Source organism: Streptomyces odontotermitis (assembly GCF_050510915.1).
Taxonomy (GTDB): domain Bacteria; phylum Actinomycetota; class Actinomycetes; order Streptomycetales; family Streptomycetaceae; genus Streptomyces.
On the sequence record NZ_JBNJLS010000001.1, the window covers coordinates 336147 to 562196 of the forward strand.

The 226050-nt window shown below is 72.0% G+C and carries 202 protein-coding genes and 2 riboswitches (2 of these 204 running past the window's edge); of the genes, 83 read left to right on the forward strand and 119 right to left on the reverse strand.

All coding sequences use genetic code 11. The annotated features are described in order from the left end of the window. The 4 genes in view from ACQB60_RS01570 to ACQB60_RS01585 are tightly spaced (each overlapping or abutting the next) and all read left to right on the forward strand, a layout consistent with a single transcriptional unit that may run on beyond the window. Positions 1–1402: the 3' portion of an ADP-ribosylglycohydrolase family protein gene (locus ACQB60_RS01570; RefSeq protein ID WP_496923967.1), read on the forward strand. It extends 71 nt beyond the left edge of the window; 1402 of the gene's 1473 nt are visible here — the last part of the coding sequence; the start codon falls outside the window, past its left edge; it ends in the stop codon at positions 1400–1402. Continuing rightward, positions 1399–2376: a ribokinase gene (gene rbsK, locus ACQB60_RS01575; protein ID WP_496923968.1), complete on the forward strand. Its 978-nt coding sequence runs from the start codon at positions 1399–1401 to the stop codon at positions 2374–2376. Before ACQB60_RS01570 ends, rbsK begins: the two co-directional genes overlap by 4 nt. Next, positions 2373–3584: a CaiB/BaiF CoA transferase family protein gene (locus ACQB60_RS01580; RefSeq protein ID WP_496923969.1), complete on the forward strand. Its 1212-nt coding sequence runs from the start codon at positions 2373–2375 to the stop codon at positions 3582–3584. The genes rbsK and ACQB60_RS01580 overlap by 4 nt, the downstream gene beginning before the upstream one ends. Continuing rightward, a complete protein-coding gene (locus ACQB60_RS01585; protein WP_496923970.1) occupies positions 3581–4426 on the forward strand; it encodes an HpcH/HpaI aldolase/citrate lyase family protein in 846 nt (281 codons plus the stop codon). Before ACQB60_RS01580 ends, ACQB60_RS01585 begins: the two co-directional genes overlap by 4 nt. 30 nt (positions 4427–4456) lie before the next feature. On the opposite strand, the gene lgt is transcribed toward ACQB60_RS01585, so the two are convergent. The 11 genes from lgt to hisI form a co-directional block, all read right to left on the reverse strand. Beyond that, on the reverse strand, positions 4457–5428 hold the full coding sequence (gene lgt / locus ACQB60_RS01590) for a prolipoprotein diacylglyceryl transferase (RefSeq protein ID WP_496923971.1): 972 nt from the start codon (positions 5426–5428) through the stop codon (positions 4457–4459). Positions 5429–5518: 90 nt separating this feature from the next. After that, positions 5519–6310 carry a DsbA family protein gene (locus tag ACQB60_RS01595; protein ID WP_496923972.1) on the reverse strand — a complete coding sequence of 264 codons (792 nt, stop codon included), beginning with the start codon at positions 6308–6310 and terminating at the stop codon, positions 5519–5521. Between the two features lie 89 nt (positions 6311–6399). Beyond that, a complete protein-coding gene (gene trpA / locus ACQB60_RS01600; protein ID WP_496923973.1) occupies positions 6400–7212 on the reverse strand; it encodes a tryptophan synthase subunit alpha in 813 nt (270 codons plus the stop codon). Continuing rightward, positions 7209–8459, reverse strand: a complete 1251-nt coding sequence (gene trpB, locus ACQB60_RS01605) for a tryptophan synthase subunit beta (protein WP_496923974.1) — start codon at positions 8457–8459, stop codon at positions 7209–7211. Before trpB ends, trpA begins: the two co-directional genes overlap by 4 nt. A gap of 108 nt (positions 8460–8567) precedes the next feature. Continuing rightward, complete coding sequence (gene trpM / locus ACQB60_RS01610) at positions 8568–8810, reverse strand: tryptophan biosynthesis modulator TrpM (protein WP_496923975.1); 243 nt, start codon at positions 8808–8810, stop codon at positions 8568–8570. A 7-nt stretch (positions 8811–8817) separates the two neighbouring features. Next, a complete protein-coding gene (gene trpC / locus ACQB60_RS01615; protein ID WP_384842220.1) occupies positions 8818–9627 on the reverse strand; it encodes an indole-3-glycerol phosphate synthase TrpC in 810 nt (269 codons plus the stop codon). Between the two features lie 182 nt (positions 9628–9809). Next, on the reverse strand, positions 9810–10244 hold the full coding sequence (locus ACQB60_RS01620) for a DUF2752 domain-containing protein (RefSeq protein ID WP_496924747.1): 435 nt from the start codon (positions 10242–10244) through the stop codon (positions 9810–9812). Positions 10245–10439: 195 nt separating this feature from the next. Continuing rightward, positions 10440–10658 carry an HGxxPAAW family protein gene (locus tag ACQB60_RS01625; protein WP_496923976.1) on the reverse strand — a complete coding sequence of 73 codons (219 nt, stop codon included), beginning with the start codon at positions 10656–10658 and terminating at the stop codon, positions 10440–10442. 129 nt (positions 10659–10787) lie between these two features. Beyond that, positions 10788–11435 carry a TIGR02234 family membrane protein gene (locus ACQB60_RS01630; RefSeq protein WP_496923977.1) on the reverse strand — a complete coding sequence of 216 codons (648 nt, stop codon included), beginning with the start codon at positions 11433–11435 and terminating at the stop codon, positions 10788–10790. 56 nt (positions 11436–11491) lie between these two features. Next, positions 11492–12994 carry an anthranilate synthase component I gene (locus tag ACQB60_RS01635; RefSeq protein ID WP_496923978.1) on the reverse strand — a complete coding sequence of 501 codons (1503 nt, stop codon included), beginning with the start codon at positions 12992–12994 and terminating at the stop codon, positions 11492–11494. Between the two features lie 74 nt (positions 12995–13068). Continuing rightward, complete coding sequence (hisI, locus tag ACQB60_RS01640) at positions 13069–13446, reverse strand: phosphoribosyl-AMP cyclohydrolase (RefSeq protein WP_496923979.1); 378 nt, start codon at positions 13444–13446, stop codon at positions 13069–13071. An 82-nt stretch (positions 13447–13528) separates the two neighbouring features. Here hisI and ACQB60_RS01645 point away from each other — a divergent pair, with 82 nt between their 5' ends. Then, positions 13529–14164 carry a TIGR03085 family metal-binding protein gene (locus tag ACQB60_RS01645; protein ID WP_496923980.1) on the forward strand — a complete coding sequence of 212 codons (636 nt, stop codon included), beginning with the start codon at positions 13529–13531 and terminating at the stop codon, positions 14162–14164. A 39-nt stretch (positions 14165–14203) separates the two neighbouring features. Then, complete coding sequence (locus ACQB60_RS01650) at positions 14204–14599, forward strand: VOC family protein (RefSeq protein WP_496923981.1); 396 nt, start codon at positions 14204–14206, stop codon at positions 14597–14599. A gap of 18 nt (positions 14600–14617) precedes the next feature. On the opposite strand, the gene ACQB60_RS01655 is transcribed toward ACQB60_RS01650, so the two are convergent. The 10 genes from ACQB60_RS01655 to hisD all read right to left on the reverse strand — a co-directional run bounded on the left by ACQB60_RS01655 (position 14618) and on the right by hisD (position 22328). Then, positions 14618–15868 carry an MFS transporter gene (locus ACQB60_RS01655; protein WP_496923982.1) on the reverse strand — a complete coding sequence of 417 codons (1251 nt, stop codon included), beginning with the start codon at positions 15866–15868 and terminating at the stop codon, positions 14618–14620. A gap of 14 nt (positions 15869–15882) precedes the next feature. Then, positions 15883–16485 (reverse strand): ArsR/SmtB family transcription factor, encoded by a 603-nt coding sequence (locus ACQB60_RS01660; RefSeq protein ID WP_496923983.1) that lies wholly within the window; start codon positions 16483–16485, stop codon positions 15883–15885. A gap of 122 nt (positions 16486–16607) precedes the next feature. Continuing rightward, positions 16608–17363, reverse strand: a complete 756-nt coding sequence (hisF, locus tag ACQB60_RS01665) for an imidazole glycerol phosphate synthase subunit HisF (protein WP_384842194.1) — start codon at positions 17361–17363, stop codon at positions 16608–16610. After that, positions 17360–17758, reverse strand: coding sequence for a RidA family protein (locus ACQB60_RS01670; RefSeq protein WP_496923984.1), 399 nt, complete (start codon positions 17756–17758; stop codon positions 17360–17362). The genes hisF and ACQB60_RS01670 overlap by 4 nt, the downstream gene beginning before the upstream one ends. Then, positions 17755–18495, reverse strand: a complete 741-nt coding sequence (gene priA / locus ACQB60_RS01675; protein WP_496923985.1) for a bifunctional 1-(5-phosphoribosyl)-5-((5-phosphoribosylamino)methylideneamino)imidazole-4-carboxamide isomerase/phosphoribosylanthranilate isomerase PriA — start codon at positions 18493–18495, stop codon at positions 17755–17757. Before priA ends, ACQB60_RS01670 begins: the two co-directional genes overlap by 4 nt. Then, positions 18492–19130: an imidazole glycerol phosphate synthase subunit HisH gene (gene hisH, locus ACQB60_RS01680; RefSeq protein ID WP_496923986.1), complete on the reverse strand. Its 639-nt coding sequence runs from the start codon at positions 19128–19130 to the stop codon at positions 18492–18494. Before hisH ends, priA begins: the two co-directional genes overlap by 4 nt. 11 nt (positions 19131–19141) lie before the next feature. Next, positions 19142–19306: a CG2302 family histidine operon protein gene (locus tag ACQB60_RS01685; protein ID WP_062781233.1), complete on the reverse strand. Its 165-nt coding sequence runs from the start codon at positions 19304–19306 to the stop codon at positions 19142–19144. A gap of 3 nt (positions 19307–19309) precedes the next feature. Continuing rightward, on the reverse strand, positions 19310–19903 hold the full coding sequence (gene hisB, locus ACQB60_RS01690; RefSeq protein WP_496923987.1) for an imidazoleglycerol-phosphate dehydratase HisB: 594 nt from the start codon (positions 19901–19903) through the stop codon (positions 19310–19312). Further along, complete coding sequence (locus ACQB60_RS01695; protein ID WP_496923988.1) at positions 19900–21000, reverse strand: histidinol-phosphate transaminase; 1101 nt, start codon at positions 20998–21000, stop codon at positions 19900–19902. Before ACQB60_RS01695 ends, hisB begins: the two co-directional genes overlap by 4 nt. Next, entirely contained in the window at positions 20997–22328 is a 1332-nt protein-coding gene (gene hisD, locus ACQB60_RS01700) for a histidinol dehydrogenase (RefSeq protein WP_496923989.1), read from the reverse strand. Before hisD ends, ACQB60_RS01695 begins: the two co-directional genes overlap by 4 nt. A gap of 285 nt (positions 22329–22613) precedes the next feature. Between hisD and ACQB60_RS01705 the strand changes: the two genes are divergently transcribed. The 4 genes from ACQB60_RS01705 to ybaK all read left to right on the forward strand — a co-directional run bounded on the left by ACQB60_RS01705 (position 22614) and on the right by ybaK (position 26552). Beyond that, positions 22614–24125: an oxidoreductase gene (locus tag ACQB60_RS01705; protein ID WP_496924748.1), complete on the forward strand. Its 1512-nt coding sequence runs from the start codon at positions 22614–22616 to the stop codon at positions 24123–24125. A 129-nt stretch (positions 24126–24254) separates the two neighbouring features. After that, positions 24255–25262 (forward strand): hypothetical protein, encoded by a 1008-nt coding sequence (locus ACQB60_RS01710; protein ID WP_496924749.1) that lies wholly within the window; start codon positions 24255–24257, stop codon positions 25260–25262. Positions 25263–25293: 31 nt separating this feature from the next. After that, positions 25294–26034, forward strand: coding sequence for an LON peptidase substrate-binding domain-containing protein (locus ACQB60_RS01715; protein ID WP_496923990.1), 741 nt, complete (start codon positions 25294–25296; stop codon positions 26032–26034). 17 nt (positions 26035–26051) lie between these two features. Then, positions 26052–26552, forward strand: coding sequence for a Cys-tRNA(Pro) deacylase (ybaK, locus tag ACQB60_RS01720; RefSeq protein WP_496923991.1), 501 nt, complete (start codon positions 26052–26054; stop codon positions 26550–26552). Positions 26553–26693: 141 nt separating this feature from the next. Here the strand turns inward: ybaK and ACQB60_RS01725 are convergent, their stop codons facing one another. The 4 genes from ACQB60_RS01725 to ACQB60_RS01740 form a co-directional block, all read right to left on the reverse strand. Continuing rightward, on the reverse strand, positions 26694–27350 hold the full coding sequence (locus tag ACQB60_RS01725; RefSeq protein WP_496923992.1) for a DUF2567 domain-containing protein: 657 nt from the start codon (positions 27348–27350) through the stop codon (positions 26694–26696). Between the two features lie 34 nt (positions 27351–27384). Further along, positions 27385–28206: an ABC transporter permease gene (locus ACQB60_RS01730; RefSeq protein WP_496923993.1), complete on the reverse strand. Its 822-nt coding sequence runs from the start codon at positions 28204–28206 to the stop codon at positions 27385–27387. Between the two features lie 94 nt (positions 28207–28300). Further along, complete coding sequence (locus ACQB60_RS01735; protein WP_496923994.1) at positions 28301–29335, reverse strand: ABC transporter ATP-binding protein; 1035 nt, start codon at positions 29333–29335, stop codon at positions 28301–28303. A gap of 167 nt (positions 29336–29502) precedes the next feature. Next, positions 29503–30732, reverse strand: a complete 1230-nt coding sequence (locus tag ACQB60_RS01740) for an NYN domain-containing protein (protein ID WP_496923995.1) — start codon at positions 30730–30732, stop codon at positions 29503–29505. 364 nt (positions 30733–31096) lie between these two features. Here ACQB60_RS01740 and ACQB60_RS01745 point away from each other — a divergent pair, with 364 nt between their 5' ends. Then, positions 31097–31276 carry a hypothetical protein gene (locus ACQB60_RS01745; RefSeq protein WP_384842153.1) on the forward strand — a complete coding sequence of 60 codons (180 nt, stop codon included), beginning with the start codon at positions 31097–31099 and terminating at the stop codon, positions 31274–31276. 106 nt (positions 31277–31382) lie between these two features. On the opposite strand, the gene ACQB60_RS01750 is transcribed toward ACQB60_RS01745, so the two are convergent. After that, positions 31383–31631 carry a hypothetical protein gene (locus tag ACQB60_RS01750; RefSeq protein ID WP_496923996.1) on the reverse strand — a complete coding sequence of 83 codons (249 nt, stop codon included), beginning with the start codon at positions 31629–31631 and terminating at the stop codon, positions 31383–31385. A gap of 146 nt (positions 31632–31777) precedes the next feature. Then, positions 31778–35323, reverse strand: coding sequence for a DNA polymerase III subunit alpha (dnaE, locus tag ACQB60_RS01755; RefSeq protein ID WP_496923997.1), 3546 nt, complete (start codon positions 35321–35323; stop codon positions 31778–31780). Between the two features lie 171 nt (positions 35324–35494). On the opposite strand from dnaE, the gene ACQB60_RS01760 reads away from it, so the two are divergent. From ACQB60_RS01760 to ACQB60_RS01775, 4 genes are all read left to right on the forward strand, one after another. Beyond that, positions 35495–36820: a DUF2252 domain-containing protein gene (locus ACQB60_RS01760; protein ID WP_496923998.1), complete on the forward strand. Its 1326-nt coding sequence runs from the start codon at positions 35495–35497 to the stop codon at positions 36818–36820. Between the two features lie 67 nt (positions 36821–36887). After that, entirely contained in the window at positions 36888–37577 is a 690-nt protein-coding gene (locus tag ACQB60_RS01765; protein ID WP_384842142.1) for a hypothetical protein, read from the forward strand. A gap of 46 nt (positions 37578–37623) precedes the next feature. Further along, positions 37624–38442 (forward strand): thioredoxin domain-containing protein, encoded by an 819-nt coding sequence (locus tag ACQB60_RS01770; RefSeq protein ID WP_496923999.1) that lies wholly within the window; start codon positions 37624–37626, stop codon positions 38440–38442. Between the two features lie 105 nt (positions 38443–38547). Then, positions 38548–40206, forward strand: coding sequence for an alkaline phosphatase D family protein (locus ACQB60_RS01775; protein ID WP_496924000.1), 1659 nt, complete (start codon positions 38548–38550; stop codon positions 40204–40206). Between the two features lie 12 nt (positions 40207–40218). Here the strand turns inward: ACQB60_RS01775 and ACQB60_RS01780 are convergent, their stop codons facing one another. Further along, positions 40219–40788, reverse strand: a complete 570-nt coding sequence (locus ACQB60_RS01780; RefSeq protein WP_496924001.1) for a dienelactone hydrolase family protein — start codon at positions 40786–40788, stop codon at positions 40219–40221. Positions 40789–40833: 45 nt separating this feature from the next. Between ACQB60_RS01780 and ACQB60_RS01785 the strand changes: the two genes are divergently transcribed. Further along, positions 40834–41934 (forward strand): mechanosensitive ion channel family protein, encoded by a 1101-nt coding sequence (locus ACQB60_RS01785; RefSeq protein WP_496924002.1) that lies wholly within the window; start codon positions 40834–40836, stop codon positions 41932–41934. Between the two features lie 38 nt (positions 41935–41972). Here ACQB60_RS01785 and ACQB60_RS01790 read toward each other — a convergent pair whose 3' ends face one another. The 5 genes from ACQB60_RS01790 to ACQB60_RS01810 form a co-directional block, all read right to left on the reverse strand. Beyond that, positions 41973–43559 carry a Na+/H+ antiporter gene (locus tag ACQB60_RS01790; RefSeq protein WP_496924003.1) on the reverse strand — a complete coding sequence of 529 codons (1587 nt, stop codon included), beginning with the start codon at positions 43557–43559 and terminating at the stop codon, positions 41973–41975. A 99-nt stretch (positions 43560–43658) separates the two neighbouring features. Then, positions 43659–44138 (reverse strand): GNAT family N-acetyltransferase, encoded by a 480-nt coding sequence (locus tag ACQB60_RS01795; protein ID WP_496924004.1) that lies wholly within the window; start codon positions 44136–44138, stop codon positions 43659–43661. After that, positions 44135–45076, reverse strand: a complete 942-nt coding sequence (locus tag ACQB60_RS01800) for an RluA family pseudouridine synthase (RefSeq protein WP_496924005.1) — start codon at positions 45074–45076, stop codon at positions 44135–44137. The genes ACQB60_RS01795 and ACQB60_RS01800 overlap by 4 nt, the downstream gene beginning before the upstream one ends. 42 nt (positions 45077–45118) lie before the next feature. Next, positions 45119–45754, reverse strand: coding sequence for a signal peptidase II (gene lspA, locus ACQB60_RS01805; RefSeq protein WP_496924006.1), 636 nt, complete (start codon positions 45752–45754; stop codon positions 45119–45121). A gap of 78 nt (positions 45755–45832) precedes the next feature. Further along, complete coding sequence (locus tag ACQB60_RS01810) at positions 45833–46867, reverse strand: TraR/DksA family transcriptional regulator (protein WP_496924007.1); 1035 nt, start codon at positions 46865–46867, stop codon at positions 45833–45835. 592 nt (positions 46868–47459) lie between these two features. Between ACQB60_RS01810 and ileS the strand changes: the two genes are divergently transcribed. Beyond that, the gene (ileS, locus tag ACQB60_RS01815; RefSeq protein ID WP_496924008.1) at positions 47460–50591 is read left to right on the forward strand and encodes an isoleucine--tRNA ligase; all 3132 of its coding nucleotides are present in this window, start codon (positions 47460–47462) and stop codon (positions 50589–50591) included. 214 nt (positions 50592–50805) lie between these two features. On the opposite strand, the gene ACQB60_RS01820 is transcribed toward ileS, so the two are convergent. The 16 genes from ACQB60_RS01820 to rsmH all read right to left on the reverse strand — a co-directional run bounded on the left by ACQB60_RS01820 (position 50806) and on the right by rsmH (position 68444). Next, positions 50806–51870, reverse strand: coding sequence for a DivIVA domain-containing protein (locus ACQB60_RS01820; RefSeq protein WP_496924009.1), 1065 nt, complete (start codon positions 51868–51870; stop codon positions 50806–50808). 46 nt (positions 51871–51916) lie between these two features. Then, positions 51917–52207 carry a YggT family protein gene (locus ACQB60_RS01825; protein ID WP_030783884.1) on the reverse strand — a complete coding sequence of 97 codons (291 nt, stop codon included), beginning with the start codon at positions 52205–52207 and terminating at the stop codon, positions 51917–51919. A 67-nt stretch (positions 52208–52274) separates the two neighbouring features. After that, positions 52275–52919 carry a cell division protein SepF gene (locus ACQB60_RS01830; RefSeq protein WP_384842103.1) on the reverse strand — a complete coding sequence of 215 codons (645 nt, stop codon included), beginning with the start codon at positions 52917–52919 and terminating at the stop codon, positions 52275–52277. 123 nt (positions 52920–53042) lie between these two features. After that, complete coding sequence (locus ACQB60_RS01835; RefSeq protein ID WP_496924010.1) at positions 53043–53762, reverse strand: YggS family pyridoxal phosphate-dependent enzyme; 720 nt, start codon at positions 53760–53762, stop codon at positions 53043–53045. Then, on the reverse strand, positions 53759–54538 hold the full coding sequence (gene pgeF, locus ACQB60_RS01840; protein WP_496924011.1) for a peptidoglycan editing factor PgeF: 780 nt from the start codon (positions 54536–54538) through the stop codon (positions 53759–53761). Before pgeF ends, ACQB60_RS01835 begins: the two co-directional genes overlap by 4 nt. After that, positions 54535–55758 (reverse strand): cell division protein FtsZ, encoded by a 1224-nt coding sequence (gene ftsZ / locus ACQB60_RS01845; protein ID WP_496924012.1) that lies wholly within the window; start codon positions 55756–55758, stop codon positions 54535–54537. The genes pgeF and ftsZ overlap by 4 nt, the downstream gene beginning before the upstream one ends. A 275-nt stretch (positions 55759–56033) precedes the next feature. Continuing rightward, the gene (locus tag ACQB60_RS01850; protein WP_496924013.1) at positions 56034–56819 is read right to left on the reverse strand and encodes a cell division protein FtsQ/DivIB; all 786 of its coding nucleotides are present in this window, start codon (positions 56817–56819) and stop codon (positions 56034–56036) included. A 15-nt stretch (positions 56820–56834) separates the two neighbouring features. Then, the gene (gene murG / locus ACQB60_RS01855; RefSeq protein WP_384842088.1) at positions 56835–57929 is read right to left on the reverse strand and encodes an undecaprenyldiphospho-muramoylpentapeptide beta-N-acetylglucosaminyltransferase; all 1095 of its coding nucleotides are present in this window, start codon (positions 57927–57929) and stop codon (positions 56835–56837) included. A 6-nt stretch (positions 57930–57935) separates the two neighbouring features. Next, a complete protein-coding gene (gene ftsW / locus ACQB60_RS01860; protein WP_496924014.1) occupies positions 57936–59255 on the reverse strand; it encodes a putative lipid II flippase FtsW in 1320 nt (439 codons plus the stop codon). 105 nt (positions 59256–59360) lie between these two features. After that, positions 59361–60800: a UDP-N-acetylmuramoyl-L-alanine--D-glutamate ligase gene (gene murD, locus ACQB60_RS01865; RefSeq protein ID WP_496924015.1), complete on the reverse strand. Its 1440-nt coding sequence runs from the start codon at positions 60798–60800 to the stop codon at positions 59361–59363. Continuing rightward, the gene (gene mraY, locus ACQB60_RS01870; RefSeq protein ID WP_384842079.1) at positions 60782–61852 is read right to left on the reverse strand and encodes a phospho-N-acetylmuramoyl-pentapeptide-transferase; all 1071 of its coding nucleotides are present in this window, start codon (positions 61850–61852) and stop codon (positions 60782–60784) included. Before mraY ends, murD begins: the two co-directional genes overlap by 19 nt. Beyond that, positions 61849–63255, reverse strand: a complete 1407-nt coding sequence (locus ACQB60_RS01875) for a UDP-N-acetylmuramoyl-tripeptide--D-alanyl-D-alanine ligase (protein ID WP_496924016.1) — start codon at positions 63253–63255, stop codon at positions 61849–61851. Before ACQB60_RS01875 ends, mraY begins: the two co-directional genes overlap by 4 nt. A 4-nt stretch (positions 63256–63259) precedes the next feature. Continuing rightward, on the reverse strand, positions 63260–64933 hold the full coding sequence (locus tag ACQB60_RS01880; protein ID WP_496924017.1) for a UDP-N-acetylmuramoyl-L-alanyl-D-glutamate--2,6-diaminopimelate ligase: 1674 nt from the start codon (positions 64931–64933) through the stop codon (positions 63260–63262). Between the two features lie 12 nt (positions 64934–64945). Continuing rightward, the gene (locus tag ACQB60_RS01885) at positions 64946–66928 is read right to left on the reverse strand and encodes a peptidoglycan D,D-transpeptidase FtsI family protein (RefSeq protein WP_496924018.1); all 1983 of its coding nucleotides are present in this window, start codon (positions 66926–66928) and stop codon (positions 64946–64948) included. A 5-nt stretch (positions 66929–66933) separates the two neighbouring features. After that, positions 66934–67488 (reverse strand): cell division protein FtsL, encoded by a 555-nt coding sequence (gene ftsL / locus ACQB60_RS01890; RefSeq protein WP_496924019.1) that lies wholly within the window; start codon positions 67486–67488, stop codon positions 66934–66936. After that, positions 67485–68444: a 16S rRNA (cytosine(1402)-N(4))-methyltransferase RsmH gene (rsmH, locus tag ACQB60_RS01895; protein WP_496924020.1), complete on the reverse strand. Its 960-nt coding sequence runs from the start codon at positions 68442–68444 to the stop codon at positions 67485–67487. Before rsmH ends, ftsL begins: the two co-directional genes overlap by 4 nt. 352 nt (positions 68445–68796) lie before the next feature. On the opposite strand from rsmH, the gene ACQB60_RS01900 reads away from it, so the two are divergent. The 4 genes from ACQB60_RS01900 to ACQB60_RS01915 all read left to right on the forward strand — a co-directional run bounded on the left by ACQB60_RS01900 (position 68797) and on the right by ACQB60_RS01915 (position 74471). Then, positions 68797–69420 (forward strand): beta-class carbonic anhydrase, encoded by a 624-nt coding sequence (locus tag ACQB60_RS01900; protein ID WP_496924021.1) that lies wholly within the window; start codon positions 68797–68799, stop codon positions 69418–69420. A 218-nt stretch (positions 69421–69638) separates the two neighbouring features. Next, a complete protein-coding gene (locus ACQB60_RS01905) occupies positions 69639–70658 on the forward strand; it encodes an AAA family ATPase (protein ID WP_384842058.1) in 1020 nt (339 codons plus the stop codon). Beyond that, positions 70658–72022 (forward strand): DUF58 domain-containing protein, encoded by a 1365-nt coding sequence (locus ACQB60_RS01910; protein ID WP_496924022.1) that lies wholly within the window; start codon positions 70658–70660, stop codon positions 72020–72022. The genes ACQB60_RS01905 and ACQB60_RS01910 overlap by 1 nt, the downstream gene beginning before the upstream one ends. A gap of 28 nt (positions 72023–72050) precedes the next feature. Further along, positions 72051–74471 carry a transglutaminase TgpA family protein gene (locus tag ACQB60_RS01915; RefSeq protein ID WP_496924023.1) on the forward strand — a complete coding sequence of 807 codons (2421 nt, stop codon included), beginning with the start codon at positions 72051–72053 and terminating at the stop codon, positions 74469–74471. 195 nt (positions 74472–74666) lie between these two features. On the opposite strand, the gene ACQB60_RS01920 is transcribed toward ACQB60_RS01915, so the two are convergent. From ACQB60_RS01920 to ACQB60_RS01930, 3 genes are all read right to left on the reverse strand, one after another. Continuing rightward, the gene (locus ACQB60_RS01920) at positions 74667–75077 is read right to left on the reverse strand and encodes an SCO2097 family morphological protein (protein WP_384842049.1); all 411 of its coding nucleotides are present in this window, start codon (positions 75075–75077) and stop codon (positions 74667–74669) included. 264 nt (positions 75078–75341) lie between these two features. Further along, a complete protein-coding gene (locus ACQB60_RS01925) occupies positions 75342–76136 on the reverse strand; it encodes a methyltransferase (protein WP_496924024.1) in 795 nt (264 codons plus the stop codon). A 98-nt stretch (positions 76137–76234) separates the two neighbouring features. Beyond that, the gene (locus tag ACQB60_RS01930) at positions 76235–76780 is read right to left on the reverse strand and encodes an SAV_6107 family HEPN domain-containing protein (protein WP_496924025.1); all 546 of its coding nucleotides are present in this window, start codon (positions 76778–76780) and stop codon (positions 76235–76237) included. A 163-nt stretch (positions 76781–76943) separates the two neighbouring features. Between ACQB60_RS01930 and ACQB60_RS01935 the strand changes: the two genes are divergently transcribed. From ACQB60_RS01935 to ACQB60_RS01955, 5 genes are all read left to right on the forward strand, one after another. Then, positions 76944–77750, forward strand: coding sequence for an ATP-binding cassette domain-containing protein (locus tag ACQB60_RS01935; protein WP_496924026.1), 807 nt, complete (start codon positions 76944–76946; stop codon positions 77748–77750). Further along, positions 77722–79806: a YhgE/Pip family protein gene (locus tag ACQB60_RS01940; protein WP_496924027.1), complete on the forward strand. Its 2085-nt coding sequence runs from the start codon at positions 77722–77724 to the stop codon at positions 79804–79806. Before ACQB60_RS01935 ends, ACQB60_RS01940 begins: the two co-directional genes overlap by 29 nt. A 35-nt stretch (positions 79807–79841) precedes the next feature. Continuing rightward, on the forward strand, positions 79842–80468 hold the full coding sequence (locus ACQB60_RS01945) for a TetR/AcrR family transcriptional regulator (protein ID WP_384842035.1): 627 nt from the start codon (positions 79842–79844) through the stop codon (positions 80466–80468). 384 nt (positions 80469–80852) lie between these two features. Further along, positions 80853–81467: a DUF4126 domain-containing protein gene (locus ACQB60_RS01950; protein WP_496924028.1), complete on the forward strand. Its 615-nt coding sequence runs from the start codon at positions 80853–80855 to the stop codon at positions 81465–81467. Positions 81468–81527: 60 nt separating this feature from the next. Beyond that, positions 81528–83027 carry a phytoene desaturase family protein gene (locus tag ACQB60_RS01955; RefSeq protein ID WP_496924029.1) on the forward strand — a complete coding sequence of 500 codons (1500 nt, stop codon included), beginning with the start codon at positions 81528–81530 and terminating at the stop codon, positions 83025–83027. Between the two features lie 100 nt (positions 83028–83127). On the opposite strand, the gene ACQB60_RS01960 is transcribed toward ACQB60_RS01955, so the two are convergent. The 5 genes from ACQB60_RS01960 to ACQB60_RS01980 all read right to left on the reverse strand — a co-directional run bounded on the left by ACQB60_RS01960 (position 83128) and on the right by ACQB60_RS01980 (position 87583). After that, a complete protein-coding gene (locus tag ACQB60_RS01960; RefSeq protein WP_496924030.1) occupies positions 83128–83991 on the reverse strand; it encodes a hypothetical protein in 864 nt (287 codons plus the stop codon). A 49-nt stretch (positions 83992–84040) separates the two neighbouring features. After that, entirely contained in the window at positions 84041–84961 is a 921-nt protein-coding gene (gene metF / locus ACQB60_RS01965; RefSeq protein ID WP_496924031.1) for a methylenetetrahydrofolate reductase [NAD(P)H], read from the reverse strand. A 141-nt stretch (positions 84962–85102) separates the two neighbouring features. Beyond that, a complete protein-coding gene (thiE, locus tag ACQB60_RS01970; protein WP_496924032.1) occupies positions 85103–85762 on the reverse strand; it encodes a thiamine phosphate synthase in 660 nt (219 codons plus the stop codon). Positions 85763–85854: 92 nt separating this feature from the next. Then, a complete protein-coding gene (locus tag ACQB60_RS01975) occupies positions 85855–86220 on the reverse strand; it encodes an Rv2175c family DNA-binding protein (protein WP_289951915.1) in 366 nt (121 codons plus the stop codon). Positions 86221–86347: 127 nt separating this feature from the next. Then, entirely contained in the window at positions 86348–87583 is a 1236-nt protein-coding gene (locus ACQB60_RS01980) for an NAD(P)/FAD-dependent oxidoreductase (RefSeq protein ID WP_496924033.1), read from the reverse strand. A 98-nt stretch (positions 87584–87681) separates the two neighbouring features. Further along, positions 87682–87795: riboswitch (TPP riboswitch) on the forward strand. A 9-nt stretch (positions 87796–87804) separates the two neighbouring features. Here ACQB60_RS01980 and thiO point away from each other — a divergent pair. The 6 genes from thiO to ACQB60_RS02010 all read left to right on the forward strand — a co-directional run bounded on the left by thiO (position 87805) and on the right by ACQB60_RS02010 (position 93891). Beyond that, a complete protein-coding gene (gene thiO, locus ACQB60_RS01985) occupies positions 87805–89025 on the forward strand; it encodes a glycine oxidase ThiO (protein ID WP_496924034.1) in 1221 nt (406 codons plus the stop codon). 17 nt (positions 89026–89042) lie between these two features. Beyond that, positions 89043–89243, forward strand: coding sequence for a sulfur carrier protein ThiS (thiS, locus tag ACQB60_RS01990; RefSeq protein WP_496924750.1), 201 nt, complete (start codon positions 89043–89045; stop codon positions 89241–89243). A 6-nt stretch (positions 89244–89249) separates the two neighbouring features. Further along, complete coding sequence (locus tag ACQB60_RS01995; protein WP_496924035.1) at positions 89250–90044, forward strand: thiazole synthase; 795 nt, start codon at positions 89250–89252, stop codon at positions 90042–90044. Positions 90045–90184: 140 nt separating this feature from the next. Then, positions 90185–92137 carry a Stk1 family PASTA domain-containing Ser/Thr kinase gene (gene pknB, locus ACQB60_RS02000; RefSeq protein ID WP_496924036.1) on the forward strand — a complete coding sequence of 651 codons (1953 nt, stop codon included), beginning with the start codon at positions 90185–90187 and terminating at the stop codon, positions 92135–92137. A gap of 201 nt (positions 92138–92338) precedes the next feature. Then, a complete protein-coding gene (locus ACQB60_RS02005) occupies positions 92339–93199 on the forward strand; it encodes a deoxyribonuclease IV (protein ID WP_496924751.1) in 861 nt (286 codons plus the stop codon). 110 nt (positions 93200–93309) lie between these two features. Beyond that, on the forward strand, positions 93310–93891 hold the full coding sequence (locus ACQB60_RS02010) for a DUF4396 domain-containing protein (protein WP_496924037.1): 582 nt from the start codon (positions 93310–93312) through the stop codon (positions 93889–93891). Positions 93892–93921: 30 nt separating this feature from the next. Here the strand turns inward: ACQB60_RS02010 and ACQB60_RS02015 are convergent, their stop codons facing one another. Next, positions 93922–94554, reverse strand: a complete 633-nt coding sequence (locus ACQB60_RS02015) for a sulfite oxidase-like oxidoreductase (RefSeq protein ID WP_496924038.1) — start codon at positions 94552–94554, stop codon at positions 93922–93924. A gap of 173 nt (positions 94555–94727) precedes the next feature. On the opposite strand from ACQB60_RS02015, the gene bfr reads away from it, so the two are divergent. Then, on the forward strand, positions 94728–95207 hold the full coding sequence (bfr, locus tag ACQB60_RS02020; RefSeq protein WP_496924039.1) for a bacterioferritin: 480 nt from the start codon (positions 94728–94730) through the stop codon (positions 95205–95207). Between the two features lie 19 nt (positions 95208–95226). On the opposite strand, the gene ACQB60_RS02025 is transcribed toward bfr, so the two are convergent. The 3 genes from ACQB60_RS02025 to ACQB60_RS02035 all read right to left on the reverse strand — a co-directional run bounded on the left by ACQB60_RS02025 (position 95227) and on the right by ACQB60_RS02035 (position 98018). Beyond that, positions 95227–95493 (reverse strand): (2Fe-2S)-binding protein, encoded by a 267-nt coding sequence (locus ACQB60_RS02025; RefSeq protein WP_384841962.1) that lies wholly within the window; start codon positions 95491–95493, stop codon positions 95227–95229. A gap of 148 nt (positions 95494–95641) precedes the next feature. Beyond that, on the reverse strand, positions 95642–96994 hold the full coding sequence (locus ACQB60_RS02030) for a class II 3-deoxy-7-phosphoheptulonate synthase (RefSeq protein ID WP_496924040.1): 1353 nt from the start codon (positions 96992–96994) through the stop codon (positions 95642–95644). A 61-nt stretch (positions 96995–97055) separates the two neighbouring features. Then, complete coding sequence (locus tag ACQB60_RS02035) at positions 97056–98018, reverse strand: SRPBCC family protein (RefSeq protein ID WP_496924041.1); 963 nt, start codon at positions 98016–98018, stop codon at positions 97056–97058. Between the two features lie 51 nt (positions 98019–98069). Here ACQB60_RS02035 and ACQB60_RS02040 point away from each other — a divergent pair, with 51 nt between their 5' ends. The 3 genes from ACQB60_RS02040 to ACQB60_RS02050 all read left to right on the forward strand — a co-directional run bounded on the left by ACQB60_RS02040 (position 98070) and on the right by ACQB60_RS02050 (position 100792). Then, positions 98070–98696 (forward strand): TetR/AcrR family transcriptional regulator, encoded by a 627-nt coding sequence (locus ACQB60_RS02040; protein WP_496924042.1) that lies wholly within the window; start codon positions 98070–98072, stop codon positions 98694–98696. A gap of 10 nt (positions 98697–98706) precedes the next feature. After that, complete coding sequence (locus ACQB60_RS02045) at positions 98707–98778, forward strand: trp operon leader peptide (RefSeq protein WP_496924752.1); 72 nt, start codon at positions 98707–98709, stop codon at positions 98776–98778. Positions 98779–98884: 106 nt separating this feature from the next. Continuing rightward, positions 98885–100792 carry an anthranilate synthase family protein gene (locus ACQB60_RS02050; RefSeq protein ID WP_496924043.1) on the forward strand — a complete coding sequence of 636 codons (1908 nt, stop codon included), beginning with the start codon at positions 98885–98887 and terminating at the stop codon, positions 100790–100792. On the opposite strand, the gene ACQB60_RS02055 is transcribed toward ACQB60_RS02050, so the two are convergent. The 5 genes from ACQB60_RS02055 to ACQB60_RS02075 all read right to left on the reverse strand — a co-directional run bounded on the left by ACQB60_RS02055 (position 100732) and on the right by ACQB60_RS02075 (position 105798). Then, positions 100732–101739 (reverse strand): 2-hydroxyacid dehydrogenase, encoded by a 1008-nt coding sequence (locus tag ACQB60_RS02055; protein WP_496924044.1) that lies wholly within the window; start codon positions 101737–101739, stop codon positions 100732–100734. The two genes, ACQB60_RS02050 and ACQB60_RS02055, sit on opposite strands and share 61 nt — an antisense overlap. 110 nt (positions 101740–101849) lie before the next feature. Further along, positions 101850–102878 carry a 6-phosphofructokinase gene (locus ACQB60_RS02060; RefSeq protein ID WP_496924045.1) on the reverse strand — a complete coding sequence of 343 codons (1029 nt, stop codon included), beginning with the start codon at positions 102876–102878 and terminating at the stop codon, positions 101850–101852. A gap of 134 nt (positions 102879–103012) precedes the next feature. Further along, a complete protein-coding gene (locus ACQB60_RS02065; protein ID WP_496924046.1) occupies positions 103013–103714 on the reverse strand; it encodes a response regulator in 702 nt (233 codons plus the stop codon). After that, the gene (macS, locus tag ACQB60_RS02070; protein ID WP_496924047.1) at positions 103711–104937 is read right to left on the reverse strand and encodes a MacS family sensor histidine kinase; all 1227 of its coding nucleotides are present in this window, start codon (positions 104935–104937) and stop codon (positions 103711–103713) included. Before macS ends, ACQB60_RS02065 begins: the two co-directional genes overlap by 4 nt. Before the next feature lie 63 nt (positions 104938–105000). After that, positions 105001–105798, reverse strand: a complete 798-nt coding sequence (locus ACQB60_RS02075) for a lysophospholipid acyltransferase family protein (RefSeq protein WP_496924753.1) — start codon at positions 105796–105798, stop codon at positions 105001–105003. Positions 105799–105962: 164 nt separating this feature from the next. Here ACQB60_RS02075 and ACQB60_RS02080 point away from each other — a divergent pair, with 164 nt between their 5' ends. Continuing rightward, a complete protein-coding gene (locus ACQB60_RS02080) occupies positions 105963–106754 on the forward strand; it encodes an alpha/beta hydrolase (RefSeq protein WP_496924048.1) in 792 nt (263 codons plus the stop codon). Further along, the gene (locus ACQB60_RS02085; RefSeq protein ID WP_496924049.1) at positions 106747–107400 is read left to right on the forward strand and encodes a hypothetical protein; all 654 of its coding nucleotides are present in this window, start codon (positions 106747–106749) and stop codon (positions 107398–107400) included. The genes ACQB60_RS02080 and ACQB60_RS02085 overlap by 8 nt, the downstream gene beginning before the upstream one ends. A gap of 46 nt (positions 107401–107446) precedes the next feature. Here ACQB60_RS02085 and ACQB60_RS02090 read toward each other — a convergent pair whose 3' ends face one another. The 6 genes from ACQB60_RS02090 to ACQB60_RS02115 all read right to left on the reverse strand — a co-directional run bounded on the left by ACQB60_RS02090 (position 107447) and on the right by ACQB60_RS02115 (position 112524). Then, entirely contained in the window at positions 107447–108238 is a 792-nt protein-coding gene (locus ACQB60_RS02090; protein ID WP_496924050.1) for an endonuclease/exonuclease/phosphatase family protein, read from the reverse strand. 76 nt (positions 108239–108314) lie between these two features. Next, positions 108315–109268: an ROK family glucokinase gene (locus tag ACQB60_RS02095; protein WP_384841924.1), complete on the reverse strand. Its 954-nt coding sequence runs from the start codon at positions 109266–109268 to the stop codon at positions 108315–108317. A gap of 53 nt (positions 109269–109321) precedes the next feature. Then, complete coding sequence (locus tag ACQB60_RS02100; RefSeq protein WP_496924051.1) at positions 109322–109852, reverse strand: DUF5304 domain-containing protein; 531 nt, start codon at positions 109850–109852, stop codon at positions 109322–109324. Between the two features lie 147 nt (positions 109853–109999). Beyond that, positions 110000–111181 (reverse strand): ArsA family ATPase, encoded by a 1182-nt coding sequence (locus ACQB60_RS02105; RefSeq protein WP_496924052.1) that lies wholly within the window; start codon positions 111179–111181, stop codon positions 110000–110002. Between the two features lie 49 nt (positions 111182–111230). Further along, positions 111231–111671, reverse strand: coding sequence for an SRPBCC family protein (locus tag ACQB60_RS02110; protein ID WP_496924053.1), 441 nt, complete (start codon positions 111669–111671; stop codon positions 111231–111233). Positions 111672–111753: 82 nt separating this feature from the next. Further along, positions 111754–112524 (reverse strand): metallophosphoesterase family protein, encoded by a 771-nt coding sequence (locus tag ACQB60_RS02115; RefSeq protein WP_496924054.1) that lies wholly within the window; start codon positions 112522–112524, stop codon positions 111754–111756. A 318-nt stretch (positions 112525–112842) separates the two neighbouring features. Here ACQB60_RS02115 and ACQB60_RS02120 point away from each other — a divergent pair, with 318 nt between their 5' ends. After that, positions 112843–114639 (forward strand): AMP-dependent synthetase/ligase, encoded by a 1797-nt coding sequence (locus ACQB60_RS02120; RefSeq protein ID WP_496924055.1) that lies wholly within the window; start codon positions 112843–112845, stop codon positions 114637–114639. A gap of 64 nt (positions 114640–114703) precedes the next feature. Here the strand turns inward: ACQB60_RS02120 and ACQB60_RS02125 are convergent, their stop codons facing one another. After that, a complete protein-coding gene (locus ACQB60_RS02125) occupies positions 114704–115846 on the reverse strand; it encodes a glycosyltransferase family 4 protein (RefSeq protein WP_496924056.1) in 1143 nt (380 codons plus the stop codon). Positions 115847–115974: 128 nt separating this feature from the next. Between ACQB60_RS02125 and ACQB60_RS02130 the strand changes: the two genes are divergently transcribed. Further along, complete coding sequence (locus ACQB60_RS02130; RefSeq protein ID WP_496924057.1) at positions 115975–117279, forward strand: glycosyltransferase 87 family protein; 1305 nt, start codon at positions 115975–115977, stop codon at positions 117277–117279. Here the strand turns inward: ACQB60_RS02130 and ACQB60_RS02135 are convergent. The 5 genes from ACQB60_RS02135 to ACQB60_RS02155 form a co-directional block, all read right to left on the reverse strand. After that, positions 117236–118426, reverse strand: coding sequence for a hypothetical protein (locus ACQB60_RS02135; RefSeq protein ID WP_496924058.1), 1191 nt, complete (start codon positions 118424–118426; stop codon positions 117236–117238). The genes ACQB60_RS02130 and ACQB60_RS02135 overlap by 44 nt on opposite strands. A 47-nt stretch (positions 118427–118473) precedes the next feature. Beyond that, on the reverse strand, positions 118474–119514 hold the full coding sequence (locus ACQB60_RS02140) for a C40 family peptidase (protein ID WP_496924059.1): 1041 nt from the start codon (positions 119512–119514) through the stop codon (positions 118474–118476). Between the two features lie 249 nt (positions 119515–119763). Then, entirely contained in the window at positions 119764–120789 is a 1026-nt protein-coding gene (locus ACQB60_RS02145) for a C40 family peptidase (RefSeq protein ID WP_384841889.1), read from the reverse strand. 270 nt (positions 120790–121059) lie between these two features. Then, entirely contained in the window at positions 121060–122409 is a 1350-nt protein-coding gene (locus ACQB60_RS02150; RefSeq protein ID WP_496924060.1) for an NYN domain-containing protein, read from the reverse strand. Between the two features lie 35 nt (positions 122410–122444). Continuing rightward, a complete protein-coding gene (locus tag ACQB60_RS02155) occupies positions 122445–122684 on the reverse strand; it encodes a hypothetical protein (RefSeq protein ID WP_384841882.1) in 240 nt (79 codons plus the stop codon). 174 nt (positions 122685–122858) lie between these two features. Here ACQB60_RS02155 and ACQB60_RS02160 point away from each other — a divergent pair, with 174 nt between their 5' ends. Next, positions 122859–123596 carry a rhomboid family intramembrane serine protease gene (locus ACQB60_RS02160; RefSeq protein ID WP_496924061.1) on the forward strand — a complete coding sequence of 246 codons (738 nt, stop codon included), beginning with the start codon at positions 122859–122861 and terminating at the stop codon, positions 123594–123596. A gap of 42 nt (positions 123597–123638) precedes the next feature. Next, positions 123639–123920: an Lrp/AsnC family transcriptional regulator gene (locus ACQB60_RS02165; RefSeq protein WP_384841876.1), complete on the forward strand. Its 282-nt coding sequence runs from the start codon at positions 123639–123641 to the stop codon at positions 123918–123920. A 40-nt stretch (positions 123921–123960) separates the two neighbouring features. Here ACQB60_RS02165 and ACQB60_RS02170 read toward each other — a convergent pair whose 3' ends face one another. The 6 genes from ACQB60_RS02170 to ctaE form a co-directional block, all read right to left on the reverse strand. Beyond that, on the reverse strand, positions 123961–125361 hold the full coding sequence (locus ACQB60_RS02170) for an aminotransferase class V-fold PLP-dependent enzyme (RefSeq protein ID WP_496924062.1): 1401 nt from the start codon (positions 125359–125361) through the stop codon (positions 123961–123963). Positions 125362–125538: 177 nt separating this feature from the next. Beyond that, positions 125539–125656: riboswitch (SAM riboswitch) on the reverse strand. Positions 125657–125760: 104 nt separating this feature from the next. Continuing rightward, positions 125761–126825: an anthranilate phosphoribosyltransferase gene (gene trpD / locus ACQB60_RS02175; RefSeq protein WP_496924063.1), complete on the reverse strand. Its 1065-nt coding sequence runs from the start codon at positions 126823–126825 to the stop codon at positions 125761–125763. Between the two features lie 153 nt (positions 126826–126978). Continuing rightward, positions 126979–128622 carry a cytochrome bc1 complex cytochrome b subunit gene (qcrB, locus tag ACQB60_RS02180; protein WP_496924064.1) on the reverse strand — a complete coding sequence of 548 codons (1644 nt, stop codon included), beginning with the start codon at positions 128620–128622 and terminating at the stop codon, positions 126979–126981. After that, positions 128619–129674 (reverse strand): cytochrome bc1 complex Rieske iron-sulfur subunit, encoded by a 1056-nt coding sequence (gene qcrA / locus ACQB60_RS02185; protein WP_496924065.1) that lies wholly within the window; start codon positions 129672–129674, stop codon positions 128619–128621. Before qcrA ends, qcrB begins: the two co-directional genes overlap by 4 nt. Next, positions 129671–130480, reverse strand: a complete 810-nt coding sequence (gene qcrC / locus ACQB60_RS02190; RefSeq protein ID WP_496924066.1) for a cytochrome bc1 complex diheme cytochrome c subunit — start codon at positions 130478–130480, stop codon at positions 129671–129673. The genes qcrA and qcrC overlap by 4 nt, the downstream gene beginning before the upstream one ends. A 76-nt stretch (positions 130481–130556) precedes the next feature. Then, positions 130557–131177, reverse strand: coding sequence for an aa3-type cytochrome oxidase subunit III (gene ctaE / locus ACQB60_RS02195; RefSeq protein WP_030360900.1), 621 nt, complete (start codon positions 131175–131177; stop codon positions 130557–130559). A gap of 194 nt (positions 131178–131371) precedes the next feature. On the opposite strand from ctaE, the gene ACQB60_RS02200 reads away from it, so the two are divergent. Next, positions 131372–131773, forward strand: a complete 402-nt coding sequence (locus ACQB60_RS02200) for a hypothetical protein (RefSeq protein ID WP_496924067.1) — start codon at positions 131372–131374, stop codon at positions 131771–131773. 104 nt (positions 131774–131877) lie between these two features. Here the strand turns inward: ACQB60_RS02200 and ACQB60_RS02205 are convergent, their stop codons facing one another. The 4 genes from ACQB60_RS02205 to ctaC form a co-directional block, all read right to left on the reverse strand. After that, positions 131878–133125 carry a L,D-transpeptidase gene (locus tag ACQB60_RS02205; RefSeq protein ID WP_496924068.1) on the reverse strand — a complete coding sequence of 416 codons (1248 nt, stop codon included), beginning with the start codon at positions 133123–133125 and terminating at the stop codon, positions 131878–131880. Positions 133126–133268: 143 nt separating this feature from the next. Continuing rightward, a complete protein-coding gene (locus ACQB60_RS02210) occupies positions 133269–133667 on the reverse strand; it encodes a cytochrome c oxidase subunit 4 (protein WP_384841851.1) in 399 nt (132 codons plus the stop codon). Continuing rightward, complete coding sequence (gene ctaD / locus ACQB60_RS02215) at positions 133664–135400, reverse strand: aa3-type cytochrome oxidase subunit I (RefSeq protein ID WP_384841848.1); 1737 nt, start codon at positions 135398–135400, stop codon at positions 133664–133666. The genes ACQB60_RS02210 and ctaD overlap by 4 nt, the downstream gene beginning before the upstream one ends. Then, a complete protein-coding gene (gene ctaC / locus ACQB60_RS02220) occupies positions 135397–136359 on the reverse strand; it encodes an aa3-type cytochrome oxidase subunit II (protein WP_384841845.1) in 963 nt (320 codons plus the stop codon). The genes ctaD and ctaC overlap by 4 nt, the downstream gene beginning before the upstream one ends. A 334-nt stretch (positions 136360–136693) precedes the next feature. On the opposite strand from ctaC, the gene ACQB60_RS02225 reads away from it, so the two are divergent. Continuing rightward, complete coding sequence (locus ACQB60_RS02225) at positions 136694–138076, forward strand: cysteine desulfurase/sulfurtransferase TusA family protein (RefSeq protein ID WP_496924069.1); 1383 nt, start codon at positions 136694–136696, stop codon at positions 138074–138076. Between the two features lie 4 nt (positions 138077–138080). On the opposite strand, the gene ACQB60_RS02230 is transcribed toward ACQB60_RS02225, so the two are convergent. Further along, positions 138081–139055: a carbohydrate kinase family protein gene (locus tag ACQB60_RS02230; protein ID WP_496924070.1), complete on the reverse strand. Its 975-nt coding sequence runs from the start codon at positions 139053–139055 to the stop codon at positions 138081–138083. A gap of 131 nt (positions 139056–139186) precedes the next feature. Between ACQB60_RS02230 and ACQB60_RS02235 the strand changes: the two genes are divergently transcribed. Together ACQB60_RS02235 and ACQB60_RS02240 are read left to right on the forward strand one after the other, a co-directional pair. Continuing rightward, a complete protein-coding gene (locus ACQB60_RS02235; RefSeq protein ID WP_496924071.1) occupies positions 139187–139408 on the forward strand; it encodes a hypothetical protein in 222 nt (73 codons plus the stop codon). A 162-nt stretch (positions 139409–139570) separates the two neighbouring features. Next, positions 139571–141073: a hypothetical protein gene (locus ACQB60_RS02240; RefSeq protein WP_496924072.1), complete on the forward strand. Its 1503-nt coding sequence runs from the start codon at positions 139571–139573 to the stop codon at positions 141071–141073. A gap of 110 nt (positions 141074–141183) precedes the next feature. Here ACQB60_RS02240 and erpA read toward each other — a convergent pair whose 3' ends face one another. After that, positions 141184–141540 (reverse strand): iron-sulfur cluster insertion protein ErpA, encoded by a 357-nt coding sequence (gene erpA, locus ACQB60_RS02245; protein ID WP_384841830.1) that lies wholly within the window; start codon positions 141538–141540, stop codon positions 141184–141186. A gap of 249 nt (positions 141541–141789) precedes the next feature. Between erpA and nadA the strand changes: the two genes are divergently transcribed. After that, complete coding sequence (gene nadA, locus ACQB60_RS02250; protein WP_384841827.1) at positions 141790–142977, forward strand: quinolinate synthase NadA; 1188 nt, start codon at positions 141790–141792, stop codon at positions 142975–142977. 103 nt (positions 142978–143080) lie between these two features. Here nadA and ACQB60_RS02255 read toward each other — a convergent pair whose 3' ends face one another. Continuing rightward, a complete protein-coding gene (locus tag ACQB60_RS02255; protein ID WP_496924073.1) occupies positions 143081–143566 on the reverse strand; it encodes a MarR family winged helix-turn-helix transcriptional regulator in 486 nt (161 codons plus the stop codon). 2 nt (positions 143567–143568) lie between these two features. On the opposite strand from ACQB60_RS02255, the gene ACQB60_RS02260 reads away from it, so the two are divergent. Next, positions 143569–144825 (forward strand): multidrug effflux MFS transporter, encoded by a 1257-nt coding sequence (locus ACQB60_RS02260; RefSeq protein WP_496924074.1) that lies wholly within the window; start codon positions 143569–143571, stop codon positions 144823–144825. Here the strand turns inward: ACQB60_RS02260 and ACQB60_RS02265 are convergent. The 5 genes from ACQB60_RS02265 to ACQB60_RS02285 all read right to left on the reverse strand — a co-directional run bounded on the left by ACQB60_RS02265 (position 144780) and on the right by ACQB60_RS02285 (position 151420). Beyond that, complete coding sequence (locus ACQB60_RS02265; RefSeq protein ID WP_496924075.1) at positions 144780–147935, reverse strand: efflux RND transporter permease subunit; 3156 nt, start codon at positions 147933–147935, stop codon at positions 144780–144782. The two genes, ACQB60_RS02260 and ACQB60_RS02265, sit on opposite strands and share 46 nt — an antisense overlap. Positions 147936–148111: 176 nt before the next feature. Beyond that, positions 148112–148792: a response regulator gene (locus tag ACQB60_RS02270; protein ID WP_496924076.1), complete on the reverse strand. Its 681-nt coding sequence runs from the start codon at positions 148790–148792 to the stop codon at positions 148112–148114. Further along, positions 148789–150114, reverse strand: coding sequence for a sensor histidine kinase (locus tag ACQB60_RS02275; RefSeq protein WP_496924077.1), 1326 nt, complete (start codon positions 150112–150114; stop codon positions 148789–148791). Before ACQB60_RS02275 ends, ACQB60_RS02270 begins: the two co-directional genes overlap by 4 nt. 216 nt (positions 150115–150330) lie before the next feature. Continuing rightward, a complete protein-coding gene (gene pspAA / locus ACQB60_RS02280) occupies positions 150331–150609 on the reverse strand; it encodes a PspA-associated protein PspAA (protein WP_384841808.1) in 279 nt (92 codons plus the stop codon). 19 nt (positions 150610–150628) lie between these two features. After that, positions 150629–151420 (reverse strand): PspA/IM30 family protein, encoded by a 792-nt coding sequence (locus tag ACQB60_RS02285; protein WP_496924078.1) that lies wholly within the window; start codon positions 151418–151420, stop codon positions 150629–150631. A gap of 267 nt (positions 151421–151687) precedes the next feature. Here ACQB60_RS02285 and ACQB60_RS02290 point away from each other — a divergent pair, with 267 nt between their 5' ends. Further along, positions 151688–152314: a DUF3043 domain-containing protein gene (locus tag ACQB60_RS02290; protein WP_496924079.1), complete on the forward strand. Its 627-nt coding sequence runs from the start codon at positions 151688–151690 to the stop codon at positions 152312–152314. 137 nt (positions 152315–152451) lie between these two features. Beyond that, the gene (locus ACQB60_RS02295) at positions 152452–153159 is read left to right on the forward strand and encodes a class I SAM-dependent methyltransferase (RefSeq protein ID WP_496924754.1); all 708 of its coding nucleotides are present in this window, start codon (positions 152452–152454) and stop codon (positions 153157–153159) included. Between the two features lie 72 nt (positions 153160–153231). On the opposite strand, the gene ACQB60_RS02300 is transcribed toward ACQB60_RS02295, so the two are convergent. Beyond that, the gene (locus ACQB60_RS02300; RefSeq protein WP_496924080.1) at positions 153232–153963 is read right to left on the reverse strand and encodes a hypothetical protein; all 732 of its coding nucleotides are present in this window, start codon (positions 153961–153963) and stop codon (positions 153232–153234) included. Positions 153964–154137: 174 nt separating this feature from the next. Here ACQB60_RS02300 and ACQB60_RS02305 point away from each other — a divergent pair, with 174 nt between their 5' ends. Then, a complete protein-coding gene (locus ACQB60_RS02305) occupies positions 154138–155199 on the forward strand; it encodes a S1C family serine protease (RefSeq protein ID WP_496924081.1) in 1062 nt (353 codons plus the stop codon). A 75-nt stretch (positions 155200–155274) separates the two neighbouring features. Here ACQB60_RS02305 and ACQB60_RS02310 read toward each other — a convergent pair whose 3' ends face one another. Next, positions 155275–155481: a hypothetical protein gene (locus ACQB60_RS02310; RefSeq protein WP_496924082.1), complete on the reverse strand. Its 207-nt coding sequence runs from the start codon at positions 155479–155481 to the stop codon at positions 155275–155277. A 120-nt stretch (positions 155482–155601) separates the two neighbouring features. Here ACQB60_RS02310 and ACQB60_RS02315 point away from each other — a divergent pair, with 120 nt between their 5' ends. After that, positions 155602–156819 (forward strand): bifunctional adenosylcobinamide kinase/adenosylcobinamide-phosphate guanylyltransferase, encoded by a 1218-nt coding sequence (locus ACQB60_RS02315; protein ID WP_496924083.1) that lies wholly within the window; start codon positions 155602–155604, stop codon positions 156817–156819. Positions 156820–156892: 73 nt separating this feature from the next. After that, complete coding sequence (locus tag ACQB60_RS02320; protein ID WP_496924084.1) at positions 156893–157753, forward strand: class I SAM-dependent methyltransferase; 861 nt, start codon at positions 156893–156895, stop codon at positions 157751–157753. Positions 157754–157823: 70 nt separating this feature from the next. Here ACQB60_RS02320 and ACQB60_RS02325 read toward each other — a convergent pair whose 3' ends face one another. The 7 genes from ACQB60_RS02325 to ACQB60_RS02355 all read right to left on the reverse strand — a co-directional run bounded on the left by ACQB60_RS02325 (position 157824) and on the right by ACQB60_RS02355 (position 173482). Beyond that, positions 157824–158591, reverse strand: coding sequence for an SDR family NAD(P)-dependent oxidoreductase (locus ACQB60_RS02325; RefSeq protein ID WP_496924085.1), 768 nt, complete (start codon positions 158589–158591; stop codon positions 157824–157826). Further along, positions 158588–159652: a class I SAM-dependent methyltransferase gene (locus tag ACQB60_RS02330; protein WP_496924086.1), complete on the reverse strand. Its 1065-nt coding sequence runs from the start codon at positions 159650–159652 to the stop codon at positions 158588–158590. The genes ACQB60_RS02325 and ACQB60_RS02330 overlap by 4 nt, the downstream gene beginning before the upstream one ends. Before the next feature lie 119 nt (positions 159653–159771). Further along, positions 159772–160920 (reverse strand): glycosyltransferase, encoded by a 1149-nt coding sequence (locus ACQB60_RS02335; RefSeq protein WP_496924087.1) that lies wholly within the window; start codon positions 160918–160920, stop codon positions 159772–159774. Continuing rightward, positions 160917–161717 (reverse strand): alpha/beta fold hydrolase, encoded by an 801-nt coding sequence (locus ACQB60_RS02340; protein WP_496924088.1) that lies wholly within the window; start codon positions 161715–161717, stop codon positions 160917–160919. The genes ACQB60_RS02335 and ACQB60_RS02340 overlap by 4 nt, the downstream gene beginning before the upstream one ends. After that, entirely contained in the window at positions 161714–162022 is a 309-nt protein-coding gene (locus ACQB60_RS02345; protein WP_496924089.1) for a phosphopantetheine-binding protein, read from the reverse strand. The genes ACQB60_RS02340 and ACQB60_RS02345 overlap by 4 nt, the downstream gene beginning before the upstream one ends. Further along, a complete protein-coding gene (locus ACQB60_RS02350) occupies positions 162019–166578 on the reverse strand; it encodes a beta-ketoacyl synthase N-terminal-like domain-containing protein (protein ID WP_496924090.1) in 4560 nt (1519 codons plus the stop codon). Before ACQB60_RS02350 ends, ACQB60_RS02345 begins: the two co-directional genes overlap by 4 nt. Before the next feature lies 1 nt (position 166579). After that, positions 166580–173482, reverse strand: a complete 6903-nt coding sequence (locus ACQB60_RS02355) for an SDR family NAD(P)-dependent oxidoreductase (RefSeq protein ID WP_496924091.1) — start codon at positions 173480–173482, stop codon at positions 166580–166582. Between the two features lie 187 nt (positions 173483–173669). Here ACQB60_RS02355 and cobT point away from each other — a divergent pair, with 187 nt between their 5' ends. Together cobT and ACQB60_RS02365 are read left to right on the forward strand one after the other, a co-directional pair. Then, the gene (gene cobT / locus ACQB60_RS02360) at positions 173670–174776 is read left to right on the forward strand and encodes a nicotinate-nucleotide--dimethylbenzimidazole phosphoribosyltransferase (RefSeq protein ID WP_496924092.1); all 1107 of its coding nucleotides are present in this window, start codon (positions 173670–173672) and stop codon (positions 174774–174776) included. A gap of 62 nt (positions 174777–174838) precedes the next feature. Further along, entirely contained in the window at positions 174839–176611 is a 1773-nt protein-coding gene (locus ACQB60_RS02365; protein ID WP_496924093.1) for a phosphatidylglycerol lysyltransferase domain-containing protein, read from the forward strand. Positions 176612–177245: 634 nt separating this feature from the next. On the opposite strand, the gene ACQB60_RS02370 is transcribed toward ACQB60_RS02365, so the two are convergent. Beyond that, positions 177246–178085, reverse strand: a complete 840-nt coding sequence (locus tag ACQB60_RS02370) for a hypothetical protein (protein WP_496924094.1) — start codon at positions 178083–178085, stop codon at positions 177246–177248. 84 nt (positions 178086–178169) lie between these two features. Here ACQB60_RS02370 and ACQB60_RS02375 point away from each other — a divergent pair, with 84 nt between their 5' ends. The 8 genes from ACQB60_RS02375 to ACQB60_RS02410 all read left to right on the forward strand — a co-directional run bounded on the left by ACQB60_RS02375 (position 178170) and on the right by ACQB60_RS02410 (position 189859). After that, a complete protein-coding gene (locus ACQB60_RS02375; RefSeq protein WP_496924095.1) occupies positions 178170–178964 on the forward strand; it encodes an adenosylcobinamide-GDP ribazoletransferase in 795 nt (264 codons plus the stop codon). Between the two features lie 86 nt (positions 178965–179050). Continuing rightward, entirely contained in the window at positions 179051–179635 is a 585-nt protein-coding gene (locus ACQB60_RS02380; protein ID WP_496924096.1) for an RDD family protein, read from the forward strand. Positions 179636–179795: 160 nt separating this feature from the next. Next, on the forward strand, positions 179796–181337 hold the full coding sequence (locus ACQB60_RS02385) for a leucyl aminopeptidase (protein WP_496924097.1): 1542 nt from the start codon (positions 179796–179798) through the stop codon (positions 181335–181337). Positions 181338–181666: 329 nt separating this feature from the next. Next, entirely contained in the window at positions 181667–183055 is a 1389-nt protein-coding gene (gene lpdA / locus ACQB60_RS02390) for a dihydrolipoyl dehydrogenase (RefSeq protein ID WP_384841739.1), read from the forward strand. 61 nt (positions 183056–183116) lie between these two features. Beyond that, positions 183117–184898: a 2-oxoglutarate dehydrogenase, E2 component, dihydrolipoamide succinyltransferase gene (gene sucB / locus ACQB60_RS02395; protein WP_496924098.1), complete on the forward strand. Its 1782-nt coding sequence runs from the start codon at positions 183117–183119 to the stop codon at positions 184896–184898. 139 nt (positions 184899–185037) lie between these two features. After that, complete coding sequence (locus ACQB60_RS02400; RefSeq protein WP_384851013.1) at positions 185038–185661, forward strand: GntR family transcriptional regulator; 624 nt, start codon at positions 185038–185040, stop codon at positions 185659–185661. A gap of 304 nt (positions 185662–185965) precedes the next feature. Further along, a complete protein-coding gene (gene aceE / locus ACQB60_RS02405) occupies positions 185966–188668 on the forward strand; it encodes a pyruvate dehydrogenase (acetyl-transferring), homodimeric type (protein WP_496924099.1) in 2703 nt (900 codons plus the stop codon). Positions 188669–188818: 150 nt separating this feature from the next. Further along, positions 188819–189859, forward strand: coding sequence for a helix-turn-helix transcriptional regulator (locus tag ACQB60_RS02410; RefSeq protein ID WP_496924100.1), 1041 nt, complete (start codon positions 188819–188821; stop codon positions 189857–189859). Here ACQB60_RS02410 and ACQB60_RS02415 read toward each other — a convergent pair. Next, the gene (locus ACQB60_RS02415) at positions 189843–190868 is read right to left on the reverse strand and encodes an SDR family oxidoreductase (RefSeq protein WP_496924101.1); all 1026 of its coding nucleotides are present in this window, start codon (positions 190866–190868) and stop codon (positions 189843–189845) included. The two genes, ACQB60_RS02410 and ACQB60_RS02415, sit on opposite strands and share 17 nt — an antisense overlap. Positions 190869–191010: 142 nt before the next feature. Between ACQB60_RS02415 and ACQB60_RS02420 the strand changes: the two genes are divergently transcribed. Beyond that, positions 191011–191535, forward strand: coding sequence for a DUF4240 domain-containing protein (locus ACQB60_RS02420; protein ID WP_496924755.1), 525 nt, complete (start codon positions 191011–191013; stop codon positions 191533–191535). Positions 191536–191582: 47 nt separating this feature from the next. Here the strand turns inward: ACQB60_RS02420 and ACQB60_RS02425 are convergent, their stop codons facing one another. Continuing rightward, complete coding sequence (locus ACQB60_RS02425; protein ID WP_496924102.1) at positions 191583–192377, reverse strand: SDR family NAD(P)-dependent oxidoreductase; 795 nt, start codon at positions 192375–192377, stop codon at positions 191583–191585. Between the two features lie 161 nt (positions 192378–192538). On the opposite strand from ACQB60_RS02425, the gene ACQB60_RS02430 reads away from it, so the two are divergent. After that, positions 192539–193216, forward strand: a complete 678-nt coding sequence (locus ACQB60_RS02430) for a TetR/AcrR family transcriptional regulator (RefSeq protein WP_496924103.1) — start codon at positions 192539–192541, stop codon at positions 193214–193216. A gap of 174 nt (positions 193217–193390) precedes the next feature. Here the strand turns inward: ACQB60_RS02430 and ACQB60_RS02435 are convergent, their stop codons facing one another. Both ACQB60_RS02435 and ACQB60_RS02440 read right to left on the reverse strand, forming a co-directional pair. Continuing rightward, the gene (locus tag ACQB60_RS02435; RefSeq protein ID WP_496924104.1) at positions 193391–194785 is read right to left on the reverse strand and encodes a PP2C family protein-serine/threonine phosphatase; all 1395 of its coding nucleotides are present in this window, start codon (positions 194783–194785) and stop codon (positions 193391–193393) included. A gap of 128 nt (positions 194786–194913) precedes the next feature. After that, complete coding sequence (locus tag ACQB60_RS02440; RefSeq protein ID WP_496924105.1) at positions 194914–195402, reverse strand: GNAT family N-acetyltransferase; 489 nt, start codon at positions 195400–195402, stop codon at positions 194914–194916. Between the two features lie 62 nt (positions 195403–195464). On the opposite strand from ACQB60_RS02440, the gene ACQB60_RS02445 reads away from it, so the two are divergent. The 3 genes from ACQB60_RS02445 (at position 195465) to ACQB60_RS02455 (ending at position 200434) form a co-directional block, all read left to right on the forward strand. Continuing rightward, complete coding sequence (locus ACQB60_RS02445) at positions 195465–196409, forward strand: TIGR01777 family oxidoreductase (protein ID WP_496924106.1); 945 nt, start codon at positions 195465–195467, stop codon at positions 196407–196409. A gap of 266 nt (positions 196410–196675) precedes the next feature. Then, a complete protein-coding gene (locus ACQB60_RS02450; RefSeq protein WP_496924107.1) occupies positions 196676–197992 on the forward strand; it encodes an NAD(P)/FAD-dependent oxidoreductase in 1317 nt (438 codons plus the stop codon). 201 nt (positions 197993–198193) lie between these two features. Then, positions 198194–200434 (forward strand): family 20 glycosylhydrolase, encoded by a 2241-nt coding sequence (locus tag ACQB60_RS02455; RefSeq protein ID WP_496924108.1) that lies wholly within the window; start codon positions 198194–198196, stop codon positions 200432–200434. On the opposite strand, the gene ACQB60_RS02460 is transcribed toward ACQB60_RS02455, so the two are convergent. Beyond that, positions 200404–201864, reverse strand: coding sequence for an NsdA family TPR-like regulatory protein (locus ACQB60_RS02460; protein WP_496924109.1), 1461 nt, complete (start codon positions 201862–201864; stop codon positions 200404–200406). The two genes, ACQB60_RS02455 and ACQB60_RS02460, sit on opposite strands and share 31 nt — an antisense overlap. Positions 201865–202086: 222 nt before the next feature. Between ACQB60_RS02460 and lipB the strand changes: the two genes are divergently transcribed. The 4 genes from lipB (at position 202087) to ACQB60_RS02480 (ending at position 205208) form a co-directional block, all read left to right on the forward strand. After that, complete coding sequence (gene lipB / locus ACQB60_RS02465) at positions 202087–202887, forward strand: lipoyl(octanoyl) transferase LipB (RefSeq protein ID WP_496924110.1); 801 nt, start codon at positions 202087–202089, stop codon at positions 202885–202887. Positions 202888–203024: 137 nt separating this feature from the next. Beyond that, on the forward strand, positions 203025–203990 hold the full coding sequence (locus ACQB60_RS02470) for a lipoyl synthase (RefSeq protein ID WP_496924111.1): 966 nt from the start codon (positions 203025–203027) through the stop codon (positions 203988–203990). A gap of 279 nt (positions 203991–204269) precedes the next feature. Continuing rightward, complete coding sequence (locus ACQB60_RS02475) at positions 204270–204470, forward strand: SCO2195 family GlnR-regulated protein (protein ID WP_496924112.1); 201 nt, start codon at positions 204270–204272, stop codon at positions 204468–204470. A gap of 30 nt (positions 204471–204500) precedes the next feature. After that, on the forward strand, positions 204501–205208 hold the full coding sequence (locus tag ACQB60_RS02480) for a DUF4191 domain-containing protein (RefSeq protein ID WP_384850986.1): 708 nt from the start codon (positions 204501–204503) through the stop codon (positions 205206–205208). Between the two features lie 77 nt (positions 205209–205285). Here the strand turns inward: ACQB60_RS02480 and ACQB60_RS02485 are convergent, their stop codons facing one another. Further along, a complete protein-coding gene (locus ACQB60_RS02485) occupies positions 205286–205753 on the reverse strand; it encodes an RDD family protein (RefSeq protein WP_384851113.1) in 468 nt (155 codons plus the stop codon). 205 nt (positions 205754–205958) lie between these two features. On the opposite strand from ACQB60_RS02485, the gene glnA reads away from it, so the two are divergent. Then, the gene (gene glnA, locus ACQB60_RS02490; protein ID WP_496924113.1) at positions 205959–207368 is read left to right on the forward strand and encodes a type I glutamate--ammonia ligase; all 1410 of its coding nucleotides are present in this window, start codon (positions 205959–205961) and stop codon (positions 207366–207368) included. Positions 207369–207394: 26 nt separating this feature from the next. On the opposite strand, the gene ACQB60_RS02495 is transcribed toward glnA, so the two are convergent. Further along, positions 207395–208498 carry a CPBP family intramembrane glutamic endopeptidase gene (locus ACQB60_RS02495; RefSeq protein ID WP_496924114.1) on the reverse strand — a complete coding sequence of 368 codons (1104 nt, stop codon included), beginning with the start codon at positions 208496–208498 and terminating at the stop codon, positions 207395–207397. An 80-nt stretch (positions 208499–208578) separates the two neighbouring features. On the opposite strand from ACQB60_RS02495, the gene ACQB60_RS02500 reads away from it, so the two are divergent. Continuing rightward, positions 208579–210762 (forward strand): sensor histidine kinase, encoded by a 2184-nt coding sequence (locus tag ACQB60_RS02500; RefSeq protein ID WP_496924115.1) that lies wholly within the window; start codon positions 208579–208581, stop codon positions 210760–210762. After that, complete coding sequence (locus tag ACQB60_RS02505) at positions 210747–211466, forward strand: response regulator (RefSeq protein WP_496924756.1); 720 nt, start codon at positions 210747–210749, stop codon at positions 211464–211466. Before ACQB60_RS02500 ends, ACQB60_RS02505 begins: the two co-directional genes overlap by 16 nt. On the opposite strand, the gene ACQB60_RS02510 is transcribed toward ACQB60_RS02505, so the two are convergent. Both ACQB60_RS02510 and ACQB60_RS02515 read right to left on the reverse strand, forming a co-directional pair. Further along, a complete protein-coding gene (locus ACQB60_RS02510) occupies positions 211436–211867 on the reverse strand; it encodes a VOC family protein (protein WP_496924116.1) in 432 nt (143 codons plus the stop codon). The genes ACQB60_RS02505 and ACQB60_RS02510 overlap by 31 nt on opposite strands. Positions 211868–211932: 65 nt before the next feature. Beyond that, positions 211933–212829 (reverse strand): AraC family transcriptional regulator, encoded by an 897-nt coding sequence (locus ACQB60_RS02515; RefSeq protein WP_496924117.1) that lies wholly within the window; start codon positions 212827–212829, stop codon positions 211933–211935. Positions 212830–213085: 256 nt separating this feature from the next. On the opposite strand from ACQB60_RS02515, the gene ACQB60_RS02520 reads away from it, so the two are divergent. Next, positions 213086–214207, forward strand: a complete 1122-nt coding sequence (locus ACQB60_RS02520; RefSeq protein ID WP_496924118.1) for an HAD family hydrolase — start codon at positions 213086–213088, stop codon at positions 214205–214207. Here ACQB60_RS02520 and ACQB60_RS02525 read toward each other — a convergent pair. The 3 genes from ACQB60_RS02525 to ACQB60_RS02535 all read right to left on the reverse strand — a co-directional run bounded on the left by ACQB60_RS02525 (position 214185) and on the right by ACQB60_RS02535 (position 217267). After that, on the reverse strand, positions 214185–215195 hold the full coding sequence (locus ACQB60_RS02525) for an asparaginase domain-containing protein (RefSeq protein WP_496924119.1): 1011 nt from the start codon (positions 215193–215195) through the stop codon (positions 214185–214187). The genes ACQB60_RS02520 and ACQB60_RS02525 overlap by 23 nt on opposite strands. Before the next feature lie 53 nt (positions 215196–215248). Further along, a complete protein-coding gene (locus ACQB60_RS02530) occupies positions 215249–216589 on the reverse strand; it encodes a DUF2252 domain-containing protein (protein ID WP_496924120.1) in 1341 nt (446 codons plus the stop codon). Between the two features lie 393 nt (positions 216590–216982). Next, complete coding sequence (locus ACQB60_RS02535; RefSeq protein WP_384851090.1) at positions 216983–217267, reverse strand: hypothetical protein; 285 nt, start codon at positions 217265–217267, stop codon at positions 216983–216985. Between the two features lie 155 nt (positions 217268–217422). Here ACQB60_RS02535 and ACQB60_RS02540 point away from each other — a divergent pair, with 155 nt between their 5' ends. The 6 genes from ACQB60_RS02540 to ACQB60_RS02565 all read left to right on the forward strand — a co-directional run bounded on the left by ACQB60_RS02540 (position 217423) and on the right by ACQB60_RS02565 (position 222655). Beyond that, positions 217423–217791: an arsenate reductase family protein gene (locus ACQB60_RS02540; RefSeq protein ID WP_496924121.1), complete on the forward strand. Its 369-nt coding sequence runs from the start codon at positions 217423–217425 to the stop codon at positions 217789–217791. A gap of 167 nt (positions 217792–217958) precedes the next feature. Further along, positions 217959–218429: a hypothetical protein gene (locus tag ACQB60_RS02545; RefSeq protein ID WP_496924122.1), complete on the forward strand. Its 471-nt coding sequence runs from the start codon at positions 217959–217961 to the stop codon at positions 218427–218429. A gap of 185 nt (positions 218430–218614) precedes the next feature. Further along, positions 218615–219646 (forward strand): glutamine synthetase, encoded by a 1032-nt coding sequence (gene glnII / locus ACQB60_RS02550; RefSeq protein ID WP_496924123.1) that lies wholly within the window; start codon positions 218615–218617, stop codon positions 219644–219646. A 37-nt stretch (positions 219647–219683) separates the two neighbouring features. Continuing rightward, the gene (locus ACQB60_RS02555) at positions 219684–220607 is read left to right on the forward strand and encodes a DUF6891 domain-containing protein (RefSeq protein ID WP_496924124.1); all 924 of its coding nucleotides are present in this window, start codon (positions 219684–219686) and stop codon (positions 220605–220607) included. 306 nt (positions 220608–220913) lie between these two features. After that, entirely contained in the window at positions 220914–221510 is a 597-nt protein-coding gene (locus ACQB60_RS02560; RefSeq protein WP_496924125.1) for a winged helix-turn-helix domain-containing protein, read from the forward strand. Positions 221511–221629: 119 nt separating this feature from the next. Continuing rightward, complete coding sequence (locus ACQB60_RS02565; protein WP_496924126.1) at positions 221630–222655, forward strand: NAD-dependent epimerase/dehydratase family protein; 1026 nt, start codon at positions 221630–221632, stop codon at positions 222653–222655. Here the strand turns inward: ACQB60_RS02565 and ACQB60_RS02570 are convergent. Then, positions 222652–224919, reverse strand: a complete 2268-nt coding sequence (locus ACQB60_RS02570; protein WP_496924127.1) for an MMPL family transporter — start codon at positions 224917–224919, stop codon at positions 222652–222654. The two genes, ACQB60_RS02565 and ACQB60_RS02570, sit on opposite strands and share 4 nt — an antisense overlap. A gap of 226 nt (positions 224920–225145) precedes the next feature. On the opposite strand from ACQB60_RS02570, the gene ACQB60_RS02575 reads away from it, so the two are divergent. Next, positions 225146–226050, forward strand: partial view of a sensor histidine kinase gene (locus tag ACQB60_RS02575; RefSeq protein ID WP_496924128.1) — the 5' portion only. Its footprint extends 376 nt past the window's final position; the window shows 905 of its 1281 coding nt (coding positions 1–905); it begins with the start codon at positions 225146–225148; the stop codon falls past the right edge of the window.

The window sequence follows — 226050 nt, forward strand, 5'->3', positions numbered from 1 at the left end:
GGAGGGCAGGGACACCACGGCGGTACGGGCCCGCTGGCTACGGGCAGGCGGCCACCTGGCCCCGCCGCGGGCGGGCGCATCCACCACACCACCAGCGCCTCACCTACGAGCTCTGGCGGAGCAACTCCTGGACGAACTCGCAGACCAGTCTCACCCGTTGGGGGCAGACGTCCCGCACGGCGAATGGGGTCTCCCCTGCTCGAGCGGGGTCGAGAGCTTGGGGAAGGGTGGGCACAACCCCCGTGTGACGGCACCTCTGGCCGAGAGCCCACCCAGGCCGGGGTCCAGGGGCGAAGCCCCGGTTTCGGGAAGGGGCGGGCCAGGGGCATCCAAACCCACCCACCACACCCGCCTCCACGCGGCCTGGCTGGGCAGAGCCACCGGCTGCCTGCTAGGCAAACCAGTGGAGAAGCTCCCTCTCCACGGCATCCGCCAACTCGCCCAAGCAACCGGAAACTGGCCCCTGACCAACTACTTCACCGCACACGGCGTACCCGAAGAGCTCCTGGCAGCCCACCCCTGGAACAAGCGCTCAGCCCCCACCTCCCTCGCCGAGAACATCAACGGCATGCCGGAGGACGACGACCTCAACTACCCCCTCCTTGGCCTCCTCCTGCTCCAGCGCCACAGCCACGAGTTCACCACCACGGACGTGGCGAGACTCTGGCTGGAGGAGCTCCCGGCCGCCCGCACCTTCACCGCGGAACGCATCGCCTACCGCAACCTCCTCCACGGCATCGAACCCCCGCACACCGCCCGCCACCACAACCCCTTCCGCGAGTGGATCGGCGCCCTCATCCGGGCCGACGTGCACGGCTGGACGAACCCGGGCGACCCCACGGCGGCGGCCGACGCGGCCCGGCGCGACGCGGCGCTCTCGCACACGGACAACGGCGTGTACGGCGCGATGTTCGCGGCGGCCACGATCGCGACGGCGGCGTCCGGCACCGCGGACGTCCACCAGTGCCTCCGCTCGGGCCTGACCGTCGTACCGGACGGCTCCCGCCTCGCCCGCGCCGTCCGCCACGGCATGCAACTCGCCCACTCCGCACGGGACTTCGACGACGTCGTGGACGACCTCCACGCGGCCTACGGCACCTACCACTGGGTGCACGTCGTCCCCAACGCCGCCCTGCTCGCCGCCGCCCTCACCCACGCCGACGGCGACTTCACCGGCTCCGTCACCCGCGCGGTCTCCGGCGGCTGGGACACCGACTCGAACGGCGCGACGGCCGGCTCGGTCGCGGGCCTGCTCGCGGGCCACCCGGACGCGCTCCCCGACCGCTGGACGGCGCCTCTCCACAACCGGCTCGCCACGTCCGTCGGCGGCTTCGACGGCATCGGCTTCGACACCCTCGCGGACCTCACCGCCACCCTCACCCGGGAGAACAGCACCCCATGACAGCCTCATCCCCCGTCCCCCACATCGCCGTGCTCGGCAGCACGAACATGGACCTCGTCGCCTACGTCGCCCGGGCGCCCGAGCGCGGCGAGACCGTGACGGGCCGCGAGTTCCGCACGCTCCCCGGCGGCAAGGGCGCCAACCAGGCCGTCGCCGCGGCCCGCGCGGGCGCCACCGTCTCGATGATCGGCGCGGTCGGCGACGACCCCCACGGGGTCCGGCTCCGGGCCGCGCTCGACCAGTCGGGCGTCGAGACGGACTCGCTGCGCACCACCACCGACGCCCCCACCGGCACCGCCCACATCGTGGTCGACGACGAGGGCGGCAACGCGATCGTCGTCATCCCCGGTGCCAACGGCACCGTCACCGCGCTCGCCCCCGGCGACGAGGGCCTGATCGCCGCGGCGGGCACGCTGCTGCTCCAGCTGGAGATCCCCGTCGAGGGGGTCCTCGCCGCCGCCGAGGCCGCCCGCAGGCACGGCGTGCGCACCGTCCTCACCCCCTCCCCCGCACAGCCCCTGCCGCCCGAACTCCTCGCCGCCGTCGACCTGTTGGTGCCCAACGAGCACGAGGCCGCCGCGCTCACCGGCATCACCGAGCCGCGTGCCGCCGCCCAGGCACTGCTCTCCCAGGTCCCCGAGGTCGTGGTCACCCTGGGCGCGCGCGGCAGCCTGTACGCGGCGCGCGGCGCGGAGCCGGTCGTCGTCGCGGCGCCGCAGGTGACCGCCGTCGACTCGACCGGGGCGGGCGACACCTTCGTGGGCACGCTCGCCGTGGCGCTCGGCGAGGGCCGCCCGGTCCCTGAGGCGCTCGCCTGGGCCTCGACGGCAGCCTCGCTCTCGGTGCGGCGGCCGGGGGCGGCATCGTCCATCCCGTACCGCGCGGAGATCGACGCGGAACACGGCGGGACGACCACCGCATCCGACACGACCACCGCCACCACCACCGACTCCCGTCCCGGCGCGACGTCATGACCACTCCCCTCGCCACCCCGCACGCCGCCCCCCTCACCGGCCTGCGCGTCCTCGACCTGGCCACCCTCTTCGCGGGCCCCCTCGCCGCCACGATGCTCGGCGACTTCGGCGCGGAGGTCATCAAGGTCGAGCACCCGCGGCGGCCCGACCCCTCGCGCGGGCACGGCCCGTCGAAGGACGGCGTCGGGCTCTGGTGGAAGCTGCTCGGCCGCAACAAGCGCACGATGACCCTCGACCTGTCCACGCGCGGCGGCCGCGCGACCCTGCTGCGCCTGGCCGCCACCGCCGACGTCGTCATCGAGAACTTCCGCCCCGGCACCCTGGAGAAGTGGGACCTCGGCTGGCCCGAACTCAGCGCGGTCAACCCCGAGTTGGTGCTCACCCGCGTCACCGGTTTCGGCCAGTTCGGCCCGTACGCGCACCGCCCCGGCTTCGGCACCCTCGCCGAGGCGATGAGCGGCTTCGCCGCGATCACCGGGGAGCCGGAGGCGCCGCCGACGCTTCCCCCCTTCGGCCTCGCCGACTCGATCGCGGGCCTGGCGACGGCGTTCGCGGTCCTGACGGCGCTCGCCGCGCGCGACCGCACGGGCCGGGGCCAGGTCGTCGACATGGCGATCATCGAGCCGATCCTCACGGTCCTCGGCCCGCAGCCCCTCTGGTACGACCAGCTGGGCCTGGTCCAGACCCGCACCGGCAACCGCTCCGCCAACAACGCGCCCCGCAACACCTACCGCACGGCGGACGGCAGCTGGGTCGCCGTCTCCACCTCCGCCCAGTCCGTCGCCGAACGCGTCCTGCGCCTCGTCGGCCGCCCGGACCTGACCGCCGAGCCCTGGTTCACGACGGGCGCGGGACGGGCGGCGCACGCCGACGTCCTGGACGAGGCGGTCGGAGGCTGGATCGCCCGACACACCCGCGCCGAGGTCATGGAGTCCTTCGAGAAGGCGCAGGCCGCGGTCGCCCCCATCCAGGACGTACGGGACGTCATGGCCGACCCCCAGTACGCCGCCCTCGACACGATCACGACCGTCGACGACCCGGAACTCGGCCCGCTGCGCATGCAGAACGTCCTCTTCCGCCTCACCGACACCCCGGGCGCGATCCGCTGGACGGGCCGCCCGCACGGCGCCGACACCGACGAGGTCCTCACCGAACTCGGCCTGACCCGACGGGAGATCACCGCGCTGCGAACGGAGGGCACCCTGTGAGGAGACTGCCGCTGACCTGGCTGTACGTGCCCGGGGACCGCCCCGACGTGGTCGCGAAGGCCCTCACCGCGGGCGCCGACGTGGTGATCGTCGACCTGGAGGACGCGGTCGCCCCCGAGCGCAAGGAGTACGCCCGCTCCGCGACGGCCGAGCTCCTCGCCGCCCCGGACCCCGCCCCCGTTCCCGTACACGTCCGCGTGAACGCCCTCGACGGCCCCCTCGCCGAGGGCGACCTGCGCGCCCTCGCCCACCTGCCGGGCCTGTCGGGGCTCCGGCTGCCCAAGGTGACGTCCCCCGCCGACGTGGTCCGCGTCGCGGAGCGCGCCGCCCCCGCCGAGGGCGGCTGCCCGGCCCTCTACGCCCTGCTCGAATCGGCTCTCGGCATCGAGCACGCCTACGCCGTCGCCACCGCGCACCCCGCCCTGCGCGGCCTCTCGCTCGGCGAGGCCGACCTCCGCGCCGACCTCGGCGTCCGCGACGACGCGGGCCTGCACTGGGCCCGCTCCCGCGTGGTGGTGGCCGCTCGGGCGGCGGGCCTGGCACCGCCCGCCCAGTCGGTCTACCCGGACGTCCGCGACCTGCGGGGCCTCGCCACATCCTGCGCCCGCGGCCGCGCCCTCGGCTTCCTGGGCCGCGCGGCGATCCACCCCCGCCAGCTCCCCGTGATCGAGCGCTCCTACCTGCCGACCCCGGAGGAGATCGAGACGGCGGAGGAGATCCTCAAGGCGGCGGAGACGGACGAGGGCGCCCTCGCCCTCCCGGACGGCCGGTTCGTGGACCGGGCGGTGGTGGAGGGGGCCCGGCGGACCCTGTCCCTCACAGCGGAAACCCGCGCCCCGTAAGCGGGACGCGGGTTTCCGGTGTCAGGGGAGTCAGCTCTTCTTGGCGGACTCCGACTCGGATTTGCTCTCGACGGAGTCGGCGTCCTTGGTTTCGGAGTCCTCGGAGTCGGCGTCCTCGGAGTCGGAGTCCTTGGGCTCAGCGCCTGCCTCGACGGAGTCGGACTCAGTGCCGCTCCCCTCACCGGGAGGCGCGGGTTCGACGATCTCCTCCCGGCCCGGACGGACCCGCGACGAGACCACCAGGTAGACCACGGCCAGCAGGAACACAAGGATCGCGGTCCACACATTGAGCCGCAGCCCCAGCACGTGGTGCGCCTCGTCGACCCGCATGTACTCGATCCAGCCGCGCCCCACACAGTACGACGCCACGTACAGCGCGAACGCCCGCCCGTGGCCCAGCTTGAAGCGGCGGTCGGCCCAGATGACGAGGAAGCCGACGCCGATGCACCACAGGGACTCGTACAGGAAGGTCGGGTGGTAGGTGCCGGGCACCCGGCCGTCCGACGAAGACGTGATCTTCAGGGCCCACGGCACGTCGGTGGCCTTGCCGTACAGCTCCTGGTTGAACCAGTTGCCCCAGCGGCCGATGGCCTGGGCGAAGGCGATGCCGGGGGCGAGGGCGTCGGCCCAGGCGGGCAGCGGGATGCCGCGGCGGCGGCAGCCGATCCACGCGCCGACCGCGCCGAGCGCGATCGCGCCCCAGATGCCGAGGCCGCCCTCCCAGATCTTGAAGGCGTCCACCCAGTCACGGCCCTCGCTGAAGTACAGCTGGTAGTCCGTGATCACGTGGTAGAGGCGACCGCCGACGAGGCCGAACGGCACGGCCCAGACCGCGATGTCGGCGACCGTGCCGGGACGGCCACCGCGGGCGATCCACCGCTTGTTGCCGAGCCAGACGGCCACGAAGACGCCGATGATGATGCAGAACGCGTAGCCGCGCAGCGGAATGGGTCCGAGGTCGACCACTCCGTGCGACGGGCTGGGGATATAGGCAAGGTCCATGGCAGGGTCGACGCTACCGTGCCGGGCGGTGGCGACGGCAACCAGCCCGCTTACGGGTCCATAACGGGCGCCGCCCCGCACCCGGCTCCGCTACGCCGCCTTGTCGGCCTTCTCGACCATCTCCTTGAGCTCCTTCGGGGTCAGCGGCTTCTTCCCGTCCTTGATGATGTTCTGCCCGTTGAGCAGGACCGTGGGCGTGCCCTGGAACTTGCCGTTCTCGAACGCCTTGTTGGACTTGGCGACCCAGCTGTCGTGCGTGCCGTCGTCGACGCACTTCTTGAAGGTGTCGGTGACGAGCCCGTCGACCTTGCCCGCGAGCTCGATGAGCTTGCTGTTGCTGCCGTAGGCGTCGTCGGTCTCTTCTGGCTGGTTCTCGTAGAGCACGTCGTGGTACGGCGGGAACTTCCCGGCGTCCTGGGCGCAGCCCGCCGCGTTGGCCGCGCGGAGCGAGCCGTCGCCGCCGAGGTTCCTGTCGATCAGCGTCGCCAGGTGGTACTCGACCTTCAACTGGCCCTTGTCGGCGAGCTCATGGATGGTCGAGCGGTAGGTGTCCTCGAACTGCTTGCAGGCGGGGCAGCGGAAGTCCTCCCAGATGTCCAGGGTGGACTTGGCGCTCTCCTTGCCCAGCGGGATCGAGAGATTGTCCTTGCCGTTCGCCCCCTTGGGGGCGACCAGTGGGCCCGAGGTGTTGTTGTCCTTCTTGCCGCCCGAATTCGAGTTGGCGGCGAGGACGCCCGCGACCGCGGCGAGGCCGAGGACGCCGACGACGGCGGAACTGACGATCAGTGCGCGGCGCCGCTTCTCCCGCGACTTCTGCCGCTCTCGCTCGACTGCAAGGCGCTCTCGGGCCGTGCGCTTTCCCTCACGGTTCTTCTCACTCACACCCGCGCCAACGAACCGGGGAGGCACCAGCGTGCCTCCCCGGTCGCAGCTCCACCCGTATGGGCTACCGGCCCCGGGCGCCCGTACGGCTACGCGTTTCGAACACCCCGGGCGAGGTCGGCCGCGAGCTCGCGCACCGCGGTCAGGCCCGCCGTCTCGTCCTCGGCGTCGAGCATGCACGTGACGAAGGCCGAGCCGACGATCACGCCGTCGGCGAAGGCGGCGACCTCGGCGGCCTGCGCGGCGTTGGAGACGCCGAGGCCCACGCAGACCGGCAGGTCCGTGGTGGCGCGGGTGCGCCGCACCAGGTCCTCGGCGGCCGAGCCGACGGAGGCCCGGGTGCCGGTGACGCCCATCAGCGAGGCCGCGTACACGAAGCCGGAACCGACCGCCGTGATCTTCGCGAGCCGCTCGTCCAGGCTGCTGGGGGCGACGACGAAGACCGTGGCGAGGCCGTGCTTCTCGGCGTGCTCGCGCCACAGCGCCGACTCCTGGACCGGCAGGTCGGGCAGGATGCACCCGGCGCCGCCCGCCTCGGCGAGCTCGGCGGTGAAGCGCTCCACGCCGTAGCGGTCGATGGGGTTCCAGTACGTCATGATCAGGACCGGCTTGCCGGTGGCCTCGTGGGCCTCCCGCACCGTCCGCATGACGTCCTTGATCTTGACGCCGCCCTTGAGCGCGATGTCGTCGGCGGTCTGGATGACGGGGCCGTCCAGGACCGGGTCGCTGTGCGGCAGGCCGACCTCCACGACGTCCGCGCCGCCGTCGAACGCCGCCTTGATCGCCTCGATGCCGCCGTCCACGGTCGGGAACCCGGCCGGGAGGTAGGCGATGAGGGCGGAGCGCCCCTCGGCCTTCGCCGCCGCGAGGGTCTGGCTCAACAGCTGGATGTTGCCGCTCACTTGGCGTCCCCCTCGGAAGCGTCGGTGTCGTAGAGGCCGAAGTAGCGGGCGGCCGTGTCCATGTCCTTGTCGCCGCGCCCGGAGAGGTTGACGACGATCAGCCCGTCCTTGCCGAGCTCCTTGCCGAGGTCCAGGGCCCCGGCGAGCGCGTGGGCGCTCTCGATCGCCGGGATGATGCCCTCCGTACGGGACAGCAGGCGCAGCGCCTGCATCGCCGCGTCGTCCGTCACGGCGCGGTACTCGCCGCGGCCGCTGTCCTTGAGGAAGGCGTGCTCGGGGCCGATGCCCGGGTAGTCGAGTCCGGCGGAGATCGAGTACGGCTCGGTGATCTGGCCCTCCTCGTCCTGCAGGACGTAGGAGCGCGAACCGTGCAGGATGCCGGGCTCACCGGCGGTCAGCGTGGCCGCGTGCTCGCCCGTCTCGACGCCGTGGCCCGCGGGCTCACAGCCGACGAGGCGGACACCGGCGTCCGGGATGAAGGCGTGGAAGAGGCCGATCGCGTTCGAGCCGCCGCCGACGCAGGCCACGGCGGCGTCCGGCAGCCGTCCGGCGCGCTCCAGGATCTGGCGCCGGGCCTCGACGCCGATGACGCGGTGGAAGTCGCGGACCATCGCCGGGAAGGGGTGCGGCCCGGCGACGGTGCCGAAGAGGTAGTGGGTGCGGTCGACGTTGGCGACCCAGTCGCGGAACGCCTCGTTGATGGCGTCCTTGAGGGTGCGCGAGCCGGACTTCACGGCGACGACCTCGGCGCCGAGCATCCGCATCCGGGCCACGTTCAGGGCCTGGCGCTGGGTGTCGACCTCGCCCATGTAGATGGTGCAGTCGAGGCCGAAGAGCGCGCAGGCGGTGGCGGTGGCGACGCCGTGCTGGCCCGCGCCGGTCTCGGCGATGACACGGGTCTTGCCCATGCGCTTGGTGAGCAGGGCCTGCCCGAGCACGTTGTTGATCTTGTGCGAGCCGGTGTGGTTCAGGTCCTCGCGCTTGAGGAACACCCGGGCGCCGCCCGCGTGTTCGGCGAAGCGCGGCACCTCGGTGAGGGAGCTGGGGCGCCCGGTGTAATGGACGAGCAGCTCGTCGAGCTCACGGGCGAACTCGGGGTCCGCCTTGGCCTTGTCGTACTCGACGGCGACCTCGTCCACGGCGGCGACCAGCGCCTCCGGGATGAACTTGCCGCCGAAGGCGCCGAAGTACCCTTCGGCGCTGGGGACTTGACCCTCCGGGTCAGGAATGAAGAACTCGCTGGGCATGCGGAAACCTCGCTAGGAGTGGAGTTGATGGCTCTCTGGCTCTCGCGGGTGTGTCCGAGCGCCGCTGCCGGTCGGACGTGCTGTCCTGCGCTCCTTGCGGGGCGTTCCTCAGCTCGGACGGCGCTCGGGGCGCCGTCGCCATCGCATCCCGGGGATCTGGCCCGGCTCCGCCCCGATGTGGTACCGCACCCGCCTGCCCCGCACACGCCGCGCGGGCGCCCGGCAGCCGCGCAACCAGAAGGGCGGCGCGCAGCGCCTCGGTTGAGGGTGGCGGCGGGAGACGGGCGGGAGGCAGCCGGGAGCGAGGCGCGCGTACGGATCGCGCGCGGTGACGTGGCGGACGACGGACACCGGCGGGTCAGCTCCTGCCGTGCCGCAGGGCCGGGTGCTCGCCCGCGGCGACCAGGTCCGAGACGGCCGTCTTCGGGTCGCGGCCGGTCACCAGGGACTCGCCGACCAGGACCGCGTCGGCGCCGGCGTTGGCGTACGCGATGAGGTCGTGCGGGCCGCGCACGCCGGACTCGGCGATCTTCACGACGCTGTCCGGGAGTTCGGGGGCGACGCGCTCGAAGGTGGAGCGGTCGACCTTCAGCGTCTTGAGGTCGCGGGCGTTGACGCCGATGACCCGGGCCCCGGCGTCGATCGCGCGCTCCGCCTCGTCCTCGTCGTGCACCTCGACGATCGGCGTGAGGCCGATCGACTCGGCGCGCTCGATGAGGGAGACCAGGGCGGGCTGCTCCAGGGCCGCCACGATCAGCAGGGCGAGGTCGGCGCCGTAGGCCCGGGCCTCCCAGAGCTGGTACGCGGTGACGATGAAGTCCTTGCGCAGGATCGGCACGTCGACGCGGGCGCGGACGGCCTCGAGGTCCGCGAGCGAGCCGCCGAAGCGGTGCTTCTCGGTGAGGACGGAGATGACGGCAGCGCCGCCCGCCTCGTAGTCCGCGGCCAGCCCCGCGGGGTCGGCGATCGCGGCGAGCGCCCCCTTGGACGGGCTGGAGCGCTTGACCTCGCAGATGACCTTGACGCCGTCGCCCCGCAGCGCGGCGGCGCCGTCCTTCGCCTCGGGAGCCTTGGCCACACGCTCCTTGAGCTCTTCGAGGCTGACGAGCGCCTGCCGCTCCGCGAGGTCGGCACGGACTCCGTCGATGATCTCGTCGAGCACGCTCACGCGAGCGGCCCCCTTCCTGACGGCTGAAAACTGACGTTCAAGCTGGGTACAAGCTGTTCTCGGATCGCCCACATCGGGCACTCCGATGGTCACTGCGATGATATCCACAGGCGGGCGAAGGCCCCGCATCCGGTTGACGCCGGTCCCACGTCCTGGACTCATCTCAGCGCACGGCCGCGGATTCACGGGTGCAGCCAGGCCCCGACCGGCAGATTCCTGACAACCGTGAAGCCCACGATCAGGACCCCTACCACCCAGACGTGTGCCGAACCGAACTCGATCCGCAGCTTCCTGCCACGCGCGGCGGAGACCGCCCACAGCAGCCATACCACGGCGAACACGAGATAGCCGACCACCGCGAGCGCATTGGCGCCGAGGGCCGCGGGGAAATCGCCGCGGATGAAGGCGTGCGCGCTGCGCAGGCCGCCACAGCCGGGGCAGTAGAGGCCGGTGAACTGCAGGAGCGGGCAGACGGGGTAGTGCCCCGGCTCGTTCGGGTCGACCGTGCCCACGTAGGCGAAGGCGGCGGCGACGGAGCCGAGCAGCGCGACGGGCACGAGCAGCCGGCGCGCGGCCGAGCCGGGTGGCGCCGGCGGCGCGAGCGGCGCAGGCGGCATCCCCGGCGGCGGCGGTGGCTGCCGTGACGACGGCGGTGGTGACAACTCGCCGGACAGCTCCGTGGATTCGGCGTTCACCCGAGCATTCTCCCCCGCCGTCCGCGTGGGCGCCCGGCGGGGAAACGCGCGGGAGGCGGCCCGGACCGTGTCCTGGCCGCCTCCGCGTCCGTACGAGGGCCGGTGTGCGCCCGCCGCTCAGCCCTCGGTCTGCGTGACCGGGTGCGCGTGCGGCTTCTGGCCCAGACCGGCGACCTTCATGGCGCCGCCGACGACGGCACCGGCGGCGATGAGGGCCATGCCCGCCCAGAAGCCGACCGGCTTGGCCATCACCATGAAGGCACCCGCGACGCAGAAACCGATGAAGGCGATGATGCTTCCGGTCCACGCGGCTGGGGTGTGTCCGTGGCCTGCCATGACTTGCTCCTCGTGTGCTCTGTGCGTGGGTGGTGGGTGGGTCCGCCCACCGCGAGTCGGACGCTCGCTCACATTGTCCCGCACGCGCGCGTCAGGCGTGAGCGCGGGGTGCGGGACACGCGCGTCGGGTCAGCCCTCGCGCGTGGGGTCCTCGCCGCGGTCCAGGGCCTTCCACAGCTCCTCGGGGCGCTCCGGGTCCACGGGGCGGCTCGCCCTGCGGGGGGCGGGGGCGCCGCCGCGCTCGTAGCGGCCGGACATGGCGGGCCAGCTGCCGCCGCGGGTGAGGGCGAGGATCCCGGCGATCAGGAGCAGCAGTCCGGCTGCGGCCGCGGCGTACGGCCAGCCGGTGTGGGTGAGGTCACCGATCCGGGCGGCGGCGTCGCCGGACGCCTCGGCGGCCTTCTCGTCCAGCGCCTCGGTGTCCTCCACGCCGAGCAGGGCGGCGACGATGATCCCGGCGCCGCTCGCCGCGAGCAGCAGCGAGACCAGGAAGCGGCCGGTGCGGCGCACGGCGAAGACGGCCACGAGGGCGGCGAGGCCCACTATGGCGAGGGCCGCGGGGACGCCGGTGACGTCGCTTCCCTTGGCGGTCAGCGGGAAGGCGCCGCCCGCCACGGACGCGGTGCCGTGCGCCCACGCCTGGCGGGAGGCGAGCAGCGCCAGGGCCGCGCCGACGGCGCCGAGAAGGAGGGCCGCGGCGAGGCTGCGCCGGCCGCCGCCCTTCGCCCGGGCGGCGGAGGCGGTCTCGGTACGGGGCTGCGGAACTGCTGAAGTCACCCGTCCACTATCCCTTATGCCCGCCCGTCGCCCACCACCACCCGTATAGGGAAGCGCTACGCGCCCTCTTCCTCGCCTGCGTGCAGCCGGTTGGCCGTGTGGATGGCGCGCAGCACGGCGGCGGCCTTGTTGCGGCACTCGTTGTCCTCGGCCACCGGGTCGGAGTCGGCGACGACACCGGCCCCGGCCTGCACGTATGCGGTGCCGTCGCGCAGGACCGCGGTGCGGATGGCGATGGCGGTGTCGGAGTCGCCGGCGAAGTCGAGGTAGCCGACGGCGCCGCCGTACAGGCCGCGCCGGGACGGCTCCAGCTCGTCGATGATCTGCATCGCGCGGGGCTTGGGGGCGCCGGAGAGGGTGCCCGCGGGGAAGCAGGCGGTCAGCACGTCGAAGGCGGTACGGCCCTCGGCCACCCGTCCGGTGACGGTGGACACGATGTGCATGACGTGCGAGTACTTCTCGATGGACATGAAGTCGACGACCTCGACGGAGCCGGGCTCGCAGACCCGCCCCAGGTCGTTGCGGCCGAGGTCGACCAGCATGAGGTGCTCGGCGCGCTCCTTGGGGTCGGCGAGCAGCTCCTCGGCGAGCGCCTGGTCCTCCTGCGGGGTCGCGCCGCGGTGCCGGGTCCCGGCGATGGGGTGCACCATCGCGCCGCCGTCCTCGACCTTGACGAGGGCCTCGGGCGAGGAGCCGACGACGTCGAAGCCGTCGAGGCGCAGCAGGTACATGTACGGCGAGGGGTTGGTGGCCCGCAGCACCCGGTAGACGTCCAGGGCACTGGCCGTGCAGCGGGTCTCGAAGCGCTGCGAGGGCACGACCTGGAACGCCTCGCCCGCGCGGATGCGCTCCTTGATGTCCTCGACGGCGACCTGGTACTCCGGGCCGCCCCACTTGGTGCTGAACTCGGGCAGCTCGGAGGGCGGCAGCGCGGCCGGGGCGGCGGGGACGGCGCGGGAGAGGTCGGCCTCCATCGCGTCGAGGCGGGCGACGGCGTCGGCGTACGCCTCGTCGACGCCGGTCTCCAGGTCGTTGTGGTTGATCGCGTTGGCGATCAGCATGACCGAGCCGTCCCAGTGGTCGAGCACGGCGAGGTCCGAGGTGAGCAGCATGGTCAGCTCGGGCAGCCGGAGCTCGTCGTTCTCGCCGGGGCCGATGTCCTCGAGGCGGCGCACGATGTCGTAGCCGAGGTAGCCGACCATGCCGCCGGTGAAGGGCGGCAGGTCGTGGGCGAGGTCGTGCGGGGTGTGCAGGGTCTCCACGGTGGCGCGCAGCGTGGCGAGCGGGTCGCCGGTGGTGGGCACGCCGACGGGCGGGGTGCCGAGCCAGTGCGTCTCGCCGTCGCGGGAGGTGAGGGTCGCGGCGCTGCGCACGCCGACGAAGGAGTACCGGGACCAGGAGCGCCCGTTCTCGGCCGACTCCAGGAGGAAGGTGCCGGGACGCTCGGCGGCCAGCTTCCGGTACAGGCCGACCGGGGTGTCCCCGTCCGCGAGGAGCTTGCGGCTGACGGGAATCACGCGTCGGTCGGACGCCAGCTTGCGGAAGGTCTCGAGATCCATGGTGAGAGCTTACGGGCGCAGGGCCGCCGGACAGCCGGGCGTCTCAGGGACTGGGTCACCTCTCGGGGACCGGGTCAACTCCCCTGCGGCGCCGTGACGGTGAGCCGGTCGGTGTCGAAGCAGGTGCGGGTGCCGGTGTGGCAGGCGGCGCCGACCTGGTCGACCTGGACGAGGACGGTGTCGGCGTCGCAGTCGAGGGCGACCGACTTCACGTACTGGAAGTGTCCGGAGGTGTCGCCCTTGACCCAGTACTCCTGGCGGCTGCGGGACCAGTAGGTGCAGCGTCCGGTGGTGAGGGTGCGGTGCAGCGCCTCGTCGTCCATCCAGCCCAGCATCAGCACCTCACCGGTGTCGTACTGCTGGGCGATGGCGGGGACGAGCCCGTCGGCGCTGCGCTTGAGGCGGGCGGCGATGGCGGGATCGAGGCTGGTGGGCGGGGGCGTGCTGCTCATGGGGCCATTGTGCCGCCCCTCACCGGGCCACCGGGAGGGACGTCCACTGGGCGGACCTCGTACTCGGTCGTAGGCTTGCCGCATGTCGACCCATGCCAAGCGTGAACGACTTCTCCTCGCCGACCTCCTGGAGGCGCAGGGTCCGGACTCCCCCACCCTGTGCGGGGGCTGGACCACCCGCGATCTGGCGGCCCATGTGGTGGTGCGCGAGCGGCGTGCGGACGCCGCGGGCGGCATCCTCATCAAGCAGCTGGCACAGCGCCTGGAGAGGGTGCAGGCGGAGTTCGCCCAGAAGCCGTACGAGGAGCTGATCCAGCTCATCAGGACCGGTCCGCCCCGCTTCTCGCCCTTCTCCCTGAAGCAGATCGACGAGGCGGCCAACGCCGTCGAGTTCTATGTGCACACGGAGGACGTGCGCCGCGCGCAGCCCGACTGGACGCCGCGCGAGCTCGACCCGGTCTTCCAGGACGCGCTGTGGGCGCGCCTGGAGCGGATGGCGCGGGTGATGGGCCGCAAGTCGCCGACGGGCCTGGTACTGCGCCGCCCGGACGGCCGGACGGTGGTGGCCCACAAGGGCGCGCCGGTGGTGACGGTGACCGGGGAGCCGAACGAGCTGCTCATGTTCACGTACGGACGGCAGGAGACCGCCGACGTCGAGCTGGACGGCGACAAGGAAGCGATCGCCCGGGTGCGGGACACCAAGCAGCTCGGCATCTGAGTCCACCGGATCCGGGGGGCGCACGCAGGGAGCACTCTCATGATCAAGCTCGCCATGGCCGGGGTGTACGTCGACGACGTGGCGAAGGCCCACGCCTTCTACACGGACGTGCTGGGCTTCGAGACGCGCACGCACGTCGACATGGGCGGCGGCGCGCCGTTCGTGACGGTGGGCGCGGCCGGGGCGCAGGCGGACATGGAGCTGCTCCTGGAGCCGGGCGACAGCCCGATCGCGGACCCGTACCGCAAGGCGCTGCGCGAGGCGGGCATCCCGAGCGTGGTCTTCTCGGTGGACGACGTGGCGGCCGAGCACGCCCGCCTGACCGGGCTCGGGGTGGCCTTCACGCAGCAGCCGCAGCGCCAGGGCCAGGTGCTCATGGCGGTGCTCGACGACACGGTGGGGAATCTGGTGCAGCTGATGCAGCAGGTCGGCTGACGGGTCCGGGACGGCGGCTCAGCGGGGCAGTTCGGCGCGGCGCAGGGCGCGGGAGCAGAGCGCGTACGCCCCGCCCGCCGCGCTGAGCGCCGCGCTCGCGACGAAGACGGGGCCGATGCCCCAGGCGCCGATGGCGGCACCGGTCACGGGGTAGGTGAGCGGGGCGAGGCCCACGGTGAAGAGCATGCCGATCGAGGTGACGCGGCCCAGGTAGGCGGGGTCGGCGTGGGTCTGCGCCAGCGCGGCGCAGAGCGCGCCGCCGAGGCCCGTGCACAGGCCGACGCCGAGCGCGGCGAGGGCGGCGAGGGTGACCGACGGCGCGAAGCCGATCGCGGCCAGCGCGGCGGCGCCCAGCAGCAGGCCGTACGCCTGCACCGCACCCGCCCGGGGTATCCGCCCCCGCACCGCGAGCAGCAGCGACGCGAGACCGGCCCCGGTGCCGAACCCCGCGACGACCCAGCCGAGCCCGGCAGCCCCCCAGCCCCGCTCGTCCGCGAGCAGCACCAGGCCGATGTTGGCGGGCCCGGTGAAGCCGAGCTCCCCCACCGCGATCACGACGAGCAGCGGGGCGAGGACACGGTGGCCGCGCAAGTACCGCAGTCCGTCGCGCAGTTGGCGCCAGGCCGTGCCGTCACTCGCGGCCGCGGCGTCGTCGGCGGGCAGGGCACGCAGGCGTACGGAGAGCAGCAGCGGAAGGGAGACGGCGAACAGGGCCCCGGCGAGCGCGAACGCCGCCGCCGAGCCGCCGACCGCCACCGCGAGGCCACCGAGCGGGGCTCCGGCCACCAGCCCGATGCGCTGTGCGAGGCCCCGCATCCCCTGCACCCGGCTCAGCTCGCCCCGTGACGTGATCTGCGGCGGCAGCGCGCCCACACTGGGCACGAACAGCGCGTCCACCGCCCCGAAGACCAGGGCGACGGCCGCGAGCAGCCAGATCCCCGGGGACGACACCAGGAGCAGGCCGGCGACCGCGAGGATCACCAGGCAGCGCACCGCATCGCTGACGATGACGACCCGGCGCGGACCGAACCGGTCGGCGACCACTCCCCCGCCCAGCATCAGCGCGGCGCGCGGCACGGATCCCAGGGCGAGCACGAGCCCGGCCTGCCCCGGGCTGCCGCTGCGGGCGGCGGCCCAGGACAACGCGACGTAGTAGGCGGCGTCGCCGACCATCGAGGCGGTGTACGCACCGAGCCAGCGCAGGACGTTTCCGTCGCGGTGGGCGGGCTTTTCGGGGGCGACGGGCGTACGTATCTCTGTGGCGGTCATGGGCGGCTGGCTCCTCAGGTCCGGAACGGGAAGCTGTAGAGGTGCAGTGCGACGTGCTCGCGCCCTTCCGTGTCGCCCGCCTCGTCGGCGGCCTTGCCCCGCTCCTGGAACCTGTCGACCAGGGCCCGCAACTCGCCGCCGAGCTCGGCCAGTTCGGCGGCGGTGAGCCGGGCCAGGTAGTCGGAGCTGTCGGCGGCGGACTGCCACTCGGGGCTCCAGGCCGCCTGCTCGTCCACATAGCGGAGGTAGCGCTCGCTGCGGTACTGGAAGAGGGTGCGCAGGGCGGCGTTGTGGGCGGCCAGCTCCTCGGGCGCGTCCTGGAAGTCCTTCCGGTGGAAGCTCAGGCTCTCCTGGGCGGGCTTCCACCACCGTTCCCGGCCGTCCCCGCTGCCCGCCTCGGCCTCTTCGATGAGGCCGTACTCGGCGAGCTTGCGCAGGTGGTAGCTGACCAGCGAGACCGCCTCGTCGACCTCCTCCGCGAGCTGGGACGCCGTCGCGGTGCGCCGCACGTACAGCGCGCCGTAGAGCTTCATCCGCAGCGGGTGCCCCAGCGCCTTCAGCGTGCCGAGGTCCGTGATCCTGCGCGTCCCCGGCTTGTCCTTCTCCTTGCCGCTCATGCCTCCACCGTAGATACGAAAGAAAAGTTGCGCAACAAGTCTTGCGCAACTTTCCCTTCGTATCTGGGCAAGACGAAGCCCCGGCCACCACAGGCGACCGGGGCCCCACAAAAGCGACGGGCTCAGCGCACGGGATGTCCCGCCTCGCGCAGCGTCTGCTTGACCTCGCCGATCCGCAGATCCCCGAAGTGGAAGACCGACGCCGCGAGCACCGCGTCCGCGCCCGCCGCGACCGCCGGCGGGAAGTGGTCGAGGCGGCCCGCGCCGCCGGACGCGATGACCGGCACCGTGACGTGCTTGCGTACGGCCTCGATCATCTCGATGTCGTAGCCGTCCTTCGTGCCGTCCGCGTCCATCGAGTTGAGCAGGATCTCGCCCGCGCCCAGCTCGGCGGCCCGGTGGGCCCATTCGACGGCGTCGATCCCGGCGGACCTGCGGCCGCCGTGGGTGGTCACCTCGAAGGAGCCCGACTCGGTGCGGCGGGCGTCGACCGACAGGACCAGGACCTGGCGGCCGAAGCGCTCGGCGATCTCGCGGATCAGCTCGGGGCGGGCGATCGCGGCCGTGTTGACCCCGACCTTGTCCGCGCCCGCGCGCAGCAGCTTGTCGACGTCGTCGGCGGTGCGCACGCCGCCGCCGACCGTGAGCGGGATGAAGACCTGCTCGGCGGTGCGGCGCACCACGTCGTACGTGGTCTCGCGGTTGCCGGAGGACGCGGTGATGTCGAGGAAGGTCAGCTCGTCGGCGCCCTCCGCGTCGTACACCTTGGCCATCTCGACGGGGTCGCCCGCGTCACGCAGGTTCTGGAAGTTGACGCCCTTGACGACCCGGCCGTTGTCGACGTCCAGGCAGGGGATGACTCGTACGGCGAGGGTCATGACTGCGGGGTTCCTCTGAATGCTTCGAGTTCCACTTCGACCAGGATGCGCGGGTCGACGAAGCCGGAGACGACGGCCATGGTCGTCACGGGCCGGACGCCGCCGAAGACCTCTTTGTGGGCCCGGCCGACCTCGTCGACGTCCCGCGCGTGGGTCAGCAGCAGCCGGGTGCGGATCACGGACTCGGCGCCGAGCCCGAACTGGCCGATCGCGTCGAGGGCGTTGGCGAAGGCGACGCGCGCCTGCTCATAGGGATCGCCCTCGCCGTACAGGACGTCGCCCTTGAAGGACGTCGTCCCGCCGACCACCACCCGGTCGCCCGCCGCGACGGCGCGCGCGAAGCCGTACGCGTCCTCCCAGGGACTGCCGCTCTGCACCCGCAGCACATCACTCATGACGACACCGCCTCCAGGGCCTCTTCCAGCGTGAACGCCTTCGCGTACAGCGCCTTGCCGACGATGGAGCCCTCGACGCCCAGCGGCACGAGCTCCGCGATGGCGCGCAGGTCGTCGAGCGAGGACACGCCGCCGGAGGCGACCACCGGGCGGTCCGTCGCCGCGCAGACGTTCTTCAGGAGCTCCAGGTTGGGGCCCTGCAGCGTGCCGTCCTTGGCGATGTCGGTGACCACGTAGCGGGCGCAGCCCTCGGCGTTCAGGCGCTCCAGGGTCTCGTAGAGGTCGCCGCCGTCGCGGGTCCAGCCGCGGCCGCGCAGCGTGGTGCCCCGTACGTCCAGGCCGACCGCGATCTTGTCGCCGTGCTCGGCGATGACCTTGGCGACCCACTCGGGGGTCTCCAGGGCGGCGGTGCCGAGGTTGACGCGGGTGCAGCCGGTGGCCAGGGCGGCGGCGAGCGTGGCGTCGTCGCGGATGCCGCCGGACAGCTCCACCTTGATGTCCATGGCCTCGGTGACCTCGCGGACCAGGGCGCGGTTGTCGCCGGTGCCGAAGGCCGCGTCCAGGTCGACCAGGTGCAGCCACTCGGCGCCCGAGCGCTGCCAGGAGAGGGCGGCCTGGAGCGGCGAGCCGTAGGAGGTCTCGCTGCCGGACTCGCCGTGCACGAGGCGGACGGCCTGGCCGTCGCGGACGTCGACGGCGGGGAGCAGTTCGAGCTTGTTCGTGGGGGAAGCAGTCACAGTACGGAGATCCAGTTCTTGAGCAGCTGAGCTCCGGCGTCGCCGGACTTCTCGGGGTGGAACTGGGTGGCCCACAGCGCGCCGTTCTCCACGGCGGCCACGAAGGGCTCGCCGTGCGTCGACCAGGTCACCTTCGGGGCGCGGAAGTTGGGGTTGCCGACCTCGAAGTCCCAGTGGTGCACCGCGTAGGAGTGCACGAAGTAGTAGCGGGCGTCGGCGTCGAGGCCCGCGAAGAGCTGGGAGTCCTCGGGCGCCTCGACGGTGTTCCAGCCCATGTGCGGCACGATGTCGGCCTTCAGGGGCTCGACGGTGCCCGGCCACTCGTCCAGGCCCTCGGCCTCGACGCCGTGCTCGATGCCGCGCGCGAAGAGGATCTGCATGCCGACGCAGATGCCCATGACGGGGCGCCCGCCGGCGAGACGGCGGCCCACGACCCAGTCGCCGCGCGCCTCCTTCAGACCCTTCATGCACGCCTCGAAGGCGCCGACGCCGGGGACGAGCAGCCCGTCGGCGTTCATGGCCCTGTCGTAGTCGCGGGTGATCTCGACGTCGGCGCCCGCGCGGGCGAGGGCGCGCTCGGCGGAACGGACGTTCCCGAAGCCGTAGTCGAAGACGACAACTTTCTTGTCAGTCATGGCAGTTCAGGTCAATTCCAGTAGTCGAGCCGCAGGATCCCCGCGGCCAGGCACATGACGGCGCCGATGGAGAGCAACGTGATCAGGCTCTTCGGCATCCCCTGCTTGACGAAGGAGATGACGCCGCCGATCAGGAAGAGGCCGACGACGATGAGGATGGTGTTGAGGCCGGTCATCGCTTACAGCGCACCCTTCGTGGACGGAAGGATGCCCGCCGCGCGCGGGTCGCGCTCACAGGCGTAGCGCAGCGCGCGGGCCAGGGCCTTGAACTGGCACTCCACGATGTGGTGGGCGTTGCGCCCGTACGGCACGTGCACGTGCAGCGCGATCTGCGCCTGCGCGACGAAGGACTCCAGGATGTGCCGGGTCATCGTCGTGTCGTACTCGCCGATCATCGGCGCCATGTTCTCGGGCTCGGTGTGCACCAGGTACGGGCGGCCGCTGAGGTCCACCGTCACCTGGGCGAGCGACTCGTCCAGCGGCACCGTGCAGTTGCCGAAGCGGTAGATGCCGACCTTGTCGCCGAGGGCCTGCTTGAAGGCGGCGCCGAGGGCGAGAGCGGTGTCCTCGATGGTGTGGTGCGAGTCGATGTGCAGGTCGCCCTCGGTCTTGACCGTGAGGTCGAAGAGGCCGTGGCGGCCGAGCTGGTCGAGCATGTGGTCGTAGAAGCCGACCCCGGTCGACACGTCGACCTGTCCGGTGCCGTCGAGGTCGATCTCGACGACGACGGAGGTCTCCTTGGTGGTGCGCTCCACGCGTCCTACGCGGCTCATGCTCCGAACTCCTTCTTCACTTCACGGGCCGCGTCCAGGAACGCGTCGTTCTCTTCCGGGGTCCCCACGGTCACCCGCAGCCGTCCCGGTACTCCGTTGTCACGGATCAGGACGCCGCGGTCGAGGATGAACTGCCAGACGGCATGCGGGTCTTCGAAGACACCGAACTGGATGAAGTTGGCGTCGGCGACGGTCACCTCGAAACCGAGGCCCGTCAACTCCTCGACCACGCGGTCCCGTTCGGCCTTCAGCTGCTCGACGTACTGGAGCAGCGTGTCGGTGTACTCCAGGGCGGCGAGCGCCGTCGCCTGGTTCACGGCCGACAAGTGGTAGGGCAGGCGCACCAGCTGGACCGCGTCGACCACGGCCGGGTCGGCGGCGAGGTAGCCGAGCCGGAGCCCGGCGGCGCCGAACGCCTTGGACATGGTGCGCGAGATCACCAGGTTCGGGCGGCCCTCGATCAGCGGCAGGAGCGATGCGCCGTGGCTGAACTCGGTGTACGCCTCGTCGACGACGACGATCGCGTCCTGCCCGGCCGCCTCGTACAGCGCGAGGACGTCCTCGCGGGCGACCGCGTTGCCCGTGGGGTTGTTGGGGCTGGTGATGAAGACGACGTGCGGCTTGTGGGTGCGGATCGCCTCGACGGCGCCCGGCACGTCCAGGGAGAAGTCGTCGCGGCGCGGGGCGCTCGCCCACCCCGTATTGGTGCCGCGGGCGAGCAGCGGGTGCATCGAGTACGAGGGCTCGAAGCCGAGCGCCGTGCGGCCGGGGCCGCCGAACGCCTGGAGGAGCTGCTGGAGCACCTCGTTCGACCCGTTGGCCGCCCACACCTGCTCGAAGCCGACCCCGAAGCCGGTCGTGCGGGTCAGATAGCGGGCCAGCTCGGTGCGGAGCTCGACCGCGTCCCGGTCGGGGTAGCGGTTGAGGTGGCGGGCGGCGTCGGCGACGCGCTCGGCGATCCGCCGCACGAGGGGCTCGGGCAGGGGGTACGGGTTCTCGTTCGTGTTCAGGCGGACGGCGACGTCCAACTGCGGGGCGCCGTAAGGGGACTTGCCGCGCAGCTCGTCGCGCACGGGAAGGTCGTCGATCCGGGTCACTGGCCGGGCACCTTCCATCCGAAGCGCGCCTTGACGGCGGCGCCGTGCGCGGGCAGGTCCTCGGCCTCGGCGAGCGTCACCACGTGGTGGGCGACGTCGGCGAGGGCGTCCTTCGTGTAGTCCACGACGTGGATGCCGCGCAGGAAGGACTGCACGGACAGGCCCGAGGAGTGGCAGGCGCAGCCGCCGGTGGGCAGCACGTGGTTGGAGCCCGCGCAGTAGTCGCCCAGGGAGACCGGGGCCCAGGGGCCGACGAAGATCGCGCCCGCGTTCTGCACCCGGTCGGCGAGGGCGGCGGCGTCGGCGGTCTGGATCTCCAGGTGCTCCGCGCCGTACGCGTCGACGACCTTGAGGCCCTCCTCCAGGCCGTCGACCAGGACGATCGCCGACTGCTGCCCCTTGAGGGCGGGCACGATCCGGTCCTCGATGTGCTTGGTGGCCGCGACCTGCGGCTCCAGCTCCTGCTCGACGGCCTCGGCGAGCGCCGGCGAGTCGGTGACCAGGACGGCGGCGGCGAGCGGGTCGTGCTCGGCCTGGCTGATCAGGTCGGAGGCGACGTGCGCCGGGTCGGCCGTGTCGTCCGCGAGGATCGCGATCTCGGTCGGGCCGGCCTCGGCGTCGATGCCGATCCTGCCGGTGAAGTAGCGCTTGGCGGCGGCGACCCAGATGTTGCCGGGCCCGGTGACCATGTTGGCCGGGGGGCAGGACTCGGTACCGTACGCGAACATCGCGACGGCGGTGGCACCGCCGGCCGCGTACACCTCGTCGACGCCGAGCAGCGCGCAGGCGGCGAGGATCGTCGGGTGCGGCAGACCGCCGAAGTCGGCCTGCGCCGGGGAGGCGAGGGCGATCGACTCGACGCCCGCCTCCTGCGCGGGCACGACGTTCATGACCACCGACGACGGGTACACCGACCGGCCGCCCGGCGCGTACAGCCCGACGCGCTCGACCGGCACCCACTTCTCGGTGACCGTGCCGCCGGGCACGACCTGCGTGGTGTGCGGGGCGCGGCGCTGGGCGCGGTGGACGGTGCGGGCGCGGCGGATGGACTCCTCCAGGGCCGCGCGCACGGCGGGGTCGAGGGCCGCGAGGGCGTCCTTGAGGGCCTGCTCGGGAACCCGTACGGACTCCAGCCGCACGCCGTCGAACTTCTCCGCGTACTCGATCAGCGCCGCGTCGCCCCGATGATGCACGTCCTCGCAGATGGGCCGGACCTTTTCCAGGGCGGCCGCGACGTCGAAGTCGGCACGGGGCAGCAGAGCGCGAAGGGCGGCACCCGACGGAAAGTCCGTGAGGGAGTCGCTGCGCAGATCGATTCGAGAGATCACATGCCCAATTCTCTCAGACCCCGGTTTCCGGCCGGACGTCCGTATCACTGGCTGATACGAGCGCCCCACCCTGGCTGATACGAAGCCGACCCGTCCCGTAAGACCGCGTTCACCACTAGCGTTCAGGCCGTCACTGAACGGGCATGAACAGTTGTACGAGGCACGGGTGCGCCCGCGGCAGAGGTACATGCAGGAACGGGGAGGACAACAGCAGTGGTCGACGGCACCACCACGGATCCGTCCATCGGGGACCCGCCCGACGAGCTGACCGCGGCGGAGGTGGGCATGTGGCAGGCGTTCCGCAACGGCAGCGTGTACGACCTGCGCTCCGGTGACCCGGCGGAGGACGATCCGCACGGCGGCCACCCCTGGGGTCCCGAGCGCAGCGTGCGGGCGCGCATCGTCGCCTGGCTGCTGCTGGACGGGCCGCCAGCCCTGCCCGGCCGGGTCTCGTCCCTGAAGCTCGCCGGGCTCCAGATCACGGACACCCTCGACCTCGCGGGCGGCAGCGTCGTGCCCTACGCGGAGCTGAAGCACTGCCGCTTCGAGAAGGAGATCCTGCTCCCCGAGGCCCACTTCACGACGCTGCGCCTGGTCGACTGCTCGATCCCGCGCCTGGAGGCGGCCCGCATCCACACAGAGGGCGACCTGCACCTGCCGCGCTGCCGGATCCACAACGGCGTCCGGCTCACCGACGCCCAGATCGGCACGGACCTGCTGCTCAACCAGGCCGTGATCTACCGGGACCGGCGCGGCTCCTCGATCATGGGCGACGGGCTCAGCGTGGGCCAGGACCTGCAGGCCGAGATGATGGAGTCGCACGGCGTCGTCAGCCTGCGCGGCGCGAAGATCGGCGTCTCGCTCAGCCTGCGCGGCAGCCGCCTGGCCAATCCGTACGGCCCGCGCGCGCTCAACGCCCCGCAGCTGACCGTCGAGCGCAGCCTGTATCTGACCCCGGCCGGGGTCAGCCCGCTGCAGTCCAGCGGCGCCACCCCGGCGCGCGGCACCCGCGTGCAGCGCTTCGAGTGCCAGGGCGGCATCCGCCTGGACGACGGCCGCTTCGGCGACGCCGTCGACTTCGCCCAGGCCCGCTTCGAGCTGCAGAACGACCAGGAGGTGTCGCTGCGCCGCGTCCAGACCCCCGAGCTGCGCTTCCTCGGCGAAGCCCCCCGGCGCGGCAAGGTCGTCCTGTCCGGCGCGAAGGTGGTCAACCTGATGGACAAGGCCGTCAGCTGGCCCGGCCCCGGCCGGCTCCAGATGGGCGGCTTCACCTACGAGAACCTCGTCCCGCAGGGCGGCTTCCCGCTGTCGCGGCGGATCGAGTGGGTCTCGGCCGCGACCGCCGAGTACAACCCGGAGCCGTACGAGCGGCTGGCCACCGTCCTGCGCAACGGCGGCGAGGACGCGGACGCCCGCGAGGTGCTCCTCGCCAAGCAGCGGCGCCGCCGCGAGACCCTGCCGCTGGCCGCGAAGGTGTGGGGCTTCGCGCAGGACTGGACGGTCGCCTACGGGTACCGGCCGGGCCGGGCGGCGCTGTGGATGGCGGTCCTGTGGGCGATCAGCGCGGTGGCGTTCTCCCGGGCCGACCACCCGGCGATCAAGCCGGGCGAGCACCCGCACTGGAACCCGGCGCTGTTCACGCTCGACCTGCTGCTCCCCGTGATCGACCTGGGCCAGGGCAACTACTGGATGCTGCGCGGCGGCTGGCAGTGGTTCGCGACGGCCCTGATCCTGCTCGGCTGGATCCTGGCGACGACGGTGGCGGCGGGCGCGACGCGGCTGCTGCGCAGAAGCTGAACCGTTATCGGCCGCCAGGCAACCCCCTGAAATTCTCAGCCGTCCTCCCACCGCAAGCATCAAGTCCGCCCGGCGGAGGGGGAGGTGGGGGTCGTGCCACTGCTGCGCGCGCTCATCCGCACCGCCCGCATGATCCGGCACACCCCGGCCCTCGCCGCGGGCCTGCCCGCCGACGACGAGGTGCTGCTCGACGCCCCGGACGAGCAGCTCGCGCCCGCCCTCGTCGCCGCCGGTCACGGCGATCACGGCCCCGCCGCCAAGCTCCTCGCCGCGACCCGCGAGAGCGCCGAGTGGGAGAACCGCGACCGCTACACGGCCCGGCTCGCCACCTTCGCCCGCTCCCGGCCCGAGTGGTTCGACGCCTGGCAGGAGGCGGCGCCGCACGACCCGGACGCCCTCCTGGTCCGGGCCGAGCTCGCGGTCCTCACCGGCTGGGAGTCGCCCGCCCGCGCCGAGATCCTGCGCGGGTCGGGCCCGCTGGTCGCCGCGGCCGCCGAGGCCGACCCGCGCGACCCGGTGCCCTGGCGCATCGCCCTCGACCACGCGCGCGGCGCCCATGTCCCGCGCTCCGACTTCGACCGGCTGTGGGCCGAGGCGGTCCGCCGCTCCCCGCACCACTACGGCTGCCACGCCTCGGCCCTGCAGTACCTCTCGGCCGCCTGGTACGGCTCGCACCGCGCGTGCTTCGCCTTCGCCGAGGAGGCAGCGGGGCAGACGCTCTCCGGGTCCCTGGTGCGGGCGCTGCCGGTCCGGGCCGCCTTCGCGTATCTCACGAGCCCCTCGAATCCCATGGGTGTGGCGCGAAGCGTCTCGATGAGGGGCGGTGGTCGGGAGACGGGCGGGCGCGTGCCGCGCGAGCGCCTGGACGCCGCCGCCGATCTCGCGATCGCGCTCTCCCGGGAGTACGAGGCGGGCGACCCCTACCCCGCCGAGGTCCGCAACCTCCTCACCTACGTCCTGGTCAGGCTGGAGCGCTGGCCGGAGGCCCTGGAGCAGCTGCGCCTGATCGGGCGGTACGCGACGTCGTTCCCGTGGGACCGGATCTCCTCGGATCCGCTCGGCCAGTTCCTGGAACTCCGCGACGGCGTACGCATCGAGGTGGCCTCCACGACGCCGCTGCGGGCTCCGCGCGGCTAGCGGACCCGGGCGACCATTAGGCTTGCCGTTCGTGACCACCGTCCGGCTCCCGCTCTTCCCGCTCAACTCGGTGCTGTTCCCGGGGCTCGTGCTGCCCCTGAACGTCTTCGAGGAGCGTTATCGCGCCATGATGCGCGAGCTGCTGAAGTCCCCCGAGGAGGACCAGCGCCAGTTCGCCGTCGTCGCGATCCGCGACGGCCTCGAGGTGGCGCCGAGCGCCCCGGGCCTGCCCGACCAGACCTCGGTGCCCGAGCTGGGCCCCGCCGCGGGCTTCGGCGACGACCCCGCGCACGCCTTCCACGCGGTGGGCTGCATCGCGGACGCGGCCACCATCCGGGAGCGCCCCGACGGCGGCTTCGAGGTCCTGGCCACCGGCACGACGCGGGTGCGGCTGCACTCCGTCGACGCCTCGGGGGCGTTCCTCACGGCCGAGGTCGAGGAGCTGGAGGAGGAGCCGGGCGAGGGCGCGGGGACGCTCGCGGAGGGCGTCCTGCGGGCGTTCAAGAGCTACCAGAAGCGGCTCGCCGGGGCCCGGGAGCGGTCCCTGTCGACGGGCGCGGAGCTGCCGGACGACCCGTCGGTCGTCTCGTACCTGGTCGCCGCGGCGGCCGTCCTGGACACCCCCACGAAGCAGCGCCTCCTGGAGGCCGAGACCACGGCGGCCCGGCTGCACGACGAGCTGAAACTCCTGCGCGCGGAGACCGCCGTGATCCGTAAGCTGCCGTCGCTGCCCGCGACGGACCTCACCCGCGGGCCGACGAGTCTCAACTGACGTAAGGCGCGAGGACCTTGGCGAAGAAGCAGAAGAAGCAGCAGTCCGGGGGGACCCCGGCGACCGTGGCCCTGACCGCCGCGGGCGTCGCGTACACGGTCCACGCCTACGAGCACGACCCCGCCCACCCCTCGTACGGCGAGGAGGCCGCCGAGGCCATGGGCGTCTCCCCCGACCGGGTCTTCAAGACGCTGGTCGCGGAGGTCGACGGCGAGCTGACCGTCGCCGTCGTGCCCGTCGCGGGCTCCCTCGACCTGAAGGCGCTGGCCGCCGCGGTCTCCGGCAAGCGGGCCGTGATGGCCGACCCGGCCGCCGCCGAGCGCACCACGGGCTATGTGCGCGGCGGGATCTCACCGCTGGGCCAGCGCAAGAAGCTCCGCACCGTCCTGGACGACTCGGCCTCGGCGCACGCCACGATCTGCGTCTCGGCGGGCCGCCGCGGCCTCGAGGTGGAGCTGGCGCCCGCGGATCTGGCGGCACAGACGGGCGCGGTCCTGGCACCGGTCGGAAGGGCCTGATCTCGCCCCTGCTCCGCGCGCACCCCCTCGACGAAGTGCATGCCCTCGGCTAAGTACCGAGGACATGTCGAAGAAGACGCGCAAGCGGAAGTGGCGGGTCAAGAAGGGCCGGGCCAACCACGGGAGGCGCCCGGCGTAGCGCTACTGGACGGGGCCCGCGTCCTCGTACGGCGTCGGATAGAGCGCGGGCTCCGGGTCGCGCGGCCCGAACAGCGCGGTCAGGCCCAGATGCAGGGCCATCGCGGCGACGGGCCACGCCAGCAGCGCGCCCTTGGCCTTGAGCTCCAGGGGTGCGTCGAACACGACGCCCTTGCCGACCTGCTTGGCGTGCGCGACGACGTCCGTCTCGGGGCCGAACCAGCCGCCGACCTTCCAGGCGAGCAGCGAGCCGAGCAGCCCGCCGAGCGCGAGCCCGACCACCAGCGGGATGCCGCCGCGCCTGCGGACCAGGAAGACGACGACGGCGCTGAGCAGGCCGAAGCCGAGCCCGAGCAGGGTGAACGTTCCGTCTACACCGATCGCCTGCTCGCCCTCGGTGTCCTTGAGGTAGACCGCGGTGTTGTCCGCGATGAGCGGGATGCGCGGTGCGAGCCAGAGCCAGAGCAGTCCGAGCAGCACTCCGCTGACCGCGACCGCGACCATGATCACTAGGGCCTGCAGCACTTCGACGTGCACGCCGGGCCCGTTCTCCTCGTACGCCTGCGGGGACATGGCTCCTGAGGGCTGAGCGTCGGACGGCCAGGACTCGTGCGGGGGTTCGTTGTGCGGCGGTTGGGAGGGTGTCAGCGGTGCGGTCACCCACACATGGTGCCAGCCCCTGCTGTGGACCGCGTCACCGGACGGCCGCTCGGCGGTACGCCCAGGTCGCCACGGCCAGCGAGGCGACGCCGACGCCCGCGCAGACGGCCAGGTCGAGGGCGACGACGGCCCAGTCCGGGTGCGGCCCGAAGGTGCGCGCGAAGGCTTCGACCCCGTACGTGGACGGCAGCAGGTCCCGCGCGAACTGCAGCACCTGCGGCATCCGGTCGGCCGGGAGCACCCCGAGCAGCAGCGCCGCCGACATCCCCAACTGGCCGAGCAGCGTGGCCAGTTCGGGCCGCGGCGCGAGCAGCCCGAGCGCCGCCCCGAGCCCGGCGAGCGCGGCGCCCGCGAGCGGGATGACCGCGGCGAGCACCCACAGGTGCGTCAGCGGGAGCCCGAAGAGCCCGCACCCCACGACGGCCGTGACGAGGGTCCCCGGCACCGTGAAGGAGGCGTACGCGGCCGCGGCGCCGAGCACCACGGCGGCGGGCGGCACGGGCAGCGTGGCGTAGTGGTCGAGCCCGCCGTCGGCCCGCAGCTGCCCGAAGTACTGGGCGAGCAGATTGAGCGCGACGAACGCGACGACGAGCACGGACGACCCGGCGACCACGGCCCGCGCCTCCCCGCCCCCGTCCACGACGCCCCGCATCAGGATCATGATCCCGACGGACTGGAAGGTCGCGACGAACAGCAGCGGGATCCGGGCGACCCGCGCCCGGGACAGCTGTGCGCGGTAGACCGCCGAGAGGGCGGGCAGCAGCCGCGCCCGCGCCCCGAGAGGCGCCGCCTCACTCACGGCACGGGCCCCGTCGTCCTCGGCCCGCACGACGGCTTCCAAGGGCACCGCGCTCACCGGCCACCACTCCTGGTCTCGTACGTACAAGGGCTCACGTCTTGGGTCACGCCTGCGGTCATGTCTCCGGTCATGTCTCCGGCCACGTCTCCGGTCACGCCTTCACCAGCCCCTGCCCGCTCCCGCCGAGCGCCAGGTAGACGTCCTCCAGGCTCGGCGTCGCCAGCGTGAAGTCGTCGAGCGCCGCGAAGGCGGCCCCGCCCGTGACCGCGGCGACGGCGGCCCGCGCCTCGTCCGGGGCGAGCCGCAGCGACCAGCGGCGCCCCGACTCCACGGCGGACGACCGGAGCGCGGCCACCTCGGGCACGTCGACGGGCGCCTTCTCCCGCCACACCAGCTCCACGCGCACCTCGCCCGCGACCCGCTCCTTCAGGCCCACGGGGGTGTCGCAGGCGATGACCTTGCCGCGGTCCAGGACGGCGACGCGGTCGAGGACGGTCTCGGCCTCGATGACGTTGTGGGTGACGAGCACGACGGTCGAGCCGGACTCGGCCCGGCGCCGGTCGACCGCGGCCCAGACCGCGCGCCGGGCGACGGGGTCCATGCCGGTCGTCGGCTCGTCGAGCACGAGCAGCGGCCGCTCCCCCACCAGCGCGGTGGCGAAGCAGGCGAGCCTGCGCTGCCCGCCGGAGAGCTTCTTCAGGGGCCGGGAGGCGAGCGGCGTCAGGGCCAGCTCGTCCAGCACGGCGTCCCGCTCCGCACGGGCGCTCCTCGCGTCGAGGCCGCGCAGCCGCCCGGTGGTCTCGACGGCGAGCGAGACGGTCAGCTCGTCCAGGGCGGTGGACTCCTGCCCCAGGTACGCGAGGATGCGCGCGGCCCGCTCGGGGTGGCGGACGATGTCGTGCCCGAGGATCTCGACGCTGCCGCTGTCCGGGCGCATCAGCCCGGTGAGCTGCCGCACGAGGGTCGACTTCCCGGCGCCGTTGGGCCCGAGCAGCCCGAAGATCTCGCCGCGCCTGACCTCCAGGCAGATCCCGTCGGTGGCGCGCACCTGCGGCGTCGCGGGTCTGCCGCGGCCGCCCCGGGCGGCCGGATAGGTCTTGACGAGGTCGCGCACCGCGCAGACGGCACCCCGGTCGTGTCCTTGCCGGTGCCCCTGCCGGACTGCCTGTGCCGAGCGCGTACTCACGAAGGACGAGAGTACGGGGTCCGATGTCCGGTATGGCGCACGGGGGGATATCAAGCCTGTCCGGCGATCGAGGACGAGCCGCCGAGCGGCGACGGGGGGCCAGGGGCGCAGCCCCGGACGGCGCCCCTCCCCCAAGCCGGGCAGGAGCACGGAGTGCGCCCCACGACTCAGTCCCCCGCGGGAGCGTGCTCCGCCGCGGTACGGACGTCGATCTCCCGCCAGAAGCCCGCCCGGATCGCGTACCGGTCGTGCTCGTCGATCTGGTCGTCCTTGTGGGCGAGCAGTCCGAAGCGCGCGGCGTACCGCAGCAGCTCGCCGTCGATGCGGTGCGGGATGCGCGGGTACATCGTCGACAGCTTCTGGAGGTTGTGCTGCTCGGGCAGGCGCGCCATCCAGCGGCGGGCGAAGACCTGGCCCACCTCGTAGGGGTCGCCGCCCACCGTGGTGATGTCCTCCTCGCGGTCGGCCCACCGCTGCTCGGCGGTGGTGAGCTGGGCGAGGGTCGGCAGCGCGGCGGCCTCGGGCCCCTCGGCGGCGCCGGGGGGACGCTCGACCCAGCCCTTGTCGGAGGACCAGCGCAGCGTCGCGTTGGTGTGCTCCTTGCCGACGGGTGTGCCGGGGCCGCGCAGGGCGGCGAGGTCCTTGGGGGTGGGGACGCCCTTCGCGGCGGGGATGCGCTCTCCGGTGCCGTTGGCCCCGCCGGGTGCGGGCTCGGTGTGCGGGGCCGCCTGGGCCTCGTCGGCGGACGGGGCGGCGGCAGCGGCGAGCGCGGACTCGGGCAGCGGCGCCGAGAGGATCGCGGCGATCTCGGGGCGCGGCACGGGCGGCGCGGCGCAGACCCCGCCGAGCTCCTTGGCGCGGACGGCCTTGGTGATCCAGGTGCGGTCCAGGACGCGGCGCTCGTCGGCCTCCGCGACCAGGTCCTCGGACTGGTTGTAGTCGCCGTCCGCGGCCTGCACGGCCCACAGGTGGACGGCGACGCCGTGCTCCTTGGCGGCCATCATGCCGGGCAGCAGATCGCCGTCCCCGGTGACGAGCACGACGTCGGAGCAGGCGCGGTTGCGGGCGAGCTCGGTGAGCTCGGCGTGCATCGCGGCGTCCACCCCCTTCTGTGCCCAGCGGCCGTCGCTGCGGGTCAGGGCGCCGAGCCGGACGGTGACCCGGGGCATGACCCGCAGCCTGCGGTGCTCCGGCTGCGGTACGCGGTCGGGGGCGCCGTCGAACCAGTAGATGCGCAGCAGGGGGCGCTCGGTGTCCGATTCGGCGCGGTCGCGCAGGCCCTGGATGAGGGCCGTGTGATCAACGGTGATCCGGGACCGGGACGGCTCTCCCGCGAGCAGACTCGCGGCGGCCCCCAGCAGATAGCCGGCGTCCACCAGGACGATGCAGCGGTCCACGCGATCCACCCTCTTTCCCTGGATATTCCCTGGAAGTAACGGAAGGAAGTAACTGAAAGTACCGAGGTCTTGAGATCTTGGAACATCTGAACCCCCGGGCGACCGCCAGGAATCCGTGAAGGAACGCCGGGATCACTTGCGGGACGCTTCGGGTTTCCTTCGAGTCTGCCCGACCTGGCGGGGCTTAACGGCCCGAACTCGATCTTCGGCGTGGCGTATCGGCAACTTCGGCTGAACGCCCCCCTTGTCAACGCCGCGCGCTGCCCATATCACGCACGGTAATTCTCCAAAATGCGCAGCTTGTCGCCCTATGTGAATCTGGTCGCATCCTGGCCCCCAGATCCCCCTCAGGAGGAAGATCACCATGGCCAAGAACAAGAACCGCAAGCAGGGCGGACAGCAGAATCGCGCGTCCTCGGCGGAGCAGGCGGCGGAGCAGGCCAAGTCCTCCGCGACGGAAGCCCAGTCGGCGATGGAGTCGCAGGCCCAGGGTTCCCCGGCGGACGTCGCCCGTAAGCACCAGCGCCGCTTTGGCCACAACTGACGCCACCGGCAGGGGTATTGATCCGCACGTGATCCACCCCAGGCACGACGAAGGGGCACCCCCGGACTCCGGGGGTGCCCCTTCGCGCGTACGGCCCGCGCGCGCCCTACTCGCCGAATCCGTGCCGCTCGTGGGCGACCATGAACGACCGCGGATCCTGCATCTCGGAGACGCGCGGCCGCACCACCTTGCGGCCGCCCTGGATCACCTCGTAGGCGAGCCGCACGTGCGACACCCGCTCGTTCAACTCCATGCCCGGGAAGTAGGACTTGAGGGAACTCTGCGCCGTCCACGGGGACTGGTGCGCCTCCCTGAGCAGAAATACGGCCTTGTCGACGGCGGCGGCGTTCGTCATGAAACTCATCCCTCACACGAAAAACTAGATGCACCATGCATCTTCTAGATGCATGGTGCACCTTACTCCGCGAGATGTCCGCTTTAAGTAAGTAAAGCCCTTCTTTGCCGTGCTTTACGGGCCCTTGAGCCGCCCCCTGGGCTGGGTCACCCGGCCAGACACGACGGGCCGAGCAGCACCTTCAGGTCGCCGAAGAGCGCCGGATCCGGCTTCACCCGGTGCCGGTCGAGCCGCAGCACCGTGGTCTTCTGCGCGCCCTGGAGCTTGATCCGGACCTCGCTGTTGCCCCGGTGGTGGCTGAGGACCTCGCCGAGGCGGGTGATCATCGGCGGGCTGACCTTGACCGTCGGAATGGTGATCACCACGGGCGCGTTGGTGCCCGCGTTCGACAGGTCGGGGACCTGCATCTCCATCGCGACGAGCCGGGGCACGTCCTCGCGCTTGTCGAGGCGGCCCTTCACGAACACCACGGCGTCCTCGACGAGTTGGGTCGAGACGAGCTGGTACGTCGCCGGGAAGAACATGCACTCGATGGAGCCCGCGAGGTCCTCGACGGTCGCGATCGCCCAGGCGTTGCCCTGCTTGGTCATCTTGCGCTGGAGGCCGGAGATGATGCCGCCGATGGTCACGACCGCGCCGTCGGAGAAGTCGCCGCCGGTGAGCTGCCCGATGCCCGCGTCGGCCTTGTCCGACAGGACGTGCTCCAGACCGAAGAGCGGGTGGTCGGAGACGTACAGGCCGAGCATCTCCCGCTCCTGGGCGAGCAGATAGGTCTTGTCCCACTCCTCGTCGGTGAACTCGACGTCGAGCCCGAAGCCCGGCTCGTCGCCGCCCGACTCGTCGCCCATCCCGCCGAAGAGGTCGAACTGGCCCTCCGCCTCCTTGCGCTTGACCGCGACCACGTTGTCGATCATCGGCTCGTACTGCGCGGTCAGGCCCTTGCGGGTGTGCCCCATGGTGTCGAACGCGCCCGCCTTGATGAGCGATTCGGTGGTGCGCTTGTTGCAGGCGGCCGCCTCGACCTTGTCGAGGTAGTCCGGGAAGGAGGCGAACTTCCCCTTCGCCTTGCGGGACCGGATGATCGACTCGACCACGTTCGTACCGACGTTGCGCACGGCCTCCAGGCCGAAGAGGATCACGTCGTCGCCCTGGGCGGCGAAGTTGTGCACCGACTCGTTCACGTTCGGCGGGAGGACCTTGATGCCCATGCGGCGGCACTCGTTCAGATAGACCGCCGACTTGTCCTTGTCGTCCTTGACCGAGGTGAGCAGCGCGGCCATGTACTCGGCCGGGTAGTTCGCCTTCAGGTAGGCGGTCCAGTAGGTGACCAGGCCGTACGCGGAGGAGTGCGCCTTGTTGAAGGCGTATCCGGCGAAGGGGACCAGGACGTCCCAGAGGGCCTGGATGGCCTCGTCGCTGAAGCCGTTCTTCCGGGCGCCGCCCTGGAAGATGGTGAAGTTCTTCGCCAGTTCCTCGGGCTTCTTCTTGCCCATCACGCGGCGCAGGATGTCGGCTTCGCCGAGCGAGTAGCCGGCGACGATCTGCGCGGCCTTCTGCACCTGCTCCTGGTACACGATGAGGCCGTAGGTGAGGCCCAGCGTCTCCTTGAGGGGCTCTTCGAGCTCCTTGTGGATCGGTGTGATCTCCTGGCGGCCGTTCTTGCGCTCCGCGTAGTTCGTGTGCGAGTTCATGCCCATCGGGCCCGGCCGGTAGAGGGCCGAAACGGCGGAAATGTCCTCGAAGTTGTCGGGCTGCATCTGGCGCAGCAGCGAGCGCATCGGGCCGCCGTCGAACTGGAAGACGCCGAGCGTGTCACCGCGGCAGAGCAGTTCGTACGTCTTCGGGTCGTCCAGCGGGACCTCGAGCATCTCCAGCTTGATGTTCTTGTTGGCCTCCACCATCTTCACGGCGTCGTCCATGATCGTGAGGTTCCTGAGGCCCAGGAAGTCCATCTTGATCAGACCGAGCGACTCGCACTGCGGGTAGTCCCACTGCGTGATCGTCACGCCGTCCGTGTGCCGCACCCAGATCGGGGCGTGCTCGATGATCGGCTCGCTGGACATGATCACGCCGGCGGCGTGCACGCCCATCTGCCGGACCAGGCCCTCGACGCCCTTGGCGGTGTCGATGACCTTCTTCACGTCCGGCTCGTTCTCGTACATCCCCCGGATCTCGCCCGCCTCCGAATAGCGCGGGTGCTGGGGATTGGTGATGCCGTCGAGGTCGATGCCCTTGCCGAGGACGTCGGCGGGCATGGCCTTGGTGAGGCGGTCGCCCATCGCGTACGGGTAGCCGAGGACGCGCGCGGAGTCCTTGATGGCGTTCTTCGCCTTGATCTTTCCGTACGTGCCGATCATGGCGACCTTGTCGGCGCCGTACTTCTCCGTCACGTACCTGATCACTTCGACGCGCCTGCGCTCGTCGAAGTCGATGTCGACGTCGGGCATGGAGACGCGCTCGGGGTTGAGGAACCGCTCGAAGATCAGTCCGTGCTCGATCGGGTCGAGGTCGGTGATGCCCATGGCGTACGCGACGATCGAACCGGCCGCGGAACCTCGGCCGGGGCCCACCGCGATGCCGTTGTTCTTGGCCCACATGATGAAGTCGGCGACGACGAGGAAGTACCCCGGGAACCCCATCTGGATGATGATGTCCATCTCGTAGTCCGCCTGCTTCTGGCGGTCCTCCGGGATCCCGTTCGGGAAGCGGCGGTTCATGCCGCGGCGCACTTCCTCCTTGAACCACGTGACGTTGGTGTAGCCCTCCTCCGGGATGTCGAACTTCGGCATCAGATCGCGCTTCTCGAACATGCCGGTGGTGTCGATCTGTTCGGCCACCAGGAGGGTGTTGCGGCAGCCCTCCTGCCAGGCGTCCGAGGAGTCGATGGCGTACATCTCGTCCGTGGACTTCAGGTAGTAGCCGGTGCCGTCGAAGCGGAAGCGGTCCGGGTCGGAGAGGTTCTTGCCGGTCTGGATGCAGAGCAGGGCGTCGTGGGCCGTCGACTCGTGGGCATACGTGTAGTGCGAGTCGTTCGTCACCAGGGGCGGGATGCCGAGCTTCTTGCCGATCTCCAACAGGCCGTCGCGGACCCGGCGTTCGATCTCGATGCCGTGGTCCATCAGCTCCAGGAAGTACCGGTCCTTGCCGAAGATGTCCTGGTACTCCGAGGCGGCCTTCAGGGCCTCGTCGAACTGGCCGAGGCGCAGCCGGGTCTGGAGCTCGCCCGAGGGGCAGCCGGTGGAGGCGATGAGCCCCTCGCTCCACTGGGAGATGGTCTCCTTGTCCATGCGCGGCCACTTCTGCAGCCAGCCCTCGGCGTACGCGTCCGAGGACAGCTTGAACAGGTTGTGCAGCCCGGTCTTGTTCGCCGCCCAGATCGTCTTGTGCGTGTAACCACCCGAACCGGACACGTCGTCCCGCTTCTGGTGGGGCTGGCCCCACTGGATCTTCCGCTTGTTGCGCCGCGACTCCGGGGCCACGTACGCCTCGATGCCGATGATCGGCGTGACGCCCGCCTTCTGCGCCGAGTGGAAGAAGTCGTACGCCCCGTGGAGGTTGCCGTGGTCGGACATGGCGATGTGGGTCATGCCCATCTCGTTGCATGCCTTGAACATGTCCTTGAGCCGCGCGGCACCGTCCAGCAGCGAGTACTGGGTGTGGACGTGCAGGTGCGTGAACGGCGGCTTTGACACGGCTGTGGCCTCCAACAGAAACGGTCGATGACAGGCTGCGGACAGTCTGGGGGGACAGCGTGGAAGTCTACGACTCGCGACTGACAGCCGCTGGGCACTCGCGGGTACGGTCGTGCGTTGGAAGGGGCGGAACACCTGTCCCAAATGTCATGCACCAGGAGGCACCCAGCGATGTCGGTCCCGCAGCCCACCGCTGAGCAGCGCGGCGAGCAGATCCTCTCCGTCTTCGACACCGCGTTCGGCGAGCTGCTTGCCGCCGACCCGGCGGCGTTCCGGGTGAAGTTCCGGAAGATGGCCGCCTCGGCCTTCGCGTTCTACCGCGGCACGGCCTGCCTCTTCTACGCCGACCTGGAGCGCGAGCAGCACGGCGGCCCGTACCTGGACGACCGCACGGGCCGGGTGTGGATCCACGGCGACCTGCACGCGGAGAACTTCGGCACGTACATGGACGCCCAGGGCCGCCTGATCTTCAATGTGAACGACTTCGACGAGGCGTACGTCGGCCCGTTCACCTGGGACCTGAAGCGCTTCGCCGCCTCCGTGGCCCTGATCGGCTACTCCAAGGCGCTGAGCGACGACCAGATCGCCGGCCTCGTCCGGGTCTACGCGGCGGCGTACCGCGAGCGCGTCCACGACCTCGCCACGGGCGCGAAGAGCGACGAGGTCCCGCCCTTCACCCTGGACACCGCCCAGGGCCCCCTCCTGGACGCGCTGCGCGACGCCCGCTCCCTGACCCGCTTCGCCCTCCTGGACTCGATGACGGAGATCCGCGACTTCGAGCGCCGCTTCGCCTCCGGCGGCGGCTCCATCGAGCTGGACGCGGCCACCCGCTACAAGGTCCTCGCGGCGTTCGACGGCTACCTGGAGACGCTGCCCGAGTCGAGCCTCACCCGCCCCGACTCGTACCGCGTGAAGGACGTCGTGGGCCGCCGCGGCATCGGCATCGGCTCGGCGGGCCTGCCCTCGTACAACATCCTCCTGGAGGGCAACAGCGACGCCCTGGAGAACGATGTCGTGATCTACATGAAGCAGGCCCAGACCCCGGCCGTCTCCCGGCACATCACGGACCCGGCGGTGCGCGGCTACTTCCAGCACGAGGGCCACCGCACGGTCATCTCCCAGCGCGCGCTCCAGGCGCACGCCGACCCATGGCTCGGCTGGACGGAGCTGGACGGCGCCGGCCAGCTGGTCGCCGAGGTGTCCCCGTACGCGGTGGACCTGGACTGGTCGGACATCGACGACCTGGAGGAGATCTCCGCGGTGGTCGCCGACCTGGGCCGGGCGACGGCCACGATGCACGCGGCGGCGGACGACCAGTCCGGCGAGTCCCTGGTGCCGTTCTCCACGGAGCGCGCCATCGACGCCGCGATCGCCGCCGACGAGGACGGCTTCGCGGACCTCCTCGTGGACTTCGCGCACAGCTACGGCGCTCGCGCGCGCGAGGACCACCAGATCTTCGTCGACCTGTTCCGTAACGGTCGGATTCCGGGTCTGTAGTCCGTTGCGTAACTCATAGGGACCCTTTAGGGGACCCCTACCTGCGTGCATGGGACACTCCCCTGCGATGGACATATCCGGGACTCAGCTCAGGGCCGTGCGCGCGGCGCTGTTCACGACGCTGGTCGTGACGCTCTCCGCCGCGTCGCACGTCCTGCTGTCCAGGGCCCCGCTGCCGCTCACCACGGTCGCCCCGATCGCCGTCGCCGTGTTCGCCCTCGCGTATCTGCTGGCGGGCCGGGAGCGCGGCTTCGGCCGGATCGCCGCCCTGGTGATCCCCCTGGAGCTGGCCGCCGACACGGTCTTCACGACCGGGCAGCACGTCTGTTACGGCGAGGCGGGCGGCCCGGTCGCGGGCCCGCTGCGCTCCTTCGGCGTGGACGTGCTGTGCGGCAACGCCGCCTTCGGCACTCCCCTGGCGCGCATGGCGGGCGGCGGCGACGGACACCGCTCCGCCGCCCTGCTCGCCGACACCGACGCGGGGGCCGCCTGGCTGCTGCTCGGCGCGCACATCGCGGTGGGGCTGCTCGCCGCGGCCTGGCTGCGGCGGGGCGAGCAGGCCCTGGCCCAGCTGGTGCGGGCGGTGGCCGCGGCCACCTTCCGGCCGCTGCTGCTCGCGGTCGCCGCGGTGGCGCTGCGCCCTGAGCGGCCGCTCAGGCTGCCGCGACCCGCGACCCGCGCGCGGGTCGTGCGTACGCGGTGGCTGGTGCATTTCGTGGGGCGGCGTGGGCCGCCGTGCTCGGCCGTATTCGCCTGAGCACGCACCACCCCCCACGTATGTCACCCACACGGAGAAAACGATCATGAGTAAGCGCAACAGCCAGGCGGCGAAGTCGGCGGCCCGCGAGCGGATCAAGGCCCAGCAGGAGGCCGAGCGCAGGCGCGAGAAGCGCAAGCGGACCGCCATCGTCGGCGCCTCCATCGTCGCGGTCCTCGCGATAGCGGGCGGCGTCGGCTACGGCGTCATGCAGTCCAACAAGCCCAGCGGCTGGGACGCCGCCAAGGACGACAAGCTGGTCCGCCCCGCCCACACCTCCGGCGACAAGGGCACCACCGTCATCCTCGGCAAGGCGAGCGCCAAGCAGACCCTCAAGGTCTACGAGGACCCGCGCTGCCCCGTCTGCGCCGGCTTCGAGCAGACCGTCGGCCCGACCGTCGAGAAGGACCTCGACAAGGGCAAGTACAAGATCCAGTTCATCGGCGCCACCTTCCTGGACCGCAACATCCCGGGCGAGGGCTCCCGCAACGCCCTCAGCGCCCTCGGCGCCGCCCTGAACGTGAGCCAGGACGCCTTCCTCGACTACAAGAAGGCCCTCTACTCGGCGAAGTACCACCCCAACGAGCAGGACGACAAGTTCAAGGACGACTCGTACCTGCAGGAGATCGCGAACCAGGTGCCCGCCCTCAAGAAGAGCGCGACCTTCAAGAAGGACCTCAAGGACGGCACGTACGACCGCTGGGCCCTGGAGATGTCGAAGTCGTTCGACAGCAACAAGGACAAGATCGACTCCACCCCGGGCTTCGTCCTGAACGGCAAGGAGCTCAAGGGCGCGGACGGGAAGAACCCGCCGCTGTCGGTGGCCGACTTCAACAAGGCGGTCGACGCGGCCATCAAGGGCTGAATCACCCCATAACGCTCCATATGTGAGCGTCACTCAGGGAAAGAGCGGGCGAACCTTTCGGGGTCGCCCGCTCTTGGTCATTACTGGTCAGTATGGTGATCGCCCGTGACCAGTAGAAGCAGCAGCACCCAGAGCAACTCATCGACGCCGCGCCGCCGTACGGTCGTGAAGGCCGCGGCCGCCACCGCCGCGCTCGGCGCCCCGCTCGCCGCGAGCCCCCTGGCCCACGCCGCCGAGGGCCCCGCCTTCCACCACGGAGTGGCCTCCGGCGACCCCCTGCCCGACGGCGTGCTCCTGTGGACGCGGGTCACGCCCAGCCCCGAGGCGGTGCCCGGCTCGGGCAAGGGCCGGGACACCAAGGTGAGTTGGGAGATCGCGGAGGACAAGGGCTTCCGCCGCGTCGTCGGCCGGGGCAGCACCACCGCGCGGGCCGCGAGCGACCACACCGTCAAGGCCGACGTAAGGGGCCTGCGCCCGGCGACCGACTATTACTACCGCTTCTCCTCGGGCGATACGCGCTCTCCGGTGGGCCGCACCCGCACCGCCCCCGCCCACGAAGCGACCGCCCCCGGCCTCCGCTTCGGCGTGGTCTCCTGCTCCAACTGGGAGGCCGGCTACTTCTCCGCGTACCGCCACCTCGCGGCCCGCACCGACCTCGACGCGGTCCTGCACATCGGCGACTACCTCTACGAGTACAAGGCGGGCGAGTACCCGGAGGCCAAGTACGGCGTCCGGCAGCACCAGCCCACGCACGAGATCATCACCCTCGCCGACTACCGCACCCGGCACGGCGCCCACAAGACCGACGCCGACGCCCAACTGGTCCACGCCGCACACCCGTTGATCGCCATCTGGGACGACCACGAGTTCGCCGACAACGCCTGGCCGGGCGGCGCCGAGAACCACACGCCGGAGAGCGAGGGCCCCTGGGCGCAGCGCATGGCCGCCGCCAAGCAGGCGTACTTCGAGTGGATGCCGGTGCGCCCCTCGATCGCGGGCACCGTCTACCGCCGCCTCCGCTTCGGCAGGCTCGCCGATCTGCACCTGCTCGACCTGCGCTCGTTCCGCTCCGAGCAGGCGAGCACCGGCAGCGGCAAGGTCGACGACCCGGAACGCACGATCACCGGCCGCGCCCAGCTGGACTGGCTGAAGGCGGGCCTGGCCTCCTCGGACGCGACGTGGAAGCTGATCGGCACCTCGGTGATGATCTCGCCGGTCGCCTTCGGCTCCGTGCCGGCCCATCTCCTCGGCCCCCTCGCGGAGTTGCTCGGCCTGCCCAAGGAGGGCCTGGCCATCAACACCGACCAGTGGGACGGCTACACCGACGACCGCAAGGAGCTCCTCGGCCACCTGCACGACAAGGGCGTCAAGAACGCGGTCTTCCTGACCGGCGACATCCACATGGCCTGGGCCAACGACGTGCCCACGAAGGCGGCGACGTACCCCCTGTCACCGTCCGCGGCGACGGAGTTCGTGGTCACGTCCATGACGTCCGACAACGTCGACGACATGCTGCACGTCGCCCCGCACACCGTCTCACTGGTCGCCGTGGCCGCCGTCAAGGCCGCCAACCGCCATGTGAAGTGGCTGGACATGGACTCGCACGGCTACGGCGTCCTGGACGTCACCGCCGAGCGCTCGCAGATGGACTACTACGTCCTGTCCGACAAGAGCGACCCGAACGCGACGTCCGAGTGGGCCCGTTCGTACCGCACGCTCAGCGGCACGCAGAAGGTCGAGCGGGCGGACGCCCCGGTGCGCTGATCCGCGTACGCGCTAGAGGGACTCAAGGAAGCCGAGCGCCACCCGCCAGGTGGCCTCGGCGGCCTCCTCGTCGTAGTCGGGCAGGTCCGGGTCGGTGTAGAGGTGGCCCGCGCCCGCGTAGCGGTAGACCTCGACGTCGGCCCCGGTGCGGCCCATCTGCAGGTACCAGGCGCTCAGCCAGTCGTCCGGCTCGAACGGGTCGGGCTCGGCGACGTGCAGCTGCACCGGCAGCTCGTCCACCGTCACGCCCTCGGAGATGTCCGACGTGCCGTGCAGGAGCAGCAGCCCGCGCGCCTTGGCGTCGCCGAGCGCGAGGGTCTGCGCGATCGCGGCGCCGAGCGAGAAGCCCGCGTAGACGAGCCCGCGCTCGGAGTGGGGGGCGGCGGCCAGGATCGCCCGCTTCAGGAGCTCGTCCTTGCCGATCTCGTCCCGGAGGTCCCTGCCTTCCTCGACGGTCTCGACGGTCCGCCCGTCGAAGAGGTCCGGGGTCCACACCTCGTGGCCCGCGGCGCGCAGCCGGTCCGCCGCCGCGCGCACCGCGGGCCGAAGGCCGTACGTCGAATGGAAAAGCATGATGTTCATGGGGCCATCGTGCCACTTGGATCCCCGCCCCCTACCCTCGGACGCATGGAGAACGTCCTGCGCCCGTTGATCGTGATCGGCGGCTCGGTCGTGCTCACGCTGTTCGTCGGCTGGTTGGCCGACGTCATACTGCGCCGGGCCGACGCGCGGCACCGGGACACCCCCCTGTGGGGCCTGCTGCGCCGCTGCCGACTACCCCTCCAACTCGTCCTGTGCACCGCCCTGCTGCGTGGCTCCTACGACCAGGCGAAGATCGCCGAGGACCACGAGGCGGGGATCGGCCAGACTCTCACGCTCACCCTCATCGGCTCCCTCGCCTGGCTGTTCGTGCGCATCGCCGCGGCCATCGTCGAGACGTCGTACACGCGCTACGCCGCCGCACACCGCGACCCGGCCCGGGTCCGCCGGGTGCGGACGCAGGTGACGCTCATCCAGCGCGTGGTCTCCGCCATCATCGGTGTGGTGGCCGCGGCCGCGATGCTGCTCACCTTCCCGGCCATGCGGACGGCCGGAGCCTCCCTGCTCGCCTCCGCCGGCATCCTCGGCATCGTCGCCGGTGTCGCCGCCCAGTCCACCCTGAGCAACCTCTTCGCCGGCCTTCAGATCGCCTTCGGCGACATGGTGCGGATCGGCGACACCGTGGTGGTGGACGGCGAGTGGGGCACCGTCGACGAGATCACGCTGACCTTCCTGACCGTGCGCACGTGGGACGAGCGCCGCATCACCATGCCGGTCTCGTACTTCACGTCGAAGCCCTTCGAGAACTGGTCGCGCGGCGGCTCCCAGATGACCGGCACCGTCTTCTTCCAGCTCGACCACTCGGCGCCCGTACCGGAGATGCGCGAGAAGCTCCACGACATCCTGCGCGAGTGCGCCGCGTGGGACGGCCGGGACTGGGGCCTGGCCGTCACGGACACGACGCCCAACACCATCCAGGTCCGCGCCCTGGTCACCGCCAAGGACGCGGACGACATCTGGACGGTCCGGGTCACCGTCCGCGAGCAGCTGGTGCGCTGGGTGGCCGAGCACCACCCCTACGCGCTCCCGAAGGTCATCACCGGCTGGGCCGAGCCCTCCCCCGACGGCGACGGCAGGCCGCGCCGCACGCCCCCGTCACCGGAGGCCCCGCGCACCGGCCGCGGCTGACCCGGCCGTACCCGCGTCCCCTGCGCCCGTACGGGAGGTCAGCGCAGACTCCGTACGTCGAGCTGGTGCAGCACCCGGTCCACGACCTCCGGGTTGGAGCCGGGCTCGCTGCGCGCGGCGAGCACCTCGTGGCGGGCGGCCGACATCATCTCCCGCTGGATGCGCTGCATCGACTTCAGGCGGGTGACCCGCTTCGTGTACCGCTCGCGCCGCTCCTCGTCCACTATGTCGGGGCTGATGCGGGCGCCGATGTCGAAGGCGCCGCGCTGCAGCCGCTCGGAGAGCTCCTCGGGGAGCTCCTCGACCTCTTCGATCTCCTTGAGGCGGCGCTTGGCGGCCTTGGCGGCGCGGACCGCGAGTTCGCGCTCCAGGGCCCGCTCGGCGTCGCTGTCGGCGCGCACGCCGAGCTTCCTGACCAGCCAGGGCAGGGTGAGGCCCTGGGCCACGAGGGTCGCCATGATCACGCAGAAGGCGATGAAGATGATCTCGTTGCGGCCGGGGAACGGATCGCCGTCGTCCGTGTGCAGCGGAACGGCGAGGGCCAGCGCGACGGAGGCCACCCCGCGCATGCCCGACCACCACATGACGACGGTCTCGCGCCAGGTCGTCGGGATGTCCTCGTCGTAGTCGCGCAGCTTGTGCAGCCGCTTGGCGAGCCAGGTCGCGGGCAGCAGCCACAGCAGCCGGACGCCGACCACGACCGCGACGATCGCGGCGCCCCAGCCGAACATCTGCGCCTCGCGGCCGTCCGCCGTCCCGAAGACGTTGTGCAGTTCGAGCCCGATGAGCCCGAACGCGACTCCGGTCACGAGGGTGTCCACGATCTGCCAGAACGTCTGTCCCGTGATCCGCCCGAGCACGTCGTCGGCGTCGACGGCCTTCTCCGCGAGGTACAGCGCGGTCATCAGCACGGCGAGCACCCCGGAGCCGTACAGCTCCTCGGCGAGCACATAGCTGGCGAACGGCACGAGCAGCGTCAGACCGGTCTGCAGCGTGGCGTCGCCGAGCAGCCCCATCAGCTTGGTGGTGAGCCAGCCGAGGGCGAGCCCGACGGCGACGGCGACCACCGCGGAGAGCACCAACTGCCCCACCGCCTCCGGCCAGGAGAACGTCCCGCTCATCGCCGCCGCGATGGCCACGTGGTAGAGCACGATCGCCGTGACGTCGTTGAAGAGCCCCTCGCCCTCGAGGATCGACACGAGCCGGCGCGGCAGCCCGAGCTGGCCCGCGACGGCGGTCGCCGCCACCGGGTCGGGCGGCGCGACGAGCGCCCCGAGCGCCACGGCGGCCGCGATCGGCAGGCCGGGCACGATCGCGCCCGCCACGGCGGCGACAGCGGCCGTGGTCACGAACACGAGCGCGACGGCGAGCAGCAGGATCGGCCGGAAGTTGGCCGTGAACTGCCGCCACGAGGTCCGCTGCACGGACGCGTAGAGCAGCGGCGGAAGCACCAGCGGAAGGATGTAGTCCGGCGGCACCTCCACATTGGGCACGAAGGGCAGCAGGGCCATCCCGACCCCGGCGAGGGTCATCAGGACGGGCGCGGGCAGCCCGAACCGGTCCCCCAGCGGCACGGTCACCACCGCCCCCAGCAACAGGACGAGCAGCAGCGCCAGTTGATCCACGGGGTGCCCTCCGGCGGTATCGGTCTCGAACGATCAAGACCTCAACCCTGCCATGCGATCCCGACAAACCGGGAGCAACCCCCTCATGAAGGGGGCTCTCTAACGAAGCGTCTTCCGCATCGAACGGTGCGGCATCCCCGCATCGGGAAACTCCGGCCCGTACGCCACGTACCCGAGCCGCTCGTAGAACCCCATCGCCTGCGTCTGCGCGTGCAGGTCCACCGCGGTCAGGCCCCGCTCGCGCGCCGCCTCCTCGAGGGCCGTCACGAGGGCGGCCCCGATCCCGAGGCCGCGGGCCGCGCGCGTGACGGCGAGACGGCCCAGGGAACCCACGCTCACGTCCCCGCCGTTCTTCACGGCGGCCGCGGCGCCGGACAACAGCCGCCCCGTGCCCACCGGAACGCCGTCCTGGCGCACCGCGAGCACATGCGTCGCCCCCGCGTCGTACTCGTCGTACTCCAGGTCCTCAGGAACGCCCTGCTCGGAGACGAAGACCTCCTTGCGCACCCCGAAGCACGCCTCGAGGTCGTCGGCCCCGGCCGCCACCCGGCAGCTGACGCCGTCCCCGCGGGCGCTCACGCGCTCTCCGCCCGCACCCGGTCGAGCGCCTTCTGGAGGTCGTCCGGATAGCCGCTCTCGAACTCCACCCACTGGCCGTCGCCGGGGTGCTCGAAGCCGAGCCGGACGGCGTGCAGCCACTGGCGGGTGAGGCCGAGCCGCTTGGCGAGCGTCGGGTCCGCGCCGTACGTCAGGTCGCCCACGCAGGGGTGCCGATGGGCCGACATGTGGACCCGGATCTGGTGCGTGCGCCCGGTCTCCAGCTTGATGTCGAGCAGGCTGGCCGCCCGGAACGCCTCGATGAGGTCGTAGTGCGTGACCGACGGCTTGCCCTCGGCGGTCACCGCCCACTTGTAGTCGTGGTTGGGGTGCCGCCCGATGGGGGCGTCGATGGTGCCGCTCATGGGGTCGGGGTGGCCCTGCACCAGCGCGTTGTAGCGCTTGTCGACCGTGCGCTCCTTGAACTGGCGCTTGAGCGACGTGTACGCCCGCTCGGACTTGGCCACCACCATCAGGCCCGACGTCCCCACGTCCAGGCGGTGCACGATGCCCTGTCGCTCGGCGGCCCCCGAGGTCGAGATGCGGTACCCGGCCGCCGCGAGGCCGCCGATCACGGTCGTCCCGGTCCAGCCGGGGCTCGGGTGCGCGGCCACGCCGACCGGCTTGACGATCACGACGATGTCGTCGTCGTCATGCACGATCTCCATGCCCTCGACGGGCTCCGCGACGATCTCGACCGGCGGCGCCGCCTGCGGCATCTCCACCTCGAGCCAGGCACCGCCGTGCACCCGCTCGGACTTGCCCACGGCAGCGCCGTCGACCAGCACCTTGCCCGCCGCCGCGAGCTCCGCGGCCTTCGTACGGGAGAACCCGAACATGCGGGAGATGGCGGCGTCGACGCGCTCGCCCTCCAGGCCGTCCGGTACGGGCAGGGTGCGGATCTCGGGAATCGTGCTCACCCCATGAGTATGCAGGAGCCCACCGACACCCCACACCGGAGCTCAGTCCTTGTGGACGGTCCCGTCCGGGTCCAGACCGCGGAACGACAGCAGCACGATCAGGATGCCGCCGCACACGATCGCCGAGTCCGCCAGGTTGAAGACCGCGAACCCCTTCGGGGCGATGAAGTCGACGACCGCGCCCTCGAAGACCCCGGGCGACCGGAAGAGCCGGTCGGTGAGGTTGCCGAGGGCGCCGCCGAGCAGCAGCCCGAGGGCGATCGCCCAGGGCAGGCTGTAGAGCTTGCGGGCGAGCCGCGCGATCACGATGATCACGGCCGCCGCGATGCAGGTGAAGATCACGGTGAAGGCTTCGCCGACCCCGAAGGCCGCGCCCGCGTTCCGGATCGCCGACAGGCGCAGCCAGTCACCGATGAGCTCGATGTCCTCGTGGTGCTCCAGCTTGGCGACCACGACCATCTTGCTGACCAGGTCGAGGAGGTAGGCGAACACGGCCACCCCGAACAGCACGGCGATCTTCCGCTTGCCCTTGGGCCGCTGCTCGGGCTCTCCGGCCGCGGCCTGCTGCTCGCCCTGGCCGGCAGCGGCCTCCTCGGTCCCGGAGTCGGACTGCTCCGGCTCGGCCCCAGCCGCCTCAGGGATATCCGGCGTACCGATGATGCGCTCCGCCTCTGCCACGTGAGTCCCTCAACCTAGGTGCCTGACTGAGGACGAGAGTACGGCACACACGTACGGCCCCAGCAGTCCAGGAGGCCCTCAGTACCGGCGTTCCTGCTTCTGCTTGCACTCCACGCACAGCGTCGCGCGCGGGAACGCCTGCATCCGGGCCTTGCCGATCGGGTTGCCGCAGTTCTCGCAGAGGCCGTACGTGCCCGCGTCGAGCCGCTCCAGGGCGCGCTCGGTCTGCTCCAGCATCTCCCGGGCGTTCGCGGCGAGCGCCATCTCGTGCTCGCGCGTGATGTTCTTCGTGCCGGTGTCCGCCTGATCGTCGCCCGCGCCGTCACCGGAGTCACGCATCAGCCCCGCGAGCGCGCTCTCGGACGACTCGATCTCGGTCCGCAGCCGCATGGACTCGGCCATCAGCTCCGTCCGCGCCTCGGCGACCTCCGCCGGGGTCCACGGGTCCTCGCCGGGCCGGACCGCGAGCTCACCGGGCGCCGCCGCCACAGCACGTGCCTTCGGCACCGCGGTCGGCTTCTTCGCTTCCGTCGCCGTGCCCGGAGTCTTCTTCGCAACCACCGTCGTGGCTCCCGTCGTCTCCGCGGCCTCAGCCGCACCCTCGGCCGCCGCTGCGGCCGTCTTCTTCGCCGTGCTCTTCTTGGCGGCGGTCTTCTTGGCCGCCGTCTTCTTCGCCGCCGCCTTCTTCGCCGGAGCGGCCTTCGCGGTGCCCGCCTCCCCCTCAGCGGCCGCCTTCTTGGCGGCCGTCTTCTTGGCAGCGGCCTTCTTGGCCGGTGCGGCGACATCCTTCGTGGCGGCAGTCTTCGTGGCTGCCGCCTTCTTTGCCACCGCCTTCTTGGCCACGGTCTTTTTCGCCGCTGTCTCCTTGGACGCCGCTCCCCCGCCGGACGCCTCCTTGTGGACGGACGCCTCCTTCGCGGCGGATGCCGTCTTCTTGGCGGCGGCCTTCTTCGCCGTCGTCTTGCGCGGCTGGTCCTTGGCGTCGTGTGCGGTGCCCTTCGCCACGCTCTTCTTGCCGCTGACGTCCTTGGGCGCTGCCGTCCCGCCCGCGCCGGCCGTGCCTGTGGATCTGCTGGTCGCCGACTGCTGTACGGCGGTCTTCTTCGCCACCATGGCCGCGGCCCCTTCACATATTGTGATCTTGCTCGCGAATCGTGCTGGGACGATAAATCGACTCCAGGCCCGCGGCAACGGGGCACGCCGCCCGATTCGCCCGCCCCACGGGTGCCGCGGGACGAGCCTTCATGCGTTGTGCCCAGCTCCCCGCCGGGTAATCCGCCGACCGGGCCGTGCCGGGATCCGCGCGGCCCACCAGTGGCCATTCGGGTCAGTACGCGCCCCTGGCCGCACACCGCACGCGGTCCACGCAAAAACCGGTCGGCCACCCCTCCCCGGGCGCCGTACACTGGCCGGAGCGAGAAGCGTGGATGGGGACGAGTAGCGGCGTACGCAGCCAAGAGCGACCCGGGGACGGTGTGAGCCCGGGGGCGAGCGCGACGCGAAGATCACCCCGGAGCCGCCGGAAGAAAGCCGCAGCCCGAGGGCCAAGGCCAGTAGACCCGGCATCGCGACCCCAATGAGGGGGCTCACCGGCGCACACGACGCTCCGGAGGGCCAAGGAGGGTGGTACCGCGGGAGCGCGCCGCACACGGCGTCCGAGGCTCTCGTCCCTCCGACGGAAGAGCAGTCCGCCGGAGGAAGATCGATGACGCAGTACCGCCAGGTGCCCGCCCAGGTCGACCTGCCCGCCCTCGAGCACGCCGTGCTCGACTTCTGGCGCGAGCAGAAGATCTTTGCCAAGAGCTTGGAGCAGTCCGAGGGCCGCCCCGAGTGGGTGTTCTACGAGGGCCCGCCCACCGCCAACGGCATGCCGGGCGCCCACCACATCGAGGCCCGCGTCTTCAAGGACGTCTTCCCCCGCTTCCGCACGATGCGCGGCTACCACGTGGCCCGCAAGGCGGGCTGGGACTGCCACGGCCTCCCGGTGGAGCTCGCGGTCGAGAAGGAGCTCGGCTTCAGCGGCAAGAAGGACATCGAGGCGTACGGCATCGCCGAGTTCAACGCCAAGTGCCGCGAGTCCGTGACCCGCCACACCGACGCCTTCGCCGACCTCACGACGCGCATGGGCTACTGGGTCGACCTCGACGACGCCTACCGCACCATGAACCCCGAGTACGTGGACTCGGTCTGGTGGTCCCTGAAGGAGATCTTCAACAAGGACCTCCTGGTCCAGGACCACCGCGTCGCCCCCTGGTGCCCCCGCTGCGGCACCGGCCTCTCCGACCACGAGCTGGCTCAGGGCTACGAGACGGTCGTCGACCCTTCCGTCTACGTCCGCTTCCCGCTCACCGGCGGCCCCCTCGCGGGCGAGGCGGCGCTCCTGGTGTGGACGACCACGCCCTGGACCCTGGTCTCGAACACGGCGGTCGCCGCGCACCCGGACGTCACCTACGTGGTGGCCACCGACGGCCAGGAGAAGATCGTCGTCGCCGAGCCCCTCCTGGAGAAGGCCCTCGGCGAGGGCTGGGAGGCCACGGGCCAGACCTTCACCGGCGCCGAGATGGAGCGCTGGACCTACCAGCGCCCCTTCGAGCTGGTCGAGTTCCCCGCCGAGGCGCACTACGTGGTCAACGCCGACTACGTGACGACCGAGGACGGTACGGGCCTGGTCCACCAGTCCCCCGCCTTCGGTGAGGACGACCTCAAGGTCTGCCGCGCGTACGGGCTCCCCGTCGTGAACCCGGTCCGCCCCGACGGCACCTTCGAGGAGGACGTCCCGCTCGTCGGCGGCGTCTTCTTCAAGAAGGCGGACGAAAAGCTCACCGAGGACCTCAAGGACCGCGGCCTCCTCTTCCGCCACATCCCGTACGAGCACAGCTACCCGCACTGCTGGCGCTGCCACACGGCGCTCCTCTACTACGCGCAGCCGTCCTGGTACATCCGCACCACGGCCATCAAGGACCGCCTCCTCCAGGAGAACGAGAAGACCAACTGGTTCCCGGACTCGGTCAAGCACGGCCGCTTCGGCGACTGGCTGAACAACAACGTCGACTGGGCGCTCTCCCGCAACCGCTACTGGGGCACCCCGCTGCCCATCTGGCGCTGCGAGAACGACCACCTCACCTGCGTCGGCTCGCGCGCGGAGCTGGGCGACCTCACGGGCACCGACCAGTCGGAGCTCGACCCGCACCGCCCGTACATCGACGCGGTCACCTTCCCCTGCCCGACCTGCCAGGAGACGGCCACCCGCGTCCCGGAGGTCATCGACGCCTGGTACGACTCGGGTTCGATGCCGTTCGCGCAGTGGGGATACCCGTACAAGAACAAGGAGCTCTTCGAGAGCCGCTACCCTGCGCAGTTCATCTCAGAGGCCATCGACCAGACGCGCGGCTGGTTCTACACGCTGATGGCGGTGGGCACGCTCGTCTTCGACAAGTCGTCGTACGAGAACGTGGTCTGCCTCGGCCACATCCTCGCCGAGGACGGCCGCAAGATGTCCAAGCACCTGGGCAACATCCTGCAGCCGATCCCGCTCATGGACCAGCACGGCGCCGACGCGGTGCGCTGGTTCATGGCGGCGGGCGGCTCCCCGTGGGCGGCACGCCGCGTGGGCCACGGCACCATCCAGGAGGTCGTCCGCAAGACCCTCCTCACGTACTGGAACACGGTCGCCTTCCAGGCCCTGTACGCCCGTACGTCACAGTGGGCCCCCAGTGCGGCCGACCCGGCGCCCGCCGACCGCCCGCTCCTGGACCGCTGGCTGCTCAGCGAGCTGCACGCGCTCACCGACCAGGTCACCCAGGCCCTGGAGAGCTACGACACCCAGCGCGCGGGCAAGCTCCTGTCCGTCTTCGTCGACAACCTCTCCAACTGGTACGTGCGCCGCTCCCGCCGCCGCTTCTGGCAGGGCGACAAGGCGGCGCTGCGCACCCTGCACGAGGTCGTCGAGACCGTCACGAAGCTGATGGCCCCGCTGACGCCGTTCATCACCGAGCGCGTCTGGCAGGACCTGATCGTGCCGGTGACCCCGGGCGCCCCGGAGTCGGTCCACCTGTCCGCGTGGCCGGAGGCGGACCTGTCCGCCATCGACCCGGAGCTGTCGAAGCAGATGGTCCTGGTGCGCCGCCTGGTCGAGCTGGGCCGGGCCACGCGCGCGGAGTCGGGCGTCAAGACCCGCCAGCCGCTGTCCCGCGCACTGGTCGCGGTGTCCGGCTTCGAGGCGCTCAGCCCCGAGCTGCACAGCCAGATCACCGAGGAGCTGAACGTCTCCTCGCTGGCCTCGCTCTCCGAGGTCGGCGGCTCGCTGGTCGACACGACGGCGAAGGCCAACTTCCGTGCCCTGGGCCGCCGTTTCGGCAAGGGCGTCCAGGCCGTCGCCAAGGCGATCGCGGAGGCCGACGCCGCCGCGCTGTCCCTGGCGCTGCGCGAGGGCACGGCCTCGGTCGAGGTCGACGGCGAGACGGTGACGCTCTCCCCGGAGGAGGTCATCATCACGGAGACCCCGCGCGAGGGCTGGTCGGTGGCGTCCGACTCCGGCGCGACCGTCGCCCTGGACCTGGAGATCACCGAGGAGCTGCGCCGCGCGGGCCTGGCCCGTGACGCGATCCGCCTGATCCAGGAGGCCCGCAAGAACAGCGGCCTGGACGTCGCGGACCGGATCGCGCTGCGCTGGACCTCCACGGACCCGGCGGTGCTCACGGCGCTCGCCGACCACGCGGAGCTCATCGCGGACGAGGTCCTCGCCACGGACTTCGCCCAGGGCGAGGCCGACGACTCGTACGGCGAGACCTTCACGGACGAGTCCCTGTCCCTGACGTTCCGCCTCCGCAAGGCGTAACTCCCGGGCTCAGCAAGGCCGAAGGCCCGTACCCGCCAAAGATCTTGGTGGGTACGGGCCTTCGGCGTTGCGTACCGGGGCACAACTGAACGTTTCTGCAGCCGCACGCGGCTCCCGCACACAGACACACGGTGCACAAAAGGGCCGGGCCCCCAGATAGCTCTGGGGGCCCGGCCCTGAATGTCCGACGCCTACAAGGGCGTGGTCACACCCGTCAGTTGTCGTCCTCGTCGATGAGGAAGCCACGCATCGGCGACGGGGCCTGCTGCATCGGCTGCTGGCCCTGCGGCCGCACCGGCGCCATCGGCTGGGTCATCGCCGGGGACATCTGCTGCTGGCCGCCGTAGGACGGGCCGCCGGCGGGCTGGCTGTTGCCGCCCATCGACTGGTTGCCGCCGTAGGACGGGGCACCCGCACCGGCCGGGGCCATCGAAGGCGCCGGGGACGGCGGCAGCGAGGCGGTCGCCGGGGTCCGCGGCGGGGCCAGCGAGTCGTCCGCCTGCGTCTCCAGCTGACGCAGCTGCGACTCCAGGTAGGACTTCAGACGCGTGCGGTACTCGCGCTCGAAGCCGCGCAGGTCCTCGACCTTGCGCTCCAGCGTGGCGCGGGCGGACTCCAGGGAGCCCATCGCGACGCGGTGCTTCTCCTGCGCGTCCCGCTCCAGGGCGTCGGCCTTGGCACGGGCGTCACGCTCGAGGCCCTCGGCGCGCGAACGGGCCTCGCCCACGATCTTGTTGGCCTCGGAACGGGCCTCCGCGATCGCCTGGTCGGCGGTCTGCTGCGCGAGCGAGAGCACGCGCGCGGCGCTGTCGCCACCGGGGCCCTGACCGGGCTGCGGCAGCTGCGGTCCGTGACCGCCCATCGGGCCGCCCATGGGGCCACCCATCGGACCCTGGCCCATCGGGCCGGGACCCTGCGGACCGCCCTGCGGTCCATGGCCACCGGGGCCGGCGGGCAGCTGCGGCGGGCCGCCCATCGGGTGCTGCTGCGGCGGGACCGGCTGCGGCGGGCCAGATATTGCGGCGGGCACGGGGGCACCGGGACCACGCTGGTCCTGGGGCTCCGGCGGCTTGCGCATTCCGCCCTGCTGCTGGTTCTGCGCGGCGGCTCGGGTGGCCGCGGCCAGCTTGGCGCGCAGGTCCTCGTTCTCGCGGAGCAGGCGCGTCAGTTCGGCTTCGACCTCATCGAGGAAGGCATCGACCTCGTCCTCGTCATAGCCTTCTCGGAGGCGGACGGTCGTGAACTGCTTGTTCCGCACGTCCTCGGGGGTCAACGGCATCTCTTCACCTCAACGTAGTCGTCGGCATTCGGCAAGACCGTATCGTTCACACAGACACCGACCTGACGACGGTGATCAGGATGTAGACGATGATCATCAGTACGAAGAAGGACAGGTCGAGCGCCACGCCCCCGAGACGCAGCGGCGGAATGAACCGCCGCAGAAGCTTGAGCGGTGGATCAGTGACAGTGTAGGTGGCCTCCAAAACGACCACCATCGCCTTGCCGGGTTGCCATGAGCGGGCGAACTGGAAGACGTAGTCCATGACCAGCCGGAAGATCAGCACGATGAGGAAGCACATCAGCGCGATGTAGAGCACCTGCAAGACCACGCTCATGTCCGCGTTTCCCTCTCCCCTGTTCCCGTGCTTCGTTTCCGATACCTGCGTCTACCGCACTTGCGTCTCAGCTCTGGTTGAAGAACCCGCCCTCTGCGATGCGGGCCTTGTCCTCCGCCGTGACATCGACGTTAGCAGGCGACAACAGGAACACCTTCTGCGTCACTCGCTCAATGCTGCCATGCAGACCGAAGACCAGACCGGCGGCAAAGTCGACAAGTCGCTTCGCGTCCGTGTCGTCCATCTCCGTCAAGTTCATGATCACCGGGGTGCCTTCGCGGAAGTGTTCCCCGATGGTACGGGCCTCGTTGTAGGTCCGGGGGTGCAGCGTGGTGATGCGGTAGGGCTCCCGCTCGGACACGACCTTGGGCATGATCACCGGTGCGTTCTTCTCCAGGCTCTGGCGTTCAGGTGTGATGGATGCCACGGGGGCGATTCGCGCCGGACGTCCGGATTCCGCGGCTAGCGAAGCGGAGCGGGACACCGGCTCCCTCGGGGCGGGTGGCTGCACCACTCGTACCGATTCGTCCCGTTCGGGCGTGTGCGCCTGGCGGGACTGGTGCGACTGATGCGGCGGCTCGTGCCGCCTGCGGTCCCGCTCGGGCTCCGGCTCGGGTTCGAACTCGTCATCGGGGTCGAACCCCGGACCGTCGTACCCATCGTCCTCCACGAGGCCGAGGTAGACCGCCATCTTGCGCATCGCGCCGGCCATGCTCTGAGTCCTCCGCTCTGTGGTGGATCGGCTGTCGTCACCAACTGCCCGCGATCCACGAGGTCCCCGCCCCAACAGCGGGAATGACCATATTTTCTGCTGTGGTCCGACTTCTTGGCGACGTTACCCGAGCCTGGGTCGGACTCCGAGTACCGCCGTACCGACGCGCACATGTGTCGCCCCGGCCGCAACGGCCTCCTCGAGGTCCGCACTCATCCCTGCCGAGACCATGTTCGCAGCCGGATGAGTCGCGCGCAGGGCAGTCGACAAATCCATCAACCGCTCGAACGCCGCCTGTTGGCGCCCCTCGTAAGGGCCCGTGAGCGGTGCGACGGTCATCAGACCATCGAGCCGCAGCCCCGGCGCCCCGGCCACGAGATCGGCCAACTCTTCGATTCCGCCCGGTCCTACGCCCCCGCGGTCCCCCCGCCCGTCCTCCTCGGCGTCGAGGGCGACCTGGATGAAGCAGCCGAGCTCCCGCTCCGCGCGCACCGCGGCCGCCGACAGAGCTGTGACGAGCTTGGGACGGTCGACGGACTGCACGGCATCGGCATAACTGACCACGGAGCGGACCTTGTTGGTCTGCAACTGACCCACGAAGTGCCAGGTAAGGGGCAGATCCGAGCACTCCGCGGCCTTCGGTGCCGCGTCCTGGTCGCGGTTCTCCGCGACGTGGCGCACACCGAGTTCCGACAGGATCCGCACATCGCTCGCGGGGTGCGTCTTGGTGACCACGATGAGGGTCACCTCGTCCCGCTCGCGGCCCGCTTCCGCGCAGGCCGCGGCGATGCGCTTCTCGACGTCCGCCAGATTCCCGGCGAGTTGAGACTTACGGTCCGTCATGCCCTGTCCCCCGTCGCCTCGAGGGCACCGGGGGTGCCCTCCAACCAGACATAGCCCGCGAGACGACCGGTGGTCCGGTCGCGGCGGTACGAGAAGTGGTCTTCCGATTCCCGGGTACACACCGGGGACTGCTCCCGGTCGCGCACCCCGAGCCGCTCCAGCTGAGCGTGCACCCCCGCCGTCACGTCGACCGCCGGCGTGCCCCAGCTCGTCTCGGCGTACGCCGCGGGCTCGACGGCGGCGACCTCGGCGCGCATCGCGTCGGGCACCTCATAGCAACGGCCGCACACGGCGGGGCCGGTGCGGGCCACGATCCGCGCGGGATCGGCGCCGAGCTCCACCATCGCGGCCACCGCGGCGGGCACCACTCCGGCGACCATGCCGGGCCGCCCCGCATGCGCAGCCCCCGCGACGCCCGCGACGGGGTCGGCGAGGAGGACGGGGGTGCAGTCGGCGGTGAGGACCGCGAGGGCGAGGCCGCGCCGGGCGGTGACCACGGCGTCGACGGCGGGGAGTTGCTCGGCGGCGCCCCACGGCCCGTCCACCACGGCGACGTCGGACCCGTGCACCTGGTTCATCCAGACGACCCGGGCCGCGTCGATCCCCAGCGACTTGGCGGCCAGCTCGCGGTTGGTGCGCACCGCGTCGGGGTCGTCCCCGACCGCCCCGCCGAGATTGAGCTCCTCGTACGGAACGGCGCTCACCCCGCCCCACCTGTCGGTGAAGGCGAAGTGCGCGCCGCTCACAGTGCTCGTTCCGGAGCGCTGACCTATCACTTCAGGAAGTCCGGCACGTCCAGCTCCTCGGCCTGGCTGTCCTGGTAGGGACGGGCCGGGGGGACCTGCGGCGGGGAGACCGGCGCGGACGGGCCCTCGCTCACCGGGGCCGGGGCCGGCTCGGCGGGCTCCGCGGTCTGCGGCTCGTCGCGCGGGGTCACGCTGCCGAGGCCGCCGAAGGCCGGGCGGGACTCGGTCGACCGGGCCGGGGTCGCGGGCTCCTCACGCTTGGCGGAAGCCGAGCCCAGAACGTTTTCCCTCTTGGCCGGGGGCTGTCCGCCGTCGAAGCCCGCCGCGATGACGGTGACCCGGACCTCGTCGCCCAGGGCATCGTCGATGACGGCACCGAAGATGATGTTGGCCTCGGGGTGGGCGGCCTCGCTGACCAGTTGGGCCGCTTCGTTGATCTCGAAGAGGCCGAGATCCGAGCCGCCGGAGATGGAGAGCAGCACACCGCGGGCGCCGTCGATGGACGCCTCGAGCAGCGGCGAGGAGATCGCCATCTCGGCCGCGGCCACCGCGCGGTCGTCGCCGCGGGCCGAGCCGATGCCCATGAGCGCCGAACCCGCCTCGGACATCACGGACTTGACGTCGGCGAAGTCGAGGTTGATCAGGCCGGGCGTGGTGATGAGGTCGGTGATGCCCTGCACACCGGAGAGCAGCACCTGGTCCGCCGACTTGAAGGCGTCGAGGACGGAGACCTGGCGGTCCGAGATGGACAGGAGCCGGTCATTGGGGATGACGATGAGGGTGTCGACCTCTTCGCGGAGCTCCGCGATGCCGTCCTCGGCCTGGTTCGCGCGGCGGCGGCCCTCGAAGGTGAACGGCCGGGTGACCACACCGATCGTCAGGGCGCCGAGCGAGCGCGCGATGTTGGCGACCACGGGGGCGCCGCCGGTGCCGGTGCCGCCGCCCTCGCCGGCGGTGACGAAGACCATGTCGGCCCCCTTGAGGACCTCCTCGATCTCCTCGCGGTGGTCCTCGGCGGCCTTGCGGCCGACGGCCGGGTTGGCTCCCGCGCCGAGTCCACGGGTGAGTTCACGGCCGACGTCGAGCTTGACGTCGGCGTCGCTCATCAACAGGGCTTGCGCGTCGGTGTTGATGGCGATGAACTCGACGCCCTTGAGACCGACCTCGATCATCCGGTTGATGGCATTGACACCACCGCCGCCGACACCGATGACTTTGATGACTGCGAGGTAGTTCTGCGGTGCTGCCACGTCGAAGGCCTCTCGCCTCGAGTTACGTGTCGCCGCCTCGTTTTGAAACGCTGCGACGACTGATGCCGAATGGGACGGTCCGAACGCCGACCCGAACCCTAACGCTGAAGTTTAGGGTTACCAGTGTGTCTGTTCCCTGGACTCTTCCGAACAGGACACTAAGTCGACAAGTGGCGCACGTTCAACGAACACGCCGAACCTCCCGTTTTTCTTTTCACCCTATGTGATCAGCCGTAGCGCTGCCGAACCAGGGTGCTGGCCTGCGGTGATGTACGTCAACTCGTCGATGACGCAGGGGCGGTGGGGACGCTCACATCGAAGTGCCGCGCCTTGGGGGCGGCTTTCATCAGCGCGGTGAGCGTCGTGGCCTTCGCACGACCCTTCTCACTGCTGCCCCACACGACCGTCCGCTCGCCGCTCAACTCCAGCGAGATGGAGTCGTACGAACGGACCTTGACGGCCCGCGTCCGCTGCGCGACCGCCTCCGGCAGATCACCGGCCACCTGCACAGATGCGCGCAGCAGCCGGTCGGTTCCAAACCGCCGCAGACTCGGCGATCCGGCCGCCTGATCCGTCGTCAATTCGAGCAGCGGGACGCCCTTCGGAGCACGGCCGACCGTGGCGAAGCGCACGCCCTTCGCGTCCACTTCGACGAACTTTCCGCCCTTTTCGATAAGGAGGACCGGCTTGCGTTCCGTCACTTTGAGGCCGATTCCGTGCGGCCAGGAACGGACGACGTCAATCGAGTCGATTCGGGGCAATTTCCGGCGCAGCCGTGCCTCGATGGCGTCGGAATCGACCGAAATCAGCGGTGCCCCGACCGGGGCGTCGGCGGCCTCCTGCACCTGTTCGGGCGTCAGCACCCGCGTACCGGAGGCCGATACGTGTTCCAGGCGCAGCCACTGCGAGCCGTACAGCACCCACACCCCGCCGCCGCCGAGCAGCACGAGCGCGACGGCGAGCGCGATCAGGGTGCGCGGCCGGGGCAGCTTGAGGCGGCGGGGCGGGCGGGACCGACCAGGTGCGGACTGCTGTCGTTCGGCGGTGGTCGGTCCGGCCACGGTCCCCTGCCTTCTTCACGCGTTGCGGCGTGACGCAATCGCCTCGTACACCATGCCGACGAGGAGCTCGTCGGCGTCCCTGCGGCCGAACTCCGAGGCGGCGCGGGACATCTCGTAAAGGCGGTGCGGGTCGGCGAGCACGGGCAGGACGTTGCCCTGGACCCACTCGGGCGTCAGTTCCGCGTCGTCGACCAGCAGTCCGCCGCCCGCCTTGACCACCGGCTGGGCGTTGAGCCGCTGTTCGCCGTTGCCGATGGGCAGCGGGACGTAGGCGGCGGGGAGCCCGACGGCGGAGAGTTCGGCGACGGTCATCGCGCCCGCGCGGCAGAGCATCATGTCGGCCGCGGCGTACGCGAGGTCCATCCGGTCCACGTACGGTACCGGGATGTAGGGCGGCATCCCCGGCATGTTGTCGACGCGCGGCATTTCGTTCTTCGGGCCGACCGCGTGCAGGATCTGGATGCCCGCGCGCTGGAGCACCGGGGCGACCTGCTGGACGACCTCGTTGAGCCGCCGGGCGCCCTGGGAGCCGCCGGAGACCAGGAGCGTCGGCAGGTTCGGGTCGAGGCCGAACGCGGCGCGCGCCTCGGGGCGGACCCGGGCCCGGTCGAGCGTGGCGATGGTGCGGCGCAGCGGGATGCCGATGTAGCGGGAGCCGCGCAGCTTGCTGTCGGGCGACGAGACGGCGACCGCCGAGGCGTACCGCGAGCCGATCTTGTTGGCCAGGCCGGGGCGGGCGTTGGCCTCGTGCACCACGATCGGGACGCCGAGGCGCTTGGCCGCGAAGTACGCGGGCAGCGCGACGTAGCCGCCGAAGCCGGCCACCGCGTCCGCCTTGGTGCGCTCCAGGACCTGCTCGGCGGCCTTGATGGTGCCGCGCAGCCGTCCGGGGACGGTGAGCAGCTCGGGCGTGGGCTTGCGCGGCAGCGGTACGGCGGGGATCAGGGCGAGTTCATAGCCTCGCTCCGGTACGAGCCGGGTCTCGAGTCCACGCTCCGTGCCCAGGGCCGTGATGCCCACAGTGGGGTCCTGCCTGCGCAGGGCGTCCGCGAGGGCGAGCGCGGGCTCGATGTGGCCGGCGGTCCCCCCACCGGCGAGTACGACATGCACCGAAATTCACCGCTCTCCGGACGAACGCGCCTTGACGCGCCGTCGCATCGTGTTCCATCTCACCCGAGGTTGCCGCATGGCCAGGGCCGCCTTCGCCGCCGGTTCCTCTCGCGCGAAGGCGATGAGCAGACCGATGGCGAACATGGTCGGCAGCAGGGCCGAGCCCCCGTAGGAGAACAGCGGGAGCGGGACACCGGCGATCGGCAGCAGACCGAGCACCGCACCGATGTTGACCACGGCCTGGGCCGTGATCCAGGTGGTCACGCCTCCCGCGGCGTACCTCACGAAGGGGTCCTCCGTGCGTCCGGCCACGCGGATACCCGCATAGCCTAGAGCCGCGAACAGAGCGAGCACCGACAGTGTCCCCGCCAGGCCGAGTTCCTCCCCGGTGATGGCGAAGATGAAGTCGGTGTGCGGTTCGGGTAGTTGACCCCATTTTTCCACACTCGCGCCGAGACCGGAACCGAAGAATCCGCCGGAGGCGAGCGCGTAGATCCCGTGCACGGCCTGCCAGCACTGGTCGGCCGGGCCGGGGTCCGTCTTGCCCATGCAGGCGAGCCGGGCCATGCGGTTGGGGCTGGTCTTGATGAGGATCACGCCGAGGACGCCCGCGATGGAGAGCACGCCCGCGAACAGCCGCGTGGGCGCTCCCGCGAGCCAGAGCAGGCCGAAGAGGATGGCGGTGAGGATGATCGCCGTCCCCATGTCGCCGCCGAGCATGATCAGGCCGAGCAGCATGAACGTGACCGGGACGAGCGGGACGAGCATGTGCTTCCACTGCGTGAGCAGGCGCTTGTCCTGCTTGCGCGCGAGCAGGTCGGCGCCCCACAGCACGAGCGCGAGCTTGCCGAACTCGCTGGGCTGGAGCTGGAAGGGGCCGCCCAGATAGATCCAGTTCTGGTTTCCGTTGACGCTGCGCCCTATCCCGGGGACCTGGACCAGGACCATCAGGAAGACGGTCGCCGCGAGCATCGGATACGCGAGGGCCCGGTGCAGCTTGACCGGGACCCGCATGGCGATGAGCAGCAGGCCGGTGCCGAGGACGGCGGCGACGAACTGCTTGCGGAAGAAGTACGAGGCGGGCAGGTGCAGCTGCAGCGCCTGGATCATCGAGGCCGAGTAGACCATCACCAGGCCGAGCGCGGTGATCAGCAGGCTGGAGCCGAGGATCAGGTAGTACGCGGTGAGCGGCCGGTCCCAGGCGCGGCGGGCCTTGGTGTAGAGGCGCCGCAGTCCGCTCTCGCGCGGCGGCGAGGACATCCGGGCGGGCCGGGGTGCGACCGGCCCGCGCGGCCGGCGCGGGGCGCGCGCGCTGCTGCCCGGCATCAGCGGGCCCCTCCGCCGGCCGTACGTCCACGAGACCCCAGCCACGACACGGCTGTCACGTTGCCCTCCCGAGGGTCCGGGCGCCCCGGACCCCGCAGGGTCCGGTCAGGCGCTGTCGGCGGCGAGTTCGCGGACGGCGGCCGCGAACGCGTCGCCACGCTCGTTGTAGTTGGTGAACATGTCCATCGACGCGCAGGCCGGAGCCATCAGCACGGTGTCCCCCGGCTGAGCCAGCTCGGCCGCCCGCCGCACCGCCTCGGACATCGCCCCAGTGTCGGTCCGGTCGAGGTCCACCACCGGGACCTCGGGGGCGTGTCGCGTCAGGGCTTCGCGGATCAGGGCACGGTCGGCGCCGATGAGGACGGCGGCCCGCAGCCGGCCCTTCGAGTGCTCCACGAGCTCGTCGAAGGTGGCTCCCTTGGCGAGCCCCCCGGCGATCCAGACGATCGACTCGTACGAGGCCAACGAGGCTTCTGTGGCGTGGGTGTTGGTGGCCTTGGAGTCGTCCACATAGGCGACCCCGGCCACGTCCGCCACATGCGCGATGCGGTGGGCGTCCGGGCGGAAGGCGCGCAGCCCCTCGCGGACCGCCGACGCCTCGACGCCGTAGGCGCGCGCGAGGGCCGCCGCGGCAAGGGCGTTGGCGATGTTGTGCGGCGCGGGCGGCTGCACGTCGGAGATCTCGGCGAGCTCCTGGGCCTGCTTCTGGCGGTCCGGCACGAAGGCACGGTCGACCAGGATGCCGTCCACGACGCCGAGTTGGGAGGGGGCGGGCGCATTCAGCGTGAAACCGATGGCGCGGCAGCCCTCTTCGACGTCGGCCTCGCGGACCAGGTCCTCGGTGGCCTTGTCGGCGACGTTGTAGACGCAGGCGACCCGGTTGCCCTCGTAGATGCGGCCCTTGTCGGCGGCGTACGCCTCCATGGAGCCGTGCCAGTCGAGGTGGTCGGGGGCGAGGTTCAGGACCGTCGCGGAGTGGGCGCGCAGCGAGGGCGCCCAGTGCAGCTGGTAGGAGGAGAGCTCGACGGCGAGCACGTCGTAGGCGTCGTCCCCTTCGAGGATCACGTCGACGATCGGCGTACCGATGTTGCCGACGGCGGCCGTGCGCAGGCCCGCCGCCGTCAGGATCGACGCGAGCATCTGCGTGGTCGTGGTCTTGCCGTTGGTGCCGGTGATGGCCAGCCACGGCGCGGCGTCCGGGCCGCGCAGGCGCCAGGCGATCTCCACGTCCCCGACGACGTCAACGCCCGCCCCGGCCGCCGCCGCGAAGAGCGGCGACTCGGGCTTCCAGCCGGGCGAGGTGACGACGAGGTCGGTGCCCTCGGGGAGGGTGTCCGCGTCGCCCAGGCGTACGGAGATGCCCTCGCCCTCGAGGGCGGCGGCCCGCTCGCGGTGGGTGTCCGAGGAGCCCCCGTCGACCACCGTCACCGCGGCGCCGAGCCCGGCCAGGGCGCGGGCGGCGCTGATGCCGCTCACACCGAGCCCGGCGACGGTGACGTTCCTGCCCTGCCAGTCGGACGCAGTGGTCACTTGTCGGCTGCCCATCCCGCGTAGAAGAGGCCGAGTCCGACGATCACGCACATGCCCTGGATGATCCAGAAGCGGACCACGACCAGGACTTCGGACCAGCCCTTGAGTTCGAAGTGGTGCTGGAGCGGCGCCATCCGGAAGACGCGCTTCCCGGTGAGGCGGAACGAGCCGACCTGGATGACCACCGACATGGTGATGAGGACGAAGAGGCCGCCGAGGAGCGCGAGCAGCATCTCCGTGCGCGAGCAGATCGCGAGACCCGCGAGCGCGCCGCCGAGGGCCAGCGAGCCGGTGTCGCCCATGAAGATCTTCGCGGGCGAGGTGTTCCACCACAGGAAGCCGAAGCAGGCGCCCATCAGGGCGGAGGCCACGACGGCCAGGTCGAGCGGGTCTCTGACCTCGAAGCAGGCCGACGGGTTGGTCAGCGTGTTCGCGTTGGCACAGGACTCCTGGTACTGCCAGACGCCGATGAAGGTGTAGGCGCCGAAGACCATCACGGAGGCGCCGGTCGCGAGGCCGTCGAGGCCGTCCGTGAGGTTCACGCCGTTCGACATCGCGAGGATCATGAACAGCGCCCAGATCACGAAGAGCACCGGGCCGATGGACCAGCCGAAGTCCGTGACGAAGGAGAGCTTCGTCGAGGCCGGGGTCTGGTTGCGGTTGTCCGGCCAGTTCAGGGCCATGACCGCGAAGGCGATGCCGACGATCAGCTGGCCCGCCATCTTCGCCTTGGCGCGCAGACCGAGCGAGCGCTGCTTGACGATCTTGATGTAGTCGTCGAGGAAGCCGACGAGGCCCATGCCCGCCATCAGGAAGAGCACCAGCATGCCGGAGAGCGTGGTCTCCGTGCCCGTGATGATCTTCGTCAGGAAGTACGCGATGAGCGTGGCCAGGATGAAGGCGATACCACCCATGGTCGGCGTACCGCGCTTGCTGTGGTGCTCGCGCGGGCCGTCGTCCCGGATGAACTGCCCGTAGCCCTTGCGGGCGAGGAGCTTGATCAGCAGCGGCGTTCCGACCAGGGTCAGGAAGAGCCCGATCACACCCGCGAAGAGGATCTGCCTCATCGGCCGGCGACCTCGCCCTCACTGGTGTTCTCGAGCAGCGCGAGCGCGACCCGCTCGAGACCGACCGATCTGGACGCCTTCACCAGGACGACGTCCCCCGGGCGCAACTCGCTGCGCAACAGGTCGATCGCCGCCTGTGCGTCGGACACGTGCACCGACTCCTCACCCCACGAACCCTCGTTGTATGCGCCCAGTTGGAGCCAGGACGCTTCCCTGCCCCCGACTGCCACGAGCTTGCTCACGTTGAGCCGGACGGCAAGGCGTCCGACCGCGTCGTGCTCGGCGAGACCTTCGTCCCCGAGCTCGGCCATGTGTCCGAGCACCGCCCACGTACGACGCCCCTTGCCCATGGCCACGAGCGCGCGCAGGGCCGCCCGCATGGACTCGGGGTTCGCGTTGTAGGCGTCGTTGACGACCGTCACGCCGTCCGGGCGCTCGGTGACCTCCATCCGCCAGCGGGACAGGGTGCCCGCCTCGGAGAGCGCGAGGGCGATCTCGTCCACGGACAGGCCCAGCTCATGGGCGACGGCGGCCGCGGCGAGCGCGTTCGACACGTGGTGCTCACCGTACAGCCGCAAGGTCACGTCGCTGCACCCGGAGGGTGTGTGCAGCGTGAAGGCGGGCCGGCCGTTCTCCGTGAGCCGGACATTCTCGGCGCGCACGTCGGCGTCCTCGGCCTCTCCGAAGAGGAGGACCCGGGCCTGCGTGCGGGAGGCCATCGCGCGTACGAAGGGGTCGTCGGCGTTGAGGATCGCGGCGCCTTCCGCGGGCAGCGCCTCGACGAGTTCACCCTTTGCTTCCGCGATCTGCTCGCGGCCGCCGAACTCTCCGATGTGGGCGGTGCCGACGTTGAGCACGAGGCCGATCTTCGGCGGCGTGAGCTCGGCGAGGTAGCGGATGTGGCCCTTGCCGCGGGCGCCCATCTCCAGGACGAGGAACCTGGTCTCGTCGGTGGCCGACAGGGCGGTGAGCGGCAGGCCGATCTCGTTGTTGAGCGAGCCCGGCGTCCACACCGTGGGGGCCTTGGTGCGCAGCACCTGCGCGATGAGGTCCTTGGTGCTGGTCTTGCCCGCGGAGCCGGTGAGGGCGACGAGGGTGGCGCCGAGGCGCCGGACGACGTGGCGCGCAAGGGCGCCGAGCGCCGACTGCACGTCCTCGACCACGATCGCGGGCACGCCCACGGGCCGTGAGGCGAGCACCGCGACGGCGCCCGCCTCGACGACGGCGGCCGCGTAGTCGTGGCCGTCGACGCGCTCGCCGACGAAGGCGGCGAAGAGGCTGCCGGGCTCCACCTCACGGGAGTCCCGGACCACCGGACCGGTCACCTGACGCGTCGGATCCGGTATGTCGTACGTCTGCCCGCCGACGACGCTGGCGATCTCGGCGAGGGAGAGGGCGATCACAACTTCATCCCTGGGTTTGCTCGATGGCTTCGCGAAGCACCTGGCGGTCGTCGAAGGGACGCACCACCCCGGCGATGTCCTGGCCCTGCTCGTGGCCCTTGCCCGCGACGAGGACGGTGTCGCCGGGCTGCGCGCGGGCGACGGCCGCGGCGATGGCGGCGGCGCGGTCCTCGAAGACGGCGACCTCGCCGCGCTCGTGGGCCGGCACGTCGGCGGCGCCCGCGAGCATGGTGGCGAGGATCGCGAGGGGGTCCTCGCCACGCGGGTTGTCGGAGGTCAGTACGGCGGAGTCGGCGAGGCGGGCCGCGGCGGCGCCCATCGGCATCCGCTTGGTCTTGTCGCGGTCGCCGCCGCAGCCGAGCACGATGTGCAGCTTGCCCTCGGTCACCTTGCGCAGCGCGCGCAGGACCGATTCGACGGCGTCCGTCTTGTGCGCGTAGTCGACTACGGCGAGGTACGGCTGGCCCGCGTCCACGCGCTCCAGGCGCCCGGGGACGCCCGGCACGGCGGCGACACCGTCGGCGGCGGTCTGCGGGTCGATGCCCGCGACGGCGAGGGAGACGATCGCGGCGAGCGTGTTGGCGACGTTGAACGGGCCGGCCAGCGGGGACTTCGCGGTGATCCGCTCCCCCTTCGGGCCGACCGCGACGAAGGTCGAGTCCAGCGGACCCACCTCGACGTCCTCGGCCCGCCAGTCGGCGTCGGGGTGGCCCTCGGCGGAGAAGGTGGTGACGGGCACCTCGGACTCGGTGATGAGCCGACGCCCGTACTCGTCATCGAAGTTGACGACGCCGAGCCGGGACCGCTCCTTGGTGAAGAGCTGCGCCTTCGCCCGGAAGTAGTCCTCCATGTCGGAGTGGAACTCCATGTGTTCCGGGCTGAGGTTGTTGAAGACGGCGACGTCGAAGACGCAGCCGTCGACCCGGCCGAGCACCAGGGCGTGGCTGGAGACCTCCATGGCGACCGCCTCGACGCCGCGCTCCCGCATCACCGCGAAGAGGGCCTGGAGATCGGTGGCTTCGGGGGTGGTGCGCTCCGACTTGATGCGCTCGTCGCCGATGCGCATCTCGACGGTGCCGATGAGTCCGGTGCTGCGGACCTCCCGCAGACCGCCCTCGATCAGATACGCGGTGGTGGTCTTGCCCGACGTACCGGTGATGCCGATCTGCAGCAGGTCGCGGCCGGGGTGCCCGTAGACCGTGGCCGCGAGCTCGCCCATGACGCCGCGCGGGTTCTCGACGACCAGGGCCGGCAGGCCGGTGGCGGCGGCGCGCTCGGCGCCCGTCGGGTCCGTGAGGATCGCCGCGGCGCCGAGGTCGGCGGCCTGGGCGACGAAGTCGGCGCCGTGCAGCCGGGCCCCGGGCAGGGCGGCGTAGATGTCGCCGGGGCGCACCGCCCGCGAGTCGTGCGTGATGCCGGTGATGCCGGGGGTGTCGGTCGCACCTGGCGAGGCGACGCCGAGCTGATCGGCGAGCTCCGCGAGGGGCGTGGCGGAGACCTGGGCCGGCCGGGGCGGTCCCGGATAGGTCACGGGAGCGCCTTTCTGGGTGGTTTGGGACTGATCAGCGTGTGGCACGGCGGTGAGCGTACCGGGCTCACCCGCTTCAGGGCGAAGCGAGGTGCTTGCCGGTCCGTGTGGCGGGCGACGGTTCCCGGGGTCGGAGGTGATCGTTGTCACGGGGGTTCCTGGTCAGTCTCCGGGCTTGTAGGTGACCGGAAGGCGGGCGGGGGGCTTGCCGGTGGGCGGGACTTGCAGCGTCTTCAGGGCGAACTCCATGACCTGCTTGTAGATGGGGCCGCAGATCTGGCCGCCGAAGTAGCTGCCCTTGGTGGCGTTCTGGATCGCGCAGTAGACGGCGACGCGGGGCTTGTCGGCGGGCGCGAACCCGGCGAACGACGAGGTGTAGCCCTTGTACTTGCCGGTGGCGGGATCGACCCGGTTGGCCGTACCCGTCTTGCCCGCGACCCGGTAGCCGGGCATGCGGGCGGCGATGCCGGTGCCTTCCTCGTCGTCCACGACGGACTCCAGCATCGTCGCAAGCGTCTTGGCGGTCTGCTCGCTCACGACGCGGGTCTGCCGGGGCTTGGGGGCGGGCGCGAAGCGGCCGTCGGGGCCCTTCGTGCCGCGTACGAGGGTGGGCTCGACGCGGACGCCGCCGTTGGCGATCGTGGAGTACACGGAGGTCGCCTGCATCGCGTTGATCGAGAAGCCCTGGCCGAAGGGGACCGTGAACTGCTGCGAAGTGGACCACTTGTCGGGCGGCGCGAGGATGCCGGAGGTCTCCCCGGGGAAGCCGAGCCCGGTCTCCTTGCCGATGCCGAACTTGCGCAGGTACGAGTAGAGCGTCTGGTTCACCTCCGACTGCGTCTTGCCGAGCTGGCCGGTCGCGAGGATCGTGCCGATGTTGCTGGACTTGGCGAGCACGCCGTTGAGCGTGAGGTGCCAGGTGGGGTGGTCGATGTCGTCCTGGAAGAGGCGGTCGCCGCGGTGCAGCCGGTTGGGCACCGTCACGTGCGTGCCGGGCGTGGCCGCGTTCTCCTCCAGTACGGCCGCCATCGACATGACCTTGGCGGTGGAGCCGGGCTCGTACGCGTCCTGGAGCGCGGCGTTGCCCATGGCGGCGCCGTTGGCCTGCGAGAGGTCGTTCGGGTCGAAGCCCGGGGCGTTGGCCATGGCGAGGACCTCGCCGGTCTGCGTGTCCTGCACTATCACGTAGCCGCGGTCCGCCTTGGACTTCTTGACCTGCTCGGTGATCGCGTTCTGCGCGGCCCACTGGATGTCGCGGTCGATGGTGAGCTCGATGTCGGAGCCCGGCACGGCGGGCGTCTCGGTGCCGCCTGCGGTGGGGACCTGGCGGCCGCCGGACTGGGCGTACCTGATCTTGCCGTCCTTGCCCGCGAGCTCCTTGTCGAGCTGCTGCTCCAGGCCGCCCGCGCCCTTGCCGTCGGCGTTGACCCAGCCCAGTATCCCGGCGCCCAGATCGGCGTTGGGGTAGACCCGCTTGCTGCTCGGGTCGGCGAGGACGCCCGCGAGGACGTTGGCGGACTTCGGGTCGGCGGCCGCCTTGTCGGCGAGGGCGGAGCGCAGGTCCTTGATCTGCTTCCAGATCTTGGGGGTCTGGCGCCGGGCGAGCAGGACGTAGCGGGTGTCCGGGGTCTTCAGCTTCTTGGTGAGCTCGACCGGGTCCTTGCCGAGGATCGGGGCGAGCAGGGCGGCCGCCTGCTCGGGGGCGTCCTTGACCTTCGTCGACTTGGGCGTGAGGAGCGTGGGGTCGGCCGAGATGTCGTACGCGTCGTCGCTGATCGCGAGCTCGATGCCGCGGCGGTCGGTGATGCCGCCGCGCTCGGCGGCCAGGGTGTGGCCGAGGTAGCGATTCTTCTCCGCCTTGGCGGTGTACGCGCTGGCGTCGACCGCCTGCACCTGGAGCAGCCGCACCACGAAGATCAGCATGATCAGGGTGAGTCCGAGGCTGACCATGCGCAGGCGGGGCCGGGGGCTGCCCAGGCGGATGACGCGGGGCGCCGCCTTGCCGGAGCCACCTGCCGGGCGCGGGCGGCGGGCGGCGGGGCGGCCGCCGGGTCCGGGGCGCCGCTGCTCACCGGGGCGGGCGGGGCGCGCCGGGCGAGCGGGTCCCGGCACTCGGCGGCGCGGGGGCGGTTGACGGTCCGTCACTTACGTCACCTGCCGGAGGTCGTGGGGCCGGGCTGCGCGGAAGGGGCGGTGCGGGGGTGCTGGGCGGAGGGCTTCGGCGTGGGCGTGGGCTCGGGGCCGGGAGCCGACGGGGCGGGGGACGGGGCCTCGGAGACCGAGGGCGGGGGCGAGGCCACCTCGAGCGGGCGGGGCGCGGGCACCCGCAGCGCCGAGGGCCTGGCCGCCGCTCCGGGCACGCCGCGGACGGTGCCGTCGGGGTCGAGGAAGGCGGGGTCGCCGCCGGGGACCATGCCGAGCTCACCGGCGCGGCGCTGCAGCGCGTCCGGGGCCGAGAAGTCGTCCACCTCGCGCTGGAGCTCCTGCTGCTCCTCGGTGAGCTCGGTGGTCTCCTTCTTGAGCTTGCTCAGCTGGAACGACCCCTCGTTCAGGGAGGAGTTCAGCATCAGGAGCGTGATGAGGCCCCCGCCGAGCAGCAGCACCACCAGTAACACGAAGGGCGTGCGGGCGGCCTGGCTCGGGCCCGACGGCAGCAGCCGGGCGAGCTTCGCCGCCCTCCCCCGCAGCTCGGGCTTCTTGCTCATGGGGCCTCCTCGCGGATGCGCTGCGCACCCCGCAGCCGTGCCGGGGCCGCCCGGCGGTTCTCGGCGACCTCTTCCTCGGTGGGGAGTTCGGCACCGCGCGTGAGCAGCTTGAGGCGCGGCTGGTAGCGCTCGGGTACGACGGGCAGGCCGGGCGGCGCCGTGGTGGCGGCTCCGGCCGCGAACACCTGCTTGACCAGGCGGTCTTCGAGCGAGTGGTACGAGAGCACAGCGATGCGGCCGCCGACCGCGAGCGCCTGCACCGCGGCCGGGATGGCTCGCTCCAGGACGCTCAACTCGCCGTTGACCTCGATGCGCAGGGCCTGGAAGGTGCGCTTGGCGGGGTTGCCGCCGGTGCGCTTGGCGGCCTGCGGCAGGGAGTCGCGGATGAGCTCGACGAGCCGGGCGCTGTTGCTGAACGGCTCCTTCTCGCGCTCGCGCACGATGGCGGAGACGATCCGCTTGGCCTGCTTCTCCTCCCCGTACGCCCGCAGGATCCGCACCAGCTCACCGGCCGGGTACGTGTTGAGCACCTCGGCGGCGCTCATGCCCGTCGTCTGGTCCATGCGCATGTCGAGGGGGGCGTCCTGGGCGTACGCGAACCCCCGGTCCGCCTCGTCGAGTTGCATCGAGGAGACGCCGAGGTCGAAGAGGACTCCCTGGACGCGCGGGACGTCCAGGCGGTCGAGCACGTCGGGGAGTTCGTCGTAGACGGCGTGCACGAGGGTGGCCCGGTCGCCGTAGGGGGCGAGGCGCTCGCCGGACAGGCGCAGCGCTTCCTTGTCGCGGTCGAGCGCGATGAGGCGGGCGGAGGGGAAGGTGGCCAGGAGCGCCTCGCTGTGGCCGCCGAGCCCGAGGGTGCAGTCGACGACGACCGCTCCGGGCTCCGCGAGCGCGGGGGCCAACATGTCCAGGCACCGCTGGAGCATCACGGGGACATGTCGACTGTTGCTGCTCAAGGGGCCCTCTCAGCTCCGGCGGGCGGTACGCACCGCCGGGTCCCCGCCCGCTCGAGAAGGGGAATGGCCTGCTGGCGCCGGGGAAGAGGCGTCAGCCGACCGGGAGCGGGAGGAGGCCGAGCCGTACGTACGCGCCGCGCACGTGGGGGATTCAGGGAATCTCCGGGGAATTACCGTCCAGCAGGGAGCAGGTCACGTCTCCCGCTTCGCGTCACTTTAGTCCACGGTGTCTTTCGGTCAATCAACCGGCCTGCGCGTCGCGAGCCACCCCCGGCGACGCCGGATTCCCGGCGAAGTCACCCATTCGGCCGCACCGTCACGGCCCCTGTGGACTACCTCACAACAAGACTCATTGACGTTCTTTGTCCGTTCTCACAGCAGGCCCGCCAGATCGGCGCGCACTACCGTCATAACCATGTCGACTTCCGCATCCCCTCAAGGCCGCACCCCCGCCGAGCCGAGCACCGGCATAACCGTGGACGGCACCGTCACGGACCGCCTCATCGACGCGAACCAGAAGTACGCCTCCGGCTTCACCGACCCCGGCATGGACGCCCGCCCCGTCCTGCAGGTGGCCGTCGTCGCCTGTATGGACGCCCGCCTCGACCTGCACGCCGCCCTCGGCCTGGACCTGGGCGACTGCCACACCATCCGCAACGCGGGCGGCGTGGTCACCGACGACGTCATCCGCTCCCTGACGATCAGCCAGCGCGCCCTCGGCACCCGCAGTGTCGTGCTGATCCACCACACGGGCTGCGGCCTGCTCACCCTCACCGAGGACTTCCGGCACGAGCTGGAGGACGAGGTCGGGCAGCGGCCTGCCTGGGCGGTGGAGGCGTTCCGCGACGTCGACCAGGACGTGCGGCAGTCGATGCAGCGGGTACGCACCTCGCCGTTCCTGCTGCACAAGGACGACGTACGGGGATTCGTCTTCGACGTGACGACCGGTCTGCTCCGGGAGATCGACCCTGCGTGACCGCAGGTGCGCTAGTTCGGACATTGTGCGAGGCCAAAGCGGCCCAACACCCGACATAACGGCGCCAGTTATCCACAGGCGAGTGACACGACCCCGTACGCCCAACAAGAATGCGGGGGTGGCGTCGCGCGGAACCATTCACGCGCGGTGTCCGTGAATCGGGGTGGGCCGGGCCGCAGGAAAGCGTCGGCCCGGAGAACGGGGCCGAGGAGGGCCGGGTGACGACCTATGACGATCGAGCGAGCCTCACTGATCTGACCACCACTGTGGAGCGAGTCCGCAGGTCGGTGGAGGGTGTGATCGAGGGCAAGCCTGAGGTCGTACGGCTTTCGCTGACTGTGCTGCTCGCCGAGGGACATCTTCTGATCGAGGATGTCCCCGGCGTCGGCAAGACCATGCTGGCCAAGGCGCTGGCGCGGTCCATCGACTGCTCGGTGCGCCGCATTCAGTTCACGCCGGATCTGCTGCCGTCCGACATCACCGGGGTGTCGATCTACGACCAGCAGCGGCAGGACTTCGAGTTCAAGCCGGGCGCGATCTTCTCGCAGATCGTGATCGGCGACGAGATCAACCGCGCGTCTCCGAAGACGCAGTCCGCGCTCCTGGAGTCCATGGAGGAGCGCCAGGTCACCATCGACGGGCAGACGTACGAACTGCCCAGTCCCTTCATGGTGGTGGCCACGCAGAACCCGGTGGAGATGGAGGGCACCTACCCGCTGCCCGAGGCGCAGCGCGACCGCTTCATGGCGCGCGTCTCCATCGGCTATCCCAGCCCGGAGGCCGAGCTCCAGATGCTGGACGTGCACGGCGGCGTCTCGCCCCTGGACGACCTCCAGCCGGTGGCCCACGCCCACGAGATCGTGAAGCTCGTGGACGCCGTGCGCACGGTGCACGTCGCCGATTCCGTACGGAGGTACGCGGTCGACCTGGTCGCCTCGACCCGCAACCACCCGGACCTCAGACTCGGGGCGTCCCCTCGTGCGACGCTGCACCTGCTGCGCGCCGCCAAGGCGTCCGCTGCCCTCAGCGGCCGGGAGTTCGCCCTGCCGGACGACGTGCAGGCGCTCGCCGTCGCGGTCCTCGCCCACCGCCTGCTGCCCACCGCGCAGGCCCAGTTGAACCGTCGTACGGCCGAGTCGGTCATCCTCGAGATCCTGCAGCGCACCCCGGTGCCCGCCTCCGCCCAGCCCGGCGGCGGCTACTACGGCCAGCAGCCGCCCGGCGCGCGGAGGCTGTGATGGCAGCCGGAGCGCCGCCCGCGGCGCACGGCGAGGAAGAGGACAAAGGCGGCCTGCGCACGGCGCTCGCGGGGCTCACCACCCGTGGGCGCTCCTTCCTTGCGGCCGGTGTCGCCGCGGCCATCTGCGCGTATGTGCTCGGCCAGTCCGACCTGCTCCGGGTCGGACTGCTGCTCGCGGTCCTGCCGCTGGTGTGCGCGGTCGTCCTCTACCGCACCCGCTACCGCGTCGCGGGCAGCCGCAGGCTCTCTCCCGCGCGCGTGCCCGCCGGTTCGGAGGCCCGCGTCCATCTGCGCATGGAGAACGTCTCGCGGCTGCCCACGGGCCTGCTGATGCTCCAGGACCGGGTGCCCTACGTCCTCGGTCCCCGGCCGCGCTTCGTGCTCGACCGGGTGGAGGCGGGGGGCCGCCGCGAGGTGTCCTACCGGGTCCGCTCGGACCTGCGCGGGCGCTATCCGCTCGGGCCGCTGCAGCTGCGTCTGACCGACCCCTTCGGGATGTGTGAACTGTCGCGCTCCTTCTCGACGTTCGACACCCTGACCGTCATCCCGCGCGTGGAGGCCCTGCCCTCGGTGCGGCTCACCGGGGAGGCCAAGGGGTACGGCGACGGACGGCACCGCTCGCTCGCCCTCGCCGGCGAGGACGACGTGATCCCGCGCGGGTACCGCCACGGCGACGATCTGCGCCGGGTGCACTGGCGCTCCACCGCGCGCTACGGAGAGCTGATGGTGCGCCGCGAGGAGCAGCCGCAGCGGGCCCGGTGCACGGTGCTCCTGGACACCCGCGACCGCGCCTTCAAGGGTGCGGGGCCGGACTCGGCCTTCGAGTGGGCGGTGGCGGCCACGGCCTCCGTCCTGGTGCACATGCTCGAACGGGGCTTCTCCGTGAGGCTGTTGACGGACACGGGCAACTCGGTGCCGGGCGAGGGCTCGGACGGCTTCGCGGGCGCCAGCCAGGAGTCGGCGGACGCGGCCGGGCTGATGATGGACACCCTCGCGGTGATCGACCACTCGGACGGCGCGGGTCTCAGCCACGCGTACGACGTGCTGCGGGGCGGAAACGAAGGTCTCCTTGTCGCTTTCTTCGGCGACCTGGACGAGGAGCAGGCACAGGTGGCCGCCAAGATGCGGCAGCGCAGCGGGGCCGCGGTCGCCTTCGTCCTGGACAGCTCGGCGTGGACGCAGAGCCTCTTGCCGCCCGGTGCGGCACAGACGCGGCTGCAGCTGCTGCGCGACGCGGGCTGGACGGCGCTCGCGGTGCCGCCGGGAGTGGGCCTCGTGGACGTCTGGCGGCAGGCGGACCACCTGCGCGCCAGCGCGGGTCCCGCGCCCGCCGCGGGGACGACGACCGGGGGCTGGGCATGAGGGGACGTACGACAATGGGGGGACGGTCATGAGTGGTCGCGCGCGACTGGCGGTGTGCGCCACCGCGGCCACGCTGATGGCGTCGAGCGCGCTGCTGCCGCTCGTCGATCCGGCGACGTGGTTCATCCAGGCGGCGATCCTGCTCGCGATACAGAGCGGCGTGGGCGCCCTGGCCCGGCGGATGCCGCTGGCCCGGCCGGTCACCGTGGTGGTGCAGGCCGTGGTCACGCTGCTGCTCCTGACGCTGGTGTTCGCCCGCGAGCAGGCACTCGCCGGGATCATTCCGGGGCCCGAGACGTTCCGCCGGTTCGGCGAACTCCTTGACGCGGGCGGGAACGACGTGGCGCAGTTCGCGATCCCGGCGCCGCTGAGCGACGGCATCCGGCTGATGCTGGTCGGCGGCGTGCTGGTGATCGGGCTCGCGGTGGACGCCCTCGCGGTGACGTTCCGTACGGCGGCCCCGGCCGGGCTTCCGCTGCTCGCGCTGTACTCGGTCGCGGCGGGGCTCTCCGGCGACGGGGCCGGGTGGCTGTGGTTCCTGCTCGCGGCCGCCGGGTATCTGCTGCTGCTCCTGGCCGAGGGGCGCGACCGGCTCTCGCAGTGGGGGCGGGTCTTCGGGGGCGCCGCGCGCGCTCCGGGGCGGATCGCGGGCGGGCTCGAGTCACAGGGCGGCGGGGCGATCGCGCCCGTACGCACCGGGCGGCGCATCGGCGCGCTCGCACTCGGCATCGCCCTGGTGGTGCCGCTCGCCCTCCCCGCCCTGGACGGCGGGCTCCTGGACGGCAGCGGCGGTCCCGGGGCCGGGGGCCGCGGCGGAGGCGGCACGATCTCGGCGGTGAACCCGCTGGTCGCCCTCCAGGACAGCCTGAACCAGCCGGAGGACCGCCAGGTCATCTCGTACCGCACGAACGCCAAGCAGACCGACGGCCTGTATCTGCGGATCGTCTCCCTCGACCAGTTCGACGGCACGACCTGGAAGACGACCGTCCGGAAGATCACCGACGTCCCCTCCCCCATCCCGGACCCGAAGGGGCTCTCCCCCGACGTCCGCAGGACCGAGGTGCAGACGAACATCTCGGCGGCCGACGACTACGCGCAGAACTGGCTGCCCATGCCGTACCCGGCCAGCCGCGTCGACATCAGCGGACGCTGGCGGTACGAGCCGGTGGGCCGCGCCGTCGTCGGCGACCGGGGCCAGACCACGCGGGGCGCCCAGTACAAGGTCGGCAGCCTGGTGGTGGAGCCGACGGCGCAGCAGCTGGCGGCGGCCGGTGAGCCGCCGACGGACCTGAAGCGCGAGTTCACCAAGGTCCCCGACGAGCTGCCCGCGGTGGTGGAGACCACGGCCCGCAAGGTCACCAAGGGGGCGGCGAACCACTACGAGGAGGCGGTCAAGCTCCAGGAGTGGTTCCAGACGGACGGCGGCTTCACCTACGACACGCAGGTGCGGGCGGGCAGCGGTCCGGCCGCGATCGCCCGCTTCCTCGAGCAGCGCGAGGGCTTCTGCGTCCACTTCTCCTTCGCGATGGCGTCGATGGCGCGGACCCTGGGCATCCCCGCCCGGGTCGCGGTGGGCTTCACCCCGGGCACCCCGAGGGCGGACGGCAGCATGTCGGTCGGGCTGCGGGACGCGCACGCGTGGCCCGAGCTCTACTTCGAGGGCGTGGGCTGGACCCGCTTCGAGCCGACCCCGAGCCGGGGCACGCCGCCGGACTACAGCAGCCCGGACACCCCGTCCGACGGGCCGAGCGCCCCGGCCGCCCCGGAGCCCACGCAGTCGGCGGCACCGTCCGACGGCCCCTCGGCCTCGGACAGCTGCCCGCCGGAGATGAAGCGGCAGGGCGGCTGCGCCAGCGAGGCCCCGCAGGCCGTGGTCGGCTCGGGCGACGACGGCCCGCCGACCGGACTGATCCTGGGCATCGCCCTGGGGGCCCTGGCGGTGCTCGGGCTGCCGTTGCTGCCGCTGCTGTGGCGGACACGCGTACGGGCGAGGCGCCTGGGCGCACCGGGCCGCAGCGAGGCGGACGCGGCGGCGCGGACGCTCGCCGCCTGGCTCGAAGTCACCGACACGGCGTGGGACTACGGCATCGCGCCCGACGAGTCGCAGACGCCGCGCAAGGCCGCGGCCCGCATCGTGCGGGTCGGCCGCCTCGGGAACACGGCCGCGGAGTCCGTGCACCGGATGGCCGCCGCGGTGGAGCAGGTCCTGTACGCGCCCCGGCCGCACCCGGCGCCGGGCCTCGCCGACGACGCACTCCGGGTGCGCGACGGCCTGCGCGCCTCCGCGAACCGGCGCACCCAGCTGCGGGCAACGCTGTGGCCGCGTTCGGCCGCCCGGGTGGTGTGGGCGCTCTCGGACCGCTGGTCGCGGACCAGGACGCGCTGGTCGGAGCGGCTGAGCAAGCGGTGGGCCGCGGTGGTGCGGCGGCCCTCGCGGCAGGAGGGCTGAGCCCCTGCGCCTCCGGGCGCAGGGGCCTGCTCCCCGAGACATGTGTGAGGGGTGACCACTCGAAAGTGGTCACCCCTCACACATGTCTGTGTCGTCTGTCTGTGTCGTCTGTCTGTGTCGTCTGTCTGCGTCGTCGCGCGGCCGCTCTGGGCAGGACGTGCAGCGGGTCTTCAGCTGGCCTGCCGAGCTACTCGGCTACTGCCCCTGCTCGTCGCGACGGCGCTGCCAGCGCTGCTCGATCCGATCCATCATGGAGCGACGCTGCCTGCTCTGGCGGCGGGTGCTCTGGGTGCCCGGCACCGCCTGGGCCTGGCCCGTCGGCTGCTCACCCGGCTTCGGCGCCTTGCGCCATCCGGTGACGGCGAGCACCGCACAGCCCAGCATGACGAGGAAACCCACCACGCTGATCCAGATCTGCTGCGCGACCATTCCGGCCATGAGGAGCGCGATACCCACCAGGAAGCCCGCGACCGCTTGGTAGACCCGCTTCCGGGTGTACGTGCGCAGCCCGCTTCCCTCAAGCGCTGTCGCGAACTTGGGATCTTCGGCGTACAGCGCTCGCTCCATTTGCTCGAGCATGCGCTGCTCGTGCTCCGAGAGCGGCACGGAGTCCTCCTCATCGTGCAGTCGCCGGGGCGACCGGGGGTCCCTTTCAGGATAGGCAGGGAATCGCCCCCGTGAAACCCGCCCCTCTGCGCCAACTTCGCCAAACCGGACCATCACTCCGCACCGGTCAGCTGAAGCGTGCATTCCCCAGCGCCCGATCCGTCATGCCGAACCGTGTGCCTCGATCATACGGCGCGAGTAGCCCGTTCGGGGGGCCTGTGGCGTACTCCATCTGCCGCTGCGCCGCTGATCAGCGAACCGGAATCAGTCCGTGGCCGACTTTCGCCCTTCTCCGAGGACGTGCAGCTGGGTGGCGACGGAATGGAAGGACGGCAGCTCCGCGGCGGCGGCTTCCAGGTTGAGCAGTGCTTCCATCGCGCCCGGTTCGGTGTCCACCAGGACGCCCGGTACGAGATCGGCGAAGACCCGCACACCGTGGACCGCGCCCACGCGCAGGCCCGCCGACCCGACCAGGTCGGTCAACTGCTCGGCGGTGAAGCGGCGCGGCATCGGGTCGTTCTCGCCCCAGCGCCCGGCCGGGTCGGTGAGCGCCTCCTTGGCCTCCTTGAAGTGGCCGGCGAGCGCCCTGGCCAGCACAGCGCCGCCGAGGCCCGCGGCGAGCAGGCTGAGGACGCCGTCGGGACGGAGCGCGCCGACGGCGTTGCCCAGGGCCTCGGCCGGGTCGTCCACGTACTCCAGGACGCCGTGGCACAGGACCGCGTCGTAGCCGCCGCGCTCGACGACGTCGAAGAGGCCGTGCGCATCGCCCTGGACGCCGCGCACGCGGTCGGCGACCCCGGCCTCGGCAGCGCGGCGCTCCAGGGCGAACAGCGCGTTCGGGCTGGGGTCGACGACGGTGACGCGGTGGCCGAGGCCGGCGACGGGCACCGCGAAGTTGCCGCTGCCGCCGCCGGTGTCGAGCACGTCGAGCGGCTCCCTGCCGGTGGCCTTGACCCGGCGGTCGAGGGCGTCCTTCAGAACCTCCCAGACCACGGCGGTACGGAGCGCAGCGCGGGGGCGGGCGGGACCGGAGCGCAGCGACGACGTTGGGTCCGACACAGCAGTTGACTCCTCGGCGCTGGGGTTTCGACGCTCCCACCCTATTGCCTCGCACGGAGTACCCCGCCACGGCCCGCGTACGGCGGTGCGCCCGGTGTTCAGCCCGCGTCCGGCGCCTCCTGGTCCACCGCTTCCCCGCCGCGGGGCTGGGGCAGCACCGGCTGCAGGACCAGCATGCGCTCGACGATGCGCAGGAACATCGCGACGTCGCGCAGCAGGTCGTCGGCGTCGCGGACGGTCGCGGCGCCCTGGATGCCCGCTTCGGCGCGGGCCCTGCGCGGGGCGCCGGCGGCGAACAGGGCGCTCCACTCGGTCAGTTCGGGTGCTATCTCGGGGAGGACTTCCCAGGCGCTGCGGATGCGCTGCCTGCGGCGGGGCGTGGTCTCGGGGCGGCCGCGGGCGGCGAGCACGGCGGCGGCGGTGCGCAGGGCGGCGAGGTGGGCCGTGGCATAGCGCTCGTTCGGAGTGTCCAGGCGGGCGGCCTCGTCGATTCCGGCGCGGGCCTGGGCGAGCAGTTCGAGGGCGGCGGGGGGTGCGGTGGCGCGGCGCAGGACGGGGTGGACGTCGCTCGCCGGGCCGGTCAGTGAGGGGGCAGGGCCGACGGCGCGGTGCCGGCGTGCGGCTGCTGCGGAACTACTGGCCATGACGAACCTCCTGTCGTCTGGTGACGGCGCAGTGGCCGTATGTGCTCATCGTGAAGCACGCCACTGACAATCGGCCCTGACCTGGGGCTTTGCTTCGAACTGCGGTTCCCGATAGCTTTTGCACTGACCAGTCAGTTCAAAAGCCGGTTCCGAGGGGGGACTTGTGGACGGTCCGCAGGGAGCTGCCGTCAGCGCCGAGGACTTCGGGCTCAAGGGGCCGCGGGGGTGGGCGTTCCGCGGCATCGGATTCACCGCCGAGCCCGGATCACTGATCGCGCTCGAGGGGCCCTCGGGCTCGGGCCGCACCTGCCTGCTGCTCGCGCTCACCGGCCGCATGCGCGCCACCGAAGGGCGGGCGTCCGTCGGCCGACTACGGCTGCCGAAGCAGCTGGCCGCCGTCCGCCGCGTCAGCGGGCTCGGCCCGGTGCCGGGCGTCACCGACCTCGACCCGGCGCTGACCGTCGGCGAGCACCTGCGCGAACGGGCGCTCCTGGAGCGGCGGTTCGGCGGCTCCCTGCGGGACCTGCTGCGGCCGCGCGCCGAGCGGACGGCCGAGGCCCGGCTGCGCGTCGACACCGCCCTGACCGCCGCCGGGCTCGACATGGAGACCCTGCCCAAGGGTCGGCGCACCGCCGTGCGCGACCTGGAGCGGCTCGAGGCGCTGCGGCTCTCCGTGGCCCTCGCCCTCATCGGGCGCCCCCGCCTCCTGGGCGTGGACGACACCGACCTCAAGCTCTCGGACACCGAACGGGCCGAAGCCTGGGGCCTGTTGAGGTCCCTCGCGGAGAGCGGGACGACCGTCGTGGCGGTGTGCAGCGAGGCGCCCGAGGGGGCGGTCGTCGTGTCCACCGCGCCCCGGACCACCGACAGCGGCACCGGCACCGATCCCGGCGGGGCCCGCGAAGCCGACGCGACCGACGACAACGACAAGGAGACGGCGGATGCGCTCGCCGAAGCTGGCCGCGCTTGAGCTCAGGCGGTTCGGCAGGGGGAAGCTGCCGCGCGCGGCGCTGGTCGCTCTCCTGCTGCTGCCGCTGCTCTACGGTGCGCTCTACCTGTGGTCGTTCTGGGACCCGTACGGCCGTCTCGACCGGATCCCCGTCGCGCTCGTCAACGACGACAAGGGAGCCACCGCCGCGGGCAAGAAGGTCGCCGTCGGCGACGGCATCGTCGAAGGGCTGCGCGACAGCAAGACCTTCGACTGGCACGAGGTGAGCTCGGCCGAGGCCCGTAAGGGCATCGAGGACGGCACGTACTACCTGTCGCTGACCATGCCGTCCGACTTCAGCAAGCGCGTCGCGTCGAGTTCGGGGGACTCTCCGGAGACGGGCGCCCTGCAGGTGCGGACGAACGACGCCAACAACTACATCGTCGGGCAGATCTCCCGGACGGTCTTCTCCGAGGTGCGCTCGGCGGCCTCCACGAAGGCGTCGCGTTCCTTCCTCGACAAGATCTTCATCAACTTCTCCGACCTCCACGGCGCCACCAAGAAGGCGGCCGACGGAGCCGACAAGCTCGAAGGCGGCATCGGCAAGGCGAAGAAGGGCTCCAAGCAGCTCGCCGACGGTCTGAAGGACGCAAAGGACGGCAGCGGCAAGCTGGCCGGGGGCATCAAGAAGCTCCACACGGGCGCGGGCGACCTGGAGGACGGCTCGAAGCGGGTCGCCGACGGCACCCAGTCCCTCGCCGACAAGGTCAACGGGGTCGCCGCCGACGTGCGGCCCTACCTCAAGGACAACGGCAAGACGATCGGCGACTCGGCGCAGCTCGTCGCCGACTCCTCCAAGGCCGTCCGCCACAACCTGAAGCTGTGGGTCAAGCTCGCTCCCGGCGCGGCCGCCGACTCCAAGTCCAACGCCGAGAAGATGAGCGGCATCTACAAGGACCTCTGCGAGACACCCGTGGTGCCCGACCCGCACTGCCCGCTCCTGAAGAAGGCCAAGGAGACCACCGACGACGTCGCGACGATCGCCGGGGACCTCGACACCCTGGTCCAGGACCAGAACGGCGACATCGGAGAGCTCGACAAGAACCTCGCCGCCCTGGAGAAGAAGGCCAAGGCGCTGGCCGACCGCTCCCCGCGCCTGGACGAGGACCTGGAGACGACCGTCTCCAAGATCAACGAGCTGAACAAGGGCGCGGGCAAGGTCGCCAAGGGCGCCAAGAAGCTGCACACCGGGCTGGCCACCGCCAAGACCGGCTCCACCGACCTGGACACGGGCGTCGGCAAGCTGGAGACGGGCGCGAACGACCTCAACGGAGGGATGTTCAAGCTGGTCGACGGCTCCGGGAAGCTGTCCGGCGGACTGCACGACGGCGTCAAGAAGATCCCCGATTACGACAAGAAGGACCGCGACCAGCGCACGGGCGTCATGGCCGACCCGGTGCAGCTCGCCTCCCAGTCGCTGCACAAGGCGCCCAACTACGGCACCGGCTTCGCCCCGTACTTCATCCCGCTCTCCCTGTGGGTGGGCGCGATGGTGGCCTACATGCTGATCCAGCCGCTCAACCGGCGCGCTCTCGCCGCGGGCGCCTCCGCGTGGCGCATCGCGCTCGCCGGGTGGCTGCCGGTGGCCGCCGTGGGGGTCCTCCAGGTGGCCGCGCTGATGTCGGTGCTGCACTGGGGACTGGGGCTCGAGATGACGCGGGCGGCCGGGACCATCGGCTTCCTGTGCCTGGTGACGTGCTGCTTCGCTGCGATCGTGCAGTGGCTCAACGCGCGCTTCGGGGCGGCGGGGCGGATCCTCGTCCTGGCCGTGCTGATGCTGCAGCTGACGTCGGCGGGCGGCACCTATCCGGTGCAGACCAGCCCGAAGTTCTTCAGCGCGATCCACCCCTACCTGCCGATGAGTTACATCGTCGAGGCGCTGCGCAGGCTCATCACCGGGGGCGGCCTCGGGCCCGTCTGGCAGGCGTGCGCCGTCCTCACCGCCTTCACCGCGGGAGCCCTCGCGCTCACCGCGCTCTCCGCCCGGCGCAAGCAGGTGTGGACCCTGGACCGACTGCACCCGGAGCTGAGCCTGTGACCGGAGCCCCGAAAGCGCCTGTGACAATCAGGGCCATGGACAGCAGCGCAACCGCCGGCAGCACCCGGCGCGAGGCCACCCGGCAGAAGCTCTACGAAGCCGCCGTCACCCTCATCGCGGAGCAGGGGTTCTCCGCCACCACGGTCGACGAGATCGCGGAGCGGGCCGGGGTCGCGAAGGGAACCGTCTACTACAACTTCGCGAGCAAATCGGTCCTCTTCGAAGAGCTGCTGCGACACGGAGTCGGGCTGCTCACCACCTCCTTGAAGGAAGCGGCGGCGAGAACGGCCGAGAGCGGCGGCAGCAAGGTCGACGCCCTGGACGCGATGATCCGGGCGGGGCTCGTCTTCATCGACCGCTATCCGGCCTTCACGCAGCTGTACGTCGCGGAGCTGTGGCGCACCAACCGCGCCTGGCAGTCCACCCTCATGGTGGTACGGCAGGAAGCCGTCGCCGTGGTGGAGGACGTGCTGCGCGGCGGCGTCGAGAACGGCGAGCTGAGCGAGGAGATCGACATCCCCCTGACGGCGGCCGCGCTCGTCGGGATGGTTCTGGTCGCCGCCCTCGACTGGCAGGCGTTCCAGCCCGAGCGCTCGCTCGACGACGTGCACTCCGCGCTGTCGCGGCTGCTTCAGGGGCGAGTGAGCGGCACGCGCGCGTAGCCGCGATCGCCTCCATGAAAGAAGGCGCCGATCCGGTGAACCCGATCTCTCGGGCCCGCCCGGACCGGCGCCTTCCCCATGGTCCCCCTCGGGTTTCCCCGAAGTCCCCCGTTCGGCCCCCGGTGGTGGTCGTCCCCCGAGTCACCCCCGTGGCTCGCTCCCGCCATAGGACGTACGGCGGGAGGAGCGGCCAAGGGCGCTGCACCGTTCCGCCGCCCCGTGTCGGCGGTGCCGGTGCCGCGCCCCTTTCCGTGCTCTCACTCTTCCGTCTGCGCAGGTGGGACCCATCCGCGCGCGTACTCATCTCACTCACTAGGTACGAGTACTCAGGCGTGGGTGCTCATCCCCAGGCCGGACCGGCCCGGACTGGTTACGATCACGTCCGTGTCCGTACTCCCCCTGGTCTTCACCAGCGGCTGGGCAAGCGGGATCAACGCGTACGCGGTGGTCCTGCTGCTCGGTGTCTTCGGCGCGACCGGGGTCTCCGACGAGGTGCCCGAAGCCCTGCAGCGGCCCGATGTGCTGATCGCCGCCGGGGTGCTCTTCGCGTGCGAGGCCGTCGCCGACAAGATCCCTTACGTGGACTCGGTGTGGGACGCGGCCCACACGGTGATCCGGCCGGTGTCGGGTGCCGTGGTGGGCGCGCTGCTCGCGGGACAGAGCGGCTCGCTCTCGGATCTCGCCGCGGGCGCCGTGGGCGGCTCGACGGCGCTGGCCAGCCATGCGGTCAAGGCCGGGACGCGGATGGCGGTCAACACCTCGCCGGAGCCGTTCAGCAACTTCGTGCTGAGCACCGCCGAGGACCTCGGGGTCGGCGGGATCGTCAGCTTCGCGATGTTCCACCCGGAGGCCGCGGCGATCATCGCGGGCGTTCTGCTGCTCCTCGGGCTCCTGCTGCTGGTCTTCCTGGTGTCGCGGATCCGGCGGTTCCTGCGGCGCCGGGCGCAGCGGCGCGAGGAGAAGCGGCTCGCGGCGAGCGTGGGACGGCCACCGGACTGACCGGCGGACAGCCCGGCCCGCCCGGCGGGGCTGTCAGTGGGGGCCGATACAGTCCCTGACATGGCACGGATTGTGGTGATCGGCTCCGGGATGGGCGCGATGGCGGCCGCGGCCCGGCTGGCCGTCGCGGGCCACCGGGTGGTGGTGCACGAGCGCGCGGAGACGTTCGGCGGAGCGGTCGGCCGCGTCGAGCGCGCCGGGTTCCGCTTCGACACGGGCCCCGCCCTGCTCCAACTCCCCGCGGTCTACCGCGACTTGTTCGTGAAGACGGGCAAGGAGCCCCTGGAGAAGTGCGTCGAGCTGACCCAGGTGGAGCCCGCCGTGCGTCACGTCTTCGGGGACGGCACGGCCGTCGACCTGCCGAACGCCTCCCGGGCGGGCGTGGGCGAGGCGCTCGACGCGGCCCTCGGAGCGGGCGCGGGCGCCCGCTGGTCGGCGTTCATGGACCGCGCGCGGGAGGCATGGGACCGCACCCGCCGTCCCTTCCTGGAGGAGCCCCTCTGGCCGAACTGGCAGGTGCTGGCCGACCGCGAGCCCTACCCCTCAGTCCCCCGGAAGCGGCTGCTGCGCCGCGAGCGACGGGCCGCCACCCTCGGCGAGGTCGCCGAGTGGGAGCTGGGCGGGGACAACCGCCTGCGCGCCCTCCTCGAGCAGTACGCGCTCGCGTACGGCCTCGATCCGCGCACCACTCCCGCGAGCGCCGCCGTCCTGCCGTACATGGAGCAGACCTTCGGCACCTGGTCCGTGCGCGGCGGCACCCGCGCTCTCGCCGAGGCCGTGTACGAGCGCTGTCTGGCCCGGCGGGTGGAGTTCGCGTTCGGCTCCCCGGTCACCCGGATCGTGGAGAAGGACGGCCGCGCGGCGGGCGTCGAGCTCGCGGACTCCCGCTTCGTGGAGGCGGACTTCGTCGTCGCCGGAGTCGCCCCCGGTGTGCTCGCCGGGCTGCTGCCCGGGGCCGGCGCACGGCCGGAGGGTGAGGTGCCCGCCCAGAGCCCGCGCACCAGCCGCCTCTCCGTCCTGCTCGCCCTGCGCGGCCCCCGCCCCGAGGGCACCCCGCAGCGGGCGGTGCTCCACACCGCCGACCGCGAGGGCGAGTTGGACCAGCTGTTCGGCCTGCGGCCGTCGGTCCCCGCGGAGCCCACGGTCGAGGTGCTGCGCCCGGAGGACCCGACGCGCACGCCGGACGCGGACCACGAAGCGGTGACGCTCACGGCCACGGTGCCCGCGGGCGCCCCGGTCACGGAGGCCGACGCGGACCGGCTCGTCGCGCGCGCGGAGGCCGTGCTGCCCGGTCTGCGCGAGCGGCTGCTGTGGCGCGAGGTGCGCACGCCCACCGACATCGAGGCGGCCACCGGCGCCGAGGGTGGCGCGATCCCTGCCCCGGCGCTCGCCGCGGCGGGCGGGCGGCTGCTCCACCCGGCCAACGGCACGCGCGTGCCGGGGCTCTTCGCGGTCGGCGGCTGGGCGCACCCGGGAGGCGGGCTTCCGCACGCGGGCATGTCGGGCGCGCTGGTCGCCGGGTTGATCGTGGAGGGGCCGGAGTTCCGCGGCTCGCAGTGAGGGCTGGTCGCCTGAGACCGAGGCGGCCGGTCAACCGGTACCGGGTCAGTACCGGTACAGCTGGCCTACCGGGTCGGTCCCAGTGCTGCTGGGCTGCCGGTCAGTACCGGTACTGCTCGTTGTAGCCCACGTCGTGAGCGTTGCTGCCGTACGGCGTCCCGTGCCCGTCCGTCCCCGTGCCGTTCTGGTACGGGTAGGGCTGCTCCGGCGGGAGTTCGCCGCCGTAGGTGTCCTCGCCGGTGCGCTGCTGGGGGACCCAGACGCCGCCGGGCGGGGTCTCGCTGTGGCCCGCTCCCCCGTAGCCGTCGCCGTAGGGGGCGTACTGCTGCTGGTCGCCGTAGGTGTCGAAGGACGGCTGGGCGCTGTAGCCCTGCGTCCCGATGTAGGGGTCGGAGTACGCGGCGTACTGCTGCTGGCCCGGCGCGTCATAGCCGAACTGCTGCTGGTCATAGCCCGCGTACGGGTCCTCGTAGCCGTTGCCGTAGGCGCCGACCGGGGCGGCCGGGGCCGAGTACGAGGCGTCGGCGTAGACGCCGTACTGGCCGGTGTCTTCGGGCATCGGCTGCGGTTCGAAGACGGTGTTCGGGTCGTGGGCCGGGGGGCCCTCCGGGAGGGGCGGCGTCTCGTACTCGAGATCGGAGACCTCCAGCGTCGGGTCCGCCGTCGGCGCTCCCCGGCCACCCTGCCGGCGCCGCTTGCTGAGACCGGGGGCGCCGCCGAGGGCCCAGCCCGTGGAGAAGCCGCGGCGGAACGACAGCGTCACGTACGTCTGTCCGGTGGCGAACGCGATCGCGCCGATCGCGATGACCACCACCGACGGCATCAGCACGCCGATGACCACGCCGAGGAAGCCGACGAAGGCGAGCAGACGCCACCGAAGGCGCGCCTTGTACTGCAGCAGCACCTCGCCCAGCAGCCACAGCGCGACGAATCCGAACGCGATGTAGAGGACCGTCCAGCCCATGTACGCCCCTCTCCCCTACGGCCGCCGCCCCGTGCGTGGATACGGCCGGTCAGGCCCGCTGGTGGTGCAGGCCCAGGTTCTCGTAGATTTCCAGCGTCGCCGTGGAGTTGTTGAGCGTGATGAAGTGCAGCCCCGGCACACCCTCGGCCAGCAGCCGCGCGCAGAACTCCGTCGCGAACTCGATGCCAATGGAGCGTACAGCGGCCGGATCGTCTTTGGCTGTGAGGATGCGCTCTTTCAGCTCGGGCGGGAACGACGCGTTGCTGAGCTGCGGCAGTCGTTCGAGCTGGCGCACGTTGGTCACCGGCATCAGTTCCGGGATGATCGGGGTGTCACAGCCCGCGGCCGCCACCCGGTCGCGCAGGCGCAGATATTCCTCGGGATGGAAGAACATCTGCGTGATCGCGTAGTCGGCGCCGGCCCGGCACTTGTCGACGAAGTGCCGCACGTCGGTGTCCCAGTCGGCCGACCTGGGGTGCATGGCGGGGAAGGCCGCGACGCCGACGCAGAAGTCGCCGGATTCCTTGATCAGTTCGACGAGTTCGGCCGCGTACGTGAGTCCCTGGGGGTGCGCGACCCACTCGCCCATCGGGTCGCCCGGCGGGTCTCCGCGCACGGCGAGCATGTTCCGGATCCCCGCGTCGGCGTACTGGCCGATGATGTTGCGCAGCTCGGCAACGGAGTGTTCGACGGCGGTGATGTGGGCAACCGGTGTGAGCGTCGTGTCGGCGACGATCTGCTGGGTCTCCTTGACGGTGCCCGCGCGCGTGGAGCCACCGGCCCCGTACGTGACAGAGACGAAGTCGGGCGTGACGGCCTCGACCCGGCGCAGCGCGTTCCACAGGTTGCGCTCGCCCTTGGGGGTTTTCGGCGCGGAGAACTCGAACGAGTACGTCGTGTTGCCGGTCGCGAGCATGTCCCGCACGGTGCGGGCGCGATCAGTCCAGGTGGAAGCGGTGCCAAAGGCCATACCGGCAGGTTACTGACAGATTCCGGCCGCCCCTAATCCCCGTCCACCTTGCGGACAGGCGTGCGACCCTTCCCGGCCAGCACATTCACGGTCCGTTCAGATCGGGCGGGGGTGGCAGACCGCGCGCGGGTCCGGTCGCGCTCAGATCGCGCGCAGGCGCTTCGCGAACTCCGCGGCCGCGGCGCCCGGGTCGTCCGCCTCCGTGATGGCGCGCACCACGACGACGCGACGGGCGCCCGCTTCGACGACCTCGTCCAGGTTGCCCGCGTCGATGCCGCCGATCGCGAACCAGGGGCGGTCCGTGCCCAGGGACGCCGTGTAGCGGACCAGGTCGAGCCCCGGGGCGTGCCGCCCCGGCTTGGTGGGCGTCGGCCAGCAGGGGCCGGTGCAGAAGTAGTCCACGCCCTCCTGGACGGCGGCCGCGGCGGCCTCGGACTCGGCGTGCGTGGAGCGGCCGACGAGGACGTCGTCGCCGGTGGCGCCGAGGATGGCGCGGGCCGCGGGGACGGGCAGGTCGCCCTGGCCCAGGTGCAGCACGTCGGCGCCGATCGCGTGGGCGACGTCCGCGCGGTCGTTCACCGCGAGGAGCTTGCCGTGGCGGCGGGCGGCGTCCGCGAAGACCTGGAGGTGCTCCAGTTCCTCGGCGGCCTCCATGCCCTTGTCGCGCAGCTGCACGATGTCGACGCCGCCCGCAAGGACGGCATCGAGGAACTCGGGGAGGTCGCCCTGGCGCTTGCGCGCGTCCACGCACAGGTAGAGCCGGGCGTCGGCGAGCCGTGCGGCCGCGGGCTTGGTGGCCATGGTGAGTCCCCCCGTTGGTTCGGTACGTACGTGGCGTACGGGCCGGGCTTCCTCGGGGAAGCAAGACCCGTACGCCGGGCGGTTCGTTCAGGTCAGACGGCGAGCGCCTGAGCGCGGCGCTTCACCTCCGTGCCGCGATTCTCGCTCAGGGCCTGCGCGGGGGTGCCGGGCAGGGTCGGGTCGGGGGTGAAGAGCCACTCCAGGGCCTCTTCGTCGGTGAAACCGTCGTCCCGCAGGAGCGTCAGGGTGCCGACGAGGCCCTTGACGACCTTGTCGCCGTCGATGAAGGCGGCCGGCACCTGGAGCGTGCGGTTCTCTCCACGGCGTACGGCGATCAGCTGGCCCTCCTTGACCAGCTGCCGCACGCGCGTCACCTCGACGTCGAGCATCTCCGCGATGTCGGGGAGGTGCAGCCAGGCGGGGACGAGAGCATCGGTCTTTGCGTCAATCTCGGTCACGGGATCAAGCCTGCCATCTCCTGGCGGAGGGCGGAACCGGGGAGGGGGCGCCCGGACATTTCGGGTGCCCCTCCCCGGGGCGGTGGGGGTTGCTCGCGCAGTTCCCCGCGCGCCTGTAGGGCGCCCTTCAGAGCACGGCCTTCTTCAGCGGCACCGATGGGTCTGCCGTCAGGTTCCGGTCAAGGCGGGCCGCCTGTTCGATCAGCTTTCTGCCCTGGGCCAGGTCCCGGGGGCGGCCCACCGTGAGCACCGCCGCCAGGGTGCCCTCGCGGAGCCAGCAGACCGTCCAGGCCAGGCCCGTCGGGTCGCCGCGCCAGATCAGTTCGTCGGCGGTGGCGTGGTGGCCCGCGTACTGGACGAAGCGGCCGAACTGCTCGGACCAGAAGTACGGCACCGGGTCGTACGCCGCCGGGGTCTCGCCGATGATGTTGGCCGCCACCGTGCGCGGGCCCTGGAGGGCGTTGTCCCAGTGGTGGACGAGCAGGCGCTCTCCGTAGCGGCCCGACGGGAAGGACGCGCAGTCGCCGACCGCGTAGACGTCGGGCTCCGAGGTGCGCAGGTGGTCGTCGGTGACGATCTCGCGGTGGGCGCCGAGCTCGATGCCGGAGTCGGCGAGCCAGTCCGTGGCGGGGCGGGCGCCGATGCCGACGACGACGGCGCCCGCGGGCAGCCGAGTCCCGTCGTCGAGGATCACGGCGCCCTCCTCGACGCGCTCCACGCGCGTGTGGGTGCGCAGCACCGCTCCGGAGGCCGCGTACCAGTCCGCCATGGGCGCCGCGACCTCGGCGGGCAGCGCCCCGGCGAGCGGCCGGTCGGCGGCCTCGACGACGGTGACCGCACAGCCCGCCTCGCGCGCGGCGGTGGCGAACTCGGCGCCGATCCAACCCGCCCCGACGACCACGATGTCGTGCTGCTCGGCGAGGACCGGACGCAGCCGCTCGGCGTCGTCGAGGGTGCGCAGCAGGTGGACGCCGGGGACCGCGGCGGCGTGCGGCAGCTGGATGGGTTCGGCGCCGGTGGCGATGACGAGGACGTCGTACGGGACCGGGCCCGCCGCCGTGTCCAGCTCATGGTCCGCGGGGCGCACCCCGGTGACCGTGCGGCCGAGGCCCACCTCGATCCCGAGGGCCTCGAAGTCGACGTCGAAGGCCGAGCCCTCGGCCTTGCCGAGCAGCACGGCCTTGGAGAGCGGCGGCCGGTCGTACGGCTGGTGGGGCTCCGCCCCGATCAGCGTGACCGCACCGGCGAAACCCTGTTCGCGCAGGGCCACGGCGGTCTGCACACCGGCCATGCCCGCGCCTACGACGACGACCCTCTGCTGCTCGCTCACCCGATCACTGTAGGACGGCCGCCGACGCCGCATTCAGAGCCGGGGGACGAGATCTCTGACACACCGTCACTGTCCGCCGTCGACCGGCTCCCCTTACTGCCGTCGGGGCCGACGGGCTAGGGTGGCCCGTGCAGAGCACTCGCGGGAGCCCGGGCGCAACGGGCTGAGAGGGAGGCTGAAGCGGCCTCCGACCGTACGAACCTGATCCGGGTCATGCCGGCGAAGGGAGGGGCTGGACGCCCATGCATTCACGTATGACACCGCGTACGGCGGAGGTCGGCGGACCGCCGCGTACGACAGCGGACGTCCTCGTCGTCGGGGGCGGCATCATCGGTCTGGTCACGGCCTGGCGGGCGGCGCAGCGCGGGCTCGCCACCGCCGTCGTGGACCCGGCGCCGGGCGGCGGCGCGGCGCAGGTCGCGGCGGGCATGCTGGCCGCGGTCACCGAACTCCACTACGGCGAGCAGACGCTGCTCGGCCTCAACCTCGCCTCCGCCGAGCGCTACCCGGCCTTCGCCGCGGAGCTCACGGAGGCGACCGGGCAGGACCTCGGCTACCGCGCCTGCGGCACCCTCGCCGTCGCGCTCGACGCCGACGACCGCGCCCATCTGCGCGAACTCCACGCCCTGCAGCGCCAGTCGGGGCTCACATCGGAGTGGCTGACCGGCCGCGAGTGCCGCCGCCTCGAACCGATGCTCGCGCCGGGTGTGCGGGGCGGGCTCCGGGTCGACGGCGACCACCAGGTGGACCCGCGCCGACTGGCCGCCGCACTCCTGGTGGCCTGCGAGCGGGCGGGGGTCGTCTTCCACCGCGACTGGGCCGAGCGGCTCTCGGTCGCGGGAGGCCGCGCGACGGGCGTGCTCCTCGCGGGCGGCACCGAGCTGAGCGGGGGCGTCACCGTGCTCGCCGCGGGCAGCCTCAGCGGGCGCCTCGCGGGCGTCCCCGAGGGGGTCCTTCCGCCGGTGCGGCCGGTGAAGGGGCAGGTGCTGCGGCTCACGGTGCCGCGCAGCCACGCGCCGTTCCTGAGCCGCACCGTGCGCGCCGTCGTCCGCGGCAGCCACGTCTACCTGGTGCCGCGCGAGAACGGCGAGCTGGTCGTCGGCGCCACCAGCGAGGAGCTGGGCTGGGACACGACGGTCACCGCGGGCGGCGTCTACGAACTGCTGCGGGACGCCCATGAGCTGGTGCCCGGCATCACGGAGCTGCCGCTCACCGAGACGCGCGCGGGGCTGCGGCCCGGCTCCCCGGACAACGCCCCGCTGCTCGGCCCGACGGCCCTGGACGGGCTGCACCTGGCCACCGGCCACTACCGCAACGGCGTACTGCTCACGCCGATCACGGGCGACGTCATGGCGCACGCCCTGGAGACCGGTGAACTGCCCGCCGAGGCACGCCCGTTCACCCCGCGCCGCTTCGGCGCCCTCTCCCCCGCCACCACCTCGGCCACCCCTCGCCTCTCGGAGCAACTCGCATGACCGTCTCCTCAGTGACCCTGACCGTCTCCGTCAACGGAGAGGCGCGCGACATCGCCGCGGGCACCACGCTCGACACCGTGGTCGCCGCCCTCTCCACCGCCCCGTCCGGCGTCGCCGCCGCCCTCAACGAAACCGTCGTCCCGCGCGCGGAGTGGCCCGCCGCGACCCTGTCTGACGGCGACCGCATCGAGATCCTCACCGCCGTGCAGGGAGGCTGACGCACCATGGCAGACGACCCCTTCGTCATCGGCGGACTCTCCCTCGGCTCGCGCCTGATCATGGGTACGGGCGGTGCGCCCAGCCTCGACGTCCTGGAGCGCTCCCTCGTGGCGTCCGGCACGGAGCTGACGACCGTCGCGATGCGGCGCCTGGACCCTGGCGTGCAGGGCTCGGTGCTCTCCGTCCTGGACCGGCTCGGCATCCGCGTGCTGCCCAACACCGCGGGCTGTTTCACCGCCGGCGAGGCCGTCCTGACCGCCCGCCTCGCGCGCGAGGCCCTCGGCACGGACCTGGTCAAGCTGGAGGTCATCGCCGACGAGCGCACCCTGCTGCCCGACCCGATCGAGCTCCTGGACGCGGCGGAGACCCTCGTCGACGACGGCTTCACGGTCCTCCCGTACACCAATGACGACCCCGTCCTCGCGCGCAAGCTCCAGGACGTGGGGTGCGCGGCGATCATGCCGCTCGGCTCCCCCATCGGCTCCGGGCTCGGCATCCGCAACCCGCACAACTTCCAGCTGATCGTGGAGCACGCGCGCGTGCCGGTGATCCTGGACGCGGGCGCGGGCACGGCGTCGGACGCGACGCTCGCCATGGAGCTGGGGTGCGCGGGCGTGATGCTGGCGTCCGCGGTGACCCGGGCCCAGGAACCCGTACTGATGGCGGAGGCGATGCGGCACGGGGTGGAGGCGGGGCGGCTCGCACACCGGGCCGGGCGGATCCCGCGGCGGCACTTCGCCGAGGCGTCGTCGCCGAGCGAGGGCATGGCCCGGCTCGACCCGGAGCGCCCTGCGTTCTGACCCGCCCCGGAGCGAGCGGCGTTGCGAGGCGCGCGGCGGCCCGCCCGCGCCCCTCGCAACCGTTACAGCTCGGCTGCAGTCCGGCCCCGAGGGTGCCCGGGCGGGGAACGGTGTCCGAGGTGGCTCGTAGACTCCCCTGCGTGGACACGACCCTTCAGGACCCCCTCGTCGGGCAGGTGCTCGACGGCCGGTACCGCATCGACGGACGGATCGCGGTCGGCGGGATGGCCACGGTCTACCGGGCCGTGGACACCCGCCTCGACCGCGAGCTCGCGCTCAAGGTGATGCACCCCTCGCTCGCCTCGGACGCCTCGTTCGTCGAGCGCTTCATCCGCGAGGCCAAGTCGGTGGCCCGGCTCTCGCACCCCAATGTGGTCGGGGTCTTCGACCAGGGCACGGACGGCGCGTACGTGTATCTGGCCATGGAGTACATCGCCGGGTGCACCCTGCGCGACGTGCTGCGCGAGCGCCAGGCGCTGCAGCCGCGCGCCGCCCTCGACATCCTGGAGCCGGTGCTCGCCGCGCTCGGCGCCGCGCACCGCGCCGGGTTCGTGCACCGCGACATGAAGCCGGAGAACGTCCTCATAGGGGACGACGGCCGGGTCAAGGTCGCCGACTTCGGTCTCGTACGGGCGGTGGACACCGTCACGAACACCACGGGCACCGTCCTCGGCACCGTCTCCTACCTCGCCCCCGAGCAGATCGAGTACGGCACCGCGGACACCCGGGTCGACGTGTACGCGTGCGGGGTCGTCCTCTACGAGATGCTGACCGGCGCCAAGCCGCACTCCGGCGAATCCCCCGCCCAGGTCCTCTACCAGCACCTGAACGAGGACGTGCCGCCCCCGTCCGCCGCCGTCCCCGGGCTCGCCTTCGAGCTCGACGAACTCGTCGCGTCCGCCACCGCGCGCACGCCCGACGTCCGTCCGTACGACGCGGTGGCGCTGCTCGCCCAGGTCCGTGCGGCCCGGGCGGCGCTGACCGACGAGCAGCTGGACGCCGTGCCGCCGCAGGCGAGCGAGGCGGAGCACGACGGCGCCGAGGACCGCACGACCGTGATCCCGCGCGCGGCCCGCTCCGTCCAGCTGCCGCTGCCCACGGAGCCCCCCGCCTCCGGCGAGGAGGAGCTCAACCGCACCAGCGTGCTGCGCACCCCGCCGCCCGGCCCGCCCGCGGCCCCGGCCACCCGTCGCGGCCGGCGTCCAGCGCCGCGCCCGCGCGTCCTCGTGGTGATAGCCGCCGTGCTGCTCGCACTCGGCATCGGCGTGGGCGTCTGGTACATCAACTCCGGCCAGTTCACGAAGGTCCCGCCGGTCCTGGCGAAGACCGAGGCCGAGGCGAAGAAGCGGCTCTCGGAGGCCGGGCTCGACGTGGGGAGCGTCAAGCGGGCCTACAGCGACACCGACAAGCGGGGCACGGTGATGGCCAGCGACCCCAAGGCGGGCGCGCGCATCCGCAAGAACGACAACGTGACGCTGACCATCTCGCTCGGCCCCGAGACCGTGAAGGTCCCCGAGCTCAAGAACAAGCCGCTGGCCGACGCGAAGGCGAAGCTGGCGGACGTGGGGCTCGGCGCGGGCATGGTCACGAAGGCGTTCAGCGAGGAGATCCCGCAGGGCTCCGTGATCAGCTCGGACCCGGACGCCGGGCAGACCCGCAGGGCGGGCACGGCGGTGCGTCTCGTCGTCAGCAAGGGCAGCCCGATCGAGGTCCCGGACGTGACGGGCGAGTCCGAGGCGGACGCGCGGGCCGACCTGGAGGAGGCCGGGCTCGACGTCGTGATCGCTCCGGATCGGATCAACTCCGAGGAGGACAAGGGCGCCGTCGCCAAGCAGTCCCCGGAGGAGGGCAAGGAGCTCGCCAAGGGCGACAAGGTCACGCTGACACTCTCCAAGGGCCCGGAGATGATCGAGGTCCCGGACGTCGAGGGCATGAAGGTCGACGAGGCCAAGGACAAGCTGGAGGGCGCGGGCTTCGACGTGGACGAGGACCGGGGGCTGCTCGGCCTCTTCGGCGACACCGTGAAGGACCAGTCGGTGGACGCCGGTGACACGGCTCCCAAGGGCTCGACGATCACGATCAAGATCAGGTAGTACGGACCGGCCAGGTCAGGCCGGGTGGTACGGGCCGGCCAGGCCAGGTCGGGTGGTACGGACCGGCCAGGCCAGGCCGTACGGGCTGGGCAGGACCGAGCAGTTCGGGCCCGGCGGACCGGGCGGTGAGGGGCACTCGAAAGGGTGCCCCTCACCCATGCCACCCTTGAGCCCGTGAGCAGCGACAAGTCCCCCAACTCCATGCCCCGCAACCCCGTCGGCGGCCATGTCCCCGTGGCCGGCGGGCTCGCCTCCGTCGGCCTCTCGTACGCCCGTGAGCTCGGCGCCGAGACCGTCCAGGTCTTCGTCGCCAACCCGCGCGGCTGGGCCACCCCGCCCGGGAACCCGAAGCAGGACGAGGAGTTCCGCGCCGCCTGTGCCGCCGAGCGGATCCCCGCGTACGTGCACGCGCCGTACCTCATCAACTTCGGCTCGCACACCGAGGCGACGGTCGAGAAGTCCGTGGAGTCCCTGCGCCACTCGCTGCGCCGGGGCCGGGAGATCGGGGCGCTCGGCGTCGTCGTGCACACCGGCTCGGCGACCGGCGGCCGGGAGCGGGCCACCGCCCTGGCCCAGGTGCGCGAGCGCATGCTGCCGCTCCTGGACGAGCTGACCCACGACGACGACCCGTACCTCCTGCTGGAGTCGACCGCGGGCCAGGGCTCCTCGCTCTGCTCGCGGACCTGGGACTTCGGGCCGTACTTCGAGGCATTGGACGCGCATCCGAAGCTCGGGGTCTGCCTCGACACCTGCCACATCTTCGCGGCGGGCCACGACCTGACCGGCCCCGACGGCATGCGCCAGACCCTCGACCTGCTGGTGGAGACGGTCGGTCCGGGCCGGCTGAAGCTGGTGCACGCCAATGACTCCAAGGACGTGGTCGGCGCCCACAAGGACCGCCACGAGAACATCGGCACCGGCCACATCGGGGCCGCCCCCTTCCGCGAGCTGATGGCCCACCCCGCCACCGAGGGCGTACCGCTGGTCATCGAGACGCCCGGCGGCAAGGAGGGGCACGCGGCGGACGTGGCACGCCTGAAGGACCTGAGGGGATCTGCCTGAGGGACCTGCCTGAGTCGGCGCCGGGCTCTCGACAGCCCTTGAGGAATACCCCCAGGGGGTATACGGTTCTTGCCATCGGCAGGAACCGTTATCCGACGTTGGGGGCTCTCATGCAGCACGACACTCACTCCGAGCACGCGCACCACGCTCACCACGAGGGGCATGACGGCCACGCGGGCCACGCTCACCACGGGGCACACGAGGGACACGGGGGACACGAAGGGCACGCGCACAGTGGGCACGGCGCCGCCGGCAAGGTCAGCTGGCGCATGGCCGCGCAGGCCACCCTCCACTGCCTCACGGGGTGCGCCATCGGCGAGGTCCTCGGCATGATCATCGGCACCGCCCTGGGCTGGGGGAACATGCCGACGATGGTCCTGGCCATCGTGCTGGCCTTCTTCTTCGGCTACTCGCTCACGCTGCGCGGCGTCCTCAAGGCGGGCGTCGACTTCAAGACCGCGTTCCGGGTGGCGCTCGCCGCGGACACCCTGTCGATCGCGGTCATGGAGATCATCGACAACGGCGTGATCGCGCTGTGGCCGAACGCCATGGACGCGCACCTCGACGACCTGCTGTTCTGGGGCGCCCTGGCCGCCTCACTGGTGATCGCCTTCTTCCTCACCACACCGGTCAACAAGTGGATGATCGGCCGCGGCAAGGGCCACGCGGTGGTGCACCAGTACCACCACTGAGCGGGACAGCGGGGCCGGCGGATCAGGAACTCAGAGCTCGGGGCCGTCCCCGGGCTCTTCCTGGTACGAGTAGCGCTGCTCCCGCCAGGGGTCGCCGATGTTGTGGTAGCCGCGCTCCTCCCAGAAGCCGCGGCGGTCGGCCGTCATGTACTCGATGCCGCGGACCCACTTGGGGCCCTTCCAGGCGTACAGATGCGGGACGACGAGCCGGAGCGGGAAGCCGTGCTCCGCGGTGAGGAGTTCACCGCCCTTGTGGGTGGCGAAGATGGTGCGCTCGGAGTCGAAGTCGGACATCCGCAGGTTCGAGCTGAAGCCGTACTCGGCCCAGACCATCACATGCGTCACGTTCGCCGCGGGCGGGGCGAGTTCCAGGAGGGCGCGGGCGGGGACGCCGCCCCACTCGGCGCCGAGCATGCTGAACTTGGTGACGCAGTGCAGATCGGCGACGACCGTGGCGTGCGGGAGGGCCGAGAACTCCTCGTGCGTCCAGCAGTGCTTCTCGCCGTCGGCCGTCGCGCCGAAGACCCTGAACTCCCAGCGCTCGGGGCGGAACTTCGGCACCGGGCCGTAGTGCGTGACCGGCCAGCCGCGCTGCAGTCGCTGTCCCGGCGGAAGGTCCTGCTCCACTGCTCTCCGAGATTCACGATCCACCGGCTGACCCATGTCTCCATCGTGACAGACCCCGGGCAGTGGTCGTGACCACGAGGCCCGCGCACCAAAGAGATCAATAAGATTCGGGCAACTCCTACTAAGCGTGCACTTACTGGACGGCTTCCGAAGGGCGGTGCAAGGATGCGCGGAACCTGCCAGTCAACCGCTTGGAAGGAGCCTCTGCGATGCAGGGCGACCCCGAGGTCATCGAGTTTCTCAACGAGCAGCTGACCGCCGAACTGACGGCGATCAATCAGTACTTTCTCCACGCGAAGATGCAGGAAAACTTCGGCTGGACGAAGCTCGCCAAATTCACCCGGTCCGAGTCGATCGACGAGATGAAGCACGCGGAGGTGCTGACCGACCGGATCCTCTTCCTCGAGGGCCTGCCCAATTATCAGCGACTCTTCCATGTGCGGGTCGGTCAGACGGTCACCGAGATGTTCCAGGCGGACCGGCAGATCGAGGTGGAGGCGATCGACCGCCTCAAGCGCGGGATCGAGGTGATGCGCGGCAAGGGCGACATCACGTCGGCGAACATCTTCGAGTCGATCCTCGAGGACGAGGAACACCACATCGACTATCTCGACACCCAGCTCGAACTGGTCGACAAGCTCGGCGAGGCGCTCTACATCGCGCAGTTGATCGAGCAGCCGGAGAGCTGAGCGGGCAGCCGGGCAGGCCCTAGGCGGCGTCCGGCAGCCGGGCGGCCTCGGCGAGCTCGGCCTCCGGGGCCAGCGCGACGACCGGCTCCCCCTGATCGAGCAGCTCCCTGCGGGGGCAGGCGCCCCGGCCGAGCAGCGCCTGGATGCGTCGTACGCACGAACCGCAGTCCGTGCCCGCCTTGCAGGCCGACGCTATCTGGCGGGGGGTGCAGGCACCGTCCTCCGCGTGCTTCTTCACCTGCGCCTCGGTGACACCAAAGCAGTTGCAGACGAACACGCGGTTCACCTCCCCGTCGGGATTGATAGGTCAGGCCGTCCCGACTAATCGGTGAGGCTAACCTAACCTTACCCGGCACCCGCGGGACGCAAAAGCCCCGGATACGCCGGTGGGGCGCGGATCACATGGATCCGCGCCCCACCTGTGCGTATGGCCCCTACTGGTCCCGGTACATCTCCGACACCAGGAACGCCAGGTCGAGGGACTGGCTGCGGTTCAAGCGCGGGTCGCAGGCCGTCTCGTAGCGCTGGTGCAGGTCGTCGACGAAGATCTCGTCGCCGCCGCCCACGCACTCGGTGACGTCGTCACCGGTGAGCTCGACGTGGATGCCGCCGGGGTGCGTGCCGAGGCCCTTGTGGACCTCGAAGAAGCCCTTGACCTCGTCGAGCACGTCGTCGAAGCGGCGGGTCTTGTGGCCCGAGGCCGCCTCGAAGGTGTTGCCGTGCATCGGGTCGGTGACCCAGGCGACGGTGGCACCGGAGGCGGTGACCTTCTCGACCAGCTCGGGCAGCTTGTCGCGGACCTTGTCCGCGCCCATGCGCACGATGAAGGTGAGACGGCCCGGCTCGCGGTCCGGGTCGAGCCGCTCGATGTACTGCAGGGCGTCCTCGGCCGTCGTCGTCGGGCCGAGCTTGATGCCGATCGGGTTGCGGATCTTCGAGGCGAACTCGATGTGCGCGCCGTCCAGTTGACGGGTTCGCTCGCCGATCCAGACCATGTGCCCGGAGACGTCGTAGAGGTTGCCGGTGCGGGAGTCGACCCGGGTCAGGGCCGACTCGTAGTCGAGGAGCAGCGCCTCGTGCGAGGCGTAGAACTCGACGGTCTTGAACTCCTCCGGCTCGGTGCCGCAGGCCCGCATGAAGCTGAGCGCGTTGTCGATCTCGCGCGCGAGCTGCTCGTAGCGCTGGCCCGAGGGAGACGACTTCACGAAGTCCTGGTTCCAGGCGTGCACCTGGCGCAGGTCCGCGTAACCGCCGGTGCTGAAGGCGCGCACCAGGTTCAGCGTCGAGGCGGAGGCGTGGTACATCCGCTTCAGGCGCTCGGGGTCGGGGATCCGGGCTGCCTCGGTGAAGTCGAAGCCGTTGACGGAGTCGCCCCGGTAGGTCGGGAGCGTCACCCCGTCCCGGGTCTCGGTCGGCTTGGAGCGCGGCTTCGAGTACTGACCCGCGATGCGGCCGACCTTCACGACGGGCACCGAGGCCGCGTACGTGAGGACGGCGCCCATCTGGAGCAGGGTCTTCAGCTTGTTGCGGATGTGGTCGGCCGACACGGCGTCGAACGCCTCGGCGCAGTCGCCGCCCTGGAGCAGGAACGCCTCGCCCTTGGCGACGGAGGCCAGCCGGGCGCGCAGCTGATCGCACTCGCCCGCGAAGACGAGCGGCGGATACGACTCGAGCTCCGCGATGACTTCGCGCAGAGCCTCGGCATCGGGGTACTCGGGCTGCTGCGCCGCGGGCAGGTTTCGCCAGGTGTTGCCACTGGCTTCAGTGGTCTTAGCGGTAGCGGTCACCTCCCCAACATTACGGGGCCGTTTCGACCGTCCAGACCACTGCTCACCAAATGAGACGGGCTCAACAGATCGTCGCGCGCCCCGCGGCCCGGGTGGCGGCGTCCGGGGCGGCCAGGGCGAGGGCCCGGTGCGTACGGCGGAGCATGGCCCGGGCCATGACGGGGTGGACCCGGCGGACCACTCCCCAGTAGAGCCGCGCCCGCAGGCTCTCGGCGGCCACGGCGGTGCTGAGGGTGACGTATCCCTCGTGCCCCTCGCGCCCCTTGTGCCCCTCGTATCCCTCGCTCCCCTGGCCTCCCGCCTCGCCGGGTTCGATCAGGATCGAGGCGCGCGCCGTCAGGCCCGCCGTGTTCACGTCCAGGAGCAGCTCCCCGCCCTCGCGGGCGAGCACGGGAAAGGCGTCCCGCAGGATGCCCGACCAGGCCGCGGGGTCGCGCGGCTGGCCCGGCCACAGCGCCATGCGGTACGCGTCCCGGTAGCCGGGCCGGTCGACGGCGGCGGCGAGCAGGCGGGCGGCCCGTGGCGGCTCGACCGTCTCGGCGCGGGGCCAGAGCAGCCGGTTCAGCAGGCGCACCCAGGGGGACCAGCGGACCGCGCGCGCCGGGCCGTGCGCCGCCGCGCGCTCCATGTTGTCGAAGACTTCCTCGATCATCGCGTCGTGGATCGGCCGGATGCCCGTGGGCCACAGCAGCCGGTCAGCGCCGCGCCACCGGACCTCCAGCACATGCCGTACACGGCAGCGGGCGCCGTCCAGCGGCTCGATCGTCAGCTCGTGGAAGCCCTCGCCCGGCGAGTCGAGGTCGAAGCGGACGCGGCGGCCCGGTTCGTACTCCGTCACCTCGTACCGGATCGGGCCGTGGCCGCCGCGCGCGCCCACGCCGAGCGGGCGGTCGAACCGCATCGCGGCCCAGCCCGGGCTCGGCCAGAGCGGGTCGTCCGGGCCCGAGAGCCGGTCGAGCAGGGCCCCCACCTCGGCGGCCGGGGCCGCTATCTCGCGCTCATGGATGTTGCGCACTGTCCCCATCAGACACCTCCATACGCTGCCGTATGGTCGACCATACGGTACCGTACGGTCATGGTGCAACGGCAGTCGAAGGCATCCGGCGAGCGGCCCGCGAAGGCCCAACAGGCCGCGAAGAAGCCCCGGTTGAGCGCCCGCGACTGGGCGGACGCGGCGCTCGACGCGATGCGCGCGGGCGGGCTCGCGGCGGTCGCGGTGGAGCCGCTCGCGGCCCGGCTCGGGACGACGAAGGGCAGCTTCTACTGGCACTTCTCGGGCCGTGACGCGCTGATCGAGGCGGCGCTCGCGCGCTGGGCCGAGACCGAGACGGAGGCCGTGATCGCGGATCTGGCGGCCGAGCCCGACCCCGAGCGGCGCCTGCGCCGGCTCTTCGCCATCGCCCTGGAGTCGGCCGCCGCCGAGCCCCTGGTGGTCTCGCTGCTCGCCACCGCCGACGACCCCCGCGTCGCCGCCGCCCTGCGCCGCGTGACGGAGCGGCGGATCGCGTATGTCGCCGTCCTCTTCGGGGAGCTGGGCTTCACCGAGGACGAGGCCCGGCGCCGGGCGCTGCACGCCTACAGCGTCTACCTCGGGCACACTCAGCTCGCCCACGCGGTGCCCTCGGCGCTGCCCGCGGGGGAGCCGCTCGCCGCCTACCTGGATTCCGTGCTCGACCCCCTGGTGCGGCGCGACGTCGGGTAGGGTCTCCCCCATGTCCGCACTCACGACGATCTCGACGTCGCACCAGAACTGGTGGTGGCCCGCTCTCCCGGCGGCCCACTGACTGCGCGTACCCAGACTTCGCGAAGGCCGCCCGAGGGGCGGCCTTCGTGTTTTCCGCACCGCGGCCGTTCCTCTCGCTCCGCACCCACCGAGAGAGGGACACCTCCATGGACATCACCGATCTCCTGACCGACCCCCGCCCCTTTGCCCTGCTCCGCCGCCGCACCCCCGGCCGCGACCACGACACGGTGGAGGTGCTGATCGGCCCCGTGCACGCGTACGAGCGCCTCGCCGACCTCCCCGAGGGCCTCGCCCTCATCCCCTTCCGGCAGATCAGGGAGCGCGGCTTCGGCGTGCGCGACGACGGCACCCCGCTGCTCGCCCTGACCCCCGAGGAGACCCACGAACTCCCCCTCGCCGAGGCCCTGTTGGAGCTCCCCGCCCATGACGTACGGGTCACCGGCGGGGCCTTCGACGTCAGCGACGAGGAGTACGCGCAGACCGTCGGGCGGGTACTGCGCGAGGAGATCGGCCGGGGCGAGGGCGCCAACTTCGTGATCCGGCGGACGTACGAGGGAGAGATCCCCGGCTTCGGCAGGGCGGACGCCCTCGCGCTGTTCCGACGGCTCCTGGAGGGCGAGCGGGGCGCGTACTGGACGTATGTCGTGCACACGGGAGAGCGGACCCTCGTGGGGGCCAGCCCGGAGGTGCACGTGCGCATGTCCGGCGGGACCGTCGTGATGAACCCCATCAGCGGGACCTACCGCTACCCGGCCGAGGGCCCCACCGCCGAGGGTCTGCTGGAGTTCCTCGCCGACGGCAAGGAGATCGAGGAGCTCTCCATGGTCGTCGACGAGGAGCTCAAGATGATGTGCACGGTCGGCGACCGGGGCGGGGTCGTGATCGGCCCGCGGCTCAAGGAGATGGCCCATCTCGCCCACACCGAGTACGAGTTGCGCGGCAAGTCCTCGCTCGACGTGCGGGACGTGCTGCGCGAGACGATGTTCGCGGCGACCGTCACCGGGTCGCCGGTGCAGAACGCCTGCCGGGTCATCGAGCGCCACGAGCCCCTCGGGCGGGACGGAACCGGCCGCGGCTACTACGCGGGGGCGCTCGCGCTCGTGGGGCGGGACGCGGGCGGCGCCCAGACCCTGGACTCCCCCATCCTGATCCGCACGGCCGACATCTCCCGCGAGGGGCGCCTGCGGGTACCGGTCGGGGCCACCCTGGTGCGCGGCTCGGACCCGGCGGGCGAGGTGGCCGAGACGCACGCGAAGGCGGCCGGGGTCCTCGCCGCGCTCGGCGTGCGCCCCGGCCGGGCGCGCGAGGAGGCCGCGCGGCCCGCGCTCGCGGACGACCCCCGGGTGCGGGCGGCCCTCGACGGGCGGCGGGCCGGGCTCGCGCCGTTCTGGCTGCGGATGCAGGAGCCGGGCACGGAGCTGACCGGGCACGCCCTGGTGGTCGACGGCGAGGACACGTTCACCGCGATGCTCGGGCACGTGCTGCGCTCGGCGGGCCTGACGGTCTCCGTGCGCCGCTACGACGACCCGGAGCTCCACGAGGCGGTGCGCGCCCACGAGGGGCCGCTGGTCCTCGGCCCGGGCCCCGGCAACCCCGCGGACCTGACCGACCCGAAGATGCGGCTGCTGCGCCAGCTCACCGCCGAGGTCGTCGCGAGCCACCGCCAGGGCGTGCTCGGGGTCTGCCTCGGGCATGAACTGCTCGCCGCGGAGCTGGGGTTGGAGATCGTGCGCAAGGACGTCCCGTACCAGGGCGCGCAGACCCGCATCGACTTCTTCGGGCGCCCGGAGACCGTCGGCTTCTACAACAGCTTCGTCGCCCACTGCGACGACGAGGCGGCGGCCGAGCTGGCCGCGCACGACATCGAGGTCAGCCGGGACGGGGCGACGGGAGAGGTGCACGCGCTGCGCGGGGGCGGCTTCGCGGGGGTGCAGTTCCACCCGGAGTCGGTGCTGTCGCTGCGCGGCGCCGCGGTGGTGCGGGAGCTGCTCGGTCAGCTCTCCGCGGGCGGCGCCGGGACCAGCACGTTCCCGCTGCGGCGGCCCGCCCGGTAGTCCTGGACGTTCTGCACCGTGGTCTCGATGATCTGCCCCACCGCGTCCACGGTGTAGTACGCCTGGTGCGAGGTGACCACGACGTTCGGGAAGGTGACCAGGCGGGCCAGGGTGTCGTCCTCGACCACCTCGAGGGACTTGTCGAGGAAGAAGAGCCCGGCCTCCGCCTCGTACACATCGAGGCCCACGCCCGTGAAGCGGCCCGCGCGCAGCTCCGCGACGAGGGCCTCGGTGTCGACGAGGCCGCCGCGGCTGGAGTTCACCAGGATCGCGTCGTCCTTCATGGTGCGCAGCGCGGCGGCGTCGATGATGTGCTGGGTCGCGGGGAGCAGCGGGACGTGCAGGCTGATCAGGTCGGCCTCCGCGAAGAGCTGCTCCTTCTCGACGTACTTCATGCCGAGCTCCACGCAGGCGGGGTTCTGCGCGACGTCCCAGCCCAGCAGGTCCATGCCGAAGCCGTGCGCGATCCGGGAGAACGCCTCGCCGATCTTGCCGGTGCCGAGCACCCCGACGGTGCGGCCGCGCATGTCCCGGCCCATCAGCCCGTCGAGGCGGAAGTCGAAGTCGCGGGTGCGGTTGGAGGCGCGCACGATGCGGCGGTTCACGGCCATCGCGAGGGTCCAGGCGAACTCGGCGACCGAGTACGGCGAGTAGTACGAGACGCGGGCGACGGTGAGGCCGAGGCGCTCGGCGACCTGGAGGTCGATGTTGTTGAAGCCGGTGGAGCGCTGGGCGATCATCTGCGTGCCGCCGGCCGCGAGGGTCTGCAGGACGCGGTTGTTGAGGGTCGCGTTGACGCTGGTGGAGATGATCTCGTAGCCCGCCGCGATGGGGGCGGTGTCCTCGTTGAGGAAGACATCGAGGCAGCGGACGTCGCACTCGCCCGCGAACGCCTTCTCGATCAGCGGCTTCTCGTCGGACTGCACGCCGAAGGCGAGGATCTCCACGGCTTCTCCCGTATCGCGAGCGTCTTGCCATTGATTGACCGGATACGGGCGAATATACGGTGAGTGGGGCGGGGCCGCCGGGTGAGGCGCCCCGCCCCGCTCCCGAGCGGTCAGCCGAAGAAGACCCCGACCTCCTGGTACAGCGCCGGGTCGACCGTCTTCAGCTTGGCCGTGGCCTCCGCGATCGGCACCCGCACGACGTCCGTGCCCCGCAGCGCGACCATCTTGCCGAAGTCGCCGTCCCGCACCGCGTCGATCGCGTGCAGCCCGAAGCGGGTGGCCAGCCAGCGGTCGAAGGCGCTGGGGGTGCCGCCGCGCTGGACGTGTCCGAGGACCGTGGTCCTGGCCTCCTTGCCGGTGCGCCCCTCGATCTCCTTGGCCAGCCACTCCCCGACGCCGGAGAGCCGGACGTGCCCGAAGGAGTCCTGCGAGCCGTCCTTGAGGACCATCTCGCCGTCCTTGGGCATGGCGCCCTCGGCGACGACGACGATCGGGGCGTACGACGCCTTGAAGCGCGAGGTCACCCAGGCGCAGACCTGGTCGAGGTCGAAGCGCTGCTCGGGGATGAGGATGACGTTGGCGCCGCCCGCGAGGCCCGAGTGCAGCGCGATCCAGCCCGCGTGCCGGCCCATGACCTCGACGACCAGGACCCGCATGTGGGACTCGGCGGTGGTGTGGAGGCGGTCGATGGCCTCCGTGGCGATGCCGACGGCGGTGTCGAAGCCGAAGGTGTAGTCGGTGGCGGAGAGGTCGTTGTCGATGGTCTTGGGGACGCCCACGACCGGCACGCCGTACTCGTCGGTGAGGCGGGCGGCGACGCCGAGGGTGTCCTCGCCGCCGATCGCGATGAGGGAGTCCACCTCGTACTTCTTGAGGTTCTCCTTGATGCGCCGCACCCCGTTCTCCGCCTTGAACGGGTTGGTGCGCGAGGAGCCGAGAATGGTGCCGCCGCGGGGCAGGATGCCGCGCACCGCGGGGATGTCGAGCTGGACGGTGTCGCCCTCCAGAGGACCGCGCCAGCCGTCCCGGAAGCCGACGAAGTCATACGCGTACTCCTGCACGCCCTTGCGGACGATGCCCCGGATGACGGCGTTGAGTCCGGGGCAGTCGCCGCCTCCGGTCAGTACTCCGACCCGCATGGAAGATGTCCCTTCGCCTCAGTGACCTGATGCGAGTCACGCTAATGGTGATCCAGGTCACTCCGGCATGGGACGAAGGGTCAATTCCGGTGCATTGTCGGGGAGTTGATCACTCACGTTCACCCGTACGAGGGCTACTCGTCGTCAAGGCCGCGCTCGATGGCGTACCGCACCAGCTCCACCCTGTTGTGCAGCTGGAGCTTGCCCAGGGTGTTCTGGACGTGGTTCTGCACGGTGCGGTGCGAGATGACCAGGCGCTCGGCTATCTGCTTGTAGCTCAGGCCCTTGGCGACGAGGCGGAGCACCTCGGTCTCGCGCTCGGTGAGCTGCGGCGCCTTCGGCTCGTCCGGCGTGGCGGGGGCGGGCTCGGAGGCCAGGCGGCGGTACTCGCCGAGGACCAGGCCCGCGAGGCCCGGGGTGAAGACCGCGTCGCCGACCGCCGTGCGGCGCACCGCGTCGATCAGCTCCTCCGTGGACGCCGACTTCAGGAGGTAGCCGGTGGCGCCGGACTTGACCGCCTCCAGGACGTCGGCGTGCTCCCCGCTGGCCGACAGGACGAGGACGCGCAGGGCGGGGTTGGCGCCGACGAGCTCCTTGCAGACCTGGACGCCGGGCTTCAGCGGGAGGTTCAGGTCCAGGACGAGGACGTCCGGGGCGGCGGCCTGGGCGCGGCGGACCGCCTGCTCTCCGTCGCCCGCCGTGGCCACCACGTCCAGGCCCGCCTCGGTGAGGTCGCGGGCGACCGCGTCGCGCCACATCGGGTGGTCGTCGACGACCATGACCTTGATGGGCCCGGTGGCTTCCTCGGCCGCCGTGCCCGGCTGCTGCTCGCTCATCTCGCCTTTCCTGCCTTCCCCCGTGTGCCGTGCGTCGCGCGCGGCACTCTCAGTTCCACTTCGGTCCCCTGGCCCGGCACCGAGATCAGCTCGGCCGAGCCCCCGATGTCCCGCAGCCGCCCCCGGATCGAGAGCGCCACCCCCATGCGGCCCTCGCCCTCGGCCTGGGCGAGGCGGCCCTCGGGGATGCCCGGTCCGTCGTCCCGCACCGTCACGATGACCGCGTCCGGCTCGTCCTCGACCAGGATCCACGCGTGCGCCTTGGCCCCGGCGTGCTTGCGCACATTGTCCAGGGCGGCACCGACAGCGGCCGCCAGCTCCTTGCCGGCAGCGGGCGCGAGGAGCACCGGCGCACCGGGCTCGGACAGCGTCACCTTCGACCCGGCGTGCGGGCCCAGCAGGGGGCGCAGATCGCACGGCGTCGCGTCGTCCGGCTCCTCGACGGCGCGCACCACGGCCCCCTCCGCGGCGCCCTCCGAGGCCCGGGACGCGGGCACCAGGCCCCCGGCGACGAGTGTGCGCAGGGCGACCTCCTGCTCGCCCGCGAGGCGGCCGAGCTCGGCCGCCTCGCCGCCGATGGCGCTGCCGCGCCGCTGCACCATCGCGAGGACCTGCAGGACGCTGTCGTGGATGTCCCGGGCCAGTCGCTCCCGCTCCCGGGTGGCGGCCTCGATCTCCAGGGCGCGGGCGAGGGTGCGCTCGGAGGCGCGGGCCACCTCGACGACGTAGCCGATGGCGATGGAGGCGATGCAGACCAGCAGGACGTTGTGCACGGTGGACTGGGTGAGCTCGCCGCGCTGCACGATGTTGGCGGCGCCGACGAGTGCGGACGCGCAGGCCGCCCACCGCCAGCCGCCCTTGATCGCGTACGCGAGGACGGCGCCCGCGGTCCATATGGAGGGCAGCGTCGGGCCTTCGCCGACGATCTGCTGGCGCGCGTCGGCGAGGGGGGTGAGCAGGATGCCGGTCAGCGCGACGGCCAGGTCCAGGACGAGGAACCGCTTGGTGCAGCTCGCCGCGTTCGCGACCTTGGGCAGCGTGGCGAGGGTCCAGCCCGCGAGCACCACGAAGTAGCCGATGGCGACCCAGGGGCGGGCGAACTTCTCGTACGCGGAGACGAAGAGCCCGATCGCGTACAGCATCGTCAGAACGCGGTAGCCGGTGAGCGCGCGCCACAGCGGCTGCTCGACCGACATCCTCATGACTCTCTCGCGCTTGGCCATGTCCCCCACGCCCCCGCCTGCTCCCGACCGCCTGCTCGGCGCCGCCCTTGCCGGGCGACGTCCTTACTTGGCGGCGTCTTTCTCCCCGGCCTGCTTCTCTGCCACCGCTTTCTCCGCCGCCTTCTCCGCCGCCTTCTCGGCCTCTTTCTCTGCCGCCTTCTCGGCTTCCTTGGCGGCCTTCTCCGCCTTGGCCGCGTCCGCGATCTGCCGCTTGGCGGCGGTCGCGTACATGTCGACGTACTCCTGGCCGGAGAGCTTCATGATTTCGTACATGACCTCGTCGGTCACCGCCCGCAGCACGAACCGGTCGTGCTCCATACCTTGGTAGCGGGTGAAGTCGAGCGGCTTGCCGATGCGGATGCCGGGCCGCATCAGCTTCGGCATGACCTTGCCGGGCGGCTGGATCTTCTCGGTGTCGATCATCGCGACGGGGAGCACCGGCGCGCCCGTCGCGAGCGCCACGCGCGCGAGGCCGCCGGGCTTGCCCCGGTAGAGCCGCCCGTCGGGCGAGCGCGTCCCCTCCGGGTAGATGCCGAAGAGCTCGCCGCGCTCCAGGACCTCGATGCCGCTCTTGATCGCCGCCTCCCCCGCGCCGCGCGAGCCGGAGCGGTCCACGGGGAGCTGGCCGACGCCCTTGAAGAAGGCCGCCGTCAGCTTGCCCTTCACGCCGGGCGTGGTGAAGTACTCGGCCTTCGCGATGAAGGTGACCTTGCGGTCGAGCACCGCGGGCAGGAAGAACGAGTCGGAGAAGGACAGGTGGTTGCTGGCCAGGATGGCGGGACCCTCGGCGGGAATGTTCTCGAGGCCCTCCACCCAGGGCCTGAAGCCGAGCTTCAGAGGCCCTCCGATGGCCACCTTCATTGCGCCGTAGATCAACCGACTTCCTCCTGTGTCTGTGGATCAGACCTTAACCCGTACGGGCACGTCCCTCCCTGCGGGAGCTCGCCGACGGCCCTGGTCGGTGTCGGTCCGGTCGCGTACGGTGAAGTACCCCTCCCCGCTTCATCTCACGAAGGAGACCGAAGGTGCCGGTCCTCGCCGGAGCCGAGCCGTACCGCCACGAGGGCGGAGAGGTCGGCGTCCTCCTCTGTCACGGCTTCACCGGTTCCCCGCACTCGCTCCGCCCCTGGGCCGAGTACCTGGCCGAGCGCGGCCTCACGGTCTCCCTGCCCCTGCTGCCGGGCCACGGCACGCGCTGGGAGGACATGAACATCACCGGCTGGCAGGACTGGTACGCGGAGGTGGACCGCGCCCTCGCCGAGCTCCGGGAGCGGTGTTCGCAGGTCTTCGTCTTCGGTCTCTCCATGGGCGGCGCGCTCTCCCTGCGCCTCGCGGCGAAGCACGGGGAGGCGATCAGCGGCCTCGTCCTGGTCAACCCCCTGAACAAGCTGCACGGCCTGGCCGCCGCCACGCTCCCGCTGGCCCGCCACCTGATCCGCTCGACGAAGGGCATCGGGAGCGACATCGCCAAGGAGGACAGCAAGGAGATCAGCTACGACCGCGTCCCGCTGCACGCGGCCGACTCGATGCGCCGGCTGTGCGGCGTGGTAGACGCCGAACTGCCCCAGGTCACCCAGCCGTTGCTGCTCCTGCACAGCCCGCAGGACCACGTGGTCAAGCCCGCCGACGCGGCCCGCATCCTCAGCCGGGTCTCCTCCACGGACGTCACGGAGATCCTCCTGGAACAGAGCTACCACGTCGCGACGTTGGACCACGACGCGGACCGGATCCACGAGGAGAGCCACGCCTTCCTCACCCGGCTCGCCCCGAGTCTCGACGAGGGCACGACCAAAGAGGGGACGGCCACAGGTGGCTGAGCAGCACGGCGCGGACCGCGACGAGAGCCGCGAGCCGGACGACGGCGGAGCGCCCGTGGAGAAGTACCCCGGGGAGGGCACGCCCCTGGACGAGGAGGCGGCCTGGCAGGCCATCGTCGCCGGGTACGGCGAGGAGCCCGCGGACCCGCCCGGCGCCAAGCCCTTCAAGTCCGTCGAGGACCTGGCGCTCCTGGAGCCGGAGACGAACGACGGGGACAAGGACGAGGCAGAGACCAAGGGACCGAAGAACGGCAAGGACTCCAAGGACTCCAAGGACTCCAAGGACTCCCCCGGCCAGGGCGGCCCCCTGGGCAGCTCCGTCTCCTTCGCCCCCGGCGTCGGCGGCCCCCGCGACTACACCGCCCCCGAGCCCACCGAGGACGACTTCGACGCGGACGACGAGGGCCACTTCGTCCCCCCGGACCCGCCCCTGCCCGAGGCCGACGTCACCGCCAAGTTCGCCTGGCTCGCGGTCATCGGCGGCCCCGTCCTGATCCTCCTGGCCGTGCTCCTCGGCTGGGACATGACGTGGTGGCTGACCACCCTCGGCATCGGCGGCTTCCTCGGCGGCTTCGCCACGCTGGTGATCCGGATGAAGGGGGACGACGAGGAGGACGACGACCCGGGGCGCGGGGCGGTCGTCTGACCCTCGCCCGCACTGGTCCTCGCCCTCCGTCGGCCCTCTCCCTGTGCTAGCTCCGCACGTCCCGCCGGTGCTCCGGCCCGGCGGGAACCCGCAGCGCGGCAAGCACCGGCAAATGATCCGTAGCCGCCCTCAGATCCCCGTCGCTCACCCCGGAGAGCTCCAACGGCACGCCGCAGCCCAGGACTTCGACCCCCGAGGTCGCGAAGAGGGCGTCGATGCGCTGGTGCGGGTCGGCGGGGGTGGAGGTGTACTCGCCGCCCCACGGCTTGGTGGCCCAGCAGTCCTGGAGGCTGCCCGCGAGCCTGCGGAACGTGCGGCCGTCGGGGCGGTCGTTGAGGTCGCCGCCCGCCACCGCGTGGTCCACGCCCATCCCGGCGAGCCGGTCGAGGAGCATGCCGCCCTGGTCGTACCGCTCGTCGGTCTGCAGGCTCAAGTGGCAGCTGAGGACGCCGAGACGGGCACTCCCGAACCGTACGACCGCGGTGGCGAAGCCGCGCCGGTGCAGTCCGGGCGTGAGGGGCAGGAGCACGTCCTCGGTGCGCTCCACGGTGGCCCGCAGCGAGCACAGCAGCGCGGGCCCCGACGCCGTGCCGCCGCCGGAGAGGATCACCTGGCCGGAGGCGGCCGCGAGCCGGGCCAGCTTCTTGCGCCAGCGGAAGAAGCGCGGCGCCTCCTGGATCAGGACCAGGTCGGGGGCGCAGGCGGCGATGACGCGGGCGAGGGCGGCCTCGTCGTCGCGCATCGAGCGGATGTTGTAGCTGAGCACCCGGACGACGGCTGAACCATCCGGTTCGGTGCGGGAGTTGGGCAGTTGCTCCACAGACGTCTCCACAGACATGGCGATCAAGATACGACAGGGCCCGCCGTTCCCTCACGGGGCACGGCGGGCCCTGTCGAACGGGCGGGGTCGGGGCTCACATCACCGGGTCGGGCTCCCGCGCCAGGTCGGCGGCGCCGACGAGGCCCGCCTTGTTGCCCAGCTGGGCGGCGATGACCTCGGCCTGGGGCCGCCAGTTGCCGCCGACGAGCCAGCGCTTGAAGGACTTGCGGATCGGGTCGAGGACCAGCTCGCCCTCGTCCGAGAGGCCGCCGCCGACGATGAACGCGGACGGGTCGAAGAGGGAGGCCAGGTCGGCGAGGCCCGCACCGGCCCAGCGGGCCAGTTCGCGGTAGGAGTCGACCGCCACGGCGTCGCCCTGCCGGGCGGCCATGGAGATGTGCTTGCCCTCGATGCCCTCGGGGGTGCCGTCGCCCAGCGAGAGCAGGTACTCGGCGTGCTCGGGGGTGGCGTTGGCGCGCTGGCGGGCGTAGCGCACGAGGGCGCTGCCGGAGGCGTACTGCTCCCAGCAGCCCTGGCTGCCGCAGCCGCACAGCAGGCCGTCCGGCACCATCCGGATGTGGCCGAACTCGGCGGCCACGCCGAAGTGACCGCGGCGCAGCTTGTTGCCGATGATGATGCCGCCGCCGAGGCCGGTGCCGAGGGTGATGCAGATGACGTTGCGGTGGCCCTTGCCGCCGCCGAACTTGTACTCGCCCCACGCGGCCGCGTTCGCGTCGTTCTCGACGACGACCGGGAGGCTGACGCGCTTCTCGACCTCTTCCTTCAGCGGCTCCTGGCGCCAGTCGACGTTGGGCGCGAAGTAGACCGTGGAGCGCTGCCGGTTGACGTAGCCGGCGGCACCGATGCCGACGCCGACGATCTCGTGTCCGGCGCGTGCGCCTTCCACCGCCGAGGCGATGGCGTCCGTGATGGCCTCGGACGTGCCAGGGGTCGGCACCTTGAAGGTCGAGAGGATGTTGCCGTCCTCGTCGACCACTCCGGCCGCGATCTTCGTGCCGCCGATGTCGACGCCGATGGTGAGTCCCATGAATCCCTCAGTTCGATCGAGCCCCGCTATGGCCCACCGTACCCGAGGGGTCGTCAGTCCAGGTCGATGTGTTCGCCTGCTCCGGGCCCTTCGTCACGCCGGTCGGCGGGGCCGCCGGGGGCCCGCCGGCCGTCGGGGCCGTGGGCGTCGCGGGGGGTGGCGGGGGCATCGGACGGACGGGTCCAGCGGCCCTCCTGCTTCTCCACCGCCGAGCGGTAGGCGGCGAGCAGCTCGGACCCGGCCGCCGCGAGGTGGTCGAAGACGTCGGGGTTGCGCTCGATGACGGGCTCGACGGCGGCCTTCGCCTGCTTGACCACCTGCTTGACGGTCTGCTCGACGGCGCCCTGCGCGACCGCGCCGAACAGCGGGGCCTGCAGCCCGGAGACCTTGTCGGCGACCGCGTCGACGAGCTTGCGCAGCTCCTCGGCGGCGGAGCCGGGCGGCGGACCGTGCTGGGCACGGCGGCGGGCCCGCTCCGCGGCGAGGTCCTCCGCGCACGCCTTCTCCCAGGCGTCGGCGTCGGTGGCCCGGGGCGCCTCGGGCGCCTCGCGGTCGCGGCCGGTGGCGTCGCTGGCATCGCTCATGACGGACTGACTCCTGCGGAAGGCCAACTGGTTCGTACGCTCGCTGGTTCGTACGCTCGCTCGCGTACTCACGACGTTACCCGAACGGCGGTACGGCGTTCACGGGGTGCGCGGCGTTCAGCGACGTTCGGCGGCGTCCAGCGACGTTCAAGGAGTACGCGGCCACAGGGCGGGGTCCGGCACGAACCGCACCCGAAGCTCCCCCTCGCGCAGCCCGGCCCCGGCGACGGTGCAGCGGCGCAGCGCGGACGGCAGCGGAACGATCCGGCGCAGCGGGCCGACGGTGACGACGAGTTCGTCGCCGCGCCGGATCAGGCCGAGCTCCTCGCGGACGGCACCCGGCAGCGGTATGTGCCACACGTACGGGGCCTCGCTCCCCGGCTCGCCCTGGACGACGGGCCACTCGGTCGCGGCCGGGGCGGGTCCGGGCGCCGCCACCCCGAGGGCGGTCAGGTCGTCGGTGCCGCGCGGGTCCCGGCCCAGGTGGCGGACCCGCTCCGCCCGCCCGTACTCCTGCTCCCACTCCCCGAGGGCCTTCTGCTGCTGCGCGCCGAGCCCGGCGAGCCAGGGGTCGGACGGGGCGTCGGGGAGCAGCCGGTTGGCGGTGAGCGGGTCGGTGCGCAGGGCGTGCAGGGCGAGTCCGGCGCGGGCGATGCGGACGGCGTCGCTGCCGGCGGGCGAGGGCTCGGCGACCAGGCGCACCGTCGTGTCCGGGCTCTCGATCACGCCCTGGACGGCGGCCAGTTCACCGCCCCAGCGCTCCGCGGTCTCGTACAGCCAGGCGGCGGGCATCGGGACCCCGGCGAGGCGGCCGAGCATGGGGCGCAGGGCGCGGGCGGCCTGGCGCTCGGGCGGCAGGAGGCGGCGCAGATAGCGGCGCAGCTGCTCGGGCAGGGCGAGCACGGCGAGGGCGCGCGGGGTCGGCGGCAGGTCGACGACGACGGTGTCGTACGTCCCGTGGGCGCCCTCCGCGGCGTCGCGCAGGGCGCGCAGCAGGGCCAGTTCCTCGCTGCCCGGCAGCGGCGTGAGCTCGTCGTCGGCGAGCCGGTCGGCGCCGAGCAGGTCGAGGGCGGAGCCGGCCCGCCGCTGCAGGGCGAGCAGGTCGTCGCGGAACGTCTCGTCGGGCGCCGTGCGCACCGCTGCGAGCCCCTGCTGCACCTCGGTCACCGCCGCGCCGACGGGCACGCCGAGCACGGCGCCGAGGGTGTCGGTGCGGTCGGCGGACAGGACCAGGGTCCGGGATCCGCCGCGCGCGGCGGCGAGGGCGGCGGCCGCGGCGACCGTGGTCCGCCCGGAGCCGCCGGGGCCGGTGACGAGAAGGGTGCGCATGGTGCTGAACGGTACGTGAGAGCCGGGCTCCCGCGCGGGGCGGTGCGCCTCAGCCCTTGGGGTTCTCCACCCGCTTCTTCAGGCCCGCGAGCGCCCGGTCGATGATGACCTTCTCCGCCTTGCGCTTGATCATCCCGAGCATCGGGATCTTCACGTCGACGGTCAGCGAGTACGTGACCTCGGTGCCCGAGCCCACCGGCTTCAGGAGGTACGACCCGTCGAGGGAGCGCAGCATCTGGGACTTGACGAGGGTCCAGCTGACCTCGTTGTCCCCGGTCCAGGTGTAGCCGAGGGTCTGGTCGTCCTTGATCGCGCCCGCGTCCATGACGAGGCGGACCTGCTGTGCGCGGCCCCGGTCGTCGGTGTCCAGGACCTCCGCCTGCTTCACCTCGCCCGTCCAGTCCGGATAGCGCGCGAAGTCGGAGATCACTTCCATGACCTCGGCCGGTGCCGCCTCGATCGTGATGCTCGAGCTGGTGTGTTCCGCCATCGCCGTGGCTCCTCCAGATGCGGTCCGGTACGCGGTGCTGTGTGTGCAGCGTGAAGGCTACCGCGCATGGGTGCGCGGGCCGTCACCACTCCAGGGCCCAGGGCCTGCCCGAGCCCGCGAAATGACCGACGTTCACACACTCCGTCGCCCCGATCCGCATGCGCCGCACAAGGGGCTGGTGGACGTGGCCGAAAAGCGCGTACCGGGGGCGGGTCCTGCGGAGGGCGTCGAGCAGCGCCCGGCTGCCCCGCTCGAAGCGGCGCGCGACGGTGTCGTAGAGGAGCTCGGGGACGTCCGGCGGTATGTGGGTGCACAGCACGTCGACCTCGCCGATGGCCTCGATCTTGGCGGCGTACTCCTCGTCGCTGATCTCGTAGGGCGTGCGCATGGGGGTGCGCAGTCCGCCGCCGACGAAGCCGAAGACCCGGCCGCCGATCTCGGTCCGCTCCCCGTCGAGGACGGTGGTGCCCGGGGCCGCGTACTCCTTCCACAGGTGCGGGACGTCGACGTTGCCGTACGTCGCGTACGTCGGGGCCGGGAAGGCCGCGAACATCTCGGCGTACTGGCCGCGCACCGCCCGCTCGATGGCCGGGGCGCGGTCGATGCCCGCCCAGAGCCGGGCGCCGAACTCCCGTGCCTCGTCGAAGCGGCGGGCGGTGCGCAGCTCGACGAGGCGGTCGGCGTTCTCCTTGCCGAAGAGGTCCGGGAAGATGCCGCGCGTGTGGTCCGCGTAGTCGAGGAAGAGGACGAGGTCTCCCAGGCAGACCAGGGCGTCGGCGCCGTCGCCCGCGCGGGCGAGGTCCTTGGCGTTGCCGTGCACGTCGCTGACCACATGAACCCGGAAACCTGGCATGCCGATCACCCTAAGTCGGCGCGCGACACCGTGGAAGGGGCGCCCGAAAGTGCCCTTGAACCCGGTCGAGAGCGCCGGACCTGCGGTTACTTCCGAGTCGGGAAGAGCGTGGCGTACTGTGCGATTCAGACCACAACGACGTGTGACGCATTGAACATCTGGCCCTGCCCCCCTATCGAAGAGCCCGTACCGATGGGTAACGTCCGGGCAGTCCAGTAGTGCTCAAGCCCCCCTCACCTGAGCACCTGCCCGATCTTGGACCGCACCGTCGCATCGCACAACGTCGTGGCGCCGGCGCCCTATGTAGGAGCAGCAGTCTTGCGCGAGTTCAGCCTTCCGGCCCTGTACGAGGTCCCCGCGGACGGCAATCTGACCGACATCGTCCGCAGAAATGCCGCGCAGCACCCGGATGTCGCTGTCATCGGCCGGAAGGTGAACGGCACCTGGCAGGACGTCACCGCCACCGCCTTCCTCGCCGAGGTGCGCGCCGCCGCCAAGGGCCTCATCGCCGCGGGGGTGCGGCCGGGCGACCGCGTCGGCCTGATGTCGCGCACGCGCTACGAGTGGACGCTGATCGACTTCGCGATCTGGAGCGCGGGCGCGGTCACCGTGCCGGTGTACGAGACGAGTTCGGCCGAGCAGATCCAGTGGATCCTGGGCGACTCCGGCGCCGTGGCCATCGTCGTGGAGTCCGAGGCGCACGCGGCCGCCGTCGAGTCGGTGCGCGACCGCCTGCCCGCGCTCGCGCACGTGTGGGAGATCGAGCGCGGCGGCGTCGAGGAGCTGAACCGCACGGGCGCGGACGTCCCGGACGCGACCGTCGACGAGCGCAGCGCCATCGCGGGCGCCGACGACCCGGCGACCATCGTCTACACCTCGGGCACCACGGGCCGCCCCAAGGGCTGTGTGCTCACGCACCGCGCCTTCTTCGCGGAGTGCGGCAATGTGGTGGAGCGCCTCAAACCCCTGTTCCGTACGGGCGAGTGCTCGGTCCTCCTCTTCCTCCCGGTCGCCCATGTCTTCGGCCGCCTTGTCGAGGTGGCGGCGCTGATGGCGCCCATCAAGCTGGGCCACGCGCCCGACATCAAGCACCTCACGGACGAACTGGCCTCCTTCCGGCCGACGATGATCCTCGGTGTCCCGCGCGTCTTCGAGAAGGTCTACAACGCGGCGCGCGCCAAGGCGCAGGCCGACGGCAAGGGCAAGATCTTCGACAAGGCGGCGGACACCGCGATCGCGTACAGCCGCGCCCTGGACACCCCGGCGGGCCCGTCCGTCGGCCTCCGCGTCAAGCACAAGGTCTTCGACAAGCTGGTCTTCAGCAAGCTGCGCGCGGTCCTCGGCGGCCGCGGCGAGTACGCGATCTCCGGCGGCGCCCCGCTCGGCGAGCGCCTCGGCCACTTCTTCCGCGGCATCGGCTTCACGGTCCTGGAGGGCTACGGCCTCACCGAGTCCTGCGCGGCCACGGCCTTCAACCCCTGGGACCGCACGAAGGTCGGCACGGTGGGCCAGCCGCTGCCCGGCTCCGTGGTGCGCATCGCCGACGACGGCGAGGTCCTGCTGCACGGCGAGCACCTGTTCAAGGAGTACTGGAACAACGAGGGCGCGACCGAAGAGGCCCTGGCCGACGGCTGGTTCCACACCGGCGACATCGGCACCCTCGACGAGGACGGCTATCTGCGCATCACCGGCCGCAAGAAGGAGATCATCGTGACGGCGGGCGGCAAGAACGTCGCCCCCGCTGTCATCGAGGACCGCATCCGCGCGCACGCCCTCGTCGCCGAGTGCATGGTCGTCGGCGACGGCCGCCCCTTCGTGGGCGCGCTGGTCACGGTCGACGACGAGTTCCTGGGCCGCTGGGCCGAGGAGCACGGCAAGCCCGCGGGCTCCACGGCGTCCTCGCTGCGCGACGACGCGGAGCTCATCGCGGCGATCCAGGCGGCGGTGGACGACGGCAACGCGGCGGTCTCCAAGGCGGAGTCGGTCCGCAAGTTCCGCGTCCTCTCCTCCCAGTTCACGGAGGAGTCGGGCCACTTGACCCCGTCCCTGAAGCTGAAGCGCAACGTGGTCGCGAAGGACTACGCGGACGAGATCGAGGCGCTGTACCGAGGCTGACGCCGCCGCAGTGCACCGGAGGGGCTCCCACGGGAGCCCCGCACGCGCATGCCGCGCCCCTCGCCTAGAGCAACCCCCGCAACCGCTCGGCCAGCAAGTCCCAGCGCCACTTCTCCTCGACCCACTCCCGTCCCCGCTCCCCCATCCGCCGCCGCAGCTCGGCATCACCGAGAAGCGCGACGATCCGGTCGGCGGCCTCCTCCGGCACCCCGCCCCGGACCACCCACCCCGTCTCCCCGTCGAGCACGGCGTCCGGCGCACCCCCGGAGTCCCCCGCCACCACCGGCAACCCCGTGGCCGAAGCCTCCAGGTACACGATCCCGAGCCCCTCCACGTCGAGGCCCCCGCGCCGCGTGCGGCACGGCATCGCGAACACGTCGCCCGCCCCGTAGTGCGCGGGCAGCTCCGCCCACGGCACCGCCCCGGTGAAGCGGACCGAGTCCGCCACCCCCGTCTGAGCGGCCAGCTTGCGCAGCTCGTCCTCGTAGGGGCCGCCGCCCACGATCAGCAGCACCGCGTCCGGCACCGCCGCCAGGATGCGCGGCATCGCGAGGATCAGGGTGTCCTGCCCCTTGCGGCGGACGAGCCGTGAGACGCACACGACCACCGGCCGGTCGCTCAGCCCGAGCCGCGCCCGCACCGCGTCGCCGCCCGACCCCGGGTGGAAGGTCTTCTCGTCGACGCCGGGCGGCAGTTGGACCATCCGCGTGGCCGCGGCGTCGGTCAGCGCGGAGGCGATCCGGGAGCGCGTGTACTCACCGAGATAGGTGATCGTGTCCGTCGACTCCCCGATCCGCCGCAGCAGCCCGCGCGCGGCGGGCAGCTGCGCCCACCCCGCCTCGTGCCCGTGCGTCGTCGCCACCAGGCGCCGCGCGCCCGCCTTGCGCAGCGCGGGCGCCATCAGGCCGAGCGGGGCGGCGGCCCCGAACCACACCGACGTACAGCCGTGTTCGCGCAGCAGCGAGACCGCGCGCCGGGTCACGCGCGGCGTGGGCAGCAGCATCGTCGTGCGGTCGCGGACCACCCTGAAGGGCTGCTCGGCGTCGAAGGCGGCGGTGGCCTCGGCGCCCTCGCGGCCGCGCTTCCAGGTGGAGGCGTAGACGACGAGCTGCTCGGGATCCAGGCGCAGCGCCATGTTGTGCAGGAACGCCTGGATGCCACCGGGCCTGGGCGGGAAGTCGTTCGTGACGATCAGGGTCTTGTGCATCGCCGCCGACAGTACCGGGCCGCCGCGCCCCGCGCCCCGTCCGGCCAGCCTCGTGGCCCCACCCCCCTCCGCCCGGCATCATGGCTGCCCGAATCACACCGAAACGTCACTTAAGGGGCAGGGAGCGCATGGCGGACGCACAGGGGACAAGGACCGGCCGTACCGCCCTCGCCACGGCACGCCAACTGCCGCCCTGGGCCCGCTTCCTGGCCCTCTGGTCCCTGACCCGGACCGTCCTCCTGCTCTGCGTCTTCCACGTCATCACCGCCCCCGGCCCCGACGTGACCAGCGACGTCTCGGTCATCTACCAGGGCTGGTACGAGGTCCTGCGCACCGGCACCTTCCCGCTCGACGACGTCACCTGGCAGTACCCGCCCGCCGCCGCCCTCGCGGTCCTCTCCCCCGCCCTGCTGCCCGTCCTCGGCTACGCGCAGGCGTTCTTCGTCCTCGCCTTCCTCGCCGACGCCCTCGTGGCCGCGCTGCTCTGGTACGCGGGCCGCCGCCCCGGCAGGTCCCCCCGGGGCGCCTGGGTCTGGGCGGCGGGCGTGGCCCTGCTGGGGCCCATCGTGTACGCCCGCTACGACCTGATGGTGACGGCCGTCGCGGTCGCCGCGCTGCTCGCCGGGGCGCGCCGCCCGCGCCTGATGGGGGCGCTGGCCGGGTTCGGGGCGCTGCTCAAGGTGTGGCCGGTGCTGCTCCTGGTCGGTACCCCGCGCGCGGGGGCGACCCGGCGTTCCTGGACCGCGGCCGTGGCCACCGCCCTCGCGCTCACGCTGGCCTTCGCCGTGGCGATGCCGGGGGCCCTCGCCTTCCTGACGTTCCAGCGCGACCGGGGCACCGAGGTCGAGTCGCTCGGAGCGCTCGTCTTCCACGTCGCGCGCCACCTCGGCTGGCGGGGCGGCGTGCAGCTCAACTACGGCTCGGTCGAATTCCTCGGCCCGTACGTGCCGTTGGTGAGCGCCCTCGCCCAAGCGCTGACCGTGGCGGCCTTCGGATGGCTGCTGCTGTGGCGCCTGCGGGCCCGCGCCTGGTCGGCGAGCACGGCCGCGGACGCCGCCTTCACCGCGGTGCTCCTGTTCACGGTGACGAGCCGGGTGATCAGCCCGCAGTACCTGCTGTGGCTCATCGGGGTCGTGGCCGTGTGCCTGGCCTTCCGCAGCAGCCGGATGCTGCTCCCGGCACGCCTGGTCCTCGTGGCCACCTTCGTCACGTTCCTGGAGTTCCCGGTCTGGTTCTCGCACGTGGTGGCGAGCGACGCCCTCGGCATCACCCTGCTCCTCGTCCGCAACAGCCTGCTGGTGGCCGCCTCCCTCGCCGCCTGCCGCGCCCTGTGGCGCCAGACCGTCACCGAACCCAGGGAGCGGGAGCGGCAGTCGGCGGCGGACGAGGTCAGCCGAGCTCGGTCCGCAGATACGTACGCCACCGCGCCGTGAACTCCTCCGGCGTGGTCCCGAGCACGTCCCGCAGCGCCGACTCCACGGCACCCGCCCTCTTCTTGTGGTCACCGACCGCTTCGTAGAAGTCCGTCAGCTTCCGCTCGCCCCACCGGTCCGCGATCATCCGGCAGGCCAGCCAGGCACCCTCGTACGACTGCGCCAGCTTCGCCGCGTCGCCCGCGAACCCGAAGTCCTCGTCCTCGGGCAGCTTCCCCGGCAGCTGCCCCCGCACCACGGCCCGGCGCAGCTCCGGCGCCGCCTGTGTCGCGCGCCAGCCCGTGCCCCGGTAGCCGACCCAGTCCGCGAAGCCCTCGGAGAGCCAGAGCGGGGTCGCGGGCGAGGTGTGCGCGCGGGTCGCGACATGGGTCGTCTCGTGGGTGATCACGACCTGCTCGCCGAAATCACCGAGGGCGCCGTACGCCTCGGGGTTGACGATGATCCGGTCGGCGGGGGCCTTCGCCGCGCCGCCCGCCTCGCCCGTGGTGACCGCCGCGATCCCCCGGTACCCGGAGGCCGGGGCGCCGAGCAGCCCCGCCATCCCGTCGAGGGTCTTCGGCACGAGGATGACGACCCGCCGCGGCCACGTGCCCGGCCACGCGTCCCGCACGGCGGGCACGGCCCGGTCGGCGCGGTCCGCGAACTCCTCCAGGCGCTCCCCGCCGGCGGCGCCCAGGACGAGGCTGTGCGCGCCCCGTACGACGTCGACGCGCCCCTGGTCCCAGAGTTGCTCCGCCGCCTTCTCGGCGGGGCGCTCAGCGGCCACGGACCACTGCTCCCCGTGCCGCTCCAGGGTCAGGGTGCGCTGCGCCTTGAGCGGGGCGCTGTCGTATCCCTTGATCCGGTAGGCCAGTTCGGCGGTCGCGGTGGCATGCGCGCCGTCGCGGTCGAGCCCGGTCAGGCGGTACGACCACGAAGCGAGCGGGATGTCACGGAGGTTGGCGAGGGCGGTGCCGGGGCCGCCGGTCGCCGCGTACGCCCCGGCGTCGTGCTTCAGGACCGCCGCCGCGCGCCGGTCGAGGAGCCGCGTCACCTCTCCGGAGGCGGGGTCGGGGCGCTCAGGGCCGCCGCAGCCGACAAGGAGGGCGAGGCACAGCGCCGCCGCCCACCCGCCTCTCACCCGCGCACTCCGGTTGCGACCAGCCACGTTTCAGATCGTACGGCCCACGCGCGCGTGCCCCGCCCGCGAGCGGCTCAGACCCGCGTCACCGAGGACACCGGCATCATGCCCACCGGGTCGTAGCGCACCGGCGCCCCCGGGTAGGGCGCGTGCACGACCTGGCCGTTGCCCACGTACATGCCGATGTGGCTCGCGTCGTCCCGGTAGGCCACCAGGTCGCCGGGCTCCGCCTCGGACAGGGACACCTGCCGCCCGGCGTAGCGCTGCTCCTGCGAGGTGCGCGGAAGGCCGACGCCCGCCTGCGCGTACGACCACTGGGTCAGGCCCGAACAGTCGAAGCCCGAGGGCCCGTTGGCGCCCCACACATAGGGCCGGCCCACCGCCTGCCGGGCCGCGGCGAGGGCGGCCGCGGCGCGCGAGGACGACGGCGCGGCGGCGCCGGACAGGTCCGGCATGCTGCTGCGCCCGGAACTCCCGGAGCGCGAACTGCGGTCGTACTCCGCGCGGGCCCGCGACGGCATCGCGTTGAGCAGCCGCCGCGCCTGCGCCAGCTTGTGCTCGACGGACCGCTTGTGCCGGGCCACGGCCTTGCGGCTCTTCTCCAGCTCGGCCAGTTCCCGGGTGGCTTCCGCCCGCTGCTGCGCCAGGGCGCGCTGGGCCCGCTGCAGCTCGGTGAGTTCACCGAGCTGCCGGGCGCTGATGCGGTCGAGGGCGGCCGCCCGGTCGAGGTAGGCGTCCGGGTCCGAGGAGAGCATCAGGGCCACCGCCGGGTCGATGCCCCCCGAGCGGTACTGGGCGCCCGCGAGCGAACCGAGCGCCCCGCGCATCATGTTGATGCGCTCCTGGCCACGCGCGACGCTGTCCTTGGTGCGCGCGGCCTTGGCCCGCAGCCGGTCGGCCCGCTCGTCGGCCTTGTTGTACGCCTCGGTGGCCTTCTCGGCCTGCTCGAAGAGGCGGTCGACCTTGGCGCTGGTGTCGGTCGGACGGTCCTGCGGTGCTGCCCCCGCCGGGGCCGCGCTGAGAGCGGCGGCCGCGGTGGCTGCCGCGGCCGAGATGACGGTGACGCGCGTGCTCCGGTCCAGGCCGGAGGCTGCGGGACGGCGATGGGACCCCACAGGAAGCCGCTCTCCCTTCCGCTGACGAACCCCCGGCGCACCGGGGGAACGCCCCCCGCTTGTCGGGGGAATGCGCGCGACAGTAGCCGCGCGACTACGGAGCGGCCAAAGACCCTGGCGTACGCACACAGCCCTGCGCCCCGTCTCTGACGCAGGTCATCGACGGGGCGCGGGGTCAGCGAGAGGTGCCGGAATTCGCCCGTTCGGACGGTGTCGCCAGGGAGTTGACGCCCGGCTGGGGGTACGGCGTCAGATGCGCACGCCGAACTGGAAGGTGCCCAGGTAGCTCATCGACTCGTAGCGCACCGAGGCGCCGGGGTGCGGGGCGTGCAGCACCTGGCCGTTGCCCGCGTAGAAGCCCACGTGCGCGAGGTTGTTGAAGAACACCAGGTCGCCGGGCTTGAGCTCGCCGCGGCCGATCTTGGTGCCGTCGTTCTGCTGCGTGTACGTGGTCCGGGTTATCTGCACGCCGGCCTGGTTGTACGCCCACTGCGTGAGGCCGGAGCAGTCGTACGAGTTGGGGCCGCTGCCGCCGGAGACGTAGGGCTTGCCTATCTGGGTGGCCGCGGCGGCGAGGGCAGCCTGGCCGCGCTGCGAGGCCGGGACCTCCTTGCCGAGGTCCACGCGGTCGCCGGCGTCGCGGCTCGCGCGCTGCTCCTTGGCGGCGAGAGCCTGCTTCTCCTTGGCGGTCAGGGTGTTGAGCAGCTTCTGGGCGGCGCCCAGCTTCTTCTGGACCTCCGCCTTCTTGTTGCCCAGCTCCTTGCGGGTGTCCGCGAGGTCCTTGAGCTTGTCCGCGGCCTCCTTGCGCTCCTGCGCGAGGGTCCGCTGCTTCTCCTGGATCTTCTTGAGCGCCTCGACCTGCTGGCTGCTCAACTGGTCCAGGGTGGACGCCTTGTCGAGGTAGTCGTCCGGGTCGGAGGAGAGGAAGAGCTGGACCGAGGGGTCGACGCCGCCGGAGCGGTACTGGGCGCTGGCCAGCGAACCGAGGCCGCCGCGCAGCTCGTTGAGGTCCTCCTGGCCGCGGGCGACCTTGTCCTGGAGGCGGTCGACCTGCTTCTCGAGCTTGTCCTGCTTCTCCTTGGCGCCGTTGTACTTGTCGGTCGCCTTCTCGGCCTCTTCGTAGAGCTTGTCGACCTTGGACTTGACCTCGTCCTTGCTCGGCTTCGGGGCGGCCTGGGCGGCCTGCGAAGTGAGGGCCACGGCAGCGGCGGCGGTCGCGGTGAGCACGGTCACGCGTGCGCGGCTCGGCTGCTTGGGTCGACGGTGGGACGCCACGAAGGCGGCTCCTTCTTCCTCCGGCCGCCTGCCGGGGACGCGGCGGGCGGGACCGCCGCCGTCACCCTGGATGAGTGATCAACCGAGCGGAGGTTCGAGGCGAGACCCTAGTGACCTTCCTGTGATCAGATCAAATCCCGACGGAGAAAAAACCGTTCAGCAAGGGTTTTCTTTACTGAGAATCGACAGGCAGTAGCGGTCACTTGACGCTACGTCGCGAAAGTCCGGCACCCAATTCGGGCATAGGGAACAGGAGTTGCACACCGTCACTCAGCCGCGCGAAAGGCGCTTCAGGAGCACCGCCGAAGCGACCGGCCGCGCCCCCGCCTTGGCGATCCCGTCGGCCACCTCGCGGTCGGTGGAGACGACCACCACGGGCCGCCCCGGCGGCTCGGCGCGCACCAGTTGACGGATCAGCTCGTCGGCCGTCACCCCGGGCTTGGAGAACAGCACCCGCACCCCGCGCGGCGGCGCGAGCAGCACCGGCGCGGCCAGCTCGGCGCCGTCGAAGACACAGGTGACCTCGGCGCCGGTCTGCGCGGCCAGCTGCGAGAGCGAACCGAGCAGGCGCAGCCGCTGCTTCTCCAGCGGCATCGTGGGGTAGCCGGTCTTGGTGACGTTGTAGCCGTCGACCACCATGTGCGCCTGCGGCAGCGCGAGCAACTGGTCCAGGATCGCCGGGTCGTTCTCGGACAGGGCGCGGGCCGCGATGTCCTTCGGCGTCATGCGGCCGGGCTCGACGGCGTCCACGGTCTCGGCGGGCCGCAGGGAGACGGGCGGCAGGGCGAGTTCGCGGCGCAGCCCCTGCGCGGCGTCGAGCACCGTGTCGAGCAGCAGCCGGACCCGCATGTCCTCGACGCTGCGCCCCTCGCGCGCGGCCCGGCGGCTGGCCTCCAGGGCCGCCTCGGTCTCGCTGAGCCGGGCCTTGAGCCGCCGCGTCTCGCTCTCGGCGGCCGACACCTGGGCCTGGCCCTCGGCCCGTACCGCCTCGGCCTCGGCTGCCGCCTTGCGCAGCGCGGCCTCACCGCGCTTGACGTCGCTGAGCGCACCGCGCAGCTTGCGGTGCATCGATTCGGCTTCGCGGCGGGCCGATTCCAGCTCCGTGCGCAGCCGTTCGGTCTCGGCCTTCGACTGGCCTCGGGCCGCGGCGAGCTCCTCGCGCAGCCGGTCCAGCTCGGCCCTGGTCTCCTCGTCGGCGCGCTCGGCGTCCGCCCGCTGGGCCTCCTCGCCGGCCGCCGTCACCAGCTTCACCCAGCCCGTGGGGCGCAGCACATAGGCCGCGGCCGCCACGTCGAGGGGGTCCGCGGCCGGGGGCGGGGCACCGGCGTCCAGGGCGCCGGTCAGCTCGGTCTGCGACTCTCTGAGACGTTCGCCGATGCGCTGTCTGAAGAGCGGGTCGCTCTCCAGGGCGGCCGCCATCGCGTTGCCCGCGAACTTGGTGCGCCGGGTCGGCGTGAAGCGCGCGTACTGGCGCAGCTGCGCGGGCAGTTCGGTGAGGGTGAGTCCGCCGAAGCCGTCCGAGACGATCTGGATGACCCGGCGTCGCACGCCATCGGGCAGCGGGCGGTCGAGCACCTCAGCGGCGCCGTCGTCCGGCTCCCCGCCTGCGGTCTCCACCATCCGTCACCCCACTAGCTGTGCGGGTGCCCGCTCCCTCAGGAGCCGGCACCCGGCCTGTCCACGAGTTCCACCTGATCCACCGCATTGCACCAGCGGCAGCGGACCGACTCGATGGTCTCACTGACCACCTCGCGTTCCTCGACCTTCGGCTCACCGGCCAGGTCGAGATGCACATACTCGACGACCTTCGACGCGCGGGTCACGTCAAAACGCGTGAGATTGCCGCAGAGGGTGCAGCGCCACCGGGTGTCGGCGGTCGGCAGGGGAACGCTCATCGTGGCTGTCCGCTTTCCTTCTGTCGTCTCTGACGGCTCTGACGGCTGTGTCGTCGGGCTCCATGGCTCGTACTTCTCATGGTGCTCAATGCCCGTAACCCTATGCCCTGTAAGGGGCTCCGGGTGCGGCGAGGCGGTCTGTGCTGATTGCTCCGGGTACGCCATGCTCTGTTCATGATCAATACGTGGGGCGCAAAGGCGGGCCGGATCGTGCGCGGCCGGTCGGCCCCGGTCACGTACGCCCTGATCGCCGCCTGCTGCCTGGTCTTCGTGCTCTCCCCCGCCTCCGGACTCAACCCGGTGTACGGGACGGGCGACCGGCTCCTGGTCGCCCAGCAGGACTACTTCGCCCGCTGGGGCGTGGTACCCGCACAGCTGTTCAGCGGTGTACCGCGGGCCGCGCTCACCCCGGGCACCGCGCTCTTCGTGCACGCCAGCTGGCTGCATCTGCTCGGCAACATGCTCTTCCTGTACGTCTTCGGAGTCATGGTCGAGGAGCGCATGGGCCATCTCCAGTTCGCCCTCTTCTACCTGGTCTGCGGCTATCTCGCCCTGCTCGCCTACGCGGCGGCGCACGCCGGTTCGAACCAGACCCTGGTGGGCGCGTCCGGCGCGATCTCCGCGGTGTTGGGCGCCTTTCTCCGACTCTTCCCGAAGGCCCGCGTCACCAGTCTCTTCCCGTTCCTCTTCTTCCTGCCGCTGCGGTTTCCCGCGTGGGTCGTGCTGCCGTTCTGGGTGGCGATCCAGTGGCTGGCGGCGGGGCAGGGGGGACGCGGGCACGGGGTGGCGTATCTGGCGCACCTGGTGGGCTTCTCGCTGGGGTTCGCCTACGCCTGGGGGCTGTGCCTACGAACAGGAGGGTGCGCGCGAAGCGCTCTTTGCAAGGGTGGTGGCGGGAGAAGGGAGGGCTAAGGTGAGGGGTCCAGCCATGGCCAGCGAGGGAGACACTCAGCCGTGATCACCGCGATCGTGCTCATCAAGACCAGCGTCGACCAGATCCCGGAGATCGCCGAGTCGATCGCCGCCCTGGACAGCGTCAGCGAGGTCTTCTCCGTGACGGGCACCTACGACCTGATCGCGATGGTGCGCGTGGCCCGCCACGACGACCTCGCGGACGTCATCCCCGGCAAGATCAGCAAGATCAAGGGCGTGGAGGGGACGGACACGCACGTCGCGTTCCGCACCTACTCCCAGCACGACCTGGAGGCGGCCTTCGCCATCGGGCTCGACAGCTGAGCCCTCCGCGCGAACACCGCCTCCACCGTCCCGGTTTCCCTCACACGGCCGGGACGCAACGCCCTTCCACCGTGCGGTAGTTCCACTTCGCGCCGTCCCGGACCAGCTCCTTGACGGCGCCCACGAAGCGCTCCACGTGCTCGTCCGGGGTGCCCGCGCCGAAGCTCACGCGGATCGCGTTGAGCGACTTCTCGCCGGGCGCGGCCTCCGGGGCCCCGCACTCGCCGGGCTCGTCCGGCTCGCTGCCCAGCAGGGTGCGCACGAGCGGGTGGGCGCAGAACAGCCCGTCCCGGACCCCGATCCCGTACTCGGCGGAGAGCGCCGCCGCGAAGTGCGAGCTGTTCCAGCCCTCGACGACGAACGAGATGACGCCCACGCGCGGGGCGTCGTCTCCGAACAGCGAGAGCACCTTCACCTCGGGCACCTCGGCGAGCCCGGCCCGCACCGTCGCGATCAGGTGCTCCTCGCGGGCGACCAGCGTGTCGAAGCCGGCCTCGGTGAGCGCCTTGCAGGCGGAGGCGATCGAGTAGACGCCGATGACGTTCGGCGAACCGGCCTCGTGCCGCGCGGCGGTGTCGTGCCACTCGACGTCGACGCCGCCGTCCGCGCGCCGCGCCACCGTCCGCGAGGCCCCGCCGCCCGCGAGGTACGGCTCGGCCCCCTGCAGCCAGTCGGCCCGCCCGGCGAGCACCCCGGAGCCGAACGGCGCGTACAGCTTGTGCCCGGAGAACGCGATCCAGTCGACGTCCAACTCGCTGACGGAGACCGGGTGGTGGGGCGCCAGCTGCGCGGCGTCGAGCACGATCCGGGCGCCGTGGGCGTGCGCGGCGGCGGCCAGCTCCCGCACCGGCCACAGCTCACCGGTCACGTTGGACGCACCCGTCACGCACACCAGGGCGGGCCCAATGGGGCCTCCCCTGCTCGAACGAAGTTGAGAGCTCGGGGAAGGGTCGCGGTCGGCGAGGGCGCGCTCCAGGGTCTCGACGGCCTGCTGCGGGGTGCGCGGCGCGTTCAGGTAGGTGACGCGGGCGTCGCGCCACGGCAGCAGCGAGGCGTGGTGCTCGGTCTCGAAGACGAAGACCTGGCAGTCGGCGGGCAGCGCGGCCGCGAGCAGGTTGAGCGAGTCGGTGGTCGAGCGCGTGAAGACGACCTGGTCGCCCTCGCGGCAGCCGAGGAACTCCGCGACCGTCCTGCGGCTGTTCTCGAAGAGGTCGGTGGAGAGCTGCGAGAGGTACCCGGCGCCGCGGTGCACGCTGCCGTAGTACGGGGCGTACGCCGCCACGTCGTCCCACACCCGCTGCAGGGCCGGGGCGCTCGCCGCGTAGTCGAGCGCCGCGTAGGTGACCTCACCGCCGGTGACCAGCGGAACGGTGACGTCCCGGCCGAGGACCGGCAGCGGGGCACAGACGGACGAGTCGGCGGCAACGGCGGAAACAGACATAGCGAACTCCCGTGAGAGAAAAGCGAGTTCACTGCGTACCGGACCAGATTCGGGCACGACGGCACCGCAGTGATGAAGAGAAGAAAGGTCTGCGGAAGAGGGGCTTCGAAGCCCTATCGCATTCGCTTGCTCACGAGACTGCTCCCTCGAAAACCAGGACCCCTGGTGATCGCGAGGGGTCCGCGCTTGCCGTGGACCTTGCTGTCCACCGCCTGGTCTTCACCCGGGGCACCCCGCCACGGACGGAGGGTTGCCGGACAGCGGGCCGGGGCCGTAGTCGCTGTCACTCATGACCTGCCCTGCATCTTGCCACACGATCAAGAACGCGCAAGGCGCAGTCCAGGATCCGGACTGCGCCCTGCGTCACACTCGACGCTCTGCGTCACACTCGATGCCGTGTCAGCGGTTGCTCGCCGCCACCCAGCGCTCCAGCGCCTTCCGCGCGGCGCCCGAGTCGATGGACTCGGCGGCCTTGTCGATGCCCGCGCGGATCCGCTCCACGAGGCTCCCCTCCCCCGCCTCCAGGGCCACCAGGGCCGCCGCCGAGTTCAGCAGCACCGCATCCCGCACCGGCCCGGTCTCCCCGTCGAGGAGGCGCAGCGCGACCTTCGCGTTGTACGCGGCGTCGGCGCCCCGCAGCGCCTCGATGGGCACCACGCCGATCCCGACGTCGCGCGGGTCGAAGGTCTCCTCACGGACAGCGCCGTCGCGCACCACCCACACCCGGGAGGTGCCCGTGAGCGTGAGCTCGTCCAGGCCGTCGTCGCCGCGGAACACCAGCGCGGAGGAGCCCCGCTCGGCGAGCACCCCGGCGATGATCGGCGCCACCCGGGCATCGGCGACCCCGGTGGCCTGGGCCTTCACCTTGGCCGGGTTGGTGAGCGGGCCGAGGAAGTTGAAGGTCGTCCGGATCCCCAGCTCCCGCCGCGCGGGCGCCACATGACGCAGCGCCGGGTGGAACTTCACCGCGAAGCAGAAGGTGATCCCGGCCTCCTGCGCCACCTCGGCCACCCGCTGCGGGGTGAGGTCGAGATTGACGCCCAGCTTCTCCAGTACGTCACTGGCGCCGCTGGCCGAGGAGGCCGCCCTGTTGCCGTGCTTGACGACCTTCACGCCGGCGCCCGCGACGACGATCGCGGACATCGTGGAGATGTTGACGGTCTTGGCGCCGTCGCCGCCGGTGCCGACGATGTCGACGCTGGGGCCCGGCACGTCGATCACATGGGCGTGGTCGTACATGGCCCGCACCAGACCGGTGATCTCCTCGACGGTCTCGCCCTTGGCCCGCAGCGCGACGGCGAACCCGGCGATCTGCGCGTCCGTCGCCTCGCCCCGCATGATGCGGTCCATCGCCCAGGCCGTGTCGTCGGCGCTCTGGTCGCGCCCGTCAAGCAGTCCGTTCAGCACGTCGGGCCAGGAACGGGCCGCCGCGGTGTCGCCTCCTGCGGGGGTCACATCGCTCATAGCAGCTCCTGGATTCATCAACGGGCAAAGGAAAGGAAGCGGGAACACACGTACTGCCACAGCCTATCCAGCCCAGCAGACAGCGGAGAGCCCTGTCCACATAGCTGGACAGGGCTCTCGCTGTGGCGACCTCGCGGTCAGAGCGTCAGAACATCAGTGGTGGCCGTGGCCGCTCGTGATCTCCTTGTACTCCTCGACGGTGGGCTTGGGGATCTGGTTGTCCTCCCCGTAGTAGCCCTTGGAGAGCTTCGCCCGGAGCTTCTGCGAACCGGACACCTTGCGCTCGACACCGTTCTCGTCGACCGTCGGGCCGATCTCGACCGGCTCGTACTGCTCGTGCGCGGTGAGCGTGTGCAGCTGCTCCTGGTTGAGCGGCTCGTGGACCTCGATGAACTCACCGTGCGGCAGGCGCTTGATGATGCCGGACTCGCGCCCGTGCAGCACCTTCTCCTTGTCGCGGCGCTGGAGGCCGAGGCAGATCCGCTTGGTGACGATGAAGGCGATGACCGGTCCGACGAAGAAGAAGATCCGGACGAACCAGGTGATCGAGTTCAGCGACAGGTGGAAGTGCGTGGCCCACAGGTCGTTGCCACCACCGACGAGCATCACGAAGTACGCGGTCAGCCAGGCGACACCGAAGGCCGTACGGGTCGGGGCGTTGCGCGGGCGGTCCAGGATGTGGTGCTCGCGCTTGTCCCCGGTGACCCAGGACTCGATGAACGGGTAGACCGCGAGGGCCACCAGGACCAGCGGGAAGATCGCCAGCGGGATCATCACGCCCAGGACGAGCGTGTGGCCCCAGGCGTTGATCTCCCAGCCTGGCATCACACGGATCAGACCCTCGGCGAAGCCCATGTACCAGTCGGGCTGGGCGCCGGTGGACACCTGGTCCGGACGGTACGGGCCGATGGCCCAGATCGGGTTGATCGAGGCGATCGCCGCGATGACCGCGATGACACCGAAGACCAGGAAGAAGAAGCCTCCGGCCTTGGCCATGTAGACCGGGAGCAGCGGCATGCCGACGACGTTCTTCTCGGACTTGCCGGGGCCCGCGAACTGCGTGTGCTTGTGGTAGAAGACCAGGATCAGGTGCGCCACCATCAGGCCGAGCATGATGCCCGGCAGCAGCAGGATGTGGACCGAGTAGAACCGGGCCACGAAGTCGCCGCCGGGGAACTCGCCGCCGAACAGGAACATCGACAGGTACGTGCCGATGACCGGGACGGACAGGATCGCGCCCTGCATGAAGCGGACACCGGTGCCGGAGAGCAGGTCGTCCGGGAGCGAGTAACCGGTGAAGCCGGTGAACATGCCGAGGACGAACAGCAGGAAGCCGAACAGCCAGTTGATCTCACGCGGCTTGCGGAAGGCACCCGTGAAGAAGACGCGCATCATGTGCACGAACATGCCGGCGAGGAAGATCAGCGCCGCCCAGTGGTGGATCTGCCGGATCAGCAGACCACCGCGCACATCGAAGGAGATGTGCATGGTCGAGTTGAACGCCTCGGACATCAGCTGACCCTGCAGCGGGACGTAGCTGCCGTGGTACTCCACCTCGTTCATCGACGGGTGGAAGAACAGCGTCAGATACACACCCGTGAGGATGATGATGATGAAGCTGTACATGCAGATCTCACCGAGCATGAAGGACCAGTGGTCCGGGAAGATCTTGCGCATGTTGGCCTTGGCCAGGGAGTAGATCCCCAGGCGGCCGTCGGCCCAGTCGGCGACCCGCTCACCGGCGGGTGCCTTCTTGCGGCTGTCGGCCGTGCCGGCCGACGTCGTCTCGGTGCTCATCCGCGCTCCCAGAAGGCAGGACCGACGGGCTCGTCGAAGTCGCCGAGCGCCTCGAGGTAACCCTCGTCGTTCACGCTGATCCGCAGCTGCGGCAGGGCGTGACCGGCCGGGCCGAAGATCACCTTGGCGCCGTCGGAGAGGTCGAAGGTGGACTGGTGGCACGGGCAGAGGACGTGGTGCGTCTGCTGCTCGTACAGGGAGATCGGGCAGCCCACGTGGGTGCAGATCTTGGAGAAGGCGACGATGCCTTCGTGCGACCAGTCCAGCTCGCGCTTGTCCTTGATGTTGCCCGGCTGGATCCGGACGATCATCAGGGCCGCCTTGGCGATCTGGGTCTGGAAGTCGTGGTCCTTCTCCTCCAGGCCCTCGGGCTTGGCGAAGGTCAGCGAGCCGACCTGGACGTCCTCGGGCCGCAGCGGCTCGTTCGTGTTCATGTTCACGAGCAGCTTGCCCTTGGACCACAGCGTGTGCCGCAGCTTGTCCTCGGGCAGCGGGCCCAGGTCACGCAGCAGGACGACGCCCGAGAGCGGGACCAGCGTGAGCGCGCCGAACATCGTGTTGCGGATCAGCTTGCGCCGTCCGAACTGCGACTCCTTGGCGCCCTGCTTGAAGTCCGCGAGGACCTTGGCCTTGACGTCGGGCTCGGCCGCGATGGCGTGGCGCTCGTCGGCGATCTCCTCGTCGGACATCAGGGTGCGGGCCCAGTGGACCGCACCCGCGCCGATGCAGAAGAGCGCGATGCCGAGGGTCAGACCCAGGGCGAAGTTGAGGCCGCTGATGTGACCGATGGGCCAGACGTAGATGCTCTTGTCCGGCTTGATGGCCACGTACGAGGCGATGAAGCCGACCGTGGCCAGCATCGACAGCGTGAACAGGAAGGCCACGACGCGCTCGGACCGCTTGGCGGCCCGCTCGTCGATGTCCTGCACACGGTGCTCGTGGGGCGGGAGCCCGGGGTCGGCGAAGGGGTTGTCCTTCGCCTTCTCTACGGCACCGTGGCCGTTGTCCTGCGCGCTGGGCAGGTTCTCTTCTGGAATTTCTTCGGTAGTCATGACTTCTTGGCCTTTGCGGTCCGGGCGGCGACCCACACGGCGACCGCGATCAGGGCGCCGAGACCGAAGATCCAGCCGAAGAGACCTTCACTGACCGGTCCCAGACCGCCCAGCTTCAGACCGCCAGGGCTCTCGGTCTTGTCGCTGTTGACCGCGTCGAGGTACGCGATGATGTCCTTCTTTTCCTTCTCCGGCATCGTCGTGTCGGGGAAGGACGGCATGTTCTGCGGGCCGGTCTGCATGGCCTCGTAGACGTGCTTCGGGTCGACATCTTCCAACGACGGCGCGAACTTGCCGTGCGTCAACGCGCCACCCTCACCGGTGAAGTTGTGGCACTGCGCGCAGTTGGTGCGGAAGAGCTCGCCACCCTTGGCGATGTCCGCGCCGTCCGGGCTGTACTGGTTCTTCGTGGGGACGGAGGGGCCCGCGCCCAGCGACGAGATGTACGCAGCGAGCTGGTCGATCTGGGCCTGGTTGTAGATGACCTTCTTCTTCGGCGCCTGGGCGCCCTGCTGCTGCAGCGGCATGCGGCCGGTGCCGACCTGGAAGTCGACCGCGGCGGCGCCGACGCCGACCAGGCTCGGACCGTCAGAGGTGCCCTGACCGCCGGTTCCGTGGCAGCTGGAGCAGCCCACGGCGTAGAGCTTCTTGCCCTCGTCGATGGCGAGGGACTGGGCGGTGTCATCGGCCTGCGCCTTGTCCGCCGGCGCGAACGCGGCGTACAGCCCCCCGGTGGCCGCCAGCGCGAGGAGTAGGACGACGACCGCCGCCAGCGGATGGCGTCGTCGTGCGGAGAGCTTTTTCACGGATTACCCCGGTGTCAGGATCTTCTGCGTCGATGCTTCTGGAATGTTCGGTCCGCCGCGGAGAGCGGCGTGCCGATTACTTGATCATGTAGATCGTGGCGAAGAGGCCGATCCACACGACATCGACGAAGTGCCAGTAGTAGGACACGACGATGGCTGCGGTCGCCTGCTCGTGGGTGAACCTCCGGGCCGCGTAGGTGCGGCCGAGGACCAGCAGGAAGGCGATGAGTCCGCCTGTCACGTGCAGTCCGTGGAAGCCGGTGGTCAGGTAGAACACCGAGCCGTACGGGTCCGACGAGAGCGAGAGACCCTCGTGCTTGACCAGCTCGGTGTACTCGAAGACCTGACCGCCGATGAAGATCGCACCCATGATGAAGGTGACGATGAACCACATCCGGAGCTTCTTCACGTCCCCGCGCTCGGCGGCGAAGACGCCGAGCTGGCAGGTGAGGGAGGAGAGCACCAGGATCGTGGTGTTGGTCGCTGAGAACGGGAAGTTCAGGCTCGAGGCCATTTCCTTCCAGTGATCAGGACCCGTCACCGATCGCAGGGTGAAGTACATCGCGAAGAGGGCCGCGAAGAACATCAGCTCGGAACTCAGCCAGATGATGGTTCCGACGCTGGTGAGGTTCGGTCGATTGACCGGCGGGTGCGCGTGCCCGGTATCTACTGTCGTTGCTGTCGCCACGACCGACATTATGTCGGTCGCTTATCCCGCCCTCACCCCGGGGGGTGCCGTTCGGAGTGTCTACGGGGTGTGTCCTGCCCGTATGGCCCATCAGGGGCCTGTCCGAACCGGTGTTGACGGGGTGTCGGGAGGAGTAGCATCCGCGCATCGGTTCCCGATCTCACAGACGGCTAGGCCCGACGCAACGACGTATCGGAGGAACAATGCAGCCGACCGCCACGGTGCTGGTCTACAGCGACAACGCGAGCACCCGCGAACAGGTCAGGTTGGCCACCGGACGCAGGCCCGCGACGGATGTCCCCGAGGTCGAGTTCGTCGAGTGCGCGACCCTGCCCGCGGTCCTCAAGGAGCTCGGGCACGGCGGCATCGACGTCTGCGTCCTGGACGGCGAGGCGGTCCCCGCGGGCGGCATGGGGGTGTGCCGGCAGATCAAGGACGAGATCTTCCAGTGCCCGCCCGTGCTGCTGCTCATGGGGCGCCCGCAGGACGCCTGGCTCGCCACCTGGAGCCGCGCGGAGGCGGCGGTGACCCTCCCGGTCGAGCCGGTGGAGTTCGCCGACGCGCTGGCCGCCCTGCTCCGCACCCGGCTGGCCGTCGAAGCCTGACGGACCGCCACGGGCGTCAGCGAGAGGCTCTCGTACGCGAGGAAGGGCCCGCGCTCACCGCGCGGGCCCTTCTGCACGCCGTCGTACGCCTCGTGGGCGCCCTCTCAGACCTCCGGCCGCAGCCGGGCCGCGTCGACCGCCGTCGGGCCTTCCTCGGTGCCCGCCAGGAGCGCGCTGCCGCTGCGCCACTTCTTCCAGCCCAGGTTCCAGTCGCCGTAGCCGTTGCCGAACGGATCCATGTCCTCGCCATAGCTGTTGACGACCTTGACGATGTCGCCCTGGCGGACCGTGTCGTAGAACCAGGCGGCGTTGTCGGTGCTCATGCCGGTGCAGCCGTGGCTGGTGTTCTCGTAGCCCTGCGACCCCACCGACCAGGGCGCCGCGTGCACATACTCACCTGAATCGGTGACCCGCGTCGCGTAGTAGACCTGCTTGTCGTAGAAGTCCGAGGCGCCGATGCTGGCGCTGGTCATGCGGACCACGTACTCCTTGCCCAGGACCACCTTGACGCCGTTGCGGGTCGAATAGCCGGGCTTGCCCGTGGTGACCGGCATGGAGTTGATCTCCTCGCCGTTGCGGTACACCGTCATGTAGTGCGAACCGGCGTCCGTGATCGCCTCGATGCGGTCGCCCGTCGTCATCTTCAGGGGCTTGGCGTCGCCGCCCCACAGCTTGTCGTTGACCTTGATGCCCTCGAGGTTGCTGTGCGCGTTGATGGTCGCGTTGGCGGGCCAGTACTCCTTGGGGCGGTAGTGCAGCGTCTCGCTGTCCACCCAGTACCAGGCGCCCTCCGTCGCGGGCATCGACTCGACCTTGAGGGCGCGCTCCACGATGGCGCGGGCCTCCTTGCCCTTCACCGGGGCGCTGAGCTTGGCCGTGACGGGCTGTCCGACGCCGTACTTGCCGTCCTCCGGGCCGAAGGTGACGTCCAGTCGCTTCTTCTTGGGAGCGCTGTTCGTGTCGAACGCCATGACCTTGCGGCCGGGTGCGCCGTCCTCGTCCTCGGTGCTGACCCGCAGCGAGTAGTGGGCGCCTGCGGCGAGGGGGGTGGTGCTGTGCCAGCGGGCCCCGTCGGCGGAGAGTTCGCCCGCCACGTAGCGGCCCAGGGCGTCCGTGGCGGTGACGTCGGTGATGCGCCCGCCCTCTCCCTGAGCGGTGACCTCAAGAGGCTTGTCCGGGTCCGCCTTCTGGCTGCCCACCGGGCCGTTGAAGGCGATCTGGCCGGCCGCGTCATACGGCTTCGCGGAGAGCGGGTGGCCGCCGGAGCTGCCGCAGGCCGTGGTCCCCACCCCGAGGGCGGCCACCAGCAGGGTGCAGCTCAGTACCGTGCGGATTCGAGGTGAGTGGCTCATGAGCACACGGTATGAAGATTCATCAGTTCCAGCGCGGCGAGTGACCCGTACGAGGGGCGGCGGCCGGACGCCGGGTCACGCGAAGGGGCCCGGACGCTCCTGACGGAGTGTCCGGGCCCCTCGGTGCGACGGGAGAGCAGTCCCTACTGGTTCTGGTTCTCGCCGCGGTAGTACTCGAAGACCCAGCCCCACAGGCCGATCATGATGATCGGGGCCGAGAAGTACAGCAGCCACCAGCCGAAGACGACGCCCATGAAGGCGAGCGCGCCACCGATGGCCAGGGAGAGCGGCTGCCAGCTGTGCGGGCTGAAGAAGCCCACCTCGCCGGCCTCGTCCGCGACGTCGGCTTCCGTGTTGTCCTGCGCGGAGGCGTCGACCCGCCGGGCCGTGAAGGCCAGGTAGTAGCCGATCATGATGCACAGGCCGAAGGCCAGGAAGAGCGCCGTCGTACCGGCCGGCTCCTTCGACCACACGCCATAGACGATCGCCATGGCGAGGACGAAGACGCTCAGCCAGATGAACATCTTGCCCTGGATCTTCACTTGCCGGCCTCCTTGCCGCCCGCGAGCGCCTTCTCACCGTGACCGCTGTTCTGCAGCTGGTCGAGCGCCGCGATCTCCGGGTGGTGCAGGTCGAACGCCGGGGATTCGCTACGAATACGCGGCAGCGTGAGGAAGTTGTGCCGCGGCGGCGGGCAGGACGTCGCCCACTCCAGCGAACGGCCGTAGCCCCACGGGTCGTCGACCTCGATCTTCTTGCCGTACTTGGCGGTCTTCCAGATGTTGTAGAAGAACGGCAGGATCGACAGACCGAGCAGGAACGAGCAGATCGTCGAGATCGTGTTCAGCGCGGTGAAGCCGTCGGCGGCGAGGTAGTCCGCGTAGCGACGCGGCATGCCCTCGGCACCCAGCCAGTGCTGCACCAGGAACGTGCCGTGGAAGCCCACGAACAGCGTCCAGAACGTGATCTTGCCGAGGCGCTCGTCGAGCATCTTGCCCGTGAACTTCGGCCACCAGAAGTGGAATCCGGAGAACATCGCGAACACCACGGTGCCGAAGACGACGTAGTGGAAGTGCGCGACCACGAAGTACGAGTCCGAGACGTGGAAGTCCATCGGCGGCGAGGCCAGGATGACGCCGGTCAGACCACCGAAGGTGAAGGTGATCAGGAAGCCGACCGCCCACAGCATCGGGGTCTCGAAACTCAGTGACCCCTTCCACATCGTGCCGATCCAGTTGAAGAACTTCACGCCTGTTGGCACGGCGATGAGGAACGTCATGAAGGAGAAGAACGGCAGGAGCACGCCGCCGGTGACGTACATGTGGTGCGCCCACACCGTCACGGACAGACCCGCGATGGCGATCGTCGCGCCGATCAGGCCCATGTAACCGAACATCGGCTTGCGGGAGAAGACCGGGATGACTTCGGAAATGATTCCGAAGAATGGTAGGGCGATGATGTACACCTCTGGATGGCCGAAGAACCAGAAGAGGTGTTGCCATAGCAAGGCGCCGCCGTTGGACGCGTCGAAGACATGGGCACCGAACTTGCGGTCCGCCTCCAGGGCGAACAGCGCGGCGGCCAGGACCGGGAAGGCCAGCAGGACCAGCACGGCGGTCAGCAGCACGTTCCACACGAAGATCGGCATGCGGAACATCGTCATGCCCGGAGCGCGCATGCAGATGATGGTGGTGATGAAGTTGACCGAGCCGAGGATCGTGCCGAAGCCGGAGAAGGCCAGACCCATGATCCACATGTCGGCGCCGATGCCCGGCGAGCGGACCGCGTCCGACAGCGGGCTGTAGGCGAACCAGCCGAAGTCGGCCGCACCGTTCGGCGTCAGGAACCCGCCGACCGCGATGAGCGAGCCGAACAGGTACAGCCAGTAGGCGAACATGTTCAGCCGCGGGAACGCCACGTCGGGCGCGCCGATCTGCAGCGGCATGATCCAGTTCGCGAAGCCCGCGAACAGCGGCGTCGCGAACATCAGCAGCATGATCGTGCCGTGCATCGTGAACGCCTGGTTGAACTGCTCGTTCGACATGATCTGCGTGCCGGGACGGGCGAGTTCGGCGCGCATGAAGAGCGCCATCACCCCGCCGATGCAGAAGAAGGCGAACGACGTGACCAGATAGAGCGTGCCGATCGTCTTGTGGTCCGTGGTGGTCAGCCACTTGATGACGACATTCCCCGGCTGCTTGCGCCGTACCGGCAGCTCGTCCTCGTACGAGTCGTCTGCTGCCGCGGCACCCTGAGGTTCGTTGAGGATGCTCACGTTGTCTTCGTCTCCCGGTTCTTCTCGTGGCCCGTCTGCTCGATGCCGGCCGGGATGTAACCGGTCTGGTTCTTCTTGGCGAGGTCCTCGAGGTGCTTCTTGTAGCGCTCGGGGGAAACGACCTTCACGTTGAAGAGCATCCGGGAGTGATCGACGCCGCAGAGCTCGGCGCACTTGCCCATGAAGGTGCCCTCCTTGTTGGGAGTCACCTCGAAGGCGTTGGTGTGGCCCGGAATGACGTCCTGCTTCATGAGGAACGGCACCACCCAGAAGGAGTGGATGACGTCACGCGAAGTCAGTACGAAGCGGACCTTCTCGCCCTTGGGGAGCCAGAGGGTCGGACCGGGGTTGCCGTTCTGCGGGTTGCGCTCACCGGGCGTACCGACCTCGTACACACCGTTGGCGTTGGCCGGGAAGTCCTTCCGGAACTTGTCCGGGATGGCCTCCAGGTCCTTGGACGTCTTGGCGTTGTCCTTGCCGCCGCCCGGCACGTTCTCGACGTAGTTGAAGCCCCAGCTCCACTGGTAGCCGACCACGTTGATGGTGTGGGCGGGCTTGGCGTCGAGTTCGAGGAGCTTCGACTCGTCACGAGCCGTGAAGTAGAACAGGACCGAGACGATGATGAGCGGGACCACCGTGTACAGCGCCTCGATGGGCATGTTGTAACGGGTCTGCGGAGGGACTTCCACCTTGGTGCGGCTGCGCCGGTGGAAGATGACGCTCCACAGGATCAGGCCCCAGACCAGCACGCCCGTGGCGAGCGCTGCCGCCCACGAGCCCTGCCAGAGGGAGAGGATCCGGGGAGCCTCTTCCGTCACCGGTGTGGGCATACCCAGGCGGGGGAAATCCTTATATGTGCAACCGGTGGCGGTCACCAGGATCAGGCCCGCAGTCAGCACCTGCGGCAGCTTCCGCCGCATCGGGCGCCGCGACGAGCGGTCGGAGCCGTTGGGACTCACGTAGCGCCTTCCCGAGAGTCTCGCCCGCGCGGTCGGCTGCGGCCTTACTCGCTGGTCGGTCGCCGCCCTGCTGCGGGCAGGGGTTTGGATGTTTATGCGGACCAAACCCTACTGGACGCTATTTGGGGTCGCGCGGGGAGGGTGCCTAACGCGCCGCGGGTCACTCCGAAGGGTGGGATGCCCTCCCGTTTGGGGCTTTCTGACGGGGGGTCGGGGCGCCCACCGGGGTGGGGGGATTTGCCTGTCGGCGGGTGCCGCCCTCGTCGTGGCTTGTCGCGCAGTTCCCCGCGCCCCTGTAGGGCAGCCCACGGCCCGGACGTCTTAGCGTTACGGCGTGTCCTACTTCGATGTCGCCTCCTCCGCTCCCCTGCACCCCGTTGCCCGGCAGGCTCTCGTCGCCGCGCTCGATGAGGGGTGGGCCGATCCGGCGCGGCTCTACAAGGAGGGGCGGCGGGCGCGGCTGCTGCTCGACGCCGCGCGGGAGGCGGCCGCCGAGGCCGTGGGGTGCCGGCCGGACGAGCTGGTTTTCACGTCGTCGGGGACGCGGGCCGTGCACTCCGGGATCGCGGGGGCGCTCGCGGGGCGTCGGCGTGTCGGACGGCATCTGGTGGTGTCCGCCGTCGAGCACTCCTCGGTGCTCCATTCGGCCGCGGCCCACGAGAGCGCGGGCGGGACGGTCAGCGAGGTGGGGGTGGACCGGGCGGGGGCGGTGAGCCCCGGGGGGTTCGCCGCCGCGCTGCGCGAGGACACGGCGCTCGCCTGTCTGCAGTCGGCCAACCACGAGGTGGGCACGGAGCAGCCGGTGGCCGCGGTCGCGGAGGCGTGCCGGGCGGCCGGAGTGCCGCTGCTCGTGGACGCGGCGCAGTCGCTGCCGTGGGGGGCGGTGGACGGTGACTGGTCGCTGCTGGCCGCGAGTTCACACAAATGGGGTGGTCCCGCGGGGGTCGGGCTGCTCGTCGTACGAAAAGGAGTGCGGTTCGCGGCGCAGGCACCGGTCGACGAGCGGGAGTCGGGGCGGGCCAGCGGGTTCGAGAACATTCCGGCGATCGTGGCGGCTGCGGCCGCGCTGCGGGCGGTGCGGGCCGAGGCCGCCGGGGAGGCCGGGCGGCTGCGGGAGTTGACGGACCGGATCCGGGCGCGGGTGCCGGAGCTCCTGCCCGATGTGGAGGTGGTGGGCGACCCGGTGCGGCGGCTGCCGCATCTGCTGACGTTCTCGTGTCTCTATGTCGACGGGGAGACCGTGCTGCACGAGCTGGACCGGGCCGGGTTCTCGGTCTCGTCCGGGTCGTCGTGCACGAGCTCGACGCTGACGCCCAGCCATGTGCTGAAGGCGATGGGCGTGGTGAGCGAGGGGAACGTCCGGGTGTCGCTGCCGCTGGGGGCCGAGGAGGCCGAGGTCGAGCGGTTCCTGGAGGTGCTGCCGGGGGTCGTGCGCGGTGTGCGGGAGAAGCTGGGGGTGCCGGTCGCAGGCGGGGGCGGAGGCGGGGAAGCCGAGTCCGTCACCGTGGACGCGCTCGGGATGAGCTGTCCGCTGCCGGTCATCGAACTGGCCAAGGCCATCGGGCGGGTGCGCGTGGGCGGCACCGTCACCGTGCTCGCGGACGACGAGGTGGCGGCGGTGGACATTCCGGCGTGGTGCTGGACGCAGAAGCAGGAGTACGTGGGTGAGGAGGCGGCGGACCACGGGGTCGCCTATGTGGTCCGCCGCCTGAGCTGAGGCGTCAGGCCAGGTGCGCCTGGACCTCGGCGGCGGCCTCATCCCCGTACGCCTTGGTGAAGCGCTCCATGAAGTGGCCGCGGCGCAGCTGGTACTCCTGCGTGCCGAGGGTCTCGATGACCAGCGTCGCGAGCATGCAGCCGACCTGGGCGGCGCGCTGCAGGGAGACGCCCCAGGACAGGCCCGAGAGGAAGCCCGCGCGGAACGCGTCGCCGACGCCCGTCGGGTCGACCTTGGCCTCCTCCTCCGGGGTGCCGACCTCGATGGGGTCCTCGCCGACGCGCTCGATGCGGACGCCGCGGGCGCCGAGCGTGGTGACGCGGTGGCCGACCTTGCCGAGGATCTCGGCGTCGGTCCAGCCGGTCTTGGACTCGATGAGGCCCTTCTCGTACTCGTTCGAGAAGAGGTAGGTGGCGCCGTCGAGCAGGAGGCGGATCTCCTCGCCGTCCATGCGCGCGATCTGCTGCGAGAAGTCGGCGGCGAAGGGGATGGAGCGGGAGCGGCACTCCTCGGTGTGCCGCATCATGCCCTCCGGGTCGTCCGCGCCGATCAGCACCAGGTCGAGGCCGCCCACGCGGTCGGCGACGGTCTTCAGCTCGATCAGCCGGGCCTCGCTCATGGCGCCCGTGTAGAAGGAGCCGATCTGGTTGTGGTCGGCGTCCGTGGTGCAGACGAAGCGGGCCGTGTGGAGCGTCTCGGAGATGCGCACCGAGGCGGTGTCCACGCCGTGCCGGTCCAGCCAGGCGCGGTACTCGTCGAAGTCGGAGCCGGCCGCGCCCACCAGGACCGGGCCGGTGCCGAGCTGTCCCATACCGAAGGCGATGTTGGCGCCGACCCCTCCCCTGCGGACGTCGAGGTTGTCGACGAGGAAGGAGAGGGAGACCGTGTGCAACTGGTCCGCGACGAGCTGGTCGGCGAAGCGGCCGGGGAAGGTCATCAGGTGGTCGGTGGCGATGGAGCCGGTGACTGCGATACGCACGGCGAGGGTCTCCTGCGAGGAGGGGGTGGGTGACGCTTCACGTTACCGGTCGGGAGCCTCCTGGCTGAACTGGCAAAACTACCCGAAAGTAGGTCTTTTTCATGGAGCTGTCGCGTGCCTACGGTGGCTCCATGCCGAAGCACACAGTTCTTCCGGAGTCCGCCGCCGCTTCCTGGTCCCCCGGGGACCTCAGCCTGAAGGAACTCCAGGGGGACTGCGCCCGGATGGCGCCGCACTGGGCCGTGCCCGCCGCGGCCGCGGCCGCCCCGGTGCCGCCCTCGCTGATCCACGGTGTCACCGTCCCGACCGCTTCCGCGCGACTGATCGACGGAATGTCCGAATACGGGGACTGAGAACGCGCCGTTCTCCGACTGCCGGAGGCGCCCCGCGCGTTGAGGGGAACCGTGCGCTCCCCCGCTGCGTCCCATCGCTGTCCCCCGTAAAGGGGAAGTGACGTACGACGGGCACCCCCCGTGGGGCCCGAGAGACAGCAGCGCAGTCGAAGGAGCGATGCGGTGAGCACCGAGCGACCCGTTCAGGACACGGCCGAGCCGCCCCGGCGGCGATCCCGTCTGGCCATCGCCTCGGTCGCGGCGACGGTGCTGCTGGTCGGTGGTGGCGGCGCCTACTTCGCCGCGACCGCGTCCGGCGGCGACGGCGGCCACGACCGAGGCGCACCCGCCGGAGGCGGCGGCACTCCCCCGCCGCTCGCCCTGGACGGCTATACGGAGGGCCGGTCCAGCAGCAGCCCCGGCGGCACCGACGGCATCGCCCCCGGCGAGCCCGACCCGAACGGCGCCCGCTACAAGGCGGTCGGCGACCTGCCCGACGGACCGGGCTCGGCCGCCGTGTACCGCGCCCGGGGCGAGGTCGGCCGGGACCAAGTGACCGGTCTGGCCAAGGCACTTGGCGTGACCGGGGCCGTGACGTCGGAGAACGGCGCCTGGAAGATCGGCCCCGGCAAGGACGGCTCGGGCCCCTCCCTCCAGGTGAACAAGCAGGCGCCGGGCACCTGGACCTTCTCCCGGTACGCCCCCGGCGGCAGCGACAACTGCCCCAAGGGCAAGGCGTGTTCGGGCGGCTCGGTCGCTCCGGGCGAGCCCGCGCCGAGCGGTGCGATCGGCGAGGAGGCCGCGAAGAAGGCGGCCACCCCCGTCCTGAAGGCGCTCGGCCAGGACGACGCGAAGCTGGACGCGCGCCAGCTCATGGGCTCCGTACGGGTGGTGAACGCCGACCCGAAGATCGGCGGCCTGCCCACGTACGGCTGGTCGACCGGCATCCAGGTCGGCCCCGACGGTCAAGTGGTGGGCGGCAGCGGCCAGTTGAAGGCTCCCGAGAAGGGCGCCACCTATCCGGTGATCGGCGCGGAGAAGACCCTGGAGCTGCTCAACAAGTCCGGCACCGGGTCGGGGCGCGTCGGGATCGGCGGCTGTGCGACGGCGGTGCCGCGCTCGGACGCCGACGCCCCGCAGGCGCAGGAGGACGACAAGAAGCAGGCTCCGTGCGAGCCCTCGTCCGCGCCGCCGAAGCCGGAGCCGGTCGCGGTGACCGGGGCGGCCTTCGGGCTCGCGGTGCACTTCGTGGAGGGGCACCAGACCCTCGTACCGTCGTGGCTGTTCCAGGTGAAGCCGCAGGGCGGGCAGGACAGCTTCACGGTCACGCACCCGGCGGTCGACCCCAAGTACCTGACGGCGCCCAAGGCCCCCGAGCCCGAGCCGAGCCGGACGCAGGCGCCCGGGGACACGGGGAACGACTCACCCGCGAGCACGCGCATCGAGTCGTACAGCGCGGACGGGAAGTCGCTGACCGTGCACTTCTGGGGCGGGGTGTGCAGCACCTACTCGGCGAAGGCGGACGAGTCCGGTGACACCGTGAAGGTGACCGTGACCGGGACCCAGCAGAAGGGCAAGGTCTGCGTCATGGTCGCCAAGGAGCTGACCGAGACCGTGCATCTGAAGCAGCCGCTCGGGGACCGGAAGGTCGAGGACGGCAGCGGCCGGACGGTGCGGCAGAAGTAGCGCGCGTACCCGTACGCGTAGCCGTACGGCACGCGCGAAGGGCGGCGGCCCCCTGGAATCCAGGGGGCCGCCGCCCTTCGTGCGTAACGCCGTCTCAGCTCAAGCCGGGCTCAGCTGAAGGAGTCGCCGCAGGCGCAGGACCCGGTGGCGTTCGGGTTGTCGATCGTGAAGCCCTGCTTCTCGATGGTGTCCACGAAGTCGATGGAGGCGCCGCCCAGGTACGGGGCGCTCATGCGGTCGGTGACCACCTTGACGCCATCGAATTCCTTGACGACATCACCGTCGAGCGAGCGCTCGTCGAAGAACAGCTGGTAGCGCAGGCCCGAGCAGCCGCCCGGCTGAACGGCGACGCGCAGCGCCAGGTCGTCCCGGCCCTCCTGCTCCAGCAGGCCCTTCACCTTGGCCGCGGCGGCGTCCGACAGGAGGATGCCGTCGCTCACGGTGGTGGTCTCGTCCGATACGGACATCTGCTTCTCTCCCGGGTTGTACGGAGACTGCTTGCCGACGGTTCAACCGGCGGGGCCCCGGATTCATTCCGGGCTTCCCCTTCATGCTCGCACACGGGACATCAAGGGGCCGTAGGGCAGTCGAACGGCGAATTCGTCACATCGACACTATCGCCATCGTCAAACTGACGTGAAGCGGTTATGATAGATAACGTCAATTCGACGAAAAGCATGCCCGGACAGAGGGTGTGCCCGCCGGAAGAAGAAAGGGTGCGTGTCGTGACCACCGCCCAGGACCTTGATGTTCAGCCCACTCCCCTCGCCCTGCTCCTGCTCGGCCGCGAAGCCGACCCCAAGAGCGAGCGCGGCGTGGAGTGCCCCGGCGACCTCCCCTCGCCCTCCGACCCGGATCTGGTGGAGCGCGCCCGCGCCGCCAAGGAGAAGCTGGGCGACAAGGTCTTCGTGCTCGGCCACCACTACCAGCGCGACGAGGTCATCCAGTTCGCGGACGTCACCGGTGACTCCTTCAAGCTGGCCAAGGACGCGGCCGCGAAGCCGGAGGCCGAGTACATCGTCTTCTGCGGCGTGCACTTCATGGCCGAGTCGGCCGACATCCTGACCGGGGACGACCAGAAGGTCGTGCTGCCGGACCTCGCCGCCGGGTGCTCCATGGCCGACATGGCCACCGCCGAGCAGGTCGCGGAGTGCTGGGACGTGCTGACCGAGGCCGGCATAGCCGAGCGCGTGGTCCCCGTCTCGTACATGAACTCCTCCGCCGACATCAAGGCGTTCACGGGCAAGCACGGCGGCACGATCTGCACCTCGTCGAACGCGAAGCGCGCCCTGGAGTGGGCCTTCGAGCAGGGTGAGCAGGTGCTCTTCCTGCCGGACCAGCACCTCGGCCGGAACACCGCGGTCCGCGACATGGGGATGTCGCTCGACGACTGCGTCGTCTACAACCCGCACAAGCCGAACGGCGGCCTCACCGCCGAGCAGCTGCGCGACGCGAAGATGATCCTGTGGCGCGGGCACTGCTCGGTGCACGGGCGGTTCAGCCTGGAGAGCGTCGAGGACGTGCGGGCGCGCATCCCGGGCGTCAACGTCCTCGTCCACCCCGAGTGCAAGCACGAGGTCGTGGCCGCGGCCGACTACGTGGGGTCGACCGAGCACATCATCAAGACCCTCGAAGCGGCACCGGCCGGTTCCAAGTGGGCCATCGGGACCGAGCTGAACCTGGTGCGGCGCCTGGCCAACCGGTTCGCCGCCGAGGACAAGGAGATCGTCTTCCTCGACAAGACGGTGTGCTTCTGCTCGACCATGAACCGGATCGACCTGCCGCACCTGGTCTGGGCGCTCGAGTCGCTCGCCGAGGGGAACCTGGTCAACCGCATCGAAGTCGACCGGGAGACCGAGCAGTTCGCGAAGATGGCGCTGGAGCGGATGCTGGCGCTGCCGTAGTCCGGCTCGAAGTCATCAGACTCGTACTCACCAGACCCGAAGTCATCAGACTCGAAGTCATTGGTAAGGGGCGTCCGCCGTTGCGGGCGCCCCTTACCGCGTTCTACGCTCCCCCCACCTGACGCGCTCTGCGCTCCTTCAGCGCCGTACCCAGCGCCTCCATCGCGGGGACGGACGCGGCGAGCGCCGTCCGCTGTTCGTCGCTGAGCACGGCCAGCGCGTCGGCGAAGATCTCCGCCCAGGCGTTCTCGATCAGGGCCATGCCCTGCTCCGCCTTGAGGGTCGGCTTCAGGCGCACCACCCGGCCGTCGTTCGGGTCCTTCTCGCGCTCCAGCAGTCCTTGGTTGACCAGGCCGCGGACCGTCGCGCTCACGTTGCTCGCGTGCAGCCCCAGTTCGCGGGCGAGGACGCTCACCGTCACGCCCGGCTCCGCGTGCACATAGCGCATCAACTCCAGCTCCGAGGGCGGCAGTCGCCACAGCCCCGCCTCGTCCATGCCCTGGAACCGCAGGACGCGTGAGAGCGCGTACAGCGCGGGTGTCAGGTCGCGGGCCGCCCGGACCTCTATCTCGACCGAGGGGGTTCTCACCCATGCCCGTGCTCACCGGCGCGCTCGCGCTGCTCTGCTTCATCGGTCCGCTCTCCACCGACATGTATCTCCCCGCCTTTCCCCGCATGGCCGCCGAGCTGCGCACCGACGCCTCCGGGGTGCAGCTCACGCTGACCGCGTTCCTGGTCGGCATGACCCTTGGCCACCTGGTCTTCGGGCCGCTCTCCGACCGGTACGGCCGGCGCGGGCCGCTGCTCGCCGGGGCCGCCGTGTGCACCGTCGGGACCGCGCTGTGCGCCGTGGCGCCCTCGCTGGGGTGGCTGGTCGCACTGCGGTTCGTGACCGGGTTCAGCGGGGCCGCGGGCGTGGTGATCAGCCGGGCCGTGGTGACGGACGTGGCCCAAGGGGCCGTCGCCGCGCGGCTGTTCGGGATCCTGATGACCCTGGCCGGGATCGCGCCGATCCTCGCGCCGCTCGCGGGCGGTGCCGTGATCGGGGCCGCCGGGTGGCGGGGCGTGTTCTGGGTGCTCGCCGGGGTGTCCCTGCTGGTGACCGCGGCGGTCCTGGTCGGCGTACCGGAGAGCCTGCCGAAGGAGCGGCGGCTCGCGGGCGGGGTGCGGCGGGTGGCCGCGGCGGTACGGGAGGTCGCGGGCGACCGGGAGTATGTGGCGTACACCCTCGCCTTCACCTTCGGGTTCGGGATGCTCTTCTGCTACATCGCCGGGTCGCCGTTCCTGCTCCAGAACGTGCTGGGCATGGGGGTCGGGGCCTCGTCCGTGGCGTTCTCCGGCGGGGCGGTCGTCGCGACGCTGTCGAGTGCGGTGGGGGCGCGGGTCGTGGGGCGGACCGGGCCCGAACGGCTGCTGCGGGGCGGGCTGTTCGCGATGCTCGGGGGCTCGGTCGCGCTGCTCGTGCTCGCCCTCGCGGGGCTGCTGACAGTGGTGGGGGTCCTGGTGCTGCTCGCCGTGGTGTGCGCGGGGCTCGGGCTCGTCGTGGCCCATGCGGCGGCCCTCGCGCTCGCCCGGGTGCCGGGGGCGTCCGGCATGGGCTCGGCGCTGCTCGGCACGGCGCAGAGCGGGCTCGGCGCGGTGGTCGCGCCGCTGGTGGGGCTCGGTGGCGAGCGGACGGCGGTGCCGCTGTTCCTGGGGATGAGCGTGTGCGGCGTCGCGGCGCTGCTCGCGCTGGTCCTCGGCGTACGCGGACGGGGCGCCCCCTTGGTGGAGGAGCGCCCCGTCGTGGAGGTCGCGCGCGATCAGACCTGCGCGGGCTCCGGGTCGCCCGAGTCGGTGTCCGACTGAGCCGGGACGGTGCCCGCCTTCTTCGCCCGCTTCGCCTCGCGCTTGGCGCGCCTGCGGTCCTTGCGGAGCTCGACCATGGCGTACAGCGTCGGCACGAGGAGCAGCGTGAGCAGCGTCGACGAGATCAGGCCGCCGATCACCACCACCGCGAGCGGCTGGGCGATGAAGCCGCCCTCGCCCGTGATGCCCAAGGCCATCGGGAGCAGGGCGAAGATCGTCGCCAGGGCCGTCATGAGGATCGGGCGGAGGCGGTGGCGGCCACCCTCGATGACCGCTTCCACCGTGCCGTGACCCTGCCTGCGGTACTGGTTGATCAGGTCGATCAGGACGATCGCGTTGGTGACCACGATGCCGATGAGCATCAGCATGCCGATCATCGCCGGGACGCCCATCGGGGTGCCGGTCGCGACCAGGAGGCCGATCGCGCCCGTCGCCGCGAACGGGATGGAGACCAGCAGGATCAGCGGCTGGACCAGCGAGCGGAACGTCGCGACCAGGAGCATGAAGACGATCGCGACGGCCGCGAGCATCGCGAGGCCCAGCGAGGCGAACGCCTCGTCCTGGTCCTGCGAGACGCCGCCGATGTCGGCCGTGGCGCCCTTCGGGAGGTCCAGGGCGTCGATCTTCTTCTGCAGGTCGGCGCTGACGGCGCCCGTGTTGTCGCCGGTCGGCCTCGCCGTGATCGTCGCGGCGCGGGCGCCGTCGATGCGGGTCATCGAGACCGGACCGTCGACCAGTTTCACGTCGGCGATGTCGCCGAGCCGCGCCTGGCCGAGCTTGAGGTCGCGCAGCTCGGCCAGGGTCTTGGCGGGCTTCGCCGACTTCACCACGACGTCGCGCTCGGTGTCGTCGAGGATCGCCTTGCCGCTGGTGGTGCCGCGCACGGCCTGGGCGACGGCCTGGCCGAGCGTGGTGTCGTTGAACCCGGCCCCGGCCGCCTTGGCGTTGGCCTTCACCGAGATGCGCGGGACGGACTGCGAGAGGTCGCTGGTGACGTCCGTGACGTCCTTGATGGTCGCGACCTCGGCGCGGACCTCCTCGGACGCCTTGCGCAGGACGTCCCCGTCGGCGGCCTTCACCACGACGCTGAGGTCCTGGCTGCCGAAGCCGTCGCCCGCGGAGACCGTGGTCCGGCCCACGCCGGAGAGCCCGTCGAGCCCCTCCTCGATGCGGTCCTGGACCTTCTCGTAGTCGGCCTTGTCCTTCAGCGTCACCGTGTACGACGCCTGGTTGGTGTCGGTGCCGCCGCCGAAGGCCGCCATGAAGCCGGACGAGCCGACCGTGACCTGGTAGTCCTTGACGTCGTCGATGCCCGCGAGCATCTTCTCGATCTTCTTCGCGGAGGCGTCGGACGCCGACAGGCTGGTGCCGGGCTTCAACTCCTGCTTGATGTTGAGGACTTCCTGCTCGCCCTGGTCGAAGAAGTTGGTCTTCAGCAGGGGGGCCATGCCGAAGGTGCCGACCAGGATCACGATCGCGAGGGCGAGGCTGGTGAGGCGGCGCCGGGTCGCGAAGCGGAGCACGGGGACGTAGATCCGCTGGAGGCGGCTCCTGGCCTCCTTCTCCTCGGCCTTGCGGCGGGCCTCCTCCGGGTCGGCCCCGCGGATCGCCTTCGGGGGCCGCAGGAACCAGTACGACAGGACCGGCACCACCGTGAGCGAGACCAGCAGGGACGCGAGGAGCGCCGCCGTGACGGTCAGGCTGAAGGAGCCGAAGAGCTCGCCGACCATCCCGCCGACCAGGCCGATGGGCAGGAAGACGGCGACGGTGGTGAGGGTCGAGGAGGTGACGGCGCCCGCGACCTCGCGGACCGCCTTGAGGATGGCCTCCTGGCGCTCCTCGCCGTAGCCGAGGTGGCGCTTGATGTTCTCCAGGACCACGATCGAGTCGTCGACGACGCGACCGATCGCGATGGTCAGGGCGCCGAGCGTGAGCATGTTCAGGGAGAGGTCCCGCGTCCACAGGACGATCAGGGCGAGGACCACGGAGAGCGGGATCGAGACCGCGGTGACCAGGGTCGAGCGGATCGACGCCAGGAAGACCAGGATCACCAGGACCGCGAAGACCAGGCCGAGGGCGCCCTCGGTGGTCAGGCCCTCGATGGACTTGGCGACGGCCGGGCCCTGGTCGCTGGCGACCGTGAGCTTCGCGCCGGAGCCGAGGTCCTTGCGGAGCTCGGGGAGCTTGTCCTTGACCGCGTCCGAGATGGCGACCGCGCTGCCGTCGTGGTCCATGGTGACGGCGACGGCGAGGCTCGGGGCGCCGTTGGTGCGGGTGATCGAAGTGGCCGTCGCGGGCTGCTGCTTGACGGTGGCGACGTCGCCGACGCGCACCGGCTTGCCGGGCTCCCGGGCGCCGCCGGGCTCGGCCTCCGGGGTGACGCGCAGGTCCTCGATCTGCTGCAGCGAGGTGAAGCCGCCGCCGACCTGGACGGTGCGGTTCTTGCCGTCCTCGTCGAAGGAGCCCGCCGGGAGCGTGGCGCCGCCCGCCTGCAGGGCCTGGCCGAGCGCGGCCGGGGTCAGGCCCGCCTTGGCCAGCTTCCGGTCGTCCGGGGTGACGTTGACCTGGAGGTCGCGCACGCCGTCGACGGTGACCTGGCCGACGCCGTCGATGTCCTTCAGGGCCGGAATGACCGTCTTGTCCAGCTGGTCGGAGAGGGCCTGCTGGTCCTTGTCCGAGGTGACGGCGAGGACGACGGTCGGGATGTCGTCGGTGGAGCCCGCGACCACCTGCGGGTCGACGTCGTCGGGGAGTTCGGCGCGGGCGCGGTTCACGGCCTGCTGGACGTCGGCGACGAGCTGCTTGGAGCCGTCCCCGTAGTCGAACTGGGCCATGATCACGGCGTTGCCCTCGCTCGCCGTGGAGGTGATGCCCTTGATGCCGTCGACCGCGTCGATGTTGTCCTCGAGCGGCTCGACGACCTGCTTCTCGACCACATCGGGGGACGCACCCTCGTACGGGGCCAGAACGGACACCATCGGCAGTTCGATGGAGGGCAGCAGCTGCTGCTTGAGCTGCGGGATGGCGATCGCGCCGAAGACGATCGCGATGATCGACATCAGCCCGACCAGGGCCCGTTGGGCGAGGCTGAACCGGGACAGCCAGGACATGGGGGTCTCTCTCTGTGGCGTGTGGGGTGCGCCGTGCTTCGCGGACGCGGCAGGTGGCGGTCCGTCGAGGAAGGCCCGCCCCGTACACCTTCAGCCATCGATGCGGGCGCCCACGTCGCACCCAGGTCCGGTTCTTGTGCGACGCCTACTACGGGCGCAGTACGCAGTCCCGCCGCTCACTCCACCCTTGGACGTACCAGGCCCGATTCGTACGCGATCACGACGAGTTGGGCCCGGTCGCGGGCGCCGAGCTTCGCCATCGCCCGGTTCACATGCGTCTTCACGGTGAGCGGGCTGACCTCGAGGCGCTCGGCGATCTCGTCGTTCGAGTGGCCGCCCGCGACCTGGACGAGGACCTCGCGCTCGCGGCCGGTGAGTGCGCCGAGGCGCTCCGCGCGCGCCGGGTCCGCCTCCTGTGAACTCTCGCCCTGCGCGAGGAACTTGGCGATGAGCCCCTTCGTCGCGACGGGCGAGAGCAGCGCCTCACCGGCCGCGGCGACCCGGATCGCGCCGAGCAGTTCGTCCGGTTCCGCCCCCTTGCCGAGGAAGCCGGAGGCCCCGGCGCGCAGCGACTGCACCACGTACTCGTCGACCTCGAAGGTGGTCAGCATGACCACGCGGACGTGGGCGAGCTCGGGGTCGGCGCTGATCATGCGGGTCGCGGCGAGTCCGTCGGTGCCCGGCATGCGGATGTCCATCAGGACGACGTCGGCCCGCCCCGCCCTGGCGAGCCGGACGGCCTCCGCGCCGTCGGACGCCTCGCCGACGACCTCCATGTCGGGCTCGGAGTCGACGAGGACCTTGAAGGCGCTGCGCAGCAGGGCCTGGTCGTCGGCGAGCAGGACGCGGATCGTCACGCGGTGTCTCCTGTGGGTGTGGAGCGGGGGGCGGTGGAACTGGGGGGTGTGGAGCGGGGATCGGTGGACCGGGGGGTCTTGTCCGTGGCGACGGGAAGGATCGCATGGACGCGGAAGCCGCCGCCGTAGCGGGGGCCCGCGGTGATGCGGCCGCCGAGGGCGGCGACGCGTTCGCGCATGCCGATGAGGCCGTGGCCGCCGCCGATGCTGTCCTCGCCGTCTTCCTTGTGCGGGCCGTCCGGCCTCTCGGCGGGGCGGTCCCCTTCCGCGGGGCCGTCGTCGAGGATCGTGATCTCCACGTTCGGGCCCACGTGGACGACGCTCACCTCGGCCTTGGCGTCCGGGCCCGCGTGCTTCTGCACATTGGTGAGGGCCTCCTGGATGACGCGGTACGCGGCCAGGTCCACGGCGGCGGGCAGGGCGGGGCCGCCGTCGCCGCGGGCCACCTCGACGGGGAGGCCCGCGTTGCGGAAGGTGTCCACGAGTTCGTCGAGGCGCTCCAGGCCCGGGGCGGGTTCGGTGGGGGCCTCGGGGTCGCCGGTCTGGCGCAACAGGCCGACGGTGGCGCGGAGTTCACCCAGTGCGGAGCGGCTGGCGTCGCGCACGTGAGCGAGGGCTTCCTTGGCCTGGTCGGGGCGCTTGTCCATGACGTGCGCGGCGACGCCCGCCTGGACGTTGACGAGGGCGATGTGGTGGGCGACCACGTCGTGCAGGTCACGGGCGATGCGCAGCCGCTCCTCGGCGACCCGGCGGCGGGCCTCCTCCTCGCGGGTGCGCTCGGCCCGCTCGGCGCGCTCCCTTATGGCGTCGACGAAGGCGCGACGGCTGCGCACCGCGTCGCCGGCGGCCGCGGCCATGCCCGTCCAGGCGAAGATGCCGAGGTTCTCCTGCGCGTACCAGGGCAGCGGCCCGACCAGCATCGCCACCGCGGTGAGCAGGGTCATCGTGATGAGGCCGACCCGCCAGGTGGTGGGGCGGTCGGTGGTGGAGGCGACGGTGAAGAGCGCGATGACCGCGCACATCACGACGGGGGCGCGCTGCTGGCTGCCCTCGGTGATCAGCTCCACGAGGGAGACGGCGACGGTGGCGGCGAGCACGGGCCAGGGTGCCCGGCGCCGGTAGACCAGGGCACCGGCGCCGAGCACCATCAGCGTCAGGCTGAAGGCGTCGGGGGCGTGGGTGCCCCAGGTGGGGCCGTGCTGTCCGTAGGGGCCCACGAAGGAGCCGATGACCATGCAGACGAGTACGCCGAGCGCGAGGGCGGCGTCCACGGCGTGGGGGTGCGCCTTGGCCGCGCAGCGGACTCGTTGAATGTTGGTCACGCCGTCAACGTTACGGGGGGCTCGGGGCGCCCGGCGATGGGGAGTTGGGGCACTGTTGCCTTTGGGGGCGCCGTGGTGGGTGGGGCGCCCCCGGCTGCGTCGGGTTGAGCCTCTGACTTCCTCGCCCCGTACGACGTGGTGTTCTCGCCGCTTCGCGGCTCGACTTCTCCCACCCGACCACCCGTTGCTCCGCGACGCGGGGTCGGCCGAGGCGTGTCAGCCGGGGATCAGGCCGTCGTCGCTGAGCAGTTCCCTGACCTCTTCCAGCGTCGCGTCAGGCGACGGAAGGATCAGCTCGGAGGGTTCGAGGGCGTCGTCGGGGAGTGGCTCGCCCAGTTCGCGGACCTTGTCGAGGAGTGCGGAGAGCGTGCGGCGGAAGCCCGGTCCGTCGCCGTTCTCCATCTCCTCCAGGAGCTCGTCGTCCAGCTTGTTCAGCTCGGCGAAGTGGCTGTCGGCCAGCTTCACCTGCCCCTCCCCCATGATCCGTACGATCATGTCGCCCTCCTCGGACGCGTTACTGCTTGTCGAAGCGCGGGGTGTCCTGCGGCTGCTGGGTCTGCGGCGCGCCCTGGCCGGGCTCGATGGCCTGCTGCGGGGTGGAGCCCCCGGCCAGCTCGGCCTTCATGCGCTGCAGCTCCAGCTCTACATCCGTACCACCGGAGAGGCGGTCGAGCTCGGCCTGGATGTCGTCCTTGGCCATACCCGACTGGTCGTCGAGGGCGCCGGAGGCGAGGAGCTCGTCGATCGCGCCCGCCCGCGCCTGGAGCTGAGCGGTCTTGTCCTCGGCACGCTGGATCGCCATGCCGACGTCGCCCATCTCCTCGGAGATGCCGGAGAACGCCTCGCCGATGCGGGTCTGCGCCTGGGCCGCGGTGTACGTGGCCTTGATCGTCTCCTTCTTCGTACGGAAGGCGTCGACCTTGGCCTGGAGGCGCTGGGCCGCAAGGGTGAGCTTCTCCTCCTCGCCCTGGAGGGTCTGGTGCTGCGTCTCCAGGTCCGTCACCTGCTGCTGGAGCGCGGCGCGGCGGGAGAGCGCCTCGCGGGCCAGGTCCTCGCGGCCGAGCGCGAGGGCCTTGCGGCCCTGGTCCTCGAGGGTCGAGGACTGCTTGTTGAGCTGGCTCAGCTGCAGCTCCAGGCGCTTGCGGGAGGTCGCCACGTCGGCGACGCCGCGACGCACCTTCTGCAGGAGCTCAAGCTGCTTCTGGTACGAGTAATCGAGGGTTTCGCGCGGGTCCTCGGCCCGGTCAAGGGCCTTGTTCGCCTTCGCGCGGAAGATCATCCCCATACGCTTCATGACACCGCTCATGGGCTTCGCGCGCCCCCTTCTGACGGACTTCCAGCTCCAGGTACTGCAACAGAACCCACGGTACGGGGTCTGCATCCATTACCGCACTGTTCGCGAGCGGATGCGCTCATCCCCAAGGACGACTGCGTCCGGCCCCGCTCCGGCGTAGGGAGTAGGTGCACCCCTGTAACAGGGAGGCATACCTGCCCCGACGCCCCTTTGGTGTGTATGGGACACCTAGTGAAGACGCCCGGTGTTGCCGGATCGTTCCCCGCGGGAAGGGGGTCCATGCCTGTGCACCCCGTACCCTTGGCTTTTGTGTTCCGTAGCCGATCCAAGGAAGAGAAGGCCCCGGCCGACAAGGCGCCGGTGACCGACTCCAAGCAGCCCCGTGACCCGCAGGCCCCCAAGGGCCGCCCCACCCCCAAGCGCAGCGAGGCCCAGTCGCAGCGCCGCAGCGTGGCCAATACGCCGACGACGCGCAAGGAGGCCGCGAAGCGGCAGCGCGACGAGCGGCGCGTCCAGATGGCCAAGCAGCGCGAGGCCCTGGCCAGCGGCGACGAGCGCTATCTGCCGCCGCGTGACAAGGGTCCCGTGCGCAAGTTCGCGCGCGACTTCGTGGACTCGCGGTTCTGCATCGCCGAGTTCTTCCTGCCGCTCGCGGTGATCATCCTCGTCCTGAGCATGGTCCGGGTCCCGCAGCTGCAGAACATCGCGCTGCTGCTGTGGCTCGCCGTGATCGTCCTGATCATCGTCGACTCCGTCGCCACGGTCTTCCGTCTGAAGAAGCGCCTGAACGAGCGCTTCCCGGACCAGCCGAAGAAGGGCGCCGTCGCGTACGCCCTCATGCGCACCCTCCAGATGCGTCGCCTGCGCCTGCCGAAGCCGCAGGTCAAGCGCGGAGAGCGGCCCTGACGGCGCCGGACGGTTCCGGGGGCGGAGCGGCCACGACCTGGCTCGGCGGGCTGGGCGGAGAAGAAAAGGCGCGCGGCGCTTCCTTGCAAGGGTGGTGGCGGGAGACGGGCGGGCGCAATGTCGTACGCCAGGAGCTGGTGGCCCGGCAGCTGGACGAGCAGATCGTGGCGCGCTACCCCGTGGGGCAGCGCCTTCGGGTGCTCGACGTCGGCATGGGACAGGGCACCCAGGCGCTGCGGCTGGCCCGGGCCGGGCACAAGGTGACGGGCGTCGAGCAGGACGCGGAGATGGTCGCGGCGGCGCGGGCCGCGCTCGCCGAGGAGCCCGAGGGCATCCGGAGCCGGGTGCGGATCGTCGAGGGGGACGGCAGGGAGACCGGGGTCCACTTCCTGCCGGGCAGCTTCGACGTGGTGCTGTGCCACGGGGTGCTCATGTACGTCGAGGAGCCGGACGCGCTGCTCGCGGGGCTCGCCCGGATGCTGGCGCCCGGCGGTCTGCTGTCCGTCCTGGTGCGCAACGGGGACGCGCTGGCCATGCGGCCGGGCCTGAGCGGCGACTGGGCGGGGGCGCTGTCCGCCTTCGAGGGCGACACGTACACCAACCGGCTCGGCCTGCAGGCCAGGGCCGACCGGCTCGGGACGCTGACCTCGACGCTCGCGGGCATCGCGGCGCCCCTGCACGCCTGGTACGGGGTGCGGGTGTTCACCGACACCGCGCCCGACGGGGCCGCGCCGCCCTCGGAGCGTGACCTGGAACTGCTGATCGCCGCCGAGGAACGGGCCGGGCGCACGGACCCGTACCGGAGGGTGGCTGCGCTGCTGCATCTGTGCGGGGTGCGGGGCTGAGCCCCACGCCCGCCGAACGGCACCGTCGCCGCCCCTGCCCCCACGGCCAGGACGGCGACGGATTCCGGGCCGTCAGTACTTACTGATGCACTTCAGCTCGACGCGCCCGATCTTGGCGTTGGGCACGGCGTGCTTGATGTTGTACGCCTGCGCGGAGTACTTCACCGCACGCAGCTCGGTCGGGGTGGCGCGGTCCGTCACCAGGATCTGCTGCGAGCCGCCGAAGGCGTGGGTGCGCACCGAACCGCCGCCCACCGGCTTGAACTTGTGCACGATGTTGCCGATGCCGCCGGACGAGATGTAGACCGTCTTGCCCGCGGGGCAGCGCTTGACCCCGGTCTTCTTCTGGCCGAGGCCGCTCGACTTCTTGCCGACCCGCCAGCCCGTCTTGCTGCAGTAGCCGTAGACCTTGCTCAGGTTCTTGCCGTTGCCGTAGTGCGACGTGACCTTCCACGTGACGTTCTTGCGCCAGGTCGGGATGGTGCGCGTCGAGACGCCGTCGGGCGTGTGCCGCCACACGCGGGACACCAGGTGGCCGCCCTTCGGCTTCCACGACACCCGCGAGGCGCCCGCGGCCGAGTCCCAGATCCAGGCCGTCTCGCCCTTCTTGCGGCAGGTGAGCTTGCCCTTCTTCGAGTGGAACCCGCCCGCCTCGGCGGCTACGGCCGCCTTCTCGGCGGCACCGGCCGTGGCCGTGTCCCCGGCGCTGGCCTGGGCCGAACCGGTGCCCACCAGCGGCGTCAGGACGGCGGCTCCGACGGCGAGGGCACAGACGTGAGTGCTGACACGACGAGTGAACGTCACACTCGTCTCCCATCTACTTGAGGCGTGCGTCGAACCCTGCTCACCGTAGGGACCGGCGCTCGCGCTCCACCATTGAACGAAAGGGCAATGCCCCGATCGGCCGCCCTCGCCCTCACCCCCTGATCGGCCCCCTATCGCAGGGCGGCGCGAGCGGACAAACCAGACACTCAGGGCATGAAGCCCTCTCGTATGCGTCGCTCCCTGCTGCTGCCCCTGTCCGCCTCCGTCTGCGCCGTCGCACTGGCCGGCGGGTGTGCCGGCGGCGGCTCGGACAGCTCCTCCTCGTCGACCACACAGGCCGCGCCGATGGCGGCGAGCGATCTGCAGGACGACTACCAGAAAGTGATCAAGGACGTGCTGCCGTCGGTCGTGCAGATCGACGCGGCCGACAGCCTCGGCTCCGGCGTCGTCTACGACGACAAGGGCCACATCGTCACCAACGCCCATGTCGTGGGCAACGAGAAGAACTTCAAGGTGACGACGGCCACCAGCAAGGAGCCGCTCGCCGCGAAGCTGGTCTCCGCCTACCCCGACCAGGACCTCGCCGTCATCAAGCTGGACAACCCGCCGAGCGGGCTGAAGGCGGCGAAGTTCGGGGACTCCACGAAGGCGGAGGTCGGGCAGATCGTCCTCGCGATGGGCTCACCGCTCGGACTGTCCTCCAGCGTGACGCAGGGCATCGTCTCCGCGACCGGGCGGACCGTCAGCGAGGGGCGCTCCGGCGGGGGCACCGGCGCGACGATCGCCAACATGGTGCAGACCTCGGCCGCGATCAACCCGGGCAACAGCGGTGGCGCCCTGGTGAACCTCGACGGGGAGGTCATCGGCATCCCCACGCTCGCCGCGACCGACCCGGACATGGGCGACAGCGCCGCGCCCGGCATCGGCTTCGCCATCCCCTCGTCGATGGTGACGACGGTGGCCGGCCAGATCGTCAAGGACGGCAAGGTCACGGACTCGGGGCGGGCCGCGCTCGACATCACGGGCCGCACGGTCCTGGGCGACGACTACAAGCCCGCGGGCGTCGCGGTCGTCAACGCGCAGAAGGACGGCGCCGCGGACAAGGCGGGGCTGGAGCCCGGCGACATCATCACGCGGCTCGGGGACGACGAGATCACGACGATCACGTCCCTGTCGGAGGCGCTGGCCGCGGAGAAGCCCGGGGACAAGGTGAAGGTGTCGTATGTGCGGGACGGCGCGGAGAAGAGTGCGGAAGTGACCTTGGGCGAGATGTAGAGGTCCCCCGCGCATGACGAGGTGCCCGGCATCGTGCTCGCCGGGCGCCTCGGTCCGTTCCTGTGGGGGCGGGTCCTATGACGCGTGCAGGCTCATCGGCCCGTAGATCTCCGTCGCGTCCTCGAACAGGGTCACCTGGTCGGCGCCGCCCTCCGCGAGGGCCTTCCAGTTCTCACCGACCCAGGACTCCGCGTCGCCCTGCGTGGTGAACTCCTCGGGCTGCACCGCGGGCTGGACCTCCGTCCCGTCCGCCGTCTCGAACCGCCACGTCCATGCCGTCATGTCAGCCTCCCGAGCGCCCGGTCACCGGTTCCGTTGCGTTCACGTCCGTTCACGTCCAACGAACTGCCCAGAAGCCTATCCGGGCGCGCGCCCCCGCGGCCGACGCGGGAGGATCTTCCCGTGGAACTGACTCTGCTCGGCACCGGAGCCCCCGAAGGACTGCCCCGACCCGGCTGCCCCTGCGCGGTGTGCGCGACCGCGCTCGGTCCTGCCGCGCGGGCCGCGACCGCGCTGTTGATCGACGGGGTGCTGCTGCTCGATCTGACGCCGGGGGCCGCCTTCGCGGCGGCCCGGGCGGGGCACACGCTCGGCGGGGTGCGGCAGGTGCTGCTCTCCCATCCGCACGACGGGCCCGCCGTCGAGGTCCCTGCGGGCCTGCCGCAGCCGGGTCGGGTGCCCGACGGGCGGGAGCTGGCGCTGCTGACCGGGCACCGGGTGCGGGCGGTGGCGATGGACGCGCCGGGGACCGGGTACGAGGTCACGGGGCCCGAGGGCGAGCGGCTGCTGTATCTGCCGCCCGGCGGGGCGCCCGCGGGACTCGTGGGACTCGTGGGGCCCGCGGAGGGCGGACGCCCGTACGAGATGGTCGTCGCCGACGTCGTCGGGCGGCCGGACGGGCTCGCGCGGCTGCGGGCCGCCGGGCACGTCGGCCCGACCACCGACGTGATCGCCGTGCACCTCGACCACGAGGTGCCGCCGGGGGCCGAGCTGCCGCGCCGGCTCGCGGCGGCCGGGGCGCGGGCCGTGCCGGACGGGACGACGCTCCAGGTCGGCGCCTATGAGGACGTACCGGACGTGCCGCGCCGCACCCTCGTCCTCGGCGGCGCCCGGTCCGGGAAGTCCGTGGAGGCCGAGCGGCGCCTGGAGTCCTTCCCCGACGTGCTGTACGTGGCCACGGGCGGGACGCGCGGCGGGGACGCCGAGTGGGCGCAGCGCGTCAGCCTGCACCGGGAGCGGCGGCCCGGGTCCTGGCGGACCGCCGAGACCTGCGACCTGGTGCCGCTGCTCGCCGAGGACGGGCCGCCCCTGCTCATCGACTGTCTGTCGCTGTGGCTGACCCACGCCATGGACGAGGTCGGCGCCTGGGACGACGCCGAGTGGGCGGGCGGCGGGGAGCGGGCGCTGCGCAAGCGGGCCGAGGAACTGACGGAGGCGGTGCGGGCGACGCGGCGCACCGTCGTGGCCGTCTCCAACGAGGTGGGCTCCGGGATCGTGCCCGCGACTGCTTCGGGGCGGCGGTACCGGGACGAACTCGGCCGCCTGAACGCGGCCTTCGCCGCGGAGTGCGAGCACGTCCTGCTGGTCGTCGCGGGGCAGGCCCTGCCGCTACGTGGCTGACATCCCCGTACGCCCCTCGGATGCCCCTCGTGTCGCCTTGCCCCGGCCGGGGCCTCTGCCCTGAGCTGCTCTTATGACCATCGCCGAAGAGCGGCCCGACGTGGCCGCAGCCGACGCCAGAGTGAGACCCCGGCTCGACGGGGTGCCCGAGACCCTGCTGTGGACCCTGTGGAACCGCGCCTGTGAGGCCCGGCGCCCCGACTCCGTGCTGCACGACCCCATGGCCCTGGAGCTCGTGGACGCCATCGACTACCCCTTCGAGGAGCGGCTCGGGCCCCCGCACCCGCTCTTCTCTCAGGTGCAGGGGCTCAGGTCGGTCACCTTCGACCGGGCCGTCGAGGAGTACGTCGCCGCGCATCCGTACGCGACCGTGGTGGCGCTCGGCGAGGGCCTGGAGACCGGGTTCTGGCGCACCGACAACGGCCGCCTGCAGTGGCTGAGCGTCGAGCTGCCCGAAGTGGCCGCGCTGCGCGAGCAGTTGCTGCCCGCGAGCCCGCGCCACCACGTCGTGGCCTGCTCGGCGACCGATCTGAGCTGGCTGGACCGGGTCAGGGACCGGGACAACGGCGTCATCGTCACGGCGCAGGGCCTGCTGATGTATCTGCGTCCGGGCGAGGTGCGGGACATCATCGCCGCGTGCGCCGAGCGGCTGCCGGGCGGGGAGATGGTGCTCGACTCCATGCCGCGGTGGGTCACCAAGGCCACGAGGGAGGGCCGGCTGAAGGTCGGCCGACTCACCATTCCGCCGATGCGGTGGGCCATGGCGGCCGATGAGCGGGAGAAGCTGCGGTCGGCCCACCCCGCCGTGCGGGATGTGCGGGCCCTGACCATGCCCCGCGGGCGCGGGCGGCTCGGGCGGCTGATCGAGCATCAGCACCGGGTGCCCATGTTCCGGTCCATTTCGCCTGCGGTCACTCAGGTTCGTTTCGGATAGGGCCGGAGGGGAACTGCGGGTCCGTTTCGGCTGGTCGCGCAGTTCCCCGCGCCCCTTGCAGGGCGCCCTCTCACTGCGCCGCGTACGCCCCGTCCGCCAAGTAGTGGCCCCCGTGCAGGAACGACGCCCTGTCGCTCAGCAGGAACACCGTCAGCTCGGCCACCTCCTCGGGGGTGCCGAGCCGGCCGGCGGGGTGGAGGGAGGTCAGCAGGTCGCGTACGCCGGTGTCGGCGCCCGCGAGCAGGGGGGTGTCGACGAAGCCGGGGCCGACCGCGTTGACGCGGATGCCCTGGGCGGCGTACTCGATGGCGGCGGTCTTCGTGAGGCCGACGACGGCGTGCTTGGCGGCGCTGTACGCGGCCGAGCCCATGAAGCCGTTCGCGCCGAGCACCGACGACATGTTCACGATGGCGCCGCCGCCCGCCGCGAGCAGCGCCGGGATCTCCGCGCGCAGGCAGTGGAAGACGCCGTGCAGGTTGACGTCCACCACCCGGCGCCAGTCGGCGAGTTCGACGTCGGCGGTGAGCGCGGTGGGGCCCGCGACGCCCGCGTTGTTCACCGCGAGGTGCAGCGCGCCGAAGACGGAGACCGTGGTCTCCACGGCGGTGCGCACCTGGTCCGGGTCGGTGACGTCGACCGGCACCGGGATGGCGTGCGCGCCGGTCGCGGTGAGTTCCGCCGCGGCCTTGGCGGCGCCCTCCTCGTCGCGGTCGGCGACGGCGACGGCCGCTCCCCCTGCGGCCAGCCTGCGCGCGACGGCGCGGCCGATGCCGGAGGCGGCGCCCGTGACCAGGGCCGTGCGGCCCGCGAACTCCCGCTCCGCGTAAGGGCTGTTCACGTGTCGGCACCCCTTCGGGCGATCACCCGGTAGGCGTTGGCGAAGCCGTGGCGGCTGAGGAGCGGCGCGAGCAGCCGGTCCACCACCTGGGTCGCGAGCAGCGCGGGCACGGCGCACCAGAACAGCGCGGCCCGCGCCCTGAGGTGCAGCTTGGAGGGGCGGCGCGGGCGCCAGGGGTCGTCGCCGTGCGGCAGGACGTGGTTGAGGACCAGCAGCAGCGCGGCCGTCAGGTCGGCGGGAACGTGGGCCTCGCGCCGGTCGGTGGCGACGACCGTGAAGCCGAGCGACTCCAGTTCGCGGCGGAGGTTCTTCAGCGGCATGAGGTGCAGGTGCTGCGGCTGCAGGTACGCCACCCACCACTTGCCGAGCAGCTTCGCGAACCCGCAGTCGGGGTCCGGGACTTCGATCATCAGGTGGCCGCCGGGGCGCAGCACCGTGCGGGCGGCGACCAGCTCGGCCCGCGGGTCCGTGGAGTGCTCCAGGTAGTGGAACATGCTCATCGCGTCGTAGCGGCCCGCGAGGGAGGCGGCGAGCTCGGGCAGCAGCCCCCGGTGGGCCTCCTCGATGCGCCCGTCCCGCTTCGCGTTCTCGACGCCGTCACTCAGGTCGAGGCCGTCGAAGGCGGTGTACGGGTGGACTTCCTTGGCGGTGGCGGGGAAGTGGCCGTGGCCGGTGCCGACGTCCAGCCAGCTCTCCGGCTCGTCGTGGACGCGCAGGGCGCGGGCGCTGGCGAGGTAGCGCTTGCGGCTGCCGCCGTTGGCGAAGGTCCGCTCCGCGTTCTTCGCGCCGATCCCGTCGTAGAAGTCGCGGTAGTAGAAGTCCAGGCCCTCCGGGTTCAGGCGGGGGTTCTGGAAGGAGTGCGCGCAGTCGCGGCACTCGTCGACGACGAACCGGCCCGGCTTGTGCTGGAGGAGGTCGGTGGTGCGCAGCCGGGTGCGCAGCCGTCGCGAGCCGCACCAGGGGCAGTCGGCGCGGCGCGGCTCGTGGAACCGGTCGGTGCCCTGGGCGAGTTCGGAGAGGTAGGCGGGGCGGCGTTCGGCGACCTGCTGGGCGAGGTCCATGGTCGTACTCCTGGGTCTGCGTACGGGGTGGGGGCGCGCCGTGGGGCGGACGGCGGGTTGTCGGACGGCGGGCTGTGGGGCGACGGACTGTGGGGCGGCGGACTGCCGGGCGGCGGGGGTCAGACGGCGAGCTTCTCCAGGTGGGCGGCGGCCGCGGCGGCCCCGCCCGCGGCGCGGAAGGAGTCGCGGACGCGGCGCGCGGCGGCCCCGTACGCGGGTTCGGCGAGGACGGCGTCGAGGGCGGCGCCCAGCTGTGTGCGCCCGGCCCGCCCGAACCGCACCCGCACCCCCGCGCCCGCCCCGGTGACCTGCGCGGCGACCACCGGCTGGTCGTCCCGGATGGGCGCGACGACGAGCGGGACGCCGTGCCACAGGGACTCGGCGACGGTGTTGTGCCCGGCGTGGCAGACGACGGCGGACGCCCTTGCCAGGAGCGGGAGTTGGGGCACCCGGTGGGCGATCAGGACGTCGGCGTCGGAGCCGGTGTCGAGGACGCCGCCGGGGTCGGCGACGACGGCCTGGAGCCGGGGGGCGCGCTCGCGGACGGCGGTGGCGCACTCGGCGAGGAAGCGGGCCCCGGTGTCGGCGTTGGCGGTGCCGAGCGAGACCAGGACGAGGGCGCGCCCGGGGTCGAGCCACTCCCACGGGAAGTCGGGCGCGGGCCGCTCCGCGATGGCGGGCCCCACCCACTGCACGGGGCTCTCGTGGCGGCACTCCCCCGCCAACTCCCTGGTCGTGAAGGCGAGGACGAGGTCGCGCGAGAAGCGCGGGTCGTGCGTGCGCCGCGCGTCCCCGAGCTCGGCGCGCAGGTCGCCGAGGAGCGAGCCGATCCACTCCTCGACCTTCGGCATGCTCTCCAGGGCCCCGCTGAACTCGGCGGACGTGGTCGCCGACGTGGCGCACGGGAGACCGAGCCGCTCGGCGACGAGGGCGCCCGCGAGGGCCTGCTGGTCGGCGACGACGACATCGGGGCGGAACTCCTCGGCCGCCGCCTCGACGCCGGGCGCCATGGCCCGGGCGAGCGGCCCGAAGAACTCCTGCCACAGGAACTGCAGGGCGGCGACGCCGCGCAGCTCGGGCGGCCGCTCCACGTTCTCGGGGACCGCGCACGCGTATACCTCGGTCTCGGCCGGGGTGAGCTCCTCGACGACGCGCGGCAGGCCCGCCCAGGCGACCCGGTGGCCGCGCGCGGTGAGCTCGGCGGCGACCCCGACCAGCGGGTTGATGTGCCCCACCAGCGGCGGCACGACGAACAGGAAGCGGCTCATGGCGTCGCCACCCCCGCGAGCTCCCGGTGCCCGGTGCGCACCCACTCCAGGAGCATCGGCTCCACGGTCTTCGGCGTGCCCACGAGGACCGAGTGGCCGTGGCCCTCGACGAGGAGGGTGCGGCAGCGCGGCAGCAGCCCCTCCAGCCAGGGCGCGAGGACCGCGAGGTCGGAGTTGGCGCCGTACATGGCGAGCACGGGCAGGTCCAGGCCGCGCCAGCGCTCCTCGTCGGGGATGCGGCTCGCGGCGATGTCGTCGGCGATGCTCGTGCCGTGCAGCAGCCGCTGCGCCCAGCGCACCAGGCGGGCCTCGTGGCGTCCGTAGCGCTCCTCGATCCACGGCAGGGTGCGCTCGTCGCGCAGCTGGTACGCGGATCCGGCGAGCAGCCGGCTCATCTTCTGCGCCCAGGGCGCGGTCGGCGGCTCCGACTCGACGGCGAGGACGCTGGCGACGCGGTGGCTGTGGTGCAGGGCGAAGTCGAGGGCGACGGTGCCGCCGAAGGAGTTCCCGATCAGGTGGGCGGGCCGGTCGATGCCGAGCTCGTCGAGGAGCGCGCCGAGGTCGGCGGTGAACTCCTCGATGCCGTAGCCCCGTTCGGGCCGGGCGCTGCGGCCGTGGCCCCGCTGGTCGTACATGACGACGTCGTAGCCGGCGGCCGCGAAGGCCGGGGCCACGGTGAAGTAGTAGCTGGTGAGGTTGTCGGTGGCGATGCCGTGCACCAGGACGACCGGCTCGCCGCCCGGGGTGCCGAGCCGCTCCACGTTGAGGCGCGCGCCGCCCGCCTCGACGGCGGTCATCGCAGCTGCCCGCTGACGTACGTCACGACCTGGCCCACCGAGAGACCGATGATCTCGGAGAGTTCGAGGGAGGCGAAGAACGCCGGGAAGTCCACGCGGTCGCCGTACCGCCGGCGCAGCTCGCTCGTGAGCGTGACCAGGTCGATGGACTCCAGGTCGAGGTCCTCGACGAACCGGGTCTCCAGGGTGATGGGCGTGGCCTCCAGCTCGGCGTCGTCGAGGACGCTGCGCAGGGCGTCGGTGAGGTCGGCGAGGATCGTGGTCTCGTCGACGGGAGCGGTGGTGGGGCGGGCGGGGCTGGTCATGGTGCGGTCTCCTGTGGGGAGTCGATCGGTTCGGTCCAGGCGACGACATAGGCGCGGGGCGGCAGGCCCGGCGGGTTGGCGGTCTCGGTGAGCCGCACGTGGTGGGTGCGGCCCGTGGGAGTGCGCACGCGGAGACCGCCGTCGGGGGCGGCGGTCACCGTGAAGTCGCGGGGGCGGCCGCCCATGCCGGTGCCCTCGGCCTTGGCGGCGGCCTCCTTCGCGGCCCAGAAGCGGGTCAGGACGCGGGTCCGGTCGCCGTCGGCCTCGGCGAGCACGTCGAAGAGGGACTGCTCGGCGGGGGCGAGGACGGCGTCGTAGGTGGCGTCGGGGCGCTCGGCGATCTCTTCGATGTCGATGCCGACGGGCCCCGCCCCGCGCACGAGGGCGACGGCGGCCTCGGCGCAGTGCGCCAACGACAGGGAGAGCGGCGGGAGTCGGAGCCCGTTGACGCCTTCGGGGTACGGGCGTCCGCTCTCCTCGTTGCCGATGCGCACCTCGGCCGGGTAGAGCGGCCCGGCGCCGTGGTGCGCCCACAGGTGGCGGCGCACGGCGTCCTTCGCGGCGATCCGGCCGAGGAACCACTGGCGCTTGCCGCGCGGCGGGTGGGCGGCGTACTGGGCGCGCTCCGCGCCCGCGAGCTGGTTGCGCATCATCAGGTCGCGGGACGCGGGGTCGGGCCAGTACTCGAAGGCCAGCTGCCAGCCGCCCGGCTGCTCGTCGGAGAGGGTGTTCTCCTGCGGCCTGCGCTTGACCGGGTCGACGCGGGCGGGCGAGTCGAAGCGCCGGTCCTGCCAGCCCGTCAGCTCGGCCCAGACGGTGCCGTCCCGCACCAGCTGGACGTCGGCCTCCAGGACGGTCTCGGTCAGCGCCGTGATCCGGATGCGGCAGTCGAGCTCGGCGCCGGGCTCCGGGTGCGGCCCGAAGAACCGGGCGTGCCGGATCCCCACGGGGAAGACGACGGTGCGGTCCGTGTGGGTGGCGATCAGCCAGTACCCGAGGAGCTGCCCGACGTTGTCGAGCAGGGCGCCGGGCGCGGGCGGCGCGACGAGGGTGCCGCGCACGTGCCGGTCACCGACGGCCTCGACGCTGGTCACCCCCTGGAAGAGGGGCCCGTGGAACATCCACCGCTCGTCGTACATCTCCTGCGCGGTGGTGGCGGGCGTCCACTCGGGGGTGACCGGCGGCCAGGGGGCGGGGGGCCGCCGGTGGCCGTGGGCGGGGGCGGTCTCGACGGTGGCGCGGGCGTAGCGGCCGAAGGAGACGGCGTGGTGGCCGGGGGCCTCGGCGGACTCGGTGACGTCGAGCTCCACGGTGGTGGCGGGCGCGGCGACGACCCACTCCAGGAACCGGGCGTCACGGATGCCTACGGGCACCTGTCCGGTGCGGTCGGCGACGGCGTCCGCCATCAGCTGCACGATGGTCGTCGCGGGGACGACGGGCCAGCGGTCGGCGATGTCGGGCCAGTCGGCGGGCTGGTCGAAGAAGCAGTGGTCGCGGAGGTAGGGCATCGCGTCGATGCTGATGTCGAGAGTGGCCGGCTGTTCCTGGGGCGTTACGGGTTCCCGGGGCGCCGCCGGTACGCGGGGGGCCGCCACGTCGGGCTCGGGGGCCGGCAGTCGCCGGGCAACGGGTGGGTGGGCCGGAGACGAGCCGCGTGCGGCGAAGAGTTCGGCGGCGACGGCGGCCGTGTCGTCGAGGAGTGTCCGGAGCTCCGAAGCCGCGGGGAACTGGGCCGAAACGGCCGCCAGTTGATCCTTTCGGGCGCCCCCGCGCAGGCTCGCGCGGAGCCGGTCCCGCACCTCGGAGTCGAGCGAGACCAGGCCCGCCCCGAGGTCCAGCGGCACCGTGTGCGAGACGGCGCCCCTGGAACCCGTATCCCTGGACGGGGCCGCGAGGGCGGTCAGGTCCGGGTCTGCGCCGCACGCCCACAGACCGGCCGCCACCCGGCGCAGCTGCGACATCCCGCTGTGGCGGGCCGAGTTGGCGCTCACCGCGAGGTGGTCGCGGCCGTCGAGGGTGTCGCCGACGAGGGCCGGGAGCTGGCCGGTGCCGAGCTGGACGAACGCCCGTACCCCGGACGCGTACAGCGCCTCGGTGAGCTGCCGGAACCGCACGGGTTCCAGGAGGTGCCGCACGAAGAGCTCGCGCACCGCCCGCTCCTCGGCGGGGAACACCGACGCGGTGGTGCCGGACCACACCGGGACCTTCGCCCGGTGCAGCCGGAAGCGGCCGGTGGCCTCCTCGATGGGCCCGAGGTAGGGCGCCAGCATCGGCGTGTGGAAGCCGGACTCGAAGGGCAGCACCTGGCCCAGGACGCCGTCGTCGCGCAGCCTCTCCGCGAGGGACTGGACCTGGCCGTACGGGCCGCAGGCGATGGACTGGCGGGGCGCGTTGTCGTGCGAGAGCACCACGCCGGGGTGGTCCGCGAGGGCGGCCGAGACCTGGGCGGCGGGGGCGCCGAAGGCGGCGAAGGCGAGGCCGGGGACGCGGAGGGCCGCGGGGTCGAAGTCCCGGAGGAACGCGTCGACCTCGTCGTCCGCGAAGATGCCCGCCGCGACCATGGCGGTCCACTCGCCGACGCTGTGGCCCGCGACGGCGTCGGGGGTGACGGCGATGCGGCGCAGGGCCTCCGTCAGGAGGCGGCCCACGCGGACCACGGCGGCGCCGTGTTCGGCGACGTGGCCCACCTCGGCGTCCAGCCCTTCCGGCCGGGGGAGGCCGAAGTGGGCTGCCACGTCCGTGACCTGGGGGGTGAAGTCGGCCTCCAGGCCGGGGTAGAGGAAGGCGACCTTGCCCTGGCCCGGCCCGGGGCCGAGGAGGGGCTCGGGGGCCAGCCAGACGTCGCTCCTGCCGCCCCAGTGGCGGGGCGCCGCGGCGGCCTTCCTCGCGAGGGCGAGGCGCTTCGGGGTGGGGTTGAGGATCGCCACTCGGGCTGTGCCCTCGCCCGGGGTGTCTGCCCTGGCGCGGAGCTCTGCGTCGTCTGCGTCCAGCAAACGCGCCAGCTCCGCGGGGGTTCTCGCCGCCGCGCGCAGCAGGACGTCCGGCTCCGCCACGTGGGCGGCCTTGCCGCTCGGGACGGGGCCCGCCGTACGGGACGCCTGCCCACGACGGTCGAACGACTCCAGGACCACATGGCCGTTGATCCCCCCGAAGCCGAACGCGTTCACGCCCGCCCTGCGGACCTCCCCCTCCCACTGGCGCGCCTCGTTCAGGGGGCGGAAGCGGGTGGGCAGGAGGTCCGGGTGGGGGTCGTCGCAGTGCAGGGTCGGGGGGAGGACGCCGTGGTGGATGGCCAGGGCCGCCTTGATGAGGCCCGCCGCGCCCGCCGCGGGCATCGTGTGGCCGATCATCGACTTGACCGAGCCGATCACCGCGTCCGGGCGGCCACCGTGTGCGGCCCCGAACACCTCGGCCAGCGTGGCCATTTCGGCGCTGTCGCCGTTCGGCGTGCCCGTGCCGTGGGCCTCCAGGAGGCCGAGGGATCCGGGGGCGGCCGGGTCGAGGCCCGCCGCCTGCCAGGCGAGCCGGACCGCCCGGGCCTGGCCGCCCGGGTCGGGGTTGACCAGGGACGCGGCCCGGCCGTCGCCCGCGATGCCGACGCCTCGTACGACGGCGTAGATCCGGTCGCCGTCGCGGACCGCGTCGTCGAGGCGCTTGAGGGCGACCACGCCCGTGCCCTCGCCCATCAGGACGCCGTCCGCGTCGCGGTGGAAGGGGCGGATGCGCTGCGACGGGGAGAGGGCGCGCAGCTGGGAGAAGACGGACCAGAGGGTGATGTCGTGGCAGTGGTGGACTCCCCCGGCCAGCATCACGTCGCAGCGGCCGGAGGCGAGTTCGGCCACCGCGTGGTCGACGGCGACCAGCGAGGAGGCGCAGGCCGCGTCGACGGTGTACGCGGGGCCGCGCAGGTCCAGGCGGTTGGCGATGCGGGACGCCGCGAAGTTGGGCACGAGGCCGATCACGGACTCGGGGGTCTGCGGGCCGCCGAGGGCGTCGCAGAACGCCGTACGGATGTCGGTGAGGCGCTCCTCGTCGAGGTCGGGCAGCAACTCCCGGAGCGTGCGGATCAGTTGGCCCGAGGTGCGCACGCGCTGGTCGAGGCGGGCGATGCCGGCCGTCAGATAGCCGCCGCGGCCGAGGACGACGCCGACCCGCGCGGGGTCGGGCAGCCGGCCGCCCGCGTCGGCGATGGCGGCGGCCGCGGTGCGCAGCGCGATGAGCTGGTCCGGCTCGGTCGCGGGGACCGAGCCCGGCATGATGCCGAAGGCCGTCGGGTCGAACTCGGCGAGCGCGGACAGCCCGTCGACGAAGCCGCCGCGGCGGCAGTAGATCGCGTCCGGGCTCCCCGTCCCGCCGTTCTCCCGGTCCGGCGCGTCCGGGCGGTAGTACTCGGGGTCCCAACGGCCCTTCGGCACCTCGGAGATGGCGTCGGCGCCGGTGCGGACGTTGTGCCAGTACGTGTCGAGGTCGCCGGCGCCCGGCAGGGTCACCGCCATCCCCACGATCGCGACCGGCGTCGCGGCCGGACCGGCCTGCTGCGTCTGGGATCCGCTCATGTCACCAGGCCGATGCGGTGTAGACGACCTCGTCGGCGTCCGCGTCGCCCCAGGCGAGCTCGCGCAGCACGGCGAGCACGCCTTCCTCGGGGTCGATGAGGGAGATGCCGCGGCGCGCGTACTCGCGGCCGAGCTCCGGCGAGACCATGCCGCCGTGCGGGCCCGTCGGCGCCCACGGGCCCCAGTGGACGGTGAGGGCGCGGCGTCCGGTGGCGTCGCGCCAGCGGCGGCCGAGACCGGCGAGGGCGTCGTTGGCGGCGGCGTAGTCGATCTGGCCGCGGTTGCCGTAGACGGCGGAGATGGACCCGAACAGGACGGTGAAGCGCGGGAGTTCGGGCAGCCGGTGCAGGGCGGCGAGGAGTGTCTTGGCGCCGTCGACCTTGGTCCCGTAGACCCGGGCGAAGGACTCGGGGTCCTTGGCCTCGATGAGCCGGTCCTCGATCACCCCGGCGGCGTGCACGACGCCGTCGACGCGGCCGTAGCGGGCGTAGATGTCCTTGACGGCCTGCTGGACGGCCTCGGAGTCGCGCAGGTCGACCGAGCGGTAGCCGGCGGTGCCGCCGACGCCGCGGATCTCGGCGAGCGTCTCGCCGACCTCGCGGGCGGCCAGGATGCGGGCCGCCTCGCGCTCGATCTCGGCGGGGCGCAGCCCGCCCCGTGCGGCGAGCGCGGCGCGCAGCGCGACCTTGTCGCGGGCCTCCTCGAACTCGTCGCCGTGCTCGGAGAGCTGGGTGCGGCCGAGGAGTTCGACCCGGCAGCGGGACGCGGCGGCCAGGGCGATCGCGAGGCGCGCGGTGATGCCGCGGGCACCGCCGGCGAGCACCACGACCGACTCGGGGCCGAGCCCGAGGACGGCCGCCTCCGCGGAACCGTCACCGGCCGGTCCCGCGCCACCGCCGCCGAGCAGCCCGAGCGGCCGCGCGACCGTCTCCAGGCCGCGCCGGCTGCCGTCGGTGCGCAGCACGACCGGCTCCCGGTCCGGGGCGAGCAGCTCCTCCACGAGGGCCTCGGCCTGGTCGGCGGGCGACCAGGAGCCGTCGAGGTCGACGACGCGGGCCACGGTGTCGGGGTACTCGCGGACGACGGTGCGGAAGAAGCCGCTGAGGCCGTTGGCGTCGCCGCCGTAGCGGGCGCAGAGCAGCCAGCGCGGGGCGCGCCGCAGCACCGCCTTGAACACCGGGAACTGCCCCGGCAGGAGCGGCTCCCCCACGGGCGAGAGCGCCCCGACGTGCACGACGCCGTCGAGCGGTCCCTCGTGCCCTTCGAGGTCCCCGCTCCCGCGCACGGCGCTCGCCCCGAGCACGGTCAGCCGCGTGACCAGCGCCTGGGCGACGGGCGTCCCGTCCCCGACGACCAGGAAGTGCTTCCCCCGCAGGTCCTGTGCGACCGCGCCGGGGGCGGGGGCCGGGTCGAGGGGGGCGGGGGTCAGGAGGTGGCGGGTGGGGGCGGCGACGAGGGGTGCCGCGGCCTCTTCGGGGGCGTCGGGAGCTTCTTCTTGTACGGGGGGTTCCTGCTCTTGCACGAGGGGTTCGTGCTCTCGTACGGCAGGCTCCTGCTCCCTTACGGGGGTCGGGGCGGCCGCCTCGGGAACCTGGGCCGTCTCGGCGGCCGGAGCCGTCTTCGCCTTGAGCCACTCGGCGATCCCGGCGGCCGTGCGGGCCCGGGTCAGCTCCTCCAGCTCCGCGTCCGGCAACGACCGCAGATCGACGCCCGAACCCAGCAGCCGCTTGCCCAACTCCCCCGCGATCTCCGTCCGCTTGATCGAATCGACGGACAGATCCGCCTCCAGATCCAGATCCGGCTCGATCATCTCCACCGGATAACCCGTGCGCTCGGCGATCACGCCCAACACCGTGCCCAGCACGTCGAGCCGGGCCGCCGGAGCCTCCGGCTCCGGGATCTCCACGGGCGCCGCAGGCACAACCGGCTCCGCGGCCGACTCCGCGACCGGCACGGCGACGGGCGGCGGGGCCACGGGGGCCGCAGATGCCGCGGCCGGCGCCCCGCCCGCCCCGAAGTACGTGAGCAGCACGTCCCGTTGGGCCGCGACCATCTCGCGGCTGTTGCGCAGGAACTCCTGGAGCAAGTCGTCGTTCACAGTGCTCGTCTCCGTCGGGACCGAGGAAGAGGTGGAAGAAGAAGAGAGGGAGGGAAGGGAGATCCGCCGGGCCGGGCCCAGCGCACCCGGCAGGGGGGCGCCGTCGGCCGTGCGGACCAGGTGGCCGTTGACCGTCCAGCCGGGCCGCCGGGGCGCGGCCGCCGCGTCGGCGGGCACCGCGTCGCGGCCCGCGAGCAGCCGGGCCGCCGCGACGGGGACGCCCGCCACCGCGAGCCGGGCCAGGCAGTCGAGGAGGCCGCGGACCCCGGCGTCGGGGCGGGGCTCGAAGGGGACGGCCGTGTGCGGGCGGTCGCCGAGGACCTTGCCGACCAGGCCGGTGAGGACCGTGCCGGGGCCCGCCTCGACGAAGACCCGGGCCCCCGCGTCGTACATCGCCTCGATCTGCTCGGCGAAGCGGACGGGGGCGCCGATCTGTTCGGCGAGGTGGCCGCGTACGTCGTCGGGGGCGGACGGGTAGCGGGTGCCGGTGAGGTTGGACCAGACCGGGAACTCGGGGGTGCGCACGCGCTGCGCGGCGAGGCGCTCGGCGAAGCGCGGCACGGCGCCCGCGACCAGCGGGCTGTGGAAGGCGCAGGCGACCGGGAGCGGGCGGGCGCCGAACCCGGCCCCGGTGAGCTTCTCGACGGCGCGGGCGACGGCGTCCGTGGGGCCCGAGATGACCGTCTGCCGCGGGGCGTTGTGGTTGGCGGCGACGACCTCGCGCACGAGGTGCTCCTCGGCGAGGACGCGCTCCACCTCCTCGGCGGAGGCGGCCACGGCGGCCATCGTGCCGGGGTCCTCGCCGGTGGCGTCGAGGATGGCGGCGGCGCGCTCGCGGCTGAGGGCGCCGAGCCCGGCCGGGTCGAGGGCGCCCGCCGCGCACAGAGCGACGAGCTCGCCGTAGGAGTGTCCGGCCGCCATGTCGGGGTGCACGCCGAGGCCGCCGAGGATGTCGTACGCGGCCAGGGACACCGCCCCGAGCGCGGGCTGGGCGCGGCGGGTGTCGGTGAGCCGGTCGCGCTGGGCGGCGCGTTCGGCGTCGGTGAAGGCGGCGGGCGGGAACATCGCGTCGGCGGGGGCGTCGCGCAGGTGGCGCTGCGTCTCGGGGAACGCGGCGAAGAGCTCGGCGAGCATGCCGGGCCGCTGGCTGCCCTGCCCGGGGAAGAGGAAGGCCACCTGGCCGCCGGGCTCGTGGCCCTCTTCGGCCGCCCGGTGGATGCCGGGCGCGGACTCTCCGGCGAGCAACTTGCGCAGGAGTACGGCGAGTTCGCCGGTGGACTCGGCGACGACGGCGGCCGTCACGGGGCCCGCCGCCGCGCTCTGCTCGGCCCGGCGCGCCGCGGTGAGCGCCAGGTCCCGCAGCCGCCAGGAGTGGCCCTCGCCCGTGCACAGGTCGAGGAGGTCCTGGGCGGCGCCCTCGGAGCGGAAGAGGAAGAGCTCGGCGGGGAAGGCGTCGGCGCCTCTGCGCGGCGGCGCCCCGCCCTCGTGGCCCCGCATCACCACGTGGAAGTTGGTGCCGCCGAAGCCGAAGGCGCTGACCCCTGCGATCCGCTCCGCGGCGGGCGCGGGCCACGGCAGGGCCCGGTCGTGCAGCGCGAAGGGGCCGTCGGGCGTCCAGGCCGGGTTGGGCTCGGTGACGTGGAGGGTGGCGGGGCGGACCCCGGTGTGCAGGGCGAGGGCGGTCTTGATGAGGCCCGCGAGCCCGGCGGCGCACTTGGTGTGCCCGATCTGCGACTTGACGGAGCCGACGACGCAGCCGCCGGGTGCCGCGCCCGCCTCCTCGAACACCCCGGACAGGGTGGCGAGTTCGGTGCGGTCGCCGACGACGGTGCCGGTGCCGTGCGCCTCGACGAGGCCCACGTCGGCGGGCGAGAGGCGGGCCTGCGCGTAGGCCCGGTCGAGGGCGGCGCGCTGGCCTTCGGGGCGGGGCGCGGTCAGGCCGAGGGAGCGGCCGTCGCTGGCACTGCCGACGCCCTTGATGACGGCGTAGACGCGGTCCCCGTCGCGCTCGGCGTCCGCGAGCCGCTTGAGGACCACGCAGGCGACGCCCTCGCCGAGCGCGATGCCGTCGGCCCCGGCGTCGAAGGTGCGGCAGCGCCCGGTCTTGGACAGGGCGTGCACGGAGGAGAAGAGGATGTAGTCGTTGATGCCGTTGTGCAGGTCGGCGCCGCCGCACAGGGCGACGTCGGCGGCGCCGGAGGCCAGCTCCTTGCAGGCGACGTCCACGGCCGTCAGCGAGGACGCGCAGGCCGCGTCGACGGTGTAGTTGGCGCCGCCCAGGTCGAGGCGGTTGGCGATGCGGCCGGAAATGACGTTGGCGAGCACGCCCGGGAAGGAGTCCTCGGTCAGCTTCGGGAGCTGCTCGGCGAGTTCGTCGGGCAGGCGGCCGAGGTAGGAGGGCAGGACGGTGCGCAGCGTCGTCGCGTTCGAGGTGTCGCTGCCCGCCTCCGCGCCGAAGACGACACAGGTGCGCTCGCGCGGGAAGTCCCGCCCGTCCTTGGCGGCCGGGTCGTACCCGGCGTCGGCGAGCGCCCGCCGCGCGGCCTCGAGGGCGAGCAGCTGGACGGGCTCGATGCTCGCGAGGGACGTGGGCGGGATGCCGTAGGCGAGCGGGTCGAAGGGGATGTCGGGCAGGAAGCCGCCCCAGCGGGACGCCGACACGTCGTGCGCCTCGGCGTCGTCCCCGTAGTGCAGGGCGGGGTCCCAGCGCTCGGCGGGCACCTCGGTGACGGAGTCCACGCCGCCGAGGACGTGCGCCCAGAAGGTGGCGAGGTCGGGGGCCTGCGGGAACATGCCCGCCATGCCGACGACGGCGATGTCGAGCGGCTCGGGCACGGCAACGGCCGTGTCCCGCACGGGAGTCGAGAGCTCCGCGACGCGCCGCTCGTAGAAGGCGGCGGCCCCGTCGGTGACGCCCGCGTGCAGCCGGGCGACGGAGGTGGTGGCGCCGCGCAGCACGGCGACCTCCCCGGCCATGAACATGCCCTCGCCGAGCTGGCGTCGCTCGTCGACGTCGCAGAGCTCGTCGCCGACGCGCTCGATGCCCTTGCTGGCGATGCGCAGCCGGCCGACGTTGAGCCGCTCCAGCTCCTCCCACGCCTGCCGGTCGGGCACGCCCTGCTCGCGCAGCTCGTCCTTGAGGGCCTGGTAGGTGTCGGAGAAGGGGCTGGGCACGCAGCGGGTGGCGTGCCCGGGGGCGGTGTGCAGCAGGGCGGTCGACTCGGCGGTGATGACCTGGCGCTGGAAGAGCGGCTGGATGGCCCCGCACTCGACGGCCTCCTCGGTGAAGAGGTAGGCGGTGCCCATCAGGACACCGGTGGCGACCCCGCGCGCGGTGAGCCCGGCGGCGAGGGCGGCGACCATGGCGGCGGACCGCTCGTCGTGGATGCCGCCCGCGAACAGCACTTGCACGTCACCGGGGTCGACGTCCTCGTGGGCGTCGAGGAAGTCGTCCAGGACGGCGAGCTGCGCCTCCCACAGCGGGAAGCTGTTGCGCGGCCCGATGTGCCCGCCGCACTCGGCGCCTTCGAAGACGAAGCGCCGCGCGCCCGCCCCGAGGAACTGCCCGAGCAGCCCGGGAGAGGGCACGTGCAGGAAGGTCCTGATCCCGTCGGCCTCCAGGTCGGCGGCCTGCGAGGGGCGCCCGCCCGCGATGATCACGTGGCTGGGCTGCAGCTCCCGTACGGCCTCCAGCTGGGCGGTGCGCACCTCTTCGGGCGCGAAGCCGAGGATGCCGACGCCCCAGGGGCGGTCGCCGAGCGCGGCCTTCGTCTGCTCCAGCATCGAGCGGGTCTGGGCGGGGGCGGCGAGGGCGAGCGCGATGAAGGGGAGCCCGCCGCCGTCGGCCACGGCGGCGGCGAACCGCGCCTGGTCGCTGACGCGGGTCATGGGTCCCTGCGCGATGGGAAGCCGGGTGCCGAGCGCGCGGCACATCGGCTGGGCGTCACCCCCGCGCAGCGCGGCGGCGGCGCCGTCCGCCCGCAGGCACCCGTCGACGGCTTCCCGGACGGCCCGTACGGCGTCGCTGACGCTGCCGTACTTCTCGGCGAACCGGGCGGCGAGGAAGGCGTCCTGCCCGAGCGGGAGGAGGCGTTCGCGCAGCTCGGCGGGGGTGCCGGGGCGGCGCCGGTCGAGCACGCGGCGGCCGCCCACGAGGACGGTCTCGGTGCCGTCGGCGGTGCGCAGCAGGGTGGCGACGGCGGGCGGCAGCTGGGCCTCGTCGAGCAGGGCGAGCTGCACGTCGAGGACGACACCCGTGGCGCCGGCGAGGACGGCGGCGGCCGCGGTGCGGGGCCCGATGCCGCCGCACGCCCAGACGGGAACGTCCCCGGCACCGTCCCCGGCACCGGCGTTCCCGGCCTCGGCCAGCACCTGCTGGAGCAGCACGAAGGTGGAGAGCTCCCCGCACGGCCCGCCGCTCTCGCTGCCGCGCACCACGAGTCCGGCGGCCCCCTCGGCGAGGGCGGCCCGCGCCTCGGCGGCACTGCGCACCTCGGCGAGCACGGTGGGCGCCTGGACGTGAGCGATGCGCCAGGGGGCGTCCGGGGCGAGGAGGACGGTGTGGGGTCCGGTGCCGTCGGGGGCGTGCAACTCGTCGGGGTGCAGGGCGCATTCGGCGGGGATGCGGACACCGAAGTCGCCGGGCGACCAGGTGCGGGCGAGGGCGAGGGCCTCGCGGGCGCGGCGGTCGCCGGTGCCGAGGTCGAGAATGCCGAGTCCGCCGGCCCGGCTGACGGCGGCGGCGAGCCGGGCGTCCGGCTCTCCGAACGGGCTGACGCCGATGACGGCGGCACGCGGGTGCGTCACGGGAGAGGGCTCCTCTGCGGAGAGGCGAGTGGTACGACAATCCGATACAGACGGGAACGTAAGGGATCATCGACGCAGGTGCAATGACGCTATGGAGTCGATGCATCACATGGCGTAACTGACGCTTCGTCAGCGGCGATCAGGGGCCCGGCGGCAGCCAGGCGCGGCCCCCGGTACTGTTCGGCGAATGAGCTCGCTGATTCTCGACGACTTCACCGACCTGATCGAGCGGCCCGACGGCGGTGTGCGCCGCGACGCCGAGGAGCGCAGGGCGCGCCTGACCGTGCCGCCCGGCGCGCTCGGCCGTCTCGACGAGCTGGGCGAGTGGCTGTCGGCGGCTCAGTCCGCGGTGCCCGTCCGACCGGTCGAGCGCCCGCGCGTGGTGCTGTTCGCGGGCGACCACGGGGTGGCGGAGCTCGGCGTCTCGGCGCGGCCCGCGGGGAGCGCCGCCGAGCTGGTGCGCGCGGTGCTGTCCGGGGCGAGCCCGGTCGCGACGCTCGCCCGCAGCCTGGACGTGCCGGTGCGCGTCGTGGACCTGGCCCTGGACTGCGAGCCCGGCTCGCTGCCCGCCGAGGTCGCGGGGCACCGGGTGCGGCGCGGCTCCGGGCGGACCGACATCGAGGACGCGCTCACCGCCGAGGAGGCCGAGCAGGCCGTACGGGCGGGCATGCGGGTCGCCGACGAGGAGGCCGACTCCGGCACCGACCTCGTGGTGCTCGGCGACATCAGCGTGGGCGGCACGACGCCCGCAGCGACGCTGATCGCGGCGCTCTGCGGCACGGACGCGTCCGTGGTCACCGGCCGCGGCGGCGAGCACATCGACGACCTGACCTGGATGCGCAAGTGCGCCGCCGTCCGTGACTCGCTGCGCCGGGCCCGGCCGGTCCTCGGCGACCAGCTGCAGCTCCTGGCCGCGGTGGGCGGCGCGGACATCGCGGCGCTGACCGGCTTCCTGCTGCAGTGCGCGGTGCGGCGCACGCCGGTCATCCTCGACGGCGTGGTGACGTCGGCCGCGGCCCTGGTGGCCCAGCGGGTCGCCTTCCGCTCCCCCGACTGGTGGCTCGCGGGCCACAACAGCGGGGAACCCGCGCAGGCCAAGGCACTTGACCGGATGGCGCTGGAGCCGCTGCTCGACCAGGGCGTGAAGGTCGGCGAGGGCCTGGGGGCGCTGCTCGCGCTGCCGCTGGTGCGCAGTGCGGCGGCCTTGGCGGCGGAGCTGCCCGAGCGGAAGCCCGACACCGAGCCCGAGGACACGCACGAGGACACGCAAGAGGGCGCCCCCGACGAGGAGTAGACGGCAGCGGCGCAGCTCGCGCGCCCCGCCTCGGCACATCTAGCACCATATGATCCCTTTTCATGGGAGATGAACGCCTTGGCGCCGCACGTGCAATACAACCCCACAGCAGCCCCACCTCACGCAGGGCCGCCGCGCTCTCCGTCTGGTATCTGCGCGCTGTCACGTTCATCAACTTCCTCAGCGCGGTCTGGGTCTCGCTCGGCCAGGACCTGCGGCGGCACAACACCGAGAACTACTTCACCCCGTATCTGCTGACCGCGGGGTTCGCCTCGGGCGTCTTCACGATGTTCCTGGCCATCACCATGCGCCGCCGCAAGCGCGCGGCCTGGATCCTCAACACCGTGCTGAGCGGCCTCTTTCTGCTGCTCTTCGCGTTCGCGATGGTCTTCCCGGAGATCAACCAGTACGCGCAGAACTGGATCTCGCTCGCCCTGACCGCGGGCTTCTTCGGCGCGCTGCTGCTCGGCCGCCGCGAGTTCTACGCCCGCGGCGACCGCTCCAACCCCAAGCTCGCCGCGGCCGTCGCGGTCGGCGGGCTCCTGGTGACCTCGCTGCTCGCCGCGCTCCTGGTCACCGTCACCAACCACGCGCTCGACGACCACCGCTCGACCTTCCTCGACCGCTGGCGCTACGGCACGATGCGCCTGGTCTCGCTCGCCGCCGACGACTCCCGCTTCCCCGGCATCACCACCCCCGGCTGGGTCAACGTCACCATCAACGTCCTGAGCACGCTGCTGCTCCTGGCCGTCCTGTACGCCGCGTTCCGCTCCCGCAAGGCCGTCGACCCGCTCACTCCGGAGGACGAGGCCCGGCTGCACGAACTCCTCGAACGGCACGGCGAGCGCGACTCGCTGGGCTACTTCTCGCTGCGCCGCGAGAAGAGCGTGGTCTGGTCGCCGACCGGCAAAGCCGCGGTCGCCTACCGCGTGGTCAGCGGCGTCTCGCTGGCCTCCGGCGACCCGATCGGCGACCCCGAGGCGTGGCCGGGGGCGATCGAGCCGTGGCTGGCGCAGGCGCGGGTGCAGGGGTGGATCCCGGCGGTGATGGGCGCGAGCGAGGAGGCGGGCACCATCTACGCCCGGCACGGCCTCGACGCGCTGGAGCTGGGCGACGAAGCCATCGTCGAGACGGCGGAGTTCACGCTGGAGGGGCGGGGCATGCGGACCGTCCGGCAGGCGTACAACCGCGTCAGGCGCGCCGGTTACGAGGTCCGCATCCGGCGGCACGAGGACATCCCGGACGACGAGATGGCGCAGCTCGTGAAGCTCGCCGACGACTGGCGCGACGGGGCCACCGAGCGGGGCTTCTCGATGGCGCTCGGGCGGCTCGGCGACCCGGCCGACGGACGCTGCGTGATGCTCGAATGCACCGATGGCGAAGGGCAGTTGAGGGCGCTGCTCTCGTTCGTGCCGTGGGGGCCGAACGGGCTCTCGCTGGATCTGATGCGGCGTGACCGGGACTCCGAGAACGGCCTGATGGAGTTCATGGTGATCGAACTCCTGCAGCGGGCCGCCGAGATCAAGATCACCCAGGTCTCACTCAACTTCGCCATGTTCCGTTCCGTCTTCGAACGTGGCTCGCGGCTCGGCGCGGGCCCGGTCCTCCGCCTGTGGCGGTCGCTGCTCAGCTTCTTCTCGCGTTGGTGGCAGATCGAGTCGCTGTACCGCGCCAACGCCAAGTACCGGCCCATCTGGGAACCGCGCTTCCTTCTCTTCGAGAAGAGCGGCGACCTGCTCCGCATCGGCGTCGCGTCCGCCCGGGCCGAGGGCTTCCTGGAAGCTCCCGGCCTGCCGAAGTGGCTGCACCGAAAACACCTGGAGTCCCCCCGATGAGCACCATCGCCCGCCTCGCCCGCGCCGAATGGGGCCCGCTCTTCTCGACGGTGCGCGCCGGGCTCGTCGCCAGGAAGTGGCGGGCGGTCCCGATGACGCTCGGCGCGGTCTGCCTCACCGCGCTGCTGCAGTTCACCCAGAACCAGTCCTGGGGCTACCAGTTCGTCCAGAACATCGGCTCCGTGCGCGCCGAGGAACCGCTCTGGCTCGCCCTCGTCCGCACCCCGCTCTCCCTGTTCGTACCGGCCCTCGACCTGCCCGTGTGGGGCGCGCTCGCGCAGATCCTGCTGGTCTTCGGCATCGCGGAGATCTGCCTCGGCTGGTGGCGCACGCTCGTCGTCGGGTACGCGGCGACGCTCGCCGGGACGCTGTACGCGCGCATCGGCATCGCGCTCGGGCCCGACAGCCCGGTGGGGCTGCCCGCGTCGGACGCACAGGTCGTCGACACCGGACCGTCGGCGGCCGTCGTCGGGCTCGCGGTGTTCGTGTGCTGGCGCTACCGGGCGTACTTCACGGCGGCGCTCGTGACCGTGGTGATGCTGGGCGAGGTGCTCGTCAAGAACAACCTCGCGGGCCGCGAGCACATCGCGGCGATCGCCGCGGTGGCGGCGGTGTGCCTGCTCTCCTCATGGCGTCACCGGCGGGGCGGGGCGCCCACGCCGCCGGAGTCCGGCGAGTCCGACGGGTCCGGGGCGTCCGGCGACGGCTCCGCGGGCGGTACGCGGCCGGGGGCCGGGTCCGGGTCGGGCTTGCCGCCGATCCAGTCCTGAATCCGGCGGCGCGGGGCCGCCCACCGCCGGTCGTGCCGGTAGGCCCGCATCCCCGCGCGGGCCCGGGCGCGCGGGCGCCTGCCGTAGAACCGCTTGGCCCAGGCCGAACCGGGCCGGGCCAGCCGGATCGCGCCGACCAGCGCGACGAAGGGGATGACCACCCCGAGCAGGGCCGTGCGCAGCTTGCCCTTGGCCAGACAGATCAGCGCGAAGCAGCAGTTGACGCCGATGTTCAGGGCGAAGGAGCCGCGGCTGCTGCGCTCGCCGGGGCTGACGTCGTCCACGCCGAACGGGGTGAAGCCGGTGAGGATGAGCACCACGAGCGCGGCCGTCAGGATCACGAGCTCCACGCTCTTGCGGCCCTGCTCGCTCCAGTACACGTCGTCGAGGTGCAGGATCAGCGCGAACTCGTCGAGCACGAGCCCCGCGCCGCTGCCGAAGATCACCGCGGCGATCCCCGCCCCCAGGCTGTGCCGCCCGGCCGCCACCGCCCAGAACCCCCCGACCAGCATCAGGAAGATCCCCGGCACGACGTGGTGGACGTGCACCTCGCCCGTGGTGATGTTGCGGAACGGCCCCTTGCCCGCCCGGATCAGGCGGGTGATGGTCCGTGTCACGACGAACGACAGCACGAAGGCGGCGAGCGCGAGCAGCAAGGGCAGTTTGCCCGGCTCGATGATGTTCCGGTGCCACCAGTCACCCATGGAGACATCCTGCGTTCCCCGCGCGCGGCTCGCAGTCCGAGAGCCCCCGACCGACCCCTCCGGCCCCGGAGGTACCCTTCCGCGATGCCCCGCTCCCCCCATCGCTCCCCCCTTCCCGAGGGGATCCGGTTCGCCTTCGGCACGCTCACCGCGCTCCCCGTCACGGTCACCCACTGGGACCGCGACGCGGCCCGCCGGGGCATGCTCTGCGCGCCGGTCGCGGGGCTCGTCGTCGGGCTGTGCGCGGCCGCCGTCGGCGGGGTGCTGCTCGCGCTCGGGGCCGGGCCGCTGCTCGCGGCGGTGGCCACCGCGGCCGTGCCCGCCGCGCTCACCCGGGGGCTGCACCTCGACGGGCTCGCCGACACCGCCGACGGGCTCGGCAGCGCCAAGCCCGCCGAGGACGCGCTGCGCATCATGAAGCAGTCGGACATCGGCCCGTTCGGCGTCCTCACGCTCCTGTTCGTGCTGCTCGCACAGGTCGCCGTCCTCTTCCAGCTGTACGGGGAGAGCTGGGCGCGCGGCGCCGCGGCGGCCGCGCTCTCGGCGACCGCGGCCCGGCTCGCCCTGACCCTGGCCGCCCGCAGCGGAGTTCCGCCGGCCCGCCCCGAGGGGCTCGGCGCCGCCGTCGCGGGCACCGTGCCGACGCGGGCCGCGCTGCTCGTGCTCGCCGCCGCCGGCTGCGCGGCCGCGGGCACCGGCGCGCTCTTCGGCCCGTACGACACCGGGCGCTGCGTCCTCGCCGTGCTCGCCGCCTGCGGGGCGGCCCAGCTCCTGCTGCGCCACTGCGTGCGCAGGTTCGGCGGCGTCACCGGGGACGTCTTCGGCGGCCTCGCCGAGACCGCCGCGACCACGGCCCTGGTGGTCCTCGCGCTCGGCTGAGCAGTTGAACGCATCGCTGGGGCACGCGCCGGGTCCCTCGCTACGCTGATCGGCTGACTCAACTGCCGCTCACCATAGGGACGTTCATGCCGAAACTACGCCGTGCCGTGGCCTGGCTCATCGACTTCGCGCTGGTGTTCGCGGCGGCGATCGGGCTCGCCGTGTTCACCTTCCACCGCATCTCCGCCCTCGTCACCGACGTGCCCGAGCTCGGCGACAAGTCCGCCTGGTGGATCCTCACCTCGCGCGGCGACGTCATCGACACGGCCCGGCACGTGTGGAACGAATCGGTCCTCTACGTGGAGCAGGCGTTCGGGATCCTGGTCCTCGCCACGTTCCTCTACCAGTGGCTGTGTCTGACGCTCATCGGGCGCACGCTCGGCAAGGCCCTGGCGGGCATGCGCGTCACGCCGAGCACCCCGAGCCGGGCCGCCCTGCGGGCCGGGGTGTCGACCGCTGCCGACGTGGCGGTGTACTCCTTCGCCTGCTGCCTGCTGGTGGAGGGCGAGTTCCTGCTGTCCGTGCTGTGCTGGCTCATCGCGGTGTTCGTCTTCCTCGCCAACGCCCTCGCCGCGCTCACGCCGACCGGTCGCTCCCTCGCCGACCGGGTGGCCGGGACCGCGGTCACCGGTCTCGGTCTGCCGGCCCGGCCCCTGGCCGCTGCCGCCTGACCGCGGCCGGACCGCCGCACCGAACCGGACCGCCGCACCGAACCGGGCCACCGCGCCGAACACGGACCGTGAGGCGCACCGCAGCGCTTACGGGCGTAGGCTCGCGACGGGCTCCCACCCCAGCCCGCCAGAAACTCACTGAAAGAGGGACCTCACCACCGTGACTGCTCTGACTCTCAGCACCGCGGCCGCGTCCGGGCTGCGCGCCGACGCGATCGTCGTCGGTGTCGCGAAGGGCTCCAAGGGGGCCCCGGTCGTCGCCCCCGGCGCCGAGTCCGTGGACAAGGCGTACGACGGCAAGCTCGCTTCCGTCCTGGAGACCCTCGGCGCCACCGGCGGCGAGGGTGAGGTGACGAAGCTGCCCGCGCCCACCGGATTCAAGGCGCCCGTCGTCCTCGCGGTCGGTCTCGGCACGGTCCCGGACAAGGACGAGACGTACGGCACGGACGCCCTGCGCAGCGCCGCCGGTACCGCCGCACGCGCCCTCACCGGCGCCAAGAAGGCCGCGTTCGCGCTGCCCCTGGAGGACGCCGACGACGCCGGCGCCATCGCCGAGGGCGCGCTGCTCGGCGCGTACTCCTTCGACGCGTACAAGGGCCAGAACGGCGCCAAGTCCGCGAAGAAGGGCGCCAAGGACGCCAAGGGCCCGCTCGGCGAGGTCGCCCTGCTCGGCGGCAAGCCCCGCGACAAGGCGTACAAGGCGGCGGTCGAGAACGCCGTCGCCGTGGCCGAGGAGCTCAACCGCGCCCGCGACCTGATCAACACCCCGCCGAACGACCTCAACCCCGAGGCGTTCGCCGCCGTCGCCCAGGCCGCCGGCAAGGAGCACGGCATCAAGGTCCAGGTGCTCGACGAGAAGGCGCTCGCCAAGGGCGGCTACGGCGGCATCCTCGGCGTCGGCGCCGGCTCGGCGGCCGGGCCCCGCCTGGTCAAGCTCTCGTACACGTCCTCCAAGGCGAAGAAGCACCTCGCGTTCGTCGGCAAGGGCATCACGTACGACTCGGGCGGCATCTCGCTGAAGCCCGCCGGGCACAACGAGACGATGAAGTGCGACATGGCCGGCGCCGCCGCCGTGTTCGCCGCCGTCGTCGCCGCCGCCCGCCTGGGGCTCGACGTGAACGTCACCGGCTGGCTGGCGCTCGCCGAGAACATGCCGTCCGGCTCCGCGACCCGCCCCGGCGACGTCCTGCGGATGTACAGCGGCAAGACCGTCGAGGTCCTCAACACCGACGCCGAGGGCCGGCTGGTCCTGGCCGACGCGCTCGCCAAGGCGTCCGAGGACAAGCCGGACGCCATCGTCGACGTGGCCACGCTGACCGGCGCCATGGTCCTCGCCCTCGGCAGCCGCACGTACGGGATCATGGCCAACGACGACGCCTTCCGCACCGCGGTCCACGAGATCGCCGAGGAGGTCGGCGAGCCGTCCTGGCCGATGCCGATGCCGGAGCACCTGCGCAAGGGCATGGACTCCCCCACCGCCGACATCGCCAACATGGGCGAGCGCATGGGCGGCGGCCTGGTGGCCGGCCTGTTCCTGCAGGAGTTCGTGGGCGAGGGCATCACCTGGGCCCACCTGGACATCGCGGGCCCGGCCTTCCACGAGGGCGCCCCCTTCGGCTACACCCCCAAGGGCGGCACCGGCTCCGCGGTCCGCACCCTGGTCCGGCTGGCGGAACGTACCGCCTCCGGTGACCTGGGCTGATACGGGCTCACCGCGCACTGTGAGGCCCCGGACGTTCACGCCCGGGGCCTCACGCCGTGTCTCACAGCTTGTCCGGGCCCGCGGTGATTTCGCCCTGAACGAAATCCGTATGTTCACACGCAGGGGCAACCCCTTGTGCCGGGCGATCAGCCATCTCACAGCCCGGCCCGGCGTCCCGTCTCTCGCCGACAAGTGCGAAGATGGGTTCTCGGCAGGACAGGGCCCCCACCACAGGGCCGAAACAAGAGCGGCCGAATACCAGCCGACCGACCGGTCAACCCCCGGGAAGAGCGGTCCGGCGTACGGCGCACATGCATGGAGGACGTGACGTGGCGAACGACGCCAGCACCGTTTTCGACCTAGTGATCCTCGGCGGTGGTAGCGGCGGTTACGCCGCGGCCCTGCGCGGAGCGCAGCTGGGCCTGGACGTCGCACTGATCGAGAAGAACAAGCTCGGCGGCACCTGCCTGCACAACGGCTGCATCCCCACGAAGGCCCTGCTGCACGCCGGCGAGATCGCCGACCAGGCGCGCGAGGCCGACCAGTTCGGCGTCAAGGCGACCTTCGAGGGCATCGACATCGCGGCCGTCCACAAGTACAAGGACGACGTGATCTCGGGCCTCTACAAGGGCCTGCAGGGTCTCGTCGCCTCCCGCAAGGTGACGTACATCGAGGGCGAGGGCAAGCTCTCCTCCCCGACCTCGGTGGACGTGAACGGCCAGCGCGTCCAGGGCCGCCACGTGCTCCTCGCGACCGGCTCCGTGCCGAAGTCGCTGCCGGGCCTGGAGATCGACGGCAACCGCATCATCTCCTCGGACCACGCCCTGACCCTGGACCGCGTCCCGCAGTCCGCGATCATCCTGGGCGGCGGCGTCATCGGCGTCGAGTTCGCCTCGGCGTGGAAGTCCTTCGGCACCGACGTCACCGTCATCGAGGGCCTCAAGCACCTCGTCCCGGTCGAGGACGAGAACAGCTCCAAGCTTCTTGAGCGCGCGTTCCGCAAGCGCGGCATCAAGTTCAACCTCGGCACCTTCTTCGAGAAGGCGGAGTACACGCAGGACGGCGTCCGCGTGACCCTCGCCGACGGCAAGACCTTCGAGGCCGAGGTGCTGCTCGTCGCCATCGGCCGCGGCCCGGTCTCCGCCGGTCTCGGCTACGAGGAGCAGGGCGTCGCCATGGACCGCGGCTACGTCCTGGTCGACGAGTACATGCAGACCAACGTCCCGACCATCTCGGCCGTGGGCGACCTGGTCCCGACGCTCCAGCTCGCGCACGTCGGCTTCGCAGAGGGCATCCTGGTGGCGGAGCGGCTGGCCGGTCTCAAGACCGTCCCGGTCGACTACGACGGCGTGCCGAAGGTGACGTACTGCCACCCCGAGGTCGCCTCCGTCGGCATCACCGAGGCCAAGGCCAAGGAGATCTACGGCGCGGACAAGGTCGTCGCTCTGAAGTACAACCTCGCGGGCAACGGCAAGAGCAAGATCCTCAAGACCGCGGGCGAGATCAAGCTCGTCCAGGTCAAGGACGGTGCCGTGGTCGGCGTCCACATGGTCGGCGACCGCATGGGCGAGCAGGTCGGCGAGGCGCAGCTGATCTACAACTGGGAGGCGCTGCCCGCCGAGGTCGCGCAGCTCATCCACGCTCACCCGACGCAGAACGAGGCGCTCGGCGAGGCGCACCTCGCCCTCGCGGGCAAGCCTCTGCACTCCCACGACTGACCTTCAGTCACACGGGCGCGACGACCACATACCTGATCTTTCGTAAGGAGCAACAGAAACCATGGCGGTTTCCGTAACCCTTCCGGCGCTCGGCGAGAGCGTCACCGAGGGCACTGTCACCCGTTGGCTGAAGGCCGAAGGCGAGCGCGTCGAGGCCGACGAGCCGCTGCTCGAGGTGTCGACCGACAAGGTCGACACCGAGATCCCCTCCCCCGCCGCCGGCGTCCTGGCCTCCATCAAGGTCGCCGAGGACGAGACCGTCGAGGTCGGCGCCGAGCTGGCCGTCATCGACGACGGCTCCGGCGCCCCCGAGGCCGCTCCGGCTCCGGCCGCCGAGCCCGCCCCCGAGGCCGCTCCGGCCCCGGCCGCCGAGGCCCCGGCCGCCCCCGCGGCTCCGGCTGAGGCCCCCGCTGCCCCCGCCGCCCCGGCCGGCGGCGCCTCCGGCACCGACGTGACCCTCCCCGCGCTGGGCGAGTCGGTCACCGAGGGCACGGTGACGCGCTGGCTGAAGGAGGTCGGCGAGGAGGTCGCGGAGGACGAGCCGCTGCTCGAGGTCTCCACCGACAAGGTCGACACCGAGATCCCCTCCCCGGCCGCGGGCGTGCTGCTCGAGATCGTCGTGGGCGAGGACGAGACCGCTGAGGTCGGCGCCAAGCTCGCCGTCATCGGCGCTCCCGGTGCCGCCCCGGCCGCCGCCGCTCCGGCTGCCCCGGCCGCGCCCGCCGCTGCCCCGGCCGCTCCGGCCCAGCCCGCCGCCCCCGCGGCTCCGGCTGCTCCGGCTGCTCCGGCCGCGCCCGCCGCCGCTGCCCCGGCCCCGGCTCAGCCCGCCGCCCCGGCCGCCCCGGCTCCGGCTGCCCCCGCGGCCCCGGCCGCTCCGGCCGCTCCGGCTGCGGTGACCCCGGCCGACGACGGCGCCTACGTCACCCCGCTGGTGCGCAAGCTCGCCACCGAGAACGGCGTGGACCTCTCCTCGGTCAAGGGCAGCGGTGTGGGTGGCCGCATCCGCAAGCAGGACGTGCTGGCCGCCGCCGAGGCCGCCAAGAGCGCCGCCCCGGCTCCGGCCGCCGCCCCGGCTGCTCCGGCCGCCGCTGCGAAGGCCCCGGCCATCCAGGCGTCCGAACTGCGCGGCCAGACCGTCAAGATGACCCGCATGCGCAAGGTCATCGGCGACAACATGATGAAGGCCCTGCACGGCCAGGCCCAGCTGTCGTCCATGGTCGAGGTGGACGTCACCAAGATCATGAAGCTGCGCGCGCAGGCCAAGGACTCCTTCGCCGCCCGCGAGGGCGTCAAGCTGTCCCCGATGCCGTTCTTCGTCAAGGCCGCCGCCCAGGCGCTGAAGGCCCACGCGGTCGTCAACGCCCGCATCAACGAGGACGAGGGCACCATCACCTACCACGACTCGGAGAACATCGGCATCGCCGTCGACTCCGAGAAGGGCCTGATGACCCCGGTCATCAAGGGTGCGGGCGACCTGAACCTGGCCGGCATCTCCAAGGCCACCGCCGACCTCGCGGGCAAGGTCCGGGGCAACAAGATCACCCCGGACGAGCTGTCCGGCGCGACCTTCACCATCTCCAACACCGGCTCGCGCGGCGCCCTGTTCGACACGATCATCGTGCCCCCGAACCAGGTCGGCATCCTCGGCATCGGCGCCACCGTCAAGCGTCCCGTGGTCATCAACCACCCGGACCTCGGCGAGACCATCGCCATCCGCGACATGGTCTACCTGACCCTGTCCTACGACCACCGTCTGGTCGACGGCGCCGACGCCGCCCGCTACCTGACCACGGTCAAGCAGATCCTCGAGGCCGGCGAGTTCGAGGTCGAACTCGGCCTGTAGGTCGCGTACGAGACGCTGTAACACTCGTCTCATCAGCGCGTACGCCCCCGCCCGGAGGTTTCCGGGCGGGGGCGTCGCCGTATTGTCTAGGGGTCACCACGCCCTGGGGCGCCTGCCTGCCCCCGCCTGAGGAGCCCACATGACCGCGCCCGTCGTTCACTCGCTGCGCGAACAGATCCGCGAGCACATCGTGGAGGGGATCGTCAGCGGGCGCTGGAAGCCGGGCGAGCGCATCGTGGAGCGCCGCATCGCGGTGGAGCTGGAGGTCTCGCAGACCCCGGTGCGCGAGGCGCTGCGCGAGCTGGAGACGCTGCGGCTCATCGAGTCGGCGCCCAACAAGGGCGTCCGCGTGCGCAACTTGACCGCCGCCGACCTGGAGGAGAGCTACCCGGTCCGGGCCGGCCTGGAGGCGATCGCCGCCGAGCTCGCGGCGGAGCGGCTCGCCGAGGACTGCTCGGCCCTCGAACCCCATGTCGCCGCCCTGTACGAGGCGGACAGCGCGGCGGACGGCACCGCGCAGGTCCGGCACACGGTGGGCTTCCACCGGGAGCTTGTGCGGGCCGCCGGGAACTCGGTGCTCCTGCACACCTGGGAGGGGCTCGGCATCGAGGTCTTCACCGCCCTGTCGATCCGGTGGCTGGGCACGGTCCAGCAGTCGTACGCGGAGGAGCACGAGGAGCTCGTGGCGGCGTTCCGGCGGCGGGACCCGGCGATCGCCGAGCTGGTCAAGTCCCATGTGCTGGGCTGCGCGCCGCGCGCCTGAGCCTTACCTGGGCGAGCCGCCGCTCATCCGAAGCGGCCGCGCTTCAAACGTCGCGCCCGCACCTCTCCCCACCTGCACAAACCTTCATTTCCAAGGCACCCGGTGCCCGTTTAGCTGGCACCGGATGCCGACTTTCTCGATCTGGAGAAGTTTTTCCCCTCAAGCTTTGATCGATCATCGATCGCAGGCTTACAGTCGACGACGGGCTCTCACCAGAGCCTCACGCCCTGTCCTGCCAGAGACCAAGGGCACCCCCGACCCTTTCCGTTAGGGCACCCCCCTCCGACTCAGGAAGGCGGCGACTATGACCGACCCCTCCGCTATCCAGCCGAGCGAGCTCGACCAGCTCCCGGACCGCGACCCCGAGGAGACCGCCGAGTGGCGCGCCTCCCTGGACGCCGTTACGCAGGCGGCCGGGCCGCACCGTGCCGCGTACCTGATGCGCCGCACGCTGGAGGGCGCCGAGGCGGGCGGTCTCGCGCTGCCGAAGCTGCTCGAGACGGACTACGTCAACTCGATCCCCACCTCCGCCGAGCCGGACTTCCCCGGCGACGAGGAGATGGAAGCCAAGATCACCGCGTACAACCGCTGGAACGCGGCCGCGATGGTGACCCGTGGCAGCAAGCACGGCGTCGGCGGCCACATCGCCACCTTCGCCTCGGCCGCCTGGCTGTACGAGACCGGCTTCAACCACTTCTTCCGCGGCAAGGAGGGCGACGGCTCGGGCGACCAGCTCTACATCCAGGGCCACGCCTCTCCCGGCATCTACGCCCGCGCGTTCCTCGACGGCCGCCTCAGCGAGCAGCAGCTCGACAACTTCCGGCGCGAGGCCGGCGGCAACGGCCTGCCCTCGTACCCGCACCCGCGGCGCCTGCCCTGGCTGTGGGAGTTCCCGACCGTGTCGATGGGCCTCGGCCCGCTGTCGGCCGTCTACCAGGCGCGGTTCAACCGCTATCTGTCGGCGCGCGGCATCAAGGACACGTCGAACTCGCACGTCTGGGCGTTCCTCGGCGACGGCGAGATGGACGAGCCCGAGTCGACCTCGGCGCTCACGCTCGCCGCCCGCGAGGGTCTGGACAACCTGACCTTCGTCATCAACTGCAACCTGCAGCGCCTGGACGGCCCGGTCCGCCCGAACTTCCGCGTGGTGCAGGAGCTGGAGGCCCAGTTCCTCGGCTCCGGCTGGAACGTCATCAAGTCCCTGTGGGGCAACGCCTGGGACGAGCTCTTCCGGCTCGACACCACCGGCGCCCTCCTGCGCCGTCTGCGGGAGGTCCCGGACGCCCAGTTCCAGACGTACCAGACCCGCGACGTCGCCTACATCCGCGAGCACTTCTTCGGCACGGACCCCGCGCTGATCGAGCTCGCCAAGGTGCTCTCCGACGACAAGGTCTCCGAGTGCTTCCACACCTCGCGCGGCGGCCACGAGCCCCGCAAGGTGTACGCGGCGTACAAGGCAGCCGTCGAGCACAAGGGCAAGCCGACCGTGATCCTCACCCAGACGGTGAAGGGCTTCACGCTCGGCAAGGGCTTCGAGTCGAAGAACGCCAACCACCAGATGAAGAAGCTGACGATCGACGAGTTCAAGGACATGCGTGACCTCCTTGACCTGCCGATCCCGGACAGCCGCTTCGAGGACGGCGTCGTCCCGTACGCGCGTCCCGCCGAGGGCTCCCCCGAGCTGCGCTACCTCACCGAGCGTCGCGCCGCCCTGGGCGGTCCCGCCCCGGCCCGCCGCACGCAGCCGCTCGCGCCGCTGCCCGCGCCCGCGGACAAGGCGTTCGCCTCGTTCGACAAGGGCTCCGGCACGCAGAACGTCGCCTCGACGATGGCGCTCGTACGGCTCCTGAAGGACCTCGTCCGGGACAAGACGTCCGGCAAGCGCTGGGTGCCGATCATCCCCGACGAGGCGCGCACCTTCGGCATGGAGTCGCTGTTCCCGTCGCTCGGTCTGTACTCGCCCAAGGGCCAGACGTACGACCCGGTCGACCGCGACCAGCTCATGTACTACAAGGAGTCCGAGTCGGGCCAGATCCTCAACGAGGGGATCAACGAGGCCGGTTCGCTCGCCGACTTCATCGCCGCCGCCACGTCGTACTCGACGCACGGCGAGCAGATGATCCCGCTGTACATCTTCTACTCGATGTTCGGCTGGCAGCGCACCGGCGACCAGTTCTGGCAGCTCGGCGACCAGATGGGCCGCGGCTTCGTCATCGGCGCCACCGCGGGACGTACGACGCTCACCGGTGAGGGCCTGCAGCACGCGGACGGCCACTCGCCGATGATCGCGGCCACCAACCCGGCGGCCGTGACGTACGACCCGGCGTTCGCGTACGAGATCGGCGCCATCATGAAGGACGGTCTGCGCCGTATGTACGGCGAGGCCAAGCCGGGCGAGGACCAGGACGTCTTCTACTACCTGACCGTCTACAACGAGCCGATGCCGCAGCCCGCGAAGCCGTCCGGCGACGCGATCGACGAGGGCATCATCAAGGGCCTCTACCGCTTCAACACCGCCGAGACCGCCGGGCTCTCCCCGGCCGCCAACGCCGCGCGCATCCAGCTGATCAGCTCCGGTACGGCCATCCACTGGGCCCTCAAGGCGCAGCGGCTGCTCGCCGAGGAGTGGGGCGTGGCCGCCGACGTGTGGTCCGCGACGTCCTGGACCGAGCTGCGCCGCGACGCCCTGGAGGCGGACGAGGCGATCCTGCGCGGCGAGGAGCGTACTCCCTACGTCCGCAAGGCACTTGAGGGTGCCGAGGGCCCGGTCCTCGCGGTCTCCGACTACATGCGGCAGGTCCCGGACCAGATCGCGCAGTGGGTCGAGCAGGACTATTCGTCGCTGGGCGCGGACGGCTTCGGTCTGTCGGACACCCGTGAGGCGGCGCGTCGCCACTTCGGTGTCGACGCGGAGTCCATCGTCGTGGCGGCGCTGGCCCAGCTGGCCCGCCGGGGCGAGGTGCCCGCTGCCGCAGTGAAGGAAGCGCGCGCGAAGTACGGGCTGTAAGCGCTGTAAGCCTTCGGCTGGATGCGGGAGCGGGTCCTTGCCCTTCGGGGTGGGGGCCCGCTCTCTTTGTGGGGGCTGGTCGCGCCCGCGCGGCGGAGCCGCATATGTCACAGCCCCGCGCCCCTGTAGGGCACCCGGCATCATGGAGCCATGCGTGCCGCCCGCCTCATCAAGATGGTGCTTCTCCTGCAGTCCCGGCCCTCCATGACCGCCGCCGAGCTGGCGCAGGAGCTGGAGGTGTCCGAGCGGACCATCACGCGGGACGCGCAGGCGCTGTCGGAGGCGGGGGTTCCGGTGTACGCGGACCGGGGGCGGGCCGGTGGTTACCGGCTCATCGGCGGGTACCGGACCCGGCTCACCGGGCTCGGGCGGAGCGAGGCGGAGGCGCTGTTCCTGTCCGGGGTGCCGGGCGCCCTGCGCGAGATGGGCCTGGAGGACGCCGCGTCGGCGGCCCGGCTCAAGGTGTCGGCGGCGCTCATGCCCTCGCTGCGGGACGCCTCGCAGAACGCGGCGCAGCGGTTCCACCTGGACGCGCCAGGCTGGTTCAAGGAGACGCCCGCGCCCGAACTGCTGCCCGCCCTCGCGGACGCGGTGTGGGACGACCGCCCGGTCCTGGCCCGCTACCGGCGCCAGGACACCGAGGTGGAGCGGGAGTTGGAGCCGTACGGGCTCGTCCTGAAGGCGGGCGTCTGGTACCTGTGCGCCCGCGCGGCCGACGCGGACGCGTTCCGGGTGTACCGCATCGACCGGTTCACGTCCGTCCGGAGCGCGGGCGACGAACGCTTCGCGCGGGACGAGGAGTTCGACCTGCCGGGGTTCTGGGAGGAGCGGGCCGCGCAGTTCGCGCGGGTGATCCTGCGCGAGAAGGCGGTGCTGCGGCTGACCGCCGAGGGCGCGCGGCACCTCCCGTACGTCATGGACCGCGCCGTCGCCCAGGAGGTCCTGGACGGCGCGGGCGCACCCGATGAGCAGGGCTGGATCACGATCGGCCTGCCCATCGAGTCCGTCACCGTCGCCTACTCCCAACTCCTCGTGCTCGGGGCCGAGGTGGAGGTCCTCGAACCGGCCGAGCTGCGGGAGCGGCTCGCCGAGACCGGGGCGCGGCTCGCGGCGCTGTACGGGGGCGACGGGGGTACGGCCGCTGCCACCGGCAGCTCGGCTACCGGCAGCCCGGCTACCGGTAGCCCGTGACGTCCGCCGGCTTGCCGGGCTCCTGGACCTCCGCGATGTAGCGCCACGCGTCCGGCGCCGAGCCGTCCACGTCCGTCACCCCGTACTCCTGGGCGAGGCCGCCCGACGACAGGGACGCGCCGTTGAAGCGGTGCACGTCGGGGTCGGCGGCGAGTGCGGCCAGGCCGCGGCCGATGAAGGCGGGAGTCTCGGAGATCGCGAAGTGCGGGTCCTGCGCGCAGCCCTCCCGCCAGTTCTCCTCGGTGACCTTGAAGTACGTGTCGAGCATCGCCTCGGAGCGCAGCCAGCCCGGGGTGATGCAGACGGCCGTGCAGCCGTACTCCGCCAGCTCCTCGGCGAGGCCGCGGGCCATCCGCAGCGGCGCCGCCTTGGCCAGGTCGTAGTAGAAGGGCTTGCGGTAGGTGCCGCCGTTGAACTCCGCGGTGCCGTCGGTGACTTCGACGGCCAGGCCGCCGGGGTTGCGGACGAGCAGCGGCAGCGCGTACCGGCTGGTGACGATGTGGGACTCGACGCCGAGCCGCAGGATCCGCAGCCCCTTGTCGAGGTCGTGCTCCCACATCTTCTTGTCCCACTCGACGTGGACGTCGCCGCCCCAGATGTCGTTGACGAGGATGTCGAGGCGGCCCTGCTCCCGGTCGATGCGCTCGGTCAGGGCGCGCACCTGCTCGGGCTCCAAGTGGTCGGTGGGGACGGCGATCCCGGTGCCTCCCGCCTCGGTCACGAGGTCCGCCGTGCCCTCGATGGTCTCGGCGGCGCGGCCGGTCTCGCTGGTGTGGTCGCGGGTCGTCCGCCCCGTCACGTACACGGTCGCCCCGGCCCGGCCGAGCTCGACGGCCATGGCCCGGCCCGCGCCGCGGGTGGCCCCGGCGACGAGGGCGACCTTCCCGGCGAGGCTGCCGCCGGTGCCCTGCGTCTGCGTGCCCTGGCTGCCCTGAGTGTTCTGCGAGCCCTGTGTGCCCTGTGTGTTCTGCGCGTCCTGCGTGTCCTGCGTGTCCTTCGCGTTCTCCATACGGAGAGCGTGGCACCGAAACCAGACACCTGTTGTCGGGGATTCCGGGGGTTTCCATGGGCATGTGCATGCATAACGACACAGCAGCATCCCTCGCGCTCCGCGTGCGTCCGCCTGTCCCAGGGCCGATGCTGGACCCGTGATGGACGAGACGGAGTTCTGGGAGATCGTGGACCGTACCCGCGAGGCCGCCGAGGGCGACCCCGAGGAGCACGCCGATCTGCTCACGGAGCGGCTGCTGCAGTCCGATCCGGACGCCGTCCTCGACTTCGCCCGGCACTTCGAGTCCCGCTACAACCGTGCCTACCGCTGGGACCTGTGGGGCGCGGCCTGGGTGCTCCTCGACGGGGCGAGCGACGACGCCTTCGACTACTTCCGGTGCTGGCTGATCGGCCAGGGCCGGGAGGTCTTCGAAGGCGCCCTGCACGACCCCGACTCGCTCGCCGACCTCCTCGACGACTTCGACGAGGAGATCGACGGCGACGGGGAGGAGCTGGGGTACGCGGCCGACGAGGCGTACGAGCGGCTCACCGGGGTCGTCGCCCCCGACCTCGGCATCCCGCCCGCCCCGCCGGAGCCCGAGGGCACGCCTCTCGACTTCGAGAACGAGGCGGTCATGGCGCAGCGGTACCCGAAGCTGTGGGAGCGGTTCGGCACCGAAGCCTGAGCCTTCCGGACTCCCTCCCCGCTCCGGCTCCTTCCGGACTCTCTCGCTCAGAAGTGCGTGCCGCCGTCTATCCGGACCTCGGTGCCGGTGATGAACCTGCCGTCGTCCGAGGCCAGCATCGCGACCACGGAGGCGACGGTCTCCGGGCCCGCGAAGCCCTGGCCGATGGCCGGGGCGAGCTTCATGAACAGGCTCATGTCGGCGTCCTCGGGCAGGCCGGGGCCCGCGCTCTGCCGGGACCGGCCGGAGCCGTCGGTCATGCCGGACGAGATGGAGCCGGGCTGGACGGCGGTGAAGCGGATGCCCTGCTTCCCGTACTCGCTCGCCAGCGCGTGGGTCATGGACTGGATGCCGCCCTTGCTCGCCGCGTACGCCGCCATGTAGGGATGGGCGAACATCGCCGAGGTGGAGCTGAAGTTGACCACCGCCGGGCCGTCGCCCTCCAGGAGCGCCGGGATCGACTCGCGGATCATCAGGAACGTGCCGGTCAGGTTGACGGCTATGACCTGGTTGAAGGCGTCGAGGGTGGTCTCGTGGGTGTGCGAGGAGCGGAGGATGCCCGCCGCGTTCACCAGCACGTCCAGGCCGCCGAGCGCGGTGGTGGCGGCGGCCACTCCCTCGCGGACCGAGGTCTCGTCGGCGATGTTCACCACGATCGTGGTGAGCCGCTCCGCGTCGGCGCCCGCCTTGGCCGCCGTGTCCTGGAGGCCGTCCTCGCTGACGTCGGCGGCGACGACCCGGCCGCCCTCGGCGAGCAGACGCAGGACGGTGGCCTGGCCGATGCCGGAGCCACCGCCGGTGACCAGGGCGCGGCGGCCTTCGTAGCGGTTGAGGGTCTGCATGACGTACTCCCGGATGTGCCGAATCTCGGCCGCGCTGTCGACGGCGGCCCCGGATCGCGGTCCCGTGACCCCGACCCGAACTACACGGTACGCCTTTGTGGCACGTTTTGCCACCCCTGCGCAGCATGCCGTGCTGTCCGGCACGGCGTAGGCTTCGAGACGTGAGCACCCAGCCGTCCCCCGCCCCGTCCGCGCCCCCCGCTCTCTCCCTGACCGAGCGCCGCAAGCTGGCCACCCAGCTGGAGATCGCGAACGCCGCCGCCGAGCTCTTCACCGAGCACGGCCCCGACGGCACCACCGCCGAGGCCATCGCGAGCCGGGCCGGGGTCGCCCTGCGCACCTTCTACCGCTACTTCCGCAACAAGCAGGACGCGGTGGCGCCGCTGCTCGCCGTCGGCGGTGAGCGCTGGCGCGCGCTGCTGGCCGCGAGCGAGCCGGGCGCGGCCGTGCCGACGGCCCTGGAGGAGGCCATCGCGGAGGCCCTCGCGGCGCCCGACGAGGCGGCTGCCGACGGGCTGCGCCAGGCCCGCGGGCTGCTGCGCGCCGCCGCCGAGGACCCGGCGCTGCGGGCGGTCTGGTACCGCGTGAACCAGGACTCGGAGGAGCAGCTCCGGCCGGTCGTGGCCCGCCTCGCGGGCGAGGGCGCGAACCCGCTGGAGGTCCGCCTGGCCGCGGCCGCCGCGACGGACGCGATCCGCATCGCCCTGGAGAGCTGGGCGGAGACGGACGCGGACGTCACGGGCCCGGGCTCCCCCGCGGACCTCGCGGTGCGGTGCCTGCGCGAACTGATGGGCGGGATGGGCGTGTTGGGGACTCGCCAGAGGGGGCGTCAGGGGTAGGGGGCGGGAGCGAGAGCGCGGGGCCTAGGGGGCGGGACCGAGAGCGCGGACCTGGAGAGCGGGACTCCGGAGAGCGGGCCTGGGGAGCAGGACCCGGAGAGCGGGGCCTGGGGAGCAGCACCCGGAGAGCGGGCCTGGAGAGCAGGGTCGGGCAGCAGGGCCTAGGGGGCGGGATTACGGGCGCTCATGCGCCGAGGGAGCCTCGCACTCCGAATCCGACTCCGCCTCACGCGCCGAGACCGCCTCACGCTCCGACTCCGCCTCACGCTCCGAATCCGCCTCACGCTCCGAGACCACCTCGCGCCCCGAGACCGCCTCACGCTCCGAGACCACCTCGCGCCCCGAGACCGCCCCACGCTCCGAGACCACCTCGCGCCCCGAGACCGCCCCACGCTCCGAGACCACCTCATGCACCGAGACCTCCTCGTGCACCGAGTGGTCCACCTCCGCCCCCGGCTCCGCCTGAGGTGCCAGGACCAGCATCGTCGCGTCGTCCCTGATGCTCCCCGCGAAGCGCACGACGTCGTCCCAGATCCTCCTGGTCAGCTCCGCCGGCGCGTCCAGGACCGCCCCGTCGGCCTTGATGAGCGCGGCCAGCCGGTCGGCCAGCGGGTAGAAGGTTCCCGACGCGTCCCGGGCCTCCAGCACCCCGTCGCTCAGGGCGAGCAGCAGGTCGCCGGGGTGCAGCCGGACGGTGAGGGGGGCGGGCGGGGCGAGTCCGGCGATGCCGAGGCCGAGGGGCGGGCCCGCGGAGACGGAGAGTTCGCTGATGTCGCGGCCGCACAGGAGGAACGGGGGCGGGTGGCCGCAGGAGATCACGTGCACGACGTCGGAGTCGTCCGGGAACTCCAGGAGCACCGCCGTCGCGAACAGCTCGGCGTGCTCCTCCTCGGCCGCGTCCACGACGAGCCTGCGGTCCAGGCGCTCCGCGACGCCCGCCAGGTCCGCCGAGTCGAGGACCGCCTCCCGGAAGGCGCCGATCAGCGCCGCGACCGTGCCCACCGCGGCGAGCCCGTGCCCCTGGACGTCGCCGACCACCGCCACGACGCTGCGCGGCCCCTTGCGCACGTCGAAGAGGTCGCCCCCGACCAGCGTCTCGTGCTGTGCCGCCCGGTACAGGCCCGCGCACCGCACCCGCCCCACCCGTTCGGCCAGCGGCGGCAGGACCGCGAACTGGGCGGCCTCCGCGACCGTGCGCACCGTCACGAGCTGGGCGTCACGCCGCACCCGCACCCAGGAGATGACCACGCTGAGCAGCGCCACGAAGGCGACGGTCAGCAGGTCGCTCTGGCCGGGGTGGCCGAGCCCGAAGTCGGGCAGGGCGAGGAGCAGGACGACGCTGGCGCCGTAGAGGGCGGTGGCGCCGGGCCCGTACGAGAGTCCGGCCAGCGGCGGGACCGCGGCGAGGAGGAAGGTCAGGTCGACCGACTCGGGCGTGGCCAGCTGCACGACGCAGATGACCACCAGGAGCACGGGGGCGGGCCAGCGCAGCCAGCTGGGCGGGGGCGTCGCACCGCGCAGCCAGCCGTGCCCCTCGTCCTTCCGGCGCCCGGCGGCGGCCCTGAACATCCGCTCGCTCCTTCCGGCGGCCCCCTCTCACGCTCCTACGCGCGCGGGGCCGCCGCACCCCGGGCCGGTCCGTCGGGGCTCTCGGCGAGCGGACCGCTCAGCGGGCCCGGCCCATGTCAGAGGGCCCGTCAGAGGGCCTGGCCCATGATCACGTCGTCCACGTAGGCGCCGTCCAGGAGGAACTCGCCGGGCAGCACGCCCTCGATCACGAAGCCCTCCGTCTCGTAGAGCTTGCGGGCCGGGGTGTTGTGCCCGAGGACGCGCAGCGTGATGCGGCGGGCGCCCTGCCGCCGGGCCTCCTGGACGGCCGCGCGGACCAGGGCGCGCCCGACGCCCGTGCCGCGCGCCTCCTCGGCGACGACGAAGCCGAGGATCTGACGGACGTGCGCGTTGACGGCGAGCGGGGTGGGGAACCCGAGTCTGATGTAGCCGACGACTCTGCCGTCGGCCTCCGCGACCAGATGGTCGCGGGGGCCGAAGCGCCCGGAGAAGAACGGGTCGTACGGCGGCTGGGGGCTGGGCTGGACCGAGTGCAGCGTCGACCAGGTGACCCGGTCCAGGAGGCCGAGCGCTTCCTCGTCCTCCGGTCGTGCGGTGCGTATGTACGTCTCCGGCATGAGCGCCACTGTACGGCGGAGGTGCGACGGCCCGGAGCGGATATTCGCGGGAGGATGGAGCCATGGAACCCACGCGTCCTACGCAGCAGGAGCAGTCCGGGCAGCCGGGCCAGCGGTACCGCGTCGCCGTCGCCGGGGCCTCCGGGCTGATCGGCTCGGCCCTCACGCGCTCGCTCGCCGACGACGGCCACGAAGTGGTGCGGCTCGTGCGCAGAGCCCCGCGCGCGCGGGACGAGGTGCGCTGGGATCCGGCGCGCTCCGAGGTCGACGCGGACGGTCTCGCGGGGTGCACGGCGGTGGTGAACCTGGCGGGTGCCGGGATCGGGGACCACCGCTGGTCGGACGCGTACAAGCGGGAGTTGAGGGACAGCCGGGTGCGGGGCACGGAGACGCTCGCGCGAGCCGTCACCGCGCTGGCCGAGCCGCCCCGGGTGTTCCTGTGCGGCAGCGCGATCGGCTACTACGGAGACACCGGTGAGCGCGCCGTGGACGAGACGGCCCCTCCAGGAGAGGGTTTTCTGCCCTCCATGTGCGTGGAGTGGGAGGCGGCCGCGGCCCCCGCCCACGAGGCGGGCATCCGCACCGTCTTCGCCCGTACCGGCCTGGTCGTGGCGCGCGGGGGCGGCGCGTGGGGACGGCTCTTCCCGCTCTTCAAGGCGGGCCTCGGCGGCCGCCTTGGCGACGGCCGCCAGTACTGGAGCTTCATCTCCCTGCACGACGAAGTGGCCGCCCTGCGCCACCTCTTGGACGCCACGGACCTCTCCGGCCCGGTCAACCTGACGGCGCCGCACCCGCGCACCAACCGTGAGGTGACGGCCGCGATGGGCCGCGTCCTGCGCCGCCCCACGCTCTTCCCGGCTCCGGCACCCGCGCTGCGCCTGGTCCTCGGCGAGATGGCAGGCGACGTCCTGGCGAGCCAGCGCGTGCTGCCCACCCGCCTGGAGGAGTCCGGCTTCACCTTCGCGTTCCCCGGCATCGAGGAGGCGCTCCGCGCGGCGCTCGCCTGAGGGCACGCCAGGAACACGCGGCGCCGGGCCCCGGCCCGAACCTCCGGCGAACCCGGGCCCCGCCGCCCCGCCGCCCCGGCGGCCCCGGTCCCCCCCCGGCCCGCGGCCCGCGCGCCCGGCGGATGCGCCATCGTGCGCCCGTGCCCGGCCGATGCGCGACTGCTTCTGGAGGACCCGGCTCCTACCCTCGTTGCGAACTCGCGTATTCCGGAACTCTGTTGGGGGCATGACGTCTCCAACAGCCGCACGACCTCGGGGAGGGGCACGTGCCAGAGCCTGCGCGCCATGCGGATGTCGTCATCGTGGGAGCCGGGGTCGCCGGGCTCTCGGCCGCACATCGCCTGACCAGTGCGGGAGTAACGACCGTCGTCCTGGAGGCCGCCCCTTACGTGGGAGGCCGCATGTCGACCGAGAAGGTCGACGGCTTCCGGCTCGACCGGATCGGGCAGCTCCTCACCACCACGTATCCCGAACTGCGCCGCACCCCGGGCCTGGACTCTCTGGTGCTGCGGCCGTTCTCGCCCGGCATCCTGGTCCACGGCGAGGGGCGCCACCACCGCGCGGCGGTGCCGGTGAGTGCCCGGAGCGCGAGGGGCGCATTATCTGCGGCGCGCGCCCTCGCGAGCGCCCCCCTCCGGCCCACCACCCCGCTCGGCGGCGGCCTCGACCAGGCCCGCCTCGGCGCGGCCCTCGCCCGGATCGCCGCGACCCCCGTCGAGCGCCTCCTCGCCCGCCCCGAACTCCCCGCGCGGGCCGCCCTGTCCGCGCGCGGGCTGCCCGCGCGCACCATCGACGGCTTTCTGCGGCCGCTCCTGTCGGCCCTGCTGTGCGACCCGCGCCTGACGACGTCCAGCCGGTGCGCCGACCTCGCCCTGCACGCCTTCGCCGGCGGCCGCCTCTGTCTGCCCGAGGGCGGCAGCGACGTCCTGCCCGACCTCCTCGCGGCCGCGCTGCCCACGGGCACGGTGCACACGAACGTCCGCGTCACCGACATCTCCACGACCTCCGTCACCACCGCGGAGCACGGCGACATCGCCTGCCGCTCCGTCCTGCTGGCGACCGACGCGCGCGCCGCCGCCGCGCTCCTGCCGGGGCTGCGCGTGCCGCCGTTCCACGAGGTGACCGTGGTGCACCACGCCGCCCCCGAGCCCCCGCTGCACGAGCCCGCGCTGCTCCTCGACGCCGACCGCCGCGGCCCCGTCGCCCACACCTCCGTCATCAGCGAGGTCGACCCGACGCGCGCCCCCGCGGGCCGTGCCCTGATCTCCTCGACGGTCCTCGGCCCCCCGCCCTCCGAGCGCGCCGTCCTCGCCCATCTCGCCGAGCTCTACGGCACGTCCACCACCCACTGGGAGCTGCTCACCGTCCACCACACCCGCGAGGCCGTGCCCGCGATGCCCCCGCCGCACGACCCGCGCCGCCCGGTGCGGCTGCTCTCGGGCCTGTACGTGTGCGGGGACCACCGGGAGACCAGCACGGTCCAGGGCGCGCTGCACTCGGGCCGCCGCGCCGCCGACGCCGCCCTCGCCGACTTCGGCATCCGGACCGTGAACGCCGAGCGGGCGTTACCCACCGCCGCCTGACTCATCCGACCTCTGGGCCGACCGAGCCACCCCCCGAGAAGCCCCCGCGCCCCCCACGCGGGGGCTTCGCCCTGTTCCCCGCGGCGTGGGCCGAGCAGTGCGCCGAACCTCGTAACTCCCCTTGCTCCAGCATGTCTTGACCGCTACCGTCCCACCGGACCGTCAAGCCCCGGGAGGACCGACGTGCGTCGCACCGTGCCCGTGTTCGCTCTGATTCTCGGCCTATTCATAGGAGCTCTCGGGCTTCCGGGCACCACACCGCCCGCACATGCCGCCGACGCCCCGCCCGCCGTCGTCCCCCGCCCCACCGACTGGACCCCGCTCGACGGCCGCACCGCGCTCACCCCGCGCTCCCGCATCCTGCTCGACCCGCGCACCGCGTCCGCGACCGCGCTCCCCTCCGGCCGCGCCGAACTCCCGGGCCCCGTGAGGGAGTCCGTGCGCGGGCTGGCCGAGCAGCTGCGCGCCGACCTCCGGCGGACCAGCGGCCTCGCCCCGCGCATCAGCACCGACACCGCCCACCCGGCCCCCGGCGACATCGCCCTCACGCTCGCCGACGACCCTCGACTCGGCGCCGAGGGCCACCGGTTCGACAGCGCGGGCCCGGTCCGCGTCACCGCCGCCTCCACCCACGGCCTGTACTACGGCACCCGCACCCTCCTGCAGCTCCTGCGCGCCACCGACCCCGGCCACCGCACCCTCCCCCGGGCCCGCGCCACCGACGTCCCGGCGCAGCCCGTGCGCATGGTCCACCTCGACGCGGGCCGCAAGTACTGGAAGATCTCCTACCTGGAGAACCTGATCCGCAGGATGGGCGACCAGAAGCTCAACACCCTCTTCCTGCACCTGTCCGAGTCCGAGGGCTTCCGCCTCTACAGCCCGAAGTTCCCCGGTCTCGCCGACCCCCGGCACAGCTACAGCCGCGCCGACATCGAGCACCTCAAGTCCTTCGCGGCCCGCCGCCACGTCCAGCTGATGCCGGGCCTCGAACTCCCCGGGCACGCGACGGCGATCAGCGAGACGTTCGGCATCGGCTTCGGCTCGGGCGCGCACCCCTGCACCGGGGCGCACACCCACTCGCACCTCACGCCCGACTGGATCATCGACATGACCAGCGGAAAGGCCATGGCGAAGGCGAAGGCGATCGTCGACGAGTTCGCGGGCTGGTTCGACGCGCCGCTGTTCTCCATCGGCGCCGAGGAGGTGCCGGACCGGCTCGCCGAGTGCCCGCGCGTGAAGGACTACCTGGCCACCGCCCCCGACGTCGCCACCCTCGGCGACCTCCTCAACCGCACCATCAACACCCTTGACGACGTGGTGACTTCCCACGGCAAGCGCACCGCCGTCTACAACGGCTCGGAGCACCTCACCGCGCCCCGGCAGCGCGTCCACTCCCCCGTCGTCTTCCTCACCTGGGAGGGCAGCGGTGCCGAACCCGAGATCCCCGGCCACGACGAGATCGCGATCGGCCCCTTCTACGACACCCCGAACAACTACCACCACAAGTACCCCGACGAGCCCTGGATGTACGACAGTTGGGCCCCGAACACCGACCCCGACATGCTCGGCTCGGGCGTCACCAACTGGGCGGACTACAACTTCTGGTCCGACGACGCCTACTTCGAGCAGCACATGGCGGGCGCCCGCGCGATCCTCGCCGACCGCGCCTGGAACAAGTCCGCGACGCCCGACTCCCTCACCGACTTCCGCGCCCGTGTGCGGCGGATCGGCGACCCTTCCCCAAGCTCTCACCTCCGTTCGAGCAGGGGAGACCCCATTGCCCTCACCCACGACCCGGCCCCGCCCCGCGTCGACGACGGCCGCCCGAGCCACCACTGGACCTTCGACACCGCCCCCTACCCGGCGGGCTGGACCTGGGCGGGCAGCCCCGGCAACACCCTGTTCGCCGAGGACACGGCGGGCGACCTGCCCGGCACCTCGTACATCATCGACAACCCCACACCGGTGGCCGACGGCGTGCGCGGCGGGGCCTGGCGCTTCGACTCCGACCGGGACGGGGTGGGCTTCGGCGGCGTGGACCTGGCGGAGCCCTGGACGGTCTCGGTGGCGGTCCGGCCCACCGCCCGCACCGCCGACCAGGTGCTGCTCAGCTCCCGGGCGGGCGCCCTGAAGCTGATGCAGCACGGCACGGGCAGGGTCGGCTTCACCCGGTACGGGGCGGTCGACCACAGCTTCGACTTCACACTGCCGCTGGACCGCTGGACCCGGCTGACGTGGGTGACGACACCGGGGCACACCACCCTGTACGCGGACGGGAAGCGCGTGGGCACGGTGGCCGACTCGATCCCGCTCCCCCTCCGCTCCCTCGGTACCGAGAAGGCGAGCCTCCGCGGCGACCTGGACGAACTCCTCGTATGGGACGAGGAGTTGACGCCCCGGCAGCTCGCCGGTCAGCCCAGGGCGGCCACCCGGTCCCGGTAGTTGCGCACCGGCCCGGCGTCGCGGTACGGCTCCAGGCGGCGCTCGAAGTCCCGTACGTACTCATGGGCACGCACCGACCGCATCTCGCCGGCCGCCTGCGCCGCCTCCGCGCCGAGCGCGCACGCCTGCTCCAGCTCGCCGAGGCCGAGCCGCGCGGTGGCGAGCACGACCCGGCAGAAGAGCCGGCTGCGGGCGTAGCCGGCGGCCCTCAACTGCAGGGAGCGCTCGGCCTGCTGGACCGCCGCGCGGTACTGCTGGAGGTCGCGGTGGCAGTGCCCGAACTCGTCGGTCAGCTGGGCCTCGTCGAAGAAGCGCGCCCAGTGCGGCACGTCGTCGCCGGGCCGGGCGGCCTCGAAGGCGTTGGTGGCCCGGGCCATGGAGGTGGTGCAGGCCCGCACCTCGCCGAGCACACCGTGCCCGCGCGCCTCGACCGCGTGCAGCAGCGCCTGGACGAGGGGCGGCGCCGAGGACCCGACGCCCTGCTGCGCGACCCGCGCCAGCTGCACCGCCTCCCGCCCGTGCCCCAGGTAGACGGCCTGGCGGCTCATTGTGACCAGGACGTAGCTGCCGTACGCCCGGTCCCCCGCGGCCTGGGAGAGGCGCAGCGCCTGGACGTAGTACCGCTGGGCGAGTCCGTGCGCCGCGATGTCGTACGAGGTCCAGCCCGCGAGCCGGGTCAGGTCGGCGGTGGCCGCGAACAGGCGCCGGCCGGCCTGCTCGCCGTAGCTGCCGCGCAGCATCGGCTCGGCCTCGTGCTCCAGGTAGCGGACGAGGGCCTGGCGGGCGTGCCCGCCGCCGTAGGCGTGGTCGAGGGCGCGGAAGAGGTCGCCGACGGAGCGGAGCGCCGCGATGTCGCCGCTGGTCACCCGCTGTCCGGGGCCGCGGTCCGCCTCCCTGCGCTGCTGCCGGGGCACCACCGGGCGGCCCTGGGACGGCACCCGGGGTTGGCCGTGCGGGCCGTGCGGGGCGGGTTCGCCGCGGCCGACGCGCTCGTCGGCCCGGCCGATCAGCCAGTCCCGGCTCGGCACCACGAGGCCCGCCGGGGTGAAGGCGATCTTCCGCAGTTCGGCGTGGCTGCCCGAGTCCTTGCGCCAGAGGCCGCCGACGATGTCGACGGCCTCCTCCGGCGTCGCGGCGAATTCGAGCCCCGCGTAGACCGGGGCGCAGGCGTCGAGCCCGAGGTCCTGGGCGGACAGGCGCCGCCCGAGGCGCCGGGTGAAGACCTCGGCGATCAGTGCGGGGGTGGTGCCGCGGGGCTGCTGTCCGCGCAGCCAGCGGGTGACGGAGGTCTTGTCGTACCTGAGGTCGAGGCCGTGCTCCAGACCGAGCTGATCGACGCGGCGCGCGAGCCCCGCATTGGAGAAGCCCGCCTCCGCGATGAGTGCGGCGAGTTGGCGGTTGGGCGTGCGCTGCGGGGGTCGTTCCGTCATCGGCTGTGCGGTCTCCTGCCTTCCGGGCGGTGCTGTGAGCAGCCCTTATGGCCTCGTGAACGGCGCGAATGTAGCGGCCGGGGCCGCTCGCATCGGGACCTTCTCTGCGCATTCATCCGATCGTGTGAGGATTGACCGGTGGGCTGACGCGCCACCTCGGGTCGTACAGTGGCGCGGGGCGCGATACGTGCACGGCGAAGGTTTTTTAGGGAGGCACTTGCCGTGAGTGAGATGCAGTTCGTCCGGTTGGGTTTTGGCGCGGACGCCGTCGAGTACCAAGAAGCCTGGGACGAGCAGCGCCGGGTGCACGCCGCCCGCTTCGCCGACGAGGTGCCGGACACCTGCCTGCTCCTGGAGCACCCGCCGGTCTACACCGCGGGCCGCCGCACCGCCCCCGAGGAGCGGCCCCTGGACGGGACCCCGGTCGTGGACGTGGACCGCGGCGGCAAGATCACCTGGCACGGCTACGGCCAGCTCGTCGGCTACCCGATCCAGAAGCTGCCCCGCCCCGTCGACGTCGTGGCCCATCTGCGCCGCCTCGAGGACGCGATGATCGGGGTCTGCGCCGAGTTCGGCATCGAGGCCACGCGGATCGAGGGCCGGGCGGGCGTCTGGGTCCTGGGCGACCCCGTACAGCAGCAGGCCGCGCTCGGCGGGCTTTCGCTCGACTTCAACCCCGATCTCCAGCTGGACGAGGAGTTCGACCACCGGCTCGTCGGCCCCGAGTACGCGCCGTCCAACGCCGGGCAGCGCCGCCAGGACCGGAAGATCTGCGCCATGGGCATCCGCGTCGCCAAGGGCGTCACGATGCACGGCTTCGCGCTGAACGTGAACCCGGACACCTCCAACTTCGACAAGATCATCCCGTGCGGCATCCGCGACGCGGGCGTCACCTCGCTCGCGTACGAGCTGGGGCGCGAGGTCACCATCGAAGAGGTGCTCCCGGTCGCCGAGAAGCACGTCCGCGCCGTCCTGGAGAACGCGGACCTCAAGCCGCGCACCGTCGAGAAGGCCACCGCCTGACGGCCACGGCCGACGGGCCCGGCGCGGGACCGGGGGAATGCACCCCGACGGCCAGAGGTTGGCTGTCCGTGAGGGCCATGAACATCACGGGCGTACCCTGAGGTACGCCGAGGAATCAAAGCTTTAGGGAGCCGGTCGTGTCCGCAGTCGCACCCGACGGACGCAAGATGCTGCGCCTGGAGGTCCGCAACAGCCAGACCCCCATCGAGCGCAAGCCCGAGTGGATCAAGACCCGGGCGAAGATGGGCCCCGAGTACAACGCCCTGCAGAAGCTCGTGAAGAGCGAGGACCTGCACACGGTCTGCCAGGAGGCGGGCTGTCCCAACATCTACGAGTGCTGGGAAGACCGCGAGGCCACGTTCCTCATCGGCGGTGACCAGTGCACCCGCCGCTGCGACTTCTGCCAGATCGACACCGGCAAGCCGCAGGCCCTCGACCGCGACGAGCCGCGCCGCGTGGGCGAGTCCGTCGTGAAGATGGACCTGAACTACGCCACGATCACCGGCGTCGCCCGCGACGACCTGGAGGACGGCGGCGCCTGGCTGTACGCGGAGACGGTCCGCCAGATCCACGCGATGACGGCGGAGCGCGCCGAGGGCTTCACCAAGGTCGAGCTGCTCATCCCCGACTTCAACGCGGAGCCGGACCAGCTGGCCGAGGTCTTCTCGTCCCGCCCCGAGGTGCTCGGCCACAACGTCGAGACGGTGCCGCGCATCTTCAAGCGGATTCGCCCCGGCTTCCGCTACGAGCGCTCCCTCGAGGTCATCACGAAGGCCCGCGAGGCCGGCCTGGTCACCAAGTCCAACCTGATCCTGGGCATGGGCGAGACCCGCGAGGAGGTCAGCGAGGCGCTGCGCCAGCTGCACGAGGCGGGCACCGAGCTCATCACCATCACCCAGTACCTGCGCCCCACGCCGCGCCACCACCCCGTCGAGCGCTGGGTGAAGCCGGCCGAGTTCGTGGAGCTCAAGGAGGAGGCCGAGCAGATCGGCTTCTCCGGCGTCATGTCCGGGCCGCTGGTCCGCTCCTCGTACCGCGCGGGCCGCCTCTTCCAGATGGCCGTCGAGAAGCGCGGCGCGTACGTCGCCTCGCAGGCGGTGTGAGCCCGCTCGGGCATGCCCGCGAGCGCCCGCGTGTGAATCCGCGCACAAGCAACTACCGCCCAGTATTGGCGCGTTGACCACGGCCCGTACGATCCCCGCAGGTGAGGGGGAACGTACGGGCCGCGTCAGGATTCAGGGCCCTCGCGTCAAGGCTTCATCGGTGTTTGACCGCTCGGTCACGTCCTGGTAACACCAATCAGTGACCCTGCTATTACCGCACGTACAGCCTTACCCATAGCCGCTCGAGCCGCTCACGTCGCTCCCCAGGAGGGCATCACCATGCAGGCCGCGCCCGTACGCGCCACCGCCATCCCGTCCGTCACCGACGCACTGCGCGCCGTGGAGTCGCTGCTCATGAGCAGCGGCCAGCGCACCGCTCGCCGCAACGCCTGGACGTCCGTGCTCGAGGACCGGCGCCGCGCCAAGGACCGGGTCGAGGCTCAGCGCGTCTTCGAGGACGTGGGCACCCGCACGTCGTAGTCGCCTCCGCGGCCACGTAGACTCCCTGGCATGGCGAGGAAGGAAACCGCGGCGGACGCCGCGAACCCCGGGCGACTCAAGCAGATCGCTCTGACGTACCAGATGACGCGTAGGGCCGACTCCAAGATCGGTCTTGTCATCGCCGCTGTGGGAATTGTCACCTTCGGTGTCTTCCTCGCGATCGGCTTTCTGATCGGGCACCCGATCTATCTCGGCATTCTCGGCTTCGTGCTCGCCTTCCTCGCGATGGCGATCGTGTTCGGGCGCCGGGCCGAGCGGGCCGCCTTCGGGCAGATGGAGGGCCAGCCGGGAGCGGCGGCCGCGGTGCTCGACAAGATCGGCCGCGGCTGGACGACGACCCCGGCGGTGGCGATGAACCGCAGCCAGGACGTCGTGCACCGCACCGTCGGCAAGGCGGGCATCGTCCTCGTCGCCGAGGGCAACCCGAACCGCGTGAAGAGCCTGCTGGCCGCCGAGAAGAAGAAGATGGCCCGCGTCGTGGGCCCGGACGTCCAGGTCCACGACTTCATCGTCGGCACCGGCGAGGGCCAGGTCGAGCTCAAGAAGCTCCGCACCACGCTCCTCAAGCTCCCCCGCGTCATGCAGGGCCCGCAGGTCACCGCGACCAACGACCGCCTCAAGGCGATGGGCGACCTGATGAGCAACATGCCGCTGCCGAAGGGGCCGATGCCCAAGGGCATGCGGATGCCGCGCGGCGGCGGGCCGAAGGCGCGCTGACGCCACCGTCATTCATACGTCGATGGGGCGCCGAACCGGTTGGTTCGGCGCCCCATCGACGTATGCGGGAAAGGGTTCTAGACCCTGATCTGCACGGCGCGGGCCAGGCGGTCGTGGAGGCCGCGGCCGTCGCGGTCCCAGATGAGAGCCGGGATGGCGACGCACAGCAGCAGCGTCCGTACGAGGACCCGGCCGAGGCCGAGGCGGCCGCCGCCCTCCGCGACGACCCGCAGCCTGAAGAGGAGCTTGCCCGGCGTGCACCCCACGGTGCCCACCGTCAGCAGGCCCATCACGAAGAACAGGCCGAGCGCCCAGTTGCCCATCGCCTGCTGGTCACCGCGAGCGAACAGGCCGTATGCGATGAGCATGCACAGCGCCCAGTCCACGGCGATCGCCCCGATGCGCCGCCCCGGGCGCGCGATCGAGCCCGGGCCCTCCTCCGGCAGACCGAGCTGCTCGCCCCGGTATCCGAAGTCGACGCCCGCGTCCTCGGCGGCCGCGCGGGGGCCGGAGAGCCACGATCCGATTGCTTGCCTGTTGTCCACCCGTCCACGGTACTGCGCCCCATTTCGCACACGGACGGGCGGGGTGGGACGCGCGCCACCCGGCTCGGTTAACTTCGACGAAACAAATGGGTCATGCTTGAGAAATCCCGTCTCCCTATGGTCGGGTCCCAGCGTGTGCCACCGCACTGGCCGCACCACGAGCTTGCAACCCCGCCCCTCCCGGGACGGGAGTAGGAGGAGTTGGATGTTCCAGAACGCCGACGACGCAAAGAAGTTCATCGCGGACGAGGACGTCAAGTTCGTAGACGTCCGGTTCTGCGACCTGCCGGGTGTGATGCAGCACTTCACGATCCCGGCGGCGGCGTTCGACCCCGCCGAGGAGCTGGCCTTCGACGGTTCGTCGATCCGCGGCTTCCAGGCGATCCACGAGTCCGACATGGCGCTGCGCGCCGACCTCTCGACGGCCCGCGTGGACCCCTTCCGCCGCGACAAGACCGTCAACATCAACTTCTTCATCCACGACCCGATCACGGGCGAGCAGTACAGCCGTGACCCGCGCAACGTGGCCAAGAAGGCCGAGGCGTACCTCGCCTCGACGGGCATCGCGGACACGGCCTACTTCGGTCCCGAGGCCGAGTTCTACGTCTTCGACTCGGTCCGCTTCGAGACCTCCGCGAACCGCTCGATCTACGAGATCGACTCCGAGGCGGGCGCCTGGAACACCGGCGCCGTCGAGAACAACCGCGGCTACAAGGTCCGTTACAAGGGCGGCTACTTCCCGGCCCCGCCGGTCGACCACTTCGCGGACCTGCGCGCGGAGATCTCCCTGGAGCTGGACAAGAACGGCCTCCAGGTCGAGCGCCAGCACCACGAGGTCGGCACCGCCGGCCAGGCGGAGATCAACTACAAGTTCAACACGCTGCTCGCCGCGGCCGACGACCTGATGCTCTTCAAGTACATCGTGAAGAACGTCGCCTGGCAGAACGGCAAGACCGCGACCTTCATGCCGAAGCCGATCTTCGGTGACAACGGCTCGGGCATGCACGTCCACCAGTCCCTGTGGGCCGGTGGCGAGCCGCTCTTCTACGACGAGCAGGGCTACGCGGGCCTCTCGGACACCGCCCGCTACTACATCGGCGGCATCCTCAAGCACGCCCCCTCGCTCCTCGCCTTCACCAACCCGACGGTGAACTCCTACCACCGCCTGGTCCCCGGCTTCGAGGCCCCGGTCAACCTGGTCTACTCGCAGCGCAACCGCTCGGCCGCGATGCGCATCCCGATCACGGGCTCGAACCCGAAGGCCAAGCGCGTCGAGTTCCGCGCCCCGGACCCGTCGTCCAACCCCTACCTCGCCTTCTCGGCGCTGCTCCTCGCGGGCCTCGACGGCGTCAAGAACAAGATCGAGCCGGCCGAGCCGATCGACAAGGACCTCTACGAGCTCGCCCCCGAGGAGCACGCGGGCGTCCCGCAGGTCCCGACCTCCCTCCCGGCGGTCCTCGACGCCCTGGAGGCGGACAACGAGTACCTCCAGGCCGGCGGCGTCTTCACGTCCGACCTGATCGAGACGTGGATCGACTACAAGCGCACGAACGAGATCGCCCCGATCCAGCTGCGTCCGCACCCGCACGAGTTCGAGCTGTACTTCGACATCTAAGATCCGACCTCTGAGGTCGCCGCGGGTCAGAGCGCTTGCTCGCTCTCCCGGGCCGTCTGTGGGCCGTCGGCCGTGTTCTTCCGCTCTCGGGAGGCGCGGCCGACGGTCTTTTCTTTGGCTTCGGGGTCGCGTTCCCTGGTCTTGGAGTCGAGCTTGAGGACCAGCGCCGCGTACAGGCAGACCATCGGGGCGTCGACGGCCACCGACAGCCAGTCCATGTCGGCGGCCGTCTCGTCGGAGGCGAGGCCGCCCGCGACGGCGGAGGCGATGCCCATCGCGAGGAGGTTGTTGAGGATGTGGAGGGCGATCGCGGCCTCCAACCCTCCCGTGCGGTGCGTCAGATAGGCCGCCACCAGGGCGAAGACCAGCAGGTCGGCGAAGCCCCACGGGGTGCCCCAGCCGTGGGCTGCGGCGAAGAGCAGGGCCTGCGGCAGTACGGCGATCCAGGGTGAGCGGACCCAGGCGCCGACGGCCTGGACGAGCCAGCCACGGAACACGTACTCCTCGGCGGCGGCCTGGAAGGGGACGAGGGCGCAGACGACGGCGAGGCCCGTCAGGAAGGGCAGCAGGCCCGCCCACTCCGTGTCCGTGCCGGTACCGCCGCCCGACGACTCGGGGAGCAGCAGCATGATGCCGAGGCTCGCGGCCGAGACCGGGAGCGCCACGGCGAGGCAGCGGCCCAGCCTGCGTACGCGGAGGTGTCCGGTCACGGAGGACACGGTTCCCGCCGGGCGCCGCTGCGTCCAGCGGGCGGCCAGCAGGACGGCGGGGGTCAGCACGGCGAGGGAGAGCAGCGCCACGGCCGTCTCGCCGATGCCGCCCAACTCCCGTATTCCGTCGGCGTCCTGGGGGCGGTCCAGGGCGGCCCCCGCGAGTTCGCCCGCGCCGAAGACGAGGAGGGTGAGGACCAGGGCGGCACCGAGGATCATCGCCGTGCCCGCGAGGGGGCGCCACCAGCGGTGTCGGCCGGTGGAGAGGGCCTGGCGGTGGTACGGGAGCGGGGTTGAGGGCGGGAGCTGGGGCGGGAGCTGGGGCGGGAGCGAGGGCAGGGATGAGGGCAGGGATGAGGGCGGGGGCGTCATGGGTCCAGCCTTCCGGTCCCCGGGGGCCGTGGCCTCGGTCTTCGGCATGATCAGGGTCTCCGACCTGGGATAGAGGGCGGGTCCCGGGGGCGGGAAACGGCGTGGGGCATTCGTATGATCTCGGGATCATGGAGCACATACGGAACTGGCTGCTGCCCGTGCTGCTCGCGGTCCTGCAATCGGCCATCTGGCCCGGGGCGGCGGTGCTGCGCGGGGACGGGGCGGGCATCGCGGTGTGGGAGTGGGGCGGTGCGCTCGCGCTCACCGTCGTCGCCACCGCCGGTCTCGGGGTGCGGCGCAGGCACCCCGTCGTGGCGGCGTTCGTCGTCGATGCCGTGCTCTTCGCCGGGCTTTTGCTGCCGATGAACGCGACGCTCGTCCATGAGGCGGGGGTCTTCATCGCGCTCTACTCGGTCGCGGTGCGCCGGTCCGCGCGGACGGCGCTCCCGGTGACGGGAGTTCTGGTCTGCACGTCGCTGCTCCGCTCGCTCGTCGGGAGTGAATCGGGGGTCGACGTCGTCGCGAGCGTCGTCCTGAATCTCGCGATCCTCGCCGCCGTCGTCGAGCCCGGACACAGACGCCGCCGCTGGCACGCCGGGCGCAGTGCCGCCGCCCGGGAACTGGCCCTCGCGGAGGCCGAGCGCAGCACCGCGGCGACCACCGAGCGGCAGCGGCTCGCCCGTGAGCTGCACGACGTCAGCGCCCATCACCTCACCTCCGTCGTCGTCACCGCCGACACCGCGCGGCGCCTGGGCGACCGGCGTCCCAAACTGGCCGCCGAAGCCTTGGAGTTCGCGGCCGAGAGCGGTCGTGCGACGGTCGCCGCGCTGCACCGTCTGGTGGCCGTGATGGAGACGGCGGCGGCCGACGAGGGCAGCGGGCTCGGGGACCGGGTCGGCGAACTGGTCGCCGGGTTCGAGCGGTTGGGGCAGCCGGTGGCCGTACGGATCGAGGAGGAGTTCGACGGGCTCACCGGGCCGGTGGCCGAGGCGGTCTTCGGCATCGTGCGGGAGGCCCTCACCAACGCGCTGCGGTATGCGGCGGGGGCGGAGGTGCGGGTGGTGGTGCGGGGGTGCGAGAGCGGGCTGGATCAGGGGGTCGCCGGGCGTGCGGGGGCGCTGGAGGTCGTCGTCGAGGATGACGGGGGTGGGTCGGGGGGTGGCTCGGCCGGTGGGCCGGGCGGTGGCTCGGGCGGTGCGCGTGCTGATGTGGTGCGGCAACGGCTCGGTGGGGGGCGCGGGACCGTCGGCATGCGGGAGCGGGCCACCGGGCTCGGGGGGACGTTCGACGCGGGGTGGCGGGCGGATGGTGGGGGCTGGGTGGTGCGGGCTCGGATACCGCGGGGGGTGAGGCGTGGCCTCGGGCGAGGTGGCGGGCTCAGGGACGGGCATGAGGGCCCGCGTGACGGCGGGCTTGTCGGGGGGCGCGGTGGCGGGCGCGCTGTTGTGCGGCGGCTCCGGTCCTCTCCCCCGAGCAAGGACCTGCTCGCCGACGCCGCCGTCATGCTCGCCGTCGCCGTCGTGCCCAGCATGTTCGTGCTCGTCGACCGGTCCGCTTCCGACGCTCTCCTCTCGGCGCCCACCGCTCTGCACGCCCTGCCGCTGCTGTGGCGGCGGAGGGCGCCCTGGGCCGCCCTGGGCGGGGTGCTCGCCGCCGCCTGGGTCGGGCCGGTCACCCTCGCCTTCGGGGTGGTTCCCGCGGATGCGGTGGGTGCCCTCATGGTGGGCGGTGGCATCGCGGTGTGCGTCGCGCTGTACTCCGTGGCCCGGTACGCGGGGCCCGCCGCGCGCAGTCTGCCCGGCCTCTTCCTCGCCGTCGGGATGACGGGCATGACCACCGCGGGGACAGGGCTGGTGTGGGAGGGGGACGACGGTGAGGGAGGCGTCGGGCTCGTCGTCTTCGTGGTCGTCGTCACCGCCCTCTTCGCCGCCCTGCCGCTGGCCGCCGTCTGGGGCCTCGGCGCCGCCCTGCACCGCCGCCGCGAGCGCGTGCGCAGCCGGGAGGGCAGCGTGCTCGCCGCGACCGTGCAGGCCGCCGTCGTCGAGGCGTACGAAGAGCGGCAGCGCATCGCCGCCGAGCTGCGCGGCACCGTGCTCCCGCACGCGCGCTCCGTCGTGGACGACGCGGGCCGCGGCGACCTCGACGGAGTCGCCGAGCGGGCCCGGGCCGGGCTCGCCGCCATGCGTGAACTGCTCGCCGCGTTGCGGGAGGTCTCCGGTGAGAGACTTCGGGACGGTGAGCCGCAGCCCCAGCCCCAGCCCCAGCCCCAGCCCCAGCCCCAGAAAGAGGTGTCCCCATCACTGTCCGAGTGATGATCGTCGACGATCAGGCCGTCGTCCGCACCGCCTTCGTGGCCGTCGTCGACTCCGAACCCGACCTCGAAGTCGTCGCCGAGGCCGCCGACGGCGCCCACGCCGTGGAGCTGGCGCGCGACGTGCTGCCCGACGTCGTCCTCATGGACATCCGCATGCCCGGCATGGACGGTCTCACCGCGACCCGGCTGCTCACCTCGTACGAGGACGGGCCCCGCGTCCTCGTCCTGACCACCTTCGACCAGGACGCCCATGTGCACGACGCGCTGCGGGCGGGGGCGTCCGGGTTCCTGCTCAAGGACGCGCAGCCGGAGGAGCTGCTCAGCGGGATCCGGATCGTGGCCTCCGGGGAGGCGATGCTCGCCCCGACCGTCACGCGCCGGCTGATCGACGCCTTCGCCGAGGGCCCGCACGGTGCGCACGGCGTGTCCGTCCCGGTCGAGCCCGGGCCCGGCGCCGACGCCCTCGCCGCCCTCACGCCCCGGGAGCGCGAGGTCCTCTCGCTCGTGGCGGCCGGGCTCGCCAACGCCGAGATCGCCGGCTCCCTCGGGGTGACCACGGGGACCGTGAAGTCCCATGTCACCGCCCTGCTCAGCAAGTTGGGGCTGCGCGACCGGGTGCAGGCCACGATCTTCGCCTACGACACCGGGCTCGCCCGGCCCCGCTCAGGAGGTCAGGAGGCGGGTCGGGGTGAGCCCCGGTAGGTGCCGAAGGACCACTTGTTGCCCTCGGGGTCCTCGATCGCGAACTCCCTGCTGCCGTACGGCTGGTCCTCGATCTCCCGGATGACCTTCACGCCCGCCGCGCCGAGCTTGGCGTAGAGCGCGTCCACGTGGTCCGTGACGACGTACGCCCCGAAGGTGCCGGGCGTCTGGCACCAGCCCTGGGACGCGGCCTGCGGGTCGTACGAGCCGAGCATGATCGCGCCGCCCTCCGGCCAGTCGAGCTCCGCGTGGGCGACGCGGCCGCCGTCCTCGTACACGGCCGTGCGCACGAAGCCGACCGTGTCGACGAGGAAGTCGATGAGGGCGGGGGCGTCGGTGGCCTGGAGGGTGGGCCAGACGTCGGGGGCGCGTTCCGTGGTGTTGTCCGCGTTGGTGGGCATGGCTTCTCCCGTGGTGGTTTCGGTCCGGTTCCGGCGTTCTGGTGTGCCAGCTCCGGTGTTCCGGCTCACTCCCACTCTTCGCCGTACCGGTTCCCGCCCGCTTGGATATTCCGGCACTCTTCGGCCAGCCACCCGGAGGGGCTGAGGCCGGTGTACTGCCGGAAGTCGCGTACGAGGTGTGAGTGGTCGTAGTAGCCGCAGTCCGCCGCGACCCGGGCGAGGTCCGGCGGGGCGTCCGCGGCGACGGCGCGGACCACGGCCGAGCGGGCGTGCTGGAAGCGCATCAGGCGGGCCGCCTGCTTGGGGGTGAGGCCCGTCTCGGCGCGGAAGAGGGTGCCGAGGCGGCGCTCGCTCAGGGCCACGTGGGCGGCGAGGCCGCGGAGGGTGCCGGTGCCGCGGTGGCGGGCCAGCCAGGTCCACGCCTCGGTCACCTCGGGGCGCACGTCGGCGGTCCGCGCGCCCTTCTCGTTCTCCGCTGCCGCCGCGCGCTTCCTCAAGTAGGCGCCGAGGAGCGCGAAGCGGTCCTCCCAGCTCGTCAACGTGCGCAGCCGGTCGCGGACTTCGGTGGCCGCGGGGCCGAGGACGTCCGCTCCGGACGTGACCAGCCGGTCGGCCAGTTCGGCCGCGGGCAGGCCGAGGAGCGCGCGGGCCGCGAGGGGGTGGACCGCGAGCTGGATGCCGGACTCGCGCTCGGGCTGGAGCAGGTACGCGGGGCTCTGGTGCAGGCCGCCCACGACGATGTCGGTGCGGGTTGCTTCCGCACCGGTTGCCTGGGCGAGGGTGGTGCCCGCCGTCACGGGGCCGTCGAGGGAGAAGACCAGGGTCAGGTAGGGGGAAGGGAGGCCGCGGTGTATCGCCGGGGGCTGGTGCTCGCTGCGGTAGCCGACCGCGGAGACGACCATTCCGCCGAGGTGGGGCTCGGCTCTCACGAATTCCGTGGACGGGGGGTCCAAGGGGTCCATGGGGCCAGTATGCGCGGAGGGCGGGACTTCTTCCCGGCTGTGCCCGGACCGGCCCGACGAGACCGTGCGGCGCTGTGCCCGGACCGGCCCGACGAGGCCGTGCGGCGACGGAAAGCGGCTACCCCTGTTCGCCCGAGCTATGCCCCCCATTCACCGTGACTTCGATCATGGGAAACCAACGCCCTGCCTCATAGCATTGCGCGCCGCTCCGGATGGGGCGCTCAACGCTTCGAGGGATCTGAGGGACACGGAAACCATGGGAATACGGGCAAAGGGCAAGCTTGCCGTCGTCGGGGCCACGGGGGCGGTCGCGGCCGCCGTGCTCGCGGGGAGCGCGCTCTGGCCGACCTCGGACGCGAGCGCCGCGGACGCCTCGGCCTCGACGGCGCGGGAGCTGAAGCACTGGCCGAAGCCGGTCGCGAAGCAGCTCGGGAAGGTCATCGCGAAGAACGGCGACAAGGGTGCGTACGCCGTCTTCGACGCGGACAACACCTCGTACCGCAATGACCTGGAAGAGGCGCTGCTGCCCTTCCTGGAGAACAAGGGCGTCCTCACCCGGAAGTCGATGGACCCGTCCCTGAAGGTCATCCCCTTCAAGGACACCGCCACGCACAAGGAGAGCCTCTACAGCTATTACAACCGGCTGTGCGAGGTCGACGACCAGGTCTGCTATCCGTGGGCCGCGCAGATCTTCTCCGGGTTCACGCTGACCGAGCTCAAGAAGTACGTGGACGAGCTGCTCGCCTCGAAGAAGCCGATCCCGGCCGAGTACTACGAGGACGGGAAGCTGACCAAGACCGAGGTCAGCCCGCCCGAACTCTCCAACGGCATGCGGGAGTTGTACAACACCCTGCAGAAGCACGGCATCAAGGTCTATGTCGTCAGTGCCGCCAGTGAGGATCTCGTGCGCATGGTGCTCGCCGATCCGAAGTACGGGTACAACGTCAAGCCCGAGAACGTCCTCGGTGTCGCCGCGCTCCTCAAGGACCGCAAGACCGGTGACGTGACGTCCGCGCGCAAGGAGATCGCCGCCGGGACGTACGACCCGAAGAAGCTCGCGGGCCGTGAGCTGACGCCGAAGCTGTGGGCGCCGCTGACCTGGTACCAGGGCAAGCCCGCGGCGATCAGCACCTATATCGACGAGTGGAAGAAGCCTCTGCTCGTGGCCGGTGACACGCCGGTCAGTGACGGGCCGATGCTGTTCCACTCCGCCGATGTCGAGCACGGTGGGGTGCGGGTGTGGGTCAACCGCAAGGACAAGTACATGAAGCAGCTCGACGGGATGAAGAAGAAGAACGCCGAGCGGCAGCGGGAGTTGGGGCAGAAGGTGACCGCCGACAAGAGGTGGCTGACCGTCACGCCCGAGCAGATTCGCTGAAGGCCGCCACGAGGGCCGGGCGCTCCGGGGGCTCCGGGGCGTCCGCCAGGAGTGCGTGCAGCAGCAGGCGTGCCTTCGGTGCGTCCAGGTGGCCCGCGCCGATCAGGCCGTGCGTGAGCAGGTCGTGCTCGGAGCCGGGTCCCCGGTAGGTCTCGCTGAGCAGGGGGCCCGCTCCGGTGCGGGAGGCGAGGACCACGGGGATGCGGGCCGCGAGGGCGGCCAGCGGGTCGGCGAGCCAGGCGGGGGCGTGGCCCGCGCCGAACGCCGCGAGGACCAGGCCGTCGAAGCGCTCGTCGACGGCTTCGAGCAGCTCGCCGCCGTCGCCCATGGAGAGGGTCAGGAGAGCCACCCGTACGGGGCGGCGGGGGCGCAGCGGGCGGGGCACCGTGGGGTGCGCGGGACGGAGCAGGATGCGCGGGCGGCCCTCCACCAGCACGCCCAGGGGGCCCGCGCCGGGGGACGCGAAGGTGGCCGTGGAGGTGGTGTGCGTCTTGCGTACGTGCCGGGCGGCGTGGATCTCGTCGGCGAGGACCGCGACGACGCCGAGGCCCCGGCAGCCGGGGTCGGCGGCGACGGCGAGGGCCGCGGCCAGGTTGGCGGGGCCGTCGGCGCCCGGCCGGTCGGGGCGGCGCATCGCGCCCGTCACGGCGACGGGGGCGCCCGGGGCGCAGAGCAGGTCGAGGAGGAACGCGGTCTCCTCCAGGGTGTCGGTGCCCTGCACCACGACGACGCCGTGCCCGGCCCCGGTCTCCTCGTCGACGGCCGCCGCGAGCTCGGTGATGTCGTCGATGGTCAGGGAGGAGCTGGGCAGGCGGCGGAAGTCGCGCAGCCGGACCTCGGCCTCGGCCCCGCCCGTCGCCGCCGCTCCGGCCGGTCCGGCCAGTCCGGTCAGTCCGGCCAGCACCTCGGCGCCGCTGAGGCGGCCCACTCCCCCGCCGTGTGCGGAGATGGTGCCGCCGAGCGTGAAGACGGTGACGGTTGCCGCCATGGCTGCCTCGGCTCCCCCTGTGCGAACTCCCCCTGCGCGTACGGCGGATGCTCTCATACGCCCGGTGTCGCGCTGATCACTCCCGCCGCGATCGCCGCGTTCAGCATCGCGTGGTCCGCCTTGTTCCGGTCCGCGTAGCGCAGCGCGAAGTCGGCGAGGGCCCGGTCGAAGGTGTCGGAGGAGCCGAGGTAGGCCGCGATGGCTATGCGGTCGCCGGAGCGGGCGTGGGCGCGGGCCAGGGCGGTGCCGCAGAGCTGGGCGTAGGTGCGCAGCTCCGCGGGGTCCATCACGGTGACGTCGGCGGAGCCCTTCATGTCGCGCAGCTGGCGCCAGTAGTAGGCGCGGCCCTGGGGTCCGGTCATCCAGCCGAGGAAGATGTCGCCGGCCGCCTGGAGGAGGCGCTGGCCCGCGACGACGCGGTGGCCGGGATGGACGTACGGGCCGGTCGGCAGGTGGTCCTCCAGGACGGAGCGGACGGCCTCCTTGATCTGGAGGAAGAGCGGGTCGCCCGCGTCGCGCCCGGCGAGCAGGACGATGAAGCAGCGGGTGCCGACGCTGCCCACGCCGACGACCTTGCGGGCGGCGTCGACGAAGCGGTAGCGGTCGAGGAGGAGGCGGCGCTCCTCGGCGAGCGTGGAGCGGTAGTCGCCGAAGATCTTGCGCAGAGCGGCCATGTCGGGGGCCCCCGCGGGTTCGAGGAGGGGCGGGTCGTGGATGATGCGGCGGCGCCCGTCCACGAGTTCGGTGAGCTTGCCCAGGGCGTGGAGGCTGGTGCGGCGCCGGGCCCGGTCGAGGCTCGCGGCGGCGCGCTCGCGGCTGCGGCCCTCCCGGATGAGCGGCAGGAGCGCGTGGGCGTCGATGTGCTCGTACCAGGCGGCCAGTTCGCCGAGGCCCGCGAGGCGCCGCATCGCGGTCCGGTAGGCGCGGGCGGCGGCGCCTGCGGCCTGGTGGGCGCGGGCCTCGGTGTGGCCGTTCTCGTGGGCGGCGACGGCGACGCTGGCGGCGAGGCGCTTGACGTCCCACTCGAAGGGGCCGGGGTAGGTCTCGTCGAAGTCGTTGAGGTCGAAGAGCAGGGAGCGCTCCGGCGAGGCGAACACGCCGAAGTTCAACAGGTGGGCGTCACCGCAGAGTTGGACGGTCAGTCCGGTCCTGCGCTGCCCGGCGAGGTCGCCCGTCATGATCGCGGCCGCGCCGCGCAGGAAGGAGAAGGGCGACGCGGACATCCGGCCGTAGCGGATGGGCAGCAGCTCCTGGACCCGGTCCACGCCCTGCCGCTCCAGGACGGCGACGGGGTCGGGCCGGTCGGCCGCGGGGATCCAGGCCGCGTGCGAGGAGCGCGAGGCGCGCTTGCGGGCGGCTCTGCCCGTCTGGGCCCGTGCGGCCGGAGTGGTCATGCCCGCTGCTCCCCTCTCGGTCGGCGTGGCTTTCCCTTCGTAGCGGGTAACGGCCTCCCCTGGACAGCAGCCAAAACGGACGGAGGCGTACCCGCATGCCGGGTACGGCGAACGGGTGACCGAATCAGGGTGCCGTGGGAGCGGCCGGGGCGGCCGCCGCGGCCCAGTCGGCCACCCGCCGGGCGAGGGCGCGCCCCCGGACTTGGCCCAGGCACAAGGAGCAAAAGGGAAGGCGCGAAGCGCGGCCTTGGAAGAGGGTGGCGGGAGACGAGTGGGCGGTAGCCGTGGTCGCGGCAGCGGTGGTCGGTGATGTGCGGGGTGGCCCCGCCCTGGCCGCGGAGGTCCACGCGGACACGAGTCGGGCGGGGCCCGGTGGGCCCCGCCCTTCCCGCGTCAGCGGCTGTAGCGCATCAGCGCGCGCACCATGTGGCAGGTGATGTCCGACGGTGGGTGGATGCCCACGTCCTCCGCCATGCTGCGGATGCGGTTGTTGCTCGCCTGGTTCGGCACGTAGACGCCCGAGTCGAGCAGGGCGATGGCCAGGCGCATGGCCTTGAGGCGGCGGTTGTGCGTGATGTACCACTCGCGGGGCCGCCCGGCGGGCAGCGGCTTCTTCGCCAGCGGGGCGTACGGCATGTCGATGAGCAGGGGCTTCGGTATCAGTGCGGCAGCGGGCACAGGCATCCTCCTGACGCGGTCAGGGTCCCCCGTCGGGTACCCTCGAACACTTCCTTAATTCTACTGCCGGGCACTGACAATCGTCCCTGGCCAGACGGGTGTTGGACGGGTGTTGAGAGTTCGAACATCCACTCCGGCGCGATACCGTGCCGCCCATGGAGATCTGGATCAACCCCGCCTGTTCGAAGTGCCGCAGCGCCCTGAGCCTGCTCGACGCGGAGGGCGCCGACTACACGGTGCGCCGCTACCTGGAGGACGTGCCGAGCGCGGACGAGATCCGCGCCGTCCTGGACCGCCTCGGACTCGAGCCCTGGGACATCACCCGCACCCAGGAAGCCGTGGCGAAGGAGCTCGGTCTCGCCGACCGCGCGGCGTGGCCGCGGGACGCCTCCGGCCGTGAGCGGTGGATCACCGCGCTCTCGGAGCACCCGAAGCTCATCCAGCGGCCGATCATCACCGCGGCCGACGGCACGGCGGTCGTGGCGCGCTCGGAAGAGGCCGTGCGGGACGCACTCTCACGCTGAGTCGCCGAACACCTCGCGAGAGTCGCGTTCGCGAAGCATAAAGAGTCCGCCGAATCCATAGCCAACCGTCCCATAGTCGCAGCCAAGCGACCATAAAACCGTTACACACCGCCCCGTACGGTGGACCGCTCCATAGCGAACGCACACACCACGGGAAGGGGCGCGGCATGGGGCACGCGACGTCGGGCGGCGTATACGGAACGATCCTCGCGAGCGCCCTGCTGGCCGCGCTGCAGCGAGGGGAGCAGCCCTACACGCCGTACTACGACGCGTCCTGGGTCCTGGTCACGGCCGGCACGGCGGCGCTCGCGCACGGCTACGCGCGGCACATGTCCACGCACACGCCGGGCTCGGGCGCCCACCGCTGGCGGCAGTTGATACGCGTGCTCGGCGACGAGTGGCCGGTGATCGTGGCCTCCTGGCCGACCGTGATCCTGCTGGTCCTCTCCGGGCTCATGAAATGGCCGGAGACGCACGTCACTTACGTGGGGCTCATGCTGAACGCGGCGCTCCTCTTCGGCTGGGGCCTCGTCGGCGCCCTGCGCATGGGCTACCGCAGACGCTCGGCCGTCCTGATCGGGTTCGCCGACTCGGCCATCGCGCTGGGCATCGCGGCGGCCAACGCAGTGATCAAGTAGCGCGCCGCCGAAGCCTGCTGAGTGACGCCCGACGGAGCATCCCGGGTGACGCCCGCCACAAACACCCCAGGTAACACGCGGTTCACATGAGAGCAACGGACGAGAAATCGCCCGTTGGCAGGCTGCTCGACAGCACGCAGCACCCGCACGTTCTGCGTCGACCCGAGCGCCCTAAGGATGAGCCCGTGACGTTCAAGGCTGAGTACATCTGGATCGACGGCACCGAGCCGACCGCCAAGCTCCGTTCGAAGACCAAGATAATCGCGGGCTCCCCCGCCGGTCTCGACGCGCTGCCGATCTGGGGCTTCGACGGCTCCTCCACCAACCAGGCCGAGGGCCACGCCTCGGACCGCGTGCTGCGCCCCGTCGCCTCCTACCCGGACCCGATCCGGGGCGGCGACGACATCCTCGTCCTGTGCGAGGTGCTCGACATCGACATGACGCCGCACGCGTCCAACACCCGCGCCGAGCTCGCCGAGGTCTCGGCGCGCTTCGAGGCGCAGGAGCCGATCTTCGGCATCGAGCAGGAGTACACCTTCTTCGAGGGCGAGCGCCCCCTCGGCTTCCCCGTCGGCGGCTTCCCGGCCGCGCAGGGCGGCTACTACTGCGGCGTCGGCACGGACGAGATCCACGGCCGCGACATCGTCGAGGCGCACCTCGACAACTGCCTCAAGGCGGGCCTCGGCATCTCCGGCATCAACGCCGAAGTGATGCCCGGACAGTGGGAGTTCCAGGTCGGCCCGCTCTCCCCGCTGGAGGTCTCCGACCAGCTGTGGGTGGCCCGCTGGCTGCTCTACCGCACCGCCGAGGACTTCAAGGTCTCCGCGACCCTCGACCCCAAGCCGGTCAAGGGCGACTGGAACGGCGCGGGCGCGCACACCAACTTCTCCACGAAGGCGATGCGCGAGGGCTACGACGCGATCATCACCGCGTGCGAGTCGCTCGGCGAGGGCTCCAAGCCGATGGACCACGTCAAGAACTACGGCGCGGGCATCGACGACCGCCTGACCGGCCTGCACGAGACGGCCCCCTGGAACGAGTACACCTACGGCGTCTCCGACCGCGGCGCCTCGGTCCGCATCCCCTGGCAGGTCGAGAAGGACGGCAAGGGCTACATCGAGGACCGCCGCCCGAACGCGAATGTCGACCCGTACGTGGTGACGCGCCTCCTCGTCGACACCTGCTGCGCCGCCCTGGAGAAGGCCGGACAGGTCTGAGCCTCCCCCTGTCAGTGGCGCGTGCGAGGGTTGCGCCATGCTTCCCATCAAGGTCGAGACGGAGAACCGGCAGTCGCACCGCCGCATTTCGGCGGTGCGGCTGCGCGAGCTGGTGCACCGCATCGGGGGCGCGGGCGACCGCTTCCTGATCGTCGAGGGCATACCGGCCAGGCCGGGCGTCTTCGTCCAGGTGTGGCACGAACAGGGCGGGGAGTACGAGCTCCAGCACCGTACGGGCTCCGGCGTGCGCCACATGTTCAGCACCCGGCTCACGGACCCGGACCGGGTCGCCGACGCCATGGCCCGCTGGGCGCGGCGGGACACGGCGTGGGACGCGGGCATCGACTGGGAGGTGGACGACCTCGGCCCCGCCGCCGAGGTGGAGCCGCTGGAGCCGCGCGTGCGGGAGCGGGCCGAGGAGCATGTGCGGCGGATGCTGCGCCACGGCTACCTCGGCCTGGCCGAGCTCGCCGACGAGACCGTCTACCTGATGGACGACCCGGGCGCGGAGCCCGGCCCCGTCTCGAAGCCGCAGGCCCGCGAGATCGTGGAGCGGCTGTGGCTGGAGCGGCTCGACGAGCAGGACGGCTGGACCGGGGAGACCGACCCGGACCGCCTTGAGCGGGCGTTCGCGGAGCTCACCGCGAGCGGCATCACCGCGCGCGAGGACTTCACCTGCTGCCACGGCTGCGGGACGGCGGAGATCGGGGCGGAACGGGCGGACGGGGAGCGCGGGTTCGTCTTCTTCCACCACCAGGGCACCGAGAGCGCGGCCGAGGGGCACGGACTGGCCCTGTACTACGGCGAGTTCGAGGAGGCGGGCACCACGACGACGGCGGAGGTCGGCCACGAGGTCGTCGCGGCGCTCACCCGCGCGGGGCTGACCGCCGAGTGGGACGGATCGCCGGAGCGGGCCATCGAGCTGGGCGGCCTGGACTGGCGCAAGCGGCTCACAGGGTGAGAAGGATCCGTATCGGAGTGTGGAGGGGGGACTGTCGTGGCCGGGCCCATCTGTTTCAATGGGGGCATGGGAAGCTTTGCGAACGCCGCGCCGGGTCGTCACGACCTCGAGCCGTTCTGGCCTTCCCGTCAGCACCATGACTTCGACCGGGTGTGTTGCCGCGCGATGAACGCGCGGGCCCTCTAAAGCCGTTACCCCGGTCCTCTCCACAGCTCCCTCGCTGCACCGACCCCGGTACCGGCCTTCGGCCTGACGCGCATGACGTACGTCCTCGACGACTCCTTCGCGCGAAAGAGCTGACCTGCCATGGCGAACTCCCGTTCCTTCACGGCCACTTCCACCGTCGCCGCCCCCGCCGCCCCCGCCGGCCCCGTCCCGGCGCCGCCCTCCGCACGGGGCCGGCTGCGGGCAGTCGCGCCCGACGAGGTGGTGCAGATCACCGACTTCCTGCCGCCGGGCGCCACCTGGCTGCCCGCACCGCAGCACACCCTGCCGACGCTGCCGGGCCGGCCGCCGATGATCGGCTACCTGGTCCTCGTACCGGCCGGGCAGGAGCCCCCCGTGGCCGCCGAGCCGCCCGCCGCCGTCGGCGCGCCGCCCGAGGAGGCGGAGCCCGTCGCCGACGGGCCCGTGCGGATCGACGCCGCGCAGCGCTCCGCGCAGGTCGGCGGGCGGCCGCTCGACCTCACGTATCTGGAGTTCGAGCTGCTCGCCCACCTCGTCGCGCATCCGCACCGGGTGCACACCCGCGACCAGTTGGTCACCACGGTCTGGGGGTACGGGCACGTGGGCGACGGCCGCACCGTCGACGTCCACATCGCCCGGCTGCGGCGCAAGCTCGGCGCCGAGCACCGGCAGGCGATCCAGACGGTGCGGCGGGTCGGGTACAAGTACGCGCCGTAGGACCGATCTGGGCAGATCCGGGCAGATCCGGGCCGTTGCGTGCCGTTGCGTGCCGCTGAGGTCTGCCGGCAGCAGAAAGCTGTTCCGCTCGGCGGGGTCCGGCAGGCAGAGTCGGCGGCATGAGACTTCTGATGCTGGGCGGTACGGAGTTCGTGGGGCGAGCCGTCACGGAGGCGGCGCTCGGGCGGGGCTGGGAGGTGACCGTCTTCCACCGGGGACACCACCCGGCTCCCCCGGGCACCCGGGCGGTCCACGGCGACCGGCTCGCCCCTGACGGACTTGCCGCGCTCGCCGCGGACGAGGGCGAGTGGGACGTCGTCGTCGACACCTGGTCCGGGGCGCCGCGCGTGGTCCGGGACACGGCGCGGCTGCTCGCGGGGCGGGCGGGCCGGTATGTGTACGTGTCGAGCGCGTCGGTGTACCCGCACCCGCTGCCGGCCGGGTCCGACGAGAGCCACCCCGTCGTGGACGGCGACCCGGACGCGGACTCCGTGGCGTACGCGCAGGACAAGCGGGGCGGCGAGCTGGCGGCGGCTGCCGAGTTCGGCGACGAGCGGACGCTGTTCGCGCGGGCCGGTCTGATCCTGGGCCCGTACGAGAACATCGGGCGGCTGCCGTGGTGGCTGAACCGGGTCGCGCGCGGTGGGCCCGTACTCGCGCCCGGGCCGCGGGAGTTGGACCTGCAGTACATCGATGTGCGGGATCTCGCCAAGTGGGTCCTCGACGCGGCGGGGGCGGGGCTGCACGGGGCGTACAACCTGATCTCCCCCATCGCGCACACGACGATGGGGGAGTTCTTGGAGGCGTGCGTGGACGTGGCCGGAGCCGGAGCCGGTGCCGAGCTGCGGTGGGTGGAGCCGGATGCGCTCGCGGCGGCGGGGGTCGAGCCGTGGATCGAGCTTCCCGTGTGGATTCCGCCGGGCGAGCTGCACGACACGATCCACCGGACGTCCACGGAGAAGGCCGTGGCCGCGGGGCTGGTGGCCCGGCCGGTCCGGGAGACCGTCGCCGATACGTGGGAGTGGCTGGTCTCTCTGGGCGGGGCCGCCCCTCAGCGGGCCGACCGGCCCGTGGTGGGGCTTGCTCCTGAGAAGGAGGCGGCCTTGCTGAGGGGCGCTCCGGGTTTCGGCGACTTGCCCTCTTAGTAGTCGGCACCCGGCGAGTGGGGGCTGTGCCCACCCGTTCCGCCGTGCGGAACGCCTGCCCACAGCAGAGACGGCTCGGCGTGCTGGGACGGGTGGGCCTGCTGTGCCGGGATGTGGTCCTCCTCGCCGTGCGAGACCTTCGGGAGCCAGCGCAGCCAGCGCGGTGTGTGCCAGTTGCGGTCGCCCAGGAGTGCCATCAGGGACGGGAGGAGGATCATGCGGACCACCGTCGCGTCGAGGAGGACCGCCACGCCGAGGCCCACGCCCATCTGCTGCATGTCCTGCATCGACAGGGTGCCGAAGACCGCGAAGACCGCGACCATGATGACCGCCGCACCCGTCACCGCGCCCGCCGTGCGCGTGATGCCCTCGCGGATCGCCGAGCTGTTGTCGAGGCCGCGGTCGCGCATCTCGCGGATCCGGGAGACCACGAAGACGTGGTAGTCCATGGAGAGGCCGAAGAGGACGACCAGGACGAACAGCGGCATCCAGTTCTCGATCGCGCCGACCTTCTCGGAGCCGATCAGCTCCGCGCCCCAGCCGTGCTGGAAGACGGCCGTCATGACGCCGTAGGCCGCGCCCACGGAGAGGAGGTTGAGGGCGATGGACGTCACCGCGATCACCGGTGAGCGGAAGCTGAACAGCATCAGCAGGAACGTGACCGCCGCGATGAACGCGAAGACCGGCACGATGCCGCTGCTGAGCTGATCGCTGAAGTCCTCGGACTCGGCCAGGTCACCGCCGACGTACGCCTCCACGTCGTCCTGTCCCTCGAAGGCCGCGGGGACCGTGGTGTCGCGGAGGTCGTGCAGGGCCTTCTTCGCCGCCGCGTCCGTGCCGCTGCCGGGGAGCGGGACCGCGATCTCGGCGACGTCCGCCCCCTTGTGGACGGTCAGTTCGGCGTCCCGGCCCGCTTGCTCCGTGAGGGAGTCGAGGGTGTTCGTGAGCTTCCGGTCGGTGATGTCGGGGGCCTTCACCACCACCCGCGCCGGGGCCGGTCCGCCCGGGAACTCGTCGGTGATCTTCTTGTACGCGACGGAGAGCGGCGCGTCGGAGCCGAACTGCTTCTCCAGGCCGAGCTGTTCGGTCTTCATGCCGACGGCGGGGGCCGCGAGGGCGAGGAGCAGGACCACGCCCGCCACCGTGAAGAACTTGGGGGCGGCCAGGACCGGCCGGAGGAACGTCTTCGCGAGGCCGCCGCCCGCGGGTGCGCCCCGCTTGGGGCGGCGGCGGTTCAGGAACGGGATGCGGCCCGCGTTGACCTTGTCGCCGAGCCCGGCCAGGAGCGCCGGGAGGACCGTGACGGAGCCCAGCATCGCCACGCACACCACGAGGATCGTGGCGACCGCAAAGCCCTTGAAGAGGAGCAGGCCGGAGAGGAACATGCCCGCCATCGCCACCATGACCGTCAGGCCCGACACCAGGACCGCGCGGCCGCTGGTGGCCGCGGCGATGCGCAGGGCCGTGTCCGCGTCGCGGCCCGCGGCCCGTTCGTCGCGCTCGCGGCGCAGGTAGAAGAGGCAGTAGTCGACGCCCACGGCCATGCCCATCAGGAACATCACCGAGTACGTCGTCTCGAAGATGTGCACGGCGTGGCTGGCGAGACCGAGCAGGCCGAAGGCCGCCACGCACGCCGTGAGCGCGAGTCCGACCGGGAGCAGCGCCGCCACCACGGCGCCGAACGCGACGAGGAGGATGCCGAGGGCCAGCGGGACGGCCGTGAACTCGGCGGACTTGAGGTCGTCGGAGAGCAGGTCGTTGAGGTGCTTCTCCGAGCTGGCATCGCCGAACTGGTAGACGTGGACGCCGTCTTCCGCCCCGGCCTCCCGTGCCTTGTCCACCGCGTCGAGCACGGGCTGCACCTGGTCGGCCGCCTTGTCGGAGGCGCCCTTCATCTGGAAGCGGAGCAGCGCGTCCTTGCCGTCCTCGGAGGCGAGCGGCGGCTGCAGCCCGGTGATCTTCCCGGTGTCGCGCAGGGCGCCCGACAGGTCGGCGGCCGCCTCCTTCCAGCCCCCCGCCGTCCGCGCCGAGACCATGACCAGCTCGCCGGCGGGCTCGTCGACGCCCGCGTCCTTGAGGATGGCGGCGGCCCGGCCCGAGTCGCCGGTGCCCATCTCGTCGTCGTCCGCGGTCACCATGCCGGTGCCGCCGCCGACGACCGTCGCGAGCACGACGAAGAGCAGCCAGCCGAGAATGGCCTTCTTGCGGTGGTGCGCGCTCCACACACCGAGCCGTGCCGCGAGGTTCTGCCTCTTGGCGTCCATGGGTTTCCCCCCGAGTGAGTAAACGTCGAACAAGCCGATGAAGACGCGGCCAACGCTAGAAATCGGGGGCTCCCCCACCCAGCCGCCGAGGCCCCCTCTCGGTGAAGCACAGGGCGAGGCCGGGGGGTGTCGTCAGGTACACCACGGGCCGGGTGCCGGGCCCAATGACCTCGCGCGGGCCGACCAGGGAGACTGTCTGTCGTAACAGATCGAGGAGAGGGACATCATGGGGAAGTCACGGGTGGGGCGAGCAGTGGTCGCGGGGGTGCGCGGACTGCAGCTGTCGATCGTCTCGCTGGCGGGCGGGATCATCTACTTCGTGCTCTCGGTCGTGTCGATCTGCCTCATCCTGGTGGGCATCGGCATCTTCACCACGCCCGTGGTCCTCACGGGGCTGCGCAAGCACGCGAACCTGCGCCGGGTGCAGGCCGGCGAGTGGTCCGGCGTGCACATCCCGATCCCGTACCGGGCCTTCCCCCCGAACATGAAGACCGGCGTGCGCGGGCAGGCACAGCGCTGCTCGCTGATGCTGAAGGACCCGGCGACCTGGCGGGATCTGCAGTGGCTCCTGGCCGACATGACGGCGGGCTACGTCATCGCGCTCCTCGCGGCCCTGCTGGCCCCCCTGTACCCGGTGTACGGCTGGGTGCTCGCCCTCGGCGTGTGGAAGCCGATCCACGAGGCGGGCGGCGGTGAGTGGTACGGCTTCATCCACGTCCAGTCGCAGACGGACGCCAACTACGCGGCGCTGCTCGGCACCGCGCTGCTCGTCGTCGGTCTGTTCACCACGCCCGCCCTGCTCCGCGCCCACTTCCTGCTGGCCCGCGGCATGATCGCCCCCACCGCCGCGATGCGCGAGCGCGAACTGGCGTTGCGCGTGGACCACTTGACCGAGACCCGGCACGACGCCGTGGACACCTCCGCCGCCGAGCTGCGCCGCATCGAGCGCGATCTGCACGACGGGGCGCAGGCCCGGCTGGTCGCGATGGGCATGGACCTCGGCACCATCGAGGCGCTGATCGAGAAGAACCCGGCGAAGGCCAAGGAGATGATCGCCCAGGCGCGGCAGAACTCCGGCGAGGCCCTGACCGAGCTGCGCGACCTGGTGCGCGGCATCCACCCGCCGGTGCT

What these genes read in the sequence shown, in the direction of transcription:
- rbsK (WP_496923968.1), top strand. Translation starts at nt 1,399, where the DNA reads ATGACAGCCTCATCCCCCGTCCCCCACATCGCCGTGCTCGGCAGCACG.
- ACQB60_RS01580 (WP_496923969.1), top strand. Translation starts at nt 2,373, where the DNA reads ATGACCACTCCCCTCGCCACCCCGCACGCCGCCCCCCTCACCGGCCTG.
- lgt (WP_496923971.1), bottom strand. Translation starts at nt 5,428, where the DNA reads ATGGACCTTGCCTATATCCCCAGCCCGTCGCACGGAGTGGTCGACCTC.
- trpB (WP_496923974.1), bottom strand. Translation starts at nt 8,459, where the DNA reads ATGCCCAGCGAGTTCTTCATTCCTGACCCGGAGGGTCAAGTCCCCAGC.
- ACQB60_RS01620 (WP_496924747.1), bottom strand. Translation starts at nt 10,244, where the DNA reads ATGCCGCCTGCGCCGCTCGCGCCGCCGGCGCCACCCGGCTCGGCCGCG.
- ACQB60_RS01625 (WP_496923976.1), bottom strand. Translation starts at nt 10,658, where the DNA reads ATGGCAGGCCACGGACACACCCCAGCCGCGTGGACCGGAAGCATCATC.
- ACQB60_RS01635 (WP_496923978.1), bottom strand. Translation starts at nt 12,994, where the DNA reads ATGGATCTCGAGACCTTCCGCAAGCTGGCGTCCGACCGACGCGTGATT.
- hisI (WP_496923979.1), bottom strand. Translation starts at nt 13,446, where the DNA reads ATGAGCAGCACGCCCCCGCCCACCAGCCTCGATCCCGCCATCGCCGCC.
- ACQB60_RS01645 (WP_496923980.1), top strand. Translation starts at nt 13,529, where the DNA reads ATGTCGACCCATGCCAAGCGTGAACGACTTCTCCTCGCCGACCTCCTG.
- ACQB60_RS01650 (WP_496923981.1), top strand. Translation starts at nt 14,204, where the DNA reads ATGATCAAGCTCGCCATGGCCGGGGTGTACGTCGACGACGTGGCGAAG.
- ACQB60_RS01655 (WP_496923982.1), bottom strand. Translation starts at nt 15,868, where the DNA reads ATGACCGCCACAGAGATACGTACGCCCGTCGCCCCCGAAAAGCCCGCC.
- ACQB60_RS01660 (WP_496923983.1), bottom strand. Translation starts at nt 16,485, where the DNA reads ATGAGCGGCAAGGAGAAGGACAAGCCGGGGACGCGCAGGATCACGGAC.
- hisF (WP_384842194.1), bottom strand. Translation starts at nt 17,363, where the DNA reads ATGACCCTCGCCGTACGAGTCATCCCCTGCCTGGACGTCGACAACGGC.
- ACQB60_RS01670 (WP_496923984.1), bottom strand. Translation starts at nt 17,758, where the DNA reads ATGAGTGATGTGCTGCGGGTGCAGAGCGGCAGTCCCTGGGAGGACGCG.
- hisH (WP_496923986.1), bottom strand. Translation starts at nt 19,130, where the DNA reads ATGACTGACAAGAAAGTTGTCGTCTTCGACTACGGCTTCGGGAACGTC.
- ACQB60_RS01685 (WP_062781233.1), bottom strand. Translation starts at nt 19,306, where the DNA reads ATGACCGGCCTCAACACCATCCTCATCGTCGTCGGCCTCTTCCTGATC.
- hisB (WP_496923987.1), bottom strand. Translation starts at nt 19,903, where the DNA reads ATGAGCCGCGTAGGACGCGTGGAGCGCACCACCAAGGAGACCTCCGTC.
- ACQB60_RS01705 (WP_496924748.1), top strand. Translation starts at nt 22,614, where the DNA reads ATGTGGCAGGCGTTCCGCAACGGCAGCGTGTACGACCTGCGCTCCGGT.
- ACQB60_RS01710 (WP_496924749.1), top strand. Translation starts at nt 24,255, where the DNA reads ATGATCCGGCACACCCCGGCCCTCGCCGCGGGCCTGCCCGCCGACGAC.
- ACQB60_RS01745 (WP_384842153.1), top strand. Translation starts at nt 31,097, where the DNA reads ATGGCCAAGAACAAGAACCGCAAGCAGGGCGGACAGCAGAATCGCGCG.
- ACQB60_RS01750 (WP_496923996.1), bottom strand. Translation starts at nt 31,631, where the DNA reads ATGACGAACGCCGCCGCCGTCGACAAGGCCGTATTTCTGCTCAGGGAG.
- ACQB60_RS01760 (WP_496923998.1), top strand. Translation starts at nt 35,495, where the DNA reads ATGTCGGTCCCGCAGCCCACCGCTGAGCAGCGCGGCGAGCAGATCCTC.
- ACQB60_RS01765 (WP_384842142.1), top strand. Translation starts at nt 36,888, where the DNA reads ATGGACATATCCGGGACTCAGCTCAGGGCCGTGCGCGCGGCGCTGTTC.
- ACQB60_RS01770 (WP_496923999.1), top strand. Translation starts at nt 37,624, where the DNA reads ATGAGTAAGCGCAACAGCCAGGCGGCGAAGTCGGCGGCCCGCGAGCGG.
- ACQB60_RS01780 (WP_496924001.1), bottom strand. Translation starts at nt 40,788, where the DNA reads ATGAACATCATGCTTTTCCATTCGACGTACGGCCTTCGGCCCGCGGTG.
- ACQB60_RS01785 (WP_496924002.1), top strand. Translation starts at nt 40,834, where the DNA reads ATGGAGAACGTCCTGCGCCCGTTGATCGTGATCGGCGGCTCGGTCGTG.
- ACQB60_RS01810 (WP_496924007.1), bottom strand. Translation starts at nt 46,867, where the DNA reads ATGGTGGCGAAGAAGACCGCCGTACAGCAGTCGGCGACCAGCAGATCC.
- ileS (WP_496924008.1), top strand. Translation starts at nt 47,460, where the DNA reads ATGACGCAGTACCGCCAGGTGCCCGCCCAGGTCGACCTGCCCGCCCTC.
- ACQB60_RS01820 (WP_496924009.1), bottom strand. Translation starts at nt 51,870, where the DNA reads ATGCCGTTGACCCCCGAGGACGTGCGGAACAAGCAGTTCACGACCGTC.
- ACQB60_RS01825 (WP_030783884.1), bottom strand. Translation starts at nt 52,207, where the DNA reads ATGAGCGTGGTCTTGCAGGTGCTCTACATCGCGCTGATGTGCTTCCTC.
- ACQB60_RS01830 (WP_384842103.1), bottom strand. Translation starts at nt 52,919, where the DNA reads ATGGCCGGCGCGATGCGCAAGATGGCGGTCTACCTCGGCCTCGTGGAG.
- ACQB60_RS01835 (WP_496924010.1), bottom strand. Translation starts at nt 53,762, where the DNA reads ATGACGGACCGTAAGTCTCAACTCGCCGGGAATCTGGCGGACGTCGAG.
- ftsW (WP_496924014.1), bottom strand. Translation starts at nt 59,255, where the DNA reads ATGCCGGGCAGCAGCGCGCGCGCCCCGCGCCGGCCGCGCGGGCCGGTC.
- murD (WP_496924015.1), bottom strand. Translation starts at nt 60,800, where the DNA reads ATGGGCAGCCGACAAGTGACCACTGCGTCCGACTGGCAGGGCAGGAAC.
- mraY (WP_384842079.1), bottom strand. Translation starts at nt 61,852, where the DNA reads ATGAGGCAGATCCTCTTCGCGGGTGTGATCGGGCTCTTCCTGACCCTG.
- ftsL (WP_496924019.1), bottom strand. Translation starts at nt 67,488, where the DNA reads ATGAGCAAGAAGCCCGAGCTGCGGGGGAGGGCGGCGAAGCTCGCCCGG.
- ACQB60_RS01910 (WP_496924022.1), top strand. Translation starts at nt 70,658, where the DNA reads ATGGCAGCCGGAGCGCCGCCCGCGGCGCACGGCGAGGAAGAGGACAAA.
- ACQB60_RS01915 (WP_496924023.1), top strand. Translation starts at nt 72,051, where the DNA reads ATGAGTGGTCGCGCGCGACTGGCGGTGTGCGCCACCGCGGCCACGCTG.
- ACQB60_RS01930 (WP_496924025.1), bottom strand. Translation starts at nt 76,780, where the DNA reads ATGGCCAGTAGTTCCGCAGCAGCCGCACGCCGGCACCGCGCCGTCGGC.
- ACQB60_RS01940 (WP_496924027.1), top strand. Translation starts at nt 77,722, where the DNA reads ATGCGCTCGCCGAAGCTGGCCGCGCTTGAGCTCAGGCGGTTCGGCAGG.
- ACQB60_RS01945 (WP_384842035.1), top strand. Translation starts at nt 79,842, where the DNA reads ATGGACAGCAGCGCAACCGCCGGCAGCACCCGGCGCGAGGCCACCCGG.
- ACQB60_RS01955 (WP_496924029.1), top strand. Translation starts at nt 81,528, where the DNA reads ATGGCACGGATTGTGGTGATCGGCTCCGGGATGGGCGCGATGGCGGCC.
- ACQB60_RS01960 (WP_496924030.1), bottom strand. Translation starts at nt 83,991, where the DNA reads ATGGGCTGGACGGTCCTCTACATCGCGTTCGGATTCGTCGCGCTGTGG.
- metF (WP_496924031.1), bottom strand. Translation starts at nt 84,961, where the DNA reads ATGGCCTTTGGCACCGCTTCCACCTGGACTGATCGCGCCCGCACCGTG.
- thiE (WP_496924032.1), bottom strand. Translation starts at nt 85,762, where the DNA reads ATGGCCACCAAGCCCGCGGCCGCACGGCTCGCCGACGCCCGGCTCTAC.
- ACQB60_RS01980 (WP_496924033.1), bottom strand. Translation starts at nt 87,583, where the DNA reads ATGCGGCGTCGGCGGCCGTCCTACAGTGATCGGGTGAGCGAGCAGCAG.
- thiO (WP_496924034.1), top strand. Translation starts at nt 87,805, where the DNA reads ATGACACCGCGTACGGCGGAGGTCGGCGGACCGCCGCGTACGACAGCG.
- ACQB60_RS01995 (WP_496924035.1), top strand. Translation starts at nt 89,250, where the DNA reads ATGGCAGACGACCCCTTCGTCATCGGCGGACTCTCCCTCGGCTCGCGC.
- ACQB60_RS02005 (WP_496924751.1), top strand. Translation starts at nt 92,339, where the DNA reads ATGCCCCGCAACCCCGTCGGCGGCCATGTCCCCGTGGCCGGCGGGCTC.
- ACQB60_RS02010 (WP_496924037.1), top strand. Translation starts at nt 93,310, where the DNA reads ATGCAGCACGACACTCACTCCGAGCACGCGCACCACGCTCACCACGAG.
- ACQB60_RS02015 (WP_496924038.1), bottom strand. Translation starts at nt 94,554, where the DNA reads ATGGGTCAGCCGGTGGATCGTGAATCTCGGAGAGCAGTGGAGCAGGAC.
- bfr (WP_496924039.1), top strand. Translation starts at nt 94,728, where the DNA reads ATGCAGGGCGACCCCGAGGTCATCGAGTTTCTCAACGAGCAGCTGACC.
- ACQB60_RS02035 (WP_496924041.1), bottom strand. Translation starts at nt 98,018, where the DNA reads ATGGGGACAGTGCGCAACATCCATGAGCGCGAGATAGCGGCCCCGGCC.
- ACQB60_RS02040 (WP_496924042.1), top strand. Translation starts at nt 98,070, where the DNA reads ATGGTGCAACGGCAGTCGAAGGCATCCGGCGAGCGGCCCGCGAAGGCC.
- ACQB60_RS02050 (WP_496924043.1), top strand. Translation starts at nt 98,885, where the DNA reads ATGGACATCACCGATCTCCTGACCGACCCCCGCCCCTTTGCCCTGCTC.
- ACQB60_RS02060 (WP_496924045.1), bottom strand. Translation starts at nt 102,878, where the DNA reads ATGCGGGTCGGAGTACTGACCGGAGGCGGCGACTGCCCCGGACTCAAC.
- ACQB60_RS02065 (WP_496924046.1), bottom strand. Translation starts at nt 103,714, where the DNA reads ATGAGCGAGCAGCAGCCGGGCACGGCGGCCGAGGAAGCCACCGGGCCC.
- macS (WP_496924047.1), bottom strand. Translation starts at nt 104,937, where the DNA reads ATGGCCAAGCGCGAGAGAGTCATGAGGATGTCGGTCGAGCAGCCGCTG.
- ACQB60_RS02075 (WP_496924753.1), bottom strand. Translation starts at nt 105,798, where the DNA reads ATGAAGGTGGCCATCGGAGGGCCTCTGAAGCTCGGCTTCAGGCCCTGG.
- ACQB60_RS02090 (WP_496924050.1), bottom strand. Translation starts at nt 108,238, where the DNA reads ATGTCTGTGGAGACGTCTGTGGAGCAACTGCCCAACTCCCGCACCGAA.
- ACQB60_RS02095 (WP_384841924.1), bottom strand. Translation starts at nt 109,268, where the DNA reads ATGGGACTCACCATCGGCGTCGACATCGGCGGCACGAAGATCGCGGCC.
- ACQB60_RS02100 (WP_496924051.1), bottom strand. Translation starts at nt 109,852, where the DNA reads ATGAGCGATGCCAGCGACGCCACCGGCCGCGACCGCGAGGCGCCCGAG.
- ACQB60_RS02105 (WP_496924052.1), bottom strand. Translation starts at nt 111,181, where the DNA reads ATGCGCACCCTTCTCGTCACCGGCCCCGGCGGCTCCGGGCGGACCACG.
- ACQB60_RS02110 (WP_496924053.1), bottom strand. Translation starts at nt 111,671, where the DNA reads ATGGCGGAACACACCAGCTCGAGCATCACGATCGAGGCGGCACCGGCC.
- ACQB60_RS02115 (WP_496924054.1), bottom strand. Translation starts at nt 112,524, where the DNA reads ATGCCAGGTTTCCGGGTTCATGTGGTCAGCGACGTGCACGGCAACGCC.
- ACQB60_RS02125 (WP_496924056.1), bottom strand. Translation starts at nt 115,846, where the DNA reads ATGCACAAGACCCTGATCGTCACGAACGACTTCCCGCCCAGGCCCGGT.
- ACQB60_RS02130 (WP_496924057.1), top strand. Translation starts at nt 115,975, where the DNA reads ATGGCGGACGCACAGGGGACAAGGACCGGCCGTACCGCCCTCGCCACG.
- ACQB60_RS02150 (WP_496924060.1), bottom strand. Translation starts at nt 122,409, where the DNA reads ATGGTGGAGACCGCAGGCGGGGAGCCGGACGACGGCGCCGCTGAGGTG.
- ACQB60_RS02155 (WP_384841882.1), bottom strand. Translation starts at nt 122,684, where the DNA reads ATGAGCGTTCCCCTGCCGACCGCCGACACCCGGTGGCGCTGCACCCTC.
- ACQB60_RS02160 (WP_496924061.1), top strand. Translation starts at nt 122,859, where the DNA reads ATGATCAATACGTGGGGCGCAAAGGCGGGCCGGATCGTGCGCGGCCGG.
- ACQB60_RS02170 (WP_496924062.1), bottom strand. Translation starts at nt 125,361, where the DNA reads ATGTCTGTTTCCGCCGTTGCCGCCGACTCGTCCGTCTGTGCCCCGCTG.
- trpD (WP_496924063.1), bottom strand. Translation starts at nt 126,825, where the DNA reads ATGAGCGATGTGACCCCCGCAGGAGGCGACACCGCGGCGGCCCGTTCC.
- qcrB (WP_496924064.1), bottom strand. Translation starts at nt 128,622, where the DNA reads ATGAGCACCGAGACGACGTCGGCCGGCACGGCCGACAGCCGCAAGAAG.
- qcrA (WP_496924065.1), bottom strand. Translation starts at nt 129,674, where the DNA reads ATGACTACCGAAGAAATTCCAGAAGAGAACCTGCCCAGCGCGCAGGAC.
- ctaE (WP_030360900.1), bottom strand. Translation starts at nt 131,177, where the DNA reads ATGTCGGTCGTGGCGACAGCAACGACAGTAGATACCGGGCACGCGCAC.
- ACQB60_RS02200 (WP_496924067.1), top strand. Translation starts at nt 131,372, where the DNA reads ATGCAGCCGACCGCCACGGTGCTGGTCTACAGCGACAACGCGAGCACC.
- ACQB60_RS02205 (WP_496924068.1), bottom strand. Translation starts at nt 133,125, where the DNA reads ATGAGCCACTCACCTCGAATCCGCACGGTACTGAGCTGCACCCTGCTG.
- ACQB60_RS02235 (WP_496924071.1), top strand. Translation starts at nt 139,187, where the DNA reads ATGCCGAAGCACACAGTTCTTCCGGAGTCCGCCGCCGCTTCCTGGTCC.
- erpA (WP_384841830.1), bottom strand. Translation starts at nt 141,540, where the DNA reads ATGTCCGTATCGGACGAGACCACCACCGTGAGCGACGGCATCCTCCTG.
- ACQB60_RS02260 (WP_496924074.1), top strand. Translation starts at nt 143,569, where the DNA reads ATGCCCGTGCTCACCGGCGCGCTCGCGCTGCTCTGCTTCATCGGTCCG.
- ACQB60_RS02265 (WP_496924075.1), bottom strand. Translation starts at nt 147,935, where the DNA reads ATGTCCTGGCTGTCCCGGTTCAGCCTCGCCCAACGGGCCCTGGTCGGG.
- pspAA (WP_384841808.1), bottom strand. Translation starts at nt 150,609, where the DNA reads ATGATCGTACGGATCATGGGGGAGGGGCAGGTGAAGCTGGCCGACAGC.
- ACQB60_RS02285 (WP_496924078.1), bottom strand. Translation starts at nt 151,420, where the DNA reads ATGAGCGGTGTCATGAAGCGTATGGGGATGATCTTCCGCGCGAAGGCG.
- ACQB60_RS02290 (WP_496924079.1), top strand. Translation starts at nt 151,688, where the DNA reads ATGCCTGTGCACCCCGTACCCTTGGCTTTTGTGTTCCGTAGCCGATCC.
- ACQB60_RS02305 (WP_496924081.1), top strand. Translation starts at nt 154,138, where the DNA reads ATGAAGCCCTCTCGTATGCGTCGCTCCCTGCTGCTGCCCCTGTCCGCC.
- ACQB60_RS02310 (WP_496924082.1), bottom strand. Translation starts at nt 155,481, where the DNA reads ATGACGGCATGGACGTGGCGGTTCGAGACGGCGGACGGGACGGAGGTC.
- ACQB60_RS02320 (WP_496924084.1), top strand. Translation starts at nt 156,893, where the DNA reads ATGACCATCGCCGAAGAGCGGCCCGACGTGGCCGCAGCCGACGCCAGA.
- ACQB60_RS02330 (WP_496924086.1), bottom strand. Translation starts at nt 159,652, where the DNA reads ATGGACCTCGCCCAGCAGGTCGCCGAACGCCGCCCCGCCTACCTCTCC.
- ACQB60_RS02335 (WP_496924087.1), bottom strand. Translation starts at nt 160,920, where the DNA reads ATGAGCCGCTTCCTGTTCGTCGTGCCGCCGCTGGTGGGGCACATCAAC.
- ACQB60_RS02340 (WP_496924088.1), bottom strand. Translation starts at nt 161,717, where the DNA reads ATGACCGCCGTCGAGGCGGGCGGCGCGCGCCTCAACGTGGAGCGGCTC.
- ACQB60_RS02345 (WP_496924089.1), bottom strand. Translation starts at nt 162,022, where the DNA reads ATGACCAGCCCCGCCCGCCCCACCACCGCTCCCGTCGACGAGACCACG.
- ACQB60_RS02350 (WP_496924090.1), bottom strand. Translation starts at nt 166,578, where the DNA reads ATGAGCGGATCCCAGACGCAGCAGGCCGGTCCGGCCGCGACGCCGGTC.
- cobT (WP_496924092.1), top strand. Translation starts at nt 173,670, where the DNA reads ATGAGCTCGCTGATTCTCGACGACTTCACCGACCTGATCGAGCGGCCC.
- ACQB60_RS02365 (WP_496924093.1), top strand. Translation starts at nt 174,839, where the DNA reads ATGGGAGATGAACGCCTTGGCGCCGCACGTGCAATACAACCCCACAGC.
- ACQB60_RS02370 (WP_496924094.1), bottom strand. Translation starts at nt 178,085, where the DNA reads ATGGGTGACTGGTGGCACCGGAACATCATCGAGCCGGGCAAACTGCCC.
- ACQB60_RS02375 (WP_496924095.1), top strand. Translation starts at nt 178,170, where the DNA reads ATGCCCCGCTCCCCCCATCGCTCCCCCCTTCCCGAGGGGATCCGGTTC.
- ACQB60_RS02380 (WP_496924096.1), top strand. Translation starts at nt 179,051, where the DNA reads ATGCCGAAACTACGCCGTGCCGTGGCCTGGCTCATCGACTTCGCGCTG.
- sucB (WP_496924098.1), top strand. Translation starts at nt 183,117, where the DNA reads ATGGCGGTTTCCGTAACCCTTCCGGCGCTCGGCGAGAGCGTCACCGAG.
- ACQB60_RS02400 (WP_384851013.1), top strand. Translation starts at nt 185,038, where the DNA reads ATGACCGCGCCCGTCGTTCACTCGCTGCGCGAACAGATCCGCGAGCAC.
- aceE (WP_496924099.1), top strand. Translation starts at nt 185,966, where the DNA reads ATGACCGACCCCTCCGCTATCCAGCCGAGCGAGCTCGACCAGCTCCCG.
- ACQB60_RS02410 (WP_496924100.1), top strand. Translation starts at nt 188,819, where the DNA reads ATGCGTGCCGCCCGCCTCATCAAGATGGTGCTTCTCCTGCAGTCCCGG.
- ACQB60_RS02415 (WP_496924101.1), bottom strand. Translation starts at nt 190,868, where the DNA reads ATGGAGAACGCGAAGGACACGCAGGACACGCAGGACGCGCAGAACACA.
- ACQB60_RS02420 (WP_496924755.1), top strand. Translation starts at nt 191,011, where the DNA reads ATGGACGAGACGGAGTTCTGGGAGATCGTGGACCGTACCCGCGAGGCC.
- ACQB60_RS02425 (WP_496924102.1), bottom strand. Translation starts at nt 192,377, where the DNA reads ATGCAGACCCTCAACCGCTACGAAGGCCGCCGCGCCCTGGTCACCGGC.
- ACQB60_RS02435 (WP_496924104.1), bottom strand. Translation starts at nt 194,785, where the DNA reads ATGTTCAGGGCCGCCGCCGGGCGCCGGAAGGACGAGGGGCACGGCTGG.
- ACQB60_RS02440 (WP_496924105.1), bottom strand. Translation starts at nt 195,402, where the DNA reads ATGCCGGAGACGTACATACGCACCGCACGACCGGAGGACGAGGAAGCG.
- ACQB60_RS02445 (WP_496924106.1), top strand. Translation starts at nt 195,465, where the DNA reads ATGGAACCCACGCGTCCTACGCAGCAGGAGCAGTCCGGGCAGCCGGGC.
- ACQB60_RS02460 (WP_496924109.1), bottom strand. Translation starts at nt 201,864, where the DNA reads ATGACGGAACGACCCCCGCAGCGCACGCCCAACCGCCAACTCGCCGCA.
- ACQB60_RS02475 (WP_496924112.1), top strand. Translation starts at nt 204,270, where the DNA reads ATGCAGGCCGCGCCCGTACGCGCCACCGCCATCCCGTCCGTCACCGAC.
- ACQB60_RS02480 (WP_384850986.1), top strand. Translation starts at nt 204,501, where the DNA reads ATGGCGAGGAAGGAAACCGCGGCGGACGCCGCGAACCCCGGGCGACTC.
- glnA (WP_496924113.1), top strand. Translation starts at nt 205,959, where the DNA reads ATGTTCCAGAACGCCGACGACGCAAAGAAGTTCATCGCGGACGAGGAC.
- ACQB60_RS02495 (WP_496924114.1), bottom strand. Translation starts at nt 208,498, where the DNA reads ATGCCGAAGACCGAGGCCACGGCCCCCGGGGACCGGAAGGCTGGACCC.
- ACQB60_RS02500 (WP_496924115.1), top strand. Translation starts at nt 208,579, where the DNA reads ATGGAGCACATACGGAACTGGCTGCTGCCCGTGCTGCTCGCGGTCCTG.
- ACQB60_RS02510 (WP_496924116.1), bottom strand. Translation starts at nt 211,867, where the DNA reads ATGCCCACCAACGCGGACAACACCACGGAACGCGCCCCCGACGTCTGG.
- ACQB60_RS02515 (WP_496924117.1), bottom strand. Translation starts at nt 212,829, where the DNA reads ATGGACCCCTTGGACCCCCCGTCCACGGAATTCGTGAGAGCCGAGCCC.
- ACQB60_RS02520 (WP_496924118.1), top strand. Translation starts at nt 213,086, where the DNA reads ATGGGAATACGGGCAAAGGGCAAGCTTGCCGTCGTCGGGGCCACGGGG.
- ACQB60_RS02525 (WP_496924119.1), bottom strand. Translation starts at nt 215,195, where the DNA reads ATGGCGGCAACCGTCACCGTCTTCACGCTCGGCGGCACCATCTCCGCA.
- ACQB60_RS02530 (WP_496924120.1), bottom strand. Translation starts at nt 216,589, where the DNA reads ATGACCACTCCGGCCGCACGGGCCCAGACGGGCAGAGCCGCCCGCAAG.
- ACQB60_RS02540 (WP_496924121.1), top strand. Translation starts at nt 217,423, where the DNA reads ATGGAGATCTGGATCAACCCCGCCTGTTCGAAGTGCCGCAGCGCCCTG.
- ACQB60_RS02545 (WP_496924122.1), top strand. Translation starts at nt 217,959, where the DNA reads ATGGGGCACGCGACGTCGGGCGGCGTATACGGAACGATCCTCGCGAGC.
- ACQB60_RS02555 (WP_496924124.1), top strand. Translation starts at nt 219,684, where the DNA reads ATGCTTCCCATCAAGGTCGAGACGGAGAACCGGCAGTCGCACCGCCGC.
- ACQB60_RS02560 (WP_496924125.1), top strand. Translation starts at nt 220,914, where the DNA reads ATGGCGAACTCCCGTTCCTTCACGGCCACTTCCACCGTCGCCGCCCCC.
- ACQB60_RS02565 (WP_496924126.1), top strand. Translation starts at nt 221,630, where the DNA reads ATGAGACTTCTGATGCTGGGCGGTACGGAGTTCGTGGGGCGAGCCGTC.
- ACQB60_RS02570 (WP_496924127.1), bottom strand. Translation starts at nt 224,919, where the DNA reads ATGGACGCCAAGAGGCAGAACCTCGCGGCACGGCTCGGTGTGTGGAGC.